Origin of the sequence: Candidatus Flexicrinis affinis (assembly GCA_016716525.1) — a bacterium.
In the GTDB taxonomy this organism is placed as follows: Bacteria; Chloroflexota; Anaerolineae; order Aggregatilineales; family Phototrophicaceae; genus Flexicrinis; species Flexicrinis affinis.
On the sequence record JADJWE010000006.1, the window covers coordinates 346,029 to 540,683 of the forward strand.

Sequence of the window (194,655 nt, forward strand, 5' to 3'; positions counted from 1 at the left end):
CCGACGAGCTCAACGCGCAGGTCGTCGTAATTGGCGCTAACGGTGACGACAGCCCCGACCTGATCGCGCGGTTGAAGCACCCGGCCCTCGACCTCACCGGCAAGACATCGGTGCCGCAGTTGGCCGGCGTACTGCGCCAGTGCGCGCTGTACGTCGGCAGTGACAGCGGCGTGACGCACGTTGCCGCCGCGGTCGGTACGCCAACCGTTGCGGTGTTCGGTCCGACCAACGACGCCGCTTATGGCCCGTGGTCGCCGGACGGCAAGGCGGTCGTCGTACGCACGCTGCCGCGCTGCGCGCCGTGCTCGTACATCGATCACGAACTCGGTGCGCGTGAGGGCTGCCCGGCGCGGACGTGCCTGCACATGGTGCGCCCGGACGCCGTGATCGATGCGGCGCGGCGGCTGTTGGCTGGTGAACCTCAGCCGACGCTCCCGCCGCTGCCGCCCCGGCCCGAGGTCGAGACGGTGCGCATCCTCGGCTTGCCTGTTCATGCCGTGACTTTTGCGCAGTGGCTCGACCTGATCGGGTCGTGGGTGCGCGCCGACGACGGCCTGCATCACGTGTGCACGATCAACCCGGAATTCGTGATGGTGGCCCAGCAGGACCCGATATTCCGGCGGGTGCTGCGCCGCGCCGATCTGTGCGTGCCGGACGGAATCGGGCTGCTGCTGGCGGCGCGCATGCTGGGCCGCCGACTGCCCGAGCGGGTGACCGGGTCGGACGGTGTGCCGCGCATTGCCGAGCGCGCCGCACAGGAAGGGTGGTCGCTGTTCCTGCTCGGCGCGGCGGAGGGCATCGCGGCGAAAGCCGCCGGCATCCTGATCGAACGCTACCCCGGCCTCAGAATCGCCGGCACGTTCAGCGGCTCGCCCCGGCGCGAAGATGAGGACGCGCAGGTCACCATGATCAACGAATCGGGCGCCGACATCCTGCTGGTCGCCTACGGCGCGCCCAAGCAGGACGCGTGGATCGCGCGCAACAGCCCGCGCCTCAACGTCAAGATGGCGATGGGCATCGGCGGATCGTTGGACTTCGTCGCGGGGATCATCCCCCGCGCGCCGGTGTGGATGCAGCGCGCGGGGATCGAATGGCTGTTCCGGCTGATCCGTCAGCCGTGGCGGATCAAGCGCATGCTGCGCCTGCCACGCTTCGTGTGGGCCGTGCTGCGGCGCGGGGGCCGCGGCGCGTGGGAACCGGCCTAGCGGACGACGTTGCCGAAGCCCACGAACCACTCGTCGACATACGTCGCGCCGCTCAGCGACGAGTTCTTCACGCCGAACTTCACCGCCGTGACCTGCGATACGTCAACAGCGCCTGACTCGAACTCGACAGACGTGTAGTTCAAACTCGACGCGCTGGCGGTATATGTCTGCGAGATCTTGAGCGTGCTCAGCGCGCCGCGCTTGATCTTGGCATAGAATTTCATCGTCTGCCCGCCCGCCAACGGGCGTACATGCGCGGTCACGAACAAGTACTGCGACCCGGTCGTGGGCGCATTGACCGTGTAGGTCTGCTCCAGCTTGGTCTTCTCGCCTGCGCTGCCCTTCAGGCGGAACGCGCAGTTGGTGGCGGTATGGCCCACGCCGCCGCACTTCACCTTGTCCTTGCCGTCGGTGTTCTTGACGGTCCAGAACGAGGCGTCGGGTTCGAAACTGCTGTTGATTACAATGTCGAACGGCAGCGCGCGCGGCGCGACGGGCTGCGCCTGCACAACCGTCAGGGTGAGCGCAAGCATGAACAACAGCAGGATGGCGATGGACAACTTTCGAGACATGCTGATTCAACCTCAACTCGGTACGGATGCGCACAGATCGCGCATCTCTCCGGAGATTGAATGACGGTTCGCGCGTTTTGTCAAATTGCGCGTTCCTCCAGCGTGCTATTCACTGAGCCGCCTGCCGAAGAAGTAGATCAGCATCTCGTCCAGCATCGCGCGCCACATGCCCCACGAATGCCCCTCCTCGCTCTGGATGAACATCAACTGAGCGCCTTGAGCCATAATGAAATCGAGCGCGTCCTGCGGCACGAAATTGTCCCAGCCGGGGTAGCCTGTCCCGATGAAGTAGCGCGCGGGCAGTACCTCGGCGGCCTCGTAGGTGTCGAAGACGTCTTGCAGCACCAGCGCCGGAGAATACATGGCAACCATGTCGAACACGTCCGGGTACAGCACCCCGAGGTACGCCGACGCCAAACCGCCGTACGAAGTCCCGACAATGGCGCGGTTCTGCTTGAGCGGGCTGCTGTCGTAGGCCGCATCGATCTCGGGGACCAGTTCCTCAGCCACGAATTTGAAGTACTCGCGGTTGCCGAGGAACTCATCTTCGCGCCGGTTGTTCGCCGGAACATCCGGGTCGCGTGCGCTGATCAGCACGGCGATCACCGGCACAATTCGGCCGTCGGCAATCAGTGAATCCAGCACCGGCACGATGCGCCCCATACCCGGATCGCCAAAGTCGTTGCCGTCCAGCACGTACACGACCGGCAGATCGTCCAGCGCGTCGTAGCCGGCGGGCGTGTAGACCCAATACCCGACCGTGTAGCCCAACGCGGCGCTGTCGAACCGCAGCAGATCCGACGTAACGCCGTTTGCGATTCCCTCGCGATCCGCGCTGACGTCGGTCGTCGCGAAATACGGCATGCGAAGTTCGCTGTTCGGCCCGAAACCGCTGGCCGCCTGCGCCGGGTTGGCCGGGTCAAGGATCCACGCGTTGTCGTCCAGCACAATCTTATATTCGATACGCGCATTGACCGGAAGCGCGGTTTCTGCGACCCACAGGTCGGTGCCGCCGATTTGGCGTCCCAACAGCTCCGGGACGTGTTCCCAGTTGGTGAAGTCGCCGCGCCAGTCGACGACCTCGGCCTCGCCACGGTACATGAACATGACGCGGTTGTAGTCGACGTACGGCACGCGCCCGGCCGCGATCAGCGCGTCCCACAAGTCGTCGACCATCGCCTGTTGGGAAGCAGGTGCGGCATCGTCGATAGCGTCGAGCGCCGCGCGTAAATCGCCAATAATCAGGGGCGGCGCATCTTGTGCCGATACGACAGCCCCACACAACATGAACAGCACAAGCAGACAGCAATAAACGAGGCGAATCTTCATGGTTTGACCTCCAATTCGCGCACGCACTGAAACGGTCTTTTCCACTATCGTCCGGCCGCCTTCGATGAACGGGCCAGTGTGCAACCTCCTATGGATTGACGCCGAACATCATTGCTGTTGGCGCGGTGTCCGCCATCTACGATTGCACAACGTTGGACGTGCGGACGCGAACCGGTCATTGCCGGCACTACCGGGGCGTTGTATGCTAACCGGTGTTCGCCATCCCTTAACATTCCGCCCGAAATGCCTACCCGACCCAACCTGCTGGTCATCCTCCTTGATACTATGCGCCGCGACCGTTTGTCGCTGTACGGGCATTCCGTATCGACATCGCCGGCGCTCGACTCGTTTGCCGAGAGTGCCGTCGTCTACGACCGGGCGATTTCGCCGGCGCAGTGGACGATTCCGGCGCACGCCTCGATGTTCACCGGCGTCTACCCGACCACGCACGACCTGACCGAGGCCGATCGCGTGCTGCCCGCCGAGCTGCCGACCGCCGCCGAACTGCTGCGCGATTCGGACTATCACACGGTCGGCTTCTGCAACAATCCACTGGTCGGTGTGCTGGACCACGGTCTGATCCGCGGCTTCGATGCGTTCTACAACTACGCCGGCGCGGCGGTCAATCGCCCCTTCGAGCGCCAACGTGGCGCGCCGGTCGATCATGCCGTGCGCAGATGGCGGACGTTCGCGCGCGCGGCCGGTAACCAGTTCGCCCAGCGCGAATGGCTGTTTCGCGTGTCGCTGCATCCATTGTTCACGCCGGTGTGGACGCGCCTTGTCAACTACAAGGGCAGTTCGCAGAACTCGGTCGATGACCTGATCGGCTACATGCAGAAGCATCGTGCCGGCCGCTCCGCGCGACCGCCGCTGTTTGCCTTTCTCAACCTGATGGGAACGCACCTCCCGTACCGGCCCCCACAGGACGTACTGGATTCGATCGCGCCGAGGCTCAGCGCCGCGGAATACCGGTTTGTCGCCAGCTTCAACGCCGATGCCGCGCGTTGGGCCAGCCCGGTGGAGGCACCGCTCGAAGACTGGCAGACCGCCGCGCTCGAAACGTTCTACGACGCCGAAATCCGCGCGCAGGACCGCGCCTTGCACCGCTTGTTCGATTATCTGCGCGCCAGCCGGGCGCTCAGCGATACGGTCGTGATCGTCACCGCCGACCACGGCGAGGGCCACGGCGACCACGGATACTTCGGCCACAGCTTCGTCGTCAACCACGAGCTGACGCACGTCCCGCTGGTGATCCGTCACCCGGACGACACGCGAAACGGGACACGCTCGGACGAGGTGGTATCGACCCGGCGCGTGTTCCATACACTGCTTGACGGCGCGGGCATTGATATGCCGGGAAACCGGGCGACGATCCGCCCGGCCGACCTCAGCCTGCTCAACGACGAAGCCGTCGACGGCCCGGTCTTCACCGAAGCATTCCCGCCGCAGGCGTTCCTGTCGGTGCTGCGCCACCGCGCGCCCAAGTTGATCCATGCCCTGAGCCTGACACAGGTTCGACGCGGCATCATCAACGGTGACCTGAAGCTCACCACTTTGGCCGATACGCCGGAGGCGCTGTACGATGTGCACGCCGACCCGGCGGAAACGCGCGACCTGCTGGCCGAACGGCCGGATGCCGTGGCCGAGCTGCTCTCTCAGTTGAATTCGAGCGTGTGGAACGCGCGGCGGGCGCGCTGCGACCTGCACGCGCTCGCCGAACAAGCGGCCCTAACGCCGGCCATGATGGATAGTTTGCGCGCACTCGGGTACATCGAGTGACGACAGTGAAGGACACCGGATGAACCTCGAACCGATCAAGACCGCGGCCCGTCAAGCCGCCGCGCTGTGCAGCACCGTCCAGAAGCGCCACTTCGTGACCAGCCAAAAGGCCGACAACGACGGCCCGGTGACCATCGCCGACTACGGCGCGCAGGCGCTGATCGCCAACGCGATCAAGTCGAACTTCCCCGGCGACGCCGTGCTGGCTGAGGAGACTGGCGAACAGTTCGTCGGGCTTGTCCCCGCTGAACAACGCGCCAAGGTCGTCGCACTGATCGGCGAGGTGCTGGGCCGTAGAGTCAGCGAGTCGGACGTGGTGTCATGGCTCGACTACGGCAAGGACGTGCAGGCCGACCGCACGTGGGTCATCGACCCGATCGACGGCACGAAGGGGTTCATCGCCATGCGCCACTACGCCATCGCCATCGGCGTGCTGCGCGGCGGCCAGGCGGTCGGCGGTGTGATGGCCTGCCCGGGCTACCCGGCCTACAACGGGGGCGGCGCACTGCTGTGGACGGAGAACGACACCTGCATGATCGGGCCGATCGCCGGTTTCAGCGGGCGGCAGGTGCGCGTGTCGGCCATTCAGGACGTGCAGCGTGTGCGCGTATTGGAAAGCGTCGAGAAGTCGCACGCCGGGTTCGAGCGCATGCTGCGGGCGCGCATGCTGGCGGGGCTGGACGCCGCGCCGGTCGAACGGCTCGACAGCATGGAGAAGTACGCGCGCATCGCAGCCGGCGATGCCGAGCTGTACCTGCGCCTGCCCAACCTCAAGAGCACGCGCGCCCATTCGACGTGGGATCACGCGGCGGGTGCGGCGCTGGTGCGCGCGGCGGGCGGCCTCGCGACCGACATTGACGGCTCCCCGCTCGACTTCAGCAGCGGCCGCACAATGGCCCGTACGCGCGGCATGATCGTCAGCAACGGGCGCATTCACGCGCAGATGATCGAAGGCGTCCGCGCACTGCTGGAAGAAGAGGCCGAGACGGCGTCCTCTTAACCCACGTCATCGCTGCGTCTGCAACTTTGTCCGTGCCCGCTCCGTATACGTGACTAGACACGACAAACGAGCTTGAGGACTAACCGGCCATGACCAATCGATTCGACTTCGACACCAAAGGGATACTCCCTTATCTCCTGATCGGCGGCGGCATCGCGCTGCTGTTCCTTTGGCAGTACGGCATCGGCACGCTGTGGCCGCTGTTTGTGCTTATTCCCGGCGTCGTACTCCTCTATCGCGCGCTGACCGGCCGCGACCGCGAGAGCGTCGACATGATCTTCCCGGGCACAATCGTCACCGCAACCGGTCTGATCCTGTTTTATCAGAGCCTGAGCGGTCACTGGGAATCGTGGGCGTACATCTGGGCCGTCTACCCGATCCTTACTGGCTTCGCGATGCGCTGGCGCGGCGAACGCGTCTCGAAGTACGAGCACGAGATCCGGATCGGCAACGACATGATGCGCTACGGCGCGATGGGGCTGGTAGGTGCGGTCGTCTTCTTCGAGGTGCTGATCTTCCGCAGTGTCAACGTGCAGTTCATCGGCATCGGTCTGATCGCGCTGGGTGTGATCTACCTCGTCGCCACCCGCCGCAATATCGCCCGCACGACCGCCTTCAGCGATCTGGTCGGCAAGGCCAAGAACGACGGCGAGAAGGCCAAGGTCAACGACGACGCGGCGTAGGCCGAGCCGAAACCACTCAACCACAAGACGCGGGCGACCTGAACGGGTCGCCCGTTTTGCATCGCGCTTGGGGCAGTGCCCCAAGCTCCGGCAGGAGTTTGCACTCCTGCACCTCGTTTCTCGCAATTTCATGCCGCGCGCGGCATGAAATTGCAGCGACGGGAGTCCAGAGGGCGAAAGCCCTTTGGTTTCATTTTCTGCGGCCTACGGCGCGCGACGCGTATGATGTATGCTTGGCGCGAGACGAAAGTGAGGCCCATCATGCACGTGTTCCTTTGGGTGATGCTCGCGATCTTTGCTGGCAGTGTGTTCGCGCAGACAGACGCGCCGCCGCCGATTTCCGCGGACAACGTGCGGTCGCTCGCGCTGGCCCGCATCGTCACGATGGACGAATTCACGCCGGCCGAGGCGGATCATCCGCCCAAGCCGTTGTCGGGATGGTTCGCCCTCAGTCCCGATGGCCTGTACGCGGCGACGGTGGTCGAGGGCGGCACGACGGTGTTCAGCACCGCAGACGGCACGATCGCCGCGCAATTGGTACACCGCGATCCGCTCGAGCCCGACCGCTGGAGCACGGCTATCGATATCGACTGGAGCGACGACAGCGACCGTTTTGCGCTGCTGCTGCGGCAAGGCGAGACGGATGTCATCTACGTGGCCGCGCTGGACGGAACGACTCGCCAGCAGACCGTGCCGGCCGAGTACGGCGTGCCGGTGCGGGTGTGGATCGATGCAGAAGACGGCGATACGGTGTGGATCGAGACGATCCCCAATCCAAGCGCGGAGACTCCGGGAGGCCATAACGTCGTACGCCTGACCGTCACCGACGACGCAACCGACGGCGATCCACAGTCTATCCCCACCGGCCCCGAAGCCGACTTCGACTCGTACGTACGCATCGGACGTATCCCGGCGCCGCGCGCCATCACCGCGACGTTCAACGGCACGGTGCGGCTGTGGGACTTGCAGACGGGAGACGTTACCGCCGAAGTCGCGCTGCCGGTGCTGCCGACGTTCGGGCGCGTCAACGAGACCAACGGCCAGCAGTTCGCATGGCGCGACGAATTCAGCGAGGGGCTCCACCTGCTCGATTTCACCACCGGCGAAGATCGAGTTGTCGCGCCGCTGGACGGTGAATACGTGCAAGCCCTGCTGCTGACCCCAGACGCCGACGTGATCCTCGCCGTGCACCGCGGCGAGACGCCCAGCCTGACCGCGTGGATCAGCGCGACCGGCGAAGAGATCGCGCTTGGCGAGTACGAGACGTCGATATGCTCACGCGTGCCGGATATGGTACAGCTCGCGCACGACGGCACCCGCCTCGTGATCGGCTGTGACGGCGGCTTTCAAGTGTGGGAGGTCGCGGCGGGATCGTAACCGTCAACGCCATCGCGGACAACGCGCGCTTGTCCGAGGCGAGCTCGCGCTATCGAATCACGCCTTCGACCTCGGTGACGGTCGCTTGCAACGCGGCCGATTTGGCGATCGGGAACGGGTCGATCGCGCCCGGTTCCGCGCCCATCATCTGCTGAATGGCGTGCAGTTCCTCCGGCGACATATCTTGAAGGATCGCCAAGTCGGGGTTGGTCTCCACCGTGCCGAACGCCTTGTGGAATGCGATACGCTGGAACTGCTCGTTCGCCATGTTGGCAAGGATCATCGCGCCGGGATTGTAGGCGCGCGCGACCAGATCGCGCTGGCGGATGAGCAGCAGCGACGCGAACAGCAGGGCGACCCCGCCCCACTGCGCCGGTGTCAGCCGTTCACCCAGAACCAACGCCGACAGCAGCAGCGCCACGGCGATCTCCAACACCGCCATGACCGCCGTTTGCATGCCGCCGAGGAATTTGACGCCGGCATACATGGCAAGGCGGCTGAGCGCCGTCGTGATGCCGAGGATGACGATCGGCGCGACCGCCCCGCCAGCAGCCTCGGCGCTGATGCCGGTACCCACCGCCAGCCATACCATCGAGACGATCACCGCCATGGTCGTAAGCGCGTAGAGCGCCATGGTTTGCGCCGGGACTTCGTACAACACGTACTGGCTGAGCACCAGCGTGCCGGCGAACATGACGGCGCTGCCCATCATTAGGCCGACACCGAGGAAATCCGCTCGCCGTTCGCCAAAGCCGGTCAGAACGACGAGCGCAGCGATCGCCAGCCCGACACGAATCAGCGTGCGGCCGTCGATGCGCGTGCCACCGTAATGCGCAAGCGCGACCGCCACGACCAGATACATCCCGTTGATGAGCTGCACCAGTCCAGCGTCCAACCGGCCAAGCCCGCTGTAATAGCACAACGCGCCCACGCCGTTGATAATGCCGATCGTCACGCATCCCATCACGCCGGCGGGCGACACGAAGATAAACCGCCGCAGGAAAATGGCGTACACGGCCCACAACACGGCGATCGCGGTCAGCGTGCGTAGGGCCGCCACGCTGAACGGGTCGGCGCCGGCTTGCAGCGCCATCTTCCCGAAGATCGGGGCGACACCGAGAAATACCGGAGTCGCTAAGGCCATCACCACCCCGCGCAAGGGCACAGCTTGTCGTTCCACGAGCATCGATCCTGCTGATCTGCGGGCACGCGGGCGCACCCCTTTGATATCCTTTATATCCCAAACGTGATATTTGTCACGTTTGCGATTTCCACAGCGTTTTTTTAGGTTCTTTTCCCCCTGTAATGGCGGGTCTCAATTTGACAATGGGTTAACCCCGGCTTAAACTTAGGGCATCGGTGGATCAATGAAAGTCCACGTCCAATGAGCTACTTTTTCCTCACCTGAACTGACCAACACGCGGCCCAATCGTGCCGCGTGTTTTCATTCAGAGAGGTTTTGTCCGGCAGTCAATAGAAGGGACTAGGCACAATGGACTACAGCTTGATCGGGAAGATTCAGAAAGCCAAGGAATACGCCGAGGATCCGTCACGCGTCACCTTCAACAGCCTTAAGGTCGAGTTTCGTGGCGACAGCGACACCTACACGATCTCGCTCGGGCCGGATGGTTGGCACAGCACCGATCGCGGCTTCCAAAAGTATGGCATCAGCCCGCACGTGATGGCGATGGAGCGCCTGTTCGGCCCCATGCTCAAGCGCGAGCCGCTGCCCTACGCTCCCGGTCAGAATGTCGTCAGCGACGTTGAGAAAGCCAAGAAGTATGCGTCCGAGCCGCACCGCATCACCATTCTGGCGTTCAACGCGCGCTTCCGCGGTGACCACAACGAATACACGATCAACTACGAAGACGGGACGTGGTTCTGCGACAACCCGTACTTCCAGACGCACGGCGTGTGCAGCCACACGATGGCCATGGAACGCATCCTGAAGGGGATGGTCAAGCCCAATGTGCCGGCACGCGCGCCGATGGCCGGCTAATCGACAGCGACTCGCAGCGGCGGGGCAATCGCACAGGTTGCCCCGCTTTTGATTCACCGCAGCATATTGGCGTCTCCAAGCCTGCCGGTTTCTCATCACTCAGAGCGTGTCTGTAAATTCGGTATTTGATGGTGGCACTACACAACCTCACCCCCGTCTCGCGATGCTCGACTCCCCCTCTCCATGGCCATGGAGAGGGGGCCGGGGGGTAAGGTAACGTGGCTCTCCGACATACCCGTCTCGCGGACGAGTGAAATCGCATACACGCTCTCAGCACTCACAACTGCTACTTTCACTAGCGGGTATAATGCGCCTCATGCGGCGTTCCTCTCTGATTGTCCTCGCCCTCGCCTTGACCGCCTTCGCGTGCAGCCTGATCGTCAGCCGCACGGTATTCGAACGCGTCCCGCACCTCGAAGACGAGGTCGCGTACCTGTTCCAAGCCAAAGTCTTCGCCCGCGGGCAGGCCACTGCGCCGCTGGCCGAGCCGTCCGGCGCGTACTGGCAGCCCTTCGTCATCGACGACACGGCGCGCGGCGTTCGGTTCGGCAAGTATCCGCCGGGGTGGCCGCTGCTGCTGGGGATTGGCGTCATGCTCGGCCTGCCCGCCGTGGTGAACGCGGCGCTGGCGGCGCTGACGGTCGTCGTCGCCTATCGCATCGGCCGCGAAGGCTTCACCGAGACGGCCGGCATCTACGCCGCCGCGCTGCTCACGTTCTCTCCCATGGCGCTGCTGCTCAACGCGACGTTGATGGCGCACACTGCCGGCCTATTGTGCGCGTCGCTGTTCATTTGGGCGTATCTGCGCATGTCCCGCGCCGGCCCACGCCGCTGGATATGGGGTCTCGCCGGCGGGCTCAGCCTCGGGCTGTTGGCGGCCACCCGGCCGTTAAGCGCGGTCGCAGTAGCAATGCCATTCATCATCTGGAGCAGCCTGCGCCTGCTGCACGCAATCCGCGCCGGGCAGTACCGGCACGCGATTCCGCTGTTCGTACTCGCCGGCGGCGCGCTGCTCACAGCCGCGCTCGTGCCCGTGTACAACGCGGCTGCCACCGGCGACCCTACCGCCAATCTGTATACGCTGGTGCCGGGCTGGGAGTACGATCGCATCGGCTTCGGCCCGGACATCGGACGCAACGGCCACACGCTCACCAAAGGCATCCAGTTCGCGCGCTATGACCTCTCGCTCACCGCCGCCGACCTGTTCGGCTGGCAGTTGGGCGGCTGGGACGAAATGTTGAGCGAATGGGTGGTCGGCATCGCGCCGGACGGGATGGTCGCGGACTCGTGGTGGCCGGTGGTCGGCGTTGGCTGGCTCCTCGTGCCGATCGGTCTGCTGGTGGCGCTGCGGCGCGACTGGGCGTATCTGTGGGTATTGGCCGGCGTGTTGTGGGTGCTGCTGGTCGACCGCTTCCTGTTCGACGCGCCGGAATTGTGGGCTGCGGTGATGATCGTGTGGGCGCTGCTGCCGCTGATCTGGATTGGACGCCGGCCCGACTCCATTGACCGTGCGCAGGCCGGATGGCTGCTGTTCGGCATGCTGTTCGCGCTGATCGCCGCGCACACCGCCTATTGGATCGGATCGCAGCGGTACGGCACGCGCTATTACGCCGAGGGACTAAGCGCGGCCGCGGTACTGGCGGCGCTTCCGCTGGCGGCGCTGACCGCACGCGGCGGCCTGTGGCGGTGGGCCGTGCCTATCGCGTTCGCCGCCGCACTGGGCTGGTCCGTGCTGGGTTACTCGGCCCCGCGAATCGACGCGCTGCGCGGCTTCAACCGTGTGACCGCCGAGGTCATCGCGGGGGTCGAGGCGCGCCGCGAATCGCCCGAAACGCCCGTGCTGGTTCTGGTTACCGGGCGCGACGCCCGCTGGCGGACGCGTGCCGCCCTGTGGACGGTCGCCAGCCCGTTTCTGGATAGCGACACCGAATTGGCGCTCGTCAACGAAACATCGCCGCAGGACCGCGCCCTGATCCTCGCGCGTTTCCCGGGCCGGCAGGTGATCGAGATGGGTACGCAGACCCACGATCTCTGGTTTGTCGATATGTGCGATGCAGACGGCTGCCCGCTGGCGAACCCGCCGGTTAATCCGACGCTGCTGCGGCCGGTATACGAACCGTAAACGTCGTCCCCTTCCCGACCTGCGTTTTGACGTGGATCTCGCCGCCAAGCGCATCGAGGCTCTGCTTGACGATCGGCAGTCCCAGCCCCGACCCGCTGCGCGAGCCGACGTTTTGCCCGCGGTGGAACGGTTGAAAGATGCGCGACACGTCGCTGTCGGGAATACCAATGCCACGGTCGGTCACGGAGATGGTTGCATCGTCGCCGTCGCGGCGGATTTGCACCACAATGTCGCTGCCCGCGGGCGAGTATTTAATGGCGTTGCCGATCAGGTTGGTCAGGATGTGTTCCAGCATTCGTTGATCGGTCAGCACATAGAACACCGGCTCGGGCGCGTCGAGCGTTATGCGATGGCTGGCGTTGTCCGCGGCCGAAAGATCGTCGATGGCCGTGCGGGCAGACGCAACGAGGTCGATCTGCTCTGGCGTCAGTTTGACGCGCACCGCTTCGCCACGGCTGTACGTCAGCGCGTCCTCGAGCAAGTCGTTCATGCGCTGGGCCTGCTTGGCGACGATATCGAGGCGATCGGCCAACTTCTCCTGCGACAAACGGTCCGCATAGTTGAGCACGATGTCGATCGTCGATTGAATGACCGTCAGCGGCAGTCGGAACTCATGCGTGACCATGTGCGTAAATCGCTGCTTGAGGTCGATCAGCTCGCGCTCTTTTTCCAGCTCGACCTCGAGCGCACGGTTGATCAGGCGCTGCTGTTCGAGCTGCCGCCGCCCGGTGATGTCGCGGACCAGACAGATGACCATCGGTGCACCGGACAGGGTAAGCGGCACCATGCTCAGTTCGACCGGATACAGCTCCCCGCCGACCGTGCGCGCTTCCAGCAGGTCCTCGTTGGCAAGGACGATCGTCTCATTGGTGGTCAGCGTCCGATTGATCGCGTCCAGCACCAACTTGCGCGCAGTTTCGGTGAACAGCCAGCCGACATTCCGGTTGGCCAAATCGGCGCGCGCCATGCCGCAGCGCTCTTCGATCGTTCGGTTCACCAGACGAATGCGCCCCAACGGGTCGATCAGGATGATCCCTTCCGACACCGTCTCGAAGATCAGCCTGAATCGCTCCTCGCTGTCCCGCAGCGTGCGCTCGGTCTGCTTCAGGTCGGTGATGTCGCGCCCCACCGACTGAATCATGGTGACCTTGCCGTCATCGTCAGCAAAGGCATAGCTCACCCACTGAACCCACCGGTCGCGTCCATCTGCGTTGGACGTACGATGGGCCTCGATGTGCAGCCCGGGGCGCGCGGCCATATTCGCCAGATGGCGGCGGAGTTCGGCGTGGTTGCTCTCCGGCTCGATCTCCATATAGCTGCGGCCGAGGATCTCCTCGCGCTCTCTGCCGAAGTACTTGCAGTAGGCGTCGTTGACGAAGATCAGCGTCCCGTCGGTCGTGTGGCGTGAGACCAGATCGATCTGGCTCTCCACGATGCCGCGATACCACGTCTCGCGCTCGCGCAATTCGGCTTCAAGCTGGCGCTGGGCGGTGACGTCACGGCCGACCGATTGATACAACCCGATTCCATCCGCGCCTCGAATACCGGTCGATACCCACTGAATCCAGCGTTCGCGGCCGTCTGGCCAATAGCTCTTGAACTCCTGAACCAATGGCCCGGGTTGATTGAGCAAATCCTGCATATTGCGCTTGATGGTATTGTGCGTCTTGGGGTCCTCGAGGTCGAGGATGCTGCGTCCGACGTAGTCTTCGGGCTTGCCGCCGAAGTAGCGACAGTACGCGTCGTTGACGAAAACCAGCGTCAGGTCGGACGTAAAGCGCGAGACCAGATCGACCTGGCTTTCGACGATGCCGCGGAACCACGTCTCGCGCTCGCGCAGTTCGGACTCCAGTTCGCGCTGCCGCGTGATGTCGTGCGCGATCATCAACACGCTTGCGATTCGCTCGTCCGGCGCAAATTCCGGGACGAGACGTGCCTCGTACGTGTGTTCGGCCCCGTCGTGCGACTCGGCGTTGAATTCGAAGGTGAGGGTCTGGCCGCTGTCCAGCACGGCGTTGAGCGCCTGTTCGAGCTGGACGGCTAACTCGAAATCGATGCCAAACGAGATGCCGCGCAGGGCGCGCCCGACCAGTGTTTCCGGCGGCAGGCTCAGCGCGTCGGCCATCGAGGCGTTCACGTACAGGACGTGGTGGTCGCGTCCCAACCGTGCGACCCAGTCGGGGTTATTCTCAACCAGCGCACGAAACTCGTACATGCGCATCCGGACAGTCTCCTGCATCGCCATCATCTCGTCTTGCAGGACTTGGATGTCCGTGACATCGCGCCCGACCGAGTAGATCCGGCCGCTTTCGACCTGCGAGACCCAGTGGATGACACGCGACGCCCCATCGCGCCGCACGTAGGTTCCGGTGAACTCCACGAGTCGGGCTCCGCCTGTCGGCACCTTGTCACGAGCGACACGTGCATTTTGCGCATCGGCGGGATCGAGTAAATCGTACGTGCTCATCCCACGAGTGCCGCCGACAGGATAACCCAACAGCGTATCAAAGGCGGGGTTAGCGTAGACGATCAGCCCGTTCATGTCGGTGATGACCAGCGGTTCGGGGGCTTTGGCGAGAAGTTGAGACTGCGACTCAGTGTCGTGCGCGTCGGCCAACAGGCGGCGCACAAGCGCATCCTGAGACAGCCCCCGGCGATTTGCCTCTTCGGCAAGCGCCTGTCGGGTCTCAATCGATAAAGGATATGCGGCGGGGTCGTCCGTGTTGGCAAAATGGGACATGGCTGTGCCGCAGTTCAGAATGGGTCTTTAGGTATTGTAATCGCACAAGTGGAGTTCCCATACCATAAGAAACATCCCGAAAGCGATTCGTGGCTCGTTTTCAGGCGGGAATTCGCGTTGGTGCGCTGACCTGATGACCGCGCATTGAACCTCACCCCCGTCGCACGGCACTAGACGGGGGTGAGGTTTGTGACGCCTTAAACGACGACGTTTACCTTCGGCTCGCGCCCGCCGATGAAGATGACACGCTTGGGCTGCGACCCGTTCAACTGGCGCACGATCCACTCGCTGGCCAGCGCCGCCTCTTTGGCCGCGTCCTCGCTAATGTCCGCCGCTACCTCGACGTGGCCGCGCACTCTGCCGTTGACCATGATCACCAGTGGCACAACATCCTCCGCCGCCTTGGCCGCGTCGTATTCCGGCCACGACTGGGTATGGATGCTGAACGGCCAGCCCAGCTTGACCCACAGCTCTTCGGCGACGTGCGGTGTGATCGGGGCCATCAGGCGCAGGACGATGTGTATGGCATCGCGGAACGCCGCCGTGCCGATCTTCCCCTCGCGCACGGCGGTCTTCAGGTCATTGCGCAGGCTCATCAGCGCGGCGACCGCCGTGTTAAAGCTGAAGGACTCCATGCTGTACGAGACCCGCTCGATCGCTTGATGCACGCGCCGTTCGATGGTCCGTTCGGTATCAGCGTCGCCGGTCTCCGGCGTCTCGGCCTGCGCGATATCCCACATATCGTTGATCCAGCGCACGACGCCCTGAATGCCCTGACTGTCCCACGGCCCGCCCTTGATGAAGTCGAACGCGAACATCAGGTAGGCGCGCACGGTATCGGCGCCGTACTTTGACACCAGCTCGTCGGGGTTGACGACGTTGCCACGGCTCTTCGACATCCGCTCGACATCCAGATGATGTTTCAACTGGTTGACGGTGTTGGGCCCGGGGATCGACGGAATTTCGACCGTCGCGCCGTCCACGACCTCGACGGTGTACTGGTTCCCGTCCGGGGTCGCCAGCGTCAGCAGATTCTCGGTGCGCTTGATCAACTCGCCCCAATACACCTCGGTGCTGATCTGCCCCTCGAACGACGGCACGACGCGCACGCGATCGGCGAACATCTTGCGGTTGCTGTCGATCCGCCCGCTGGCGACGATCAGGTCGCCGGGGCGCTGCTCGCCCAGAATCTGCCCCTGATTGCGCAGCTGCAGCATCGGCTCGTCCAGCTCGTGCGGGTCGCGCCCGTGGCGCTTCATGGCCGCGAACGTGTCGTCGAACACACCTGTGTCGCGCAGCGCCTTGTTGAACCAGCGCGTATACAGCAGGTGCATGGTGGCATGTTCGGTGCCGCCCGTGTACGTGTCGACCGGCAGCCAATACGCCGCCTCGTCCGCGCTGAAGGGCGCCGCCTCATTGCCCGGCGACAGGTAGCGCAGGTGATACCACGACGAGCACATGAACGTGTCCATCGTGTCGGTCTCGCGGCGGGCGGGTCGCCCCTGACTGTCGACGGTGTGGACGAACGTCTCGTGCTGGGCCAGCGGATTGCCGAAACCGGTCATCTCGACATCCTGCGGCAGCTCGACCGGCAGTTGGCTGTCGGGCACCAGTTCGATCGTGCCGTCCTGCGTGTAGATCACCGGGATCGGGCTGCCCCAATAGCGCTGGCGGCTGATCAGCCAGTCGCGCAGGCGGTAGTTGACCGCTTCCTTACCGATACCGCGCTCCTCCAGCCAATCGATGACGGCGTTGATGGCCGGGTTCTTGCGGCCCTTCTCGCGGGTGGCGGGCGTGCCGTTGAACGGCCCGCTGTTGACCATCACGCCTTCGTGCGGCCACGCCTCGGGCATGGTGTCGCCGTCGAAAGACTCGCCTTCGGGCTGGATCACCGGCACCACCTTCAAGCCGAACTTGCGCGCAAAGGCAAAGTCGCGCTCGTCGTGGGCCGGCACCGCCATGATTGCGCCGCTGCCATAGCTGATCATGACGTAGTCCGCGATCCAGATCGGAATGCGTTCCTCGTTGACCGGGTTGATCGCGTAGGCGCCAGTGAACACGCCAGTCTTCTCGCGGTCTTCGGCGCTGCGCTCGATCTCGGTCTTGCGCGCGGCGGCTTCGACATACGCCTCGACCTCGGCACGCTGCGCGTCGGTGGTGATCTGCGCGACCAGCGGATGTTCCGGCGCCAGCACCATGAAGGTCGCGCCCCACAGCGTATCCGGCCGGGTGGTGTACACGGTGATCGGAATCCGGTTGACGCCGGACGCCCCCTGCGACGCCTCGCTCGCGGAGCCAGCGTTCTCCCCTCTCCCTGAGGGAGAGGGGTCGGGGGTGAGGGCATGGAACGTCACGTGCGCGCCCTCGCTGCGGCCAATCCAGTTGGTCTGCATGATGCGCACCGGCTCGGGCCAGTCGATGCCGCTAAAGTCCAGCATTTCGTCGGCATAGCGCGTGTAGCGGAAGAACCACTGCGTCATCATCTTCTGGATGACGGGCTGGCCGGTGCGCTCGTCCTTGCCGTCGATGACCTGCTCGTTGGCCAGCACGGTTTGCAGCGTCGGCGACCAGTTCACCAGCGCCTCGCCGCGGTAGGCCAGATCGTTGCTGTAAAACGTCTTGAAGTACCACTCCGTCCACTTGTAGTAGACCGGATCGCAGCTCACCATCTCGCGCGTCCAGTCGAACATGGCGCCCATCGAGCGCAGCTGCCGGCGCATGCGGTCCATGTTGGCGTAGGTCCACGTCGCGGGGTGGATGCCACGCTGCACGGCGGCGTTTTCGGCCGGCAGGCCGAAGGCGTCGAAGCCCATCGGGAACAGAACGTTGAAGCCGCGCATACGCTTGTAGCGGGCGCGGGCGTCGGACGGGGTCATGGCGAACCAGTGGCCGATGTGCAGGTCGCCGGAGGGATACGGCAGCATCGTCAGGGCGTAGTGTTTGGGCTTGTCCCAATCCACCGTGCTGCGATACAGCTCGGCCTCGTCCCAGCGCTGCTGCCATTGGGGTTCGATCTCTTGCGGGTTGTACGGTGGGATGTCGTTCATGGAGTTGTCAGTCCTCAGGTGTTCATCAGTAATCAGGTGTCAGGATTAGCCCTCACCCCCGGCCCCTCTCCCTCATGGAGAGGGGAGTTGAGCTTGTCCACGCCGGGCTTGGGTGAAGGTATGCGAATGAATTGCGTGATGAGTGCGTCGCCCTTTCCCGTTCCCGATGCCTGTCTTGCGCCCTGTGTCATCCTGCCCCCCTCTCCCTGAGGGAGAGGGGTTGGGGGTGAGGGTTCCGGGGGTGAGGGCAGGAACGCAAAACGGAGCGCAGGTGTCTCAGCACTCGGCACTCAAAACTCATCACTTGTAAGGGGTGGGGCGCGTTTCGAGGAGATGTCAGCGCGCGACGGCGCTACATAAGAGAAGAGCGGACGACCTCAGCGTCCGGGGTCAAGATGGGGGTGTGCATGGCACGCTCCTCACTCCTCGTGGGGGACGAGTCTGTCCCCGCTGTTGCACCGCATTGTATAGCGCATCGAGGGGACTGTCTACCACTGGTTTGTGGGGGGCGTTTGCCACAATCGGTAAATACGATTACTTTGAAGACAACCGTAGGGACTTCGGAGGCCGGAACCGTGAAACGACTCAACCTCACCCTCGTCTGTGTGCTGCTGTTGATGCTGGGGGTCTCAGCGCCCACACGCGCTGCGGCGAGCTTCGCCGTCGACACCGAAAACGACACTATCGACGACAATCCCGGCGACAGCCTGTGCGAGGACGCTTCCGGCGACTGCTCGCTGCGCGCGGCGATCATGGAAGGCAACGCGCTCGGCGGCGACATTCTCATCACAATCCCCGGTGGCTACCAGATCACGATGACCACCGGCACCGCCGGAAACCCGGATCCCGCCAGCGGTGATTTCGACCTCTACAACGGTGCGTTTTCGATCATCGGCAGCGACCCGGCACCGTTGATCCAAGGCAACTTCTTCGTGCAAGACCGCATCTTCGAGGTGTGGGCCAGCGGTTCGCTAAGCCTGTCGAATCTGTCGCTTGCGCTCGGCGGAGGCGACGTCTTGCAGGTGCAGTACGGCGGCGCCATCGCCACGGCAGGGCCCTTCAAGGGCGACCGCCTGCGCATCGCAAACAACAGCGCGCGGTCGTTCGGCGGCGCAATCTACGCGGCCGATACGTCGTTCGAGCTGACCAACAGCGTCGTGATCAACAACTCTGCGCGATCCAACGGCGCCATCTATCTTGCGAACGTCACCGGACAGATCGCCAACACCCAGATAATCCACAACACCACGGACTGGATTTCCGCTACGTTTAGCGCACCGTTAGGCGTGCTGGGTGTGTTCCAAGTCGATCCCGGCGCCTCCGATGTGAAGATTGTGCATTCCACCATCAGCGAGAACTTCGCCGTGCAGCAAAACGGCGGACTGTGGACGTACAGAGAATCGCAGGCAACCCCACTCGTCACGATCACGAATTCGATCATGGCGGGTAACGATGTTCAGGCCGGGAACGGCTTAGACTGCGTCAGTTCACACGCCGGTTCGGTGGCGTGGCAGGGCGTGAACCTTGTCGGCAGCGGGAACGGCGGCTGTTTAAGCGGTGCCGGTGGAGCGGTGATTTTCGGCACGCCGAATCACACTAATCCACCCAACATCACGACGAGCCTCTTCGGCGGCACCCTACCGACCATCAGCCTGCTGCCGGGCAGCCCCGGCATCGGTCAGGCGGACTGCAGCGCCAGCGGTGGCTGGACGACCGACATCCTGAGCCAAGCACGCCCGCTCGGCTCGCTGTGCGACATCGGCGCGATCGAGACGCCGGTCGGGCAAGACGCATCGCTCGACCTCTCGCACACCGCCATCCAGCACGGCGAGTCGTTGACGATCACGGTCACCGACCCTGACCGCGCCGGCGCGGGGCCGGTCGTCGTCGTTATGGACATCACCAACACATCCAATCCGTATTCGGCCAACCTCTTCCTGAATGAAGGCGCGCCCGGGGTGTTCAGCGCGTCGTTTCCGGTCGCGCCGCTGCCGGTCATCCCCGGCAACGGCATCATCGAGGTGTCGCCGGGGCACGTCATCAGCATTACGTACACGGACGTGCTTGACGGCGAAGCGCTGCAACCTGTTCATAACAAGTCGGCCGACGTGATCCAGACGCCCGCCGCCAATCTGCTCGTCAACGGCGATTTCGAGGCCGGCTCAACCGGCTGGACGATCACCTCACTCGGCAAAGACAAGGTCAAGGACAAGAACCCGTACGACGGCGCCAATGCCTTCCGCTTCAAGGGATTCGCCGGCAAGCTGAACGCTAAGCTCAGCCAGACGCTGCTCAGCCCCGCCATCGCCGACGGCGACACGATCACGCTCAGTGCGCAGATCAACTCCGGGCCGACGGCGAATGGCAAGATGAAGTTCAAGCTCAAGACCGATCTGAATCGCCAGATCAAGGCAGATATCAAGTTCGACCTGAGCGGGGCGTACGCGCTGCACGAGTTGATGCTGCCGATCGCGCTTCTCAGCGGCGAGACGGTCACCGAGGTCAACGTCACCTTCGCTGACAAGTCGCAGAGCGGCAAGGCGTACGTCGATGCCGTGAGCCTGACGGTCACGCCGCCGATCGTGCTGCGTGGGGACGGCCAATCTGCTGGCCGCACGGCGACCGAACCGGGCGTGCTGCCCCCGCCGGCGTCTCCGGGCGGCTTCCGCGGGCAGAACTAGACTTCGCGCGCCCACGGGCCGGCAGGCTGTAAGAAGCCTGCCGGCCTGTCCGGTTGCACATAATCCCGTGCCGTTGTACGGTGAGCCTGGCAGTGCCATCTATCGCGCGCTGTGACGCTCAGAACAAAGGCAGTGTCATGTCTCGAACCCTTCACGTGAGCGCCCTCACCCTCGTGTTCGCGCTGTTCCTCTCACTAGCAATCCCCGCATCCGCCGCCGACATCAACGTCGGGTGCAGCACCGGCGAGCTGATCGCCGCTATCAACACGGCCAACGGAAACGCCGAGGCGGACACGCTCACTCTCGCGGCGGCCTGCGTATACACGTTCACCGAGGGCGACGCCACCAACGACGACAGCGCGCTCCCGCGCATTACGAGCGAGATCGTCATCAGCGGCAGCGACGCGACACTCCAACGCGACAGCCAATTCAACTACTTCCGCATGTTCTACGTCGACACGGGCGGCAAGTTGACGTTGACCAACGTCTCGATAAGTGACACCTACGTGACCGGCGACGGCGGTGCGATCTACAGTGAGGGAATCTTGAACTTGACCGACGTCACCATCTCCGGCGCGCGGTCGGCGGGCTACGGGGGCGGTGTCTACACCATCGGCACGGCCACATTGAGCGGCGTCACCATCACCGGCGGCAGCGCTTACAGTGCCAGCGGTGGCGGCCTCTACAACAGTGGGTCGCTGACGTTGACGGACAGCACGATCACGCAGAATACGTTCGCTTTTTACGGGGGCGGTATCTACAACACGTCCTCCACCGCGGACATGACCATCGTCAATTCCACGATTTCCGGCAACACGTCAGGGGGCGCGTCAGGGGGCGGCGGCGGCATCTTCAACTACAGTCAAAGCACGATGCACATCATCGACAGCACAGTGTCCGGAAATACCGTCGACCATGCCGTTAGCGCCGTCGATGGCGGCGGCATCTTGAATCAGTGGGCCACACTGACGGTCGTAAATTCCACGATCTCCGGTAACACGGCGGATGGCGAGGGCGGCGGCATACACAATACGAGCAGCGGCATCGTGACCGTGATGAGCAGCACGTTGTCTGGCAACAGCAGCGACCGCGGCGGTGGCATCTTCAATAACAACGGCACACTCACTGTCGTGAATTCGGTCATCTCGGGAAACGACGCCACATCCGCAGGGGGCGGGCTGTTCAACGGACATTGGATGGACGTCATCAACACCACGATCGCGGGCAACACCCAGTCAGGCGTTAGTGGGATCGGCTCGACAAACATCAGAAACAGCGTCCTGTGGGGCAATGAACTGGGCCCGATCTACTCCGCAGGTATCTCGAACAGCATCGTGGAGGGCGGCTTCGCCGGCGGGACGAACATCCTCGACGCCGACCCGCTGTTCGTCGCGCCCGACCTGTTTGCCAACGCCCCCACCACGGCCGGAGATTATCACGTACTGCCGCTCAGCCCGGCGCGCGACATCGGGAACAACGCCAGCCTGCCAGCAGACGTGTTCGATCTCGACAACGACCTCGACACGACCGAGCCGATCCCCTACGACCGCGACGACGGCCCGCGCGTCATCGGGCCTGCGGTCGACCTTGGCGCGTACGAACTATCCGTGCTCGAACTCCTGATCAACGGCGATTTCGAGGCTGGCTCCGCGCCGTGGGAAGTCGTTTCGCTCGGCAAAGACAAAGTCAAAGACAAAGAGCCGTACGACGGCACGTTCGCCTTCAGGTTCAAGGGGTTCGCCGGCAAGACGCCCGCCAAAGCCAAGCAGAAGGTGACGAATCCGCCCGTCGAGGACGGCCAATCCTTGGTCCTGACCGCACAGATCAACTCTGGTGCATCCGCCGACGGGAAGATGATGCTGAAGGTCAAAACGTCGCTCGGCAACAAGGTCAAGCCGCAGATCGCGTTCGATCAGACCGGGGGTTACACGCTGCACCAAGCCTCCACGCCGATCACGCTCGCCGTGGGCGAGACAGTGACCAAAGCGATCGTGATCTTCAACGACAAGTCGCAGAGCGGCAAAGTGTATGTCGATGCGGTGAGCCTCGTCGTGCAGTCTGCCGCGCCGCGCACGGAAACGCGCTCCGACATCCTGCCCCCGCCGGCGGCCCCGGGTGGCTTCCGAGGCGGAAACTAGGTGAGGTATCCCGCGGGCGGGACCAGAAGCAGCGGTCTCGCCCTCATTCATTTCTCATCTTCCAGCCAAGCGCGCATGCCGGATTCGACTTAATGTTGCTGCAACTATAGTTGGGGGATGCGGCAATGCGACGTGATCTGGCGTTCGTACGGCGTAAGATTGGCGTGTTGATTGTCAGCTTCTTCATCGGGTGCGCACTGGGCTTTACGCCCGCGCACGCAGCCTCGGCAGAATCCAACCGTGACCTGCCGGGTATGCAGTTCGGAGTACGTTCACCGTTCCTTGTGACCGCACTTGTTGATGCCGTCGATGCCAACGTCGGCGACGGCATTTGCTTGACCGCCGGTGGTGACTGTACGCTGCGCGCCGCCGTGCAGGAGTCCAACGTCCTCGGCGTCGCGACAATCGAGGTAACCGGAGGTTCGTATTTCCTCATGACCGAAGGCGCGGCGGGTGACGCCGACGCGGCATCCGGCGACCTCGACATAACGGCATCCATCACGATCAGCTCGAACGGCGGGTACGCGGTTCTCGACTTCTTCCGGGTTCAAGACCGGGCGTTCGATCTCGCGCCGGGTTCGGCGCTCACGCTAAATGGGATCGTTATCCACCGCGCTGGCAGCCCCAATCTCAACGTGCTCGAAGGCGGCGGCATCCGGTCCGATGGGGGCCTCCTCACCCTTCAGAATTCCACAATCCAATCCAGCCAGAGCAACAGCTTTGGCGGGGCCATCTATATCGATACCGCCACGCTCGGCATCTATAACAGCGCGCTGGTTGGAAACATGAGCCTGACCGGAAGCGCCATCTACGCGACGAACGCTGGCGGTTTGATCGTCAATACCCTGATTACCGCCAACATGATCAACCCGCAGAACCTCGGCAGCGCCAGCACCGGCACCGTGTACGTGGTGCAAGGCGTCCCCGAGAACGATATCGCGATCATCCATTCCACGATCGCAGGCAACAGCGCGCCAACCTACGGGGCCGGTCTCCTCGCGCATGCAACCGGTTTTGGCCTCCCAGCAGTAGTCGTCGCCAACTCGATCATTTCGGATAATCACGCGCCGGTCGCTCCCGACTGCGACATGAATGCCGTCTACGCGATCGAGTGGCAGTATCTCAACATCGTAGGACTCGAGTCATTCGGGTGCGAGATCTTTACGTCGCCGAACGTCATCCTCGGAACGGCCAGCCTCGGGTCACCCGCGAACCTTGGCTCGTTCTTCGCGATGGCTTCGTTGTATCCGTCTGGTGCAAGCCCGGCAGTCGGCGCAGGACCATGCCATCCGTCGGTAAGCAGCGATCAGCTTGGCGCGGCGCGCCCACAAGGCACGTTGTGCGATCTTGGCGCGATCGAGGTCCCAATCGGCGATTCGGCCGTACTTGACGTCACCTCTCCGCTCATCATCGGCCAACCGTTCACCGTGACGTTAACCGACTCCGACCTCGTCGGATATGGAACGTGGAATGTCGGCGCTGAGTCGATCGGTACGATCTATCCAGAGGGCGAGAATCTTGTACTCAACGAAACCTCACCCGGCGTATTCTCCGCCGACTTCACGCTGAACCCGCCACCGACCACGATGGGAGACGGCAACGTCACAGCAGGCGATGGGCACATTCTGATCTTCCGCACGTATGACTCGCTCAACGACGAAGGACAGGCCGTCGAGCTGCTCACAGGGGATGTGGCCCTCGCACCGACACCCGCCAATCAGTTGGTCAACGGGAATTTCGAGGCGGGATCGACGGGTTGGACCATCTCAGCGACAAACGGGGACAAGGTCAAGGCGAAGAACCCGTTCGAAGGCGCAAATGCCTTCCTGTTCAAGGGTGGCGCGGGCAAGACGAAAGCGAAATTCAGCCAGACGCTCCCCAGCCCGCCGGTCGCTGACGGGGACACGGTCATCGCGCAAGCGCAGATCTCCTCCGGCACGTCGGCCAACGGCAGCATGGAGCTGTCGATCAAGACGAGCGCAGGTCGGCAGACCAAAGTGAGTATCGGCTTCGCCAAGAATGGGGCGTACACGCTGCACGAGCTGGTCGTTCCGCTGGCACTAACTGTCGGCGAGACAGTCACCGAGATTACGCTCACGTTCAGCGATAAGTCGCAAGGCGGCAAGGTGTACGTCGATGCCGCGAGTCTGACAGTCGACCTTGCGCCATCGCCGCGTGCAACAGGATCACGTACGGAACGGACCGCCACCGATCCGGGCATCCTGCCTCCGCCGGCGGCCCCGCACAGCTTCCGCGGGCAGAACTAACGGCGCCTTCACAGGGCGGGACCGAGGACAGCGGTCCCGCCCGTCTCTAGCGCGCGTTGCGGACGAAGTCGAATCGTCATACTGTATTGGGAAATCACGCATGTCGTGGGGAGATACATTGCGATGTCACGCGTTGTTTCACTATTGATTCTACTGGTACTCCTATCGTTGCCCGTGTCATCGCAAGGGGAGCCAGTCGCCGCTGTCATCCCGGCTGAAGTCCTCGCCAACGCCATGGCCGCAGAGGCGGCCAACGGTTCCGATTCGGTTGTCATAGGCGCGACCGGTATTCGCGCCAACTTCGTGCTCTCTAGTCCGGGGGACACGCTCGACGCCGTTCCCGGTGACGGCGCCTGCGCAGATTCCAACGGAGACTGTACGCTGCGTGCGGCGATCATGGAGGCCAACGCGCTCGGCGGAAGCCACACCATCACAATTCCGGCCAACTACTCGATTGTGCTGACGCTCGGCGCGACTAACGACAATAATGCCGACTCCGGCGACCTCGATATCTTCGCCAACATCGAGATCATCGGCGCAGCCGGAGGACAACAGCCGCGCATCCGGAATCTCATCGCCGATCGTATTTTCCACTTGGCGACCGCGGGTATCAGCCTGAGCCTGACAAATCTGATGCTTCACTATTCCGGCGGACCGACGGTTAGCGGCGGGGCGGTTGCCGTGACAGGCGGTCAGTTCCGGGCCGACCGCCTGAGCATCTACAGCAACGTCGGCTTTATCGGCGGCGGTATCGTCATCGCAGGCGCCCAGTTCGAAATCTACAACACCACGATCGCATACAACACCGGATACGGAAACGGCGGGGGGATCAACATCCAGAACACGACCGGGACGATCGTCAACTCGACCATCGTCGGAAACCAGACCCCGCTCGTCAACGGGACCAGCTTCCCGGGCGGCGGGTTGTTCACATTTGCCCCAACCGCGGTCGACGTTATCCATACCACCATTACGCAGAATTACACCGCATTGTACGGCGGCGGGTTCAGTGTATATAACCCGTCCACGCCCACTGCGCAGGTGACGTTCTCCAACTCGATTATTTCGGGCAACGGATCCAGCTATCAGGCGCCCGACTGTTACTTGTTTCCTTCAGTGCAGCCCAAAGCGGCGTACGCCGAGATGAACATCCTCGGTGTCGTCGACCAGTGGTGCAACACCGTCCCGGGGCCGTCGCTGATGATCGGCCCGACGCAGTTCGGCGCCCTGACCAACATAAATCATCCGTATGTCATCCCGGTGACTCCCGGCAGTGCTGCGATCAACGCTGCGCCGTCGTGCCTGCCCGTCCTCGGCGGTTTCGACCAGATGGGCAACGTGCGCCCAGCCGGGTCAGGATGCGACCTCGGCGCATACGAGCACCCTGCCGGTAACGACGGTACGCTCCTCGTCGCGCCGCCCGCGGGTGTGCCGCTGTCGGCAATCGACATCGAGGTCGGCGACCAAGACTTGGTTAACGCCGGCACGCTTGAGGTACAAGTGATCACCCAGAACACCCTCTCGCCCGACAGCGAAACGGTCACGTTGACGGAAACCGGTCCGGGGTCCGGCGTGTTTACGGTAAACGTCACCCTCTCGCCGTCCCCTGCGACCCCCGGCAACGGGCTGATCGAAGCCGGATTGGGTCACACGGTCGTCGTCTCGTACTGGGACGCGGTCACCGCAAACGCCGACGCGGCGACCCTCACAGCTCTCTACACCGTGATCCCGCCTGTCGCGGCCAACCTGCTCGCTAACGGCGACTTCGAGGCCGGATCGACGGGTTGGACGATCAGCGGCCCCAGCGGCGATAAGGTCAACGGCAAGAACCCGTTCGACGGCGTGCAGTCGCTGCGCTTCAAGGGGTTTGCCGGCAAGCTCAACAGCAAGGTCAGCCAGACGGTGCTCGCGCCGCCGATCGTCGACCAAGACACGGTCACCCTGAGCGCGCAAATCGAGTCGGGGGCTTCGGCAAGTGGAAAGATGAAGCTGACGCTCAAGACCGATCAGAACCGGCAGATCAAAGCGGACGTCAAGTTCGACTTGAGCGGCGCGTACGGCCTGCACGAAATCATCCTGCCGATTACGCTGCTTGCCGGGCGAGATGGTCACCGAGGCCAGTGTGACGTTCACGGACAAGTCGCAGAGCGGGAAGGTATATGTCGACGCAGTCAGTCTGACGGTCACGGCCCCGAACGCGCCGCGCACCGAGACACGTGCCGGCATCCTGCCGCCGCCGGCGGCTCCGGGAGGCTTCCGCGGGCAGAACTAACGGCGTATTCACAGGGCGGGACCGGAAGCAGTGGTCCCGCCCGTCTTTTGGTGCACGCGTTGCGGACTCCCCTGAAACGACATACTCTAGTCTCAATGGACTAGCCCGAGGGGGGTGGACTATGTCGCGCTTCATTTTGCTGATCGTCGTGCTGCTTCTTTTGACATTTCCTGTTTCGACGCAAGACGAACCGGTCGCATTGGTTGTCGCCCAAGATTACCTCGATAACGCATCCGCTGCGGAGGCGGCGAACGGCGCCGATCCGGTGGTGCGCTCCGTTGGTGTTCGGGCCAACTTCACGCTCACAGATCAGGCTGATACAGTGGACGCGACCCCCGGCGACGGCACGTGTGCTGATGCCGGCGGCGCGTGCACGCTGCGCGCCGCCGTCATGGAATCCAACGCCCTCGGCGGATCGAACACCATCAATATCCCCGGAGGATACAGCATCACGCTGTCGCTTGGCACGACGAACGACAACAACGCCAATTCGGGCGATCTCGACATTCTCGCCAATGTCGAGATCATCGGAACACCGGGCGGCGGCCAGCCGCGAATCACCAACATCATAGAAGACCGAATCTTCCACGTGTTCAACGTCGGCATTGCCTTGAGCCTGCAAAATGTGATGCTGCGCGAAGCGGGCGCTCCGGGCGTAAGTGGCGGCGCGGTCTTGGTCACCGGCGGGGTGTTCCGGTCCGACCGGATCAGCGTCTATGGGAACACGGGACACCTTGGCGGTGGCATTGCAGTGGGATCCGGGGCGACCTTCGACATCTACAACAGCACCTTCGCATACAACATGAGCTTTGCCAACGGCGCTGGCATCTACATGCAGAACGCCACAGGTTCTATCGTCAACTCGACCGTGTTCGGCAACTTCAGCCCCCTGATCAACGGTACCAGCTACCCCGGCGCAGGGCTGTTCTTCTTTGCCCCAACGACGGTAGACGTGATCCACACCACCGTCACGCAAAACTACAACGGTTTGTACGGCGGTGGATTCAGCGTCTATAACCCCTCGACACCGGCCGTGCCGGTGACGTTCACCAATTCGGTCATCGCGGACAACGACTCGGGGTATCAGGCGCCCGACTGCCACATGTTCGCGGGAAGCGTACAGCCCAAGGCTGATTATGTCGGGTTCAATGTAATTGGCTACACCGATTACCTGTGCGAGTCGCTTCCCGGGCCCGCGCTCCAGTTCGAACCGGTCGAGTTCGGCCTAATCGTGAACACAGGCCATCCGTATATCATTCCGCCCTCGCCGGGCAGCGTGACGATCAACGCGGCGCTGTCATGCCTTCCGATCCTTGGCGGCGTTGACCAGATGGGCAACCCGCGCCCAGCGGGGTCAGGATGCGACCTTGGCTCGTACGAGCGCCCGACGCGCAATGACGGCACCATCGACATCGCACCGCCGAGCGGCGTGCCGCTGTCCGCCTTTACCGTCAAAGTCGACGACGTGGATCTCATGAACACTGGCGCGCTCGACGTGCAGGTCGTCACGCAGAACACGGTCAACCCCGACTCCGAGACCGTGACACTGGTCGAAACGCCGCCAAATTCTGGCACGTTCGAGGCGCTCGTCACGCTTTCGCCATCGCCAGCGACCCCCGGCAACGGGCTGATCGAAGCCGGGCTCGGGCATGAGGTCGTCGTCTCGTACTGGGACGCCGTCACCGCCAACGCCGACGCGGCGACACGCACGGCGACGTACACCGTCGTCCCGCCTGTCGCGGCCAACTTGCTGACAAACGGCGATTTCGAGGCCGGCGCGACAGGCTGGACGTTCGCTGGGCCTACTAGCGACAAGGTCAACGGCAAGAGTCCGTTTGACGGTCTGAAGTCCCTGCGCTTCAAAGGGTTCGCCGGTAAGCCCAACAGCAAGGTCGGCCAGACGGTGCTCGCGCCGCCGGTCGTCGATGGCGACACGCTGGTCTTCAGCGCGCAGATCGAATCCGGCGCAGCGGCCAGCGGCAAGATGAAGTTCAAGCTGAAGACCGATCAGGACCGGCAGATCAAGGCGGACGTGAAGTTCGACAAGAGCGGCGCGTACGGCCTGCACGAAATCATCCTGCCGATTGCGCTGCTGCCGGGCGAGATGGTCACCGAGGTCAGCGTGATGTTCACGGACAAGTCGCAGAGCGGGAAGGTGTATGTCGACGCGGTCAGTCTGACGGTCACGGCCCCGAACGCGCCGCGCACCGAAACGCGCGCCGGCATCCTGCCGCCACCCGTGGCTCCCAGCGGCTTCCGCGGCGGGAACTAGGATCAGCGAGACGGGGGCGGTGTGATGCCGCCCCGTTCATCTAGACCATTTAGACCCACCTCAACACATGGATTGCGGTTACAGCGGTACTATGAGTGTCATTGATGTTCAACAGATACCTGTGATACGGTGCGCGCAACACACAATTCCCTATACCTGTTTCCCGTGCTTCTGCTTGTTTGGTTCGCTTTCACCACTGGAATAGCATCGGCGCAGGATGACGCGTCGTCGCAGCCCCGCGAAGACTGCTCCGGCCTGTCGTTCCCCTATACCCTAACCGGCGACTCGCCGGCCGAGCTGATAAACGCTATCGAGTGCGCCAACGCCAACGGCACGGCCGACGTCATCGACCTCAACGGCCAGACGATCGTGCTTACGGAGGCATACGCCGACTACGATGGCGCGACCGGCCTGCCGGAAGTCACGACCGAGATCACTATTCAGAACGGCACAATCGAACGGCTTTTCAGCGAAAACGAGTTCCGCTTGCTGGCCGTAGATGAAGTCGGTCGCCTAACCACCAATGGTGTGACCTTAAGGCGGGGTTGCATGTGCGGGTATTCGTACGAAGTCTTCTATAACGGGGGCGCTATCTACAACGCGGGGTTCTTGCACCTCTTCAACAGCAATCTGGGGCCAAACGTGGCCGAAACGTATGGTGGTGCGGTGTACAACACCGGCACGCTGATAATCGGCCGCGTGACGCTGTCGAACAATCGAGCCGCTAGGGGCGGAGCAATCTACAACGTCGGCTCACTTACGGTCGTCAACAGCGCAATCATCGACAACAATGCGTCTCGCGGGGCTGGAATCTACAATTTCGGCCAGATGACCGTGACAGCGGCAAGACTCGCAGCAAACTATGCAACTAACGCGGGTGGGGCAATCTACAACATTGGACCGGACGAAGTGTCGATTACGGACACCGAGTTTACCGACAACCCGGGTCCCGCGGAAGGCGGCGCTATCTCCAATTGGTCAACCAGCACGCTTACCGTCACCGGAAGCACATTCACTCGCAATGGCCTCGCCCACTTCCACGGTACGTTGACCGTCATCGACAGCGCAATTTACTCCGGCGGGTTCGGCATCGTCGCTTACGCGCCTGTCACGGTGGTCGGCAGCACGATCGCCGGTAACACACTCGGATTCTATCACGGATGGGGAGCGGCCACGATCGCCAACAGTGCGATCACGGGCAACGGGTTCGGCGTTGGCAGCGAATTCGGAACCCTTCACATCGTGAATTCGACCATTGCGGGGAACGATGGCACGACATACGGCGGCATCTATATTCGAGAAAGCGCTGTAACCCTCGACAATTCGATTGTCTACGGCAACGAAGCCGATTCCGATTCCAGCGTTCCCCAAATTACTGGCGCTTATACGGCCAACAACAGCCTGATCGGCGTCGACCCGCTGTTCGTCGCGCCAGAGCTGGCCGCCTCGGCGCCCACGACCGCCGGCGATTATCGCCTCCTTGCCGGCAGTCCGGCCATCGACGCTGGCGACAAACATTCGTCCCAACCGGCCTTACAACAGATCTCGACGGCAACCCGCGGATCGTTGGCGGCACGGTCGACATCGGCGCGTACGAGACTCCACTGTGCTCGATGATTGTGTTCCCCTATACCCTAACCGGCGACGCGCCGGCCGAGCTAATCAGCGCGATCGAGTGCGGCAACGCCAACGGCACGGCCGACGTCATCGACCTCAACGGCCAGACGATCGTGCTGACGGAGGCATACGCCGACTATGACGGCGCGACTGGGCTGCCAGAGATTACGACCGCGATTACCCTTCAGAACGGCACAATCGAACGGCTCGATAGCGACAACTACTTCCGGTTGTTGGCCGTGAGCAAAAGCGGCGATCTCACGCTGCAGGGAGTCACAGTACAGGGCGGTTGGGTAGATACGTCTGGCGCGGGTGTCTACAGTCTAGGTGCACTCAGTCTCATCGACTCGACCTTTCACTTCAATATCACTCTTGGCGACGAGTACCTAGAGGGTTCCGGTGGAGGCGTCCATTCTGCTGGATCGCTCTATGCCATTGACAGCGTGTTCTCCGAGAACCACGGGGGGTTGGGTGGCGCACTGCTCATCGCTGACGGCAGCACCGCGACGCTAACGAACCTTGTAATCACAGGAAATCACGGGGTCTTGGGCGGGGGCATCCACAACCTCGGGAATCTCACCGTGACAGCAGCGACGATAACGGGAAATCTCGCGATAGAAGGTGGTGGGGTCTATAACGATGGTCTTCTGAACATGGCGACCAGCACTATCTCCGCCAATCAAGTCAGCGACGGGGCTGCCGGCCTAAATAACACGGGCACCGCGACACTCTCCGATGTAACCATCGCTGAGAATCAGGCATACGCGCCGTACGTAAGCGGATACTGCGGCGGTGTTCAGAACCTCGGTGTCCTGACCATGACGCGCGGTGCGATCGTCGGCAATTCAGCGGGTGGTGGGGGCGGTGTCTGCAGCTACACCGAGGGTGCTTTCACCACGCTCACCGGCACACTCATCGCCGGCAACTCTGCCGAGACGAGCGGCGGTGCATTATCCACCTTGGAAAGCACGCTCGTCGTGCTCAACAATGTCACCGTATCGGGCAACTATGCGGGGTTCCAAGGTGGCGGCCTCTATAACATCTACGGATCGCCGATCGAGCTCAACAACTCGATCGTCTACGGCAACGAGGCGGGAGAATACGCAGACATAGGCGGCGCGTTCACAGCCACCAACAGCCTCGTCGGCGTCGACCCGCTGTTCGTCGCCCCAGAACCGGCCAGCTCGGCCCCGACAACGGGCGGCAACTATCGGCTCCTTGCTGGCAGCCCCGCCATCGACGCCGGCGACAACGCGCTCGTCCCGATCTACCTCACCACCGACCTCGACGGCAACCCGCGGATTGTCGATGGCATAGTGGATATCGGCGCTTACGAGGTTCAGCCGGTCGAACTCCTGAGCAATGGCGGCTTCGAGGCCGGCAGCGCGCCGTGGGTGATCGTCACGCCGGGCGGCGACAAGGTCAAGGACAAGAACCCGTACGAAGGCACCTTCGCCTTCCGCTTCAAGGGCTTCGCCGGCAAGACCTCCGGCAAGGCCAAGCAGACCGTCGACAACCCGCCGATCGCCGATGGTGAGTCGTTCGTCCTGACCGCGCAGATCAACTCTGGCGCGTCCGCAGTCGGGAAAGTCACCCTCAAGGCAAATACCGACTTGGGGAACAAGATCAAGCAGAAGATCAACTTCGACCAAGCCGGCGCGTATTCGCAGCACCAGATCGTCGTGCCGGTCACGCTGGCGGTCGGCGAGACGGTCACGAAGGTGACGGTCATCTTCAACGACAAGTCGCAGAGCGGGAAAGTGCACGTCGACGCGGTGAGCCTGACCATCGAGCCGACAGCACCGCGTACGGTCACGCGCTCGGATGTGCTGCCCCCGCCGGCGGCCCCGAGCGGCTTCCGCGGCGGGAACTAAACGGACGTAGGGTAACCTAACGCTCGTCTGCCAATGTGCGGTAACATGACCTCTCGCCGTCTGAACCACGCGAGAGGTCATGCATTATGCCGCGCACCTTCCTGCTCATTGCGATCCTGCTGCTGGTCGTCCTGCCATCCGGCGCGCAGCAGACGATCGCCGAGATTGACCCGGCGCTGCTCGACGCACGCGACGCGGTCGAGGCAGCGGGCGTGCGAACACCCGCACCTCGGCTTGCCGGACGCTTCAACTTCACAGTCAACTCGTCCGGTGACACCGTCGATGTCAACGTCGGCAACGGTGTCTGCGCCGACTCGGGCGGTCAATGTACCCTGCGCGCGGCGGTCATGGAGGCCAACGCCAGCGCCGGCCCGCACACGATTTCGGTGGCCTACCCGTTTATCGAGCTGTTTGCAGGCAGCGCCGGCGATAACGTCGATAGCTCGGGCGACCTCGACATCGCGTCGAACATCACCATCACCGGAACAGCCGCTCAGCCGACCGCGCTGGTCAACCCGATCGACCGGGTGTTCGACGTGCAGGACGGCGGCAACCTTTCGCTCACGAACATCAAAGTCACGCTTTCGGGAAATTCCACCCAATCGGGCGGCGGCATTCGGGTCGGCAACGGGGCGTCGTTCACCGGCACGCGCATCGTAGTCGTCAACAACATCGCCGACGCCGGGGCGGGAATCTACATCAACCGGGCGGAGAGCTTCCGCCTGTTCAGCAGCGCAATCATCCACAACCACGCGCGAGACGGCAACGGCGGCGGCTTGTTCTTTCGCGATGCCGAGGACGCGCAGGTCGTCAACAGCACCATTGCCGGCAATTCGAGCACGTTCACGTTTAGCGGCTCGCCCCTCCCGGGCGGCGGCGTCTACGTGGTCGCCGCGACCGGATCATACGAGAGCGATGTCGCGTTCATTCACTCCACCATCGCCCATAACACGGCAGGGGTCGGGGGCGGGCTGTTCGTCTCGAAGCAGAACGGGCAAGTGCCGCCGCTGATGTCGCTGCACAACACGATTGTCGGGGGAAATCTGGCGACCGTCGACAGCCCGAACTGCTACGTCACCCTCGGCAGTTCGGCGGCGACGTTGGTGGAATTCACCGGCCGCAATCTATTCGGCACGTCCGACCCGGCATGCGGTCTGCCGACGATCCCGCAGATCGTCGTAGAAGCCCCGATGCTTGGCGCCCTAAACGACGGCGCCCCGCCGAACACCAAGCCACCGATGGTCCGCCTCACCAACGGCAGCCCGGCGATCAATCTGGCGACGTCATGCGATCCGGCGGCGGGTGGCCTAGACCAGCACGGCGGGGCGCGCCCGCGCGGGCCAGCCTGTGACGTCGGCGCGCACGAAGCCCCGACCGGTATCAGCGGGACGATCGATCTGTTCCCCGATGGCGGCGGGCCGGGCAGTTCGTTCTCGATCACCGTGCAGGACGCGGATCTCTCCGGAAACGGCACGCTGGCGGTCGATGTCGTGACGACCAACACTGTCACCCCGGATCGCGAGACGATCATTCTGAACGAAAGCCCGGCCAACTCCGGCACGTTCGTCAAACAGGTGACCCTTGCCCCGCTGCCGGTCGCGGTCGGCAACGGGTTGATCGAAGCCGCAGGCGGCCACACGGTCACGATTACGTATCACGACTGGGTCGACGCTACCGCGGCCGACAAACTGGTGAGCGCGCCGTATATCGTCCTCAAGCCCGCGATCCAACTGCTGCAGAACGGCAGTTTCGAGTTCGGGCTGGACGGATGGACGCTTGAGTCGAACGTCAGCGGCGACAAAGTACGCACAACCCCTGGCGAGGCCAGCGACGGCATAGGCGTATTCCGCTTCAAGGGTCAGCCCGGCAAGAAGTCGACGCTCAGCCAGAACCTGATCTCCGCCCCGCGCGACTTCGGCGAAGAGGCGATCGAGGTCAGCTTCGACATCCGGGGCGGCGACCTGAACAGCAACGTCCATCTCCAACTGGTGGTCCAATACGCCAGTGGGGGCAAGGCCAAGCTCAAGTTCCCGTTGAGTCCGAGTGACGTATACACGACCAGGTCGATGACCTTCGTGCCGTACGTCGAACCTGATCCGATCACCAAGTTCGAGGTGTTGTTTGTCGACAAGTCGCTGTCGGGCAAGGTGTATATCGACCGCGTGCGCGTGGCGTCGGTGTCGCTCGGCACGCGCGGCACCGACCCGGAGACTCGAACCGAAACGCTGCCGCCACCTGCCGCACCGTCGGGTTTCCGCGGCAGCAACTGAGGTTTGGGCGCTGCCGCATGCGCCCTTTGGTGAGAGTCCGGTTGCGCAGATGCGCGCGTCGGGTTTTAATCGTGGTATGAGCCACGTGAGGCCATCACCATGAACAACCAGAATCTCGCCGGCCAGACAATCGGCCAGTACGAACTCGTCGAGCTGCTTGGCGCGGGTGGTATGGGCGCTGTGTACCGCGCGGTGCAAACGTCGCTTGGGCGCGAGGTTGCGCTCAAGGTGCTGTCCGCCGCGCTGGTCAACGAACCCGGCTATCTGGAACGGTTCAACCGCGAGGCGCGCGTCTCGGCCGCGCTCGAACACGACCACATCGTGCCGGTCTACGATTTTGGCGCGCAGCAGGATTTGACGTACGTCGTGATGCGCCTGCTGACGGGCGGCTCGCTCGACTCGCGAATGCGCCAGCGCAAGGACGAGAAGCCATCGTTGAACGAGGCCGTCTCGCTGCTCAACGCGATGGCGTCGGCGCTCGACTACGCGCACAGCCGGGGTGTGATCCACCGGGACATCAAGCCCGCCAACATCATGTTCGACCAGAACGGCAAGCCGTACTTGGTCGACTTCGGCATCGCCAAGATCCTCGACGCGACCGGCGCAGGGCTGACCGGCACCGGCATGGCGATGGGCAGCCCGTACTACATGCCGCCCGAGCAGTGGCGCGGCGAAAACGCGACCGCGGCCAGCGACCAGTATGCGCTGGCGGTCACCGTGTATTCGATGCTGGCCGGACGCCCGCCGTTCGAGGCGACCAGCACGCCGGCCCTGATGTACAAGCACTTCCACGATCAGCCGGAACCGCTGAAGAACTTCCGGCAGGACGTGCCAGAACCACTGATGCTGGTGCTGGCTAAGGCCATGGCCAAAGACGCGTCCGAACGGTTCGGATCGGTTAGCGAGTTCGCCAACGCCTTCCAGATCGCAGCCGGCGCCGATCTCGGTCAAGCGACCGGTTTCTTCACGTTCCCGGTGCAGCGCACGCCGCTGCCGAGTGCGCGGCTTACGCCAACGCCGGCATCGAGCGCAACGCCGCCCGGTTCCGGAAGTACGCCACCACAGACCACGCCGGCAGGCGCGACACCTACCTCGTCCGGTACGACACCGCCCCCGCCAACGGCCAGCGGCCCGGTTCCCAAAGCGCCGCCGCCGCAAGGACGCGGTCCTCTGCCGTACATCCTCGGCGGTATCGTCGTGATTGCCCTGTTGATCGTCGGTGCGCTGGCGCTGTCGGGCGGCGGCGCGGTCGATCCCACGCCCACGCCGACGCTGACCACGACTGCGCCGTTGATCGCAGATGTCTCCCAAACGCCGGAGCCGACCGCGACCGACACACTGCGGCCGGAGGATTTCGCACGGGCCACGCGCAATGCCCAGCTCACCATTCAGGCCGAGTTGACATCGTTGGCGGTCGTTGACCTCACCGAGACGGCATCGGTTTGGACAGCGACGTTCACGGCGACGTATACGCCGACCTACACCGCAAGCGCAACCGCGACGGCGACCGATCAACCGACTGCGACCGCTACTCCCACTGCAACCGATACACCCACGCCTACCTCGACGGCGACCGAATCCGCAACCGCCACGCCGACGAATACCGCAACCATCACGCCGAGCCGCACGCCAACCGGCACCGCGACCGCGACTTCCAGCCCGACCGCAACAGCGACACGCACGCCATCGCCCGTACCCACCAGCGTCGTGGCCGGCGCAGAGGTCGTCGCGTTCGAGGGCTTCGATAGCTCACAACTCGGTAGTTGGACGTCAACCCAAGCCCGCCTGCAAGACGGCATCATGACGATCTCCGGGGAAGCCTCAAACGACTACCCATTCACGTACCCGGACTGGCAGATTTCGGGCGGTGAGGGTGTCGTCGTGGACTTCCGGCTTGCACAGCGCGGACATATGGCGATGTTCATCGAGCGCGGCACTTGGAATGCGATCCAGAACGCGTGGCTGCCGGGCAGCTATCGCAAGTTCGGCCTCTCGAGCGAGGGGTTGGCAGCGGCATATTGGAAAGCGGAGTACTACGTTGACGACTCTGTGACCGAGCTGGGTCAAACCCAAGCCATCGCGCACAATCGCTGGTATACCCTCCTCCTTCGGACCCACACCGACGGGACCCTAACCGCGCAAATTTGGGAACGGGACAATCCCACGCGAGGTTTTCGCCTGGACACCACCCATTCCGTCTCGGACGGACAGGACGCGTCTTGGAACTTCTTCATTTTCTTAGGCAATGGCGCACTCGAAATCGACTCGGTGTCGAAGGTACGCATCGCGGACGACGCACCACCGTTGATCGCGCCACCGGGCGTGACACCCAGCGCCACACCGACCCCAGTCCCCCTGCCCACCAGCGTCGTGCCGGCAGCGGAGGTCGTCGCGTTCGAGGGCTTCGACGGCAGCAGGCTTGTGGACTGGTACACGAATCCACCGGGATGGGCCGACTCGGACAACGGCGTGCTGCGGCTGAACGAAGTCGGCGGCGATGTCTACGCACTCACCGGGCCGCCGTGGACGATCACTGACGGCGAAGGCGTGCTGATCGAGTTCAAGCAGGTCGAACGCGGCAACGTCACGTTCTTTATTGACCATGACGAATGGGACACGCCCTTATATCGCCGCTTTGGCGTATCGAGTACCGGTGGACTCTCGCCGTATTGGACGACCGACTTCGTAATCGGCAGTTCGTGGAACACGCTCAACCAATCGGAGCCGTTGGCGCGCGACCGCTGGTACGTGCTGCTCTTCCGCATTTACGACGGCGGAACCTATACGGCTCAAATCTGGGAGCGTGACAACCCCGAGCGCGGGTTCCGGCTGAATACACAACGCACGTTTAGCTTCGTGGCCGGGTTCGACAGCGAAGACTGGACGGTGAACCTCGAGGTCTACCGCGGCGCGCTTGAGATCGACTCCATATCCAAGCTGCGCTTCACAGACGACGTGCCCGCGCTTATCGCGCCGCCGGGGTGACGCCGTCCGCGACCTTTACGCCGCGCCCCACCGCAACCCCCGTCCCGACAAGCACCGAGTTGGCACTTGCGACCCTTGTCCCGGCCGTCGCGCGGCTGTTCGAGGAGAACTTCGGCGACGGCGAGGCGAACGGCATCACGCGGCGGTTGGGCGGAGCTTGGGAAGTCCGCCGGATCGCGGGGAACAACGTGTACTGCAACGTCGGTGACAGCACCGACGACTTCGACCTGATCGTGTTCGGCGAGCCGTCATGGGATAACTACATCCTGCAGGTGGACGTTGCGTTCAGGGCGGCGACTCCGGGTGCGCTCGTCGAGCTGTACGGGCGCTATGACGGCAGCGACACCCTCAATGCCTACCGTGCCTACTTCGATCTCGGCGGCGGCGGCGCGTCGCTGGCGTATTACAGCCCGGAACGAATTCTCGGTGGCGTCGGATACACGATCGAAGCCAACCGCTGGTATACGCTGCAGCTCGAAATGATTGGACGGCGGCTGCGCTATTCGATCGACGGCGACGTCGTGATCGGCAACTTCGACAACAGCAGCAGCGAAGGCTTAGCAGGTGTCCTCGTCCACCGGGGTACCGAGGCGTGCATCGACAACGTGCGCGTGTGGCTGCCCAACGCGCCTGAGAACGCGATCACCGTGAGCGTGTTCACGAGGGCCGAGTCGGTTAATCTACGCACCGGCCCCACCACAAGTTCGCTGAGGGCAGGTACGGTCAGCAGCGGCGACTTCCTGACCGCCATCGGCCGCGATTCAAGTGCGACGTGGCTGCAAGTCCGCACGCGCAGCGGCGTGACGGCGTGGATCGCCACCAACTTAGTACGGCCTTTGGGTGGGGTAACCGTCGACCTTAACGACCTGCCGGTCACGGCGCCGTAGCGCGGCGAGTCGGCTCGGTGCGCATGCTATACTGAGGACGCTGGTTGATTGGAGTCTCAGCGATGGCCTCACTGCCTCAAACTGCCATAACCGCGGCGGAGTTCGAAGCGATGCTTGAACGCGCCGGCGAACAAGGCCGCCTGATCGAACTCATCGACGGAGAGGTGATTGAGAAGGTGGTCACGGAACTTCACGGCATCATCGTCCTGCTGCTCGGGCATCACTTGCTGAAACATCAGGAAGACAAGCCAGATATTCGGGTGTCGACCGAAGTTCATCACCGTGCCCCGGACGGCGGCCCCAACGTATATCAGCCGGACATCGCCGTGACTCTGCTCACGAACGCGCTGCCGGTGCAGGACCGGGGCGCCGTGCCACGCATGCCGGACCTCGCCATAGAGGTTTGGTCGCCGACAAACTCGCTGGTGTCGCTGCGCAAAAAGGCCGAGTATTACCTTGCGCACGGCACGCAGATGGTATGGATCGTCAACCCGAAGAAGCGCCTGATCGACGTGTACCGCGCCGGCGCCGATGTCGAGATCCTCACCGACACCGACACACTCGACGGCGGCGACCTGCTGCCGGGGTTCTCGCTGTCCGTCGCCGCGTTATTCGACTCCGTGCGTTAGGTCAAGCCTGCGGAGGCTTTCGCCCTCTGGACTCCCGAATCTGCGAAAACGGGCCGCGTACGGCCCGTTTTCGCGAGATAGGAGGTGCAGGAGTGCAAACTCCTGCCGGGGTTTGGGGCAGCGCCCCAAGCAACTGCCCTTCTACGCCAATCCCATCGCCTGACGTTGGGCGCGGAACTGCGTCTCGTACAGGTTGGCGTACAGACCGCCGAGGGCGAGCAGTTCGCTGTGCGTGCCGCGCTCGACGACCCGGCCGCGATCCATGACGAAGATTTGATCGGCACTCAGAATGGTGCTCAAACGGTGCGCGATCACGATGCTGGTGCGGCCCTGCATGACCGTCTTGAGCGCCTCTTGGATGAGCGCCTCGCTCTGGCTGTCGAGACTGCTGGTTGCCTCGTCCAGCACCAGAATACGCGGGTCCTTGAGGATGACGCGGGCGAGGGCCAACCGCTGCTTCTCGCCGCCGCTGAGCCGGTAGCCGCGCTCGCCGACGACCGTGTCGTAACCCTGCGGCAGTCCGCTGATGAAGTCGTGGATATTGGCGGCTTTCGCCGCCGCGACCAGTTCAACGTCGGTGGCGTCCGGACGCGCGTATTTCAGGTTGGTCCGGATCGAATCGTGGAACAGGTACGTCTCCTGCGTCACCATGCCGATCGCCGCCGACAGCGACTCCAGCTTGAGGTCGCGCAGGTCGTACCCGTCGAGTAGCACGCGGCCTTCGGTCGGATCGTACAAGCGCGGGACGAGGTAAGTCATCGTCGTCTTGCCGGCGCCGCTCGGCCCGACCAGCGCGACAAGCTGCCCCGGTACGATGTCGAACGAGATATCGTCCAGGGCCTGCTCGCGCGCCTGGCTGCCGTTGCCTGCGGGGGATGCCGTGACGGCCTTGTCGCCGAACGCGGTGTACACGTCCTCGTCCCAATCGCGCTCGACCGTCGCAAGCAGCGTGCTCGGATCGACCGCGTAGTTGAACGTGACGTGGTCGAACGTCAGCGCGCCGCGCACGTCGGTCAGGGCTACCGCGTCCGGCGCCTCGTCGATTTCGACCGGCAGATCGAGGACTTCGAACACGCGCTCGAAGCTGACCATCGACGTGGCGAAGTCGACTGGTGCATTGGTCAGTGCCTGCAGCGGGCCGTAAAGCTGCGTCAGGTATTGGCCAAAGGCGATCAGCGTGCCGATGGTGAACACGCTCGTCAGCACAAGATGCCCGCCCAGCCAATACACCAGCGCGGTGCCAGCAGCGCTGATCAGGCCGATCACGACGAACATCGACGTGCCGACCACCGCGCGTTCCACACCGCTGTCACGCACCCGCTTGGCGCGGTCCTCGAAACGGTGGACTTCGGTGTCGACCCGGCCGAACAGTTTCACGAGCAGCGCGCCGCTGATGTTGAGCGTCTCGTTCATCATCACATTCATCTGCGCGTTGTAGCCCATCTGCTCGCGGGCAAGCGCGCGCAGACGCGACCCAACCCGCCGCGCGACGAGGTAGAACAGCGGCAGCACACCCACGCCGAGGATCGTCAGCCGCCATTCCATCGCCAGCAGCACGCCGAGCGTGGCGACCACTGTAAACAGGTTCGTGATGATGTCGACGATGGTGTTGCTCACGGCGCGCTGTGCGTCGATCACATCGTCATTGAGGCGGGTCGTGAGCTCGCCGCTTTTGGTGTTGGTGAAGAAGCGCAGCGACATCTTCTGCATGTGCGCATACAGCGCCACGCGCAGGTCATAGATGACGCCCTCGCCGATCGTCGCGTTGAGCCGGCGCTGCACCACGCGGATGCCGCCGCCGACCACTGGTATGGCGATCAATGCGAGTGCCAGCACGTTGAGCCGTCCGCCGTCCGCGTTCGGAATGGCGTTGTCGAAGAGATCGCGGATGATCTGCGGTGTCAGCAGGCCGAGCGTGGTCGTCGCCAGAATGGTGATCAACAGAAACACGATACGTAGGGCGTACGGGCGTCCATAGGTCAGCACGCGCCGAATGAGCGCCCACGTCACCTTCTTGGTTTTGGCGTCGTCGCCGGCAAGGATCACCCGCCGCCAACCCATACCGCCATGAATCATCATGGATCATGCCTTCAAATCGGAATTTCGCTTCCATCATAGTAACGCATCGCCGTTCCAGCGCGTCCTGTACGTATGGGTAGGCAGATCGGCACACAATGGATGGGAATACGGCATGAAGCGACGCCATGTCAACGAGGTCATCGCGGGGTTGGTGGGCAGAACGCTGGGTGACTTCTGGTCATGGGCGTTCAGCGATGTCCTAAGCAACGCTGCGCGCGGTGTATTGGCGGAGTACCTCGTTGCGGCCGCGTTGGGCGTTGACGATGGCGTGCGCCAAGAATGGGACGCCGTCGACCTGCGTTATCGTGGCTTTGGCATCGAGGTCAAATCGGCTGCATACGTGCAAACATGGGCGCAGGCGAAACATTCGACGATCAAGTTCGATGTCGGGTACAAACTGTCGTGGGACGCGCAAACGAACACTTACACGACCGAACGATCACGATCGGCCGATGTGTATGTATTCTGCTTGTTTGCGGCCCTTGACCGCACGACGGCCGACCCGCTGCATCTTCCGGACTGGCAGTTCTACGTGATGCCGACTGCGGAAGTGAACTCCCGTTTTGGTGTGCAGAAGTCCGTGGCGCTGTCGCGGATCAAAGCGGTGACATCCAGTGTCGGGTTCGACACATTGCGCGACGCGATCGACAGTGCGTTGTCCCGGATGAATAACGCTTGAGGACGACCGGCGGCAAACCCACGGTACTTAAACGTTGACTCAATGTTTAGGCCAGCCCTTAGCAAATCAGATAAAATGCGTCTACCGGTGTGGAACGTGGAAGCGGCAGTATGAACAGCAGCACAGTGCACAGCTTGCAGCGCGTGACCGAACGTTGGGCCAAACGCTCGGCCGGCGTAATCGTCATCCTCGTCGTGTTGGGGGTCGGTTATGCGGCGGGGTGGTCGGCGCGCGATGTCTCCGCGCAGGAGCGCATGCCGCTCACCACCGTCGAGAAAATCTACGCCAACCTGTACAACCAGATCAGCCCGTCGGTCGTCTCGATTGGCGTGGTCGATCCGCTGTTCGGCGCCGAAATCTCCAACGGGTCGGGCTTCGTCATCGACGCTGACGGCCACGTGCTGACCAACGCGCACGTCGTCGACGACTCCGGCACCGGCACATTCCTCGAGGTGACGTTCTTCGACGGCACGCACGTGCGCGGCAGCGTCGTCGGTGTCGACCCCGAGAGCGACCTCGCCGTGCTGCGTGTCAACCTGCCGTCCGACCGCTTGCGTCCGGTCATCTTCGCCGACAGCGACGACCTCGTCATCGGCCAATCGGCGTTGGCTATCGGCAGTCCCTTCGGCCAACGCTGGACAATGACCGCCGGCATCATCAGCGCGCTCGACCGCACGATCGAGGGGTTGGGCGACTTTCAAATCGGCGCGGTCGTGCAGACCGACGCGCCGATCAACCCCGGCAACAGCGGCGGGCCGCTGCTCAACCTCGCTGGCGAGGTAATCGGCGTCAACGCACAGATCATCAGCGAAACCCGCGCCAATTCCGGCGTCGGGTTCGCCATCCCGTCCAACCTCGCCATGCGCGTCGCCGACGATCTGCGCGCTAACGGCCGTGTCGAATACGCGTATCTCGGGGTTCAGCGCGCCAACGACATCACGCTGAGCGCGATCGAACGCCTCGGCCTGCCTAACGATACGCGCGGCCTCGTCATCGGTGGCGTGACCGGCCCCGCCGAAGCGGCCGGCCTGCGCAGCAACGACGTGATCACCGCCATCAACGGCCTGGAAGTGAGCGGTCTCGGCCCGCTGCTAGCGTATCTGGCGACGTACACCTTACCCGGGCAAACCGTCACCCTGAGCGTACTGCGCGACGGCCAACTGGTCGACCTAGCGGTCGAGTTGGGAAGCCGATAACCCCGCATGACCACGCCGGTTGTGCTTCTGCTCGCCACCCGAAATCGCGGCAAGCTCGGCGAGCTTCAGCAGCTTCTCGACGGCTTGCCCATCCGCCTGCTCACCGCCGATGACGTCGGCCTGTCGCACCTCGACGTGGCCGAGACGGGCGATACCCTATTGGAGAACGCGTCGCTCAAGGCGGCGGCGTACGGCGAGGCCAGCGGTTTGCCAACCGTCGCAGACGACACAGGCCTGTTCGTTGATGCGCTAGGTGGCCGGCCCGGTGTCCATACCGCGCGCTTCGGCGGCCCGCACAAACTCCTCGAGGCCCTGCGCGACATCCCCGCCCCTCGCAGCGCGCACTTCGCCTGCGTGATGACCCTGCATCTGCCGGATGGGTCGCAGCAGCACGTCACCGGAACCTGCCCCGGCCAGATCACACTCAGCATGCGCGGGTCGGGCGGGTTCGGCTACGATCCGGTGTTTCAGCCGGAGGGCTACGATCAGACCTTTGCCGAGCTGGGCGAGGCGATCAAGAACCCGATCAGCCATCGCGGGCTGGCAGTCGCGGCGTTGGTACCGCTGCTCAAGTCGGCGTTGAGCGTGGGCTGATCACCTTGTGCTCATGTTTGCTTAATTTAAGGCTCATTTGCTATAATCTTGCGTTAATCTGAAATCGGCCAGTAAGGACTGGCGGGTGAAAACAGCTAGAAACGAGACCCCGAGTGATCGAACACCGCACGGATACGCAGGAATTTCAACGCTCTGCGACCTTGATCATCGCAGCGGAAGAGCGCTTGCGGCGTCAGTTCATCACCATTTTCAACGACACGCAGTATTTCGTCCTTGAAGCGCGTACGCTGACCGAGCTTCAGCACTTGGCCCGCAGCGCCCGTCCAGACTTGATTCTGTTGGCCCACGGTGGCGTCCCGTTCGACTCGTATGCCGCCTGCGCCGCGCTGCAAACGCAGACCGAGACGCATCGCGTGCCGATCGTCCTCTTAATCCCCGGCGAGGACGAGATCTTGATCAACCGCGCGCTGGAGAGCGGCGCGTCGGACTACATCAGCTATCCGATCAAGTCGAACGTGATGCGCCAGCGCGTACGCTTTCTGCTGCGCATGCGCCGCATGCAGGCCGACCTGCTGGAGAAGGAAGAGCGTTACCGCATCATCTCTACCAGCATCAGCGATTACGCTTATGCGTTTGGCGTGGAAGCGGACGGAACGCTGGTCAAGCTGTGGAACACGCAAGCGTTCGAGACGATCACCGGCTACAACGAGCACGACCTCGAGGCGCGCGGCGGGTGGGCCTCGCTGATTCACCCTGAGGACATCCCGATCGCCCTGCGCCGTTCCGAGCGCTTGATGCGCGGCGAAAAAGACGTCAGCGAATTTCGCATCATCACCCGCAGCGGCGAAACACGTTGGCTGCAAGACACCGGCATGCCGATCTGGGACGAGAAGCAGGGGCGCGTCACGGCGATCTACGGCGCGGCGCAGGACATCACCGACCGCAAGCTCGTCGAAGAGATGATGCGCAAACAGGCCGAACAGCTCCAGTCGCGCAACGAAGAACTGGACGCCTTCGCCCACACCGTCGCGCACAACCTGAAGAACCCGATCGCCGGCATGATGGGTACCGCCAGCCTGACGTTGAACTACTACGACCGCATGACCGATGCCGAGCGCCGCGACAACCTCGAGGGCATCATCGAGGGGGCGTACAAGGCGCGCGCGATCATCGACTCGATCCTGCTGCTGGCCGGCGTCAACCGTCGCGCGACGGTCGAGATCGGTCCGATCGACATGCGCGAGGTGATCGAAAGCGTGTGCGACCGGCTTCAGCCGATGATCCAAGAGATGAACGCGACCGTCACAATTCCCGAATCCCTGCCCGGCGCGATCGGCTATCCGCCGTGGGTGGAAGAAGTGTGGGCCAATTATCTGTCCAACGCGCTCAAATACGGCGGCTCCCCGCCGGAGGTCGAGTTCGGCGCGGACGAGCCGGACGAGGGGCAAGTGCGCTATTGGATCGTCGACAACGGCCCCGGACTGACCGACGAGGAACGCGAGCAGGTCTTTACGCCATTCATCCGCCTCAATCAGGTCAAGGTCGAAGGCCACGGCCTCGGCCTGAGCGTGGTACACCGCATCGTGCAGCGGTTGGGTGGCACGGTCGGCGTCGACTCGCTCGACGGGCACGGCGCGCGCTTCTGGTTCACCCTGCCCCAACAGCTCCGGTTCTAGCGGATCATCCAGATCGTCATACCAAACTCCCGCATCCCAACCCATGACAAGCCGTGTCACGCGGTATAATGGGGCGGCCTGTGATCTTTCGGGGGGAGTTTCGGATGCTCACCAATCGTCGCATCTCGTCGACCGCGTTGGGTGCGCTGCTGCTGATCGGCATCGCCGTGGCGTTGATCTTCCCGGCGCCGTCGCAGGCGATCCCGCTCGAACAAACCGTCGCGCCGGAACAGACCCCCTTCGTCAACCCGTTCTTCACCCCGGCCCCAACCGAGTGCCCGATCAGTGCCGGCCTGCAAAACGGCGACACCGCGGTCTTGACCGGCGGCGTGCTGATCCGCTACGAGCCGAACCCGTCCGCGCCGTTCATCGTGCAGTTTCAGGAGAACCGCGTCTTCACGGTGCTCGAAGGCGGGCCGTTGTGCGTCGAGGGCTACAACTGGTATCCGATCACCGGCCACGGCGTGACCGGATGGGCCTCGGAAGGCAGCCGTGACGGAAGCCGCTACTGGCTCACCCTGCTGCGCCGCGCCGACGAGCCCGAATTCCCGTGCCTGACGCCGCTCAACCTGACCGAAGGCAACCGCTTCAACGTCAACGTCAACGTGCGCATGCGCGCCGCGCCGACCACCACCGCGCTGACGCTCACCGTCGTACCGTACACCGCCACTATCGTCGTGCTGGAAGGCCCGGTGTGCAACGAGGGCTACAACTGGTGGAAGGTGCGCGCAACGGTCGTCAACTTCACGTATGAGGGCTGGGTAGCCGAAAGCGAACGGGCCGGCGGCGCCGAGTACATCCGCGTGCCGCGCGCCGCGCCGTGCCATGCCCCGCTGAACCTCGACATTGGCGAACAGGCGCGCGTGATCTACAACGACGAGTTCCCCAAGCGCCTGCGCAGCGAACCGTCGCTGGCGGGTTCCGTGCTGGCCGAACTGATCGAAAACGTGCCGATCCTGATCCTTGACGGGCCGGTGTGCGCCAACACATACAACTGGTGGAAGGTGCGCGTGCTGTCGTCCGCGCCGATCGAAGGGTGGCTCGCCGAAGGCGGCCCGAGCAACTGGTGGATCGCCCCGGTGAGCGAGTTCCGCTAATGTTCATCACGTTCGAGGGGATGGATGGCAGCGGCAAAACGACCCAGATCGAGCGCGTCACCGATTTCCTGCGCGACCGCGGGATCGACCTGCTGGTCACGCGCGAGCCGGGCGGTACACCGGTCGGCGAGGACATCCGCGCGATCCTGATGGACAAGGCCAACACCGGCCTCGTCCCGCGCGCCGAGATGCTGCTGTTTTGCGCCAGCCGCGCCCAGTTGGTCAGCGAGGTGATCGTGCCGCACCTCGAGCGCGGCGGCGTCGTGTTGTGCGACCGCTACATCGACTCCTCGTTGGCTTATCAGGGCTACGGCCACGGGCTGAACGTCAAAGAGCTGCGCAGCGTGCTCAACTTCGCAACCGGCGGCTTGCTGCCCGATCTGACGATCTACCTCGACATCACGCCGGACGAGGGCTTGCGCCGACGGGCGGCAGGCTCACTGTTCGGCGAGGAGTTCAACCGCATCGACGCGATGGCAAGCGAGTTTCACCGGCGCGTGTACAAGGGCTATGCCACGATTGGCCGGAGCGCTGGCGACCGCTGGGCGCGCGTCGACGCGGCCCAACACCCCGACGCCGTCTTCGACGACATCGTGAGCGTGCTGAACTACGCCCTGCCGGTTGTTTCGAGGCGTTCGGGCAGGATCAGACAGAAAGCGTAATCGTCCAACATGGTAGATATCATCTTCAAACTGGCGGTCACGGGCAAGTCGCCGGAGGACGGCGCATGGCTCGATCCGCTTGAAATCGACATGCTGCTGGAGTCGACGCGGAGGCAGATCGAGACGCACATTCACAGCCGTCTCGACGGCGTGGTGTGCGATGTCCACGGCGAAGCGCCGCGCGTGGTCGTCAGCGGCGGCTACGACTTGGCGACCGAACAGCTTGACGTCAGCTACGACGTGCAAGCGTGCTGCAACCTGATGATTATGAAATCCGCCGCCCTGCTGGCACGATAACCCCGATGCGCCAATACGTCGAACTGCTGCGTGGCAACCGCGACATGCGGTTGATCTGGTTCTCCGAGATCACAAACCTCGTCGGCGATTGGTTCAATCAGGTCGTGCTCGGCGCGCTGGTGATCAGCCTGATGCCGGGCCGTGCCGGATTCGCCATCAGTACCCTGATTGTCGCGCGTTTCCTGCCGCCGCTGATCCTATCGCCGCAGGCCGGATCGCTCCTCGATCGCTTCAACCGCCAGCGCATGCTGGTGTGGAGCAATTGGCTGCGTTCGATCATCGGCTTTGTCTACCTGCTGCCGCTGCTTGATCCGTCGCTGGTGTGGTTGATCTACGTTGGCGTGGTGGCGCAGTCGACCCTATCGACCGTGTATCCGCCGGGGCTGTCGGCGCTAATCGCGTCGGTGGTCAAGCCGACCGAGCTGGTGACCGCCAACACCCTCAGCAACGCGACGTGGTCGGCAGCGCTGGCCGCGGGCGGCGCGTTGGGCGGGGTGGTTGCGGCCGCATTCGGGTCGGCCACCGCGCTGATCGTCGACGCGCTCACGTTCTTCGCCGCTGGGCTGTTGATCGCCGGGGTACGCGGCTACGTGCCCACGCCGGTCGATCCGACGGTCGACGCAGCCCAGCGCCGGCGCGAGGCCAGCGTGCGCGACGGCCTGCGTTACATCCGCAGTCATAAGCCGACGCTGGCGACGCTGTTCGTCAAATTCGGCGGCAGCCTCGGCAACGTCGACGCGATCATGGCGGCATTGGCGACCCAGGTGTTCGTGATGGGCACCCGCGGCGAGCTGTCGCTCGGCCTCTTCTACAGCGCGTTCGGTGTGGGGGCGGTGCTCGGCCCGCTGGTCGCCAACGCGATTCACAACGGCTCCGGCCCGTCGCTGCGGCGTTGGATCTGGATCGGATTCATCGCGCAGGGGCTTGGCTGGCTGGTGATCGGGCAGGCATCGGTGCTGGTGATCGTGTGCGTCGGCCTCGCCATGCGCGCGGTGGGCGGCTCGATCAACTGGACGTACAGCTCGGTCCTCTTGCAGCGCACGACGCCGGATCGCTACCGCGGGCGCGTGTTCGCCATCGACATCATGCTGTTCTACGCCGCGACGGTATTCGCGACGCTCGTCCACGGCGCGCTGATCGATGCGCTGGGGCCGGAAAACCTCGGCTGGATCGGCGTGGGCACCGCGGCGATCTCGGTGCTGCCGCTGCTGGGCTGGAGCTACGCGCTGCGCCGCTGGCGCGAGCCGGCGCCTGAGGGCGCGGGGTAACGGTCACTCATGACTGGACAGCGCAGCACCGCGCTGCTGCTCGCGGTCTTCTTCGTATGCTCAGCCCTCGGACGCGCCTCGATGGCCGTCGGGATACCGCTGATGGTCGCGGCTGGATTGGGCATCCCGCTGCTATGGGCATGGCGGACACAACGGTGGCGCGAGACAGGCTTCACACTCATCAATATGGGTGCGGTCATCCGCTGGTCGCTGATCGCCGGTGTCTTCACCGCCGGACTTGGAATCGCGCTGATCGGCCGAATCGCCATTCCGTCCGATCTGCCACTGCAGATGATCGTCGGTGCCGTCATCTGGTTTGGGGTCGCCAGCCCGTTTCAGGAGTTCTTCTTCCGCGCGTGGCTGCAAACGCGGCTGATACAGACAATCGGCGCGTGGCCGGCGTTACTGCTTGCGACCGGATTGTTCACAGTCTGGCACTACGTTGCACCATTGAATACAGTCGCCGTCCCTCTTGATACGGTACAGGGACTGCTCGGTACGTTCTTGGCGGGGTTTGTGTACGGGATCGCGTTTCAACGGACGACCAGTGTGGTCACACCGTGGGTCGCTCACGCCATTGCGGGGATGGCGTTCGTATTCATTGGCGCGATCGACTTTGTCGCCGAATTTGCCCGCTTTTGGCCGTTCTAGCGCCCTCTCCCACTCAATCTCCCGCCGCGGGGACGGCGCGGGCGCGGCGGATCGCCGGCAGTTGCAGCAGGATCACGCTGAACAGGATCAGCGCGCCGCCGGCAACCTGAAGCAGCGTCAGGCGTTCGGTGTCCGGCAGCAGCAGCACCGCCAGCACCACCGTCATCACTGGCTCGAATGTGCTGAGGATCGACGCGCGCGCCGCCCCCAACCGCGCCGTCCCGCCCAACATCGCAAACAGCGGCATCACCGTCGAGAAGATCGCAATCGCGATCAGGCCGGCCCACGCGCCGGGGACGCTCGGCAGGTTCAGCCCGCTGAACGGCACGAGCACCAGCATCGGTAGCAGCGCCCCGGTGATCACCCACGCGCTGGCATGGGCCACCGCCGTTTTTCCACGCAGTGCCCGCCCGCTGATCACCAGATAGATCGCGTACAGCACGCCGTTGAAGAAGGCCAGCCCGAGGCCGAAGGTGTCGAACGCCGCGCTGCCGATGTCGTCCAGCGGCACGGTGAGCACCACGCCGATCAGCGTAAGCCCGAGCGCGATCCACGCCCGCGTCGAAAGCCGCTCGCCAGTGAGAATCGAAATCAGCGCGACCACGGCCGGATAGGTGTACAGCAGCACGGTGTACAGGCTGGCGGGGATGCGGTCGAGCGCGAAGAAGGCGCACGCCGCCACGCCGGAGAAGATCAGGCCGAGCAGCAGCATGGTTCCGCGCGGGGTCGGCTCGGCGGGCGATGGCGTGCGCAGGGCGCGCAGGGCAAACCACACCAGCGGCGTCGCGAATAGGAAGCGCCACGTCAGCACGTCCATCGGCTGCATCGCCGGATCGACGTACACGAACTTGGTCAAGATCGGCATGATGGCGTAACCGACAGCGGCCACGCCGATCAGCAGTAGACCCTCGGTTTGGCGGTTGAGCACGGCGAATTTCCGGCGCGTACGCGCAATGTAATTGGATGGACGCGCTCTACGGTATCACGAGATGGCGCGGCGGGGGTAGGTCCGCGTCGATTCGACCGAATACATCGGCAAAACCCCGCCAAATCGCCCATTCCGCCAGCCGTACCGCACGCTATGATGGCCTGTATTCCGTCCGTTCGCACAGGTCAGGCAGGAGACAATGAGCGACACAGCACGCACAAAACAACGCGCCGTTCAGAAGAAGGACGCGGCAGACCGGCGCACGTTATTGATCGGCATCGCGGTTTTCGCCGCGGCCATCGTCACCGCAGTCGTATTCCTCAGCTCGGGCGGCGCCCCGCGCGAAACAGTCGAGTTTCCCGACATCCACGGCATCAGCTTCACGGGTGACGGTACGCAGATTCGCGTCGCAACCCACTACGGCCTCGTGGCCTATGCGGACGGACGCTGGTCGAAACCCGACCTGCCCGTCAACGACTACATGGGCTACTCCGGCACGCAGGATGGATTCTTCACCAGCGGACACCCGTCGCCGGGGTCGAACCTGCCCAATCCGGTCGGCCTGCTGCGCAGCGACGACCACGGCGCCACGATCCAGACCGTCGCGTTCAGCGGCGAGACCGACTTTCATGTCATGGGCGCCGCGTACTACGGCGAGACCGTGTACGTGCTGAACGCCACGCCCAATTCGACCCTGTCGACCGGGCTGTACTACAGCCTCGACGGCGGAACGTCATGGGAGCAGAGCGCCGCGCGTGGACTGACCGCCGCTCCGCTTCAATTGGCTGTACACCCGCGCGAACCCGGCATCGTCGCCGCGGCAACGCTCGGCGGGCTGTACCTCTCCGACGATTTCGGGCAGTCGTTCACGCGCATTGGCGGCGAGGACCTCGTCACGTTTGCCGTGTTCGACCCAGACGGAGAACGCATGCTGTTCGGGTTGGACTCTGTCTTCGTGTTCACGCGTACGAGCGGTGAGGTTGCCCCACTGCCCACCGCCCCGGCCGTCGATGCCGAGCAGGCGATCCTGTTTGCGGCGGTGAGCCCCACCGCAGCTGAAATCGCCGTTACGACCTCCGATCTGGACGTGCTCTTGTCGCGCGATGGTGGGCGCTCGTGGCGCAAGATCGGGCAGGACGGCAAGAGCCTGTAGCCCGTCAATTCTCGCCGGCCTCCTCCGTGCTGCACTGTTCGCAGTGAGGACTGCTGCGGTGCAGCACAAGTTCGACGTGGCCGGTGTCGTTGTCGGTAAGCAGGTTATGCCCTGCCGTGATGGGGGTGTAGCCATCGGCGCCGACGAATAGGTGGATATGCGGCGCGCCGCCGCCGTATGCCCCGGGACGGCCAGACAGCACCGCGAACAGACCGAAAGCATTCGTGTACACGGTGCCGCGATGGACGCCGTCGTACTCGCCGTCGGCATTCGTCATATCGAACATGACAGCCGCATCAACGATCGGCTCACACGTTTCCGCATCGCGCACTACGCCGAGGAGCGCAAACCCGTCGCCAGTACGGAATCGCTTCGTGTACGGCGGGTCAGGCAGCCCGTCGATGGTGCCGCTCCACGCGCGCATCTCACACGTTGGCGGTCCATCGACGAGCGTCTGCGCTGCGCCCGCTGTACCCATCAAGACGCCTATGACTGTGATCAACCCCGCTATCCATCCCACGGCGTACGCTTTCTCAATCTCCGATCATGTCGTCCTCTGCACCCTATCACAGGCTCGCCGCATGTGACATGCCGCATTAGAGCACGGTGCCGCCGTTCTCCCGGAAACCCCGCCCCGTGCTACACTGTTTGCCATGAGGATTGCTGCGGGGGAGCACGGTCATGTCATCCGAGGTCAACATTCCGCGTGTTACGTACGGGCTGATCGCGGTCGCGGCCGCCGTCGTGATCATCCTCGGTCTGCGAACAGCCAGCAACATCATCGCGCCAATGTTGATGGCGGTGGTGCTGGCGATCATTATCAGTCCCGTGCTCAATTGGCTGATGAAGCGCGGTCTGCCCGGTTGGCTCGCGCTGATCGTCACGCTCGGGCTGTTCGTGCTCATTCTGCTGCTGCTGGTCGGGATCATCGCGCTGTCGCTGCGCGGGTTCACCGGCGCGCTGCCGGGCTATCAAGAGCGCCTGACCGAACTGCGCGACTCGCTTGATTCGACGCTGTCCGGCTTCGGGATAGACCTGCAAGCCGTCGTCGAAGAGGCCGACCTCTCGCCGTCGCGCCTGCTGACAGCCGCCGGCGGCTTCGCCCAAAGCCTGCTGTCCGGCATCGCCAATTGGGGCGTGATCCTCTTAGCCGGCGTGTTCTTCCTGACCTATGCCCGCACACTGCCGCGTATGCTGTCGCAGCTCGCCGGCGAAGAAGCAGCCATCGTACGCCGGATCACGCGCTTCGGGCAGGACGTCCGGCGCTTCATGGTCATCACGGCCTACGTCGGGTTCTTGACCGCCGCCGTCAACGTGCCGCTGCTGCTGCTGATCGGCGTCGACTTCGCGCTGCTGTGGGGCGTGCTGTCGTTCCTGCTCAACTTCGTGCCGAATATCGGCTTTCTGCTCTCGGTGATCCCGCCTGCTTTACTCGCGCTGATCGAACTCGGCATTCCGCAGGCACTGATCGTCGTGGTCGGTTTCGTACTGATCAACGGGTTCTTCGAGAACATCGTCAAACCGCGCTTTATCGAGCAGGACCTCGACATCGCCCCGGCCGTCAGCTTCGTCTCGCTGATCCTGTGGACGTGGGTGTTCGGCGCGCTGGGCGCGATCATCGCCATTCCGATGACGATGCTCGTACAGCTTTTGCTCGAGAGCAGCGAGGAGACGCGTTGGCTCGGGTATCTGCTCGGCACGGGCAGCACGCCGTTTCATCCGGAACCGCCTGCCGAAACCGAACCGCCAGCCCCGCTGCTGCCGACCGACGAACCGCCGGCGTCAGCGGGATGACGCCCCCAGCGTGATCGCTGCGCGCAGTCGCTGCACCCCGTCATCGTCAACGTTAGTCGTGATCGTGGCATAACGCGCGAACTCGCCCAGATTGCTGATGATGCCGTCGATTGCGGCAGGGGCCGGCAAAATTGGCTCTGGCGGCGGGGCGTTTTCGTCCAGCACAGCGATGATATCCAGATACGCCGGTTCGACCGCAGGCCCAAGCGCCACCAAAGCGCCCACCGCGCCAGCCAACACATCACTGTCGACGAACCACACCGACGTCGGCTGATCCAGCCAAAGCGCGGTACTGTCGCCGTACGAGGCAGCACTGTCGATCCCCGGTTCTCCGCTCAGGATGGAGGTCACTGCGTTGTACGTCCCCAAGACGAACACCTCGTCATTGGCGCCGACCGCAATCGCCAGCGGCACGCGTACCGCAAAGGCTTCCAGCGTATCGATTCGCAGCACCGTCAGTTCAACGCCGCCGACCGTCTCAGTTGTGACGTCTGCGCGCTCTGTCGCCCCGAGCGCACGCAGCACGCTGGCGAGTCCACGGGCCGTCTCTGCCGCCCCGGCAGGATTGACCGCTTCGACCACCAACCCGATATCGAACAAGTCTTGCAGCGTTTCCGGGTCGCTCGTCGTCCCGACGGCGTAGCGGTACAGTCCTTGCAAGTCGATACGCGCGAACAGCGCGAAATCGCCCTTCATCCAGTTGAGCATTGCAGTCAGGTCAATGCCGGCGCCGCGCAACAAGGCTTGGGTATTGGCGCGCATGTTTGGGATCCCGTTGGCCTCCAGCGCGTCGATCGCGGTGTTGATCAAGCCGCCAAGCTCGGCGCCGTGAACCACCGCGGTCGCGTCGGCCGGCACAAACCGGCGAAACTCTGGATTGATGGACAACGGTTGTGTCACCGGCGTAGAACCCGGCATCTGGACGACGTCGGCGATCAGCGCGATACCGCCCGCATCGGCCAGCGTGAGGCCGACGATCACGCCGTTCTGTGTATCCATCGACAGCCCGAGCTGTGCGGCGGCAAATGTTCGGCTGAGATATGCGGCGGCGTTGTAGGATTCTACCGGCAGCGCGCGCACGGCCGCCACATATCCGGGATCGTTGGAGAGGCGTCCATACTCCCCGGACGCGACATCTGGCGCGAACTCCGGCCCCGGGATGACGAAGGCAACCGTGTCCTCGAGCAGGACGACCTGCGAGATGCCATCCCTCCCGTATGCGGAATAGGTCCCGTAAGTGCCGCCATCCACAAACCCTTGCGTACGCAAGAAGACATCGGCGGCCTGCCGGTTGGCGTGCGGGATCGCGGCCAGCCAGATCGGCGTGCCATCGCCCTCAGCCACTGCAGCGATCCCGATTGCGTCGCCGGCCCACGCCAAGAAAGCATCAAGGTTTGACCGCTCGACCTGCAGTGCATTGGCGATCATGGCGCGTGCATTGAGGTTGACGCCGGGCGAGCCGAGATCCGCCGCAAGCGTGTTAGCCCCGGCTAGCACCGAGTCCAGCGTGTCGAGATAGGCGTCATCGGCACGGAAAGCGACAAAGACATCGGCATCGGCGGGCATATACTGCGCCAGTTGGAAGATGCCGTCTGCGGGCTCGGCCGTCGCGGCGGGAAAAGCGATAGCGAGAACGGCCACAACAATCGCAATCAGATGTGTCACGGGATGCTCCTCGAAGTGCGCCTATCCATCAAATTATACGCGAGTCTTTGACGCATCCCTTGTCGGTGCGGCACAATGGAAGGTCGTAACACCGCTCCGTTTCCGAGGAGGGACCAATGTCATTAAACGATCGATCGACGCGCACACTGCTGGCCGCAATTCTGGCGACCGCCGGCGTCGTCATTGGCGTGAATCTCATGGTGAACCGCGACGGCATGCCGGACGCCTCGGGATGGATCATGTTGGCGCTGTTCGTCGTGGCGGCGGCGCTGATACTGTGGAACTGGCGTGAGGCGCACGCCGCCCAAGTGGCCGAAGGTACCGACGAGGACGAAGACGAGGCGCTTCCGATGCCGTCTAGTTCGGTTGCGCTGCCGATGTCTGCGGCGCAGTCGACGCCCGTCGCTGTGCCTGCGCCGGCACAGGTCGTCGAACCTGCTCCGGTGCCGGAACCCGAACCCGCCCCGGTGCCTGTTCCCGAGCCTGCGCCGGTGCCGGAACCTGAGCCAGAACCAGCGCCCGCCCCCGAGCCTGAAACCGAAGCGGAACCTGCGGTGAAGGCCGAACCTCCCGCTGCCCCGGTGCCCGAGCCGAAAGCTCCGCCCGTACCCCGGCCCGAACCGGCCGAGGTCGCAGAGGCCGTAGACTTCACCGTGCTTGAAGGCATCGGGCCGTATTACGACAAGGCACTGCGTGCCGTCGGCTTCGCCTCGTTCGCAGACATCGCCGCGGCCGAGCCAGACGCGATCCTCGAAAAACTGCTTGCCGCCAACTATCGGCGTCACCCGACGATCCCGTCGTGGCCGAAGCAGGCCGCCTTTGCGGCGAAGGGCGATTGGGACGGGCTTGCGGAATTCAAAGCAACACTGACAGCCGGCCGCCTGTCCGAGGACTAGCGCCCCATGTCGCTCGCCGTCGATCCCTCCGGCCTCGTCGCTTTCCTCGTCGATCTGCTGAACACGCCGAGCCCGACCGGGTATCACCGCGAGGCGATGACGTTTTGCCGCGAACGATTCGCCGCACTTGCCGGGGTGGAGGCATCCTTCACCCGCAAGGGCGCGCTGATGCTGCGTGTCCCCGGTGAAGACGCGGCCCTTCCCCCGGTCGGGATCACGGCGCATGCCGACACGCTCGGCCTGATGGTGCGCGAGATCAAGTCGAACGGCCGGCTCGCCGTTCATCGCATCGGCGGGCTGCTGCTCAACGGCGCCGAGAGCGAGAACGTCACCATCCGCACCGCCGACGATCGGCGCTACCGCGGCACATTTGCGTTAGTCAATACCAGCACGCACGTCAACCGAGACGCCGGTACGACCGAACGGACCGACCGCACGATGGAAGTGCGCATCGACGAGCGTGTGTCGAGCAAGGCGGACGTCGATGCCCTCGGTATTCATGTGGGTGACTTCATCTTCCTCGATCCCCGCGTCGAAGTGACGGCCAGCGGGTTCATCAAGTCGCGCTTCTTGGACGACAAGGCGAGCGTCGCGGCCATCTACGGCGCGCTGTCCGCGCTTGACCGGGCGGGAATGAAGCCGAAACGCACGATTCTGGCGCTGATCTCCAACTACGAAGAGGTCGGGCACGGCGGTTCGGCAGATTGGCCGGCCGAGCTGGACGAGCTGTTGTCGGTCGATATGGGCGTCGTCGGCGACGGTCACAACGGCGACGAATTCAGCGTGTCGCTGTGTACCGCCGACGGCGGCGGGCCGTACCACTTTGATATGCTCGAAAAGCTGCGCGGGCTGGCATCGGCGCACGATATTCCCCTCAAACCCGACTACTTCCCATACTACGCGTCGGACGGGACGGCGTACTGGCGGGCGGGTGGCAGCGCGCGCGTCGGGCTGATCGGCCCCGGCGTGTACGCCTCGCACAGCTACGAGCGCACGCACACGGATGCCGTCGTGCATACGGCATACTTGATCGCCCGCTATATGCTGGCCGGATAGCGCGCGTCGGGCAATCATCATTGGACCGTCCCCCCGGCGGCGGGATTGACAACACGGACTGACGGTATACTCTTGGTACGCCGTTGAGTCGAGGTGTGTCTCCATGAAACTGATCGTTCGCGCAGTCCTGTTTGGGCTGCTGCTGATCGCGACCTTCGCAAGCAGCGCGCAGGAAAGCGATCCCGCGCCGGCGCCCGGAAATGGGCCAGCAAATCGCCGCTCTGCCGTCCAGCTACTCGCTGTCGGGTATGTCGTTCGAGTATCAGGGCTGGAACAACTGTGGCCCGGCGACCCTCACCAATGCGCTGACCTACTTCGGCTATGCCGATAAGCAGGGGCGCGCCGCCAGTTGGCTCAAGCCCAACCGCGAGGACAAGAACGTCAGTCCGTCGCAGATGGTGCAGTTCGTCAATTCGCAGGTGCCGGAAATCCCGGTCTACGCATTGGAGCGCGTCGGCGGCACGCTCGACATGCTCAAGCTGCTGATCTCCAACAACTATCCGGTCATCATCGAGGCCGGCTACGACCCTGAACCGGACCGGTTGGGCTGGATGGGCCACTATCTGCTCGTCAGCGGCTACGACGATGCCTCGGCCGAATTCATCACGCAGGACAGCTACCTCGGGCCGAACCTGCGCTACAGCTACGACCACGTCCGGCGCTTCTGGCAGCACTTCAACTACACCTACATCGTGCTGTACGAAAGCGGCGCAGAGCCAGCGCTGCTCGATCTGCTCGGCACCGATGCCGACCCGCAGACCAACGCGCTGAACGCGCTGCAAATCGCCACCGCCGAGGCCACCGCCGACCGTGCCAACGCGTTCGCGTGGTTCAACATGGGCACCAATTTCGTCCGCCTCGGCATCATGGATCGCGCAGTGATCGCGTACGACGAAGCGCGGCGGATCGGCCTGCCGTGGCGCATGCTGTGGTATCAATTCGGGCCGTTCGAGGCGTACTATGCGCAGGGCCGCTATCAGGACATGATCGATCTGGCCCGCAACAACCTCAACGACGGCGGCGGCCAGTACGTCGAGGAGACGTACTATTACGCGGCGCTGGCCCGCGAGGCGCTCGGCGAGCGCGACCGTGCCATCAACAACCTGCGCGAAGCGGTCAACTTTAATCCGAACTTCACCGCCGCCCGCGACAAGCTCAACCAGCTCACTCAGTAGTCGAGGCTTCGCTTCCACACTTCCACCAAAGGGCTTGCGCCCTCTGGACTCCCGTTTCTACGATTCGATGCCGCATGCGGCATCGAATCGCGAAAACGAGGTGCAGGAGTGCTAACTCCTACCGGGGTTTGGGGCAGCGCCCCAAGAAAAACTTCTCATACACCCTGAGGCGCACTGCCTCGGGGTGTTTTTTGTCGAATGGCGCAGCGGTCCGGCAAAATTGGGGTATTGACACAACATATTGAATAGTGTATACATATATTCAATACATGGAGCATGTCGATATGAAACGAACCTATACGTCCCGCCGCCGGGAGGAGAGCGCAGAGCGCACCCGCCAGGCCATCATCAACGCAGCCATCACGATGCACAGTCAGGGAATCACGACGCTTCCGGCTGTGGCGGAAGAGGCCGGCGTGTCGCTGCCGACCGTCAACAAGCATTTCCCGACACGTGAGCATCTGTTCGCGGCCTGCACGGAGCATGTCATGACTACGCTGGACTTTCCTTCGCCGGACACGTTGGCCGATATCCCTGACCGCGCTCAGCGGATCACGCAGCTCGTCACTGAGGTGTTCCGCATGCATGAAAAGACCTTTGGGGTCTCGTGGACCGGCTACCGGTTGGAAGCCGAGTCTCCGGTGCTGGCCAAGGTAAACGCCGACTATGAGGACTTCGTCGGCCAGATGGTCGATGCGCTGCACATTACAGGCTCCGACACGCTGCGTATGTTCGCGCGGGCACTGCTGAATCCGCTCACGTATCGCGCGCTGCGGCTCAGAAGTGGGCTGGACTTCGATGCCGCTGTACAGCACACGGCGCAAGCGCTGATCGCTCTGCTTGACACCTAAACCCTACTAAATCGCTCCTCTTTCGTTCTTTCGAGGCGAAAAATAACTCGCAACCGGGCATAAAGCAGGATGCGTGCGCTTTGATGCGCCCATCTGCAGCGAGGCGAATGCCCCGGCTTAACCCTGTCTAGCCTCGCATACCAAGGAGGAGTCACCATGTTGGCCGTACATCTGAGTGAAGTGTCGTTTGAGGAGCCGTGGGTTGAGGGTGCGCCGCACCAGACCCTGCGTTTCGTCTTCCCGCTGTTGGGCCGGGGACCGGAGAACGAGGCGAGTTCGCTGGTCTATTTCGAAGTGGAGCCGGGCAACGAATTGGTCCGGCATACGGACAGCGCCGAGGAGCTGCTGTTCATCGTGCAGGGGCGCCTCGAAGTGAGCGTGGGTGACGAAACAGGTATCGTCGAAGGGCCGAGCTTCGCCCTCGTCCCGGCGATGGCTCCCCACGGGGTGCGCAATGTCGGGACGGAGACGGCCAAGGTCGCCGGCTTCTTTGCGGCGCGCCACATCGTCTCCCACTTCGACAAGGTGTGGCAGCCCATCGGCACCAACGTCGTGGATACGGCCAAGATCGAAGAGGCCATGCTGGTGCAGCAGTAAGCGTCAACCCCCACGACCGACTCGACAGGCGGGAACGCACACAGAGAATCAAACACCCCGACGCACATCGCCTCGGGGTGTTTTCGTGTGTGGGTCCAGCAGGATTCGAACCTGCAACCAACAGGTTATGAGCCCGGCGCTCTGCCGTTGAGCTATGGACCCGTGGTGAGAGCGGGCAACGGGACTCGAACCCGTGACAAAACCTTGGAAGGGTTTTGTGTTACCACTACACCATGCCCGCATGTCGGGGCGGCCGGATTTGAACCGGCGACCTCACGCTCCCAAAGCGTGCGCGCTGCCAACTGCGCTACGCCCCGCTGTGGGAGATACTATCATCATTATACAGCACTGTCTATGCCCCCGCACGTGGTCCACGGTATACTCTTAAGGTTAGCAATGCACGACAAGTGACGTGCTGCGGCCCCGTGCGGCACGTCAGCGGGCGGGTCGTCTACCGCCCTCGGGGGATGCGGGATTCTCACAGACGCAGGCGTAGATCGCGCTGCTGCGGGACGGTGTGTGCCGTGCCTCGGGCGATGCGCGCCTTGATCAAATCATTAGGACGGCACTTCGCATGAACATCCTCATCATCGGCGGCACCCGGCAGATCGGCCATTACCTGACGGAAGCACTGCTCGAGGCCGGCCACCGGGTCACCTTGCTCAACCGCGGCGTATCGCCGGACACGCTGCCCGAGACGCTGCCCCGCCTGCGCGTCGACCGTACCGAAGCGGTTCAGCTTCGCCGTGCACTGACCGGGCGCACCTTCGATGTCGTTGTGGATACCGTTCTGTTCCGCCGCCCCGAAGCCGAGGTCATCTCGCAGTTGCTCAACGGCAGCACGGGCCGCTACATCGCGCTGTCGACCGGGCAGGTGTACTTGGTGCGTGACGGGCTGACAAGGCCATTTGCCGAAGAGGATTACGACGGGCCGGTGATGACAGCACCCGCGCTCGGCACGTACGATTACGAAGAATGGCTGTACGGCTTCGACAAGCGCCAATGCGAAGACGTGCTGATGGAGGCCCACGCTCGTACCGGCTTCCCGGCCACCACCCTGCGCCTGCCGATGGTCATCAGCGCGCGCGACCAGTATCTGAGGCTCTACAACTACGTGCTTCGTTTGCGCGACGGCGGCCCGGTGCTGATCGCCGATCAGCCCGACTATCCCGTGCGTAACGTGTACGCGCTCGACGTCGTACGCGCAATCATGCGCCTGTTGGGCCACGACGGCGGGTTCGGGCGCGCCTTCAACATCAGCCCGGATGAGACCCTAACCCTCACCGATCTTCTGCATCGGCTGGCGAGCACCCTGAACGTGACGCCGAACATCGTGACGGTGCCACGCAGTATTCTGGTCGCCAACGGGTTCCTGCCGGACTGCTCGCCGTTCAGCGACGTGTGGATGTCGGAACTCGACAACGTGCGCAGCAAGACCGAACTCGGGATGACCTATACGCCGGTCGACGACGTTCTGCGCGATGTCGTCGATGCGTTACGACGCCGTCAGCCCAAGCCGCCCGCAGGTTATCGCCGGCGCAACGCCGAACGGGCGCTGGCCGCGTCGCTCAAAACGCCGCAGTAGACGGCGTAGAATTGGGGCGCTGCCCTACGTGCGTGTCAAACGACCGGCTAGGGGCGGGAAACGCCAGCTCCGCAGGCAGAGTCACTAGATCGTCGGGGCTGAGCCGCGTCGAATTGATCATCAAGCCGCCCAGCAGCGACGGCAGTGCCATGCGAATACTGGGCTCCATTTCCGCAGGGGCGCTGAGGGTCGCCGTCAGCAAGACGTTTTGCGGCATCAGCGCCACGCCAATCACGAGCGTGCGCAATCCGGTCTGGCGGTCGGTCAGCAGGTAATAGGCCGCGTCATGGCCCGACCACGTGAACCCTTCCACCGCCGAAACGTCCGCCCCGCCGACGTAACTGCCATCCGCGACAATCTTGGACAGCACTTCCACGGCACGGCTTCCGTCCTCGTCGTCGCTGATGCCGAACGGGAATTCGTCCAGCGGCGTGAGAAAGACGTAGGTCATCAGGCCGGCAAGCTGCCCCTGATCGGCGACCGTGCCGAACTTCTCGGCGACTACAATACCGCCGTCGGTCGTAAAAGCTTCCCAGTCGCGTGGCTTGCGCAAACGGATATTGAGTCCGGCGCGGCTGAAGCCGACGTGACCGTCGAACGCATAATCGACCGGCGGCGCGGCCTGAGGCGTCATGGTGGGTGTGGGGGTTGACGGCGGTGCTGAAGTGTCTGACTGGCAGCCCATAAGGGCTACGCTCACGGCGAGCACAACCGCGACGATGCGTACTCGCAGCATAACGCGTCGGGACTTTCGATACTCGTGTCGTTGTTTGACCTACTGATCAAAATATACCAAAGGGCAATTTTGCGCTAGTCCCCTAGGCGCAGCCCTAATCTGCGGGAACACGGCGCGCGTTCAGCGTAGGCATGTCGATCATCGGATTTGCGGCAATGTCTAGTGCATCGCTTATGTTTCGCTCATGTGTCGCGAGCCCCCAATTTGGGGTGCTTGACAGGTTGCGCAACTGAGTGCATCCTTTTCACGTACAACATCTGTACACCCGGTTTGATTTGATCAAGGAGGCGCATCGTATGATTGAGGTCACGGCCACGGCCACTGAGGTCGTCATTTGCATCGGCGCGCCTGAACCGAAGAAGTAGTCCCCCAACCTCCCCGCAAGTCCTGCGCAAATTCCTTCGCGCAAGGGGTGTGCTGACCGACTAGCCCCGGTCATGGCGTGCACGGCGCACAGCGTCGCCCGTCGCGGTCAACGTGACGGCGAAACCGTTGTGCATCGCCTGCTGCTCGCTGTATTTTCGGCAGCCCCGCAAACACCCACATCACACAATCACGCGAAGGAATCCGAGCCTTGTCTCGTTCTACGTCTGAGCACTACGACGATATCGATCTGGAAATGGATCGCTACGCCGACTACGAAGCCGCGTTCACCGAACGCACCCGCCGCAAGGCCAAAGCCAACCACAAACCGAAGAAGTCCCAAGCGCAGCAGTTGGACAGCGTCGCTGCCGTTGAAGGGCTAGAAGGCGGGTTCAACACCACCTACCGCCCCGGCCTGTTCGAAGGCGGGTGGCTGCTCGACAGCCTGCGCCCGTTCTACGACATGGGCCTGATGACCGACGTACTCGCCCGCGTCAAAGGCGGCAAGGAAGCCAACGTCTACCGCGTCGCGGGCAGCCCGAACGCCGGCGCCGATCTGTTGGCCGCGAAAGTCTACCGGCCCGCCATGTTCCGCACGATGAAGAACGACAGCGCCTACCGCGAGGGACGCTCGACGCTCAACAGCGACGGGCACGTCATCAAGCAGAGCAACAATCGCATCACCCGCGCGCTGAAGAAGAAATCCGACTTCGGTAAGGCGGTCGCGCACGGCTCGTGGCTGATGCACGAGTACGGCGCGCTGCAAACGCTGCACGAAGCCGGCGCCGCTGTGCCGCGCCCGATCGCTATCGCGTCCAATGCAATCCTCATGGATTACTGCGGAGACGACGCCCTCGCCGCGCCGACACTGGCCGAAGTCCGCCTGACGGCTAAGCAGGCCCGCGCCGCCTTTGACACCGTGCTCGAAACCGTGCAGATCATGCTGCGTCACGGCATGGTGCATGGCGACCTGTCGGCCTACAACGTGCTGTACTGGGACGATCAGCCGATCGTGATCGATCTGCCGCAGGTCGTTGAGGTCGACGGCAACCCGAACGCGCGCAGCTACCTGGAGCGCGATCTGGAACGCCTCACGCAGTACTTCGGCGCGTGCGGCGACGATCGCGATCCGCATGCGCTCGTGCGCGAGCTGTGGATCGACGCGCGCTGAGGCGGCAGTGATCAACGCCACGCTGAATCCATTCCGAACCGAGGCCGGCCGTTTGCGCGGGCGCGGCCTCGGTTCGCAACCCTACGCCAAACAGGACACTGCACCATGTCATTGAGATTTCACGAAATCGCGGAGGGCGACCACCGCATCCTTAACCCGTTCACCCACGATAAGCTGATGGTGTTGGGTGAGATCTGCCGTCTGGCGCCGGAGATGCGCCAGCTCGACTTATGCTGTGGCAAAGCCGAAATGCTGTGCCAGTGGTCGCACCGCTGGGGGATCGGCGGCGTCGGCGTCGACATCAGCGCGATATTCCTCACGGCAGCGGCCGCACGCGCTGAAGAGATGGGTGTCGCCAGTCGCATCACGCTAGTCGAAGGTGACGCCGCCCAGTACGCCGCCGAACCGCACGCGTTCGACATCGTCAGCTGCGTCGGCGCGACGTGGATCGGCGACGGTCTGGTCGGCACGATCAACCTGATGCGCGGCGCGCTCAAGCCCGGCGGCCTGGTGCTCGTCGGCGAGCCCTACTGGATCAGCCCGCCATCGCCCGAGGCGGTCGAAGGCGTCGGTGTTGGTCCGGACGACTACGTAACCTTGCTCGGCACGCTCGACCGGATCGAATCGACCGGCTTCGAGCTGGTCGAGATGGTGCTGGCCGATGGCGACAGTTGGGATCGCTATTCCGCCGCTAAATGGATGACTGTCGACACGTGGCTACGCGCCAACCCGGACGATCCGGACGCCGCCGCGCTGCGCGACTGGATCGCCCGCGACAAACGGTCGTATCTGGAATATCAGAGGCCTCTGTTCGGCTGGGGCGTGTTCGTCCTGCGCGAAAAAGCGTGAGAAAGACGCAGAGGCTTCGCCTCCGCACCTTCTCCAAAGGGCTTGCGCCCTCTGGACTCCCTTATCTGCGGATTTGAGCCGCGCGCGGCTCAAATCCGCGAGTAAGGAGGTGCAGGAGTTTGCACTCCTGCCGGGGTGTGGGGCAGCGCCCCACGCGCAAGACTAGTAAATCTTGAGCAGTTCGACGTCGAAAATCAGCGTGGAATGCGGCGGGATGACGCCGGGGATCCCCTTCGGCCCGTAGGCGAGTTCGAAGGGGATGGTCAGCTCGTACTTCGAGCCGACGGACATCAACTGCACGCCTTCCGACCATCCGGGGATGACCTGCGAGAGGAAGAACGCGATCGACTCGCCGCGGGCATACGAACTGTCGAACACGGTGCCGTCGATCAAACGGCCCTCGTAATGCACTTCGACCTCGGCGCGCGGGCCGGGCTTGGAGCCGTCACCTTGCGTCAATACACGGTACTGCAAGCCGCTGGCGGTCGTGACGACCCCTTCCTTCTTGGCGTTCGCCGCGAGGTATTCGCGTCCTTCTTTCATCGGTGTTGGTCTCCGTTTAGGGGATACACATCCCCGATTATAAACGCTGCCCGCCATTTGAGAACCGACGGCGAGCGCACGCCGCTCACACGGTGAGGACGATCTCGTCTCCGACGAGGGCCAGCTCGAACGCGTGCAGGCGTTTCTTGTCGGTCAGGCAGTGGCCGTCCAGCAGGTCGAACTCCCACCCATGCCACGGACAGGACAGGATTTCGCCGTCGCGCCCCCATTCGAACGTACCGGGGGCTGACGGCAGCGTCGTTCCGCCCACACGCCCGAGGCACACCGGCGCCAGCGCGTGCGGGCAGAGGTTGAGATAGGCGCGGTACACGCCGCCGACGTTGAACACGCCGATGCTGCGTCCGTCGATTCTGACGATCTTGCGCTGGCCGGGCGCGATCTCGCCGACGCGGGCGACCGTGATCTGCTGTTTGGTGCGGCTAGGATTCGATGACACGCTCGACCTCGGGCAGACGATACAGACGTTGTGCGTTGCGCCCCATCACCGCCGGGCGCATCGGCTTGGGGAAGAAGCGGGCGGTGAAGTCAGGCGGGTCTCCGTCCCAATGCGGGTAGTCGCTGGAGAACATCAGCATCTTCTCGGCGTCGAACATCTCCATTATCGCGGCGAAGTGCTTGGGATCGGCCGGTTCCTCGATAGGTTGTGTCGTCAGCAGCACGTGTTCCTGAATGATCTCGCTGGGCAGGCGGTCGAGCCACGGAGTCGTGCTGCGCAGCGCCTTCCAGTTCTTGTCCAGCCGCCACAAGATGCTCGGAAGCCAACACACGCCGCCTTCGATCAACACGAACTTGAGCGTCGGGAACTTGACAAACACGCCTTCGGTCACGAGGCTGACCAACTGCCCGACATAATTGGCCGCCAGCGCCGTGTGCCACTCGAGGTAGCTGCTCGGGTAGCCGGCGACGGTCGGCGCGCCGGACATGCCCACCCCTTCCGCGCCGGGGTGGATCGCCACCGGCAGACCGTGTTCGGCGGCGGCGGCGTAGATGCGGTGGAAGAAACGGTTGCCGAGCGGCAGCGGGGTCGCGCTAGGCATCAGGATTTGCACGACGCCGGGATGCTCGCCGACGCGGTGAATCTCCTTCACGGCCAAATCCGGGTCGGCCAGCGCGATCAGCGCCGACAGGCGGAAGCGCGGGTCGGCCGGCAGCCAGTCTTCGAGATACACGCTGTTGACCGCCGACACAACCGCCGCCGAGAAATCCGGTTCGGGCGACAGCGAAATCTGCATCGACGCGGTGTTGAGGATGCCGTAGTCGATGCCATACGGGTCGAAGAAGTGGCGGCTGAGCGCCTCGGGCAGCGTCTCGATCCGCGTGCCATCTTCCAGCACGGCGTCCGAACGCATGACGCCGTTGGGGTTCCAATAGCCCTGCCCGCCGGGGCCGACGCTGCCGCTGAGGAAGCGGGTTCGCCACGGCTCGGGAAGAAACTCGCCGATCCGCTGCGACGATGGCACAGGATGAATGTCGGTGTCGACAAGCAGCGGATAGCGTTCCATCGTGACCCCCGGGAATACTGCGTCAGCGCGCCGTGATTATAGATACTGTCCGCTGAATCCGGTCAAATCCATCGAGTCCGCACACCGCCTGAATCACGTCTCGAACGCGACCTCGAGGCCGTGGAACGCGGCATAGCGCCGGGCGGCGGACTCAAATGCGCCATCCCGAACAACCACGTCCGCGAAGACGGCGCGGCCGATCACGGCGAGGTCTCTCCTGAGCGTGCGCCGCCACGTCCCCACGATCTGCCCGCCGACGACGACCATCGGGTAGAACACGCCGTTGGCGCCGGGGCAGATCGCCGACGCATTGGCGCGGTCGATTACCGCGTCGCGGTTCTGATAGCCGAGCAGATATTCGTCGTACCCGGCCAACAGCGCGAGGTGGCCCGCGTCGACCGCCTGATCGTCGGCCCCTTCCGCTACCCAGTAGACCGTGCCGTCAATCTCGCGCGGGGTCACGTCGGGGCGCGCGGCCTCGAAGCCCGCCCGCGCATCGGTGACCGTGATCCCCGCCCACCACGCCAGATCGTGCGCCGTCGCCGGCCCGTGGCTGATCGCGTACCGTCGCGCCAGTTCGGCCAGTGACTCGTCGCGCGGGCGTGACGGCGCGCCGTGTGTCCAGTCGTCCAACAAGACGTAGGTCTGCTGCTTGCCGTCGTTGGGACCGAGACACAGCACCGCACGCAGCGCCAACTGCGATAGGATGTGATATCCACGCTGGCCGGCCGTGCTGACGCCGCCTTCGTCGAACGCGAGCAGCAGGTCGCCGCGCTGCATCCGCTGGCGCCCGGCGAGACGCCTCTCGGCGATATCGCGGCAGCGGTGGATGTCGTCCTCGGTCAATTCAAGCTGTCGCAGACGGGCTGCGCTGCTCGACATGCTCCGGTCGGCGGCCAACTCGACGCGCCAGCGCGCCTCCTCCGCGGCGACGAAATGGATCGTGCCGCGCATCGGCCACGTGCGCAGGATGTCGCCCGCTTCAATCGCCGCTTCGACGGCGGCCAGCGTCGGGTTTGCCATGCGCGAACCGATCGCCCACACCGCCTGATGGTAGTCCTGCGCCTGCATCGCACCCATCCAGCGCACGACCTCGCCCGGTGTCTCGAAGGCAGGCGTGACCAGCCGCTGGCTGTGCATCCGGGCATGTGCGATGTTCACGGCCGTCCTCCCAGCTACGTCACGAACTCGCGGCCTTGCGCGAACTTCTGCCAGCTCCCGTCGGCAAGGATCTCACCGATGATGTCGATCGTCGCAACCACCTCGTCGTCGGTGTTGTAGAAGTGCGGCGCGATGCGTATCCCCGCGTTGGCGCGGAAGTCCACCACGAACTTGCGCGCCAGCATCTCGCGGCTGACCTCGTAGGCGTGCGGCGGATTGACCGTCACCGTCCCGGCGCGGTCAGCGTCTGTGCGCGGCGTGCGCGTCTCGTAGCCGGCGGCGTCGGCAAGGTCGAAGAGCAGTTGAGTCTGCCGCAGCGACTTGGCGCGGATCGCCTCGACGCCGACTTGCGTGATTACGTCCACGCCCGGCTGAATCGCGTACAGCGCGGCGATCCCGGGCGTGCCGTTGGCGAGGCGGTAGAAGTCGTCACGCAGTTCGAAGTGGTCGATATCGAACGCGAACGGATTCTTATGCGCGAACCATCCGGTGATCTTCGGTTGCAGCGTGGTTAGCAGATCGGGCCGCACATACAAGAACACGCCGCCCGGCCCGCCGCACATCCACTTGAGCGTACCACCGATGTAGTAGTCGACGTGCATCGCCGTGACGTCGACGGGGATGATCCCGACGCTGTGATAGCCGTTGAGCAGCACCTGCGCGCCGACCGCGTGCGCCTTGGCCACGATCGCTGCCGCCGGCATGATGTACGCGCTGCGGAACAGCACGTGCGACAGGCTGACGAGCCGCGTCTCCTCGTCGATGGCCTCGAGCAGCTCGTCAATCGGCAGCGTGGCGCCGTCGCGGGTGCGGATCACTTGCAGGCTGATGTGCGGCGGCAGCATGCGCTGTGTCGAGTACACGTCGCTGGGGAAATCCATGTCCGACACGACGACCTTGTTGCGCCGCGTGTCCGACCAGTCGAGCGCGCTCATCAGGATGCCATTGGCGATGCTGGCGTTCTCGTGGACGAGCACGCTGCCCGCCGGCGCACCCATCAGCGGCGCGATCTTGTCCCCCACCGCGCCCTTGACCTCCCACCACGTCGGATTGCCGCCGAACGGCTTGCCCCACGCGCTCACGCCCAGCGTCGCCCATGTATCGGCGAACTCGTGCAGCTTGTCGTAGACGGCGCGCGGCATCGCACCGAGGCTGTTGCTGATCATATAGGTACACGTGTCGAGGATCGGAAACTCGGCGCGCCAGTTCAAGAGCGGGTCGTTCATCGCGGGGATCCTTCGCGGGCTTGGGCAGGATGCGGTTATGTCCCAAGCCTAGCGCAGCGCACGGCCAGCGGCAACTGCCGCGGTTGTCAGGGAGTGTTATGTCGGGGATAATATCAGAACCAAGACCGAGGGAAGCCCATGTTTGATCCGACCGATCCCTACACGCCGATGGACGTGAACGAGTACCGCGCCCTGCGCGAAGCCGGCACGCCGCACGTGCTGGTGGACGTGCGCGAGGTGTACGAATACGAAGAGGCGCGCATCCCCGGCTCTGTGCTCATGCCGCTGGACGAGATCATGCACCGTGCCGACGAACTGGCCGCGCATCAGACGATCGTGCTGGTGTGCCGCAGCGGAGGGCGCAGCGCGATGGCGGCGTTCGGCCTGCGCGACGCCGGCCTGACCGAACACACGCTGTACAACCTCGAAGGCGGCGTGATGGCGTGGGTACAGGACGGCCACCCCTACGACTCCGGCCCCCACGGGCAGTGATGAGTGGCGAGTGTTGAGGGATGAATAGGGGCGACTCGGTGGCTCGTCCCGCTGCGTCCAGTTCGGCCCTCCTCTAAGCGCCCAGCAGCGAGCTTCGTAGGGCCACGGCATGCCGTGGCCGCCCGTAATACAGCGCGAGTCGAACCTCACCCCGCGTCGCTGGCGCTCCGCCGCCCCTCTCCCAAAGGCGAGGGGCTGTCGTGTCCCGCGCGTGGTTTTCTCCCCTCTCCCTCGGGAGAGGGGCCGGGGGTGAGGTTCTTTGGCGCCCGTCACCCGTAGCCTATCCATCGGCCCGGCGTTGATTCGGCGGCGGACGCGCGCTGCTGCGCCCTGTCACGCCCCACGGTACAGTGAAGGCATCCGGTTGCTTGGAGCCGCGCGCCATGCCCGCCGTTCGATTCCCGATCCGCCCGTGGCTGTATCTTGCCGCTGCCGCCGTTCTGCTGGCTGTGCCGCTGGCGCGGTATACCGATGACGGAAACGTGCTGGCCCTCTTGTGGTCGGGAATGTTGACGTTAACGCTTATCACTTACACAGAGATAACCACCTCAGTACGTCATGCCACGCGAATCCTATCTGCAGTCTACGGCCAACGTGACTTGCTGGTGCTGGCAGGATTCTCGATTGCTGGCGTACGCGGGGCAATCTGGTGCGATCTTTGGCACCGCGGTGGATGGGCATCGCTTTGTGCGCTGTGGGTAAGTCGTCTCGCTTTGGGACTAGCTCTGGCGCAGTATCTGCATCTTTACTTAGCGTACGTGCCGGATATTCCGCTTGCACAGCCCGTAAACCAAGCATTGACGCACCTCAACTTCATTAGCCACAACGGCCCTTACGAGACGCCTGTTCTCCGAAATCCATTGTGGTGGCAAGGGGTGGTCGCCGGATTAGGATTGGCATTAGTAATCCTTGCCGAAACCCATCTAATGATGGTGCTTGGAATGACCGTTTATATTCGGAACCGTCGGACGTGGCGCTGGGTGGGAGTGTTAGTGAGTGCGACCCGTGTTGGAATCGCAGGATTCGCTCTTATTGGTCTCATCGCGTTTGCATGGCTAGAAGATCAGTTGGTACTGCCGCGACCTGTTCGCTGCACGACAATAGACGGCGGCAGCAACATTGAACTTGCTTGGCACCTTAGCGACGAAGACCGTGCACTTTGCCGCTGGAAGCTGCCGATCTATGTCGCTGCGCAGGCCTCCACAGCCGCACAACTGGGCATGCTGACGTTACTCGACGGAGGTTCCTTAGCGGCAGCTGACATCATGCGAGTCACCCGAGCACGGCCGTTGACTGACACTTGGTTTGCCTTTGGGAGCCAATACGCCAGTACGAGCTCGTACTTCCCCCAATGGCATCGACCATTTAGTGGTGTCATGGTACCGATTCTGCGGCCATTTGCAGGTGTATTGTTCGCGTCGATGCTGACGTTAGCGGCTTCCGAAGCGTTGCTCGAATGGCTGCGCCGTCGCTACAGGTTACCGTCTTCAAGGTAACGGCTGTAGAACAGAGTTGGCAACCATTCGAGGCTAGCGATATCACTATCAATAGACGTACCCAGATCAAGCTCACGCATGACTCCGGTTACACCATCACGGAGCAGCAGCGTCCGACCATCCGGTTTCACAACTGCCAGGTTGTGCGTATCTCGACTGAAGTCAAACGCATAGCCAGCGGTTACCTCGGGAAAGGACAATCGTTCCCGAGACGCCTCAACTACCGCGCACGTCTCCCGCGAAGTCCCATTGCACATGAGAGCTACGAAGTGCCACCGTGCTATCCACTTTGCATCGACGATGAAAGCGCTACCGAAAATATCGGCAGGAAATGCAACCTCCGCACGCGGCGCGAGCTGCACCAGACGCGGCGACTCGTAGGCGAGTAGAATCTGATCACCGGGGCTGAACTCGCCATCCGGAAGGATCTCTCCGCTCACAAGGTCGATGTGCTGCCGGCGACCATGCCTAGTGACCGAAAGATAGCGTCCTGTCTGCGAATAGCTATGAACAGCGGTAACCCCTTCGTACGGCGACAACTGTGGTTCCGCGTTGGGCGTGAGCGCGTCCCATAGCCATAGTCCAACCTCATCGACAAAAGCCAGTATTCTTCCATCCGGAGACCACGTGCCCAAATCGGGTTTGCCAGCATCGGCCGCGTCAAGTGCAGTCACGGCTGTATTCAATATGCCGGCCGGCTGCGAAAGTGAAAGACTCTGCCCCCAAGTCGTGTTAAAGACAGTAGAGATCACCGAGACCTTCCACCCAGAAGGCGACAGTTCCCATTCTGCAAGTACATTGCCTGAAGGTGGAAAAACCACGGCCACATTTCGAGTACTGCTTGATGCAGAGTCGGCAACGCCGATGTGAGCCGATTCGAGACCCGTATGCGACCACGCCGTGCATGGGGCGCTCCAGCATGCTTCGTTATGCCGGCCCAACCGATATAGTTCATCTTTTGACAATTCAACAGGCAGCGCGCCATCAATCGGCATCAGGTAGTGTCGCCCACTTTCCGCGGTAATGAGCAGCGGTGCTCGAAACGGCAAGTTAGTTTCAATGGATGCCTGCTGGCCGGTGCCGGGCACAGATAGGATTAGGTTGGTCAGCTGGGCTCGCGTGACGTTATGCGTCTCCATTTCAAGACTCTCTGGAGCGCGGAAGAGCGTCAGTTCCACCCGTGACTCAAGCGTTGGAAAACGTGCAAATGAACCCAAGAAGCTAATTGTAGGTTTGTAGCTGCCGTCCTGCATGTGCCTAAGCAACATAATGACTTGGTCGCCAACCGCTAGAGAGGCTCCCATATAGAAGCAGCCACCGCCGAACCTTCGATCCCGGTTTGCGATGATGCCTGTTGCAGGCCACAGCGACACCAAGATTTCACTTGGGCCGGTATCGCCGTGGAGGTAAGTCTCCACGTGTAGATATAAGTTTTGTCCGGCATCATCCGTGACGGTAACACGACCATCAACAATAACGTCGGCAGCTTGAACCATAGAAACGAGTTCATAGCGCGGCCCGCCCCCGCTGCATGCGGCGGCAGGAGACGTCCACGCCAGCGCCAGCATCATGACCGTTACCGCCGAGAACACCGTCCATCCGCGCCGCATGTCCGCCTCCGTGTCGCCACTCCGCGATCTACGGGCAGTCTAACGCGAGGAGGTGCTACGCATCCCGAACGCCGCGGTGACGGATATTCGACGCGCCCGCTACGGCTGTGCGACGGTCAGCGACGACTCCGGCATGCCGTGGCCGCAACGCCCCCTGATTCACACGCACGTTGTCGTGTCGTAGCCTATCCATCGGCCCGGCGTTGATTCGGCGGCGGACGCGCGCTGCTGCGCCGTGTCGTGTCCCCGCGCTACAGTCGCGGCATCCGGTTGCTTGGAGCCGCGCGCCATGCCCGCCGTTCGATTCCCGATCCGCCCGTGGCTGTATCTTGCCGCCGCCGGTCTGCTGGCTGTACCGCTGGCGCAGTACACCGACACGCCCGAGCAGCTTGCGGTTGTCGCGTTCGGGACGCTGCTCGTCACGCTTGCCGCACACGTCGAGGTACTGGGTGCGGTAAGGCGCAGTAGACTCCCGCAAATGCGCGGCCAGCCCGATCTGCTGCGCCTGTCCATGTTCCGTATCGGCCGCGCCGAGCGCGACGTATGGCGCGGCCTATGGCACAGCGGGCGCTGGACGGTCGTCGCCGCGCTGATCTTTGCTCGCTTCGCGCTGGCATTGGCGCTCGCCCACTACCTGTACCTGTTCTTCTTATACGTCCACAATGTACCGGTGATCGGCGACGGCCTCAACGCTCTGCTGCGAACGGTCAATTATTACGGCCAAAACGTTTACACTTATCCGCCATACCCACCGTCGGTTGTGTTTCTGGATGCCGCGGTATGGCAGAAGGCTCTGGCGGTTGCGCTAATCGCCGCCCTAACACTGGCCGAGGCCCGGTTCGTAATGATGCTCGGTCTGCTGCTTTGCACCGGCCCGCGCTGGCTTCAGCGCCACCTTGCCGGGGCCGCCGGGTTGATTCGGATCGCCATCGCCGGGGTCGGGGTGGTCGTCGCGCTGCAGCTCGCATTCGCCCCGTGGCTGCCTTACCAATGGATTACTGCCCCGAGTATGATCTGCCTCGACAAACAGTCCGTTGCGGAAGAAATCTTCAGGCAAAGTTACTCGTGGTATTCGCAGCCATGCCGCGGAATCGCGCTTGAACGGGTCGTCATGGCTGGCGCAGAGGCCGTAATGCTGCTTGGCCTCACCCCGCTGGATGGCGCGATTCTGACCGCCACGAATGTCATGCGACCGCAGGTCGGTCGGGACGCTGCCGACGAGCGCGACGTGCTGCGAATGCACCATGAATTCGTCTATACGTCGTCTGCTCAACCGGGGCGATCTGCGCGACCCTATGCGGTCACCGGGTTCAGCAACAGCCCGGTCTGGCTTACCGTTCGCATGACATTGGTCGTTTTCTCCAGTCTCGCCGCGTTGTTGATGGCAGTCATCGTCCTGCGGCAGGTGGTCCGGCGCAGGTTGTATCGGACGCGCTAGCGCCGGACCGGCATCGCGCCTTCGTATTCGGCATAGTACATCACTGCCGGCATCCACTCGACCGCAACGATGTCACCGTCGAGATGATGTCGAAAATTGAACCACGCGTGTTTGCCTGACGGTCCATCGCGCACCGACAGCGACTGATCATGCCCGACCACGGCCAGACTCCCCGTATCTGCGCTGACGTCGAACGCATAGCCTTCGTATGGGACTGGCCGGTAGGCTGAACTATGCCGTTCAAGCGGAGTCGGCTCGGTCCAGTCCACAACCGCGCACGTCTCCCGTTCGCCTTCAATGCACATGAGCGCGGCGACGTGCCGATCATCGATCCAGACGGCCTCATGAACGACAGCGCGCCCATTGGTGATGACGTTGTCCTCCCCCTGCAGCACATACGAGACGGTCATCGGCCTGTGATACGGCAGAAACCGCCGGTCATCCGGGTTGAATGCCCCGTCAGCGAGCCGCTGCTCCGTGACGAGGTCAAGCCAAAATCGCTCGCCGTTTCGTTCAAGGCGCAGAAACCGGCCCGTGCGCGAGAACTGCAGAACCTCGTCGGCTTCAACTTCAAGGCGCGTCGTGGCGTCGGAGTCCGTATACACGTCCCACAACCACACGCCGACATCGTCGACATACGCAAGAACCCGTCCGTCGGGCGACCATGCGCCAAGATTGAAGCGACCCGCCACGTCGTCGATCCGTACCTCGATGGACCAGCGGTTCGGAAGCGCTTCAGGATTCGGGGTAAACGGATATTGGGGGCGCACCTCGATTCGGGTTATGCCATTTTCGTTCAACCAGCGGGCAGATGCTTCATTCCCGGGCGAAAGCAAAGAGTACTGCGCTGGAATGTCCGACCTCATCACGTTGATATGCGGGATATCGTCGACACGGACCAGATTCCCCTGTGCTGCTGCCGTGAACCAACATCCATCACATGTTGCATAACGAAACGCGCTCAACCATTGGGATCGATTTACGATCCGCTGCGGCCGTGCCGAGTCGACCGGCAGGATGTACACCGAACCTTGATCGGTCGCGATAAGCAGGGCGTTGAGCCGGGGTTGAGAGACGTCGTACGGATCGCCCAGTCCCATGCCCTCGGCAGATAGGAACAGGTCGATCAACTCCTCGCGCCCGAGCGAAAGGTTCTGGACCGGACCATCGGGCGTCAGCGACGCATTGAGGGTAATCCGGGAGTCCCGGTTTGGGAACGCGCCGAATGTGAAATACTGGTGCGTTATGACGATATACGTTCCATCGAACCCGTGGCGCAGCAGCAGTACGACGTCGCTGCCGACCGTGAAAGGAACCGGCTCCGGTCCACAGGAGTAGCTCGACCGGTAATCCCGGTTATATACGATGCCTTCCGGCGTATTTTGCACGGCCAGCAGCATGGCAGGAGGCGCGACTCTATTGAGGCCGCGTCTGACCTTGATGACGGCGTTCAACGCCGAGTCGTCAACCTCGAGGACTTTGCCATGAACGATCAGATCGATGTCGTCACGCGCGAGATCCGTACTCAGAACGAATCGCGTCGGACCCCCGCTGCACGCCGCCGCCGGTGACGTCCACGCCAGCGCCAGCATCACGACCGTTACCGCCGAGAGCACCGTCCATCCGCGCCGCATGTCCGCCTCCGCATCGCCAAAACGCGATCTACGGGCAGTCTAACGCGAATAGGAGCTACGCATCCCGAACGCGCCGGTGACGGATATTCGACGCACCTGCTACGGCTGTGCGACGGTCAGCGACGACTCCGGCCTGCCGGCCTGCCACGCCAGCGCGCGCCCGCCCACGGTGAGCGTCACGTCCCCCGGCGGCAGCAGCACGATCAGCGGGGGGCCGCCGACGGCACATCCGTCGCGCTCGTCGCAGGTCGCCCCGGGCAGCGCATGCTCACCGTCCGGCGCGGCCACGCGCAAATCCCCTTCGAGGTCCATCACGTACGCCTTGCCGTCCGGTCCGTCGACCGTCACCGAAGCGGCCGAGGCCGTGCGCGCCCACGCGATCAGCACCTGCCCGCCGCCACGTTCGAGCCGCACCGCGTAGACCTCCGGCGTGGTCGCCCATGCCGTGCGCTCGATTCCTTGCAGCACGTCGATCAACGCGCGGTAGGTGTGGTACGCCGGCCGCGGCGGATGATCGTCGCGCCCCGGCGTCAGCAGGCCGAACGTCTCGATCCCAGCCTCGGCGTTCTGATCCCACAGCTTGTACACCGACATGCGCTGCACCCCGCTTGCCAGCGCCAGCGATGTCGCCTGCACGAGGAACGCCTGCTGCTGCTGGAGGTTCACCTGAAACTGCGGGCGCGTCACCAGCCACGCCGGATCGAGGTTGGGCGACGTGTTGTACTCGTTGATCCAGATCGGCTTGTCGCTGAGGCCGTAGCGGTCGAGCAGCTCCTGCATCTTGCCGACCACGAACGGGATGCTCTCGCTGCGGAAGTAGATGTGCAGGCTAAGCGCGTCGAAGTAGTAGCCGTTGGCGGCCGCGTCCGGGTCGGCCATGATGCGCTCGAACAGCCGATCGAGGTACAGCCGCCGGCCGAAGTTCACATCGTGCCAATAGGTCGTGCCGGCCAGATGCACGCGCGCCGCCGGATTGCCCTGCCGCGCCGCCAGATACGCCGTCTTGAGGATGTTGAAGTAGTCCTCGACCTCGCCGTCGAACTCGAAGCCGTAGGTTTCGCGGTCGATGTCAGGCTCGTTGAGGATGACGAAGCGGTGCACGCCGCGCGGAGCGTAGTATTCTGCGGCCTTGCGCATGAACGCCGCCCATACGTTGCCGGGGTCGTCCGGCGGCAAGTCGAGGCCGCGCGGCACACCGATCCCCGGCTGACCGTCGGTGGCCCACGCCGGCACGTGCTTGATCACCGCCACGACCTCGCGGTTGCAGTCGGACGCGGCGCGCAGCCAGCGGTCATCCACGTTCAGCGTGTACCAGTCGTCCGGGCCATTCGGCTGGTGCTGCCCCCAGTCGAAGATGATCCGCTCCCACCCTACGCCGAGGTCGCATGCGACATCCGGGAACCACATCGCTTCGACAATGCCGAACGGGTTCTGTCCGTCGGCCGGGGTGGCGGGCGGAAGGTTGCCTTGCGCGGCGGGTGTCAGGGCGATCAGGGTGAGCAGCAGGGCGGCAGCAATCGTGCGCGGCATACGTCCGTGGGATCTCCGGCTATCGACCGGCAGCAGTGTACCACGCGCCCGACACCAATTGAATCGTAGGCCAATCGTCAGCACCTCACCCCTAGTATGAGGCGTGGAGTGTTTTATGATACGGTCAAGGAAACGTTCCATGTAAGGAGTCTCGGGGACGTGATCAAGCGAATGCTTCTGGGGCTGATACTGGCCCTTGTGATCGGCACGGCGCACGCACAGGGCAGCGCCGTCGCATGGATTTATACCGCGAGCGACGGGGCAATCGTGCGGGTAAACACCGCCAACGGCGCGATCATCGACGCCTACCGCCTGCCGCTCAGCCCGGCTTTCAACGCCTACGGCCCGGCCGCCATTGTGTCCAGCGGCGGGCGCTTCGTCGCCTACACCGCCATCGACAACCTGACCGGCACCAACAACCGCCAGTTGGTCGTCTATGACACGCAGGTTGCGGCGATTCGCTTTACGTACGATTTGACCGGCGTCAGCGACGGCGCGCTCGACTTCGAACGCACCGGCCGCAGCGCGTCGTTTGACGAAGCCGCGCAAACCTTCGCCTTCGGCCTCGTGCGCGGCGGCGCGTGGGAGCTGGTGGTGGTCAACCTCGCCAGCGAGTCGATCGCGGGCGATGCGCCGCTGACCAACGATCAGGCCGGCATCGAGAACGGCCTGCCGGTCGTAGAGGTCGTGCGCGGGACCGCCGTGCGCTTCTTTATCCTGCCGCTCGGCACCAATTACGTGCGCGAGTACACGGCCTATCTGTGGGCGCCGGGCCAGAACGTCACCAACGTCGGCGCCTCCTCGGCATTCTCCGACGTGCTGCCGTCCAGCAGCGAAATTGCCGTACCCGTATACAACTCCGACCTGCCCACCGCCGGCGACCCGAACGGGCCGAATCTGGCCTACAACGGGGTGGACCTCGTGCGCAATGGCCGCGTCGGCATGCTGCACGACGGCCAACTCGACATCCGTCAGGTGTGGTGGATCGCCGGGGGCAGCCAGCTTCTCCTCGAAGGCTTCGACCCCGAGGCGGGCACCGACGTGTTCAAGGTATACGACCGCGGCGGCACGCTGATCGGCGAGATTTCCGGCGCGCTCCAAGACGTGCGCGCCACGCCGGACGGCTTCGCCGGGCTGTACCCATCCGGCGGCGGATCAGGCTTGGCCGTCGTCACGACCGCCGATGGTACGCTGGCGACCGCCTCAGTGTGGGGTACCGGCGACGCCACCGCGCGCCTCGTGTTCGTACAGCGCTAAAGCTGTTGGGGCACTGCCCCAAACCCTGCCCGGGCGCGATACATCGCGCCCCTACGACATCGCTGAGACACGCGAACGAGATGGTAGGCTTGCGGTAGGATAGGGGTGCCGCTGCCCACACATAGACACGGCAACGTGCACAGGTGATGCTTGCCGTACACCCTCATCACTCAGCACTTTCCACTTTCCAGTCAGGGCCGCCACGCGATCCCGGACACACGATCCGGGGCGAACAGCGCAATTCGGCTCTCGCGCCGGTCGACATCCAGCAGCAGGATCATCGCCTGACCCCGCTCGCTGGCGGCGATTGCGATCATCGTGCTGTCGGCCGACCACGTGTACGGCGCCGGGTTAATGAAGATCCGCGTCATTGCCTCCAGCGCTTGTCCAACGGGTCCCACCGACATCACGTAACCTTCCGGTGCCGGCATCCACACCGCCAGCAGCCTGCCATCGGGCGATAGGCGCGGATCATAGCCGGTGCGCGCCAGCGACACACTCACCCCGCCGTCGATGTGATCGACTGAAACAATGCGCACCGTCCCGTCCACCTGATAGTGCATCACGATGCGTTCGCCATCCGGCGACCACGTCGGCATCAGGTCGCTTCGGCGCGGATCTTCGATGAGCTTGCGACTCGCCAGCGCCGGATCGTCCAGATCGATCAGGAACACGCCGGTACCGCTTTCGACGTCCTGATTGGAGCGGAAAGCGATAGTCCGGCCATCCGGCGACCATGCCGGATCGTCGTCCCAAGCACGCGAACGCGTGAGCAGACGCAGGTTGTCGCCGTCGATATCCATGACGGCAATTTCGCCGTTGGGCAGGTTGGGATTGTAGGGGTTGCTGCGGACGGTCGTGAACGCGAGCCTGCTGCCGTCGGGCGACCACGCCGGCGCGTCATCGAGCGCGCGCCCGCCATCGCGCGTTAATGCTCGTGTGATTCCGCGCGACAAGTCGGTCAGCCACAGGTCGTAGCCGCTGCTAAACGCAATGACTTGGGAGTCGGACGTGAACAGTCGTCCGGCCGCGCTGGCGAGGGCCAGCACAACGCTTGAGCCGATGGCGACACAAACGATCGCCGCCAGCCGTCGAATCACGTCGCGCCTTCGACAGGCCATACCTTGACGTCGGCGGCCATGACGGTATGCAGGCGTCCGTCGATCGACCGTACCATCAGCGCGCCAAGCGGCGAGACATCCTCGGCGATCCCGTCGACCGGCGGACTGCTCTCCACCCGTACTCTCTGACCGATCGTCCACAGCTTGGAGCGCCACGTCTCGAAGAGCTGCGGCGTACCAAGCTGGCTCACCCGGTCGTCATATGCGGCGATGAGACGCGTGAAGAAGTCGGACGGATCAGGCTCGCGGCCCAGCACCGCGGCAATACTGACGGCCTGTGCGTTCAGTTCCGAAGTGGCGAAATCGCCGGCGAAGTTCACGCCGATGCCGAGAATCGCGCCGCGCAGGTTCGAGCCGTCCCATTCGGACTCGGCCAAGATGCCCGCCACTTTGCGCGTGCCGATCAGCACGTCATTGGGCCACTTGAGGCGCACGTCACTTACGCCGATTTTCCCCAGCGCGTCAGCGACGACAAGCCCGCCCAGCATGGCGACTTGGCTGAGCCAATGCACCTTGACGCGCATGACGACCGACATCGCCAGCGCACACCGGTCAGGCGCGACCCAGATCCGGCCCATGCGTCCGCGCCCTGCCGTCTGCTGATCGGCAATCACCATCGAGCCGCTCGAGGCGCCTTCCAGCAGCCACTCCCGCGCGACATCCATCGTGCTCGGCACGGACTCGAAGTACTTGTAGGGGCGTTCCCCTAATGTCGCTGCGACGATCGAAGCCGTAAAGGTCATGTGTCGTTTCGCTTCCAGAAGGCGAAGCGACGACGCCACCGCTGCAAAATCGTTCGGCGTGCATCGCCCCACGCGGTCTCTGCCTGATCGTTTTCCGTTTCGGACGGCTCACGTCCCGTCCGGCCATACCGTTCGGCGGTGTACATGCGCGTGATCGCAGTCACCGGTCGTTCAGCGGCAGGAAGCTGTCGCATGGTGTGGCGGCGGCGCTCGTCGGGGGTTTGTTCCGGCGCAAAGCGGATGCCGACCAGTCCCAGATAGCGTTCGAGGCGCGCATACACCCGGCTGATCGGGCTCAGCCCGCGCAAACCGCGCCATTCCCACCACCAGTATAACAACCACAGCAGGAAAATGAGGATAAGGACGATCATGACGATGATCAGCACGATACCAAGCGCCGGCAGCAGCAGGTCGAGCACACTGCGCGGTTCAGGCGCGACCGGCGGCGGAGTCGGCAGGATGAGCGCCGTCGGGGTCGGCGACGGCGTGGGCGTCGGGCTGGGGGACGGCGTGGCCGTCGGCGGCACAACGGTGTCTTCGGGCAGTGTCGTCCCCGCCACGGTCGGCGTCGGCGATTCAGTCGCCGGCGGCGGCGTGAAGGTTGCGGTGGCCGTCGGCGTCGGCGATGGTGTCGGGGTCGGCGTCGGAGAAGGCTCGCCCTCCGGGTTGCTCAGGCTGGTGTCGCTGAGGATATCGTCGCCTTCGCGCGTCAGCGGTTCCTGATTCGAGGTCGGCTCGAACTCGATCCAGCCGTAATTCGGGAAGTACGCCTCAACCCACGTGTGCGCGTCGCTCTCCTTGACGATGTACTGTCCGAGTTGGCTGTCGTATGCCCCTTGCGAGAACCCGGCGGCCATGCGCGCGGGTATGCCCTGACTGCGCAGCATGACGACCATCGCCGTCGCATAGTAGTTGCAGTAGCCCTGCTGAAGCTCGAACAGGAACCAGTCGACCGGGTCGATGCCGATCGGCGGCTCGGGGATGCTCTGGTTGTACTCGATGTTGGCCCGCAGCCAGCGCTCGATGGCTTTCGCCTTGTCGTAGTTGTTGGTCGCCCCGGCTTCGGCCACGATCTGTGCGGCGAGCTGGCGTGCGCGGTCGCTGATTACGTTCGGCGTCGTGCGCAAGTACTGCGGGTGCGTCGCGATCCATTCGGGATAATCGCTGCCGGCCGCGCGCAGTTGATCCGCCGTCGCGATGCTGACGAGGCTGGAAGCGGTGTACGTCGCCCCGCGCTGCAGCACGCTCATCGGCCGGATCGCCGATACGTTCATTTGCGGCGTTTCGCTGTCGTCGAGGTACGTCAGGTCTGTACGGGTCTCAAGATCGATCTGTGAAGGCTGTGGAGCGGCGTGCACGATACGCAGGCTGCGCGCGCCGACCGTGTACGTCATGGTGACCTGTACACGCGCCTGTCCGTAGTCGAACCGCGGTACGAACGGCGAGTACGGTGTCGTCAGGCGAATCTCCGCGCCGCTTTGCCATTGGCCGAGTTCATAGGTATCGAACACGCGCGAGCGCCAGTAGTAGCGTCGGTCGTTCGGGGCCTGAACCGCCAGAATCGTCTGCTCGCCAAGTTGAATCGCACCGCTGAGTTCGAGCTGGTCGCCGCCGTAGTAGTCGGCGCTGGTCGGGCCTTCCGAGCTGATCGGCGCGAACAGCCGGTTCCAAATCTCGCTGATCTCCGTCAACGGATCGGAGCGCAAGAACTCCTGAAAGTCCTCGAGCCGTTGGTCCAGCCCGCTCACCGGCAGAATCCATGCCAGCAGCACCATTAGCGCGGCCAACGTCGTCCCGACCGTCAAGAACTGCCGGCGCAGGCGGCGCGGCACGCGCACGCCGTTGTTGAACCACTCCCATTCGCGCTGTTCGAGCGCCGACCGCGCCAGCGCGATCAAGGCACAGAACAGGAAGATATACAGGTACGTATCGAGGCTGTTGTCGCCGGCGTAGAACACGGCGTTCAGCACAATCACCAGCCCCGGCGGCAGGATCGCGCGCCACGGCCGGTCGACGCGGAAGATGTGCCACGCCGTGTTGTAGGCAAGGAACCACATCAGCAGGCTGACCAGCAGGGTGAACACCAGCGCGTCCTGATTCACGCCGCCGGTGACGGCGTCGTTGAACCACTCTAGTCCGCGCTGGACGACCGCACTCGTGCCGCCGTCGACCGAAAACCCGGCCACGATCATCGTCATACCGCTGCCGATCAACGTCATGATCAGCAGCCCGACGAATTCGTTATAGCGGCTGCGCGCCATGACGAAACCGAACGCGATGCCCAATAGCCCAACCGCCGTGACGACGCCCTGCTCCAGCGACAATTCCGCCAGATACAGCGTCAGGATCGGCATCAGAATCAGCCCGCACGCGATAATCAGCATGAGCCAGTCGCTGGGGCCGAACAACTGGCGATACGCGTTAACCAGCGCGGCGGTTATCGGGTTGGGGCGGCGGGCCGGACGCCGGCGCGCGGATGCACTGCTGCTCATGAACGAATCCGGTTCAGCTGATACGCGTCATTGTAAAGCCGTCGCATACCGGCGGCAACCGACACCCGCGCTACGCTTGCCGTACTTTGGGCAAGCGAATCCTGTAGAGAGTTGTCGACAATTCGTGCGTTGTGGAGCGAGTCTGAGTTACACTTGAAATTGCGTGGTGAAACCTTGGGCGCCCCGCAGTCTATCCAGTCGCATTTATCGAAAGCTTCGATCTATGTCCGAGCCTCGCTCTCGTACCGCGACACGGTCCTCCAGTCGTCAGCGCAAACAGGCACAGGCGAGCACGCCTTCGCCCCAGCAGCCAACGCAAGTTACCGACGTCTTCGATCTTCAGCGCATGATCGGCAACCGTGCGACGATGAAACAGCTCGGTACCAGTGGTGGCCTGCTGCCCCCGCGCCCCAAGCCCACACACATCGTTCAGCCGGCGAGCGGGCAAGTCCTGCGCAAGACCATCCAGCGCAATCCCCTCCAAGGCGCGATCGGGCCGTACCTCAAGCAGTTGGCTCTTACCGCGCAGAAGATCGGCCCGGTGCTCGGTGAAAAACTCGAAGGCGCCAAAGAGCGCATGGGCGAGTTCGGATCGCAGGTTAAGGATACGGTCGTTGAGAAGGGCGGCCAGCTCAAGGACACCGTCGTTGAAAAGGGCGGCCAGCTAAAAGACAAGGCCATGTACGAGTACGACATGTACCAGGCCAAGAAGAAATACAAGAAGAAGTACGGCTCGGGCGACAAAGACGACGAAAAAGGCCTCAAGGCGAAGATCAAGAACTTCAAAAAGTACGCGTTCGGTTCCGACTTTACGTTTGAATACAGCGTCGTCGATAACCTCGAAGATATGCCTGCCGGCATGGGCGCGCTGCAGCTTCAGATCCACGAGATCGGGCGGATGAAGGACTCGCTCACGACAGCTTACCGCCAGTCGAAGGGCGAGGACCGCAAGAAATACTACGAGTCGCTGCAAGAAATCGAGCAGAAGCGGATGGAGCTTCAGCAGAAGCTGTCCGACCAGATGAGGGTCTACGGCGAGATTCAGCGTCAGGCTGTCGAGGACATGCAGAAGGAAATCCTCGCCAATTTGCCGGACGACGTGAAACAGGCGGCGCAGAGCGACGGGATGGACCCGACCTCGACCGATCCTCTCATCATGCAAGCGGTACTCGATCTGTTCGAGCTCATGCACCCGATCGACTTCCGCCGTGTCGAATTGACGGCGCGCCAGAAAGCCTACGCCAACGTCGACCCGTCGTTGATCCCCATGCGCAACACCGCCGAGGGCCAGCTCCTGAGCGACACCAACAAGGCGTTCACACAGGAATCCCTTGACGAAATGTGGATGGACCAGCAGAAGAAAGAGAAGAAGGAAGAGAAGCAAGAGAACATCTTCCAGAACAAGATCGAACTGGGACGCCGGGCACGGCGCGGCGAGAAGATCACCGACGAAATGAAGGAAGAGGCCAACGAGGGCAAGAAGCGCCTTCCCTCGACGCAGCCCACCCCGCCGCAGGTCAACACCGGCGGCGGATGGACGGTGCCAACTGTGCCGACCGGCACGCGCCAGCGCAGCGGTGGGATCAGCCTCGGGTCGCGCGGGCCACAGCCGCCTCAGCCGCAGAACACTGGCGGCGGTGGAGGTGGCGGTTGGCAGACCGGCACCCCGCAGACCAATCGCGGCGGCATGACGCTGGGCGGTAACCGCGGCGGCGGATGGACACGCGGTACCGTAACGCCGCAGACCGACCGCGGCGGCCTCACCATTGGCGGCAACCGGGGCAGCACCGAAAAGGAAAAAGGCCCGCAGGAAACCGACAAGATCACTAAAGATGTCGATGACGTGACCGACATCCTGAAAACCGTTTCCAAGGTCACGAAGATGGGCGGCAAACCGGTCTCGAAGCTGGTCACCACTATTAGCGGCGGCACACAGGACGACGAAGGTCTGGTCAAGGCGATCCCGTCCGTACCGGCGCTCGCAGCGGAGATCACCGATACCGTCGCTTCGGTCATGCTGATCACGGATGGCAACAGCGCGCAGAAGAAGCTGGGCCAGAAGAAGCTCAAGGACAACATCTTCAAAATCTTTAAGGGCGTGGCGAAAGTCACCCGCAGCACGCTCAAGGTTGTCGAGCAGTTCCAGTTGACAGAAGCCGAAGAGGCGCTTGGAACGACCACGGCGCTCACCGACCTCGGCGTGCCGATCGTCGGCATCATCACCAACACCGCTATGATGGTGAAGGCTGGCATCGACGCGGGCATTCAGGGCAAGCTCAGCTCGGGCTACAAGGATCTCGGCAAGGAAGCCAAGGGGAGCGGCGACGAGCAGCAGATCGCTATGACCGGCGCGCTCAAGCACGGCGAAGACCGCAGCGCGACGCTGATGAAGCGCGCGATCGGCGATGGCGTGGTGTCCGGCCTTGCGTTGATCGGCGACATCCTGATTATGACCGGCGTCGCGGCGTCAGCCGGCCTCCCGGTCAAGATGATCGTGGGCAGCATCCGCAAACTCAAGAAGGTCGGCGAGAAGCTGCACGACAGCTACAACACCGGCAAGGAGCTTGAATCGCGCTACAAGGCGCGGCTTGGCATGCGCGGGTCGGAGACGGAAGTCTTCGAGCGCAGCGGCAAATACGCCAGCACCGCCCTGCTCAAGCGCGCGCTGGACGGCGATCCGGTCTCGGTCAAGGCGGTCAAACAGCACGGCATCAACGAGAAGATGCTGCAAGACATCCGCGACGGCAAGGTGTTGTTCGTGCAGGCCCGCGACCTGATCATGCACGACTGGAAAGAGAAGGACAAGCCGAAGACCATCGGCATGACGATCAAGTCAGGGTTGGACAAGGTCTCCAAGGCGCTCGCCAAGCTCACCGAGGAGAAGGAAGCGCCGAAAGAGCAGTACTTCCCCGAGATTCAACACCTCGGCAGTCAGCCGTTCCCGCAGGATATGCCGCAGCAGCCGGAAGAGGACTGGGACAACCCGACCGACTACGAGGAGCCTGAAGTCAAGAAGGGCAAGCTCGAGACGATCAAGGACGAACTCAAGGGTGTCGGCAAGAAGGTCGGCGGCGGCATCAAGAAGATCCCCGGCGCCATCAAGGGCGCACCGGGCAAGATCGGCAGCGCCATTGGCAAACAGTACAACTACAACATGAAGCTGGCGGTCCTCAAGTACAAGTTCGTCAAGGTCGTCAAGGATGCCGTGCAGTACGGCGGCGAGACGCGCAAGGGCAACTGGGTGATCAACCGTATCCTGAGCAAGGATTCGGATGTCGACACGCAATTCGAGCGCGCCAAGCAGATCATCGGCACCAACGAGATCTTCAGCGACAACCCGGGGCTGCAAGTCGAGCTCGCGACCAAGCTCATGGAGATCATGACGCTTGAAATGGAGCTCAAGCAGAAGTACGGCATCTACGACAAGCCGGAAGAGGACAAGGACAAAGAGCCGTGGATGTACTAGGCCACGGACCGAAAGGAAATTCACGTGAGAAGTATCTTTGAGACGGCGACGCAGTTTCTGGTCGACGACGGTTGGCCGGTCAAGCGTATCGAGGAGTCGAACAGCCTTCACATGCTGTTCAAGGGCGAGAACGGCGTATGGACGTGCATCGCCCACGCACTAGAAGAACGGCGCTCGGTCATCTTCTATTCCGTGTGCCCAATCGAGATCCCGGTGGAACGCTACGGCGAGATCATGGAGTTCATCACACGCGCCAATTACGGCATGCTGAACGGCGCATTCGAGCTTGACCTCTCGGACGGCGACCTGCGCTACCGCACTGCGCTTACGGTGCCGGATGGCGACCCGACGTCCCAGTCGCTAAAGTTCATCGTCTACGACAACGTCACGACGATGGATCTGTACCTGCCGGGGCTTTATGCCGTCGCCGCCGGCGAAGAGGACGCGCTGCACGCTATCGACATGGTCGAGAGTCACTTGGCCGACACGGACGAGTAGCGGCTTTCCGTCATTGGAACATAAACGGCCCGCGGTGTGCGGGCCGTTTTGAATCGGATTGCGGGTCGCCTATGTCTCGTTCAGCGGCACCTTGAAGTCGAAGATGCCGTCGCGGATCGCCCAGCGAAGGCCGGATTTCGGGCTGTACAGCACGTCGCCTTCGCGGGTGAGCGGGCCGCCGCTTTCCGGGCACACAAACAAGCTGATTGGGTCGGCTGATACATCGATTGACTGCGCCGTGGGGCCGCCGCTCGGCAGTTTGCTCGACCGCACGAAGATGCTCGGCGTGAGCAGCAGGCCGGTGTATTGCAGCAGATTGTCCAGTGCGACCAGCGCGCCAGTCGGGATGACACGCTTAAGCGCGCCGAGACGGAACCACGAAATCGGGACTCGGCGGTCGATAGCGAACCCGTGCTGCTCGAGCGCGTCCACCATGTACTGCGGGTGGAACACGAAGTTGAGCTCGACGAATTCGTACGGCTCGCGCGTGTACGGGCTCCACGACTGGCGCTTGAGCGCGTAGCGCGTCATGGCCTTGAAGTTCTGTTTGTTGGCGTGTTCGAGCATGAATACGCCGCCATCGGTCGTCACCCGGGCGACTTGCTGCAAAGCGAGCTGCACGTTCGCCATGTGATGAATCGTGCGGATCATGCTCACGCCGTCGAACTGCGCCGGCTTGAACGGCAGGGCGTAGGCGTCCGCCGCGACATAGATGAACTTGCTGTCGGCGCCGAGTTGATCGCGGGCATATTCGAGCTGCGAAAACGAGTAGTCCAGCAGGACGACCTGATCGTAGGCTTTCAGGTACTCCCTTGTCAGGCGACCAAATCCCGCGCCAATCTCCAACAAGCGTTTGCCACGCTCTGGCATCAACCGCCTCAGCACGGTCCGTTCGACCCGATCCTCGTAGTTCCGCCCCTGATTCTCCCAGAACTCGGTGCGGTAGTTCGATCCTTCGTAGTCACAGATCGACGGACGGTCGGGCCTCGGTTCTTTCATCATGTGAGCGGGTCTCCAAATACCCCGGGCTACCGAGTCGGACGGGACTACTGCGCGGCGGGTTCTGCGACCGCGGCGTCGCTGCGCATGTGAATGAAGTTGAGCTTGGACAGTTCGCGCACCTGCTGATCGGCGCGGTAGCTGCTGCGCACCAGCGGGCCGCTCTCGACCCACTTGAAGCCCAATTCGCGGCCGATCTCCGAGAACTTGGCGAACTGGTTCAGGTCGTAGAACGCTTCGACGGGAAGGTGCTGCTTGCTCGGCTGAAGGTATTGGCCGATCGTCAGGATGTCGACGCCGGCGGACGCCAGATCGCGCATAACCTCGACAACCTCGTCGAACGTCTCGCCCAGCCCCACCATAATCCCACTCTTGGTCAGCACCAACGGGTCCATCTTCTTGGCGTTGCGCAGGGTCGTCAGCGCCCATTCGTAGTTGTCCTGCGGCTGAACCTTCTTGAACAGCCGCGGCACGGTCTCGACATTGTGATTGAGGATTTCAGGCTGGGCGTCCATAACGATCTTGAGCGCCGCCTCGCTGCCCTTGAAGTCGGGAATCAACACTTCGATCGAACACCCGGGCTGCACCTGCCGGATGCGCTTGATAACCACGGCGAAAATCGGCGCGCCGCCGTCGGCGCGTTCGTCACGGTTCACGCTGGTGATGACCACATGGCGCAAGTTCATCGATCGCACAGCCTCGGCCACGCGGTTCGGCTCGGCCCAATCGAGCGGGCTGGGCCGGCCCGTCTTGATGTCGCAGAACCCGCACGAACGGGTACACGTGTCGCCCATCATCAGAAACGTGGCCGTGCCGCGCCCCCAACACTCGGCGATGTTCGGACACTGTGCTTCTTCGCACACAGTGTGCAAAGACTTCGAGCGCATCAGCCCCTGCACCTTCTCGAACTCGTCGCCGCCGGGCGCGCGCACCTTGATCCACGGCGGACGGCGGCGGGGATGCTGCGGGTCGGGCTTCCAACCGTCGCCGTCAGGCTGGGCAGCGACCGGAATTTGCTCCAGATTGATCACGTCAGACACGACTTGCACACTCCAGATTGCTTACGATGAGTATATAGCGTTCACGGGCCGCAGACTAGCCGCACCGGCACAGGCGTCCGGCCACCGTTTGACCTGCGCACGCTGATGAGCATTGGGGCGCTGCCCCAGACCCCGCCAGAAGGCTTTCGCCCTCTGGACTCCCTATCACGCGGATTGACCTCGCGTGCGAGATCAATCCGCAGAGAAGGGGTCAAGGGGTGCAAACCCCTTATGAGGTGTGGAGGCAAAGCCACCACACGCTTCGTGGTCACTAATCTTGACGCCGGCACGCCGGCTGAAGTTACTGGAGACGAAAACAGGGGGCGCGCTGGCCCCCTGCTATCACACGGATTGGATCGATGCGGTGGTTTACCCCAACGCGTCGTAGCCCGGACCCTTCTCGAAGAAGTCGTAGTTGGGCTGGATGTCGGCGGTCAGGTCGACGACGTCGCCCTCGTTATGTGTGATCTTCTCGCCGGCCATAGTCACGCGTTCCTGATTGGCGGCCATGGTGTAGGCGCTCGGCACTTCTTCTTCGATGAAGATTGCTTCGAACGGGCATTCAGGCACGCACGCACCGCAGTCGATGCAGGTGTCCGGGTCGATGAAGTACCACGGCCACTCGCTTTCCGGCTGGCCGGGCACGATGCACTCGACCGGGCAGACTTCCGTGCAGGCCCCGTCACGAAGACACAAGCTGGTGATGATATGGGTCATGTCAAACCGTCCTAAACCCGAAATTGACGAACGTTCTTCGAATCATACGTGCATGCCCCGCATGAATTCTGGAACTTTTGTTGGATTTGAAAGCCGAGTTTCACGTCAGTTACGCAAATTCTCATCCGCGCGGAAAAGATTCTTTACCGCGGTTAAATTTCGCGCACTGCCGCTGTATCACTCGGCGCGGATCAGCGGCCGAATCTGTTCGAGCAGCGCCGGCCCAATTCCGCTGACGTTCGCCAGCGCCTCGACCGACTGAAATGTCCCGTATTCGCCGCGGTACGTCACGATGCGCTGGGCCAGCACGGGGCCGATACCCGGCAGCGTGTCGAGTTCCGCGGCAGTCGCCGTGTTGATGTTGAGAATGTCACCACCGACCGGGGTTGCAAGCGCACCGCCCGCGGCGGAGACAACCGGCACATGCACCTGTGCGCCGTCACGCAGCAGGTCGGCGAGATTGACGCGGGTCAAGTCGGCCGTGGCGAGCACGCCGCCGGCCGCATCGATCGCGGTTTGCACCCGACTTCCGGGCGGGACGGTGTAGCTGCGATTGGGGTTCACGACCGCGCCGGTGACATACACGGTCATCGGCGACGGCGTGCGGGTCGGCTCGGGCGTGCGGGTCGGGCGCGCCTCGCTGACCTCGACACGCTGATGACGGGGTCGGCCGAGGATCAGAACGATGGCGATGCCGATCACCGTGATCGCAAGAATGACAACCATTGCGATTCCGCTGCGGTCCCGGTTCGAGACTTGCGCGCGTCCCATTACCACTCCTTGCATGCTTCACGACCACTTGACGTGAGCATACCGCGAATGGCCAGCTCGCTGGTAGGGCCACCGAGGTCGCCCGCCCGAGTCGTGACAATCGTGCCGATATTCTACGCGGTTTGGTACTAGAACGGCTGTCGCACCCGGCGTTACGCTCAGGCTAGGGTGTATGCGACCAGGCTCCGCCCATCCTCGTGCCATCAAGCAACGCTGTCGCGTGTTTGGAGTACCATATTATGATCCCCAGTATCCTTGTCACCTACACTACCCGGACCGGCGCGACCCCCGGCGTAGCCGAGGCTGTCGGTGAATCTCTTCGCCGGCGTGGGTATGCAGTCGACGTGCGCCCGATGATGGACATCGACGACGTTAGCGGCTACGACGCCGTGGTCGCGGGCAGCGCAATTCAAGGCGCGAAGTGGCTGCCGGAGGCCATGGCGTTCATTGAGACACACCGCGATGTGCTGCGCCGCAAGCCGTTCGTGGCCTTCTGCGTGTGCATGACGATGGCGATGCGCAAATACCTCAACGATGGCGTGCGTGCCAAAGTGCGCGAGTTCCTGACCCCCGTCCGCGCGATCGTCCCGACGGTCAGCGAGGGATATTTCGCCGGTGCGCTCGACCTGTCGAAGATGCCGAACTTCTGGACCCGCTTCGGCTTCCGCCTGAGTGTCTGGTTCGGCGTGTGGAGCGAGGGCGATCATCGCAACTGGGAGGCCATCGCCACGTGGGCGGACGCGCTTCCCGACAAGCTCGGGCTGCCGATTCCGGACACTCGCGAGGAGGTCCACGCGGGGTAATCGCACACAGGAGGTGCCATGACACACCCTGATTGGCTCGAATGGCTGCGCGGGGCCGCAACCCCGACGATCCGCTATCTCGCCTGCCGCGACCTGCTCGGCCTGCCCGAGGCTGACCGCGAGCTGCGCGCCGACCGTGACGCAATCGAGCGCGAGGGGCCGGTGCCGGCGCTGTACGCCAAGCAATCGCCCGCCGGTCCGTGGGCGGTGGACAAGAACTACTATCAGCCGAAGTACTTCAGCACGCATTGGACTATGACGCTGCTGGCCGAGCTGCACGCCGATCCGGCCGACCCGCGGTTCCAGCACGGTGCGGTTCACATGCTGGGGGCGACGGAGGGGGACATCCGACAGCGGCAGGCGCAGGGAGCGCACGGATTCTCGTGCCTATTCGGCAACATCCTGCGCTATGTGCTGCAGGCCGGCCTTGCCGACGACCCGCGCGCACAGGCGATGATCGACTATGCCGTGCGCGATCTCAGCGGGGGGCCGTGCGTGTGCGCGTGGAACAGCGAACATCGGTGCGGATGGGGCGCCGTGCGCACGCTGTACGGGCTTGCCGCCTTGCCCGCCGAACGGCGCAGCCCGGCACTGATCGCCGCGGTCGACCGCACGCTTGACTTCCTGCTCGATTCGTTCCACCTCGAACTTGCCGACTACCCCGTGCCGGAAGGCGGCAGCGTCCACCCGCTGTGGTTCAAGCTCAATTTCCCGTTGTTCTATCAGACCGACATTCTGTTCACCCTGCGCGTGCTGTCGGAGTGGGATGCCCTCGATCATCCCGGCGCTTCCAACGCGCTCGACTGGCTCGAAGCGCAGCGGCTGGAAAACGGGCATTGGCGCGGCGTCAGTCCGTACCGGCAGCGTACTTGGCGCGTGTTCGGCGGGAATGAGGAAACGATGCGCTGGGCCACGCTGCACGCCGCGACCGTATTGAAGCACGCGGGACGCTTGCAGACCGCCGGAACCCCGCTGCTGATGTAATCGCAACAAACACAAAAAAAGAAAGGAACCCAGGAAAAAAAAAACAGCCGGTTGGGCGGTTGAACCGCTGTTGCAGGGCAGCGCCGGGGGGCTGACCATTGAGGCGGTCTCCGCCCCCGCGGGGGGGGGGGGGGGGGGGGGGGGGGGGGGGGGGGGGGGGGGGGGGGGGGGGGGGGGGGGGGGGGGGGGGGGGGGGGGGGGGGGGGGTGTGGGGGGGGGGGGGGCGGGGGGCGGGGGGGGGGGGGCCGCCCGCCTCCCGCTGGTGGGCGTCTCTTTCGGGGCGGGGGGGGGGGGGGGGGGACCGGGGGGTTTTTTCGGGGGGGGGGGGGGTGGGGGGGCGGACGGGGGGAGGGGGGGGGGGGGGGGGGGGGCCCGCCGCGGCCCGGGCGGGCGCGGCTCGCCATGTTTGGCCCCCTGAGGGGGGTCGGGCTGGCGGGCGCCCCCGAAATCGCCACCCCCGGGTCCGTCCCCGGGGCGGCCGGCGCCGAGGGGGGGGGGGGGGGGGGCCCGGCTCGCCCGCCCGGCGGGCGGCCAGGAGTGTCTTTGTGTGGGTTTCGACGATATGCGGCGTATGGGCTTTGGAGTGCCGCATCCCGCGCGATGAAAGGAGATCGTCATGCCGCGCCCAAACAATAAGGAGCAGTTGATTCACGAAATCCTCAAGGAACATGCTGCGCTTGAAACGTATCTGGAGACGCTCACGCCCGAGGAAATGATCATTCCGGACATCGTCGGGCCGTGGTCGGTCAAGGACGTACTCGCGCATCTCACCGCATGGGAGCAGATGTGCTTGGGCTGGTACCGCGCCGGTCAGCGCGGCGAACGCCCCATGACGCCCGCCGACGGCTATTCGTGGCGGCAGATCCCCGAGCTCAACCACTACCTGTACGAGGCGCACCGCGACGACCCGCTCGAGGTCGTGCTGCACGAGTTCGACGCGTCGTATCACGAGATACTGGCGGCTGTTCGCGGCATGACGGACGGCGAGCTGTTCACACCGCAAGTCTACGCGTGGACCGGATCGACGACGCTCGGCTCGTACATGACGTCGGCGACGTGCAGCCATTACGCGTGGGCCCGCAAGGAAATTCGCAAGGGGCTGAAGGCGAAAGCCCCGATCCCCCAGTAGCTTGAGGTCAATGAGTCGGCCGTCAAAAATCGTCAAACAGATTTCTCCCACCCGTAACGTTTAGCGTGAACAGCGGCGGGCCGTTTCTCATCACTTTCCACTCTTGGCTTTGGAGGCCGATATGGTCGTAGAACGCAACAACCTGCTTACCGAAAAACTGCCGTATCCGACCGGCGCGATGAAGCGAGTCTACAAGCTCCCGATCATGCTGTATCGCATGGGCCTCGGCCCGCTGGTCGGCAAGCTGTTCATGATCCTCACGACACGCGGCCGCAAGTCCGGCCTTCCCCGCCACACCGCGATCGAGTACCACACGTACAACGGGCGCAAATATGCGATGGTCGGTTGGTCGCAGTCGGACTGGTACAAGAACATCCTTGCCGACCCGCTCGTGACGATCCAGACAGCCACCGGTACCGAGTCGGTGAAAGTGCGCGCATTGGTGACCGACGAGGAATACCTCGAAGCGTGGGAACTGGCCGAACACGATCCGGTCGTGCAGGGCATGATTAAGATGAGCGGCATGGATCTGACGCGTGAGTCGTTCCTCGCGCAGAAAGACCGCTTCGTGATCCTGACGTTCGACCCGATCGACGAGCCGACGCCGGCCCCGGTCGAACCGGACCTGAAGTGGGTGCCGCGCGCGGTCGTCAACATTGCGGTCAACGCGCTGGTCGCGATGGCGATTCGACGGTTCATAAAGAACCGCCGGGCAGCACGCGCAGAACAGCACGAAGCGCTTCCGGCAGGCGAGGTCAACGGCGTGCGTCCTTACGTCAAACGCCGTCGATAACGGCAAATCAGACACGCTGTTCGACTGACAGGTGCCAACTGTCGTACACTAGAGCAAGGTGGCAGGGCATCGAGGGAGGCATCTGTCATGGACGCCATTAGCGTGTTCGACATGCTCAAAATCGGGGTTGGCCCGTCCAGCTCGCATACGATGGGGCCGTGGCGTGCAGCGCGTCGTTTTGTCGCGCAAGTCGACGCCAGCGCGGGCATCGACTGTGTCGTGCGCATCCAAGTCGAACTGTTCGGTTCGCTGGCCAAGACCGGGCGCGGCCATGGGACCGACATCGCCGTGCTGATGGGCTTGAGCGGCGAAGATCCGCGCACGTGCGATACCACTCTACTTGACGACAAGGTCGAGGCGATTCGTTCGGGCCGCATGCTGCCGTTGAACGGCGTGCGCGATCTCGCCTTCGACCCGGACAGCGACCTGCTTTTCCACTTCGATCAATCGCTCGACTTTCATCCCAACGGCATGCGCTTCACGGCCGAGCTGTCGGACGGAGACGCCGTAGCCGCGACGTACTTCTCGGTCGGCGGCGGGTTTGTGGTCGAGGAGGGCGAATCCGACAGCGCCGACGCCGTCGACCTCCCTCACCCGTGTACGACCGCCGCGGACGTCCTGCGGGCATGCCGCGAGAACGATCTATCGATCTCCGACCTCGTACTGCGCAACGAACTGGCGTGGCGTTCCGCCGACGACGTGCGCGCGGGCCTGCTGGAAATCTGGCGGACCATGGCGGAGTGCATTTACCGAGGCTGTCACACCGAAGGGGTGCTGCCCGGCGGCCTCGACGTCGTCCGGCGTGCCGCGGGGATCAACCGCCTGCTGCTGGGCGGGATGCGCCACCGCAACGTCGACGCATGGATGCGCGCCATTCAAGCCCGCCGCTACTCGATGCACGAAATGGTCGAGTGGATTAGCTGCTTCGCGCTGGCCGTCAACGAGGAAAACGCGGCGTTCGGGCGCGTCGTCACCGCGCCGACCAACGGAGCGGCGGGAGTCGTGCCGGCCGTGCTGATGCATTACGTCCTCAGCGAGGGCGCTGGCGACGACGATGTCGTGCGCTTCCTGCTGGTTGCTGGTCAAGTCGGCATGCTGTTCAAGCACGGCGCGACGATCTCCGCGGCGATGGGCGGGTGTCAGGCCGAGATCGGCGTCTCGGCCGCGATGGCTGCAGCGGCATTGACCGAAGGCTTGGGCGGATCGCCGGAACGCGCGCTCATGGCGGCCGAGATCGCCATGGAGCACCACCTCGGCCTCACCTGCGACCCAATCGGCGGGCTGGTGCAAATCCCGTGCATCGAGCGCAACGCCATGGGCGCGATGAAAGCGATCACGGCGACCAACATCGCGCTCGTGAGTTCGCCGCGCAACGCCAAGGTCACGCTCGACACCGTGATCAAGACGATGTGGCAGACCGCACAGGACATGAACGTCAAGTACAAGGAGACAGCCGAAGGCGGTCTTGCCGTCCAAATCCCCGTCAACGTCATCGAGTGCTGAGAAACGCTACCAAGGGGTTTACACCCCTTGACCTCATCTCTGCAAGAGAGGCCGCGCGCGGCTTCTCTTGCGAGTTATGGGAGTCCAGAGGGCGTAAGCCTTCTGGCGGGGTTTGGGGCAGCGCCCCAAGGATCGCCTAGAACAGCGGCAGGCCGGCGTGGCGGACGCGCACGCGGTAGATGCTGGTTGTTGCCGTGATGTACAGGCCGCACAGGTCAGGATCGCCGAAGGCCAGATTGGCGGCCGGTTCCGGCGTTTCGATCACGCCGAGACAGGTCGCGTCAGGCGCGAAGACGTGGATGCCGCCCGGGCCGGTCGCGAACAGTCTGCCGGTGCTGTCAAGCTTCATGCCGTCCGGCCACCCCTCGGCGTCGCCATCGAGAGTCGCCCACACGCGGCCGTTCTTGAGCGTGCCGTCCGGCTCGACATCGAAGACGCGAATGTGATCGCGGTGCGTGTCGTTGACGAACAACTGCCATTCGTCGAGTGAGAAGCACAGGCCGTTCGGCCCGCTGAAATCGTCAGCCAGCAGGGTCAGCTCGGATCTGTTCGGATCAAAGCAGTACACGCCGGTGTGCGTCAGCTCGGCGGGGCGAGGAATGCCCGAACTCGGCTCGCGCCCGAACAGCGGGTCGGTAAAGAAGATCTTGCCATCGCCGCGCACGACGATGTCGTTGGGGCTGTTGAGCTGCTTGCCGTTGTAGTGCGAGGCGATCACGGTCATGCCGCCGTCCGGCTCCATCCGCGTGACGCGGCTCGTGGCGTGATGGCACGTCAGCATCCGCCCCTGCCGGTCGTAGGTGTTGCCGTTGGCGAGGTGGCTGTTGGGCCGGATATCGCGCAGGCCGTGCCCCTCGCTCCATTCGAACGTCGAGTTGCCGAGGATGTCGCTGAACCGCAGGTGATGTGCCCGTGGATGCCAGATCGGCCCTTCGGTGAATTTGAACCCGGTCAGGACGGTCTCCATACGGGCGGCGGGATCGAGCACGCTGATCAGGCGCGGATCGCGGACGTCGAGCAGTACGGGTTGGGCGTTCTCGCGCGGCATCGCGTGTCCTATTCGGGTTGGAAGTCCGGCAGGGGCACGCCGGTGATGTCTTTGAAGATGCTGAGCAAGCGCCGCTCGTGGGCCGCGCGCACGTCGGGGTAATCCACAGTCTTGATCAACCGGCCGAAATCGTCGGCGTGGAATCCTGCGGCCCGCGCCATATTGACGACCGACGGCGGCCAATGCGGGTCTTTGCCGTCGTCGTCTTCGTGCGGCTCGGCAATCGCGAGAAACCACCCGATGCCGTCGCCCACGACGTCGAACGCGCGCCACACGCCGGCAGGCACCGAGATCATGTCCCACTTGCCGAGGACGAACTCGCCATCGGGGCGCGCGCTGTCCTCGCCGTAGCCCCACGCGAACCGCCACTCGCCGTCAAGGATGACGATCAATTCGACGTAGTCGTGCGTGTGCCAAGCCGGGCCGTTTCCCGGCGGCGCCCAGCCCATCCCGACCTGAAACCCGTGCGGCGCAGTGATGGCGCGTTTGGCGGCCGTGTCCGGGTCGCCGCCGCCCGTACCAATGACCGCATAGTTCATGCACCAGTGGTTTGGTAGGATACTGTCGATGAACATGAGTGGAATGCCCATGTGCTTGAGGTCGTCGAAGCGGACGACCCGACTGGCCATGTCTGCGGCGGAGTAAGTGTGATGATCGGTCATGCGGTCCTCGCGGCTCACCGGCGGCACATGGACTTCCGTACTACGCAAACTGTATCGCGTGTGACGCGCTATTCAAAACGAGATTGAAGTCCATGACCCGTGAGCCGAATTTTGAGCGGCGCATCCACTACCCGCATATCCTCGCTATCCCGACCCGCTGGCATGACGTCGACATCTACGCGCACGTCAACAATGTCGAGTTCTACTCGTTCTTCGACACCGTGATCAACGCGTATTTGATCCGCGCCGGCGGGCTGAACACCGAACACGACCCCGTCGTCGCCTTCGCCGTCGAGACTCACTGCCAGTTTCTCAAGCCGGTCACGTTCCCCGAGACGGTCGACGCCGCGCTGCGGGTCGCCAAGCTCGGTACGTCGAGCTGCCGTTACGAGATCGGCATATTCCGGCAAGGAGACGACGAGCCGTGCGCGGTCGGGTATTTCGTACACGTATTCGTAGAGCGCCCGGCCAATCGTCCGGTACCGATTCCGGCGCGCATTCGGGCGGCGCTCGAACAGCTTGTAGCGCGCGAGTAGCATACGGTTTTCCGGCGGCGATGGCGCATTGTGACACTACTTTAAGAAAGTGTGATATACTGCTCCATACATTCTTTAACTTTAGACGATAAGTCTTAACATCTTTAACGATGCTCCTCCCTCTCCTCATCCTCATGGCTGTGGGGCTCTGCTATGGAGTCCTGCAAGGCAAGTTCGGCTCGGCAGTGGTCGTGGCGGCGATGGTCTCGTCGCGCTCGCTGCTGCCGCGTCAGGCGGTGATCCTCGCCGCCGTCGGGATGGGGCTGGGCGCGTACGTGCTCGGTTCGGCGGTGGCCGCGACGATCGCTGCCGAGGTGATCGTCCCCGGCGGCATTTCGCTCTACGGCGTCACAGCCGGCATCGCCGCCGCGGTCGTCTGGAACATGATCGGACTCTACTTTGAGCTTCCGGTCAGTATCTCGCAGGCGTTAGTCGGCGGGCTGATCGGTGCGGCGTGGGTGGAATCCGGCCCGCAGTCGCTGCTGGGGCCGGGCTTGGTCAAGCTGGTGCTCGGCCTGTTCGTGTCGCCGGCCATTGGCGTGATCGCAGGCTATCTGACGGTGAAGGTCGCCTATGCGTTGACCGCCGCCGCGACGCCTCACATGAATCGCTGGCTTCAGCGCGCCCAAATCGCTATCTCGTTCGTCATGGCGATGGCGATCGGCAGCAACGACTCCCAGAAGCTAATGGGCGCGCTGGTGATCGGGTTGGTGGCCGGCGGCGTCTTCACGACGACCGACGTGCCGTTGACGATCGTGCTGTTCGGCGTGAGCACGACGATGATCGGCAGTCTGATCAATGGCTGGTCGCTCATCCGCAAGTTGGGGACGAAGTTCTACAAGATCCGGCCGATTCACGGCTTCGGGGCGCAGGCCGCGTCAAGCGCGACGATTCTGAGCGCAAGCGCGTTCGGCCTGCCGGTCAGCGCGTCGCAGGTCGTGACCTCGGCCATCCTCGGCGCAGGCAGCGCCGACCGTTTACAAATGATCCGCTGGGGTGTAGTCAGCGGCATTCTCTGGGGATGGCTGCTGACGATCCCGACGGCAGCCGTGTTCGGCGCCGTGCTGGCGCCCCTTCTGAAAGGGTTCTGACCATGAAAGCATGGCTGCAAAAGTTGAAGGCGCGTCTGGGGCGGATCCGCGAGGCGTTCCGCCGCAAGCCCAATCGATTCCTGCAGCATCTGGGCGAACAAGCCGAGATCGTCGTACAAGGTACCGAAGCACTCGTCAGCTACATGACCAAGCCAAGCAAGAAGAACGCCGCGCGCGTGCGCTCGTTGGAGAAGAACGCCGACGAAATCCGGCGCATCCTGATTGACGACCTCAACCGGTCGTTCGTCACGCCGATCGACCGCGAAGACTTGTTCGCGCTGTCGCGGGCCATTGACGACATCCTCGACTACGCCTACTCGACCACGCACGAAATGGACATTCTCGGCGTCGCGCCCAACGACCATCTACGGGCGATGGCCGCGCTGCTGCATCAGAGCGCGGAAGAGCTGCATCTCGCCATCGAACGGCTTGAGAAGCACCCGAAGATCGCCACCGACCATTCGATGCGCGTCAAGTCGATCGAGAATCAGATGGAACGACTGTACGCCGAGGCATTGGCGCACTTGTTCGACGAGCCGAAAGACCTCAGGCACGTGATCACGATGTTCAAGCTGCGCGAGATTTACCGGCACATGTTCCACGCCGTCGGCAGCACCGAACAGGCCGCCGACATTGTCAGCGACATCGTGATCAAGTTCTATTGAGTGATCAGGTGGCAGGCGTCAGTCTTCAGTGATGGGTTGTATGTGATGAGTCACATTCGATCCGCATCACCTGCACACTGCCGGGGAAACAGACGGTCCTGTCCGCTGGTATTCAGTCACTGGCTTTGGATTCACTATCTGCCAGCGACGCAAGGACGCGCTGAAGTTCGCTCATTGCCGCGCGATTCACGCGGTGATGCACCCACACCCCACGCGATTCGGATTCGATCAGCCCGGCGTCACGCAGGATACGCAAGTGATGGGATATCGTCGGCTGCGTAAGGTCGAAGTGCCGTTCGATGTGACACCCGCACACTTCGCCGCCACCCTGAGCGATCAAATCGAGAATCTGCATTCGAACCGGATGGCCGATGGCTTTGAACGCCGCTGCTATCGCGTCCGTTTGCGCGGACGACAGCCGTATTGCTAACACCGGCGTACACGCCGCGCCTTCGACTGCCTCGATATGTTGTGTCATGAATCGCCGCCCGTGCTAGTGCTCACCATGCACAAAGTGTAGTCGCTGCGTCAAATACATAGATAGTTATCTATATAACGCGATTCGCGTGACGACAGACACTAATCACTCCCGAGCGCACGGCGCTATAGTGCGGGCATAAGGCACTACATACGGGAGAAAAAGCGCCATGTTGTCGATCAAAGTCCTCGGGTCTGGATGTCCCAACTGCCAGCGGCTTGAACAGGAAGTGCGCGCATCGCTCGAAGGCAGCGGTATCGACTTTGAAGTGACCAAAGTGACCGACTACTCGGACATCGCCTCGTACGGAATCTTGCGCACGCCGGGGTTGGTGATCAACGAGACGGTCTTGTCCGTCGGCCGAATCCCGAACCGCCAGCAGATCCTCGAGTGGGCGAACGAAGCCAACCAGTCGCACAACTAATCGGGCAAGGATCAAACAAATCATGCGCTCCGCACACGGCGACACTTCCGGCTTTGACCGCCGAACATTCGCGATCATCGCGGTATTGGCTGTCGTCTGGATCGTCGCCTACTCGAACCTTCAACCCGTCGCCGATTGGCTGACCTACTCGCTGCTTGGCCTCAGTCAGGATAGCCGTCTAGGCGAAGCCCTCAACTTCTTCGTGTACGACGTGCCGAAGATTTTGCTGCTGTTGTCCGGCATGATCTTCGTCATCACGCTGGCACAGACGTTCATCGACGTTGCGCGGGTACGCGCGCTGGTTGAGAAACGCGGCGAAGGCATCGGCAATCTCATGGCCTCGCTGTTTGGCGCGCTGACGCCGTTCTGTTCGTGCTCGTCCGTGCCGCTTTTCATCGGATTCGTCGAGGCCGGCATCCCGCTGGGGATCACCTTCTCGTTCCTGATCACCTCGCCCATTATGAACGAAGTCGCGTTCGTCATGCTGCTCGGATTGTTCGGGTGGCAGGTCGCCGCGCTGTATTTGGTATCCGGCATCGCGATCGGCGTGGTCGCCGGCCTCGTTCTCGGCCGCATGAAGCTGGAGCGCTACGTAGAGCCGTTCGTCTTTCAGATCAAGGCCAAGAAACAGGGTGGCGCAGGAATAGCAGGGGCGCTGACGTGGGGCGATCGGTTTGAGCAGGCCGCGCAGACGACCCGCGACATCCTGCGCAAGGTGTGGCTGTTCGTCATCATCGGCATCGGCATTGGCGCGTTCATCCACGGCTACGTGCCGGAGGACGCGCTGACCGGCATCATGGGTCAGAACGCGTGGTGGTCGGTGCCGGCGTCGGTGCTGCTGGGCATTCCGCTGTATTCGAACGCGGCCGGGGTCATCCCGATCGTGAGTGCGATGCTCGGCAAGGGCGCGGCGCTTGGGACGGCGCTGGCGTTCATGATGTCGGTCGTGGCGCTCAGCTTGCCAGAGATGATTATCTTGCGGCGCGTGCTCAAACCGCGGCTGATCGCGATCTTCGTCGGCGTCGTCGCGCTCGGCATCACGCTCACGGGGTATCTGTTTAACCTCGTGATGTGGCCTCGGGGGGGGGCGCGGGGGGGGGGGGGCCCGCGGCAGGGGGGGGGGGGGGGGGGGGGGGGGGGGGGGGGGGGGGGGGGGGGGGGGGGGGGGGGGGGGGGGGGGGGGGGGGGGGGGGGGGGGGGGGGGGGGGGGGGGGGGGGGGGGGGGTGGGGGGGGGGGGGGAGGGGATTTGCCGCGGGGCGGGGGCGTGCGGGGGGCCGCCGGGGAGCGGGGGGGGGGGGGGGGGGGGGGAAGGGGGCGCCCCCGGGGGGGCGCGGGGGGGAGGAGGGGGGGAGAAAAGGGGGGGGGGGGGGGGGGAGGGGGGGGGGGGGGGGGGGGGGGGGGGGGGGGGGCCATCCGCCCCCCCCCCCCGAGGGGGAGGGGGGGGGGGGGGGGGGGTTCCCCCCCCGGGGGGGGTTTTTCCCCCCGGGGGGTTTGGGGGGGGGGGGGCGGGGTTGGGCCCCGGGGGAATTTTCCCCCGGCCGGGGGGGGGGGGGGGGGCGCCGTCAAGGGGGGGAGGGGGCCGCTGGCGGTGGCCGCGGGGGTCCCGGGGGGGGGGTGGGCGCCCGGGGGGGGGGGGGGGGGGGGGGGGGGGCCCGGGGGGGGGGGGGGGGGGCGGCGCTGGGGGGGGGGGGGGGTTTTTCGGGGGGGGGGGGGGGGGGGGGCCGGGTCGGGGCGGGGCCGGGGGCGGGGGGCCGGGGGGGGCGGCGGGGGGGCCGGGCCGGGGGGGGGGGGGGGGGGGGGGGGGGGGGGGGGGGGGGGGGGGGGGGGGGGGGGGGGGGGGGGGGAAAAAGGGGGGGGGGGGGGGGGGGGGTTCCGTCCCCGTGTGGGGGGGGGAGGGGGAAGGGAGAGGGCCTCTCCCCCCCCCCGGGGGCCCGGGGGGGGGGGGGGGGGGGGGGGGGGGCAGGGTGGGGGGGGGGGGGGGGGGGGGGGGGGGGGGGGGGGTTTTGGGGGGGTGGCGGGGGGCGGGGGGGGTCGGGGGCCGCTTTTTTGGGGGGGGGGGGAAGGAAGGAGGAAAAAAAAATTCGCCCCGCGCCCAACCACATCGACGACTGGTTGTGGGTGGGTGGGGCTCCCCCCCCCGGGGGGGGGGGTCCCCCCGCCCCCCCCCCCGGCGGGGCGGGGGGGGGCGCCGCCCCGCGGGGCCCCCGCCGGGGCAACGTCCCCGGGGCCGCCCCCCCCCCCCCCTCCCCCCCACACTTATCCCCGGGGGCGGCGGCAACGGCTCCCCCACCCCCCCCCGGGACCAACCCCCGGCCGGCGCCGGGGGGGCCCCGCGGGGGGCGCCCCGGCCCCCGGGGGCGCCGCCGCAACGCGCCCCCGGCCGCCCCCCCCGCGGAGGAAGTCGGGGCCAAATGCGGGCCCGTACCTGGCGGTGGGGCCGGCCGCCGGCCCCGCCCCCCCCGCCCGCCGGGGAACCCCCGCGAACCCCCAAAAAGGGGCGGAGCGGCCGGGTACCCCCCCCCGAGGGGGGGGGGACTCCCCCAGGAGGGTTTGCGGGGGGGGGCCCCCCCCCCCGGGCCCCGCGGCCACCCCCCGCCGCGGGGGGGAGGGGGCGAAACCCCCGGGACCGGGGGCCGCGCCGCCCACCGCCCCCACCCACACCCGGGCGGGGGGCCCCCCCCCGGGGGCCGGGGGGGCCGGGGAGCCGCCCCAACGCCAACCGGAAAAAAACCACCCGCGCCCCGCGGCGGCTCCCCCCCGGGGGGGGGGACCGGCGAAAAGCGGGGCGCGGGACGGGGCCGGGGGCCCCCCCGTTCCCCCCCCCCCCCTTTCCCGAACCCAAGCGGGCGGATAAGCCGCCTTCTGTCGTGGAGGATCATCTCTCTGGGGAGCGCGTCACCGCGCCCCTCGTGCAGTCTACCCGGCGCTTTTTGCGGGACGGGCCGCCCCAATGCGCCTGTTTGACCTTGCTCCCGGTGGGGTTTGCCGAGCCGCCGGCATTGCTGCCGGCGCTGGTGGTCTCTTACACCACCGTTTCACCCTCGCCGCTGCCTGCGAACAGGCACCGGCAATACACCTCTCTGTTGCACTTTCCGTCGGGTCGCCCCGCCGAGCAGTTAGCTCGCACCGTGCCCTATGGAGGGCGGACTTTCCTCAGCGCGGTCACGCCGCGCCGCGATCCTCTCGCCCGCTTGGTATCTCCATTATACGGGATACGGGAAGTCGCAGACTCTCAATTTGCTCACTTTTGCGGCAGCCGATATAGTACCGCGTTTGTGAGGCCAAACGGAGCGACTTTCCGAATGACCCAACCGTTTACCCCCCCGTCCCATCACGACATCCTGCTGCTGCTCGTTCAAGTTGGCGTGCTGCTGCTGGCCGCCCGCGTCATGGGCGAGCTGGCCCAACGACTCGGTCAGCCGACTGTGGTGGGCGAGATTCTCGCCGGCATCCTGATCGGCCCATCCGTCCTCAGCGGCATCTTCCCCGGCGTGGGCGAGTGGCTCGTCCCGCAGACCGAAACACAGGGCTACCTGCTCGAAGTCATAAGCCTGCTCGGCGCCATGTTCATGCTGCTGATCACAGGCCTCGAAACCGATATCGGCCTGATTCGACGACAGGCGCGAACGGCGATCGGCGTGTCGATCGGCGGCATTACCGTGTCGTTCATTGGCGGCACGGCGCTCGGCATGATCATCCCGGACGATCTGCTGGTCGACCCGGCGCAGCGTGTTGTGTTCGCGCTGTTCGTCGCGACCGCGCTGGCGATCTCCGCGATCCCGGTTGTCGCCAAGGTGTTGATGGACCTCGGCGTAATTCGCCGCACCGTCGGCCAGACGATCATCGCGTCCGGCATGATCGACGATACGGTGGGCTGGATCCTGCTATCGGTCGTGGCCGGCCTTGCCGCCGGCGAGGCGTTCAGCCCCGGTTCGCTCGCGCTGTCGGTCGGCGAAGTGGTGCTGTTCATGGGCGTCATGTTCACCGTCGGGCAGTGGATCGCGCGGCGGGCGATCAGCTTCGCGCAGGACAACTTGATCGGGCGCGACCGCGTGTTGGCCCTGATGGTCGTGTTGATGTTCGCCGGCGGCGCGTTTGCGCAGCTTCTCAACATCGAGGCCGTGTTGGGTGCGTTCGTGGCCGGAATCCTGCTGGCGCGCATTCGCACCATCCCGATCGAAGCGGTGCACACGCTGGAAAAGATTGCGCTGAGCCTCTTCGCGCCGATCTTCTTCGCCGTCGCCGGCCTGAAGGTGAACGCAATTCGCCTGCTTGAGCCGGACTTGCTGGTGCTGACCGTGTTGATGATCGTCGTCGCAATCGTCGGCAAGATCATCGGCACGTACCTCGGCGCGCGCTACATCGGCGGGCGCGACCACTGGACGTCGCTCAGCTTTGGCGCCGGTCTCAGCGCGCGCGGGGCGATCGGCATCATCATCGCCACGGTCGGCCTGTCGCTCGACATCCTGACGCAGGACGTGTTCTCGATGATCGTGGTGATGTCGATCGCAACGTCGGTCGTCGCGCCGGTCATGCTGCGTTGGGTGCTCGGCCATCTCAAGCCAACGGCGGACGAAGAGGCACGCGCACGACAGGAGCAGCTCAACCCCAACAGCCTGCTCGCGGACGTGCGGCGCGTACTGCTGCCGGTGCGCGTGCGTGAGGGAAGCAGTCCCTACTCGCAGATCGAGGCGCGCATCCTCGAGAAGCTGAACGCGCGCACGAAGATTTCCGTCACGCTGATGACCGTCACCAAGCCGGACGGGCGCAGCGCCGCCGTGAGTTACCTCGACAAGTTGGCGCTGCTGTTTGAGTCCGAACCTGTGACCAAGAAGGTCGCGGTTGGCGACAACGTCGGCGGGCTGATCTTGGACGAGGCGCAGAAGGATTACAACTTGATGGTGCTCGGCGCGCCGGAGGGGCTGCGCTCGACCGAAGTGCTCTTCACGCCGATTGTCGATTTTCTGATGCGCACGTCGCCCTGCCCGACTCTGCTCGTGCGCGGCAGCCAAGTCCCTGAGGACTGGCAGCCCAGCCGTGTACTGATCGCCACCAACGGGTCGACGGCGGCCCGCCGCGCGGCCGAGGTCGGGTTCGCGTTGGCTGCGCCGGACGGCGAGGCGGTCATCCTGCAAGTCGTCGAGCGGACAATGAACGATTTCCGCTTCGACGCGACCGGCGAAATGCTGCAGCGCCAGCAGACGAACGCGGGGCGCGCGGTGGACGAGCTGCGCGAACTGGGCGGCCTGCAAGGGGTGCTGACCAGTGCCGAAGTCGTGACCTCACGCAGCCCTGACCAAGCCATCGTGGATCACGCTAAGAAGCTCGGCGTCGATCTGATCGTGCTGGGTACCAGCGTCAGCGTCGGGTCGGAACGGCTGTATCTCGGGCCGCGCGTCGAACGTATTCTTGCCAATAGTCCGTGCCCGGTGCTGGTCGTCAATTCGTAGTCCGCGAAGGACGCACGTCATCAATGGACACCCGTTCCGTAAGCGGAATGGGTGTTCCATATTCTAGATCAACGTTGTTACAACTATAATGACGCCATATTGTCAATCAATCCCCTGCCGGCGGAGTCCGGATTCGCAATGTCAGACAGTAAACAGATCACGCTGGAGTGTTCGAACTGCGGCCACTCCGAACCAATGCGCACGTTTGGCGGCGCCTGCGCAAAATGCGGTGAGGTCATCGTCGAGGCCCGCTACGACCTGCAAGGGCTTGACCCCGCGGCGTGGATGACAGCCGTGCGATCGCGCAAGGCGCAGCTGTGGCGCTATCACGAGGTGCTGCCGCTGTACGACACGGCCAACATCGTCAGTTTGGGTGAAGGCGGCACGCCGCTGATCAAGTCGCAGGCGCTGGCGGCGTCGCTCGGCCTCAAGAACCTGTACATCAAGGACGAACGACAGGGGCCGACCGGCAGCTTCAAAGACCGGCAGGCGACCGTCGCGATTTCGGCGCTCAAGGAGATGGGTGTCAACGAGCTGGTCGTCGCCAGCACCGGCAACGTCGCGATCGCCTATGCGGCCTACTGCGCGCGGGTCGGAATCAAGCTGTGGGCGTTCTTCCCCGCGCTCACGCCGACGGACAAGATGCGCGAAACGGCCATCTACGGCGCCGAGGTCATCAAGACGACCGGCACCTACGACCAGACCAAACAGCTTGCGGCGCAGTTTGCCACCGCGCGCGGCATCTTCCTCGACCGCGGCATCAAGTCGGTCGCGTCGATCGAAGCGATGAAGACGATGGCCTACGAGATCGGCGAGCAGCTTGTCCGCGAGCTGGGCGGCGACCTGCCGATGCGCGCCCCGGACTGGTACCTGCAAAGCGTCAGCGGCGGCATGGGCCCGATCGGCGTGGGCAAGGGCTTCCGCGAGATGAAATCGCTCGGGCTGGTCGATAAACTGCCCGCGTTCGGCATGATCCAGTCGACCGGATGCGCGCCGATGGTCGAGGCGTTCGAGCGCAAACAGCGCGTGGCGACGCCGATCGAGAATCCGGATTCGGTCATCGTCACGCTGGCAACAGGGTCGCCCGGGCGCGCCTACGAGCTTCTGTACGACTACGTACAGGACAACGGCGGTCACTTTGTCAGCGCAACCGACGAAGAGGCGTTTCAGGCCATTCGCACGCTGGCCCGCAGCGACGGAATCAGCGTCGAACCGGCGGCAGGCGTGACGTTCGCCGGCCTGTTCAAGCTAGTGCGGCAGGGGATCATCAAGCCCGACGACGTGGTGGTCGTCAACTGCTCCGGCCACACGCTGCCGGTCGAAAAGACTATTCTCGGCGAGCAGTGGCAGAAGCAGGTCGATCTGAGCGAAGCTCGCTCGACGCCGGCCGTCCCGCAGGACGACCTCGCCACCGTAATCGACATCATGGGCGGGCAGCGCGTCCGCCGCGTGGCCGTGATCGAGGACAACGTCGAGGCCGCCCGCTTGATGCACCGCATCCTCTCGACCCGCGACGATACCGAGATTCGGCTTGCGCATAACGGCGAGGCCGGCTTGCAGCTCATTCGTACGTGGAAGCCCGATATGGTGATCACCGACCTGATGATGCCGGATGTTGACGGGTTCGAGGTCATTCGCCAGATGAAAGCCGATCCGACGCTGATCGAAGTGCCGATCGTGGTCGTGACGGCCAAGGAGCTGTCCGCGCACGAGCGCAAGGAACTAGAGCTGTCGACATCGGTGCTGCTGCAGAAGGGCGCGTTCCTCGACGACGAATTTGTCGAGAAGGTCACGAGCTGGCTGTAGAAGAGCGCTGAGTGTGAAGTGGCACCGAGCGTTGAAAGGCGTGTCCGAAAATAGAGAAGGTGTCCATAAGCGCTAGAATCTCTTGCGCCAACAAGGAGATCAGCGATGGATATGGACACCATCTTCACGACATTATACGTACTGGTCGATGACTGGTACAAAGCTGAAATCGCCGAATCGATGCAGCGGCACCGCGGTGGCAGAATGAGAATGAGCGACAGCGAGGTGCTGACCGTTGCGCTGGCGGGGCAATGGCAGGCGGGAATGCCGTGGCGCTCAGAACGGGAAGTGGTCGCTTACGTGCAGCGGCATTTACGCGGTTTGTTCCCGACCATGTTGGGGCGAAGTGCGTTCAATCGGCGGGTGCGGTGTTTGTGGGGTGGCTTTGTGAGGCTGCAACAGCTTGTAGCCGAGCAATTGCGCGGCGCAGATGAACTCTATGAGAGCGTGGACAGCGTGCCTGTACCCAGTCTCAGCAATGGCCAAGCCCAGCGTCAGTCCACCCATTGGACCTGGCAAAGCCGTCGGGGACGAGGCAGCTACGGGCGCTTCGTGTGGGGCGAACGGGTGCTTATGGCGGTGAGCCCTAGCGGCGTTATTCGAGGCTGGATTGCGGCAGGCGCGAATGTGAACGACCGCTGGTTGTTAGAAGCGTTGTTGAACCGACGGGCAGGTGGGGACGCGCTGCACGAACCGAAACAGCGCCCACGGGATGGCAACAAACCACGCACTACGCCGCCTGCAGCCACACATCTGTTTGGCTGGGCTGCAGTAGGCGAAACATTGAGCGGCGATTATCTAGCCGACCGCGGGTTCAATGGGCGGCGTTGGCGGCAGCAATGGCAGCAGGCCTATGGCGCACGCGTGTTGGCCCCGCCGCCGCCTAACGAGCCCGGCACGTGGAGTGCGGCGCAGCACCGTTGGCTAGCCTCGCACCGGCAGATCGTAGAAACGGTGTTCGCCCGCCTGGACAACGTGTTCGGCTTCAAACGGCTACTGGCCCACTCACGGTGGGGACAACTCACCCGCTTAGCCGCCAAAACCGCCGCTTACAACATCGGCCTCTATCTCAACCGCATGCTCAACCGCCCACTTGGCGTCTTAGCCACCCTCTTTCGTTGATTTTCGGACACGCCTTTTCGCCCTCTGGACTCCCGTTTCTGCGATTTGATGCCGCATGCGGCATCAAATCGCGAGTAACGAGGTGCAGGCGTGCAGATTCCTCTCCGGGCACTTATTGCATAGGCATCGCCCTCGCACCTTACAACAGGTCTACACCCCTTGACCCCATCTCTGCAAAAGAGGCCGCGCGCGGCCTCTTTTGCGAGTTATGGGAGTCCAGAGGGCGCAAGCCTTCTGGCGGGGTGTGGGGCAGCGCCCCACGGTAGAAACAAAAACCCCCTGACCGGCATCGGTCAGGGGGTGAGTTTTCGTGATGGGATGGTTTACGGGTAGAAGCCGCGGGTCTTCATCGCATCGGCGACGCGCTTGATAGCCGCCACCTGCGCCGCTGTGCGCAGGTCGATGGCGTGCTCTTCCGACGTGCGCACGGTCAGATCGTAGGCCCGGATCATGATGCGTTCGAGCTGGCGGAAGATCTCGGTCTCGTCCCAGCTAAACGACTGTAGATCCTGCACCCACTCGAAGTAGCTGACGATCACGCCGCCGCTGTTGGCGAGGATATCGGGCACGACCATGATGCCGCGCTCGTTCATGATGTCGTCGCCCTCGGGCGTGGTCGGGCCGTTGGCGCCTTCCACGACCATGCTGGCCTGCACCCGATCGGCGTTGTGCTGGGTGATCTGACCTTCGAGCGCGCACGGCAGAAGCACATCGCACGGCAGCTCGAGCAGTTCACTGTTACTGACGTTCTCGGAGCCGGGGAAGTCCACCACGCTGCCGGTGATGGTCACGTGTTCCATGACCGACGGGATATCGAGGCCGTTCGGATTGTAGATGCCGCCCTTGATGTCGCTGACGGCGACGATCTTGAACCCGTTCTCATAGGCGTAGGCGGCGGCATTGCTGCCGACGTTGCCGAAGCCTTGGATGGCGACGCGCGTGTTCGAGGCGTCCATGACACCGCGGCGGCGCAAAGCTTCCATCATGATCGTGACGGCGCCGCGGCCGGTGCTGACGGTGCGCCCCTGCGACCCGCCGATCACCAGCGGCTTGCCGGTGACGATGGCGGGCACGGAGTAGCCCATCGTCATGCTGTACGTGTCCATGATCCACGCCATGTGCTGCGGCGTCGTGCCCATGTCCGGCGCGGGGATATCGCTGTGCGGGCTGATCAAGGGGATTAGCTCGCTCGCGAAGCGCCGGGTTAGGCGTTCATGCTCGGCCAAAGACAGCGCGCGCGGATCGACGATCACACCGCCCTTCGCGCCGCCGTACGGCAGCCCGACCAGCGAGCACTTCCACGTCATCCACATGGCCAGCGCACGGACCTCGTCCATCGTCACCATCTTGTCGTAACGAATACCGCCCTTGGACGGGCCGAGGACGGTGCTGTGATGGACGCGGTAGCCGGTAAACATTTCGACCCGGCCGTCGTCGCGGCGCACGGGAAAGTTGACCGTGAATTCGCGACGCGGGTAGCGCATGAATTCGATGATGTTGTCGTCAATGTCGCGGAGGTGGGGGGTGGCTCTGTTGAACTGGGATAAGGCCGTCTGATAAGCGTTGGTGTGGAGTTCGTGCGTGAGGGTCATAGTTGTGGGGGCCCCGGATGGGCTTCTCCTTGCCACATTGCGAAAAATGGACGATCGCACTCCGAAAAAACCGCGCCAATGTTGCCTTGACGCGTCGTACTCCATTCATTGTATATGCAAAGTGCAATCTTGCAAGCAATGTTTCTTCGTGTATGTTGCACAATCGGTAAGGCGTCAGGTTCCCGTCATCTCCCTTAGCGACGCTGGTTGGCCTTCCGGCAGGGTATCCGGCATACTAGGACGTCTCAATTATTCCCCTTTTGGGGCCACGGGTATGACGTCTCCGCCGCTGTCTGCTGCCCTGTTAACGCGACGCGTGTCTGCCGCGCTGCGCTGGTTGTTCCTCGCCGGGCTGGTCGGGGTACTTGCCGGTACCGCATCGGCGGTGTTTCTGATTCTGCTGACGAATGCGACCGGCACGTTCGCAAGCCAGCCTGCACTGATCGTGCTGCTGCCGTTCGCCGGGCTATTGATCGGGTGGGTGTACTGGCGCTTCGGCGGCGCAGCGGCGCGCGGTAACAATCTTGTTATCGAGGAGATTCACGTCTCGGTTCAGCGGGTGCCGTTTCGCATGGCTCCGCTGGTGCTGATCGGTACGGTAGCGACGCACCTGTTTGGCGGGTCGGCCGGGCGCGAAGGCACGGCCATCCAGATGTCCGCCAGCATGGCCGATACACTTCGCCGCCTGCTCCGGCTTGAGGCAAGTGAGCGCCGTCTTTTGCTCATGGCCGCTATCAGCGGCGGCTTCGGTTCGGTGTTCGGGACGCCGGCGGCAGGCTTCGTGTTCGGCATGGAGGTACAGGCCGCGGGCCGCATGCGCTACGAAGGCGCGCTGCCCTGCCTGATCGCATCGGTCGTCGGCGATTTGGTGACGCGTGCATGGGGCGTCGGCCATGCCCACTACCCGCAGCTCGCGCAGGTCGAAATCGACCCGATGCTGCTGATGCGCGTGGTGTTGGCATCGGTCATCTTCGGGTTGGCATCGGTCGCCTTTATCGAACTGACGCACCTCGTCAAGCACACGTTCCAGCACCGCATTGCGTGGGCGCCGCTGCGGCCGTTCATCGGCGGGATTGCTGTCATCGGGCTTACGCTCATCGTCGGAACGAACGACTACAACGGTCTCAGCCTGCCGTTGATTCAACGCAGTCTGAACGGCGAGGAGGTCCTGCTAACCGTTTTTCTGCTCAAGATCGTCTTTACGGCCGTGACGCTCGGCAGCGGGTTTCTGGGCGGAGAGGTCACGCCGCTGTTCGTGATCGGCGCGACATGCGGGGCGGCGCTTGCACCGATCCTCGGGATCGATGCGGGGCTGCTCGGCTCGATCGGGTTTGTCGCCGTATTCGCTGGCGCGACCAACACGCCGATCGCCTGCACGATGATGGCCGTCGAGCTGTTCGGCGGGGGCGGCGCAATCTATGTCCTGGTCGGCTGTGTCGTCGCCTATCAGATCAGCGGACAGCGCAGCATTTACACGACGCAGCGCGTGGCCACGCCGAAGTGGGGCGACGAACGGTAAAACAGGGGTTAGAGGGAAAGGCCCAAGGGAAAAGGCTATTTGGGGCGCTGCCCCAACCCCCGCCAAAAGCCTTGCGCCCTCTGACTCCCTCACATGCAAAAGAGGCCGCGCACGGCCTCTTTCGCAGAGTCTTGGTCAAGGGCTGCAAATCACTTGAGGTGCCGTCGACGCGCGGCCTTCGCTCGCCTGTTGAGCATTCACTGACAACTGACGTCTGAGACCTGCCTACTTCTTCTTTTTCCGGGTGCGCTCGAACGCCACGCCGAACAGATCCATCAGCGGGGCGTCGATCTGCGCGGCGTCTTCGACCACGACCATATGCGTGACATTGGGCATCGCGCCCAAGCCCTTGCCCTTCTCGACGCGCCCCTCAAACGGCATGTCGCCGAGGTCGAGGCCGACTTTAAGCCCAGTCTTGGTCGGTGTGGCACATCCGAGCACCTTCTCACCGTCCAGCGACACGTACGTCTTTTTCGGCACGAAGCGGATGTTCGGATGAGCGTCGGCAAGCTCCAGCTTGAGTGCGTCGTAGCACGCCCGCGCCTGATCCTTTCCGGCGAACAGATTCTCGACCAGCTCGCCTTCGTCGAAGGCCGGCTTGCCGTCATTTGCGTGCATAAAGGCCAACATCGTCGCCCGCATGTGATCGAGGCCGTGGTCGCCCTTGAGCCAGTCGCGGATTTCGGCGTGCTTGCCGCGCCCGGACTCCTTGATCACGGCCATCCATTCTTCGATGGTACGTCCGGTTTGGGCCTTGGCGTTGGCGATAAAGTCGCGCTCGTAACCTGAGGTATTCTTGACGTCGTCCATATTCTCCCTCCGTATTGTGGACCACACGAGAAAAGTAGCTATTTTGTTCTATACCATAAACTAGAACGAGACGGGTGTCAAACAGGTTACCGATGACGGCGCACGAACAGTGGTTCTTTGACGACGTAACTTACATGCGCATCGCGATCGACGAGGCGCGCGCCGCGCTGACAACCGGCGATGTGCCTGTCGGGGCGGTGGCGGTGCGAAATGGCGAGGTGATCGGACGCGGGCACAACCGTCGCGAGGCCGACGGCGATCCGACCGCACACGCCGAAATCCTCGCGCTGCAGCAAGCGGCGCGCGCGGTGGGCGAGTGGCGCCTCGAAGACGTCACGCTGTACTGCACGCTCGAACCGTGCTGCATGTGTGCCGGCGCGATGGTGCAGGCCCGACTGTGGCGGCTCGTTTACGGCGCGCTCGACCCGAAGGCCGGCTGCGCCGGGAGCGTGATGGACGTCCTGCGTCAGCCGAAGTTCAACCACCGTGTCGATGTCTACGCTGGCGTGCTGGCCGACGAATGCGCCGCTCTGCTCGACGACTTCTTCAAGTCCCTGCGATGAACGATTTGCTGGGGCGCTGCCCCAACCCCCGCCAGAAGGCTTACGCCCTCTGGACTCCCTTTTCTACGAAATTGGCATGCGAGCATGCCAATTTCGCAGCGTTGGGTTCAAGGGGTGTTAATCCCTTGTGGAGGAGCGGAGGCGGAACCTCCGCAGCAGTTCCACTTATTCCGGCGGCTCGACCAACCACATGGCGGCGGTGCCGTCGAGGCTGCCGGAGACAAAGATGTTCGAGGCTTGCGGATGGATCGCCAGCGAAGTCACGACGTCGTTGTGCGCTTGAAACCGTGCCCGTTCCGCGCCGTCGTCGGGATCGGTGATCATGATCACGGTGTCCTCGCCGGCGGTAACGATCAGCGAGTCGTCCATGATCCACAGGATATCCACGATGTGACCGAAGTGCCGGTAACCGCTAAAGATCATGTCGCCGCTGGCGACATCGAACACCCAGAGCGTACCGGTGCGCTGGCCGACGGCGAGCCGCGAACCGGTCGAGTCGAACGCAAGGCTGCGGACGTCCGCCGGTTCGGCGATGAGTTCGGTGGTTGAGCCATCCGGCCGTGTCAGGACAAGCCCAGTGGTCGACATGCTTTCAGCCTTCAGCCCGCGTGCCCCGGTCGCCGTGACCGGCGCATTGAACGGCGGCACCTGGTAGTCGCCGGCGCGAAGTGACTCGATTTCACCGGTGGCGGCCACGTACCGGATGATCGTACCGTCGGCCGAAGCGGCATCGAGATAGTACGCTTCCTCAGCCAGCTCGACCGCGCGCACCGGCTGCGTGAACCCGACCAACTCAGCCACGGTATCGCCGGTTTCGCTGTCGCGGATGGTGACCTTGAGCGGCTCGATGCTGAACTCGAACGTGCCGCCGGGCTGAACGGGCGAGACGTCCGGCATGTCTTCCGTGAATACGGCGACCAGCAAGCGCAGTTCGGCGCCGTCGCGGTCCGTCACAGTTTGTGTGCTGAGGACCGGTCTGGGCTGGGGGACGGTGTCGAACGACGTGTCGGATGGGACGAATGCGACGTAGCGCGCCGAGACGTTGAAATTGCGCATCGCGCCACGCTCCGGTACCGGCCCGCCGATGGTGTAGAGCTGGCTTGGAGTGCCGTCGAGGCGGGTGGCGAGCGCCGTTCCGTCGGCGCGGCCGACCGCCAACCATGTCCCCGCTGGGCTGAACGCGAGCGCAGTCACGCCGTAGCCCATGCTGGCGACTTCGGGCGGCTCGGACCAGTCCTTTGCGTCGTAAACCGCGATGCCGGCGCTGCCGCCGACCACGAGGCGCTCGCCATCCGGCGACCACACCGCCGTATAGGCTTGTCCCAGCCCGTAGCGCACCTGCGGCACGACGACCAGCGGGTCGTCTTGGGCGCGCGTCGGGGTCATCACGACGAGCAGCACGATCAGGGCACGTATGATCATCGACACGAGAACCTCCCGCGTCACGACGTTGACGAGCACGATCACTCTCGCGAAGGGGCGTATAGCCCGCGTGGAGGTGTGGAGGCCTCGCCTCCACGCTCGGTTACACCGACGGGCTTTGGATCGTGCGCCCGAGTTTGGTCTGGCGGACGGCGTACTGCAATCGGCCTTCGCCGCCGGCGGCGCCCACCGGCACGGTGACCATCACGGCGGTGCCTTTGCCGGGGCGGCTTTCTAGCTTCAACGCCCCGCCGATCAGTTCGGCGCGTTCATGCATGTTGACCATGCCGAAGCTGCCGCGCTCGACGTACTTGTCCTGTACGGCGTCCACGTCGAACCCGACGCCGTTGTCTGCCACCCGGACGAGTACCTGATCGTTCTTGACGGCCACGTCGATCTTGATCATCTGCGCCTGCGCGTACTTGCGGGCGTTGCTGATCGCTTCCTCGATCAAGTAGAACAGCGCGTCCTGCGACTCCATCGGCAGCACGTGATCGACCTGCTCGTCGATGCGCAGCGTGATGTTCTGGGCGAACGTCTTGCGCGTTTTCTCGACCAACTGGGCGAGCGCGACGCTCAACCCCTGCGATTCGAGGGCGAGCGGGCGCAGCTTGAACAGCACATGGCGAATCTCGGCGGTGGCTTGCTTGGCCATGTCCTCGACGGCTTCGATCTCCGGCTTGAGCTTGTCGATCTGGCCGCGGTCGAGCAGCATCTTGAGGATGCCGGTGCGCATCGTCACGGCGCTGATCGTCTGCGTCGGTATGTCGTGCAGGTCGCGCACGAGCGCCTGCCGCGCGTTCTGCTCGAGGCGCACGATGCGCTCCTTTTCGAGGAGCAAATTACCGTAAAGCGAGGCGTTCTGCAGCGCGACGGTCACCTGCGTGGCGATGGTCTGGACGATGTCGAGAATGTCGGAGTTGAACGCGTCTTCGTCCGACGTGCCGAAGACGAGCACGCCGTAGTTGATGTACTCGGCGCGCAGGGGCACGGCCATCGTCGAGCGGGTACGCGCAAAGGCGACCATTTCGGCCAGTTCGGGGTCTTTCGGCCCCGGCCCGCCGATCACCGCGACGCCTTCGGACATCGCCCCGCCAATGACACCCGAGCGCGCCGCGAACAGCTTATCCAGCTCGTAGTGCGCCAGCCCGCGGTTGTTGACGATCTGAAGCTGCTCGTCGGAATCACGCACCAGCAGAACCATACCGACCACACGCACGTTCGATGCGCGGCGGAGGCCCAGCCGGCCGATGTCGAGCGCGGCGTCGAGGATTTTCTGATAACTGGTGGTATTCAGTGACGTCGCAACCGAGACAACCGCCCGTGTGCCTTCACGGATGGTCGCCAGCTCGTTTTCAAGGCGATCCACAATCTTCTTGAACTGGCGCGTGTTCTGCCCGCGGTGGTTGAGGTCCGCCCAATTCCACAGCCCGGCGAGCGTTACAGCCACGATCGCGACCAGCGCGACTTCCCAGTAGGACTGGAGCGAGTCGACGATGCCGCCGTAGGCGAACACGACGCCGACCGCCGCCGCCAACACGGTGCCAAATGCGACCAGCACGCCCCACGGCCATTCCGTGCGGCTGATTCCGATCAAGGCGACGACCCCAGCGGCGAGCAGCACGGGAAGCGGCCTGCCCTGTACCATATAGGCCACCGCCCCGACGGTACCCCAGTCGGCAGTGATTTGAAGCACGGTCAGGCTGCTTTGAAGACCCCGCCCCACAATGCCCAGCGCCACGAGGCTGTTGGTCACCAGAATGACCACTCCGCCCAGCAGCAGCACGTTCGAGTCGAACGTTAAGCCTGCGCCGGGGTCCAACAGCGGCAGTGCGACGGCGGCGGCGGCGGCCAACAGTCGCAGCAGCATGGCTGCCCATTGCATGGTCTGGCTTTGCGGATTATCCATCAAGCGCACATTTGCCCGGGGACTGATGTCCCTATTATACGGGGCGAGTCCCGCATGCCGGATAGGAGATTTCTCATCGTCCGATCAGCCGTCCGTCACGCTTACCTGACATCGACATAGTACCCGGACGCTAGTTTACCAGCGTGAACGTGTTCGGCGCACTTTTTACCTTGCCGTTCTCGTTGAACGCAACGACCTTCCACGTGTACGGCACGCTCGCCTGCAGCGCCACGCCGAGGCTGTCGATCGGCACGACACAGGTCGACGAGCAGTTGAACGAGAGAGGCGGTTCCTTGGCCTTGTAAACCGCCGTTCCGGCCGGGTCTTTGATGACGACCTTGTACAGGTCGGCACCGCTCGCCGCCGTCCAGATCAGGCTTTGCCCGGTAGCCGGTACGTCCCCAATAGGGGCGATCAGCGTGGGCGTTTCCGGCAGGTCGATGGCCAAGAAACTGACCGACTTCGTCCACTTGCTGTAGCGGTCCACGCCGTCGAACTGCCGCGCGCGCAGATACCACCGTCCGGCGGGCAAGCTCACCGGGATGAGTGGATCCTGCGCGAGGCTCGCGCCGTTGTCGAACTCGGGCGAAGTGAACGCGGCGCTGTTGTCGATCTGGATATGGAATGCGGCGTCATAACCTTCGACGTAGTTGCTGTCCCCTTCGGCGACCAGCACGGTAATGTCCAGCCCATAGCTCAAGCCGGCCAGCGGAGAGAGCACGGTTGGCTTGCCCGGTACCGGCACGATGCACGGCACGCTAGCGTCACCTGTCGGCTGATACTTGAGCTTTACGTCATCGATCAGATAGGCGGCAAGTCCATCGTCGCTCATGCCCGAGAACTCGACGCGAATCCCGCCCCAACCTGCCGGCGTCACCGCCCAAACGGTGTGCTTGATCGGGGGCGAGTTGGGCGGCACGGTGAAGGAGCAGTTGGCGATAGTCTGTGCGCCGTCCGCGCGTTGGAGGCGTACGCGCATGGTTTTGGCCTGCGCGCTGCTGTTGCCGAGTTTTACGACCAGCTTGAGTTTGGAGTTCGCGCTGATAATCGTCGGGATGTCCTGCCTTAGGATCGCCGGGTTAGGCGAACCAACGCCGCGATAAAAGTTGAACACGCCGCTCAACACGGTCGTGCCTTGCGCGCCGGTCACCAGCCATTCGCTTGTACCGGCGTCGAACGACGGGTTCTTGACGACGTTGGTGCCGACCGGGATATCGGCCGTCTGCAGGATGTCGATCGGCTGGAAGTACTGGGTGACAATCTCGGGCCACAGCGCGCCCAAGTCGGCCATGTCCTTGGTGCCCCACTGCGGCATGCAGCGCGGGAAGTTGTAGGCGTCGCACAGCGCCTGCGTGCTCAGAAAATGAGTTTCCTGCACGATCCCGTTGAACGTGGCGCGATAGGGCCATGTGTGATCTACGGCGGCGTTAGTGGTCGGCTTGGCGCTGTTGGGGAAGAACACCATGTCGCAGGTGTTGTCCACGACATCGACGCCCTCGGGGCGTGCGCCGGGGGCAAGCCGCACCACGTTGTAGCGCCACCATCCGAACATCTTGACGGCGATCGCGCCAGCACGCAGGGATTCCGTCGGCCAAGCGTTGGGCCATTCGTTCGGGAGTACGTTCTTCACGTACTCGCGAAAGTCCATCTCGATGATCTCGGTGATTTCCTTATCGTTGGCCAGCCAATCGCCGCAGTGGATGTAGGGCGTGATCCCGACCCGGATGGTCATCGGGAAGGCGATGTGCGAGATGTTGCGCGGTTCGCTCCCCGCCTCACGCAGGGCGAACGCCTCCGCGTCGAGCTGGCGCGCGGCGGCGATGTCTTCGGCCGTGCGTTCGATCGGGAATTCGGGTGGGGACTTCGGCACGGACGGTTGAGCAGCAACCGGCACAATCCCAAGCAGTATCACAGCGATCAGCACGGCGGAAAGACGGGTCATCAATCGGCGTCCCCTCTACGTAGTTCACCGCCTATTATACGGTACGCCGCGCTGCGACCCTAAACCACGCCTCAATTGTGCGGATCACACGAAACAGTCTCGGCAATCAATCCCCTTATCATCGCGGCGGCGCGTGTGATAGACTCCGCTCGTTACACTCATCACAAACGCCAGTCTTTGGCAGCATGGAGGTCCGATGAGCACACACAAGCGACTGGTAATTCCCGGCCCGGTGGAAGTCCGCGAGGAGATTTTGCAGGCGCAGACGCAGTGGATGATCGGGCATCGCTCGACCGCCTTCGCCGACCTCTACGCGCGCATGCAGACCAAGCTCAAGCACGCGTTCCAAACCGAGAACCGGGTCATCTTGCTCGGCTCGTCCGGTACGGGCCTATGGGAAGGCGCATCGCGCAACTGCATCCGTGACGACAAGCCCGTTCTGCACCTGATCGGCGGCGCGTTCAGCGAGCGCTGGGCCGAGATCAGCAAAGCCAACGGCAAGCAAGTCGATACCGTCGAGGTCGAGTGGGGACAGGCCCATACGCCGGAGATGGTCGCCGAGGCGCTGGCCAAGAAGACGTATGACGCGGTGTGCGCCGTCCACAACGAGACGAGCACCGGCGTCACCAACCCGATCAAGGCCATTGGCGAGGTCGTGCGCCAGTACGACGACACGTTGTTCTTGGTCGACACCGTCAGCGGATTTCTCGGCGCCGAACTGCGCGTCGACGAGTGGGGCATCGACTTCGCGCTGACCAGTTCGCAGAAGGCATTCGCCCTGCCGCCCGGCTTGGCGTTCGCGTCGGTCAGCGAGCGGGTCCTCGCCCGCGCCAAGCAGGTCCCCTTCCGCGGCTACTACTTCGACCTGATCGAGATCACCAAGAGCGGCGACAAAAACAACACGCCGTCGACGCCGCCCGTCAGCTTGATGTTTGCCGCCGACAAGCAGTTGGACGACATCATGGCCGAAGGGTTGGAAAACCGCTGGGCGCGTCATCTCACCATGCGCGAGATGACTCACCAGTGGTCGGACAGCCGCGGGTTCGGCGTCTTTGCCGACCGCGCCTATGCCAGCCCGACCGTTACCACCGTCGACAACCGCACCAAACAGATCGACGTGGATGCGATGGCCAAGTTCATGTCGGGCAAGAACTTCAGCATGGACAAGGGGTACGGCAAGATCAAGGGGCCGACCTTCCGCATCGCGCACATGGGCGACATGCAGATCGGCACGCTCGAAGAAGTCCTGTCCGGCCTCGACGAATTCATCGGCGCGTAGAGTTCGCGTTCCCCTCACCCCCTGACCTCCTCGCCCCTTGCGGGCGAGGAGGAAGCCGTACGTTCTAGATACGCCCTCAACCCGATTGTACTTCTCCCCTCTCCCCTCAGAGGGAGAGGGGGCGGGGGTGAGGGGGCAGCAAACCAACACAAGGAGACACACACCCATGCCGTTTCACGTCCTGATTTCGGACAACGTCGACAAGCGCGCGATTGCGCTGCTGCAGGAGAAACCCGACTTGCGCGTGACGGCGGGTGGAGACCTGTCGCGCGAGCAAACGATCGCCGCGCTGCCTGAGGCCGATGCGCTGATCATTCGCAGCGCGACAAAGGCCAACGCCGAACTCCTCGGCTATGCATCCAAGCTCAAGGTGATCGCCCGTGCCGGAGTCGGTGTCGATAACGTCGACCTGAACGCGGCGACCGACAAGGGCATCGTCGTAATGAACACGCCTGATGGCAACACCATCAGCACCGCCGAGCACACCTTCGGCCTGATGCTGTCGCTGGCGCGGCACATTCCGCAGGCGCACGCCAGCCTCGCCGGCGGCGCATGGGACCGCAAGAGTTTCACCGGTCTGGAGCTGCGCGACAAGACGCTCGGCATCGTCGGTTTTGGGCGCATCGGGCGTGCTGTCGCCAAGCGCGCGCTGGCCTTCGAGATGAACGTGATCTCGTACGACCCGTTTGTGCTGCCGGACATGGCTGCCGATATGGGCGTGACGATGGTCTCGCTCGATACGCTGTTCGCGCAGAGCGATTTCATCAGCCTGCACACGAGTGTGAACGACGAGTCGCGCTACATGGTCGACGCCAAGAGCATCGCCAAGATGAAGGACGGCGTGCGCCTGATCAACGCGGCGCGCGGTGTGCTCATCCGCGACACCGATTTGGCTGACGCAATCAAGAGCGGCAAGGTGGCGGGCGCGGCGCTCGACGTCTTCGAGCCTGAGCCGCCCGCGACCGACAACCCGCTGATCGGCCTGCCGGGTGTCATTCACACCCCGCACCTGGCCGCCAGCACCAAAGACGCGCAGAACAACGTGGCGATCGACGCGGCGCAGTTGGTGATCGACGCGCTGATGCTGGGCCGCTACGCCAACGTCTGCAATCCGGCGGTGCTGCAAACGCACTAGGCAGGGTTCAGGAGTCAGTTGTCAGTTTTCAGACGTCAGGACTCAGGAGTCAGACGTCAGTTCGAAGGACGGCTCAGGTCGGGCCGTCCTTTGTGATTCGAGGAGCGTGCAGGATCAGCCCGCAGGGCTTTGAACGTGTTCGCCGGGCGTTTCAACGCTCGGCGGGAGCGCAGGACTCAGGAGTCAGACGTCAGTTCACGGGACGGCTCAGGTTGGGCTGTCCTTTGTGATTCGAGGAGCGTGCAGGATCAGCCCGCAGGGCTTCGAACGTATTAGCCGGGCGTTTCAAGGCGTGTCCGAAAATCAACGAAAGAGGGTGGCTAAGGCGCCAAGTGGGCGGTTGAGCATGCGGTTGAGATAGAGGCCGATGTTGTAAGCGGCGGTTTTGGCGGCTAAGCGGGTGAGTTGTCCCCACCGTGAGTGGGCCAGTAGCCGTTTGAAGCCGAACACGTTGTCCAGGCGGGCGAACACCGTTTCTACGATCTGCCGGTGCGAGGCTAGCCAACGGTGCTGCGCCGCACTCCACGTGCCGGGCTCGTTAGGCGGCGGCGGGGCCAACACGCGTGCGCCATAGGCCTGCTGCCATTGCTGCCGCCAACGCCGCCCATTGAACCCGCGGTCGGCTAGATAATCGCCGCTCAATGTTTCGCCTACTGCAGCCCAGCCAAACAGATGCGTGGCTGCAGGCGGCGTAGTGCGTGGTTTGTTGCCATCCCGTGGGCGCTGTTTCGGTTCGTGCAGCGCGTCCCCACCTGCCCGTCGGTTCAACAACGCTTCTAACAACCAGCGGTCGTTCACATTCGCGCCTGCCGCAATCCAGCCTCGAATAACGCCGCTAGGGCTCACCGCCATAAGCACCCGCTCGCCCCACACGAAGCGCCCGTAGCTGCCTCGTCCCCGACGGCTTTGCCAGGTCCAATGGGTGGACTGACGCTGGGCTTGGCCATTGCTGAGACTGGGTACAGGCACGCTGTCCACGCTCTCATAGAGTTCATCTGCGCCGCGCAATTGCTCGGCTACAAGCTGTTGCAGCCTCACAAAGCCACCCCACAAACACCGCACCCGCCGATTGAACGCACTTCGCCCCAACATGGTCGGGAACAAACCGCGTAAATGCCGCTGCACGTAAGCGACCACTTCCCGTTCTGAGCGCCACGGCATTCCCGCCTGCCATTGCCCCGCCAGCGCAACGGTCAGCACCTCGCTGTCGCTCATTCTCATTCTGCCACCGCGGTGCCGCTGCATCGATTCGGCGATTTCAGCTTTGTACCAGTCATCGACCAGTACGTATAATGTCGTGAAGATGGTGTCCATATCCATCGCTGATCTCCTTGTTGGCGCAAGAGATTCTAGCGCTTATGGACACCTTCTCTATTTTCGGACACGCCTGTAAGCCCTTTGGAATACGCGTTTTTGCCTCAGCGCCACGCCAGCGGCACGGCGACGCGGAAGCCCTCGAGGAAGCCTTGCGCATCGAGGACGACTCCGCCGAGCCGGTCGCGCTGGGTGCCGTCGGGGTCGACCACCACCACGTCGACGTACGGACGCGGCGAGGTCTCGGTCGTCTGCTTGTACTGGATCAGGGCGACGGCGCCGTCTGCGCGCACGGCCATCGTAGCCGCATACTGTCCGCGCGCGACGAGTGTCTCGACGCCGCTTTGGAGGTCGAGGCGATAGAGCGACGTATCGCGCCCGGCCGCGCCGCCCGTAGTATACAGCAGCGCGGTGCTGTCGAGCGTGAAGCCCATCGCGCGTACGGCATCCCCGGCGCGGTTGATGGGGATGCGAATGGGCGGTCCGGCGGCAGAGACGTCAAGCACGGCCAGTTCAGCCCCTTCAGGCGCATTGACGCCCAGCGCCCAATAACGGCCGTTGGGCGACCGCAGCGCCGTGGCGATGTCCCCCAGCGCATAGCGCAGCGGCACATAGCGGCGTACCGTCGCCGCACGGTTGATGATCGGCTCGGCGCTCGGGTCGGCTGCAAGCAGGTCGATGGTGTAGACGGACGCGGAATCGCGGGCCAAGCCATCCGACGCCGAGAAGACGATAGCGCTGCCGTCGCGCGTCGCGGCGATCATGTAGGTTTGGGTCGCGGGGAAATAGCCGCCCGCCTGCGCGCCGCTGGCCAGCAGGGTCGAACTGCGCGAGGCCCGGTCGACCAGATAGACCTGCCAGCGCACCTGCCCCGTCCGTGCACGGCAGCGTTCGCCCATCACCACCGCGATCGCGTCTTCACCGACGGCCGTGATTGCCCCGCCGGTGAAGCGGCACCCCGCCACGGCCGTGATCGAGCTGACCTCGCGCCCGGTGCCGCCGTCCCACGACGACACCGCGACTTCGGTGACCTGATCGCTGGCATTTGGGAAGAACTGCAAATACAGCAGTTCGTCGTTTTCTAGCGTAAACGCGGCGACACGCTCGAACTCTGCTTGCGGTTGGAGCGAGTCTGTGTCGATCACGCGCAGGGTGCCGGTGATGTTCTCGAGATTCTCGTCGTAGTTGGCGAAGTCGATGTATGCCATCTGCGCACCGTTCGGCGAATACGCGAAGTTCTCGAGCGCACAGGTGAGTTTGTGGGTCACCGCGACGACCTGCGGCGCGCCGAGGTCGGTCATCTGGTACAGCGTGCCGCGGTCGATGCCGGCGGAGGGCTGGCTGGCGAAGAAGGCGAAGCGGCGGCCATCGGTGCTAGTGGGTCGGCTCGAACAGCGCTGCACGCCGATGGTGGCCGTGTCGAACTCCAGCAGCGTAGACACCGTGCCGTTGGGCAGCACGGCCGCGACCTCGCTGGGGAACCCAGCGGGCCGGGTGTCAGGCGCGATGCCTTCGGAGATCCAGACTACCAGCGCGCCGGTCGTGGGCGCGGAGGGCGTCTGCTGTGCGGCGGCAGGCACCACGACGAACGCGATCAGCAGCAGAGACAAGCTGAGGCGTCGAATCACATTGGGGATCCTCTACAGGCTGCGAGTGCTTTCGATGATACCGCGTCCCGCAGGCGATTGCACCGCGGCACCCGGATTGAGACGAAAACTCCCCTGCCCGAACGCGAGCAGGGGAGCGGTGTACCTTGCCTCGTCGACTAGAACAGGCGCAGGACGCGCAGCGCGCTGATCAGGAGGGACGCGGCCGATGCCTCCGGCTGTGCCGAGTCCAGCTCGCCGGACGGTTCGTTGCCCGGCAGCCACGAGCGCACCGCCGAGTACTTGCCGCCAAATGCGCACTCGAACATCTTGCCTTCGCCGTCCGGCCCGACCAGCACGCGATACAGCCCGTTCGCCTGCCGCCAAAGCTGAATCGAGATGAACAGGTCGCTCTCTTCGATCAGCAGCGGGGTACCCGGCGTGTAATCGAGGTCTTCAAGCTCGGCCGCAGACACGCGGATGGCGAGCTGACCGCGATCGCTCGAGTCGATCGCCCAGATTTCGATCGCGCCGCGTGTCACATAGACCGCCGCGGCGACCTCACCCGGGCCGAAGCACGCGCGCCCGCTGACCAGCACCGGCGTATCGTCGTCATCATCATCGTCGTCGTCGCCGGTCGGGTCGCAGTTGATCGTATCGCCCACGGTGACGCTGTTGTACTGCTCGAACCCGGTCGACACGAACACCGAGATGACGTGATCCCCTGAGGTGAACGGGAACGGCGAGAGCTGGGAGCCCGAATCGGTCGCGGTGACCTCCAGCGTCGTGTAGGTCTGATTGAACCCGCTGCCGTTGGCGATCAGCTGGCCGTCGACCGTGACGCTCCAGCTGTAGTCTGTGAACGACGGCACCTCGTACACCACCGCCACGCCGCTGCATGTGTACTGCTCGCTCACGATGACGACGCCGTTGACTCCGGCCGACGCGACCGTCACGCCAAGCAGCAGAGCAGCAAAGACAGCCGCAATCGTCAGAATGCGGAACTTCTTCATGGATGACACCTTTCAGCCAGAATGAGTCGATTTCCTCATAGTACTTGGGTCTGGGGGAATGTCAAATTGAGGTTGGGCTATACTCTCGCCACATACCGTCTACCATCCCCCGCCGGAGATCCGCCGCATGAAGACCCGCGCCGCCGTCCTAACCGCACCCAACCGCCACTTTGAGGTCGTCACGTTGGACTTGCAGCCCCCACGCGAGGGCGAGGTGCTGGTGCAGATCAAGGCGTGCGGAGTCTGCCATTCCGACTGGCACGTGGCGACCGGCGACACCAAACAGCCGATGCCGTGCGTCACCGGCCACGAAGGCGCCGGCGTGATCGTCGAGGTCGGGCAGAACGTGCGCGACCTGAGCGCGGGCCAGCACGTGATGCTGAGCTGGGCGCCCGACTGCGGCGAATGTTTCTACTGCCTGCGCGGCCAGCCCAACCTGTGCACGACCTACACCGATCCACTGTGGGAAGGCGTGATGCTGGACGGCACGCCGCGCCTGAGCTGGGACGGCAGGCCGGTGTATCACTACTGCGGGCTGGCGGCGTTCAGCGAGTACGCCGTGGTGCCGGCGCCCGCGTGCATCCCCCTGCCGGACGACATGCCGCTGGCCCCCGCCGCGCTGGTCGGATGCGCGGTGGCGACCGGTGTCGGCGCGGCGCTGTACACCGCGCACATCCGCCCCGGCGAGAGCGTGGTGGTTTACGGCGCGGGCGGAGTCGGACTGAACGCGATCCAAGGCGCGGCGCTGTGCGGGGCGTATCCGATCGTCGCCGTCGACCTCGGCGCAGAAAAAGAAGGCATTGCGCGGGTGATGGGAGCGACTCATTTCGTACAAGGCGGCGCGGGGGCCATCGAGGCGATCCGCACGCTGACCGGCGGGCGCGGCGCCGACCACGTGATCGAGACGGTGGGGGCCACGGCGGTGCAGGAACAGGCGCTCGGCGCGGTGCGCCCCGGCGGCGTGCTGACGCTGGTCGGGCTCTCGCCGATGGGCAGCGGGACGAACCTGCCCGGCGCGTTGATCGTGCGCAAGGAGTTCACGATCAAGGGGAGCTACTACGGATCGGTCAGCCCGCGCCGCGACTTCCCGCACTTCGTGGACCTGTATCAGACGGGCCGACTCAAGCTGGACGAGCTGATCGCGCGGACGTACCCGCTGGACGATGTCAACACCGCCTTCACCGACATGCTCGCCGGCGCGCCGGGCCGCGGTGTCGTGGTGTTCTGAGGGGCAAGTCTTGGAGGCGCTGCCTCCACACCTCCGCCAGAAGGCTTTCGCCCTCTGGACTCCTCCCCTCCACTACCCCACACCCGCCGGGGCGGCGGTGAACTCGCGGCGGATGGCGTCGATGCCGGCGTTGATCGGCGCGACGCTGCGCTCCCCGAACGCGGCAAAGATGCGGCTGAACGGCACGCCCAGCACCTTGTTACGGTAACGCCGCGAGCCGAAATACGCCTCGACATCCTCGACGCGGCCGTGATCGGCCACCAGAATGCTCGGTGTGTACTGCGAGAAGGCGTTGTGCCGGCCATCCCATGCGTTGGTCGAATTGCGATGCACGCCGTACCCGACCGTCAGCCCTTCCTGCGCCAGCCGAGCCTTGCCGGCGATCAGCAGCGGCGTGTCGACAATGAAGCTGTCGATCTCGTACCAGTGGTCGCCGATCCGCACATCGACGTTGCTGTGCGACACAGCGCCCGGGACGAGCCGGTAGATCGACGCCGGCATCAGGCCGCTCAGCACCGACTTCGAGATAACGACGAAGTGGTGATACGCCTCGATCTCGACGGCGTTCAGCAGTGCGACCAGCAGCCGCGCTTTGGTCGTGCAGCATCCGACACCGGCGGCCAACGCGTCTTCGGGCAGGTCGTGGTCGAAGTGCGTGGTGAATCCGAACTTCACACAGTCGCGGACGTAGTCGTGCAGCATCACCGCGCGGTCGCGCTCGGTGGTGGCGCGCTCGGTGATCTGCTTGGCGAGGTCGGTGAGGAACTGGGCGGATGTCATCGCGCGCCTCCTTCGGCATCGGGGGACGGGCGCGGACGCGGGCATGTGCCGGCACAAGTCACCCCTATTCTCAGGATAGCGCGCGTCAACCCACCCGGCAGAGTGGCGGATGTCACGTCGCGGGGGTATGCGTTGTCATAGGCTTTTGGGCGCTGCCCAAACCCGCCAGAAGGCTTACGCCCTCTGGTCTCCCTTCCCGCGAAAGTGGGCCGCATGCGGCCCACTTTCGCAGTGATGGGGTCAAGGGGTGCAAACCCCTTGTGGAGGTGTGGAGGCAAAGCCTCCGCAAATCCTTTCCCTTCTATTCCACCGTGACGCTCTTGGCGAGGTTGCGCGGCTGATCGACGTCGGTGCCGCGCCACACGGCGATGTGATACGCCAGAAGCTGCATCGGCAGCGCGGTCATCACCGGGCTGAGCATCGGCGGGCACGGTGGCAGATACAGCACGTCATCGGCCTTGCTGGCGATGAACGTGTCGCCTTCGGTCGCCAGCGCGATCACGCGCCCGCCGCGCGCCTTGACCTGCTCGATCTGCGAGATCATCTTGTCGTACAGCGCGTCCTGCAAGGCGATGGCCACCACCGGCAGGTGTTGGTCGATCAGCGCGATCGGCCCGTGCTTCATCTCGCCGGCGGGGTAGCCCTCGGCGTGGATGTAGCTGATTTCCTTGAGCTTGAGCGCGCCTTCGAGCGCGATCGGGTATTGGATGCCGCGGCCGAGGTACAGGAAGTCGCGCGCTTCGAACAGCGTGCCGGCCAGTGCGTGAATCGCGTCATCCAGCGCCAGCGTCCGGCCGAGGATGTCGGGCAGCTTGGCGAGGTCGTCGATGGCCTCCAACTGCGCCTCGGCGCTGAGCGTGCCGCGCGCCGCGCCGAGCGTCACCGCCAGCAGGTACTGATCGACGATGCTGGCCGTGAACGTCTTGGTCGACGCCACGCCGATCTCCGGCCCGACATTCATCGCCACATAGCCGTCGGCCATGCGCATCGCCTGCGAGCCGATCACATTGACGATGCTCCACACCGTGGAATTAGCCGCTTTGGCGTGTTCCATCGCGGCCAGCGTGTCGACCGTCTCGCCGCTTTGGGTGATCGCCAGCACGGCGGTCTGCGGCGTCAGCAGCGGATCGCGGTAGCGGTACTCGCTGCCGTATTCGACCTCGACCGCCACGCGCGCCAGCTTCTCGAGGTAGAACTTGCCGACCAGCGCGCTGTAGTAGCTCGTGCCGCACGCCACGCTGACGATCCGGTTGATCGCATTGGCGCGCTCCGGCGTCAGCGGCAGATCACTCAGCACGACCGTCCCGCGCTCGCGATCGACGCGCCCGGCCAGCGTATCGGTGATCGCCCGCCCCTGCTCGAAGATTTCTTTCTGCATGAAGTGCTTGAAATTACCCTTGGCCGCGCTCACCGCGTCGAACGCGATGTGATGCACCTGTGGATCGACCGGCGCGCCGTCCAGCCCAAGCACCGACACACCGCTCGCGCGCACCACCGCCATCTGCCGGTGCTCGAGGTAGATCATGCGGCGCGTGTGCTCCAGAATGGCCGGGATGTCGCTGGCGATGAAATTCTCGCCCTCGCCCAACCCGACCGCAACGCCGCCCGCATTGCCGATGCGCACCGCGATCAGCACGTCGGGCTTGCGCACAGGCAGCACGACGATCGCATGTGCGCCGGTCAACCGCGACACCGCCTGCCGCACCGCGCTCACGATCTGCGCCTCGTCGTCCGTGCCCGTGACCTCGGCGTACTTCTCGATCAAGTGCACGATCACTTCAGTGTCGGTCTCGCTGGCGAACGTCACGCCTTCTGCGCTCAGCTCGTCCTTCAGCACCAGATAGTTCTCGACAATGCCGTTGTGCACCAACACGAAATCGCCGTTCATGCTCACGTGCGGATGCGCGTTGCGCTCCGCCGGCACGCCGTGGGTCGCCCAGCGCGTGTGCCCGATGCCGATCTGCCCGTCTACCGGGTCGCGCTCCACGCGCACCCGCAGATTCGTCAGCTTGCCGACGTCGCGCCGCACCTGCACGCCGTGCCCATTCTGCACCGCCAAGCCCGCGCTGTCATACCCGCGGTATTCCAGCCGCTGCAATCCGTCCAAGATCAGCGGCGCCGCGTCGCGCGGGCCGACATATCCCACAATGCCACACATTCGGGGTCCCTCCCTGTGGTGTGGATGTCGCGGGGCTTCGCCCCACACCCCAGCAGGGACTTACGCCCCTGCACCCCTGTCCTGCATGTGCGCTGCGCGCACATGCGGAAATGGGGTCAAGGGGTGCAAACCCCTTGCGGAGGGGTGGAGGCAGCGCCTCCACAACACCACAATCCGAGTCATGGATGTTCACGCGCGGCGGAGGTTGGGCCTGCGGTCACCCGCGGGGTTTGAGCCGTCGCTGGAATTGGGGAGGGAGTACACGGGAGGGTGAACGCCCCCCGGGCGGCATCCGTTGATCGTCGATAAACCGCCACCTCGTCACCCGCCGGCGGGGATGCCGGTGGGCCAAACGCTATGTCCCCTCGTACTGCTGTGTCCGCGGCCTCTGTCCGCGCAGATTAGTCGATGGGACTATGGTACGCGGGATGTCCGCGCGCGTCAATGAAGGGGGACGCGAGAGGGAAAAGGTCGAAGGGGAAAGGAAGAGCGCCGTGCGGGCGTATTGGCGGCGCGCGGCAGATTCATACGACAAGGAGTAGAGTCGAGGTATGTGGGTATCGAGATGTGATGCGGCTTTGGAAAATGGCATGAAACGAAGAGTCATTGAATATTGTGTACTCGGTGCTCTGACCCTCCTGATTGTGCTGCCGTTGCACAGCTTCCCGGCTTCTTCGGTGAATCATGTCGCCAACACCGTCCGATGGTCATCTGACGGCGGCATTGTCGTTACTTCAGATAGCCGCGGGACGATCTCAGTGATCGATGTGACACAAGGAACAGCCATCGCTGCCGCTACAATCGAAGGGGACAGCACAATCAGGGTCGCTGCAAACGCGGAAGGCACCATTGTTGCGGCCGTTAGCACAAGAGATCGCACCCTCTATCTACTTGAATCCTTCCCAGACGGAATACTCCGAGAAATCGACTCCGACATAATTGAAGGTGCCGGTGGCCCAATCGTTGTCGAGTGGAGTACGGCAACAAACGATATCATCGCACTTGCACTTGGCATTGATGGAGCTAATCCGGTTAACCGTTGGCGCGTGGATAACAACACCTTGATTCGTAGCGAGCCAATCACCTTCACAGGGGCATACGATCTAGACGCTAGCCCTGACGGACGGATAGCAATTGCTGATCTCCGATATGTGGAGGTACACGACTTGGCCCGTGAAATGACTGCGCCGTTACGTTTCAATGCGTTTGGCGCGGATGTCGCGTGGGGTCCTGACGACACACAGATCGCCGAAGTGTTCTATTCCGTACTCAACGCCAGTGAACAAGACGGGACTATTCGCATCATTGACTTGGACTCAGGGACGGTGAGACCCGTTCTTCAGTACCGCGAAGAAGGGATTGGAAGCCTAGCGTGGCATCCTGACGGTCGGCATCTGTTTGCCGACTTGGCATCCGGCCGCGTTCTTGTCATCGACACCCAGACCGGCGAGATTATCAACACCCTGAGCCTTCCCCGACGAGGCGGGCGTTGGCTGATGGACGTCAGCCCATACGGTGGCCGGATTGTGCTCGGCAGCTCGGCTCCGACCGGGATCGAGCCGGCAGGCGGCATGCCCCTCTCACCCGGTGTCGAGGACATTCCCGGCACGCCGCTCCTGTTTGTCGTGCCCCTCCCAACGCTGGAGGCGCTTTCAGGTGTGCTGGAACGCTGCGAAATCGACTCCCCGACCCGCGCGCAGATCGACACGGCGGCGACGCCTGACGCCATCCCCGCCTTCATCGCGCAGATCGAGGCGCTGCCGGAGGGCGCGATCCCGCCGGCGTGCAAGGCCGATCTGCTGGCCGTGGCGCGCGCGGTGATTGAGGAAGGTGAAAGGTGAGGGGGCAAGGGGAAAGTGAAGGGCTCCGACTGCGAACGTCAAACACATTCCGTCGCGGTGTGGTAGGGATGCCATAAATGGCGTCGGAAATGCTCTACACGGCGGACGAGACAGCCCCTTCAGTGGGCTTTGAGCCTGTTAGCCGGGCGTTTCAACGCTCGGCGGCATCTGACCAGACTAGCCTCGCCTGCCAACCCGGGGCGGTTACGGTGAATACACCACAAGAAAGGACCGAGTCCTTTCCCCTCAGCCCTTTCCCCATACACCTTTTCGCTTAGCCCTTTCCCCTCACTTACGCGTCCAGAACCCTTCGCTCAGATACTTGTACGCGTTGTCCGGGAACAGCGTCACGACCACGCCCGGCTCGCCGCGATCGGCCAGTTCCTCGGCCACGCGCAGCGCCCCGGCCATCGCCGCCGCCGCACTGATGCCGACCAGATAGCCTTCCTCGCGGGCGAGGCGGCGCGCCATCTCGTAGCTGTCCTCGGTGCTGACGGCAATGTCGCGGTCGGCGAATCCGTCGTCGTAGATGCCGGGGACGATGGCCGTCGCCATGTGCTTCCAGCCCTCGACGCCGTGCATCGGGCTGTCGGGCTGCATCGAGACGACTTGGATCGCCGGGTTGAAGTCCTTCAGGCCGCGCCCGGTGCCCATCAGCGTGCCGGACGTGCCGAGTCCGGCCACGAAGTGCGTGACCTTGCCGTGCGTCTGGTGCCAGATTTCCGGCGCGGTGGTGTGATAATGCGCCTGCCAGTTGGCGGGGTTGTTGTACTGATCGGCGTAATAGTAACGGTCGGGATGCGCAGCCAGTTCGGCGCGGGCCGCGCGGATCGCCCCGTCCGACCCTTCCAGCGGATCGGTCAGCACCAGCTCGGCGCCGTAGGCGCGCAGGATCGCCACGCGCTCCGGGCTGGCGTTGGCGGGTAGATACAGCTTGACGACGAAGCCTTTCGCCGCGCCGAGCATGGCGTAGGCGATGCCGGTGTTGCCGCTGGTGCTGTCGAGCAGGATCTTGTCGCCGGTCAGCAGGCCGCGGTCGATAGCGTCGCGCACGATGGCAAGCGCCGCGCGATCCTTTACGCTGCCGCCGGGGTTCGCCCATTCGGCCTTGGCGTACACGTGGATGTCTTCGGGCAGATGCGCGGTGACACGCGTGAAGCCCAGCAGCGGCGTGTTGCCAATCTGCGATTCAAGCCGCTGCACCGTGCGGAACGCGGCGGGGGTGGCTGTCGGGTGGTGCGCAAGGGCGACCATGATGCTCCTTCGTTGCGGGTTAACAAAAACGGCGGCGGGTACTCGACAAACAAAAACGCGGCCGAACCGGCTCTCAGGATTGAGAGAGGGGGTCGGGCCGCGTTGGGTTCGTCGGATACCAGCCGCCGCGTGTGCGTCGTCAGGCTAGTGTCGTGTCGTGCTGCCTATCGCGGTGAACTCCCCTCGATGCGACAGACACAACAACAAGATGCGTTTTGCATGGTAATGCCTCGTTGCGGCGGCGATTTTGCCACGTGCGATCAGTGTAGCGATGCCCGCCCGGATTTGTCAACCACCCCAGCGCACAATTCAAAGAAACTACTCATCGAAGGGCGTCGGGGCGCTGCCCCAAACCCCGGCAGGGATTTGCATCCCTGCACCCGCATTCTGCGGACGAGGTGCGCAAGCGCGCCTCGTCCGCAAGATGAGCGTCCATCAACACATTTCACTGTCGTGTTCGAGCCGCGTAAGCCTGTATACCTGACGGCATGACTCTGGTCGTCCCAAACGCGCGAATTCGTACCGCTTGCGATACGAACTCACAGAGATGGGAGTCCAGAGGGTATAAGCCCTTTGGAAAATCCCTTCTACTCAACTACCCGCCGGCCACTTCGCGGCGGACGATGGCGGCGCCTTCGGCCAGCGCCTTGAGCTTACGCTGCGCGGCCCAGCGGGCGGTCTGGCTGAATCCGCAGTCCGGCGTCACGCTCAGCTTGTCGGCACTGACGTACTTGAGCGCGGTGCGGATGCGCGCGGCCACGTCCTCGGCTATCTCGCAGTAGTAGTTCTTGACGTCCACGAGACCGGCGGCCAATTCCTTGTCGTTCGGGAATTCCTGCCACAGGTCGATCTCGGACAGCTCGCGGTTGGCGAACTCGAGCGCGAACTGGCTCGCGTTCATGTCGAGGATGTACGGGAACAGCGGGTGATAGGTGCGCTTGGCGACGGGCCGGCCCACGAAGTTGCCGAAGCACAGGTGCACGCCGATCTTGGCGTTCACCCCGGCGACGGTCTGGTTGAACAGGTCGACAAACTCGCGCGGGGTGGTGGCGTGGACGGCGTAGGACGGCTCATCGAGCTGGATCAGCGTCACGCCTTCGGCCACCAGCGCCTTGAGCTCGGCGTTGATCAACGCCGACAGCGCATAGGCGACCTCGAGGCGATCCTTGTACACCGCCCCCGGCTTGATCCGGCCAGCGAGCGTGTACGGCCCGGGGATCGGCATCTTGATCGGCTTGGCGGTGCGGGTGCGCACGTAGTGGTATTCCTCGACCAACCCCATGCCGTGCGGCGCGGCAAGCGATTCGACCGCCTCGTAGCTTTCGCGCTGGTCATGACCGGGGATGCCAACCTTGCGCTGGGGCGGCAGTTCCTTCAGGCCGGTGAACTTGCTGTAGAAGTCGGCAGTGAAAAAGCCGATCCGGCGCATTTCGCCGTCAGTCACGATGTCGATCCCGGCGTCCTCTTGATCGCGCAGCGCAAGGTCGACGGCATCGTTCTGCGTCTCGAGCCAATCACGCGGGCCGTATTCGCCGCGCTGCATCGCCTCCAGCGCGCTGAACAACCACGCAGGCCACGCGTGCGAGCCAATGGTGTGGGTCGGTATAATGGGCAGTGCGTCCGGCATAACATCTCCTAGAAGTGACACAATGATCGAACCGGTCTTGAAAGGCGCGGCTCTGCTGCGCGACATCGAGTCGGCAGCGCCCGGCCCGCGCGAACTGGCGATGTGGTGGCTGGGCCAAAGCGGCTTCGCGCTCAAGTCCGCCGCGGGGCTGGTCTACGCCGATCTGTACTTATCCGAGCACCTTACCGCGAAGTACGCCAATTCGCCAAAACCACATGTCCGCATGACGACCTCGCCCATCCGCGGCCACGAGATCACCAACGCGCGGATCGTGCTGGCGAGTCACAAACACAGCGATCATCTCGATCCCGGCACGCTGCCCGGCCTGTTCGCCGCGTCGCCGCAGGCCAAGCTCGTGCTGCCCGCCGCGCTGGTCGAACACGCCGCCGGGCTGGGACTCGAGCGCAACCGCCTGCTGCCCATGCGCGGCGACGATTCGATCGAGGTCGACGGCATCCAGATCAGCGCCCTCCCTGCCGCGCATCCCGAGTTCGAGAAGTCGCCCGACCACGGTCACGCCTTCCTCGGCTTCGTCATCGACCTCGGCCACATTCGCGTGTATCACAGCGGCGACACCGTCGTCTACGCCGGCCTGCGCGATCGCTTGATCGCTCTCTCGCCGCACGTCGCCCTGCTGCCGATCAACGGGCGTGCCGGCGGCGAAGGCACCCCGCCCAACATGAACGCGTTCGAGGCCATCGCGCTCGCCCGCGAAGCCAAAATCCCGCTCGTCATCCCGCACCACTACGACATGTTCACGTTCAACACCGCCGACCCCGCCAAGTTCAGCCAGCTCGCCGAAGACGCCGGCCAGGCGGCCTACGTCCTGCGCCCCGGCGAACGTTTCATGTGGCGCGTATAGGGCGTCGGGGCGCTGCCCCGTGCCCCGGCAGGGATTTGCATCCCTGCACCCGCACTCTGGCAGCCCCAAATCCCGCGAAATCGTGCCGCGTGCGGCACGATTTCGCAGAGATGGGAGTCCAGAGGGCGTAAGCCCTTTGGAAAATCCCTTCACTTCTCTCTACTTCTCTGCGTTCTACCCGCGGCGGCGGGCGCGGATGCGTTCGGTCATCCACGCGTCGCCGGCCCACGCGCGAACCAGCGCGGCGAGGTCCTCGTAGGCGACATCGGGCCACACGTCGGCGGTGGCGAGGGCATCGGGCGTGGTCACACCGCTGAGGACCAGCGCGGTCTTCATGCCGACCGCCTGCGCGCCGGCGATGTCGGTGTCAAGACGGTCACCCACCATCAGGATACGGGTGGGGTCGGCCTTGAGCGCGTCGATGGCGGCGTCGAACATGGCGCGGTGCGGCTTGCCGATCACAGTCGGGGTGACGCCGGTGGCCGTTTCGATGAGCGCGAGGATGCTGCCCGCGCCGGGGCTGAGGCCGTCGGCATCGGGGAACGTCTTGTCGGCATTGGTGCCGAAGAACGCGGCGCCGTCGTTGATGAGGTGCACGGCGTGACGGGCTTTGGCGTAGGTCAGGTCGCGGTCGATGCCGGCGACGACCAACTCGGCCGGTTGGCCCTCGTCCACGACATCGAAACCGCTGTCGTCAAGCGCTTCGCGGATGCCGGTCATGCCGACGACGAAGACTGTGGTTCCGGCGGGATAGCGCTTGCCGAGCCACTGCGCCGTCGCCACGGCGGATGACAGGATGCGGTCGGCCGGTATGTCCGGCACGCCCAAGCGCGCCAGTTTTTCCTGATACTGCGCGGCGGTCTTGCCGCTGTTGTTGGTCGCCAGCAGGTACGGCACTTGTGCTTCGTCAAGCCACGCGAAGGCGTCGGCAAAGCCGGGCAACGCGACATCGCCGCGCCACAGCACGCCGTCCATGTCGAGGATTACACCGGCGAGGTCGTGGAATTTCACAGTTGCGGCCCTACCGTGTGCAGGACGCGTACTGCGTCAGGTCGATCAGCCACAGCCCGCCGTGGCGGCCCTCGGCGGCCAATGCCAGCAAGCGACCATCGGGTGAGATCGCCGACCACCCCGACTCGTCGGGCGAGAGCCGGAGCGGCAGGACGGTCAGGCTGTTGAGCGTTTCGGCGCGCAGGTCGTAGCACTGCAAGCGGGCCTGCCCGTCGATGTCGCGGATGATGAAGATGTCCACGCCGCCGTCAGGCGCTGGCGCATAGACCGGCGCGGGATAGTTGTTGCCGGGCGCCTCGCCGTCAAACAGGCGCGTCACCGCGCCGCCGGTGGTCGATGCCAGATCGTAGCCGACCACGCCGTCGACCTCGCGGGCAATGACCACACGTCCGCCGTCTTGGGTCGGCCCCGGCACGATCAGCGACGGGATGACCTCGGGCGGCGCGGCGCTGATCTTCTGGCCGGCGAGGCTGCCGGTATAGTAGATGACTGGGTCGCCAAACGCGCCGAAATAGTAGGCTAGATAGCGTTCGTCGGGCAGCCAGATGTACCCGGCGAGGCTGTAACGCGAGAGCGCATCCCAGAGCAGGCGCTGGAACGTCCCGTCCGGCTCGGCGGTCAGCGCGGTGTTGATGCGATCCTGAAAGACGAAACGGCGCGAGTCCGGGTGGAACGCGATGCGCGCGTTGCGGATTTCCTGCGGCGTCTCAAGCGCGAGGCGGTCGAGGATCTCGGGTGTATACACGTCGGGATACGGCAGATCGGTGGCGGTCGCCTCGCCGGTTTCGGTGTCGACCGTGTACCACTGCCACGTGGTGTAGAGGTCGCTCTCGCAGCCGGTGGCGAACAGCAGTTCGCCCCGACGCGTCCATTCCACGCGGGCCACGTCGCCTTCGTAAACGGTGGTGATGTCGGCGTAGGTCAGGAAAGGATTGACCGGCGCGGCGGAGGCGCTGGCGGCGATCACGTCGATGTCGAGCGAGGCCGGCACGAACGCTTCGTCGTCCAGTTCGATCGCGAGCAGGTAGCGCGACGAATCGCCGGGTTCCAGCGGCCGGTCGGGCGGAACGCCCAAGCCGCACACGTCGACCAGCACGCCATAGGCAAACCCGATCGCTTCGCCATCCTCATCGAGCACCTCACCGACGAGGTTGACGTCGACCGCCGCGGTGTCGCCGTCATTGGTGACGACGCCTTGCGCGATCCACTCCTCGAAGCCGAACGGGCTGGCCCGCCGCGAAAACTCCGGTTCGCTCACGGTAAGGGTCGGCTCGTCTTGGGATATCGCTTGGGAACTCCCAAGCAGCAGGCTCGCCGCGAAGACCGCGACGGAAACGAAACGACGAATCACCTGTCGTTGGCCTCTCTACTCACCGTTGACAATACTGTGGCCCATGGCGCTCCCGGCTTCCAACAAGGCGTTCACCGCCTCAGTCGTCGGCGCTTCGGCGTAGATGCGCAGGACGGGCTCCGTGCCGCTGGGGCGCACAAGCAGCCAACCGCCATCGGCCAGCTTGAACTTGACGCCGTCAAGCGTGTCGACCTTGACGACCGTCTCGCCCGCAAGGGTCGTTGGCGCAGACTGGACGAGCCGGTCGCGCATCTCGGCTTTGGGCAGCGTGCGGGTCAAGCGCGCGTCGATTCGGCCGTACAACGCGGGGCCAGCCTGCTTCTGCAAGTCGGCGACGATCTCGTGCAGCGGGGCGCGCGCCGCCGCCATCACTTCCAGCAGCAGCAAGCCCATCAGCACGCCGTCGCCTTCGGGGATGTGCCCGCGCACGCCGATTCCGCCGCTTTCCTCGCCGCCGATCAACACGTCGTTGTGAATCATCAGGTCGGCGATATGGTTGAAGCCTACCGGCGTCTCGTGCAAGGTCAGGCCGTGCTGTTGGCACAGCCGGTCGATCATGGTGGTCGTGCTGACGGTCTTGACGACATCGCCGCGCTGGCCGCGCTTTTCGACCAGATGGCGCAACGTCAGCGCAAAGATGTGGTGCGGGTCGATGAAGCTGCCGAACGCGTCAACCGCCCCAATCCGGTCGGCGTCGCCGTCGGTCGCGAGGCCGACATCGGCCTGCCGGTTTTTGACCGCCGCGACCAACGCCGTCAGGTGCTTAAGGATCGGCTCCGGGTGGATGCCGCCGAAGCCCGGGTTGAGATCGGAGCGAATATCAGTGACCGCACAGCGCGACCGGCGCAGGAAGCCGCTGAACGCGCCCCGTCCCGCGCCCCACATGGCATCGGACACGATGTTCAGTTCGGCCTCGCTGATCAGATCGATGTCGACCAGCGTGCCGAGATGTTCGAAGTAGGTCCAGTTCGGATCGAAGCGCGTGATGATGCCGCTTTCAACCGCCGCGTCGTAGTCCATGGCCTTGGGCGTCACGCCTGCCGCGAGGTTGGTCTGCAACCGTGCCTCGATGCGCTTGCACGACTCGTCGGTGGCGCTGCCGCCGTAGTTCGACTTGACCTTGTAGCCGTTGTAGCGGGGGGGATTGTGGCTGGCGGTGATGACCACCCCGGCCGCCGCGCCCTTCGCGACGACGTTGTAACTGACCGACGGGGTCGGCGTATCGGAACGGGTGAGCCAGACCGGCAGTCCGTTGGCCGCCAACACGCGCGCCGCCTCATGGGCGAAGCGGTCGCTCAAAAAGCGCGTATCGTAGCCGACGACGGCCGACGGCGCCGTATCGCCCGCCGCGTCGGCCAGCAGCGTATCGGCCAACGCCTGTGTGACGTGGCGCACGTTCTCGAAGGTGAAAGTGTCGGCGATGACGGCCCGCCAGCCGTCGGTTCCGAAATGGATCATGCGACCCTGCCTATGAGTGCAGAAGATAAGCGCGTCGCTGCATTGTGCAGGCGATCACGCGGCAAGCATACCAACCGGCCTACCCGTTGGGCAGGGCCGGATTACCCGCCCAAAATGGCCGTCAGCACGTCAAGCGCCTGCTGCAACCGCACCGCATTTGTCCCGATCCGGTCGGCATGTTCGGCCAGACGGTCGTCAGGCATCTGCCGGCTGTGCGATTCCAGCAGTTCGACGGACGAGAGGATCACCGAAAGCGGGTTGCTCAGTTCGTGCAGCACGTGCTCGATGAGGGCAGCCATGCTGCGCGTATCGTTGGGTAGATCGCCGAGTTTGGCCGTACTGGCCCGGCAAATCTTGACGATGGCGATGGTGCTGCCAGCGGCGTCGAGGATCGGTTGTGCGGCAACCGTCACCGGCACGACCGTCTGCCCGTCTCTTGAAATCAACCGGTAGCGCAGCACCGGCACGGTTGCGCCGTTGACAGCGGTTGCGTGTGCTTGGCGCAGCAGCGCGGCGCGGTCTTCCTGCGCGACAATCTTGTCCAGCGGCGGTTCGTTCAGCGCCTCCAGCGTCCAGCCGAGTACGTCAGCGTAGGACGGGCCGGCAAACAAATAGCGCCCGTCCGGCCAATGCAGCGAGTCGTAACCGAACAGCTTGCCGTGTCCCTCCGCGGGCACGCCGGATGGTTTTGAAAGCACCGCGAGCCTGTCCTTTCTGTTCTCGACCCGCCATGAGGATAGCCCATAGTGCTGAGGTTGGGCTAGAACCAGACGGGTTTGCGGTGCGCACCGCAACTGCGGCCGCTTCCCGTGCGTATTCACATACACCGGTCGTTCAATCGGGAACGGAGCACGCCATGTTCAGGCTGTTTGCCCGCCGCATGCCAGACGCATCGCCATACACGTTTCATGAATTGGAGTCGTTCGACAGCGATTGGGGCCAACAGGCACTGGCGATCTACGTCGAATCCTTCCCCGCAACCGAACGCGAGCCGCTGGACGACCTGCGCGCGGAACGCCTGTCTCGCAGCACGGCGACGGTCGAGTACCACTTCCGGGTGATGGTCGATCAATAAAAAACCGTGATCGGCCTCTCAATCTTCTCCACCGTACACGAGCACTACATGGCGTTCTTGCGCTATCTCGCCGTGCACGCGTCGGCACGCAACCGCGGCCTTGGCCGGCACCTGCTGAACGACGCCCTACAGACCGTGCGCGCCGATGGCTGGGCGCACGCCGGCTACCCCTATCTCGGTCTGGTCTTCGAGGTCGAACGCCCGGGTGAGGCGGAGACCGACGCCGAGCGGACCATCCGTGAGCGGCGCATCGGGTGGTATGTGCGCAACGGCGCGCGCCTGTACCCCAATGTCGACCTCACGACCCCGCCCGTGTCGCCGGATCAGCCGCCTGTGTCGTATCACCTGATGTTCCGCGCAGCAGTGCCGAAGCGCATGGTCGGGCGCACGCTGCGCCGTATGATGGTCGAGAGCGTGCTCGTCCACGGCTACGGCGCCGCGCCGGACAGCCGCTATGTCCAGCGGGCGATGGCGGGGTGAGACGTGCTGGCCGGATGCGCCCGCGCGTGTCAATTCGTGAGTGCCCCACCCGTCTCGCGCAGGCGGTTGACGTCGCGCATCGGCGGGACACCGAATAGGTTCTTGTACTCGCGGCTGAAGTGCGAGGCATCGCTGTACCCCACGCGATACGCCGCGCTGGCCGCATCCATGTCTTCGCTCAGCATCAAGCGGCGCGCCTCTTGCAGGCGCAGATGCTTCTGGAACTGCAGCGGGCTCATGGCGGTGACCGCCTTGAAGTGATGGTGGAAGCCTGACACGCTCATGCCTAATTCGCTGGCGAGGTCTTCGACGCGAATGGTCTGGTCGAAATCCGCCCGGAGGCGCTGAATCGCGCGGGCGATGTGTGTCGTATAGCCCCCTAAAACCGCCAAGTGGCGCAGACGTCCGCCCTGCGCTCCAACCAGCAGTCGATAGACGATCTCGCGCGTAATCAGCGGCATGAGGACAGGCGCTTCGGACGGGGTCTCGATGAGCCGGATTAGCCGCAGCACGGTATCGAGCAAGTTGTTCTCCAGCGGACTGACATCGATCGCCCGCAGATCCGCGCTGCGCGAAGGGATGGCGTGACCGCTTTCCGACATGACCGAGCCGACCTCAGCCGGCGGAAGTTCGATCCGCAGGCTCAGGTAGGGCCGCTCCTTGGACGCCTCGATCACGCGGCTGACCGCCGGCAGGTTCGTCGTGGCGAGCAGGTAGTGGAACGGGTCGTAAACATACCGGTTGCTGCCCTGAATGATCTCTTTGGCGCCCTGTGCCACCACACAGAATGCCGGTTCCAAGATGCTGTGAACTTTCCTCAGCGGTGTCGTCACGCGGGCGATGTGCAGCCCCGGCAGGGGTTCGATGACTCCGTCCGAACGCAGCGTGTGGGCGATTCGTTCGCAGATCTCCTCGCGATTCGCGTCGTTCCTCTGCGCATCGCGCCGTTCTTGTTGGCTCTCACTCATGGGTCACCCCGCGTCTCAATATCCACGGACATCATGTCTTGCAGAATTGTACAAGCATCTTGGACGATCGTTCAATCTGCCGGTGCTCCCCGCACCTATAATAAGCGTATCGGCTGCCCGCGGTTTGCTCGCATTGCCCAGCGATCTGGAGTTTTGTCTAATCCGGGCAGGCGCATCAGCGGCCTCAAAGCACGGCGCAGCGAAAGGACAATGGACGATGGACATTCAACGCAACGGCACCCAGCCCTCGGCGATCGGCCCCGCGGAGTGGTTCACCGGAACGGTGCGGATCGATCCATTGTTCCACGTGCACGAACCGGCGCGAACCAGCGCGGCTTACGTCACGTTCGAGCCCGGCGCGCGCACGGCATGGCACACGCACCCGCTCGGCCAATCGCTGGTCGTGACGGCCGGATGCGGGCGCGTCCAGCGTTGGGGCGGGCCGATCGAGGAAATCCGCCCCGGCGACGTGGTGTGGATCCCGCCCGGCGAGACGCACTGGCACGGCGCGGCCCCTACGACCGCCGTAACGCACATTGCCATTCAGGAAAGCGTCGACGGAAGTGCGGCCGACTGGATGGAACACGTCAGCGACGCGCAGTATCACGGGTAGCGGTAAGGAGACCTCAATGAGTTCGGACGTACTGGTTGTCATTGGCGCTGGTGGGATCGCACAGGCGATCGCTCGGCGGCAAGGCGGTGGCAAGACCACGCTGCTGAGCGATATCAACCCGGAAGTGTTGGAGGCAGCCCGCATCGCCTTAGAGTCGACGGGCCATCGCGTAACTACGCAGATCGTCGACGTTGCCTCGCGCGACTCTGTTCACACATTGGCGCGTGCGGCGGCGGACATGGGTAGTGTCGTGCAAGTTGTTCACACCGCCGGGGTTTCCCCGGTGCAAGCACCGCCAGCAAGGATTCTAGCCGTCGATCTGCTGGGTACGGCGCTCGTCCTCGAAGAGTTCGGTCATGTCATCGCCCTCGGTGGAGCGGGTGTTGTCATTTCCAGCATGGCCGGCTACATGCCGGCAGCGCTTCCACCCGAGCAGGCAGATGCCCTTGCACGCACGCCTGCTGACGAACTCTTGCAGCTTCCGTTCCTTTCGGCAGATGCGGTTCCCAACTCCGGCGCCGCCTACGGGCTCTCTAAGCGTGCTAACCACCTCCGTGTTCAGGCGGCCAGCCTCGATTGGGGCGCACGAGGCGCACGCGTCAACTCGATCAGTCCGGGCATTATCCTCACACCTCTAGCGCAGCAAGAAATGGCGTCGGAAGGCGGCGCAAGTTACCGCGCGATGATCGAAGCCTCGCCCGCCAAGCGTGTCGGCACAACCGACGAAGTCGCCGCCGCGGCAGCTTATCTTCTCGGCCCCGAGGCGGGCTTTGTGACCGGCAGCGACTTGCTTATCGACGGCGGCGTCATCGCGGCGCTCCGGGCCGGCCGAATTGCCCTGCGGAGGGGTTAGTTTTCTGGGTCGGGCGCGTCGGCGATGCGCCCTTTCAAGGATAGCGGCATCAGCCGCCAACACTAGTACGTTCCCCGCGCATGCAGCAGCGGGGGCACACCAACACAAGGAAACGTCCAAATGCGTGCAACAATCATGTTCGGCGCCGGTGATGTTCGTATCTTGAACGTCCCTGATGCCCAAATCAAAGAACCAACCGATGCGCTCGTCCGCATCACTTACGCGTGCATCTGCGGCAGCGATCTCTGGCCGTATCGCGGCTATGACAGCTTTCCCGATAACGGCCTTCCAATGGGGCACGAAGCACTCGGCGTGGTCGAGGCGATTGGCTCCGATGTTCACCACATCAAAGTCGGTGATCTGGTGGCTATGCCGTTCGCGTTCTCGGACGGCACTTGTCCCCATTGTCAGGCAGGCATTCACACCTCGTGCGTCCACGGTGGCTTCTTCCACGGCAACCACGACACCGGTGCCGCGCAGGCAGAGGCCATTCGTATCCCGTATGCCGATGGGACGCTCGTTGCCCTGCCCCGTGATAACGCCCCTGACATCATGGCATCGCTGCTGACCCTGACCGACGTGATGGCAACCGGGCATCATGCCGCGGTGACGTCCAGAGTCGCGCCGGGCAAGACGGTTGCAGTGGTCGGCGACGGTGCAGTCGGTCTGTGCGGCGTAATCGCCGCCAAGCGCCTTGGCGCCGAGCAGATCATCATCATGGGTCGTCACGAGACCCGAATCGCGCTCGCGAAGGAGTTTGGCGCGACCGATGTGGTGAGCGAGCGCGGCGACGAGGCGGTCGAGCACGTGCGCCGGCTTACCGCCGGCTTGGGTGTCCACTCCGTGCTGGAGTGTGTGGGAACCGACGACTCGATGCAGACATCGCTGCGCATCGCGCGTCCGGGCGGCGCGATTGGCCGGGTGGGCGTTCCTCACAACGTGAACATTCCCGCGGCATCGCCGACGTTTTTCCGTAACCTCACGATCAGCGGTGGCCCTGCGCCGGTACGCGCGTACATCGAAGACCTAATTCCGGACGTGCTTGAAGGCAGGATCCAACCGGGCCGCGTCTTTGACCGCCGTATCAGTCTGGATGACATCGCAGAGGGATATCGCGCGATGGACGACCGGGAAGCTATCAAGGTTATGGTGACACCCTAGCACTGGACAATTTCGCCCAGCGCACATCTAGCGACTGCCGAAAGAATGGAGCTTGACAATGCGAATCGGACTGCAAATCCCTTCCTTCAAATATCCCGGCGGGACAGAGGCGATCCGGCCCAAACTCAAAGAAATCGTCACGACAGCGGAGGCGTCCGGTTTCTACAGCCTGTGGGTCATGGATCACTTCTACCAGATCAAGGACCTGTTCGGGGAAGCTTATACCGACCCGATGATGGAAGCCTACACCACACTCGGCTACTTCGCCGGCCTGACCGAGAAAGCGTATCTCGGCGTGCTGGTCACCGGCGTGATCTATCGCCATCCGTCCGTCCTGATGAAGACGATCAACACACTCGACATTCTCTCAGGCGGTCGCGCCTATCTCGGCATCGGCGCCGCATGGTACGAGGACGAGGCGCGTGGCTATGGAATACCCTACCCTTCGACCACCGAGCGCTTCGAGCAGCTTGAGGACAACCTACGCTTGGCGAAAGCGTTGTGGGCCAGCGATGAAACGGCTTTCGAGGGCAAGCACTTCGCCGCCCCGGCGATCACCAATAATCCCCGGCCGCTCTCCAGCCCGCATCCACGCATCATGATCGGCGGTACCGGCCCGCGTAAGACCTTGCGCATGGTGGCCGAATACGCCGACGCCTGCAACATCGGCGACTGGGTCGGAACAGACAACATGCAGGCCGCGCTCGATACCCTCAAGGAACACTGCGAGGCGCTGGGACGCGATTACGACACGGTCGAAAAAACCTCGCTGTGCACGGTCAATCTGTCCGGGGACGACACGGTTTCCAGCGTCATGAGCCGCATCAACGAACTGTCCCGCATGGGATTTACACACGCCATCTTCAACATGCCGGATGTCTACACGATCACACCACTGGAAACCTTCGCCAAGGAGATCATCCCGGCCGTGGCAGATCTGTAAGTCAACGCATCGTTTAGAAGGAGAGGTCTCAAATGGAATACACGAAATTAGGTCACACCGGTTTGGACGTATCGCGGATCTGTCTCGGTGCCATGAGCTTTGGGGCGGCCGAGGGCTGGGTTCACAACAGTTGGGCGCTGAACGAGGAAGACAGCCGCGCGATCGTCAAGAAGGCGCTCGAGCTGGGCATCAACTTCTTCGACACGGCCAATGTGTACTCGATGGGTACGAGCGAGGAATATCTCGGCCGGGCGCTCAAGGACTACGCAAACCGGGACGAGGTCGTGATCGCCACCAAGGTGCGCGGAAGAATGCGCGAAGGCCCGAACGGCGAGGGGCTGTCGCGCAAGGCGATCTTGAGCGCGCTCGACGCCAGCCTCAAGCGCCTCGGCACCGACTACGTCGACCTCTACATCATCCACCGCTGGGACTACAACACGCCCATCGAGGAAACGATGGCGACCCTGCACGACGTGGTCACGGCCGGCAAAGTGCGCTACATCGGCGCTTCGGCCATGTTCGCGTGGCAGTTTCAGAAGGCGCTGCATGTCGCCGACCAGAACGGCTGGACGCGCTTCGTGTCGATGCAGAATCACTACAACTTGATCTACCGCGAAGAAGAGCGCGAGATGAATCCGCTGTGCCATGCGGAAGGAGTCGCGTCGACGCCGTACAGCCCGTTGGCCTCCGGCCGACTGTCGCGTGATTTCGCGGAGACGACCGTGCGCCTTGAGACCGACCCGATCGCGAAGGGCAAATACGATGCCTCGGCGGACGCGGACAAACTGGTGATCGAGCGCGTTGGCGAGGTTGCAGAAAAACACGGCGTCCCCCGCACGCAGATTGCGCTGGCGTGGCTGCTGCACAAAGCGCCGGTTGTAGCGCCCGTCATCGGCGCGACCAAGCTCTCGCACCTCGACAGCCCGGTCGCTTCAGTCACCACCAAGCTCTCGCCCGAGGAGATTCAGTACTTGGAAGAGCCGTACGTCCCGCATCGTATCGTGGGGCATCAGTAACAAGACATTGCTGGCATTGACAGCAGGCATTGTGTTGACGCGAGTCAGGCAGAGAACTGAGGATCACCATGAAACACGTTGCTTTGAATAACGGCGTTGAAATGCCGATACTGGGCTTCGGCGTCTTCCAGATCCGCGACCTAGCAGAGTGCGAGCGCTGCGTCGTCGACGCGCTGGAAACCGGCTATCGGCTGATCGATACGGCCGCCTCGTACATGAACGAGACGGCGGTGGGCAAGGCGATCCAGCGCAGCGGCGTCGCCCGCGAAAACCTGTTTATCACGACAAAGCTGTGGGTTCAGGATGCCAGTTATGACCGCGCCAAACAGGCGTTCCAACGGTCGCTCGACAGGCTGCAGTTGGATTATCTCGACCTGTACCTGATTCATCAGCCGTTTGGCGATGTCTATGGCGCATGGCGCGCGATGGAAGAGCTGTACGAGGTAGGGCGCGCCAAAGCCATTGGCGTCAGCAATTTCTACCCTGATCGCCTGCTGGATCTCATCATGCACAACGAAGTGGCTCCCGCGGTCAATCAGGTTGAGACGCACCCGTTCTGCCAGCAGATTGACGCGCAGCAGATCATGCAGGCCAACGGCGTACAAATCGAATCGTGGGGCCCCTTTGCCGAAGGCCGAAACAACCTCTTCGACAACGAGGGGCTGCGCGCGATCGCGGATGCGCATAACAAGAGTGTTGCCCAGATCGTTCTACGGTGGCTCATCCAGCGCGGCGTCGTTGTCATTCCCAAGTCCGTCCACAAGGATCGGATCGTGGAGAACTTCTCCGTGTTCGACTTCGAACTGAGCCAGAACGACATGGAACGCATTCAGGCACTGGATACGCGACAGAGTGCCTTCTTCGATCACCGCGATCCCGAAACTGTGAAGCGGTTGGGAAACATCGTTCTGGATATCTAGCCGGACGACCTAGGCTAGTTGGCAAGAGCTGATCGTTGCACCACGCTGTGAATGGAAAAGGGCGGGTATGGCGTCACTGAGCGCGAACCTACAAGGAATCATCTACCTCGGCGTGGCGATGTTCATCCTCTCGCTGCAAGGAGTGGCGGTGAAGTGGATCGGCGGCGACTACTCCATCATCGAAATGGTGCTATTGAGAAGCTTCGTCGCCATGCCCGCCAGCTTGCTGCTCTTTCGATTGGAAGGTGGCCGCGGGCTGCCTAAGACACAGCGACCGATGCTCGAATACGTGCGCGGCTTCTGCCTGTTTCTGTCGTATACCACAGCATTCATGGCGTTCGCGGCACTGCCACTGGCCGAGGTCGACGCCATACGATTCTCAGGCCCCATGATGATCACCATCCTGTCGGTTATCTTCTTGAGTGAAAGAGTGAAGGCCTATCGCTGGGTCGCGCTGATCGTTGGGTTTGCCGGGGTGCTCTTCATGGTCAGGCCGGGGACGGCGACCTTTAACTTGGGGTCGGTGTTCGCGCTGATCTCCGTGCTGTTCTACGCCTTCTCGGTGTTAATCACACGCAAGTTGAAATCGACCGACAGCAGCGCAACCCAGACCTACTACAGCTCGCTGGTGTATCTGGTCGCGGCATTGGTGTTGGCGCCGCTGGCGCTGCTGATCACCGAAACCCCCGATACCCACCCCAGCATCGCGTTTCTACTGCGCGCATGGAAAACCCCCACCCTGATCGATGCGCTGATCATGTTTGGATTGGGGTTCGCATGGGCGGGCGGGATGTACTTCGTGGCGCGCGCCTACAGCACGGCGCCGGCCTCGGTGGTGGCCCCGTTCGAGTACGTGTCGCTGCCGATCAACGTGATGTGGGGGCTGCTGCTCTGGCAAGAGATCCCGGTGCTGGCGACATGGATCGGCGCGGCGCTGACCGTCGGCAGCGGCCTGTTCATTCTGTTTCACGAGCGCCAGCGAAGAATCGTGACTGCCGCGCAAGAGCCTCAGGCTGCGGATGCGAATTAGGGACACCAGATGACAACGATAACCATCGAAAAGAACATCATGGTGCCGATGCGTGACGGCGTGCTGCTCGCAACCGACGTGTATCGGCTGGGTGGGGCAGCACCCGCTCCGGTGCTTGTCGCCCGTACGCCTTACAACAAGGACGGCGACCTCGTAAGGTCACTTGATGTCATGCGTGCCGTGCAGGCCGGGTATGTGGTCGTCGTTCAGGATGTGCGCGGCCGCTATGCGTCGGAAGGGACATTTACGCCGCACATTCAGGAGATTAACGACGGCTTCGACGCCTTTGAGTGGGTTAGTCAACAAGCGTGGTCAAACGGTTCGATAGGCACGTTCGGCGGCTCGTATCTTGGTGGCACCCAGTGGCTGCCCGCGCCTCAACAGCCCCCCGGCCTGCGTGCGATAGCGCCATCGATCACCCCCTCCGACCCCCGCAACAGCATGGTGTTTCAGGGTGGCGCGAAGGTGCTTCACGACCTGCGCTGGGTGGTGGCGAACATCGTCCCCGCCGAGATTCAGCGGCAGATCACGCGCGGCGACCTGCCGACAGACTTCGAATACGAGCTCGAAGTAGACGCGGCCTTTGGTCAACTGCCGCTGGCGAGCGATCCCTTGATCGCGCGATTCGCGTCCTTCTACAAGCAGTGGCTGGCGCACGGTACGTCAGGCAGCTACTGGGATGCCATCTCACCGACAATCCATTACGAGCAAATCTACGTTCCGGCGCTCAATATCGGGGGCTGGTTCGACGCATTTCAGCAGGACACGCTAGACCTCTATACCGGCATGAAAGCGCGTGGCGGCACACCGCTTGCCCGCGAGAATCAGCGCGTCATTATCGGCCCGTGGTCGCACATGAATTTCAGCGGCAGCTTCCGGGAGCGCGAATTTGGCGCAGCCGCTAGCAGTGACGCCATCGACCTGACAGGTATCCAGCTTCGCTGGTTCGATCGCTGGCTGAAGGGCGTCGACAACGGCGTGGATCGCGAACCGCCGGTGATGATCTTCGTAATGGGGGTCGACGAATGGCGTTCGGAGATCGATTGGCCGCTGCCGGACACGCAGTACCGCGACTATTTCCTGCACAGCGGTGGTCAAGCCAACACACTCAACGGGGATGGCACTCTATCGACCGAAATGCCCGCGAAAGAGTCGGCAGATGTGTATCTGTTCAATCCGCTGCGACCCGTCCCGACCGTCGGCGGGCAGGTCATTCTGCCGGGCGGCAACGCCGCTGGCCCGCGCGATCAACGTACGGTCGAGCTTCGCGACGATGTACTCGTATACAGCACGCCGGTGCTCGATGCGCCGGTTGAAGTGACCGGACGTATCGAGCTGCGGCTGTTCGTCTCGTCCTCCGCCCCGGACACGGATTTCACAGGCAAACTCGTCGACGTATTCCCGGACGGGCGGGCCATGATCTTGACCGAAGGCATACTCCGCGCACGCTATCGCAATTCACTTGTCCATCCCGAACTGCTCGAACCGGACACGATCTATGAGCTGCGGCTCGATCTGTGGTCGACAGCCAACGTCTTCTTGCCGGGTCATCGCATTAGGCTGGAAGTGTCGAGCGGTAACTTCCCACGGTTCGACCGCAACAGCAACACCGGGGGCGACATCACAAGCGAAACCGCCGACAAGTATCGACCGGCGATCAATCGCGTGTATCACGATGCGGATCACCCGTCCCGGCTAATTCTGCCGATCATCGAACGCTAGGCAAGGTTCAGAAAAGCTAGTTTTGTAATCTACAAGGGAGCAACGAAATGCAGAAACGCACACTAGGCAGCAGTGGTTTAGAAGTCTCCGCCCTCGGCCTCGGCTGTATGCGGATGAGCTTCGGCGACGCGCCGATCGGCACCCGGCAGGACATGATCGAGTTTCTCCACGCGGCGGTCGACCGCGGCATCACGTTCTTCGACACGGCGGAGGTCTACGGGCCGTTCACCAACGAGGAGCTGGTCGGCGAGGCGCTCGAACCATTCCGCGGCGAAGTCGTGATCGCCACCAAGTTCGGCTTCAAGCACGACGGCGACAAAGGGCCGACCCCCGGCACCGGCCTCGACAGCCGCCCGGAGCAGATCAAGCGCGTGGCCGAGGCCTCGCTCAAACGCCTGCGGGTTGACGCCATCGACCTGTTCTACCAGCACCGGCCCGACCCGAACGTGCCGATTGAAGATGTCGCCGGCGCGGTCAAGGATCTGATTCAGGCGGGCAAGGTCAAGCACTTCGGGTTATCGGAATCAGATGCGCCGACCATCCGCCGCGCGCACGCCGTTCAGCCCGTGACCGCGCTGCAAAGCGAGTACTCGATCTGGTGGACACCGATCGAGGCGGAGATCCTGCCAACGTGCGAGGAGCTTGGAATCGGGCTGGTCCCCTACAGCCCGTTGGGGCGCGGCTACCTGACCGGCAAAATCGACGAGAATGCCACGTTTGCCGCCAACGACATCCGCGCGCGCAACCCCCGCTTCACACAGGAAGCGATCAAGGCAAATCGCGCCGTGGTAGATTTGATCGAGCGCATCGGAGCCAAGCATGGCGCAACGCCGGCGCAGATTGCGCTGGCATGGCTGTTGGCGCAAAAGCCGTGGATCGTGCCCATCCCGGGCAGCCGCAAGCTGGATCGCCTCGACGAGAACAACGGCGCGGTAGATATCCAGTTGACGCCCAGCGATCTCGCGGAAATCGCGGATGCCATGTCGAAGATCAGCGTACTCGGCAACCGGTACTAAGTAGGAAGCTGGAAGTGATGAGTGTCGAGTACTGAGAAACTGACAACCGTCGGAACGAGGATTCAGACCATGACAACGTGGACCAGCGAAGAACGAAACCGGATTGCGGAGGCGGAAGAGCTGGACATCGCGTCTTTGCGCGACGACGGCACGCTGACCCGGCGGGTGACGATCTGGGTCGTTCAGGTGGGCGACGATCTGTACGTGCGCTCGTATCGGGGGAGCAGCGGCGGGTGGTACCGCGCAGCGAAGGTACACCACGCTGGCCGCGTTTGGGCCGGCGGCGTGGAAAAGGACGTGACGTTCGTCGATGAAACCGACACCGGCATCAACGATCAGATCGATGCCTTATACCGCACAAAATACCGCCGGTATCCGCAGTACGTCGAGCCGATGCTCACGCCCGAGGTGCGCGCCACGACGATCAAACTGGTGCCGCGCGGCTGATCCACAAACGAAGTCGCGGCTGGGCGCCCTACGAGACGTACGTGGGCGCCGCGAGTCATTTCCGTCAGGCGTATACTGTTTTGTAGGCCACTACGGGGGATCACATCATGCCCAATTTCATCTGCGTAACGTGCGGTAACCAGTTTTCCGAGTCGGACGCGCCGCCCGCCCACTGCCCGATCTGCGAAGACGACCGGCAGTACATCGGCCACAACGGCCAGCAGTGGACGACACCAGACGCCATGCGGCAGACACATCACAACGTCGTCCGTTCGCACGAGCCGAACCTCACCGGCATCGGCACCGAGCCGCGATTCGCCATCGGGCAGCGCGCGCTGCTCGTCCAGACACCGGAAGGCAACGTGCTGTGGGACTGCATCTCCCTGCTGGACGACGCGACCGTGGAGGCCGTCAAGGCGCTTGGCGGGCTGGTCGCCATTACCGGATCGCACCCGCATCTGTACGGCACGATGGTCGACTGGAGCGAGGCATTCGGCGGCGTCCCGATCTACCTGCACGAGTCCAATCGCGAGTACGTGCAGCGGCCCGCGCCGCAGATTCGCTACTGGGATACCGAGATCTTCGCGCTCCCCGCCGGGCTGGCGCTGATCCGCTGCGGCGGGCATTTTACCGGCAGTACCGTGCTGCATTGGCCGGCGGGCGCGGACGGGCGCGGCGCGCTGCTCACGGGCGATACGATTCAGGTTGCGCAGGATCGGGGTTGGGTGTCGTTCATGTACAGCTACCCGAACATGATCCCGTTGAACGCGTCGGCGGTGCGGCACATCGTCGCGGCCGTCGATCCGTTCGCCTTCGACCGCATCTACGGCGGATGGTTCGACAGTATCGTCCGGCACGACGCCAAAGCCGTCGTCCGCCGCTCTGCCGAGCGGTACATAGCCGCCATTACGGAGTAGACAGTATTCAGTCTTCAGTGAGTGCACACTCACATTGGCCGGTGACTGATTCTCGAAACCTGATAACTGAATTCTGACAACTGATTGCTAGGTCAGGGTCACGAGGACTTTGCGCTGTTCGACGGTCGCGCCTTGCGCCACGTGGATGCGTTGGACGGTGCCGGCGCGCGGCGCCTTAAGCTCGTTTTGCATCTTCATCGACTCGAGGATCACGAGGGTTTGGCCGGCCTCGACGGTGTCGCCCTCGGCGCACAGGATGCTGACGATCAGGCCGGGCATCGGCGCACGCAGCGTGACTTCGCCGCTGTCTGCCGCCGGGCCGCCGCGCCGTGAGAGCATCAGTTGGGTGCGCTCGTCCAGCACGGTGCCGCTGTACAGCCGACCATTGAGCAAGACTTCGACGTCTTCGTCGTGGCTTTCGACCACCACCTCATGCTGCACGGTGTCCATGATGACGGAGTACAGCGTGGGGCCGAGCGCCAGAAAGTCGACCTCGCGTCGTTTGCCGTCGACCCACACCGAGCCGTCGTTGCGGATGTCGATCTCGAACTTCTTGCCGTTGATGGTCGTCACATATTTCATCGATAGTTTCCAGTGATCAGTAGTCAGTCTTCAGTGAAGCTGTCAGGTAAGCAGCACTCATTTGTCAATACTCTCACGGCTCGTATTCGACGAATCGATGCGTCGGATGACGGAAGCACGGAGACCTGCGAGCATCCGACCGATTTCTACCGCCATGTTGTCCAACGTCTCAAATCCGCTGGTATTCAGATAGCCAATATCATTGGCGACGACCAAATGAGAGCGCAATTCTGCACACGAACCTTGGGCTATGGAGAGAAAGCGAGCAAATTCTCGTGGGCCGCGCTCACTGCCTTCCGCGACGTTTGCCATTATGGACACAGCCGCCCGCTGCATCTGAGACGCCAATCCCAAATCACGCCCGAGCGCCGAGTCTCGCGAACTTTCGTAGATTGCACGTGTGAGATGACGCGCCTTCTGCCAGACAAGCAGCTCTTGAAACCCATCTCTCTCACTTCTGCTCATTTTGCGCTCCGTACCGCGCGCCGACCGACTTCTACTGACAACTGAATCCTGATTCCTATCTGTGCATTCTCTCGTAGCGGGTGAACCATTTCCAGTTGCTGGCGTCGCGCTTGGCGGGGGCGACCACCTGCGCGGCCAACTGTTGGGAGCGGTGCGCGACGAGCGTCGCGGCGATGGCGGCGTGCTCGATCTCCTCCTCGCTCGGGTCGGACTCGTAGGTCGTCATCGAGAAGCGTTCCTCGACGAACTTGGTGTCGAACTGGCCGCCGATGAAGCTGAACGAGTTGAGCAGGTTAATGTGGAACGGGATGTTGTGCTTGACGCCCATGATCGTGTACTCGTTGAGCGCACGGCGCATGCGCAGCATGGCCTCGCTGCGCGTCTCGCCGAAGCAGATCAGCTTGGCGATCATGCTGTCGTAGTAGGGCGTGATCTCGTAGCCGCTGTACACGCCGTGATCGACGCGCACGCCGGGGCCGGTCGGGGTGATCAACGTGTTGATCTTGCCGACCGACGGGATGAACCCGTTGTACGGGTCTTCGGCGTTGATGCGGCACTCGATCGCCCAGCCCTTCGGATCGAGCTCGCTTTCGGTCGGGCCCATGCGCCGCCCACGCGCGATGCGAATCTGCTCCTTGACCAGATCGACCCCGGTGACCAGTTCGGTAACCGGGTGCTCGACCTGCAAGCGCGTGTTCATCTCGAGGAAATAGTAGTTGCGATCCTTGTCGACAAGGCACTCGATCGTGCCGGCGTTGACGTACCCGACCGACTGCGCTGCGGCGATCGCCATGTCGCCCATGCGCTTGCGCAGCTCGCTGTCCATGAACGGCGACGGCGCTTCCTCGACCAGCTTCTGGTGCCGGCGCTGAATGCTGCACTCGCGCTCGCCGAGATGGATGGTGTTGCCGTGCATGTCGGCGAGGACCTGAAACTCGATGTGCCGCGCGCCGACCAGCAGCTTCTCGACATACACACGGCCGTCACCGAAGGCGCTTTCGGCCTCGCGGCGGGCGGTCGCCAGCGCCGACGGCAGATCGGCAAGCGAATAGACGGCGCGCATGCCCTTGCCGCCGCCGCCTGCCGCCGCCTTGACGATCAGCGGGAAGCCGATGTGCTGCTCGGCAAAACCGATGATCTCGTCGTCGTGCATACCCGGTTCCGTCCCCGGTACGACCGGCACGCCGTATTTCTTGACCGCCTCGCGCGCGGCCTGCTTGTCGCCCATCGTGCGGATCGCCCCCGGCGGCGGCCCGATGAAGATGATGCCCGCGTCGGCGCACGCCTGCGCGAACGCCTCGCGCTCGGAGAGCAGGCCGTAGCCGGGATGAATCGCGTCGGCGCCGGTCTTCTTGGCCGCGGCGATGATGCGGTCGATGTCGAGGTAGCTCTCGCGCACGGGCGGCGGACCGATGTGCACGGCTTCGTCCGCGAAGCGCACGTGCAGCGCGGCCCGGTCGGCATCGCTGTACACCGCGACATTCGGGATGCCGAGGTCGCGGCACGCGCGGATCACGCGGACGGCGATTTCGCCGCGGTTGGCGATCAGAATCTTGTTGATGCTCAGGGTTTCGCTCATGCACGGGTTCCTTTGGCTGATGGGCCGTGGTCTAGCTTAGTTCGCCCTCGGCGTAGCGGCGGCGCAGGGTCTTCTTGTCGAACTTGCCGACACTGGTTTTCGGAATTTCGGTCACGAACAGCACGGTGTCGGGAAGCCAGAACTTGGCGACCCTCGTGCTGAGGTACTCCATAATAGCCTGCTCGGTCAAGTCGGAGCCCGGCCTCGCGACCACCGCCGCCAGTGGGCGTTCGGCCCAGCGCGCGTCAGGCACGGCGATCACCGCGGCTTCGAGCACGTCGGGGTGGCCCATGATCGTGCTTTCCAGCTCGACCGTGCTGATCCATTCGCCGCCGCTCTTGACGAGGTCTTTGGTGCGGTCCTTGATCGTCATCAGGCCGTCGGGGTCGAGCGTCACCACGTCGCCGGTGCGGAACCACCCGTCCTCGGTGAAGCTTTCCGGCGCGACATCACGCTTGAAGTACTGCTTGATGATCCACGGGCCGCGCACTTGCAGCTCGCCCATGCTCTTGCCGTCCCACGGCAGTTCGCGGCCTTCCTCGTCCACAATGCGCATCTCGACGCCGAAAACGGGGATGCCCTGCGACGCCTTGATGTCCCACTTGGCGTCTTGATCGAGCGACTCCTGCGCCGCGCGCAGCACGTTGGCCGTGCCGATCGGTGACATCTCGGTCATGCCCCATGCGTGCAGAACGTTGACGCCCAACTCGCTTTCGTAGGCGGCGGTCAGCGAACGCGGCATGGCCGACCCGCCGACGATCAGGCTGCGCACGCAGCGGAGATCGCGCGGGTGCGCCTTGACCTCCTGATACAGCGCGTTCCAGATGGTCGGCACGCCGGCGGCGATCGTCACCCGCTGCGATTCGATCAAATTCGCCAGCGGCTCCGGCTTGAGATGCGGCCCGGGCATGGCCAGCGCGGCTCCAGCCATCGGCGCGGCGTAGGGAATGCCCCACGCCATGACGTGGAACATCGGCACGACCGGCAGGATGACGTCGCGTTCGCTGATGCCCAGCACCGCCGCCTGATTGGCGGCCATCGCGTGCAGCACCGTCGACCGGTGCGAATAGAGCGCGCCTTTCGGGTCACCGGTGGTGCCGCTGGTGTAGCACATGCCGGCGGCCATCTGCTCGTCGGTCGAGCGCCACTCGAAATCGTCGTCGCTGCCGGCGATCAAGTCTTCGTAGTACAGCACGTTCGGGAGCTTGGTCTCGGTGCCCTTCGGTGCGTTCATTAACACGTAGTGCTGGACGTTGGGCGTTTGGTCGGCGAAACGCTCGTACAGCGGGATCAGGGTGCCGTCGATGAACACGATCTTGTCGTCGGCGTGGTTGACGATGTACGCGAGTTGATCGGGAAACAAGCGCAGGTTAAGAGTATGGCAGACCGCGCCCGCGCCGGGAATCGCGTAGTACAGCTCGAAATGCTGATAGGTGTTCCACGCGAAGGTCGCCACGCGGTCGCCCGGCTCGACGCCGAGCTTGACCAATGCCTTCGCCAGCCGCTTGATGCGCGGATACATCTCGCCATAGGTGGTGGTGTGTAGTGATCCGTCCGGGAGCAAGGTCATCACGCGCTGCCGGCTGTGAACGCGCCGGGCGTGCTCCAAGATGCGGTCAATCGTAAGCGGGTAGTCTTGCATCAAGCCCAACATCGTCAACTCCAAAGCAATCTATACGCGCCGACAGACTTTACCGCGGTCAACGCGCCAAAAACACACCGGTCTCTTTCGTGATCCTGAACGCGCCGTCACGGGCGATGTGCCGCTCCACGATCGGCCGCAGCGGTTCGAGCGCGCCGGTTCCCCCATCGTCCAGCATCGACGCCACGTAGTCGATGACCGCCTGCGCGTCGGTCACGCGCAGTTCGGTGGGGAAGTCGAGCCGCTGCACGTCGCCAAACGCCGCGCCCAATGCCACCGCCCCGTCTTGCAGCGCGAAGGCCAGCCGAACGTTCATAATGCCGAGCTGCACCGCCCCGTCCATCAGCCCGGACTGCTCGACAGCTTGATTGATCTCGGTCATGTGGTTGTGGCCGTTGGTCGCGGCCATCAGCACGCCGCCGGGGGCCAGCACGCGGCGCAGTTCGCGCACGGCCGCCGGCAGGTCAGGCACGTGATACAGCATGTAGTTGGCGACGATCAGGTCGAAGGCGCCGTCGTCAAACGGCAAATGCGCGGCGTCGGCCTGCCGATAGCCGAAGCGCGCGGAGAGTTCGCCGAGGTGCGCGCGGTTATCGGCCAGCATGCCGTCGGAGAGGTCGGTGAGCGTGATCTGCCACCCGTCGGGGATGCGCGCGCGGTTGCTCAACCACAGGTCGCCACGCCCAGAGCCGACTTCCAGCACGCGCGCGGTCGATCCGGCGGCCGCTAGCAGCAGGTCGAACAGCCATTGGTAGAGGCCGACGCTGTTGACCGTGAAGCGTTCGTGCAGTCGGATACGCGCGGCGAGGTTCTGAGCGCCGCTGTACTGCTGGCCGGTGAGGTATCCGCGGTCTTGGAACTTGGTCATCGGGTAGGCTAATCCTCCCATACGCCCGGGTCGACCGAGTCAGGCGGCGAGAGAGGATTTGTGTCGAAATCCGCGCGCTTTGTATCCCGTAACCGACGAACGGCTCGGTGCGCGGCAATCACCAGATCGACCAAGTCGATTGGCAATTGAAGATCATTAGCGGTCATGTTTGTACCTCAATCAACACCAGCCGCCAGCGCATTTCGCTCCGACGCGGACACACATGTCATATCCCTGCGACAGCGCGTGGGGAGCGACGTCCTATACCCTTCAGCATTCGCCACTCAGCGCTCAGCACTTCCCTAAAGCGGGATGTTGCCGTGCTTCTTGGGCGGGTTTTCGTCGCGCTTGTTCTGCAGCACGCCCAGCGCGTTGATCAGGCGGGCACGCGTGTCGCGCGGTTCAATCACGTCATCCACGAAGCCGCGGCTTGCCGCGATGTATGGGTTAGCGAACTTCTCGCGGTACTCGGCCGCCAGCTTGGCTTTGAGCGCCACCGGGTCTTCGGCTTTTTGCAGCTCGCGCCGGTAGATAATCTCGACTGCACCCTCCGGCCCCATCACGGCGATCTCCGCCGTCGGCCACGCCAGATTGACGTCGCTGCGGATGTGCTTGCTGCTCATCACGCAGTACGCGCCGCCGTACGCCTTGCGGGTGGTGACGGTGAGCTTGGGTACCGTCGCTTCGCAGTAGGCATAAAGCAGTTTGGCGCCGCTGGTGATGATGCCGTGATGCTCCTGATCGGTGCCGGGCAGATAGCCGGGCACGTCGACGAAGGTGATCAGCGGAATGTTGAAGCAGTCGCAGAAGCGCACGAAGCGCGCGGCCTTCTCGCTCGCCGGGATATCGAGCACGCCGGCCAGCACCATCGGCTGATTGGCGACAATACCGACGCTGTGCCCGCCGAGGCGCGCAAACCCGACCACGATGTTCGATGCGTAGTCGGGCTGAATCTCAAAGAACGTCCCGTGGTCAACGATACGGTCGATCGCGTCCTTGATGTCGTACGGCTTGTTCGGGCTGTCCGGCACCAGCGCGTCGAGCGCCGGGTCCGACCGCAGCGGATCGTCGGGCGTCGCCACGAACAGCGGGTCTTCCATATTGTTCTGCGGCATGTAGCTCAGCAGTTGGCGCAGCATCAGCAGCGTCTCGGTCTCGTTTTCGCCCACGAAGTGACACACGCCGCTTTTGGTGCTGTGGACGCTCGCGCCGCCGAGGTCTTCAAACGAGACCTCTTCGTGCGTGACCTGCTTGACCACGTCCGGCCCGGTGATGAACATATAGCTGGTGTTCTTGACCATGAAGATGAAGTCGGTGAGCGCCGGCGAATACACCGACCCGCCCGCGCACGGCCCCATAATGACCGAGAGCTGCGGGATCACGCCCGAGGCCATCGTGTTGCGCAGGAAGATGTCGGCATAGCCCGCCAGCGATTCGACGCCTTCGTGGATGCGCGCGCCGCCGCTGTCGTTCAAGCCGATCACCGGCGCGCCGTTGCGCATCGCCATTTCGAGCAGGCGGCAAATCTTCTGCGCGTGCGCCTCGCTGACCGAGCCGCCGACGACCGTGAAGTCCTGCGAGTAGACGTAGACGAGGCGGCCGTCGATCGTACCCCAGCCGGTCACGACGCCGTCGCCGGGGATACGCTGTTTGTCCATGCCGAAGTTGCTGGACCGATGTTCGACAAATGCACCGATCTCGCGAAAGCTGCCGGCATCGAGCAGGATATCGAGCCGTTCGCGTGCGGTGTTGCGCCCGCTTTCGTGCTGGCGCTTGATGCGCTCCTCGCCGCCGCCCGCCATTGCCTGCGCGCGCTTGGCACGCAGGGCCTCGACCTTCGGGTCGACGTGTTGGATGGTGTCCTTCTCAACCAAAGTCATAAACATACTCCCATCAAGACGGCCGCCCGCGGCGGCGGTGCCATAACCCGGCCACCACGGCGGTCGCCAATAGTGTCACGGTAACTACGCCGAAAAACGGCAGGCGGGCACGATCGTAATCGGCACGGGCAAACAGCGCCAGACGCACTGTCACAGCAGCGGTCAACCCACTCCAACCGGCCAGTGCCAAGGCCCACGCCGCGACCCCACGACGCCTCCGCCACAGTGCCGCCGCCAGCAGCAGCATCGCCATCGCGCCCAATGCCCCGAACACGATATCGAATGCCGGCGGAGGGCCGAAGGCTGCCGTGCCAGCGCGAACGGCCAACACCGTGAGTGCCGCCGCGGCCGCAAGGCTAATCGCGGCAAGCCAGCGGGGCCGCACACGGCGGTGGTCGTCGGTCACCATAGCACGGATTATAGACGTTCCGCCCGCCATTTGTCAGCGCGTTGGCGAATGCGGCAGCAGGCAGAGAAGCATTAAGGCGGCCGCTTATCCATCACGCCGAAAACCGCTGTACACTATGGTATTGGATCATCTCCGCGTGAACGAGCCAAGCTGAGCCATCCGCTTCTAATGTTATCCCTCCTGAGACGCCTCCCTGTTCTTCCTCCAATCGAGGATGAGCAATCTGCACGTCTGATCCGTGTGCTAAAGGCGGTCGCCTACGCGGGGCTCTTCGCAGCGACCGCTTTTTTGATCGTTCTCGCCATCGTGCCTTTTCCCGAGGTTCAGGCGACGCTCGTCAGCGTCCAGCGCCTGATCCTCGTCGGCAACCTATTCTTCTGTTTCTCGACCCTCTATCTGCTCCCGCGCGGTCACTTGCGCCTCGGCAGTACGCTGCAAATCTTCTCGCTGTGGCTGGCGTTGACGATCTGTCCTGACCTGATGGGTGTCAACCTGTATATCATCGCCGCCAACCACGTCGCGCTGGCGATATGCGTGGGCGCGCTGACGGGGTGGGTCGGCGCGCTAACACTTGGACTCGGCGGGTTCATCTACCTATTCCTTCAGAATTCTCAGATCATTGTCGGGCTGAACGTCGGCCCCCTGCTGCTGCTCAACGACACGCAGATTTTCGTGATCGAGACGTCGCTATACGCGATGATGCTGATCCTGACCGTGCTGATCGTCTTCCTTTCGCAGCGGCGCACAGAGATCGGCAAGGTCACCGCCGAGGCGCTCGAGGTCGTGCAGTTCAGCGAACGCCAGCTTGAAGCCATCCTCAGCTCGATGGCCGACCTGCTGATCGTGGTCAACCTCGACGGCACGATTGCGCGCTCCAATTCCGCCGCACAGGCTACGCTCGGCTATACCGAGAGCGAACTGTACGGCAAACCGCTCAAGATGCTGATGATGGACTTGCCAGAGGATCAGGTTGGCATCGAGACGCTGGTGGTACGGCGCTCGGTGACACAAACTAACCGCCGCCTCAAGACCAAAGACGGCCGCTTGCTGCCGGTGTCGATGTCCACCTCGCTTCTGACCGGTGGCGGCGGCGAGACGACCGGCATGATTCTGGTCGCGCAAGACCTGTCCGAACTCGAACAGACGCGCATGCAGTTGAGCCAGAGCAATGCGCGCTTCAGCCAAGCAGTCACCTTCAGCCGCATCGGCGTGTTCGAGTACGACCTCGAACGCGGCGTGTTCGTGATCGACGATACGATGCGCGAGGCGCTGCGCGCGTCCGGCGTCGAGGATTTGACGGTCTTCGACGATTTCATGCGCTATGTCTACCCGGACGACCGCGACAGCGTCACAGCGGCCATTGAAGCGTGCCGCGGCGGGGAGAGCAGCAGGTTCGACCTCGAGTTCCGCGTTACCGCCCGAGTGGGCATACGCTGGTTGATGGTTCGCGGCGCAGTGATGCATTCATCCGGCGCACGCCTGATCGGCACGTACACGGACGTCACGCGGCGCAAGCGTGCCGAAATCGAGCTGGCGCGGCGTGACGCGGTGCTGCGCGCCGTTACGTTGACCTCGGAAGCGTTCTTGCGCTCCGGCAGTTGGGAACTGCAGGTTCGCACACTGCTGCGGCAGTTGGGCGCGGCGGCAGACGTAAGCCGGGTGTATGTGTTCCGTGTGCACTACAGTCCGTTTGGGCGCGTGCTGTGGTCTCAGTCGCACGAATGGTGCGCCCCCGGCATCTCGTCCCAGTTTGAAAATCCCGACCTGCAGGATCTCGACGTTCACGAGACCGGGTTCGCGCGCTGGCATGAGCGGATGTCGCGGCGGCTTCCGGTATATGGCTTGATCGACGAGTTCCCGGAAAACGAGCGCCGCCTTCTCGAAAGCCAAGATATCCGCTCGCTGGTGGTCGTGCCCATCTACGTGCAGGACGAGTGGTGGGGCATGATCGGCTTCGACGACTGCGTGAACTCGCGCTCGTGGAGCGACCCGGAGATCGACGCGCTGCAGCTTGCCGCGGACAACCTCGGCGCAGCGATTTACCGTGAACGGGTCGAGCGCGAGCTGGAATCGAATCACGACTTCCTCACCACGATCATGGACAACCTCGGTCAGGGCGTCGCGGTGGTCGACGGGACCGGACGGCTCTTGTTCGTCAACCCGGCTATGGCGGAACTGGTCGGCATTGCACACGACGATTTGGTCGGCCAGATGGCGCGCCAGTTCTACGACGACGCGAGCGTCTCTCAATATGACTCGAACTTCGCTCAGCGCAGGTTAGGGCGCACGTCGACCTACATGGCCCGCCTTCGCCGCGCCGACGGCGAACTGCGCGACGTCATCATCACCGGTGTCGCACGTATGGTGAACGGCCAACCCGACGGCTCGTACGCGGTGCTGACCGACATCACGGAACGCCGGCAGCTCGAACAGCGCGAACTGAGGCTCTCGCTCGAACGCGAGCAGATGCGCATCATGGCCGATTTCATCCGCGACGCCAGCCACGATTTTCGCACGCCGCTGTCGGTCATTCAGACCAGCTTATACCTGCTCAAGCGCAAGGCCGAATCGCCTGATCAGCTCAGTCGGTTGGAGACGATTGGCGAGCAGGCACAGCGGTTGAGCCGCCTGATCGACGGCCTGCTGACAATGCTCGAGCTCGACAAGTCGACGCCGTCGATGATCCTCATCGACGCCAATGTGCTCGCGCAGAACGCCGTCGACCGCGCCGCCGAATCCGCGCAGCATGCCGGGCTCGCCGTGTCGGCGACCGTACCGGACGAGCCGGTGTACATCAACGGCGAAGAGGGCTATATGCTCAAGGCCCTGTCGAACCTGATCGACAACGCGATCGCCTTCACGCCGCAGGGCGGCACGATCGCCGTCGAGGTCGTCGCAGACGAGGAGTCCGTTCAAATCAAGGTGCGCGACACGGGCATCGGAATCGATCCGTCCGAACACGCCCGCATATTCGAGCGGCTCTACAAGGTCGACAAGGCGCGTTCGAGCGATATCGGCGGGCTTGGCATGGGTCTAGCGATCGCCAAGCGTGTCGTCGACCTGCACAGCGGCACCATTCGCGTCGAGAGCACACGCGGGCAAGGCAGCACGTTCACGATCGAACTTGCACGGCAGAAGAAAGCCGCGGCAGGCGCCAAACGGGCGTACCCCTCCACCTCCTCTCCCATTGCCGAGGATGTTAAACTACAGCCTTGAGACGTATTGTTAGTCCCGAGGTGAGAGATGGAACGCAAGCCGCACTGGAAGGCGGTGGCCGTGCTGTGGCTGCTGCTGATCACACCCGTTACCGCATTCGCCCACGTCAAATGGTTTACCGATTTCAGTTTCGCCGATGCCCCCCGTCCGCTAAGCGAAACCCTGTCCCCGACGTTCTTCGCGCTGGCGGCGTTGAGCGTCGGCGCGGTCGCGCTGGCCGTGTTCATCGACCGCTTCCTGAGTTCGCGCGCGTTTTACGAACACATCATCGCGTGGTTCGAGGAGCGCAAAGTCCACGCTCCGCTCGTGCTGCGCGTCGGCATGGGCGCGACGCTGCTGCTGTCGTGGCAGGCCAACACGCTGCTGGCCCCCGACCTCGCGGTTGCCGAAAGTTGGATCGGGTGGGCGCAGTTCGCCGTCGCCGGGCTGCTGCTGTTCCCGGTCACGTCGCCGCTGGCGGGCGTGGGCGTACTTGCCCTCTACGCGCTGGCGATCGCGCAGTTCGGCGTGTTCTACATGCTCGATTACTTCGTGTTCGTCGGCGTCGGCGTGTATCTGCTGGTCCATCGCGCTGCTCAGCCGCGCTTGCGGGGATTGCGGACCCCCGCGCTGTTCTTCAGCCTCGGCTTTTCGCTGGCGTGGCTGGCCCTCGAGAAACTGGTCTACCCGCAATGGGGACTGTATATCCTGGCCGAAAACCCGCAGCTTCTGCTTGGCCTCGACCCGGAGTTCTTCCTCAAGGCCACGGCGTTCGTCGAGTTTTCGCTGGGGTACCTGCTGATTATCGGACTGCTAGAACGGCCGCTGGCGCTGGTCGTGACGATGGTGTTCTTCACGACAACGCTGGTGTTCGGCAAAGTCGAGGTCATCGGTCACACCATCTTGCACGCCGCGCTGATCGTGTTTCTGCTCGAAGGCCCGGGCGAGGTGTATCGCGCGCCCATCACCTTCCACCGCCGGCTTCCCCTGCGGGTGGCGTTCGCCGTCGTGAACTTCGTCTTGCTGCTGGCGATCATGCTGGTACCGTATCAGGCGATCGCCGAGGTGCAGCACAGCGAACGCACGCCTGTCGTCAGCCAACGCTGAGCCCGCGAGCGGGTACCTAGCCAGTTGGCTAGGGTAAAAACACGACCGCAGTCTAGGTGACGCGGCGCGACACTGCGCATATCATGGATTTCATGATGTCCGATGTTTAGAGACTAGACGGTCAATGCAGTACATGGTCGCAATCGAAGACTGGATCGATGACCTCGATCTGACAGACGGCGCCTCCCGGCGCGTTGCAGAGACGGAACTTCTACGCCATGGCGAGAAGGCCGTTCGCGCACTCATCCATGCGCTCGACACGGTGTCGCTGCGCCAGAAAATCGTCATCGTTAAGCTGTTGGGCCGCACCGCGTCCACAACGGCGCTGTCGGCTGTCCGCCGCGCCCTGCTCGACACGCAGTGGCTTGTCCGTCAAGCTGCGGTTCATGCACTGGGTTACTACCCGGCCGAAACCGTTCTGCCGCTGGTATATCACAGCCTGTACGATGTCGCCCTGCTGGTACGGATCGAAGCAGTCAACACGCTCGGACGCTTGGGCCACGCCAGCGCCGTGCCAACCCTGCTCGCACACCTATACAGCACGACGTCCGAGGTCGAGACCTACACGCTGATCGAGGCGCTCGGCTCATGCGGCGATCGTTCGCTGATCCCGACCATTGAGCCGTACCTGTGCCACGATCACCCGCGGATCGCCACCAATGCCAACAAGGCGATCGTGAACCTGAACCGCAAACGCGCCTAGACGCCAACGTCAAGCGCAGCTACACGTGCGACAACGGTATAATGACGGAGTAACGTAGCCGGATCATCCCGCAGTTGATCAGTCGCCCAAGCCTCCCCAGTTGGCTCATGCCGCCGGACTTCGCCGATCGTCAAGCACGACGGCGAGGCCGGATGTTGTATGGGCTGCTTTGGGTTATCCTGCTGACCGGCGTCCCACTGCTGATTGCGGTCGATTTCGCTGGGGCGTCGTTCTGGGCAATCGTGGCGACCGAGGCTGTGATGGTCGCCATGCTGGTGCTGGTCAAGCGCGGTCAGATTGTCCTGCCCAGCGTAGTGATTCCCTCGGTCATCCTGCTGCTGGTCGCCTTCACCATGATTCGCGGCGAAGGCATCCGTGATGTCGCCGTCGTCGGGACGTTTGTCGTGGTGTCGTTTGCAGGGCTTCTGCTCGGCGCACGCGGCCTGCTGGCGTTCACTCTCCTCACGATTCTCACCTTCGGGCTGATCGGCTACCTCGAGATGTCGGGTGTGGTGGTCGTCACGTTCGATCTGGCGACCGTTCCGCAGGACGTTGTCATCTTCGCTGCGACTATTGCGCTGTTTGCGGTGCTGCAGCGGCTGACGCTGCAATACCTGTTCGACAACCTGAGCGCCGCCGAAACCAGCGAACGAACGCTGTACGAACGCAACGCCGAATTGGAAGCCTCCCGCGCCGAAATTGCCAACCTCAACCTCGGCCTTGAGGAGCGCATCACCGAACGAACTGCCGAGCTGCGGGACGCGATCCATGAGAGCGAGCAGTGGTTTCACATCAGCCGCGACATCAACGCGGCGCAGTCCTACGGCGAGATCGTCGGGGCGATCGCCCGCAACTTGACGGTGCCCGGGTTTTCGGTCGTCTTGAGCGTCTTCGACGATATTGACGAACACACCGCCACGAAGTCGGACGTCTACACCGTGCGGCTTGACGATCCTGACGGCGCGACGCCGCTGGTCACCGAACAGGGCCGCACCGGTACCTTGAGCGAATGGGTCGTGGCGCAAGACGTGCGGGTGGTCGCCGACATCAGCGCGCTCGATCACGACATTCCGCAAGACGTCATCGAAACGCTGCAATCGGACCCAATTCGACGCTTGAATCGGGGGCATCCGATCCGCGCGCTGATGGCCACGGAGTTGAAGTTAGGGAAACGTGTCATCGGTTCGTTGTGGCTGACCCGGGCCGAACCGTACCCGTTTTCCGACCGCAACGTGCGCCTGATGCGAATCATGAGCGAACTGACCGCCAACGCCGTCGAGCGCGTGTGGCTGTACGCCGAACAAGTCACCGCCGCGCAGCGCCTGCGCGAGGCTGACAACGTGAAGAGCCGTTTTCTCGCCAGCATGAGCCACGAACTGCGCACACCGCTGAACGCCATTCTCAATTTCACGCGGTTCGTCTCCAGTGGCATGTTGGGGCCCATCAACGACGAACAGCTCGACGCACTGAACAAGACGGTATCCAGCAGCAAACACCTGCTCAACCTGATCAACGACGTGCTCGATGTGTCCAAGATCGAATCCGACATGCTGACGCTGTTTGTCGAGCCGGGCGTACTGCTCGGGCCGGAGATCGAAGCCGCCGCAACGGCCGGCGAAGCCCTGCTGGCTGACAAGCCCGTCACGATCGTGCGCGACGTGCCGGCCGACCTGCCGGCTATCGTTGGCGACCGGCGGCGCATCCGGCAAATCCTGCTCAATCTGGTGTCCAACGCCTGCAAATTCACTGACTCAGGCGCGATTACGATCAAAGCCTCGGCCGACGACACCGCGGTACGCATCACGGTGACCGACACCGGGCCGGGAATCCCGCAGGACACGGCCGAGATCATCTTCGAGCCGTTCCGGCAGACAATGCGCGGGATAAGCCACGGAAGCGGCACCGGGCTCGGTTTGCCCATCGCCCGCAAGCTCGTGGAGGCGCACGAAGGCCGGCTGTGGCTGGATACGAGCGTCACGAGCGGGGCATCGTTCGTGGTCGATCTGCCGATCGCCTCCGAGGTGCTCGTCGCCAAGCTGCCCAAAGCGGAGGACGCGACGTGAGCGCGCCTCTAATTGTGTGCATCGAGGACGATCCCTTCAGCGCCGACGTGCTGCGCGGGCTGATTAAAGGCGCACGACCGGACGTGTCGCTGACCGTGTTTTCAGACAGCGCCGACATCCTCGGCCGCGTGGAGACGCTCGGTCAAGTCCCCGCCCTCTTCTTAATCGACATCCACATGCTCCCGCATGACGGCTTCGCCGTTTTGAAGATGCTGCGCGCGGACACACGATTCCGGTCGGTGCGCGTCATCGCCGTAACGGCAAGCGTGATGAACGAGGAAGTCGATATGCTGCGGTCGTCCGGCTTCGACGGCGCGATCGGCAAGCCGCTCGATTTCGACGTATTTCCTAGCCTGCTTGAACGATTATTGAACGGACACGAGGTGTGGTATGTCACCTAGCGCGGCAGCGGCACAGCGTCATGCGCTGGTCATCGACGATAACCGCAGCAACATCGAGGTGCTGACGGCGCTGCTGCGCATGGAGGGCGTGCATGTCACCTCCTTCCTGCGGCCCGATCAGGCACTGGAGTCCCTTGCGGCTCTGAAACCGGTCGACGTGGTGTTCTGCGACATCGAAATGCCGGCGGTGAGTGGATTCGACCTGCTGCCCGAGTTGAAGCGCATCCTCGGAAACGACGTGCCGATCATCGCCTATACCGTGCACACGTCGGAAATCGAACTCGCGCGCCGCCGCGGTTTCAGCGGCTTTCTCGGTAAGCCCGTCGACGGCGAGCAGTTCTCCAAGCACCTCAGCCGCATCCTCGCCGGCCTGCCGGTGTGGGAGATTCCTTAGGTCGGGGCGCTGCCCCTAACCCCGGCAGGAGTTTGCACTCCTGCACCTCCTTACGCGCGGATTTGAGCCGCGTGCGGCTCAAATCCGCAGATAAGGGAGTCCAGAGGGCGCAAACCTTTGGAGAAGCGTTTTACCCGATCGAGTCTTCGACCTGTTCCCAGCCGCCAACGTCACGCAGGCCGAGCAGCAGCACCTTGAGCGGCAGCAAGGCGCAGCGCTGACGGTTAGGCAGCAGCGGCAGGCCGATCATGTCGAGCACTTCCTCGCGCGTGATCTGGCGTGCGTCATCGAGGGTCATCCCCAGCAGGTGATCGCTGAAGAACGACGTCGACGCCTGACTGATGGCGCAGCCCGCACCTTCCCAACCCACCTCGCGGATGACGCCGTCGGGGTCGACGCGCAGCGTGAGACGCACTTGATCGCCGCACAGCGGGTTGTGTTCCTCGTGGTCGAAGTCAGCCGGATTCAGCAAGCCATAGTGCTGCGGGCTGCGCGCTTCTTCGAGGATGATCGTGCGGTAGTCGTCTGCGGAAAACATTACAGCAGTTCCTTCTGAACCAGCGCGAGCCGCTCTGCCAGCGCGTCGATTTCAGCCACCGTGGTATAAAGCGCGACGCTGGCTCTGCTGCTCGCCGTGAGTTTGAGTTCGGTGTGGAGCGGCATGGCGCAGTGGTGCCCGGCGCGCACGGCAATCCCGGACATATCGAGCCACTGCGCGACATCGTGAGCATGCAGGCCGTCGACGGTGAACGTGACTGCTCCGCTGCGCGTGCGCGGGCTGCCAACCAACGCCACACCCGGCAGCGCCGAGAGGCGTTCGGTCGCGTAGTCGGTCAACAGCTCGACGTGTGCCTGTACCGGCTCGCGGCCCAGTTCCTCAAGGAACGCAACAGCCTCGCCCAGCCCGACCGCTTCCGCGATCGACGGCGTGCCGGCCTCGAACTTATACGGCGGCGGGGCGAACGTGCTGCCGGTGAGCCGCACGGTCTCGATCATATCGCCGCCGCCCATGAACGGCGGGGTGGCGTCCAACAGCGCACGCCGCCCGTACAGCACCCCGATTCCGGTCGGGCCGCACATCTTGTGCCCGCTGAACGCGTAGAAATCGACGTCGAGCGCCTGCACATCGACTGGTTGATGAGAAACGGCCTGCGCCCCATCGACGCAGATCAGCGCGCCGTGCTTGTGGGCCAACTGGGCCAACTCGGCGACCGGATTCACCGTGCCGAGCACGTTCGACACATGGGTGACGGTCAGCAGGCGCGTCTGCCCGCCGCTGACGAGCGCCGCCAGCGCGTCCATGTCAAGTTCGCCGGTCGGCGTCAGCGGCGCAAAGACCAGCTCGAAGCCGCGCTCGGCCGCCAGAATTTGCCACGGGACGATGTTGGCGTGATGCTCCATAACCGTCGACACGACGCGGTCGCCGGGACCAAGATTGGCGCGCCCCCACGCATAGGCGACGAGGTTGAGCGCCTCGGTCGTGCCGCGCGTGAAGACGACTTCGCGCCAGCTTGCCGCGTTGATGAAGCGCCCGATTGTCTTGCGTGCGCCTTCGTAGGCGGCGGTCGCTTCTTCGCTGAGCTGGTGGATACCGCGGTGAACGTTGGAATTGTACTCACGGTAATAGCGCGACATCGCCTCGATGACGCGCTCGGGTTTTTGGCTGGTTGCTGCGTTGTCGAGGTAGATCAGCGGCTGACCGCTGTTATGCACGCGCGACAGAATAGGAAACTGTGCGCGCACTGCTTCGACATCGTACATCACCGTCATGCTGCTTCCTCCGCAAGCTGCCGGGACGTGTATTGTAATGGCAGACGGCGGTGCGGGGCAGGGTGATCGGAAGCGTATGCCGGAAATCTATGCCGGAAGCGCCCTCACGATGCTCAATACCGTAGGCTGTCGCGCAAGTACGCCGTCGAGATCGTCGCGCAGCGTTTCGGCGCTGTACGACGGGATGCCGTAGGTCGTGACGGTGAGCGCGGACGTCGCCGCGTCGATCTCGAACTCCGTCCAGCCGTAACTGTGACCACTGATCGGCAAACCGTCGACCAGTTCGGCGGCAGCGGCACCGAGGCCGATATGCGGCAGCCCCTGCAAGTCGGCCACGAAGCGGTCGTACAACTCGACCAGTACCGCGTCCTTCTCGCGCAGGCCACCGGCACGGTATCGGCCCAACAACTCGCTGTCGATCAGGTTGAACTGCGCCGCCCCGTCGACCAGCGCCTGACCCGTAGGCGGATAGAACGCGATCGATCCGGTGCTGATCTCCCACACCGGCGACGGCTCCATCGGGGCATCTGCCTCGTCCTGCGTGGTGAGCTGATTGATGAACGTGGTATGGACATCGGCCGCGACGAGAACCACATTCGTGATGCCCTCGTCCCCGATGAAGCGCAGGACCTCGTTGCGCTCCGGCGCGTAGCCTTCCCAGCGGTCGTTGCCGCCGAACCAACCGGCCAGCGCCGCGGGCTCCGGCAGCATGACGAACTTCCACACGATCCCATCGGCCTGTGCGCGCTTCAAGTCGGCTTTGAGCTGTTCGACCTGCGGCCGGCCGAGCATGGTACGCCCCTCCGTCCAGAACTGCGCGCGGTGCTCACGCACGGCGTTAGTGTTGAAGATGCTTAGCGTAGACAGGCTGTCGATCGAGTCATCGCGAAACGAGCGCGCATCGATCATGAACACGGCGGCGTCGCTGCCGTAGGTGTGGTAGCGGTACAGCTTGGGCTTGCCGTCCATGCGCGGCTCGCCGGTCCCCTCCCAGACGGTGTCGACGATCGGGTGGTACTCCGCGAACGCCTGTAAGCCGTTCACGTACAGCACCGATTCGCTGATGCGCCCGGCCGGATCGTCGGCGAAGCGCGGGTCGGTTTCAGGGGCCGCCCCGCCGGCAAAGTCGTTGATTACCTCGTGATCGTCAATCTGCGCCAATATCGGGACAGACTGGCGAATATCGCGCCACACGTTGTGGCCGTGGCGTGGCGTATAGATCTCCGCATGCTTGCGCCGGTAGTCCTCAAGCGTGACGCACTGCTCCAGCGTGACATCGACACTCGGATAGTCGGCATAGATCGTGTCGCCAAGCGCGACGAAGAAGGCAAGGTCGCGTTCGGGGACGTTGCGCAGGGCCACGAACGGGCGCAGCTCGCCGCGGTTGTCGCCGCTGACACCGAAGCGCAGACCGCGCTGTTCCCCCGCCGGAGCCGCGGTGCGGAACGCTCCGTTCATCGTGGCCTCGCCGTCAGGCGCAGTGACGAAGAACGTATACGGCGTGCCCGGCGTCAGCCCGGTGATCTCGACTTTGGCCGGCTTGAGCGGGTCGGTCACGTCGGCCAGCGCCGTCTGCTGGGGCTCGGCAAACTCGCCCGCCGCGCTGACGGTGAACGTTACAACGCCGGTCTGGGTGCAGCGCGCCCACAACACGGCCGTCGTCTGCGTCACATCGCCGCTGGCGACGCCGTTGGGAAAGGCCTCAACTTCGGCGGCAGACCCGGCCTGTGCAGCGCGCGCATGGGTCAGGCTCAGCGGAGCGAGCGCCGCCAACGCCGCGCCGGCGCCCATCGACTTCATAAACTCGCGCCGCGACATATACGCAATCAAACCGCGCGCTGCTTCCTTCTCGATGGCGGACCACAACGCGGTGTAGTTAAACGCGCGCTCGGTCGGGCTGTCGTCACTCATGCCGGTATCCTCCCCACGGTATCCTGTTCAAGCATAGCGGCTGAAGCCGCCCCGGGCCACTTCGTGCGTACTGACCTTGCGCGGCTCAGCGGAGACTTCGCCTCCACACCTCCACAAGGGGTTAGCACCCCTTGACCCCGTAACTGCGAGAGAGGCCAGAGCGCGAAAGCCTTCTGGCGGGGTTCGGGGCAGCGCCCCGATGCGAAAGCGTGCTCAGCGCGAGAGCAGGAAGGCGATCAGGTCGGCGAGGTCTTGATCGTCGTACAGTTCGAAGTACACGCCCGGCATGATGTTGCGGTAGCCCGGCACGATGTACTGCCACGGGTCGGTGATGCTCTGATACAAGTAGACGTTTGCAGGCGTTCCGGGCCGGCGGCTGGACACGCGCGTTTGGACATCGATCATGGCCGGGCCGAGGCCGAAGCGTGACTCTGCTAGCGCGTGGCAGGAGATGCACGGCGGCGCGCTGTTGTCTCCCACGCGGAACAACTGCTCGCCGCGCACCGGGTCCCCTTCCAACGACAGCGCCGGAGGCGCGGTCGGTTCGGCGGCTGAGTCGGTCGGGGCAGGCGACGGCGTGTCGGTCTGCGTCGCGGTGGCGGTTGGCGGCGTGGTTGGGGTTGCAGTCGGCGTGTGCGTCGGCGTCGCGGTCGACGTCGCGGTCTGCGATGCGGTGGCTGTCGGGGTAACCGTCGATACGCTGCGAACTTGTGCATGCGTACCGCACGCGCTGAGTACACACACGCTGATCAGGACGATGAGAAGTCGTTTCATGGGTGGTGTTGGCCTCACCCCCACCGCGCTCTTCCGTTGGCAGCGGGGTGAGGGTGAGGTCTGGTTGCGGGTGAAAGAGCCTACATCATCGGGACGCGGACGACACCGGCAGGCGCGCCTTCAAAGAAGGCGATCGTGCCGAAGCTGACGTACAGCGCGCCGTCCGGGCCCATGGCGATGCCGAACGGGGCAAGCAAGCCGCCCACGACGACTTCCGCGCCGTCCGCCGATACGCGTACAACACTGCCCGGGCCGGGGCCTTCGGCACCCATCTCGAACAACTGCACGGCATACAGCGCGTCGCCGGCGAGCAGGATGTCGGTGACGCCGGTCAGCCCGGCGAACGTCTCGGCCAGCTCACCGCCGGACCAGCGCTCGACCTTGCCAGCGCCGGGGGCGATGCCTTCACCGAGGAACCCGACGTAGACGTCGCCGTTCTCGGCGACCTCAACGCTGGTCGGCACGCTGTTGTCCGGCCATGCCGCGACAGTGCTGAGCCCGTCAGCTTCGGTCCACGCCAGCAGCGCGTTCATGCCGGCGTCGACGATCAGCAGGGTGCCGTCCGCCGTCCACGCGATGTCGGCGACATTGCTGTCGTAGCCATTGCCGTCCGGATCGTTATTCACCTCGAAATCGTTGAGGTTGATGATCGTCTTGACGGCCAGTGTCTCGGCGTTGAGCTCAACGACAGAGTCCATCCAGAACGCGCCATTGGTCGACGGACCGGCACCACTGAAGATGACCCACAGCGAGTCGCCATTCGGAATAGCACGGTACAGGCCCAACGTTTCCATCGCGCCCTTATAGCTCGGGAAGCCAGCGATCCGGTCGCCAACGGTACCGTCCGGTGCCACTGAAACGATCCGGCCGGTCAAGCCAAGTCCCGTGACCGCCTCACCTTCGGGGCCGGCCATCGTCATTTCGACTTCGCCACCCGTGCCGGCATCGGCGACGAGCAGGTTGCCGTCGGCATCAAACGCGATGCCGCGCGGCGCGCCAAGTTCCATGACGACCGGTTCGCCGGGCAGCGGCGGCGGGCCTTCCTGCGCGACGACCGGCAGGGCCAGCGCCAGCAGGGCAGCACAAATGATAAGGCGGAACAAAGTGGTACGCATTGTTTCTCCCTCCCTCATGGGGTACTGCCGGCCGTTCCCTCATGACAGCCGGCAGTGCATGACGCGGGTTTGGGTGCCCGGAGGTTTGTCATGCACGTTGTAAGGATACGACGATTTTTGATTTTGTTGTCAAATTTGGATTCAAATTCGGCGTTTGAGCAAGACGATCGACGGCAGTCGTTGATATCCGAGTCGATTGTTGATCGCCAGCATGCCGATATTGCTGAGGTCGTTGGCCACCATGGCGACGCGCAGCCCTGCGTTCTTAGCCCACGTCGTCCCCTTGAGCTTGAGCGCGAATGCGATTCCGCGCCGGCGATAGTCGCGGGCGGTACCGGTCAGGTCGATGTCCAGATCGCCTTTCCCGGCAGAGAAGGTCAGCAGCATGCCGACCGGGCGCTCGCCGTCGACCGCCACGAACGATCCCTCGCGCAGGAATTCCGAGGCGAACAGAACCTGCGCGCGAAAGTCCTCGAACGTGATGTTGGTGACCGGTTCGGGAATCGGGATGTCCTGCTCGATCTCCCACTTGAGATCGTGCAGCGCGTGCTCTCGCTCCGGCGTCGTGGCGTATTGAGCGATAGACAGGAGCGACAATCCCTGCTCGTCCATCAACGAGTCCGGATCGGGATACGCCGCCGGTTCGAAGTCGGCCAGCGGCAGGCGCGCCTCGATCCGCCGCCCGTACTCGACGAAGCCGCGCCGCGCCGCAAAGTGCAGCCCGGCGAACTGGTCGGCCCGGATGCGCATCTTGAACCACTCGATAGGCTGTCGGCGCGCGCGTTCGAGCAGCGCGTCGTAGAGCGCCGCGCCAATCCCCTGCCGGCGGGTGCCGGTATGCACGCCAACGGCCACGCGTACCGTGCGCGGGTCGAGGCTATCGGCGTACTGCGTGTAGGACGCATAACCGACCACTTGCCCGCCATCCTCGGCTACGAGCACCGCGTGCAGGAGACCCGCCCCACGGGCGGCGTCTTGGCGCGCCAGCCCCTCGGCGCTGACCGGCTGATCGGGGCGGTTGCCGGTCATGATCGAGGCGATTGCAGGATAGTCGGCGGGTGTCGCGGGTCGGATGCGCATGAGATGTCCTGATGATCTGCTCGGGGCGCGGTCCTGTGAACAACGGTCCTGCACCTATGATGCACAGTGTACCAGTTTCGGCGCTCCTCAAGGCCGACGTGCAATAGATGCGTGCTACAATGCGTTCACCGCCCGGGGGGGACTATGGAAGACACGTTCGCGTTCATCATTCATCCCATCCAGATCAAGCGTGATGTCGAACGCAAGTATCCGCTGTTGGGCAAGATTCTGACCGAACGGCAGATCAACTTCTTCTCGCGCTTCTTCCCGCCGGTCTACCTCAGCGAAATGCGCGGGATCGTCAGCGCAGACACCGGCAAAGCCGTGCGCGGGTGGCTGATCGCCGCACCGTATACCCCGCCAACGATGCTCGCCCTGCCTGTCGAAGCCGTCTACAAGAAGATTGTCGCGTGCGGCCACATGGCCGAGTCATTGGGCGCCAAACTGCTCGGGCTGGGGGCGTTCACGTCGGTCGTCGGCGACGCAGGCCGCACCATCGCCGACCGGCTCGAGATTCCAGTCACGACCGGCGACAGCTACACCATCGCCGTCGCCGTCGAGGCGCTCAACGACGCGGGCCGGGTCATGGGGCACGACATCGCCCATTCGACCGTCGCGGTCGTCGGCGCGACCGGCGCCATCGGCAAAACGTGCGCGGAGATCATCGCCCGCACCGCCGGCGAGCTGATCCTCGTCGGCCGGCGTGAGGACGCCCTGCGCGCCGTGGCCGAGCGGTGCGTAGGGCCGGGAGCGGTGCGTGTCAGCACCGACATGCACGCGATCTACCCCGCCGACCTGATCCTGACCGTGACCAGCGCTGTTCACGCCGTGATCGAGCCGCAGCACCTCAAGCCCGGGGCCGTCGTCTGCGATGTCGCCCGCCCGCGCGACGTCTCCAAGCAGGTCGCCGCCGTGCGCGACGATGTGCTGGTGATCGAAGGCGGCATGATCGACGTGCCGGGGCCGGTCGATTTTGGTTTCGACTTCGGCTTCCCGCCGGGCAAAGCGTACGCCTGCATGGCAGAGACTATCGCGTTGGCGCTCGAAGGCCGCTTCGAGGACTACACCATCGGCAAGGACATCAGCGCCGAGCAGGCCGACGAGATTGCCGCCATCGCCAAACGGCACGGCTTCAAGCTCGCCGGGTTCCGCAGCTTTGAGCGCGCCGTCAGTGACGAGTCCATCGCCGAAGTGCGCTCCCGCGCAGAGGTCAACCGCCGCAGTTGGTCGCCGGCGTAGCATGTTGGGGCGCTGCCCCACACCCCGCCAGAAGGCTTTCGCCCTCTGGACTCCCTTATCCGCAGTAACGTGGTCAAGGGGTGCAAACCCCTTGTGCAGGCCAGACCGCTGCGCGCCGAACTGTAAGCCGTGCTACGATCATTGTGGGCAGGCGTGATACTGATCGGCGATGAGGAGCGGATCATGGCAGAGAAGACGGCGATCGTCATCGGGGCGAGCATGGCCGGGCTGTTGGCCGCACGCGTGCTGTCAGATCATTTCGACCGGGTGGTGGTGGTCGAACGTGACACGCTGCCCGACGGGCCGGACATTCGGGGAGGTGTGCCGCAGGCGCGGCACGTCCACGCCTTGCTGGTACAGGGCCAGCATCTGCTTGAGGAGTTCTTCCCCGGCCTGTCCGACGAATTGACCGAAAGCGGCGCGCCGCGCTTCACGTGGTGCCGTGATACGTGCTACTTTACCCCCGGTGGGTGGATCAAGCGGTTCGACAGCAAGATTCAGACCAACATGATCCGGCGTGTCGAGCTTGAACACCGTATCCGCCAGCACGTCGGCACACGCCCCAACGTGTCGTTCCTCACCGGCCGCGACGTGCGCGGGCTGGTCGCCACCGACGACAAATCGCGCGTTACCGGCATCGATGTCTCGGTGCGCGGCACGCAGGATGTCGAACAGCACAGCGCCGATCTTGTTGTCGACTGCAGCGGGCGCGGCAGTAAAGCGCCGGAGTGGCTCACCGCGCTCGGATATGATGCCCCGCGCGAGACGGCGGTCAAGTCGCATGTCGGGTATGCGACGCGCATGTACAAAAAACCTGCCGACGCCCCCGATTGGACCGTGCTGTTCATCAACGCCCGCAGCGCCGAAGGCAATCCGCGCGGCGCGGCGATCTTCGACGTCGGCCACGGCGAATGGATGGTCTCGCTGGGCGGGCTGAACAAGGAGTATCCGCCTACCGACGAGGAAGGCTTCATGGCGTTCGCCCGCAAGCTGCCCTCGCCCACGATTGCCGAAGCGATCGCACGTGCCGAGCCGACCAGCGGGATTGTCGGCTATCGCATCGAAGGCAGCCGCCTGCGGCACTACGATCAGCTCGCCCGCCGGCCGGAAGGGTTTGTCGCGATGGGCGATGCGGTCTGCTCCTTCAATCCGATCTACGGGCAGGGCATCACAGTTGCGGCGCTCGAAGCGCGCGAGCTTGACGCGGTTCTCCGCAAGCACGGCACGGCCGACCTGACCGGATTTGCCGGCGTGTTCCAGAAGCAAATCGCCAAAACGCTCGCTAACGCGTGGGTGCTGGCAACCGGCGAAGACCTGCGCTTTCCCGGCACCGAAGGCGACCGGCCCGGCTTCGCCGCACGGCTGATCCAACGTTACGTCGACCAGTACGCTCGGGTCTCGTTCAACGACGAACTGCTCACGCTCACGTTCATCAAGGTGCTCAACCTCGCCGCGCCGCCGACTACCCTGTTCGCCCCGCACGTCTTCGCACGTGTCGTCGCGCTTACGTTCCGCCAGTGGCGCGGTATGCCGATCTCAGGACAGGATGGCACGCTGATTCCCGCCGTGCAGGGCTAACCGGCGTCGGGGCGCTGCCCCGTACCCCGACTCCTACCTCACCCCCCCTCTCCATGACCACGACCGCAGGGAGCGCCGAAGGTCTGGAGAGAGGGTCGAGAGGTGAGGTACTACTGTCCGGCGGTGGTGCCGAAGTGGAAGGCGGCCACGTAGTCGCCGACGGTGCTCTGGCTGCTGCTGGTGAATCGATAGTTGATGATGCCGCCGCGCTCGACCGTGAACGTGTTGTTCGGGATATGCAGCATCGAGTCGTAGCGGCCGCCGCCGAGCGTGCGCCCGTTTTCGCGGCTGACGTAGTACGGCGTCAGGTTTTCGCTCAGGCCGAAGCAGTTGGTCGTGCCCGCGTCGTCGCAGACGACAGCCGTGCCGTCCGGCAGGCGAATGATGAGATTGTCGGCATCTACGGCGGTGATCATGGTGTCGAGCGCGTTGGTCACAGCGATCATGTACGACGTGTAGTCGACGCCCGAGGCGACCATGTTGGGGGTGACGTTGATGAGGAACGGATCGCCGGCGCCTTCGCCGCTGCCGTCAGCGCGGGTCACGGCAAGGCCCTCGATCAGCAGGACGAACTCGCCTGCCGTGCTGCCGAAGCTGCCGACGATAAAGCTGATGTTGCCGAGCTGGCTGCCGCTGTATGTGAACGGCTTGTGTGCCGTGCGGTTCGACGGTCCGATCGGGCCGGTGGTGGGCAGGTTGGCGATGTAGTTGGCGCCATTCGCATCGTCGTCGTTGCATAGGATGTTGCCGTTTTCGTCCGAGACGGCGATGATCGGGTCGAAGTCGCCGACACCGATGGCGGTCGCGGTGTAGCTGAAGCCGGGCCGCATGTTGACCACGACTTCGACGCCGTTGGTGAACGCGACGCCGTCGGGGCACGTGACGTTTAGGCCCTGTATGGCGGCAGGCGGTTGGGTCGGGACGGGGGTGGTCGCCGGCGGCGGCGTGATCTGGCTGGGATCGACCGGGACACCCACCAGTTCTACGGCGTCGATTTCCGTCCAGTTGCCGGACGCGGCCTGATCGACCACGACAATCACGCTGTCGATGGCGAAGTCGATGCCGGTGACGTTCACGCTGTGGATGTTCGGGCAGGGCGAGCCGGGCCCCTCGGCGCTGGCCGGCACCGGGACGAACCGGTCGGTGAAGTTGGAGTTGGCGACGAGCAGGCCGGCGATCGTGCCGGTGTTGAGTACGACATGCACGTTGATCTGCGTCGGCAGGACAAACTGCTCGAAGCGCACGACGAGGTACTCGCCATCGTTCGGTTCAAGCGAAGCCCACGCCGTCTCTTGATCGGCGCAGCCGCGGCTATCCGGCGCACCGAGGGCTTGATCGGCGCTCCAGCCCGTGCTGGTGTACTCGGTGCTGGCGGCCGCTTCCATCGCCCACTGGCGGATAACGCCGGTGTTGGAGGTCGGGCCGCCGGGGCCGGTGGGTCCAGTCGGGTTGGTCGTCCCAGTGCCCTTGCTGGTGGCCGGCGTCGGCTCAGGCCGGTCGCCCTGCACGGTGGTGTTCTTCGGGGCCGCGGGTGTCGGATCGGGTCGGTCGCCTTGCGCCAATACGGGGACAACGGCGATCAGAAGCAGACACGTGATGATGAAGCGGGTGGCGGTGCGCGGCATAGCGGGCCGTCTCCTTACTACGATCTCGGATTTCCGATGAGTACCAGATGAGACGATTATATGCGGGTTTTGGTTCCCGTGTGTGAGAATTGCGGGGAAGTCGTCAGGAATCAGGAATCAGGGGTCAGTGTGCAGGCGTCAGGAATCAGGGCAAGGCGCGGGTGAGGGGAGCACCAAACGCGTGTTGATGTACAATCATGGTGTTGGCCCAGCAGGATCAGCAGTGCGATGACAACACGTTCAGTTACCCTTGATGTTCCCGAATCGGTCTATTCCCGCGCTGAGCAAATGGCAACGGTTGGCAACCAAAGGGTGCAGGATGTACTGATTGCCGAGCTTCTACAGGCGCTGGATACCGGTGGTCCGGCCCTTCCGGAGTCGGAAGAAGCTGAACTCGCAGCGCTGCGCTATCTCTCGAATGACGCGCTGTGGACGATTGCACGCGAGCGACTGCCGCAAGATGTCGAGGCGCGGCTTGGCGATCTCTTGGAACGCAAAGGCGACCTGACCGACGACGAGCGTGCCGAAACAGAAGTACTCATTGAGCGCGCTGATCGACTCATGGTGCGGCGCGCCGAAGCAGCGATGCTGTTGTCGCGGCGCGGAATTACCGTAACTTCGAAGCTCCTCGCCTCGTAGGATGGGACGAATCCCAAACGCGCTCCGTCGTCGCGTGCTTGAGCGCGCGGACTATTGCTGTGAATACTGCCGCTGCTGCGAGTCTGTCAGTGGACAAGCACTGCACGTCGATCACATTGATCCATCACGCGGTGACATCTACGATAATCTCTGTGCAGCGTGTGCGGCGTGCAATGGCAGCAAGTGGATCGCCGTAAACGGAACTGATCCCACGACCGGCGAGGTTGTGCTACTTTTCAATCCACGAATCCAGAACTGGCACGAACATTTCGAATGGCTCCACGCTGGCCTGATCGTGGCCGGACGTACGCCAACCGGGCGTGCAACGGTAGATCGGCTTCGTATGAATCGCAATCGCTCTGTGCGCGCACGACGAAGTTGGATTGCAGCGGACGTTCACCCGCCGAAATCGACCTCCTCTGAAGACTAACTCCTACCCCCCAAACACCTCGCCCAGCGGCAGGGCGAACCCCGGCAAAAGGTCGCCGGCGGTGAGAGTGTCTGCGGCGGTCAGCGTGTGCGATCCCGCACGGGTGTGAACCACCACTTGCCTTAGCGCGGGGTACACGACCCACACCTGCGTGGTGCCATAGCTCAGGTACTGGTCGATTTTGTGCTGTACGTCCTGCGCGGTGTCAGTCGGGGAGACGACCTCTACGGCGAGGTCGGGGGCCAACGGGATGAATCCGGATGGCAGGACCGGAAGCCGGTCGGCGCGGACAAACCCGACATCCGGCGCGCGCACGGTGTCGCGCCCGTCCGCCGACTGGCCGAGGATGTAGCCGGTCTCCGCGGCGGTCACATGGCCGAGGCGGTGCTGCCGGACGAATGCGTGGATCATCGCGCCAATTGTCATCGCTGTCGCGCCGTGTTCTCCTCCCGCTGGCGACATGACGATCAATTCCCCTTCGTCCAGTTCGAGGCGGGCAGAGTCATAGTCGGCGCTGTGAGACAGTGCCCACAGGTCGGCCGCTGTATAGAGTTTGAGCGCGGGTGCGTCCGTCATTGCGCGCCTCGTGGAATCCGTTTTGAGCCATTATAGCGTGGTATCGCGTCGGGCTTCTCCGTAGGTTCTCGTGCGATGCGGGCCTTTCGCATGTGTTGTCCTCCCGTTTCATACCGCACTCATTCCCACGCAACCATTGGTCCTGCGTCGCATCGCTGAAAGCGACAATGACGACCACCTGCCACCGAAAACCAACACGCCACAACGTTTGGAACCCGAAACAACTCAATTCTTTCTTAATGGTTACGCGGTACTGCGGTGCTATACTGCGATCAATCACTGAGATTTGGTGCCTTGCGGCCAATACATACCCGATCATAAGTGGCAATGATTGCTCGTTAACCGATTGCGTTGTTGTTGCTGGTATGGGCTGCTGGCATGCCGGCCCCCCTCGCCTTATGAGGGAACCGGACACGTTATCAACCTACCAAATGGGATGCAATCATGACACGCGATCACTCTAGCAATCCCCCACCCGAACACCCTCCAAACAGCCGAGGTCCCGGACGTGTGGAACCGCACGGCCAGGGGCTTGTCGAATACGCGCTGATCCTCGTGCTGGTGGCCATCGTCGCCGTCGGCACGCTTGCCATTTTGGGCACTAGTGTTTCGAACTCGTTCGATCAGGTCAACAACGCGCTTTCAGTCAGCATTGCCGACGCAGGCTCTGGCGGACCCGGCGGGACGCCGGGGCCAAGTAGTGTCCCCCCCACGACACAGCCCACCTTGACACCGACCGAAGAAAGCACAAGCGGCTCCCCGACGACCGCACCCACCGTCGCGTCGCCCGTTCCGAGCGCGACCAGCTCCGGCGGCGGCGGCGGCGGAGGAGGCGGAGGTGGTGGGGGTGGCAGCACGGACACGCCCGAGCCGCCCTCCAGCACCGAAACGCCGGAGCCGCCTGAACCGACCGAAACACCCGAACCAACCGAAACGCCGGAGCCACCAGCGACCAACACGCCGGTGCCACCGACCAACACCAATACGCCGGCCCCGCCAACTAACACCAACACGCCGGCCCCGCCAACCAATACGCCGTCGCCAACCCCTCTGCCAGCGGGATGCGACTACTCGATTGCAGCAGGGGATACCGCCGCCTTCGTAAGCGCGGTGAACTCGGCAAACACCACTGGCGGTTCGCACGAAACGATCTGCCTTGCTGCAGGCAGCACCTACGGCTTCACTACCGGTTCAAGCAGCACGGCGCTGCCGCAGATTACGTCACCGATTACGGTCAAAGGCAACGGCGCTACGCTGGAACGCACCACGGGAGCTACCATCCGTATCTTCAACGTCGCAGGGGCTGGGTCGCTGACGCTCGAGTCCTTGACACTGCGCAACGGCACGGCAGGCAGCAGCAACAACGGCGGCGCGATCTACAACAGCGGCACGCTCGTGTTGACCAGCGTCACGTTCAGCACGAACAGTGCCGAACGAGGCGGCGCGATCTATACCACCGGCGGAACGCTCACGATCACCGGCGGGTCCTTCTCATCCAACAACGTCAACGAGCACGGCGGCGCGATCTACGTCAACAGCGGCACGATCTCGATCACGGGCACCACGTTCTCGTCCAACAGCAACAGCGGTAACGACGGCGGCGCGATCTACATCAACAACGGCACAATCACCATTTCGGGCGCGACCTTCTCGTCCAACAGCAACAGCGGTGACGACGGCGGCGCCATCTACATCAACAATGGCGACGTCACCATCACGGGCACATCACTCACGAATAACACGACCGCGTCTCGCGGCGCGGCCATCTACAACGCCGGCACGCTTACGGTCTCTGCCAGCACGTTCACCGGCAACAACGCCAGCGACGACGGCGGCGCCATCGCCAACGCCGATCGTTTCACCATAACCAGCAGCACGTTCACCGGCAATAATGCGTCGGACGACGGGGGTGCCGTTCACAATACCGCCAACAACAACCGCATCAACAACAGCTGCTTCAGTGGAAACAATGCTGGGGGCTCTAACGATGCAATCTACAGCTCGCGCAACTTCGACGCAGAAGACAACTGGTGGGGTGGAAGCGGAGCGCCCGGCTCGATAAACAGCAATAACGTGGATGATGACCCCCGTTTATCAAGCTGCCCGAACTGACCGATTGGCACTCTAGCCACCCAAACGCCCTCAACGAAACCTGTTGGGGGCGTTTGTCGTTCCACGTGAAGGCCCCGGCACGCTCCCCGTGCGCAAACACTTCGACAACCGGTATTTCACGCAGCACTTAACTAGAATCAAGCGTCTGAATACGCACTAGCAGACCCACTCACCGGGATTTCCCCGGTTATGTCGTGTCTGCTGAACCGGCGGGTTGTAACAATTGATATACAATTGTTGTTCTTCATTGTGTTTTGGTACCATGGTGCTATACTGAGGCGAAATCGGTGCAGTTCGGTACGTTCGCGGCCGACGCAAGCCCAATATAACCTTTGGCGGCAGCAGATAACCGTCTGTCCGTCGGGCATTGGAAATGCTCGTAGTGACCGCTGGCGTGTAGGGTAACCCTCACCTTATGAGGGGTCAGGCCAAAGCCTGACAAGCCTGAGGTAGCAACCATGATCCAGCGTCACCCCCGCCGTTCTCGTCGCACGCAGTTCAATCGTGCCAATAGGTCACCCGACCGCGCGCCGCGCGGCCAAGGGCTTGTCGAATACGCTCTGATCCTCGTGCTGGTCGGAATCGTCACGATCGCTACGCTGGCGATTTTGGGCAGCAGCGTCTCAAACTCGTTTGAAAACATCAACAGCGCGCTCGTAAGCGTCGCCGACGCAGGTTCTGGCGGGCCCGGCGGTACGCCTGCGCCCAGCAGTGTCCCACCCACCACGCAGCCCACGCTGACCCCAACTGAAGAGAGCACGAGCGGTGGCCCGACGACCGCCCCTACCAGCAGCGGCGGCGGTGGCGGTGGTGGCGGAGGCGGCGGAGGCGGCAGCACCAGCACGCCGGTTACGCCGACGAAGACGAATACGCCCGCGCCGCCCGCAAGCACCGATACACCGGAGCCACCAGAACCCACCGAAACACCTGAGCCGACCGAGACACCGGTTCCGCCTGCGACCAATACACCGGTCCCGCCGACCAACACGAATACGCCGGTCCCGCCGACCAACACCAACACGCCGGTCCCGCCGACCAACACGCCTACGCTGACTCCGACTGTTGACGGCTGCAACTATACGATTGCAACTGGGGACATTGCCGCCTTCACGGCCGCGGTCAACTCGGCGAATTCCACCAGCGGTTCACACGAGACGATCTGTCTTGCGGCAGGCAGCACGTACAGCTTCGCATCCGGATCCGGCAGCACGGCCTTACCGCAGATCACGACGCCGATCACGGTCAAGGGTAACGGCGCGATACTGGAACGTAACACCGGGGCCAACCTCCGTATCTTCAACGTTGCGGGGGCTGGATCACTGACGCTCGAGTCCTTGATGATCCGCAACGCCAGCATGGGTACTGGCAATGACGGCGGCGCCATCATCAGCAGTGGCTCGCTTACCCTGACCAACGTCACACTGAACAACAACAGCGCCGATCAGGGCGGCGCAATCCACAGCAGCGGGTCGCTCACGATTACGGGCGGAACCTTCTCGTCCAACAGTGTCGACGAGGATGGTGGCGCGATCTACGTCCACAGCGGCACGGTCTCGATCACCGGTACCACTTTCTCGTCCAACAGCAGCACTGGCGACAAAGGCGGCGCGCTCTATATCAACAACGGCACGGTCACCATTACGGGCACGTCGTTTACGAACAACACGACCGACGATCAAGGCGGGGCAATCTTTAATGACGGCACGCTGACCATCTCCAACAGCACGTTTACCGGCAATCACGCCAATAACGACGGTGGAGCCATCGCCAATACCGACAATCTCACCGTGTCCAACAGCACGTTCACAAGTAATACGGCTAGCGACGACGGTGGAGTCATCTTCACTGACGACGATCTGACCATAACCACCAGTATGTTCACGAACAATACTGCGTCGGGCGATGGCGGTGTCCTTTACAACACGGCCAACAATAACAGCATTAACACCAGCTGCTTCAACGGCAACGACGCGCCGGGAACAGGCGATGATGCGATCTACAGCTCTCGCAACTTCAACGCTAGGAGTAACTACTGGGGAAGTGGTGGACCGACGAACGCGATGAACACCAGTAACGTGGACGATACTTCTCCTCTGTCGAGCTGCCCGAACTAAGAGGCCGTTTGAAAAGCAGGGCGGGCGAGTTATGCTGGGAGGATGAGCACAAAACGATATGCCAGTGACCTGACCGATGCCGAGTGGGAGGTGCTGAAAGAGTACATTCCGACGGCGAAATCCGGCGGACGCCCGCGCAGCGCCGATATGCGCGCGGTGCTGAATGCCATCTTCTACGTGCTGAGAACCGGCTGTCAGTGGAGCATGCTGCCGGGGGAGTTTCCGCCCAAAGGCACGGTCTACCACTACTTCAATAGCTGGCGCCAGAATGGCACCTGGGAGCGGATGAACGCGGCCCTGCGCGCCCGTAGCCGCCAGCGCAGTGGCCGTCATCCGCTGGCCAGCGGCGCGATCCTGGACAGCCAATCGGTGAAAACCGGCGAAAAAGGGGGATAAGAGGTTACGACGCGGGCAAGCAGGTGAAGGGTCGCAAGCGGCATCTTCTGGTGGACACGCAGGGGCTGCTGCTGAAGGCGATGGTGTTGGAGGCGGATGTGCAGGACCGCGATGCGGCTAAGCACCTGTTGATGCAGAACATCGCTCGCTTTCCACGGCTCAAGCGGCTGTGGGCAGACGGAGGATATCGGGGTCAGTTTGTCACCTGGGCAAGACAGGTCTGCGGCGTGACGGTCGACATCGTGCTGCGTCCGGACACGGGCTTCGTGCCGCTTGCGCGGCGCTGGGTGGTGGAACGAACGTTCAGCTGGCTCGGCAACAGCCGCCGTCTCAGCAAGGATTACGAGTACTTCTTGTCCAGCAGTGAAGCGATGCTCTATGTCTCCAGCATCCGCCTCATGCTTCGCCGCCTTGCCGCCTCACCCTGACCTTTTCAAATGGCCTCTAAGCAGACCGCACTCCAACCACACGAACGCCCTCAGCGAAACCCGTTGGGGGCGTTTGTTTCCCCTCTCCCCTTACCCCATTCCGCTCATCTGATACACTAGCCGCATGGCACGCCGACCCCGCCCCCCGCTTGACCTCGAGTCGCACCGCGCCCCGCTGACGGCCATCGTCCGCGAGGTATTGATCGCGCCTGAGCCGCTCTCCGCACACGATCTCAATGTGCTCGTGAAACGCCATCCCATGCCAGACGGCGGCTTGTACAAGCGCAGCGACCTGATCGCCGCCTTCCGCGCGTTTGCCGGGCAGGACGGTCTTCCGCCGTACTCCGACGACGCGCTGCTGCGCTTGCAGCTCAAGCCGGTGCGCACCAGCAGCGGCGTCACGCCGGTGACCGTGCTGACAAAGCCGTTCCCGTGCCCCGGCACGTGCATCTTCTGCCCCAACGACGTGCGCATGCCCAAGAGCTACCTGAGCGACGAGCCGGGGGCCCAGCGCGCCGAGCAGAACGCCTTCGACCCGTACTTGCAGACGATGTCGCGGCTGACGCAGTACGCGCAGATCGGCCACCCGACCGACAAGATCGAAGTGATCGTGTTGGGCGGGACGTGGTCGTTCTACCCGGAGACGTATCAGATCTGGTTCATCGCGCGCATTTTCGACGCGCTGCATGACTTTGGCGACGGAATCGACCGCAGCGCCGAGGTGCGCGACCTGCTGGCGGAAGCGTCGCAGCTGCATCCCGCGCGCAACACGGCCAACGTCACGTTGTACGGCGCCGAGTTGTCGCAAAGCTACAATCAGGCGGTGCAGGCCGTGTATCACGACGAGATGACGCGCAGCCGCGAACTAGCCGGCATGATCGGCGCGGGCGATCGCGAGCGCACCGTCGTGGACGAGTTCGCCACGTGGGACGAGCTGGACGCCGCGCACACGCGCAACGAGACGGCGCCATGCCGGTGCGTCGGGCTGGTCGTCGAGACGCGGCCCGATCACATCGACGAAGCCGAGGTCGTGCGCATCCGCCGCTTGGGCTGCACGAAGGTGCAGATCGGATTCCAGAGCCTGAACGACCACGTCCTGCGCGTCAACAAGCGCGGGCACGACGTCGCAGCGACACGGCGGGCAGTGGCGCTGCTGCGGCGGGCCGGCTTCAAGATCCACGCCCACTGGATGCCCAACCTGTACGGCAGCGATCCGGACGCGGACATCGCCGATTATGTCCGCATGTTCAACGACCCCGACTTCTGCCCTGACGAGCTTAAGGTCTACCCGTGCTCGCTGATCGAGAGCGCCGAGCTGATGCAGGTCTATCAACGCGGCGACTGGCAGCCCTATACCCACGACGAACTGCTGCGCGTGCTGAGCGCGTGCTTCATGGCGACGCCGGAATACTGCCGGCTGACGCGGGTGATCCGCGACATCCCCGGCACCGACATCGTCGACGGCAACAAGCTGACCAACTTCCGGCAGGTGGTCGAGCGGCACTTGGAGGCGCAGGGGCTGCGCAGCCCGGACATCCGCGCCCGCGAGGTGCGCTTTAGCGCCGTGCAGTCGGGCGAGCTGACGCTGGACGAACTGACCTACCCGACTCAGGCCGGCGAGGAGCGCTTCTTGCAGTACATCACGACGGGGCGCGAGATCGCCGGATTCCTGCGCCTGGCGCTGATCGATCCGGCGCTGCCGCCACTGGTGCCGGCGCTTGCCGGCGCGGCGATCGTACGCGAGGTACACGTGTACGGGCAGGCGCTCGGCATCGGCGAGACGGCTGAGGGACGCGCGCAGCACAGCGGACTCGGCACGGCGCTGCTCGAACGCGCGGTGGAGATCGCGCGCGCGGCCGGATACACGCGCCTCGCCGTGATCAGCGCCGTCGGCACGCGAGGGTATTACCGCAAGCGCGGTTTCGCCGACGCTGGCATGTATCAGGTGCGGGCGGTGTAGTCGGCATGCCGGCAATCGACTACTGCGAACCACAAGTTATTCGCGCATTGAACCGCGGAGGCTACCGCGTCACCGACCAGAGTTTCGCGCTGCGCATTGACATTACCCGGGGCTTTGTATTTGCCGATCTACGGCTGGTACGTACCACGGAACCATTGTCGAGTATCATTGTCGTAGAAGTCAAATGCTTTCCTGAGACCCGTACGGCGCTCGATGAGTTGTACGGTGCGATCGGTCAGTACATCGTGTATCGGGAAGCTATGTTATTTAATGCCGTCGAGGGGACGCTTTTCTTGGCCGTGCCTATGACCGTCTTCGAGACGCTCTTGAAACGACCGGTGCTAGACGCCGCCATTCGAGAGACCAAGATCAACCTCATAGTGGTCGACTTGGAACACGAGGAGGTGCGACAGTGGATCCGCTGGTGAACATCGTCCGGGAAGAAGTCGGCAAGTACGCAGGCAGCGGACGCGGTGGCAATGTGCGACTGCTTCCAGTCTACGACGACGAACGCCGCACGTATGCCGTGACCGCCGTCGATCACCCACGCGTGCGCTGGCCGGCGGGTGTGGTGGTGCTGGCGCGTGTCGTCGGAGATGTCGTGGTCATCGAAGACGATCAGACCGATCGACCGCTTGTCGATGCGCTGCTCCAGCGCGGCGTACCGCGAGAGAAGATTGTGCTCGTCTATGCTGGCGAACCCGCCCCCGACGCCGATTATTCCGCTGGTTAGCGTGCAGCGACGTCGTCCGGCTTAGGATTGACGGTGAAACGGACGGCGCTAACCGTCGGCAGGCCAAATACATAGCACTTCAAAATGCGGTGCATGCCGTCCATCACCTCGCCCTCGGCGCTGATGATGATCGGATACTGCAGGTCGGCCGCGAGGATGCGGCGGGCGTGGTCGCCGATGTCACGCCACAGCGGCGGCGAACTGAGCGAATTGCAGCGGAAGTTCTCGTTCGTCCAGTCGAAGCTGTCGAGCGCGACCTGTTCGACCGGCATCGACTCGGCGTGCTTCCACAGCGTGCGCGCCTTCCAGTAGTAGGAGAACTCCCCGTCTCCTGAGATGAAGCCGTGTTCGGTGATATTCAGGGGCATAAATGCACGCTCCGCGCTACTATACGCACGCGCATTGTACCGTGCAGGCCATGTGCAGATGTTCCTGCTCATCGAAGGCAACCCGACATGACCGTCATCATCGAACGCGCCACGCCCGACGACCTCGAAACACTGGTGCGCGTGCAGATCGCCGCGTTCCACTCCGACGCGACGTATTACCCCGGCGTCGAATTGGGCGGGCCGCCCGGATACGACTCGCTGGATGTCACGCTCGAGATGATGCAGTTGGGCGACTACTACAAGATCGTGGTCGACGGTCAGATCGCCGGCGGATTCAACGTGTTCAATCGCGGCGAGGGCGTGTACCACCTCGGCGTGCTGTACGTGCATCCGGACTACCACAATCGGGGGGTCGGGTCGGCGGCTATGCAGTACATCGCGGCGACGTATCCTGCCAAAAAGTGGACGCTCGACACGCCCGGTTATGCCACGCGCAACCACCGCTTCTACGAGAGGCACGGATTCGTGAAGGAAGGCGAGCGCCTCGACGACGGCTTCTTACTGATCGAATACGTGCGGCGCGTGTAGCCAGCGGAGCGTCGGACTTGCCCCAATGACTCGGGGCTTGGAGCGGCTGCGAACCGGATTTCGGCGCGATCCCCATTAGAATGAGGGTAGGCGTTCAATAGCCGGTGAGTGAAAGACCCCATGTACCCGCCCTTCGTTCCCTTCCTTGCCCAGACCGAGTCGCAGGTCGACTCGCTCGTGACGGTGCTGTGGAACTTCCTCTGGGCGCTGATCGAGCCGTTTGTCGACTATGGCGCCGCGAACCCCGCCGGATGCACGCTGTTCGTGCTGATCCTCGTGTTCTCGGCGGTGCTGATTCGCGCCTTCCGGCGCCCGCGCCACACCGACAACTACGACCGCTGGGACTAGGTGGCAAGGGGGATGGTGTAAGGGCAAAGGGAAAAGGGCTGAGGCGCGACTACTCGGCCTTATGGTGCTGACCACTTGCCTCGCGGACGCCATGAATGGCGTCCCTACCACACCGCCACGGATTGTGGTGGACGTTCCCATCTGGGGCTTCTTCCTTTCCCCTTGCCCCATTCACCTTTCCCCTGCTTCGACCACCGCCCGCGCCACGGCCAGCAGATCGGCCTTGCACGCCGGCGGGATCGCGCCCTCCGGCAGCGCCTCGACCTGCGCGATGAAGGCGGGGATGGCGTCAGGCGCAGATACCGTGTCGATCTGCGCACGGGTCGGGGAATCCATGCCGCAGCGTTCCAGCACACCTGAAAGCGCCTCCAGCGTCGGGAGGGGCACGACAAAGAGGAGCGGCGTGCCGGGAATGATCTCGACACCGGGTGAGACTGGCATGCCGCCTGCCGGCTCGATCCCGGCCGGGGCCGCGCTGCCAAGCACAATCCGGCCGCCGTAGGGGCTGACATCCATCAACCATCGTCCGCCCAGTCGCGGAAGATTCAATGTGTTGACAATCTCGCCGGTCTGGGTGTCGATGACAAGAACACGACCAGAGGCTAGGTCGGCAAGCAGATGCCGACCCTCAGGAAGCCACGCTAGACTTCCAATCCCTTCTTCGCGGTACTGAATAACTGGCCTTACCTCCACTGAGTCCAAGTCAATGATGCGAATAGTTCCATCTAGCTCACTGGCGTTGAATACGGAATAGAACACTTCGGCGATCTGTGTATTGTCAGGGCTCCACGCAACGTCCACGCCAAATGCGTTGAAACGTAACGGCGCAGTCGTTTCACTGGTTAAGTCGTGTACCTCGACATATCGAAGATCAGCAATTGCTATCCGTCCGTCAGAGCTAGCGTCTAGATCGTATGCCCCTGCGAACGTAACAGGTTCATTACGGACCAGAGTATTGTTGTCCACGCGCCAGCGGTTGACCTCATTTGCGCCGTCAATGCCAAGTGCGAGAGCGATGATATCGTTTGTTGGCGCACTCCACTCGACAACGATTGGGCCACCGGCACCGTCAATTGTGTCGGAGTCGATTTCTCGGAGTGTTCCGTCTGCGAAGGATTCAAGTAGATAGAGGGTGCGATCTCTTGTGCTGGCCGCCGCAACAGTGCTTCCCTCCGCGTTCGCGGCAACTCTTATGGTGCTATCCCCATCGATCGATACAGTGGCCACGGATTTGCCTTGAAGCGCATCTATTATCGAAACAACACCTCGGCTATCTGCAGTTATGACGACGCGACCGTCCTGCGACCAAGTCAAATTGTTTGTTACGACGGGCTGAATGCGTATTTCCTGACTGACAACAGGATCCGCTAGTGAGGTAACGACGATCAAAAGCAACGCCAGAGTGTGTGTGCGTACTAGGCAAAGTCTCATGTTCTGATACCTATGGTGTCGACGTCATCGGAGGAATCTGAGTTAGAACGCGCGTCAGTACAACCGTTTCCATTAGACGGAAGCGCGCGTCTCCAGAGTCGCTAATATCCGTTGGGGCGCCTGTCAGACAGTTGTCAGGTGGGATCGACACGCTTCGCCAATCCAAGTTTACGAAACCACCGGCACCCAACTTGCGATACACCCAGTTCAGAAACATATCCGACGATGCTTCTTCAATTTCACGGATGAGTACAGTTTCTGCAGACTCTGAGGTGGCGGCCGGTGCTGGTGTTGGGGTAAATGCGCGTACTATCCAGTCGTCAACTACAAAGGAGTTCTGTTGAAATGCGCATGGAACCACCGGCGGAGTAACTGCTGCACTGCCCCAGCCCCTTCCACCACGGGTCCAATCTGATACGGTAGCCGCGACTGGAGGAACTTCTGTTGGGTCGAAGTTGCGTCTTCCCATTACGATGAAGCCAGCACTATCCAATAGCGGGCCCAATACTCCGGGTGTAGTTGTGAGTGGGAGATTGTCGAACAGGCCGAAGTATGTGTCTGTCCCCGACACCTGCCCGCCCATCCGTCCACTGAAGACGTGGCCGAGTTCATGAACGGCGGTGTATTCGCTTATCTGATTGTCGGCAAAGCACACGATGCGGGCTTGATACGTGTATTCTCCAGAGACCGTATGAAACGAAGTCGTATCGCAGAAGGGGCCGTTCTCAGTCACTTTCAAAAACACGATCTGTTTACGGTTCGGCGCGATCATGACCCGGCGGAATGCGTCTGCGGGTGACGCGCCACCGAACTGAAGTTGGAGCGCCTGACCAGTCTTGATGACGCCGTTTTCGATGGCTAACTTCTCTTCCGGTGACCACGGGCCTTCGACGAACACGTTGTATGCGGTCAGTATCGGCAGAGGCTCCGGCGTGTCGGTCACCATAACCAACGGCACGGTCGCCTGATCGCCCGTCTTGACGCCGTACAGGTTTGGGCTGTTGTCGACTTTCGGGCTGATCCAGTAGCTGAATTTTGCGAACACGCTTGGCGACGTATCCGGCGCGTAGATGTGCTTGCGCACCTTGATCGTAGCTGCTGATGTGCTTGTCTGGAAATTGCTGTACTGCACGTAAAGAAGACCTGTACTGCGCGTTTGTGGATCTACGGCGTTGTACAGGACGGCGCCAGCGTCACCTCCCACGTTGTCGACAAAATCGATGTCGCGCGCGTCAATAGCGTCCGTGACCGCGGACGTGTTGTAAATCGCTCCGCCTCGGTACGCACCATTGTCCTTAAACACGGAGTTTCGTATGGTGAGGCTGCCGTTGCCCAAGTAGATTGCGCCGCCATACTCGTCCGCGACATTGTCCTTGAACCGACTGTTCGTAACGGTCAAGTGGGAATTGGCGCCTTGAACCCACACGCCCGCCCCGACGGTGCTGGTGCGCCCCTTGTGGATTCCTACACTGTCGAGCAGGAGGCTCGGCCCAACCAACGTGAACATCCCGTTGAAGGAACCCGAGTATTTGAGCTTCGTTTCCGTGTAGCCGCGGCCATAGATCGCGATCTGACCGAGGACGACCAGCGTCTCGGTGAATACGTAGTCGCCAGCCTCCAGATAAATCGTGAAGAGCAGGTGGGGGACGTTGTAACTGGAGAAGTCAACGGCCGCCTTCAGCGCCTGAAAGTCCCCGGCAGGGATCACCGCGTACGTGTTGCCCATGATGCGCAAATTGGAAGGAATCGTCTGCGGGCCGCTGACATAATCCGGGGTTGGCGTGGCAGTGGGCGTCGCGGTGCGGGGCGGCGGGGATTGTGCGGTGTCCGTCGGCGGGAAGACACCCCGGAAACCCTCGGGGCCAGCGGGCGGCGGCTGGGTGCCGGTCACGCGCTGCGCGCTGTTACCCCCCCCGCGACGGCGACAAGAATCAACACCCCAAGCACACCCGACAGCATCTTGCGCATGAGCACACGCCCCTGACTCTGCGGTCTACGCAAACGGTACTGCTAATCACATGTCCAGTCAATCGAAGTTGGATTGTTATGGTATAGATATCGCCGCGCTCTCGCCCACTCCACTCAAAAGCCCCGGCGCGTTCGCAACCGGGGCTTTCACTGCCTTCTGACTGCTGAAACTGGTCTCTTACTCCGCCGTGACTTCGTAGGCGACGCCGTCGAGCACGACGATCACCTGCTCGCCCAGCGCGAAGTAGTCGGCCAGCTCGGGCATCGCGTCGAGCAGATCGAAGTACGCGTCGCTCAAGAACTCGACCTTCTCGGTGGTCATCGTGTCCGGCTCGAACGCCGTATCCGTCCACACGCCGTCGATCTGGATGAAGGTCTTGTCGCCGACGGTCGTCAGGGCATTGGTGTCTCGGAACTCGTTGCCGAAGCTGCCGTCCGCGTCCTGACCTTCACCCGGAGCCATCTGGGTACCGGCCGGCGTCATGGTCTGCATCGGGGCGGGAGCAGCCGCCTGCGACATCGCGCCCAAGTCGGCGGCGCGGTTGACGGCGCCAGCACCGGTCACGTCGGAGAAGGCATCCTCCATCGCCATCTCGGCCTCTTCCATGGCCATCCGGCGGCCCTGCTGCGTCAGGATGTCGTCTTCCTCGATCAGGAAGCTGGTATACGGCGTGATGATGCCGTAGCGCACGCTCAGACTGACGACGCTGTCGACCAGTTCGCTCGACTCGCCGTTGAGGCGGATGGTGTTGAGCAGGTCGGCGATACGGCGCTGCGCCCACAGCCGGGCGATGAAGGCGTCGCCGCCGGCGTTCTCGCGGAAGCTGAGGTCGTCATAGACGAAGGTGGTCGGCTCGCCGCGCACGGCGCCGCTCAGCGAGATCGTGACGTTGTCCTGCCCGTTGCGGTAACGGCCCACGATGGCAATCTGTTCGCCGGCGAACAGGTCGGCGACCTCGGCCGGGTACTGCACCTCGGTCTGCACGCCGCCGAAGTCGATCGCGATGTCGCTCAGCACCGGCGCGCTGATCTTGTTGTACAGGCTCGCCATCGACTCGTCGATGCGCATCGACGGGCGGACGTACGTGCCGGCGCCTTTGAAGTCGCGCACGATGGCATCCAGCAGCAGCGTGTTGACGTCGTCGCCGACGCCGAAGCTGAAGATGCGGGCGTTGGGCTTGGCGGCGTCTGCCGCGTTGGCGAGGATCGAGTCGACCTCGGTGATGCCTTCGGTCGGCACGCCGTCGGTCAGGAACAGGATTGTCGCGGGGCGTTCCTGCACCATGTCGAGCGCGGTGAGCAGGCCGGCGTTGATGTCGGTGCCGCCCTCGGCGTACAGGCTGTCGATCCACGCGGCGGCGTCAGACGCATTATCCTCGCTCTGCAGGCCGCTGGCGTAGGTACGCACGCCGGTGCTGAACACGACCACGTTGAAGCGATCCTCGGGGTTGAGGTTTTCGAGCACGTAGCGGGCGGCGGCCTGCGCCTGCGTCCACTTCTCGCCCTGCATCGAGCCGGACTGGTCGATCACCAGCACGATGTCCTTGGGCTGGATGGCGTCGGCGTCCACGCGCAGCGGCGGCTGAACCAGCAGCAGGAAGAAGCCGTCGGCCGCGGCGCTCTCCTTGAAGGTGAGCAGGCTGACGCTGATCTCGGTGGCGTCCACGCCGTAGTACAGTGTGAAGTCGTTGTCGGCGACGGCGTCGGTCATCTCGAAGCCGGCGCGGAAGGACGTATCGCTCTCGCGGCTGATGGCGATTTGATGCGACGGCGAATACACCGTTCCGATCGGGGTCTGGCCGGTCACCTCGACCGACAGCGACAACTGCTCGACAAGGCGGGTGGTCGTCAGCGGGTAGAGGTACTTGATCAGGCCGTTGTCGACCGGCAGCAGCTGCGAATAGTCGATCTGGATGCGGCGCGTTTCGCCCGGCGGGATCGGGAAGACGTTGGCCTGAATGGCCTGGGTGCCGATGTATTCGAGCAGCGCGGGGTCGCGGTACTGGCGCACGATTTCGTCATAGATCTGGCGCGCCTCGGTGGCGGAGAGGATCTTGGCCTCGTACGCCTCGCCGTCGATGATCATGGTCAGGCGGTCGACCGCGGCGTTATCCGGCAGCGGGAAGACGAACGTGCCTTCGGCCAGCCCCTCGCCGGTATTGGTGAACTGCAGGTCGATGCTGGTGGTGGCGAGCTGGTCGTTAATGACCGCGCGCACGCGGTGGAAATCGACCGTCAGCCAGTCCGGGTTGGTCCACACGCCGGGAACCCAGCGCGGCGGTTCCGGCATGATCGGCTCCTGAGCCTGCGCGATGCCGGCGGTTAGCAGTACAAAGGTGGCAACAAGCAGAATGATTCGAATCGTGCGGCGGATCGTCATGGGGTTCGGGCCTCCATACTTGGTTTGATGGGTAGACGCCCGCCGGTTCCGA

156 protein-coding genes, 3 tRNA genes, 1 other RNA gene and 3 pseudogenes (1 of these 163 cut by a window edge) are annotated in these 194,655 nt (G+C 63.6%); 94 read left to right on the plus strand and 69 right to left on the minus strand.

Features of this window, described 5'->3' with window-relative positions; all coding sequences use genetic code 11:
* A protein-coding gene (locus IPM16_16750; protein MBK9124752.1) for a WecB/TagA/CpsF family glycosyltransferase crosses the window boundary here: on the plus strand, positions 1-1,205 show its 3' portion. Its footprint begins 595 nt before the window's first position; the window shows 1,205 of its 1,800 coding nt (coding positions 596-1,800); the start codon falls outside the window, past its left edge; it ends in the stop codon at positions 1,203-1,205.
* Here IPM16_16750 and IPM16_16755 read toward each other — a convergent pair.
* Together IPM16_16755 and IPM16_16760 are read right to left on the minus strand one after the other, a co-directional pair.
* Positions 1,202-1,777 carry a hypothetical protein gene (locus IPM16_16755; protein MBK9124753.1) on the minus strand — a complete coding sequence of 192 codons (576 nt, stop codon included), beginning with the start codon at positions 1,775-1,777 and terminating at the stop codon, positions 1,202-1,204. The two genes, IPM16_16750 and IPM16_16755, sit on opposite strands and share 4 nt — an antisense overlap.
* Before the next feature lie 105 nt (positions 1,778-1,882).
* The gene (locus IPM16_16760) at positions 1,883-3,106 is read right to left on the minus strand and encodes an esterase family protein (GenBank protein MBK9124754.1); all 1,224 of its coding nucleotides are present in this window, start codon (positions 3,104-3,106) and stop codon (positions 1,883-1,885) included.
* Positions 3,107-3,349: 243 nt separating this feature from the next.
* Between IPM16_16760 and IPM16_16765 the strand changes: the two genes are divergently transcribed.
* The 4 genes from IPM16_16765 (at position 3,350) to IPM16_16780 (ending at position 7,945) form a co-directional block, all read left to right on the plus strand.
* Positions 3,350-4,885, plus strand: a complete 1,536-nt coding sequence (locus IPM16_16765) for a sulfatase (GenBank protein MBK9124755.1) — start codon at positions 3,350-3,352, stop codon at positions 4,883-4,885.
* A 19-nt stretch (positions 4,886-4,904) separates the two neighbouring features.
* The gene (locus IPM16_16770; GenBank protein ID MBK9124756.1) at positions 4,905-5,885 is read left to right on the plus strand and encodes a hypothetical protein; all 981 of its coding nucleotides are present in this window, start codon (positions 4,905-4,907) and stop codon (positions 5,883-5,885) included.
* 89 nt (positions 5,886-5,974) lie between these two features.
* On the plus strand, positions 5,975-6,568 hold the full coding sequence (locus tag IPM16_16775; protein ID MBK9124757.1) for a hypothetical protein: 594 nt from the start codon (positions 5,975-5,977) through the stop codon (positions 6,566-6,568).
* A gap of 261 nt (positions 6,569-6,829) precedes the next feature.
* A complete protein-coding gene (locus IPM16_16780; GenBank protein MBK9124758.1) occupies positions 6,830-7,945 on the plus strand; it encodes a hypothetical protein in 1,116 nt (371 codons plus the stop codon).
* A gap of 49 nt (positions 7,946-7,994) precedes the next feature.
* Here IPM16_16780 and IPM16_16785 read toward each other — a convergent pair whose 3' ends face one another.
* Entirely contained in the window at positions 7,995-9,125 is a 1,131-nt protein-coding gene (locus IPM16_16785) for a DMT family transporter (GenBank protein MBK9124759.1), read from the minus strand.
* 312 nt (positions 9,126-9,437) lie between these two features.
* Between IPM16_16785 and IPM16_16790 the strand changes: the two genes are divergently transcribed.
* On the plus strand, positions 9,438-9,944 hold the full coding sequence (locus IPM16_16790; protein MBK9124760.1) for a hypothetical protein: 507 nt from the start codon (positions 9,438-9,440) through the stop codon (positions 9,942-9,944).
* Between the two features lie 316 nt (positions 9,945-10,260).
* On the plus strand, positions 10,261-12,066 hold the full coding sequence (locus tag IPM16_16795; protein ID MBK9124761.1) for a glycosyltransferase family 39 protein: 1,806 nt from the start codon (positions 10,261-10,263) through the stop codon (positions 12,064-12,066).
* Here IPM16_16795 and IPM16_16800 read toward each other — a convergent pair.
* Positions 12,029-14,806 (minus strand): PAS domain S-box protein, encoded by a 2,778-nt coding sequence (locus IPM16_16800; GenBank protein MBK9124762.1) that lies wholly within the window; start codon positions 14,804-14,806, stop codon positions 12,029-12,031. The two genes, IPM16_16795 and IPM16_16800, sit on opposite strands and share 38 nt — an antisense overlap.
* 197 nt (positions 14,807-15,003) lie before the next feature.
* Positions 15,004-17,853, minus strand: coding sequence for a leucine--tRNA ligase (locus IPM16_16805; protein ID MBK9124763.1), 2,850 nt, complete (start codon positions 17,851-17,853; stop codon positions 15,004-15,006).
* A 575-nt stretch (positions 17,854-18,428) separates the two neighbouring features.
* Between IPM16_16805 and IPM16_16810 the strand changes: the two genes are divergently transcribed.
* The 11 genes from IPM16_16810 to IPM16_16860 all read left to right on the plus strand — a co-directional run bounded on the left by IPM16_16810 (position 18,429) and on the right by IPM16_16860 (position 39,745).
* Complete coding sequence (locus IPM16_16810) at positions 18,429-20,534, plus strand: hypothetical protein (protein MBK9124764.1); 2,106 nt, start codon at positions 18,429-18,431, stop codon at positions 20,532-20,534.
* Positions 20,535-20,671: 137 nt separating this feature from the next.
* On the plus strand, positions 20,672-22,672 hold the full coding sequence (locus IPM16_16815) for a hypothetical protein (protein ID MBK9124765.1): 2,001 nt from the start codon (positions 20,672-20,674) through the stop codon (positions 22,670-22,672).
* 125 nt (positions 22,673-22,797) lie between these two features.
* Entirely contained in the window at positions 22,798-24,939 is a 2,142-nt protein-coding gene (locus IPM16_16820; GenBank protein ID MBK9124766.1) for a hypothetical protein, read from the plus strand.
* A 174-nt stretch (positions 24,940-25,113) separates the two neighbouring features.
* Entirely contained in the window at positions 25,114-27,315 is a 2,202-nt protein-coding gene (locus IPM16_16825; GenBank protein ID MBK9124767.1) for a hypothetical protein, read from the plus strand.
* Between the two features lie 17 nt (positions 27,316-27,332).
* Positions 27,333-29,483: a right-handed parallel beta-helix repeat-containing protein gene (locus IPM16_16830; protein ID MBK9124768.1), complete on the plus strand. Its 2,151-nt coding sequence runs from the start codon at positions 27,333-27,335 to the stop codon at positions 29,481-29,483.
* Between the two features lie 165 nt (positions 29,484-29,648).
* Complete coding sequence (locus tag IPM16_16835; GenBank protein ID MBK9124769.1) at positions 29,649-31,100, plus strand: hypothetical protein; 1,452 nt, start codon at positions 29,649-29,651, stop codon at positions 31,098-31,100.
* Entirely contained in the window at positions 31,097-32,974 is a 1,878-nt protein-coding gene (locus IPM16_16840; protein MBK9124770.1) for a hypothetical protein, read from the plus strand. The genes IPM16_16835 and IPM16_16840 overlap by 4 nt, the downstream gene beginning before the upstream one ends.
* 86 nt (positions 32,975-33,060) lie before the next feature.
* Positions 33,061-35,244 carry a right-handed parallel beta-helix repeat-containing protein gene (locus tag IPM16_16845; GenBank protein MBK9124771.1) on the plus strand — a complete coding sequence of 728 codons (2,184 nt, stop codon included), beginning with the start codon at positions 33,061-33,063 and terminating at the stop codon, positions 35,242-35,244.
* Between the two features lie 99 nt (positions 35,245-35,343).
* Positions 35,344-38,229, plus strand: a complete 2,886-nt coding sequence (locus tag IPM16_16850; protein MBK9124772.1) for a protein kinase — start codon at positions 35,344-35,346, stop codon at positions 38,227-38,229.
* Positions 38,230-38,288: 59 nt separating this feature from the next.
* The gene (locus IPM16_16855; GenBank protein MBK9124773.1) at positions 38,289-39,116 is read left to right on the plus strand and encodes an SH3 domain-containing protein; all 828 of its coding nucleotides are present in this window, start codon (positions 38,289-38,291) and stop codon (positions 39,114-39,116) included.
* A 62-nt stretch (positions 39,117-39,178) separates the two neighbouring features.
* A complete protein-coding gene (locus IPM16_16860; protein MBK9124774.1) occupies positions 39,179-39,745 on the plus strand; it encodes a Uma2 family endonuclease in 567 nt (188 codons plus the stop codon).
* Positions 39,746-39,886: 141 nt separating this feature from the next.
* On the opposite strand, the gene IPM16_16865 is transcribed toward IPM16_16860, so the two are convergent.
* Entirely contained in the window at positions 39,887-41,806 is a 1,920-nt protein-coding gene (locus IPM16_16865) for an ABC transporter ATP-binding protein (protein MBK9124775.1), read from the minus strand.
* A gap of 130 nt (positions 41,807-41,936) precedes the next feature.
* Between IPM16_16865 and IPM16_16870 the strand changes: the two genes are divergently transcribed.
* The 9 genes from IPM16_16870 (at position 41,937) to IPM16_16910 (ending at position 49,905) form a co-directional block, all read left to right on the plus strand.
* On the plus strand, positions 41,937-42,503 hold the full coding sequence (locus IPM16_16870) for a hypothetical protein (protein MBK9124776.1): 567 nt from the start codon (positions 41,937-41,939) through the stop codon (positions 42,501-42,503).
* A gap of 110 nt (positions 42,504-42,613) precedes the next feature.
* Positions 42,614-43,699, plus strand: a complete 1,086-nt coding sequence (locus tag IPM16_16875) for a trypsin-like peptidase domain-containing protein (protein MBK9124777.1) — start codon at positions 42,614-42,616, stop codon at positions 43,697-43,699.
* Between the two features lie 6 nt (positions 43,700-43,705).
* Positions 43,706-44,293: an RdgB/HAM1 family non-canonical purine NTP pyrophosphatase gene (gene rdgB / locus IPM16_16880; GenBank protein ID MBK9124778.1), complete on the plus strand. Its 588-nt coding sequence runs from the start codon at positions 43,706-43,708 to the stop codon at positions 44,291-44,293.
* A gap of 113 nt (positions 44,294-44,406) precedes the next feature.
* Positions 44,407-45,930 carry a PAS domain-containing protein gene (locus IPM16_16885; protein ID MBK9124779.1) on the plus strand — a complete coding sequence of 508 codons (1,524 nt, stop codon included), beginning with the start codon at positions 44,407-44,409 and terminating at the stop codon, positions 45,928-45,930.
* A 104-nt stretch (positions 45,931-46,034) separates the two neighbouring features.
* The gene (locus tag IPM16_16890; GenBank protein MBK9124780.1) at positions 46,035-47,027 is read left to right on the plus strand and encodes a hypothetical protein; all 993 of its coding nucleotides are present in this window, start codon (positions 46,035-46,037) and stop codon (positions 47,025-47,027) included.
* Positions 47,027-47,689: a dTMP kinase gene (locus IPM16_16895; GenBank protein MBK9124781.1), complete on the plus strand. Its 663-nt coding sequence runs from the start codon at positions 47,027-47,029 to the stop codon at positions 47,687-47,689. The genes IPM16_16890 and IPM16_16895 overlap by 1 nt, the downstream gene beginning before the upstream one ends.
* Positions 47,690-47,698: 9 nt before the next feature.
* Complete coding sequence (locus tag IPM16_16900) at positions 47,699-47,986, plus strand: hypothetical protein (protein MBK9124782.1); 288 nt, start codon at positions 47,699-47,701, stop codon at positions 47,984-47,986.
* 5 nt (positions 47,987-47,991) lie between these two features.
* Positions 47,992-49,254: an MFS transporter gene (locus IPM16_16905; protein MBK9124783.1), complete on the plus strand. Its 1,263-nt coding sequence runs from the start codon at positions 47,992-47,994 to the stop codon at positions 49,252-49,254.
* A gap of 9 nt (positions 49,255-49,263) precedes the next feature.
* Complete coding sequence (locus tag IPM16_16910; GenBank protein ID MBK9124784.1) at positions 49,264-49,905, plus strand: CPBP family intramembrane metalloprotease; 642 nt, start codon at positions 49,264-49,266, stop codon at positions 49,903-49,905.
* A 13-nt stretch (positions 49,906-49,918) separates the two neighbouring features.
* Here the strand turns inward: IPM16_16910 and IPM16_16915 are convergent, their stop codons facing one another.
* Complete coding sequence (locus IPM16_16915; GenBank protein MBK9124785.1) at positions 49,919-50,833, minus strand: DMT family transporter; 915 nt, start codon at positions 50,831-50,833, stop codon at positions 49,919-49,921.
* 199 nt (positions 50,834-51,032) lie between these two features.
* Here IPM16_16915 and IPM16_16920 point away from each other — a divergent pair, with 199 nt between their 5' ends.
* A complete protein-coding gene (locus IPM16_16920) occupies positions 51,033-51,986 on the plus strand; it encodes a glycosyl hydrolase (GenBank protein ID MBK9124786.1) in 954 nt (317 codons plus the stop codon).
* A 4-nt stretch (positions 51,987-51,990) separates the two neighbouring features.
* Here the strand turns inward: IPM16_16920 and IPM16_16925 are convergent, their stop codons facing one another.
* Positions 51,991-52,488, minus strand: coding sequence for a hypothetical protein (locus IPM16_16925; protein ID MBK9124787.1), 498 nt, complete (start codon positions 52,486-52,488; stop codon positions 51,991-51,993).
* Positions 52,489-52,667: 179 nt separating this feature from the next.
* Here IPM16_16925 and IPM16_16930 point away from each other — a divergent pair, with 179 nt between their 5' ends.
* On the plus strand, positions 52,668-53,780 hold the full coding sequence (locus IPM16_16930; protein MBK9124788.1) for an AI-2E family transporter: 1,113 nt from the start codon (positions 52,668-52,670) through the stop codon (positions 53,778-53,780).
* Here IPM16_16930 and IPM16_16935 read toward each other — a convergent pair.
* On the minus strand, positions 53,769-55,445 hold the full coding sequence (locus IPM16_16935) for a DUF3352 domain-containing protein (protein MBK9124789.1): 1,677 nt from the start codon (positions 55,443-55,445) through the stop codon (positions 53,769-53,771). The genes IPM16_16930 and IPM16_16935 overlap by 12 nt on opposite strands.
* 116 nt (positions 55,446-55,561) lie before the next feature.
* Between IPM16_16935 and IPM16_16940 the strand changes: the two genes are divergently transcribed.
* The 5 genes from IPM16_16940 to IPM16_16960 all read left to right on the plus strand — a co-directional run bounded on the left by IPM16_16940 (position 55,562) and on the right by IPM16_16960 (position 60,020).
* Positions 55,562-56,341 carry a hypothetical protein gene (locus tag IPM16_16940; GenBank protein ID MBK9124790.1) on the plus strand — a complete coding sequence of 260 codons (780 nt, stop codon included), beginning with the start codon at positions 55,562-55,564 and terminating at the stop codon, positions 56,339-56,341.
* A 6-nt stretch (positions 56,342-56,347) separates the two neighbouring features.
* Positions 56,348-57,397: a M42 family metallopeptidase gene (locus IPM16_16945; GenBank protein MBK9124791.1), complete on the plus strand. Its 1,050-nt coding sequence runs from the start codon at positions 56,348-56,350 to the stop codon at positions 57,395-57,397.
* Between the two features lie 200 nt (positions 57,398-57,597).
* Positions 57,598-58,572 (plus strand): C39 family peptidase, encoded by a 975-nt coding sequence (locus IPM16_16950; GenBank protein MBK9124792.1) that lies wholly within the window; start codon positions 57,598-57,600, stop codon positions 58,570-58,572.
* 284 nt (positions 58,573-58,856) lie between these two features.
* Entirely contained in the window at positions 58,857-59,423 is a 567-nt protein-coding gene (locus IPM16_16955) for a TetR/AcrR family transcriptional regulator (GenBank protein ID MBK9124793.1), read from the plus strand.
* A gap of 156 nt (positions 59,424-59,579) precedes the next feature.
* Positions 59,580-60,020 (plus strand): cupin domain-containing protein, encoded by a 441-nt coding sequence (locus IPM16_16960; GenBank protein MBK9124794.1) that lies wholly within the window; start codon positions 59,580-59,582, stop codon positions 60,018-60,020.
* Positions 60,021-60,110: 90 nt separating this feature from the next.
* Here the strand turns inward: IPM16_16960 and IPM16_16965 are convergent.
* The 3 genes from IPM16_16965 to IPM16_16975 all read right to left on the minus strand — a co-directional run bounded on the left by IPM16_16965 (position 60,111) and on the right by IPM16_16975 (position 60,337).
* Positions 60,111-60,182, minus strand: a tRNA-Ile gene (locus tag IPM16_16965).
* An 8-nt stretch (positions 60,183-60,190) separates the two neighbouring features.
* Positions 60,191-60,261 (minus strand) — tRNA-Gly (locus IPM16_16970).
* A 3-nt stretch (positions 60,262-60,264) separates the two neighbouring features.
* Positions 60,265-60,337: transfer RNA gene (locus tag IPM16_16975), tRNA-Pro, on the minus strand.
* Between the two features lie 257 nt (positions 60,338-60,594).
* Here IPM16_16975 and IPM16_16980 point away from each other — a divergent pair.
* Positions 60,595-61,605, plus strand: coding sequence for an NAD-dependent epimerase/dehydratase family protein (locus IPM16_16980; protein MBK9124795.1), 1,011 nt, complete (start codon positions 60,595-60,597; stop codon positions 61,603-61,605).
* Here the strand turns inward: IPM16_16980 and IPM16_16985 are convergent.
* Positions 61,589-62,341: a hypothetical protein gene (locus IPM16_16985; GenBank protein MBK9124796.1), complete on the minus strand. Its 753-nt coding sequence runs from the start codon at positions 62,339-62,341 to the stop codon at positions 61,589-61,591. The two genes, IPM16_16980 and IPM16_16985, sit on opposite strands and share 17 nt — an antisense overlap.
* Positions 62,342-62,915: 574 nt before the next feature.
* On the opposite strand from IPM16_16985, the gene IPM16_16990 reads away from it, so the two are divergent.
* Both IPM16_16990 and IPM16_16995 read left to right on the plus strand, forming a co-directional pair.
* Positions 62,916-63,875, plus strand: a complete 960-nt coding sequence (locus IPM16_16990; GenBank protein MBK9124797.1) for a hypothetical protein — start codon at positions 62,916-62,918, stop codon at positions 63,873-63,875.
* A gap of 105 nt (positions 63,876-63,980) precedes the next feature.
* Positions 63,981-64,724 (plus strand): class I SAM-dependent methyltransferase, encoded by a 744-nt coding sequence (locus IPM16_16995; protein MBK9124798.1) that lies wholly within the window; start codon positions 63,981-63,983, stop codon positions 64,722-64,724.
* Positions 64,725-64,886: 162 nt separating this feature from the next.
* Here the strand turns inward: IPM16_16995 and IPM16_17000 are convergent, their stop codons facing one another.
* From IPM16_17000 to IPM16_17020, 5 genes are all read right to left on the minus strand, one after another.
* A complete protein-coding gene (locus IPM16_17000; GenBank protein MBK9124799.1) occupies positions 64,887-65,324 on the minus strand; it encodes an FKBP-type peptidyl-prolyl cis-trans isomerase in 438 nt (145 codons plus the stop codon).
* A 28-nt stretch (positions 65,325-65,352) separates the two neighbouring features.
* Entirely contained in the window at positions 65,353-65,691 is a 339-nt protein-coding gene (locus IPM16_17005; protein MBK9124800.1) for a Rieske (2Fe-2S) protein, read from the minus strand.
* A 16-nt stretch (positions 65,692-65,707) separates the two neighbouring features.
* On the minus strand, positions 65,708-66,790 hold the full coding sequence (locus tag IPM16_17010; GenBank protein ID MBK9124801.1) for an amidohydrolase: 1,083 nt from the start codon (positions 66,788-66,790) through the stop codon (positions 65,708-65,710).
* 93 nt (positions 66,791-66,883) lie between these two features.
* On the minus strand, positions 66,884-67,951 hold the full coding sequence (locus tag IPM16_17015; GenBank protein MBK9124802.1) for an AlkZ family DNA glycosylase: 1,068 nt from the start codon (positions 67,949-67,951) through the stop codon (positions 66,884-66,886).
* Positions 67,952-67,965: 14 nt separating this feature from the next.
* A complete protein-coding gene (locus IPM16_17020) occupies positions 67,966-69,177 on the minus strand; it encodes an aminotransferase class V-fold PLP-dependent enzyme (GenBank protein MBK9124803.1) in 1,212 nt (403 codons plus the stop codon).
* Between the two features lie 168 nt (positions 69,178-69,345).
* Between IPM16_17020 and IPM16_17025 the strand changes: the two genes are divergently transcribed.
* A complete protein-coding gene (locus IPM16_17025) occupies positions 69,346-69,669 on the plus strand; it encodes a rhodanese-like domain-containing protein (protein ID MBK9124804.1) in 324 nt (107 codons plus the stop codon).
* Positions 69,670-70,052: 383 nt separating this feature from the next.
* Positions 70,053-71,165 carry a hypothetical protein gene (locus IPM16_17030; protein MBK9124805.1) on the plus strand — a complete coding sequence of 371 codons (1,113 nt, stop codon included), beginning with the start codon at positions 70,053-70,055 and terminating at the stop codon, positions 71,163-71,165.
* On the opposite strand, the gene IPM16_17035 is transcribed toward IPM16_17030, so the two are convergent.
* Entirely contained in the window at positions 71,141-72,775 is a 1,635-nt protein-coding gene (locus tag IPM16_17035; protein MBK9124806.1) for a hypothetical protein, read from the minus strand. The two genes, IPM16_17030 and IPM16_17035, sit on opposite strands and share 25 nt — an antisense overlap.
* A gap of 289 nt (positions 72,776-73,064) precedes the next feature.
* On the opposite strand from IPM16_17035, the gene IPM16_17040 reads away from it, so the two are divergent.
* Positions 73,065-74,213 carry a hypothetical protein gene (locus tag IPM16_17040; GenBank protein MBK9124807.1) on the plus strand — a complete coding sequence of 383 codons (1,149 nt, stop codon included), beginning with the start codon at positions 73,065-73,067 and terminating at the stop codon, positions 74,211-74,213.
* Here the strand turns inward: IPM16_17040 and IPM16_17045 are convergent.
* Positions 74,210-75,847, minus strand: coding sequence for a hypothetical protein (locus IPM16_17045; GenBank protein MBK9124808.1), 1,638 nt, complete (start codon positions 75,845-75,847; stop codon positions 74,210-74,212). The genes IPM16_17040 and IPM16_17045 overlap by 4 nt on opposite strands.
* 99 nt (positions 75,848-75,946) lie before the next feature.
* Positions 75,947-77,377 carry a hypothetical protein gene (locus IPM16_17050; GenBank protein MBK9124809.1) on the minus strand — a complete coding sequence of 477 codons (1,431 nt, stop codon included), beginning with the start codon at positions 77,375-77,377 and terminating at the stop codon, positions 75,947-75,949.
* A 159-nt stretch (positions 77,378-77,536) separates the two neighbouring features.
* On the opposite strand from IPM16_17050, the gene IPM16_17055 reads away from it, so the two are divergent.
* On the plus strand, positions 77,537-78,634 hold the full coding sequence (locus IPM16_17055) for a hypothetical protein (protein MBK9124810.1): 1,098 nt from the start codon (positions 77,537-77,539) through the stop codon (positions 78,632-78,634).
* A gap of 191 nt (positions 78,635-78,825) precedes the next feature.
* Here IPM16_17055 and IPM16_17060 read toward each other — a convergent pair whose 3' ends face one another.
* From IPM16_17060 to IPM16_17070, 3 genes are read right to left on the minus strand one after another with little or no spacing between them, the layout of a single operon-like run.
* Entirely contained in the window at positions 78,826-79,734 is a 909-nt protein-coding gene (locus IPM16_17060; GenBank protein ID MBK9124811.1) for a PD40 domain-containing protein, read from the minus strand.
* The gene (locus IPM16_17065; protein ID MBK9124812.1) at positions 79,731-80,498 is read right to left on the minus strand and encodes a biotin--[acetyl-CoA-carboxylase] ligase; all 768 of its coding nucleotides are present in this window, start codon (positions 80,496-80,498) and stop codon (positions 79,731-79,733) included. The genes IPM16_17060 and IPM16_17065 overlap by 4 nt, the downstream gene beginning before the upstream one ends.
* On the minus strand, positions 80,495-82,990 hold the full coding sequence (locus tag IPM16_17070) for a transglutaminase domain-containing protein (GenBank protein MBK9124813.1): 2,496 nt from the start codon (positions 82,988-82,990) through the stop codon (positions 80,495-80,497). The genes IPM16_17065 and IPM16_17070 overlap by 4 nt, the downstream gene beginning before the upstream one ends.
* A 223-nt stretch (positions 82,991-83,213) precedes the next feature.
* On the opposite strand from IPM16_17070, the gene IPM16_17075 reads away from it, so the two are divergent.
* Together IPM16_17075 and IPM16_17080 are read left to right on the plus strand one after the other, a co-directional pair.
* Positions 83,214-86,456: a hypothetical protein gene (locus tag IPM16_17075; protein MBK9124814.1), complete on the plus strand. Its 3,243-nt coding sequence runs from the start codon at positions 83,214-83,216 to the stop codon at positions 86,454-86,456.
* Positions 86,457-86,480: 24 nt separating this feature from the next.
* Positions 86,481-86,954, plus strand: coding sequence for a YbjN domain-containing protein (locus IPM16_17080; GenBank protein ID MBK9124815.1), 474 nt, complete (start codon positions 86,481-86,483; stop codon positions 86,952-86,954).
* Between the two features lie 69 nt (positions 86,955-87,023).
* On the opposite strand, the gene IPM16_17085 is transcribed toward IPM16_17080, so the two are convergent.
* From IPM16_17085 to IPM16_17100, 4 genes are all read right to left on the minus strand, one after another.
* Entirely contained in the window at positions 87,024-87,956 is a 933-nt protein-coding gene (locus IPM16_17085; GenBank protein ID MBK9124816.1) for a methyltransferase domain-containing protein, read from the minus strand.
* A gap of 44 nt (positions 87,957-88,000) precedes the next feature.
* Positions 88,001-88,981, minus strand: a complete 981-nt coding sequence (gene lipA, locus IPM16_17090) for a lipoyl synthase (GenBank protein MBK9124817.1) — start codon at positions 88,979-88,981, stop codon at positions 88,001-88,003.
* A gap of 381 nt (positions 88,982-89,362) precedes the next feature.
* Positions 89,363-89,710, minus strand: a complete 348-nt coding sequence (locus IPM16_17095; protein MBK9124818.1) for a ferredoxin family protein — start codon at positions 89,708-89,710, stop codon at positions 89,363-89,365.
* A gap of 177 nt (positions 89,711-89,887) precedes the next feature.
* On the minus strand, positions 89,888-90,481 hold the full coding sequence (locus IPM16_17100; GenBank protein ID MBK9124819.1) for a ComEA family DNA-binding protein: 594 nt from the start codon (positions 90,479-90,481) through the stop codon (positions 89,888-89,890).
* Positions 90,482-90,720: 239 nt separating this feature from the next.
* Here IPM16_17100 and IPM16_17105 point away from each other — a divergent pair, with 239 nt between their 5' ends.
* Entirely contained in the window at positions 90,721-91,284 is a 564-nt protein-coding gene (locus IPM16_17105; GenBank protein MBK9124820.1) for a flavodoxin domain-containing protein, read from the plus strand.
* Between the two features lie 18 nt (positions 91,285-91,302).
* Positions 91,303-92,268 (plus strand): hypothetical protein, encoded by a 966-nt coding sequence (locus tag IPM16_17110; protein MBK9124821.1) that lies wholly within the window; start codon positions 91,303-91,305, stop codon positions 92,266-92,268.
* 173 nt (positions 92,269-92,441) lie between these two features.
* Here the strand turns inward: IPM16_17110 and IPM16_17115 are convergent.
* Positions 92,442-92,513: pseudogene (locus IPM16_17115) on the minus strand (energy transducer TonB).
* Positions 92,514-92,884: 371 nt separating this feature from the next.
* Between IPM16_17115 and IPM16_17120 the strand changes: the two are divergent.
* The 3 genes from IPM16_17120 (at position 92,885) to IPM16_17130 (ending at position 95,693) form a co-directional block, all read left to right on the plus strand.
* Positions 92,885-93,397, plus strand: a complete 513-nt coding sequence (locus tag IPM16_17120) for a ClbS/DfsB family four-helix bundle protein (protein MBK9124822.1) — start codon at positions 92,885-92,887, stop codon at positions 93,395-93,397.
* A gap of 121 nt (positions 93,398-93,518) precedes the next feature.
* A complete protein-coding gene (locus IPM16_17125; protein MBK9124823.1) occupies positions 93,519-94,190 on the plus strand; it encodes a nitroreductase family deazaflavin-dependent oxidoreductase in 672 nt (223 codons plus the stop codon).
* A gap of 87 nt (positions 94,191-94,277) precedes the next feature.
* Positions 94,278-95,693, plus strand: a complete 1,416-nt coding sequence (locus tag IPM16_17130; GenBank protein MBK9124824.1) for an L-serine ammonia-lyase — start codon at positions 94,278-94,280, stop codon at positions 95,691-95,693.
* A 136-nt stretch (positions 95,694-95,829) separates the two neighbouring features.
* Here the strand turns inward: IPM16_17130 and IPM16_17135 are convergent, their stop codons facing one another.
* Together IPM16_17135 and IPM16_17140 are read right to left on the minus strand one after the other, a co-directional pair.
* Positions 95,830-96,741 (minus strand): SMP-30/gluconolactonase/LRE family protein, encoded by a 912-nt coding sequence (locus IPM16_17135; protein MBK9124825.1) that lies wholly within the window; start codon positions 96,739-96,741, stop codon positions 95,830-95,832.
* Between the two features lie 8 nt (positions 96,742-96,749).
* Positions 96,750-97,403 carry a cupin domain-containing protein gene (locus IPM16_17140; GenBank protein MBK9124826.1) on the minus strand — a complete coding sequence of 218 codons (654 nt, stop codon included), beginning with the start codon at positions 97,401-97,403 and terminating at the stop codon, positions 96,750-96,752.
* Between the two features lie 92 nt (positions 97,404-97,495).
* On the opposite strand from IPM16_17140, the gene IPM16_17145 reads away from it, so the two are divergent.
* The 3 genes from IPM16_17145 to IPM16_17155 all read left to right on the plus strand — a co-directional run bounded on the left by IPM16_17145 (position 97,496) and on the right by IPM16_17155 (position 99,695).
* The gene (locus IPM16_17145) at positions 97,496-97,939 is read left to right on the plus strand and encodes an acyl-CoA thioesterase (protein ID MBK9124827.1); all 444 of its coding nucleotides are present in this window, start codon (positions 97,496-97,498) and stop codon (positions 97,937-97,939) included.
* Positions 97,940-98,049: 110 nt separating this feature from the next.
* Entirely contained in the window at positions 98,050-99,030 is a 981-nt protein-coding gene (locus IPM16_17150; GenBank protein ID MBK9124828.1) for an inorganic phosphate transporter, read from the plus strand.
* 2 nt (positions 99,031-99,032) lie between these two features.
* Positions 99,033-99,695, plus strand: coding sequence for a DUF47 family protein (locus IPM16_17155; protein MBK9124829.1), 663 nt, complete (start codon positions 99,033-99,035; stop codon positions 99,693-99,695).
* A gap of 112 nt (positions 99,696-99,807) precedes the next feature.
* On the opposite strand, the gene IPM16_17160 is transcribed toward IPM16_17155, so the two are convergent.
* Entirely contained in the window at positions 99,808-100,173 is a 366-nt protein-coding gene (locus IPM16_17160) for a helix-turn-helix transcriptional regulator (protein MBK9124830.1), read from the minus strand.
* A 169-nt stretch (positions 100,174-100,342) separates the two neighbouring features.
* Here IPM16_17160 and IPM16_17165 point away from each other — a divergent pair, with 169 nt between their 5' ends.
* Both IPM16_17165 and IPM16_17170 read left to right on the plus strand, forming a co-directional pair.
* The gene (locus IPM16_17165; GenBank protein ID MBK9124831.1) at positions 100,343-100,597 is read left to right on the plus strand and encodes a thioredoxin family protein; all 255 of its coding nucleotides are present in this window, start codon (positions 100,343-100,345) and stop codon (positions 100,595-100,597) included.
* Positions 100,598-100,619: 22 nt separating this feature from the next.
* Positions 100,620-101,669 (plus strand): annotated as a pseudogene (locus IPM16_17170) (permease).
* A gap of 1,764 nt (positions 101,670-103,433) precedes the next feature.
* Here IPM16_17170 and rnpB read toward each other — a convergent pair.
* An RNA gene (rnpB, locus tag IPM16_17175) (RNase P RNA component class A) lies at positions 103,434-103,792 on the minus strand.
* Between the two features lie 108 nt (positions 103,793-103,900).
* Between rnpB and IPM16_17180 the strand changes: the two genes are divergently transcribed.
* The 3 genes from IPM16_17180 (at position 103,901) to IPM16_17190 (ending at position 108,976) form a co-directional block, all read left to right on the plus strand.
* A complete protein-coding gene (locus IPM16_17180) occupies positions 103,901-106,048 on the plus strand; it encodes a cation:proton antiporter (protein ID MBK9124832.1) in 2,148 nt (715 codons plus the stop codon).
* A 138-nt stretch (positions 106,049-106,186) separates the two neighbouring features.
* Positions 106,187-107,854: a threonine synthase gene (thrC, locus tag IPM16_17185; GenBank protein MBK9124833.1), complete on the plus strand. Its 1,668-nt coding sequence runs from the start codon at positions 106,187-106,189 to the stop codon at positions 107,852-107,854.
* Between the two features lie 105 nt (positions 107,855-107,959).
* Complete coding sequence (locus IPM16_17190) at positions 107,960-108,976, plus strand: hypothetical protein (protein MBK9124834.1); 1,017 nt, start codon at positions 107,960-107,962, stop codon at positions 108,974-108,976.
* A gap of 323 nt (positions 108,977-109,299) precedes the next feature.
* Here the strand turns inward: IPM16_17190 and IPM16_17195 are convergent, their stop codons facing one another.
* Entirely contained in the window at positions 109,300-110,568 is a 1,269-nt protein-coding gene (locus tag IPM16_17195) for a Glu/Leu/Phe/Val dehydrogenase (protein ID MBK9124835.1), read from the minus strand.
* Between the two features lie 274 nt (positions 110,569-110,842).
* Between IPM16_17195 and IPM16_17200 the strand changes: the two genes are divergently transcribed.
* Positions 110,843-112,087, plus strand: coding sequence for a chloride channel protein (locus tag IPM16_17200; protein ID MBK9124836.1), 1,245 nt, complete (start codon positions 110,843-110,845; stop codon positions 112,085-112,087).
* A 225-nt stretch (positions 112,088-112,312) separates the two neighbouring features.
* Here the strand turns inward: IPM16_17200 and IPM16_17205 are convergent, their stop codons facing one another.
* Positions 112,313-112,897 (minus strand): DUF4287 domain-containing protein, encoded by a 585-nt coding sequence (locus IPM16_17205; protein MBK9124837.1) that lies wholly within the window; start codon positions 112,895-112,897, stop codon positions 112,313-112,315.
* Between the two features lie 92 nt (positions 112,898-112,989).
* Here IPM16_17205 and tadA point away from each other — a divergent pair, with 92 nt between their 5' ends.
* Positions 112,990-113,460, plus strand: coding sequence for a tRNA adenosine(34) deaminase TadA (gene tadA, locus IPM16_17210; GenBank protein MBK9124838.1), 471 nt, complete (start codon positions 112,990-112,992; stop codon positions 113,458-113,460).
* Positions 113,461-113,625: 165 nt separating this feature from the next.
* Here tadA and IPM16_17215 read toward each other — a convergent pair whose 3' ends face one another.
* From IPM16_17215 to IPM16_17225, 3 genes are all read right to left on the minus strand, one after another.
* Entirely contained in the window at positions 113,626-114,882 is a 1,257-nt protein-coding gene (locus IPM16_17215) for a hypothetical protein (GenBank protein MBK9124839.1), read from the minus strand.
* Positions 114,883-114,985: 103 nt separating this feature from the next.
* Positions 114,986-116,791 (minus strand): GAF domain-containing sensor histidine kinase, encoded by a 1,806-nt coding sequence (locus IPM16_17220; protein MBK9124840.1) that lies wholly within the window; start codon positions 116,789-116,791, stop codon positions 114,986-114,988.
* A 130-nt stretch (positions 116,792-116,921) separates the two neighbouring features.
* Positions 116,922-118,523 carry a SpoIID/LytB domain-containing protein gene (locus IPM16_17225; protein ID MBK9124841.1) on the minus strand — a complete coding sequence of 534 codons (1,602 nt, stop codon included), beginning with the start codon at positions 118,521-118,523 and terminating at the stop codon, positions 116,922-116,924.
* 406 nt (positions 118,524-118,929) lie between these two features.
* Between IPM16_17225 and IPM16_17230 the strand changes: the two genes are divergently transcribed.
* Together IPM16_17230 and IPM16_17235 are read left to right on the plus strand one after the other, a co-directional pair.
* Positions 118,930-120,012 carry an alanine--glyoxylate aminotransferase family protein gene (locus IPM16_17230; GenBank protein ID MBK9124842.1) on the plus strand — a complete coding sequence of 361 codons (1,083 nt, stop codon included), beginning with the start codon at positions 118,930-118,932 and terminating at the stop codon, positions 120,010-120,012.
* Positions 120,013-120,178: 166 nt separating this feature from the next.
* A complete protein-coding gene (locus IPM16_17235; protein ID MBK9124843.1) occupies positions 120,179-121,147 on the plus strand; it encodes a phosphoglycerate dehydrogenase in 969 nt (322 codons plus the stop codon).
* Positions 121,148-121,450: 303 nt separating this feature from the next.
* Here IPM16_17235 and IPM16_17240 read toward each other — a convergent pair whose 3' ends face one another.
* From IPM16_17240 to IPM16_17250, 3 genes are all read right to left on the minus strand, one after another.
* Complete coding sequence (locus IPM16_17240; protein ID MBK9124844.1) at positions 121,451-122,467, minus strand: hypothetical protein; 1,017 nt, start codon at positions 122,465-122,467, stop codon at positions 121,451-121,453.
* Between the two features lie 98 nt (positions 122,468-122,565).
* Positions 122,566-124,089 (minus strand): hypothetical protein, encoded by a 1,524-nt coding sequence (locus IPM16_17245; GenBank protein ID MBK9124845.1) that lies wholly within the window; start codon positions 124,087-124,089, stop codon positions 122,566-122,568.
* A gap of 137 nt (positions 124,090-124,226) precedes the next feature.
* A complete protein-coding gene (locus IPM16_17250; GenBank protein ID MBK9124846.1) occupies positions 124,227-125,060 on the minus strand; it encodes a hypothetical protein in 834 nt (277 codons plus the stop codon).
* A 127-nt stretch (positions 125,061-125,187) separates the two neighbouring features.
* Here IPM16_17250 and IPM16_17255 point away from each other — a divergent pair, with 127 nt between their 5' ends.
* Positions 125,188-126,288 carry a Zn-dependent alcohol dehydrogenase gene (locus IPM16_17255; protein MBK9124847.1) on the plus strand — a complete coding sequence of 367 codons (1,101 nt, stop codon included), beginning with the start codon at positions 125,188-125,190 and terminating at the stop codon, positions 126,286-126,288.
* 72 nt (positions 126,289-126,360) lie between these two features.
* Here IPM16_17255 and IPM16_17260 read toward each other — a convergent pair whose 3' ends face one another.
* Both IPM16_17260 and glmS read right to left on the minus strand, forming a co-directional pair.
* Complete coding sequence (locus IPM16_17260; protein MBK9124848.1) at positions 126,361-127,068, minus strand: hypothetical protein; 708 nt, start codon at positions 127,066-127,068, stop codon at positions 126,361-126,363.
* Between the two features lie 301 nt (positions 127,069-127,369).
* Positions 127,370-129,226, minus strand: a complete 1,857-nt coding sequence (glmS, locus tag IPM16_17265) for a glutamine--fructose-6-phosphate transaminase (isomerizing) (GenBank protein MBK9124849.1) — start codon at positions 129,224-129,226, stop codon at positions 127,370-127,372.
* A 551-nt stretch (positions 129,227-129,777) separates the two neighbouring features.
* Between glmS and IPM16_17270 the strand changes: the two genes are divergently transcribed.
* Entirely contained in the window at positions 129,778-131,067 is a 1,290-nt protein-coding gene (locus tag IPM16_17270; GenBank protein MBK9124850.1) for a WD40 repeat domain-containing protein, read from the plus strand.
* 288 nt (positions 131,068-131,355) lie between these two features.
* On the opposite strand, the gene IPM16_17275 is transcribed toward IPM16_17270, so the two are convergent.
* Both IPM16_17275 and IPM16_17280 read right to left on the minus strand, forming a co-directional pair.
* On the minus strand, positions 131,356-132,321 hold the full coding sequence (locus IPM16_17275) for a cysteine synthase family protein (GenBank protein MBK9124851.1): 966 nt from the start codon (positions 132,319-132,321) through the stop codon (positions 131,356-131,358).
* Between the two features lie 595 nt (positions 132,322-132,916).
* Positions 132,917-133,948: a cobalamin-independent methionine synthase II family protein gene (locus IPM16_17280; protein MBK9124852.1), complete on the minus strand. Its 1,032-nt coding sequence runs from the start codon at positions 133,946-133,948 to the stop codon at positions 132,917-132,919.
* Between the two features lie 22 nt (positions 133,949-133,970).
* Here IPM16_17280 and IPM16_17285 point away from each other — a divergent pair, with 22 nt between their 5' ends.
* On the plus strand, positions 133,971-134,810 hold the full coding sequence (locus tag IPM16_17285) for an MBL fold metallo-hydrolase (GenBank protein ID MBK9124853.1): 840 nt from the start codon (positions 133,971-133,973) through the stop codon (positions 134,808-134,810).
* 174 nt (positions 134,811-134,984) lie between these two features.
* Here the strand turns inward: IPM16_17285 and IPM16_17290 are convergent, their stop codons facing one another.
* The 4 genes from IPM16_17290 to IPM16_17305 all read right to left on the minus strand — a co-directional run bounded on the left by IPM16_17290 (position 134,985) and on the right by IPM16_17305 (position 139,328).
* Positions 134,985-135,785: an HAD-IIA family hydrolase gene (locus IPM16_17290; GenBank protein MBK9124854.1), complete on the minus strand. Its 801-nt coding sequence runs from the start codon at positions 135,783-135,785 to the stop codon at positions 134,985-134,987.
* 46 nt (positions 135,786-135,831) lie between these two features.
* The gene (locus IPM16_17295) at positions 135,832-137,172 is read right to left on the minus strand and encodes a hypothetical protein (GenBank protein MBK9124855.1); all 1,341 of its coding nucleotides are present in this window, start codon (positions 137,170-137,172) and stop codon (positions 135,832-135,834) included.
* Positions 137,173-137,187: 15 nt separating this feature from the next.
* Positions 137,188-138,630: a phosphoglucomutase/phosphomannomutase family protein gene (locus IPM16_17300; protein ID MBK9124856.1), complete on the minus strand. Its 1,443-nt coding sequence runs from the start codon at positions 138,628-138,630 to the stop codon at positions 137,188-137,190.
* A 101-nt stretch (positions 138,631-138,731) separates the two neighbouring features.
* The gene (locus IPM16_17305; protein MBK9124857.1) at positions 138,732-139,328 is read right to left on the minus strand and encodes a hypothetical protein; all 597 of its coding nucleotides are present in this window, start codon (positions 139,326-139,328) and stop codon (positions 138,732-138,734) included.
* Positions 139,329-139,486: 158 nt separating this feature from the next.
* Between IPM16_17305 and IPM16_17310 the strand changes: the two genes are divergently transcribed.
* Entirely contained in the window at positions 139,487-139,705 is a 219-nt protein-coding gene (locus IPM16_17310) for a hypothetical protein (GenBank protein ID MBK9124858.1), read from the plus strand.
* A 6-nt stretch (positions 139,706-139,711) separates the two neighbouring features.
* Positions 139,712-140,185: a GNAT family N-acetyltransferase gene (locus IPM16_17315; GenBank protein ID MBK9124859.1), complete on the plus strand. Its 474-nt coding sequence runs from the start codon at positions 139,712-139,714 to the stop codon at positions 140,183-140,185.
* Between the two features lie 29 nt (positions 140,186-140,214).
* On the opposite strand, the gene IPM16_17320 is transcribed toward IPM16_17315, so the two are convergent.
* A complete protein-coding gene (locus IPM16_17320; protein MBK9124860.1) occupies positions 140,215-141,153 on the minus strand; it encodes an AraC family transcriptional regulator in 939 nt (312 codons plus the stop codon).
* A 217-nt stretch (positions 141,154-141,370) separates the two neighbouring features.
* On the opposite strand from IPM16_17320, the gene IPM16_17325 reads away from it, so the two are divergent.
* From IPM16_17325 to IPM16_17375, 11 genes are all read left to right on the plus strand, one after another.
* Positions 141,371-141,766, plus strand: a complete 396-nt coding sequence (locus IPM16_17325) for a cupin domain-containing protein (protein MBK9124861.1) — start codon at positions 141,371-141,373, stop codon at positions 141,764-141,766.
* Positions 141,767-141,782: 16 nt separating this feature from the next.
* A complete protein-coding gene (locus tag IPM16_17330) occupies positions 141,783-142,619 on the plus strand; it encodes an SDR family oxidoreductase (protein ID MBK9124862.1) in 837 nt (278 codons plus the stop codon).
* 120 nt (positions 142,620-142,739) lie between these two features.
* Entirely contained in the window at positions 142,740-143,780 is a 1,041-nt protein-coding gene (locus IPM16_17335; GenBank protein MBK9124863.1) for a zinc-dependent alcohol dehydrogenase family protein, read from the plus strand.
* 58 nt (positions 143,781-143,838) lie between these two features.
* Positions 143,839-144,723, plus strand: coding sequence for a TIGR03560 family F420-dependent LLM class oxidoreductase (locus IPM16_17340; protein ID MBK9124864.1), 885 nt, complete (start codon positions 143,839-143,841; stop codon positions 144,721-144,723).
* Between the two features lie 32 nt (positions 144,724-144,755).
* The gene (locus IPM16_17345) at positions 144,756-145,739 is read left to right on the plus strand and encodes an aldo/keto reductase (GenBank protein ID MBK9124865.1); all 984 of its coding nucleotides are present in this window, start codon (positions 144,756-144,758) and stop codon (positions 145,737-145,739) included.
* Between the two features lie 56 nt (positions 145,740-145,795).
* Positions 145,796-146,659 carry an aldo/keto reductase gene (locus tag IPM16_17350; protein ID MBK9124866.1) on the plus strand — a complete coding sequence of 288 codons (864 nt, stop codon included), beginning with the start codon at positions 145,796-145,798 and terminating at the stop codon, positions 146,657-146,659.
* A gap of 67 nt (positions 146,660-146,726) precedes the next feature.
* Positions 146,727-147,689 (plus strand): DMT family transporter, encoded by a 963-nt coding sequence (locus IPM16_17355; GenBank protein MBK9124867.1) that lies wholly within the window; start codon positions 146,727-146,729, stop codon positions 147,687-147,689.
* Between the two features lie 9 nt (positions 147,690-147,698).
* Complete coding sequence (locus IPM16_17360; protein MBK9124868.1) at positions 147,699-149,411, plus strand: CocE/NonD family hydrolase; 1,713 nt, start codon at positions 147,699-147,701, stop codon at positions 149,409-149,411.
* Positions 149,412-149,458: 47 nt separating this feature from the next.
* Positions 149,459-150,427 carry an aldo/keto reductase gene (locus IPM16_17365; GenBank protein ID MBK9124869.1) on the plus strand — a complete coding sequence of 323 codons (969 nt, stop codon included), beginning with the start codon at positions 149,459-149,461 and terminating at the stop codon, positions 150,425-150,427.
* Positions 150,428-150,496: 69 nt separating this feature from the next.
* Positions 150,497-150,874 carry a DUF2255 family protein gene (locus tag IPM16_17370; protein ID MBK9124870.1) on the plus strand — a complete coding sequence of 126 codons (378 nt, stop codon included), beginning with the start codon at positions 150,497-150,499 and terminating at the stop codon, positions 150,872-150,874.
* A 107-nt stretch (positions 150,875-150,981) separates the two neighbouring features.
* A complete protein-coding gene (locus tag IPM16_17375; GenBank protein ID MBK9124871.1) occupies positions 150,982-151,791 on the plus strand; it encodes an MBL fold metallo-hydrolase in 810 nt (269 codons plus the stop codon).
* 87 nt (positions 151,792-151,878) lie between these two features.
* Here the strand turns inward: IPM16_17375 and IPM16_17380 are convergent, their stop codons facing one another.
* From IPM16_17380 to IPM16_17410, 7 genes are all read right to left on the minus strand, one after another.
* On the minus strand, positions 151,879-152,373 hold the full coding sequence (locus IPM16_17380; GenBank protein MBK9124872.1) for an acetyl-CoA carboxylase biotin carboxyl carrier protein subunit: 495 nt from the start codon (positions 152,371-152,373) through the stop codon (positions 151,879-151,881).
* A gap of 57 nt (positions 152,374-152,430) precedes the next feature.
* Positions 152,431-152,838: a four helix bundle protein gene (locus IPM16_17385; GenBank protein ID MBK9124873.1), complete on the minus strand. Its 408-nt coding sequence runs from the start codon at positions 152,836-152,838 to the stop codon at positions 152,431-152,433.
* Positions 152,839-152,893: 55 nt separating this feature from the next.
* Positions 152,894-154,417, minus strand: a complete 1,524-nt coding sequence (gene accC / locus IPM16_17390) for an acetyl-CoA carboxylase biotin carboxylase subunit (protein ID MBK9124874.1) — start codon at positions 154,415-154,417, stop codon at positions 152,894-152,896.
* Positions 154,418-154,448: 31 nt separating this feature from the next.
* Positions 154,449-156,071, minus strand: coding sequence for a long-chain fatty acid--CoA ligase (locus tag IPM16_17395; protein ID MBK9124875.1), 1,623 nt, complete (start codon positions 156,069-156,071; stop codon positions 154,449-154,451).
* A gap of 46 nt (positions 156,072-156,117) precedes the next feature.
* Positions 156,118-156,927, minus strand: coding sequence for a class I SAM-dependent methyltransferase (locus IPM16_17400; GenBank protein ID MBK9124876.1), 810 nt, complete (start codon positions 156,925-156,927; stop codon positions 156,118-156,120).
* A 302-nt stretch (positions 156,928-157,229) separates the two neighbouring features.
* Complete coding sequence (locus IPM16_17405) at positions 157,230-158,807, minus strand: methylmalonyl-CoA carboxyltransferase (protein ID MBK9124877.1); 1,578 nt, start codon at positions 158,805-158,807, stop codon at positions 157,230-157,232.
* Positions 158,808-158,820: 13 nt separating this feature from the next.
* Positions 158,821-159,246, minus strand: a complete 426-nt coding sequence (locus IPM16_17410) for a hypothetical protein (protein ID MBK9124878.1) — start codon at positions 159,244-159,246, stop codon at positions 158,821-158,823.
* A gap of 258 nt (positions 159,247-159,504) precedes the next feature.
* On the opposite strand from IPM16_17410, the gene IPM16_17415 reads away from it, so the two are divergent.
* The 6 genes from IPM16_17415 to IPM16_17440 all read left to right on the plus strand — a co-directional run bounded on the left by IPM16_17415 (position 159,505) and on the right by IPM16_17440 (position 167,079).
* Complete coding sequence (locus IPM16_17415) at positions 159,505-162,432, plus strand: PAS domain S-box protein (protein ID MBK9124879.1); 2,928 nt, start codon at positions 159,505-159,507, stop codon at positions 162,430-162,432.
* Positions 162,433-162,459: 27 nt separating this feature from the next.
* Positions 162,460-163,518: a DoxX family membrane protein gene (locus tag IPM16_17420; GenBank protein ID MBK9124880.1), complete on the plus strand. Its 1,059-nt coding sequence runs from the start codon at positions 162,460-162,462 to the stop codon at positions 163,516-163,518.
* A 133-nt stretch (positions 163,519-163,651) separates the two neighbouring features.
* Positions 163,652-164,221: a HEAT repeat domain-containing protein gene (locus IPM16_17425; GenBank protein MBK9124881.1), complete on the plus strand. Its 570-nt coding sequence runs from the start codon at positions 163,652-163,654 to the stop codon at positions 164,219-164,221.
* A 74-nt stretch (positions 164,222-164,295) separates the two neighbouring features.
* Entirely contained in the window at positions 164,296-166,284 is a 1,989-nt protein-coding gene (locus IPM16_17430) for a HAMP domain-containing histidine kinase (protein ID MBK9124882.1), read from the plus strand.
* On the plus strand, positions 166,281-166,685 hold the full coding sequence (locus IPM16_17435; GenBank protein ID MBK9124883.1) for a response regulator: 405 nt from the start codon (positions 166,281-166,283) through the stop codon (positions 166,683-166,685). Before IPM16_17430 ends, IPM16_17435 begins: the two co-directional genes overlap by 4 nt.
* A complete protein-coding gene (locus IPM16_17440; GenBank protein ID MBK9124884.1) occupies positions 166,675-167,079 on the plus strand; it encodes a response regulator in 405 nt (134 codons plus the stop codon). Before IPM16_17435 ends, IPM16_17440 begins: the two co-directional genes overlap by 11 nt.
* 130 nt (positions 167,080-167,209) lie before the next feature.
* Here the strand turns inward: IPM16_17440 and IPM16_17445 are convergent, their stop codons facing one another.
* The 6 genes from IPM16_17445 to IPM16_17470 form a co-directional block, all read right to left on the minus strand.
* Entirely contained in the window at positions 167,210-167,617 is a 408-nt protein-coding gene (locus IPM16_17445) for an iron-sulfur cluster assembly scaffold protein (protein MBK9124885.1), read from the minus strand.
* Complete coding sequence (locus IPM16_17450) at positions 167,617-168,840, minus strand: cysteine desulfurase (protein ID MBK9124886.1); 1,224 nt, start codon at positions 168,838-168,840, stop codon at positions 167,617-167,619. The genes IPM16_17445 and IPM16_17450 overlap by 1 nt, the downstream gene beginning before the upstream one ends.
* A gap of 96 nt (positions 168,841-168,936) precedes the next feature.
* Entirely contained in the window at positions 168,937-170,760 is a 1,824-nt protein-coding gene (locus tag IPM16_17455; protein MBK9124887.1) for an alkaline phosphatase D family protein, read from the minus strand.
* A 213-nt stretch (positions 170,761-170,973) separates the two neighbouring features.
* Positions 170,974-171,534, minus strand: a complete 561-nt coding sequence (locus IPM16_17460) for a hypothetical protein (protein ID MBK9124888.1) — start codon at positions 171,532-171,534, stop codon at positions 170,974-170,976.
* Between the two features lie 80 nt (positions 171,535-171,614).
* Positions 171,615-172,649, minus strand: coding sequence for a ScyD/ScyE family protein (locus IPM16_17465; GenBank protein MBK9124889.1), 1,035 nt, complete (start codon positions 172,647-172,649; stop codon positions 171,615-171,617).
* 141 nt (positions 172,650-172,790) lie between these two features.
* On the minus strand, positions 172,791-173,729 hold the full coding sequence (locus tag IPM16_17470; GenBank protein ID MBK9124890.1) for a GNAT family N-acetyltransferase: 939 nt from the start codon (positions 173,727-173,729) through the stop codon (positions 172,791-172,793).
* Between the two features lie 144 nt (positions 173,730-173,873).
* On the opposite strand from IPM16_17470, the gene IPM16_17475 reads away from it, so the two are divergent.
* Positions 173,874-174,968: a shikimate dehydrogenase gene (locus IPM16_17475; GenBank protein MBK9124891.1), complete on the plus strand. Its 1,095-nt coding sequence runs from the start codon at positions 173,874-173,876 to the stop codon at positions 174,966-174,968.
* 183 nt (positions 174,969-175,151) lie between these two features.
* Positions 175,152-176,546 carry a 2-polyprenyl-6-methoxyphenol hydroxylase-like oxidoreductase gene (locus tag IPM16_17480; protein ID MBK9124892.1) on the plus strand — a complete coding sequence of 465 codons (1,395 nt, stop codon included), beginning with the start codon at positions 175,152-175,154 and terminating at the stop codon, positions 176,544-176,546.
* Positions 176,547-176,656: 110 nt separating this feature from the next.
* Here the strand turns inward: IPM16_17480 and IPM16_17485 are convergent, their stop codons facing one another.
* Positions 176,657-178,171, minus strand: coding sequence for a hypothetical protein (locus tag IPM16_17485; protein MBK9124893.1), 1,515 nt, complete (start codon positions 178,169-178,171; stop codon positions 176,657-176,659).
* Positions 178,172-178,399: 228 nt separating this feature from the next.
* On the opposite strand from IPM16_17485, the gene IPM16_17490 reads away from it, so the two are divergent.
* Both IPM16_17490 and IPM16_17495 read left to right on the plus strand, forming a co-directional pair.
* The gene (locus tag IPM16_17490; protein ID MBK9124894.1) at positions 178,400-178,810 is read left to right on the plus strand and encodes a hypothetical protein; all 411 of its coding nucleotides are present in this window, start codon (positions 178,400-178,402) and stop codon (positions 178,808-178,810) included.
* A 34-nt stretch (positions 178,811-178,844) separates the two neighbouring features.
* On the plus strand, positions 178,845-179,240 hold the full coding sequence (locus IPM16_17495) for an HNH endonuclease (protein ID MBK9124895.1): 396 nt from the start codon (positions 178,845-178,847) through the stop codon (positions 179,238-179,240).
* Between the two features lie 3 nt (positions 179,241-179,243).
* On the opposite strand, the gene IPM16_17500 is transcribed toward IPM16_17495, so the two are convergent.
* A complete protein-coding gene (locus tag IPM16_17500) occupies positions 179,244-179,816 on the minus strand; it encodes a Uma2 family endonuclease (GenBank protein MBK9124896.1) in 573 nt (190 codons plus the stop codon).
* Between the two features lie 510 nt (positions 179,817-180,326).
* Here IPM16_17500 and IPM16_17505 point away from each other — a divergent pair.
* From IPM16_17505 to IPM16_17530, 6 genes and pseudogenes are all read left to right on the plus strand, one after another.
* Positions 180,327-181,928, plus strand: coding sequence for a hypothetical protein (locus tag IPM16_17505; protein MBK9124897.1), 1,602 nt, complete (start codon positions 180,327-180,329; stop codon positions 181,926-181,928).
* Positions 181,929-182,386: 458 nt separating this feature from the next.
* Entirely contained in the window at positions 182,387-184,042 is a 1,656-nt protein-coding gene (locus tag IPM16_17510; GenBank protein MBK9124898.1) for a hypothetical protein, read from the plus strand.
* A gap of 42 nt (positions 184,043-184,084) precedes the next feature.
* A pseudogene (locus IPM16_17515) lies at positions 184,085-184,866 on the plus strand (IS5 family transposase).
* 124 nt (positions 184,867-184,990) lie between these two features.
* Complete coding sequence (locus IPM16_17520; protein MBK9124899.1) at positions 184,991-186,826, plus strand: tRNA uridine(34) 5-carboxymethylaminomethyl modification radical SAM/GNAT enzyme Elp3; 1,836 nt, start codon at positions 184,991-184,993, stop codon at positions 186,824-186,826.
* Between the two features lie 5 nt (positions 186,827-186,831).
* A complete protein-coding gene (locus tag IPM16_17525) occupies positions 186,832-187,254 on the plus strand; it encodes a hypothetical protein (protein MBK9124900.1) in 423 nt (140 codons plus the stop codon).
* Entirely contained in the window at positions 187,239-187,559 is a 321-nt protein-coding gene (locus tag IPM16_17530) for a XisI protein (GenBank protein MBK9124901.1), read from the plus strand. Before IPM16_17525 ends, IPM16_17530 begins: the two co-directional genes overlap by 16 nt.
* On the opposite strand, the gene IPM16_17535 is transcribed toward IPM16_17530, so the two are convergent.
* Positions 187,556-187,927 carry a chromosome partitioning protein ParB gene (locus tag IPM16_17535; protein ID MBK9124902.1) on the minus strand — a complete coding sequence of 124 codons (372 nt, stop codon included), beginning with the start codon at positions 187,925-187,927 and terminating at the stop codon, positions 187,556-187,558. The genes IPM16_17530 and IPM16_17535 overlap by 4 nt on opposite strands.
* Before the next feature lie 87 nt (positions 187,928-188,014).
* Between IPM16_17535 and IPM16_17540 the strand changes: the two genes are divergently transcribed.
* Positions 188,015-188,476 (plus strand): GNAT family N-acetyltransferase, encoded by a 462-nt coding sequence (locus IPM16_17540; GenBank protein ID MBK9124903.1) that lies wholly within the window; start codon positions 188,015-188,017, stop codon positions 188,474-188,476.
* Positions 188,477-188,596: 120 nt separating this feature from the next.
* On the plus strand, positions 188,597-188,824 hold the full coding sequence (locus IPM16_17545) for a hypothetical protein (GenBank protein ID MBK9124904.1): 228 nt from the start codon (positions 188,597-188,599) through the stop codon (positions 188,822-188,824).
* A 171-nt stretch (positions 188,825-188,995) separates the two neighbouring features.
* Here the strand turns inward: IPM16_17545 and IPM16_17550 are convergent, their stop codons facing one another.
* The 3 genes from IPM16_17550 to IPM16_17560 all read right to left on the minus strand — a co-directional run bounded on the left by IPM16_17550 (position 188,996) and on the right by IPM16_17560 (position 194,603).
* Positions 188,996-190,213: a WD40 repeat domain-containing protein gene (locus tag IPM16_17550; protein MBK9124905.1), complete on the minus strand. Its 1,218-nt coding sequence runs from the start codon at positions 190,211-190,213 to the stop codon at positions 188,996-188,998.
* A gap of 52 nt (positions 190,214-190,265) precedes the next feature.
* Complete coding sequence (locus IPM16_17555; protein ID MBK9124906.1) at positions 190,266-191,981, minus strand: hypothetical protein; 1,716 nt, start codon at positions 191,979-191,981, stop codon at positions 190,266-190,268.
* A 420-nt stretch (positions 191,982-192,401) separates the two neighbouring features.
* On the minus strand, positions 192,402-194,603 hold the full coding sequence (locus IPM16_17560; protein MBK9124907.1) for a VWA domain-containing protein: 2,202 nt from the start codon (positions 194,601-194,603) through the stop codon (positions 192,402-192,404).
* Positions 194,604-194,655 lie beyond the last annotated feature (52 nt).

Coding starts and splice junctions, on each gene's coding strand:
- IPM16_16755 (MBK9124753.1), bottom strand. CDS start 1,777: ATGTCTCGAAAGTTGTCCATCGCCATCCTGCTGTTGTTCATGCTTGCG.
- IPM16_16760 (MBK9124754.1), bottom strand. CDS start 3,106: ATGAAGATTCGCCTCGTTTATTGCTGTCTGCTTGTGCTGTTCATGTTG.
- IPM16_16765 (MBK9124755.1), top strand. CDS start 3,350: ATGCCTACCCGACCCAACCTGCTGGTCATCCTCCTTGATACTATGCGC.
- IPM16_16770 (MBK9124756.1), top strand. CDS start 4,905: ATGAACCTCGAACCGATCAAGACCGCGGCCCGTCAAGCCGCCGCGCTG.
- IPM16_16775 (MBK9124757.1), top strand. CDS start 5,975: ATGACCAATCGATTCGACTTCGACACCAAAGGGATACTCCCTTATCTC.
- IPM16_16780 (MBK9124758.1), top strand. CDS start 6,830: ATGCACGTGTTCCTTTGGGTGATGCTCGCGATCTTTGCTGGCAGTGTG.
- IPM16_16790 (MBK9124760.1), top strand. CDS start 9,438: ATGGACTACAGCTTGATCGGGAAGATTCAGAAAGCCAAGGAATACGCC.
- IPM16_16795 (MBK9124761.1), top strand. CDS start 10,261: ATGCGGCGTTCCTCTCTGATTGTCCTCGCCCTCGCCTTGACCGCCTTC.
- IPM16_16800 (MBK9124762.1), bottom strand. CDS start 14,806: ATGTCCCATTTTGCCAACACGGACGACCCCGCCGCATATCCTTTATCG.
- IPM16_16805 (MBK9124763.1), bottom strand. CDS start 17,853: ATGAACGACATCCCACCGTACAACCCGCAAGAGATCGAACCCCAATGG.
- IPM16_16815 (MBK9124765.1), top strand. CDS start 20,672: ATGTCTCGAACCCTTCACGTGAGCGCCCTCACCCTCGTGTTCGCGCTG.
- IPM16_16820 (MBK9124766.1), top strand. CDS start 22,798: ATGCGACGTGATCTGGCGTTCGTACGGCGTAAGATTGGCGTGTTGATT.
- IPM16_16830 (MBK9124768.1), top strand. CDS start 27,333: ATGTCGCGCTTCATTTTGCTGATCGTCGTGCTGCTTCTTTTGACATTT.
- IPM16_16840 (MBK9124770.1), top strand. CDS start 31,097: ATGATTGTGTTCCCCTATACCCTAACCGGCGACGCGCCGGCCGAGCTA.
- IPM16_16845 (MBK9124771.1), top strand. CDS start 33,061: ATGCCGCGCACCTTCCTGCTCATTGCGATCCTGCTGCTGGTCGTCCTG.
- IPM16_16850 (MBK9124772.1), top strand. CDS start 35,344: ATGAACAACCAGAATCTCGCCGGCCAGACAATCGGCCAGTACGAACTC.
- IPM16_16860 (MBK9124774.1), top strand. CDS start 39,179: ATGGCCTCACTGCCTCAAACTGCCATAACCGCGGCGGAGTTCGAAGCG.
- IPM16_16865 (MBK9124775.1), bottom strand. CDS start 41,806: ATGGGTTGGCGGCGGGTGATCCTTGCCGGCGACGACGCCAAAACCAAG.
- IPM16_16870 (MBK9124776.1), top strand. CDS start 41,937: ATGAAGCGACGCCATGTCAACGAGGTCATCGCGGGGTTGGTGGGCAGA.
- IPM16_16875 (MBK9124777.1), top strand. CDS start 42,614: ATGAACAGCAGCACAGTGCACAGCTTGCAGCGCGTGACCGAACGTTGG.
- rdgB (MBK9124778.1), top strand. CDS start 43,706: ATGACCACGCCGGTTGTGCTTCTGCTCGCCACCCGAAATCGCGGCAAG.
- IPM16_16890 (MBK9124780.1), top strand. CDS start 46,035: ATGCTCACCAATCGTCGCATCTCGTCGACCGCGTTGGGTGCGCTGCTG.
- IPM16_16895 (MBK9124781.1), top strand. CDS start 47,027: ATGTTCATCACGTTCGAGGGGATGGATGGCAGCGGCAAAACGACCCAG.
- IPM16_16900 (MBK9124782.1), top strand. CDS start 47,699: ATGGTAGATATCATCTTCAAACTGGCGGTCACGGGCAAGTCGCCGGAG.
- IPM16_16905 (MBK9124783.1), top strand. CDS start 47,992: ATGCGCCAATACGTCGAACTGCTGCGTGGCAACCGCGACATGCGGTTG.
- IPM16_16910 (MBK9124784.1), top strand. CDS start 49,264: ATGACTGGACAGCGCAGCACCGCGCTGCTGCTCGCGGTCTTCTTCGTA.
- IPM16_16920 (MBK9124786.1), top strand. CDS start 51,033: ATGAGCGACACAGCACGCACAAAACAACGCGCCGTTCAGAAGAAGGAC.
- IPM16_16930 (MBK9124788.1), top strand. CDS start 52,668: ATGTCATCCGAGGTCAACATTCCGCGTGTTACGTACGGGCTGATCGCG.
- IPM16_16940 (MBK9124790.1), top strand. CDS start 55,562: ATGTCATTAAACGATCGATCGACGCGCACACTGCTGGCCGCAATTCTG.
- IPM16_16945 (MBK9124791.1), top strand. CDS start 56,348: ATGTCGCTCGCCGTCGATCCCTCCGGCCTCGTCGCTTTCCTCGTCGAT.
- IPM16_16950 (MBK9124792.1), top strand. CDS start 57,598: ATGGGCCAGCAAATCGCCGCTCTGCCGTCCAGCTACTCGCTGTCGGGT.
- IPM16_16955 (MBK9124793.1), top strand. CDS start 58,857: ATGAAACGAACCTATACGTCCCGCCGCCGGGAGGAGAGCGCAGAGCGC.
- IPM16_16960 (MBK9124794.1), top strand. CDS start 59,580: ATGTTGGCCGTACATCTGAGTGAAGTGTCGTTTGAGGAGCCGTGGGTT.
- IPM16_16980 (MBK9124795.1), top strand. CDS start 60,595: ATGAACATCCTCATCATCGGCGGCACCCGGCAGATCGGCCATTACCTG.
- IPM16_16985 (MBK9124796.1), bottom strand. CDS start 62,341: ATGCTGCGAGTACGCATCGTCGCGGTTGTGCTCGCCGTGAGCGTAGCC.
- IPM16_16995 (MBK9124798.1), top strand. CDS start 63,981: ATGTCATTGAGATTTCACGAAATCGCGGAGGGCGACCACCGCATCCTT.
- IPM16_17000 (MBK9124799.1), bottom strand. CDS start 65,324: ATGGCGGGCAGCGTTTATAATCGGGGATGTGTATCCCCTAAACGGAGA.
- IPM16_17010 (MBK9124801.1), bottom strand. CDS start 66,790: ATGGAACGCTATCCGCTGCTTGTCGACACCGACATTCATCCTGTGCCA.
- IPM16_17020 (MBK9124803.1), bottom strand. CDS start 69,177: ATGAACGACCCGCTCTTGAACTGGCGCGCCGAGTTTCCGATCCTCGAC.
- IPM16_17025 (MBK9124804.1), top strand. CDS start 69,346: ATGGACGTGAACGAGTACCGCGCCCTGCGCGAAGCCGGCACGCCGCAC.
- IPM16_17030 (MBK9124805.1), top strand. CDS start 70,053: ATGCCCGCCGTTCGATTCCCGATCCGCCCGTGGCTGTATCTTGCCGCT.
- IPM16_17035 (MBK9124806.1), bottom strand. CDS start 72,775: ATGCGGCGCGGATGGACGGTGTTCTCGGCGGTAACGGTCATGATGCTG.
- IPM16_17040 (MBK9124807.1), top strand. CDS start 73,065: ATGCCCGCCGTTCGATTCCCGATCCGCCCGTGGCTGTATCTTGCCGCC.
- IPM16_17045 (MBK9124808.1), bottom strand. CDS start 75,847: ATGCGGCGCGGATGGACGGTGCTCTCGGCGGTAACGGTCGTGATGCTG.
- IPM16_17050 (MBK9124809.1), bottom strand. CDS start 77,377: ATGCCGCGCACGATTGCTGCCGCCCTGCTGCTCACCCTGATCGCCCTG.
- IPM16_17065 (MBK9124812.1), bottom strand. CDS start 80,498: ATGACCTTTACGGCTTCGATCGTCGCAGCGACATTAGGGGAACGCCCC.
- IPM16_17070 (MBK9124813.1), bottom strand. CDS start 82,990: ATGAGCAGCAGTGCATCCGCGCGCCGGCGTCCGGCCCGCCGCCCCAAC.
- IPM16_17075 (MBK9124814.1), top strand. CDS start 83,214: ATGTCCGAGCCTCGCTCTCGTACCGCGACACGGTCCTCCAGTCGTCAG.
- IPM16_17085 (MBK9124816.1), bottom strand. CDS start 87,956: ATGATGAAAGAACCGAGGCCCGACCGTCCGTCGATCTGTGACTACGAA.
- IPM16_17095 (MBK9124818.1), bottom strand. CDS start 89,710: ATGACCCATATCATCACCAGCTTGTGTCTTCGTGACGGGGCCTGCACG.
- IPM16_17100 (MBK9124819.1), bottom strand. CDS start 90,481: ATGGGACGCGCGCAAGTCTCGAACCGGGACCGCAGCGGAATCGCAATG.
- IPM16_17105 (MBK9124820.1), top strand. CDS start 90,721: ATGATCCCCAGTATCCTTGTCACCTACACTACCCGGACCGGCGCGACC.
- IPM16_17110 (MBK9124821.1), top strand. CDS start 91,303: ATGACACACCCTGATTGGCTCGAATGGCTGCGCGGGGCCGCAACCCCG.
- IPM16_17120 (MBK9124822.1), top strand. CDS start 92,885: ATGCCGCGCCCAAACAATAAGGAGCAGTTGATTCACGAAATCCTCAAG.
- IPM16_17125 (MBK9124823.1), top strand. CDS start 93,519: ATGGTCGTAGAACGCAACAACCTGCTTACCGAAAAACTGCCGTATCCG.
- IPM16_17130 (MBK9124824.1), top strand. CDS start 94,278: ATGGACGCCATTAGCGTGTTCGACATGCTCAAAATCGGGGTTGGCCCG.
- IPM16_17135 (MBK9124825.1), bottom strand. CDS start 96,741: ATGCCGCGCGAGAACGCCCAACCCGTACTGCTCGACGTCCGCGATCCG.
- IPM16_17140 (MBK9124826.1), bottom strand. CDS start 97,403: ATGACCGATCATCACACTTACTCCGCCGCAGACATGGCCAGTCGGGTC.
- IPM16_17145 (MBK9124827.1), top strand. CDS start 97,496: ATGACCCGTGAGCCGAATTTTGAGCGGCGCATCCACTACCCGCATATC.
- IPM16_17150 (MBK9124828.1), top strand. CDS start 98,050: ATGCTCCTCCCTCTCCTCATCCTCATGGCTGTGGGGCTCTGCTATGGA.
- IPM16_17155 (MBK9124829.1), top strand. CDS start 99,033: ATGAAAGCATGGCTGCAAAAGTTGAAGGCGCGTCTGGGGCGGATCCGC.
- IPM16_17160 (MBK9124830.1), bottom strand. CDS start 100,173: ATGACACAACATATCGAGGCAGTCGAAGGCGCGGCGTGTACGCCGGTG.
- IPM16_17165 (MBK9124831.1), top strand. CDS start 100,343: ATGTTGTCGATCAAAGTCCTCGGGTCTGGATGTCCCAACTGCCAGCGG.
- IPM16_17180 (MBK9124832.1), top strand. CDS start 103,901: ATGACCCAACCGTTTACCCCCCCGTCCCATCACGACATCCTGCTGCTG.
- thrC (MBK9124833.1), top strand. CDS start 106,187: ATGTCAGACAGTAAACAGATCACGCTGGAGTGTTCGAACTGCGGCCAC.
- IPM16_17190 (MBK9124834.1), top strand. CDS start 107,960: ATGGATATGGACACCATCTTCACGACATTATACGTACTGGTCGATGAC.
- IPM16_17195 (MBK9124835.1), bottom strand. CDS start 110,568: ATGACCCTCACGCACGAACTCCACACCAACGCTTATCAGACGGCCTTA.
- IPM16_17200 (MBK9124836.1), top strand. CDS start 110,843: ATGACGTCTCCGCCGCTGTCTGCTGCCCTGTTAACGCGACGCGTGTCT.
- IPM16_17205 (MBK9124837.1), bottom strand. CDS start 112,897: ATGGACGACGTCAAGAATACCTCAGGTTACGAGCGCGACTTTATCGCC.
- tadA (MBK9124838.1), top strand. CDS start 112,990: ATGACGGCGCACGAACAGTGGTTCTTTGACGACGTAACTTACATGCGC.
- IPM16_17215 (MBK9124839.1), bottom strand. CDS start 114,882: ATGATCATACGTGCCCTGATCGTGCTGCTCGTCGTGATGACCCCGACG.
- IPM16_17220 (MBK9124840.1), bottom strand. CDS start 116,791: ATGGATAATCCGCAAAGCCAGACCATGCAATGGGCAGCCATGCTGCTG.
- IPM16_17225 (MBK9124841.1), bottom strand. CDS start 118,523: ATGACCATCCGGGTCGGGATCACGCCCTACATCCACTGCGGCGATTGG.
- IPM16_17230 (MBK9124842.1), top strand. CDS start 118,930: ATGAGCACACACAAGCGACTGGTAATTCCCGGCCCGGTGGAAGTCCGC.
- IPM16_17235 (MBK9124843.1), top strand. CDS start 120,179: ATGCCGTTTCACGTCCTGATTTCGGACAACGTCGACAAGCGCGCGATT.
- IPM16_17240 (MBK9124844.1), bottom strand. CDS start 122,467: ATGGATATGGACACCATCTTCACGACATTATACGTACTGGTCGATGAC.
- IPM16_17250 (MBK9124846.1), bottom strand. CDS start 125,060: ATGAAGAAGTTCCGCATTCTGACGATTGCGGCTGTCTTTGCTGCTCTG.
- IPM16_17255 (MBK9124847.1), top strand. CDS start 125,188: ATGAAGACCCGCGCCGCCGTCCTAACCGCACCCAACCGCCACTTTGAG.
- IPM16_17260 (MBK9124848.1), bottom strand. CDS start 127,068: ATGACATCCGCCCAGTTCCTCACCGACCTCGCCAAGCAGATCACCGAG.
- glmS (MBK9124849.1), bottom strand. CDS start 129,226: ATGTGTGGCATTGTGGGATATGTCGGCCCGCGCGACGCGGCGCCGCTG.
- IPM16_17270 (MBK9124850.1), top strand. CDS start 129,778: ATGTGGGTATCGAGATGTGATGCGGCTTTGGAAAATGGCATGAAACGA.
- IPM16_17275 (MBK9124851.1), bottom strand. CDS start 132,321: ATGGTCGCCCTTGCGCACCACCCGACAGCCACCCCCGCCGCGTTCCGC.
- IPM16_17280 (MBK9124852.1), bottom strand. CDS start 133,948: ATGCCGGACGCACTGCCCATTATACCGACCCACACCATTGGCTCGCAC.
- IPM16_17285 (MBK9124853.1), top strand. CDS start 133,971: ATGATCGAACCGGTCTTGAAAGGCGCGGCTCTGCTGCGCGACATCGAG.
- IPM16_17290 (MBK9124854.1), bottom strand. CDS start 135,785: ATGGACGGCGTGCTGTGGCGCGGCGATGTCGCGTTGCCCGGCTTTGCC.
- IPM16_17300 (MBK9124856.1), bottom strand. CDS start 138,630: ATGATCCATTTCGGAACCGACGGCTGGCGGGCCGTCATCGCCGACACT.
- IPM16_17310 (MBK9124858.1), top strand. CDS start 139,487: ATGTTCAGGCTGTTTGCCCGCCGCATGCCAGACGCATCGCCATACACG.
- IPM16_17320 (MBK9124860.1), bottom strand. CDS start 141,153: ATGAGTGAGAGCCAACAAGAACGGCGCGATGCGCAGAGGAACGACGCG.
- IPM16_17325 (MBK9124861.1), top strand. CDS start 141,371: ATGGACATTCAACGCAACGGCACCCAGCCCTCGGCGATCGGCCCCGCG.
- IPM16_17330 (MBK9124862.1), top strand. CDS start 141,783: ATGAGTTCGGACGTACTGGTTGTCATTGGCGCTGGTGGGATCGCACAG.
- IPM16_17335 (MBK9124863.1), top strand. CDS start 142,740: ATGCGTGCAACAATCATGTTCGGCGCCGGTGATGTTCGTATCTTGAAC.
- IPM16_17340 (MBK9124864.1), top strand. CDS start 143,839: ATGCGAATCGGACTGCAAATCCCTTCCTTCAAATATCCCGGCGGGACA.
- IPM16_17345 (MBK9124865.1), top strand. CDS start 144,756: ATGGAATACACGAAATTAGGTCACACCGGTTTGGACGTATCGCGGATC.
- IPM16_17355 (MBK9124867.1), top strand. CDS start 146,727: ATGGCGTCACTGAGCGCGAACCTACAAGGAATCATCTACCTCGGCGTG.
- IPM16_17360 (MBK9124868.1), top strand. CDS start 147,699: ATGACAACGATAACCATCGAAAAGAACATCATGGTGCCGATGCGTGAC.
- IPM16_17365 (MBK9124869.1), top strand. CDS start 149,459: ATGCAGAAACGCACACTAGGCAGCAGTGGTTTAGAAGTCTCCGCCCTC.
- IPM16_17370 (MBK9124870.1), top strand. CDS start 150,497: ATGACAACGTGGACCAGCGAAGAACGAAACCGGATTGCGGAGGCGGAA.
- IPM16_17375 (MBK9124871.1), top strand. CDS start 150,982: ATGCCCAATTTCATCTGCGTAACGTGCGGTAACCAGTTTTCCGAGTCG.
- IPM16_17380 (MBK9124872.1), bottom strand. CDS start 152,373: ATGAAATATGTGACGACCATCAACGGCAAGAAGTTCGAGATCGACATC.
- IPM16_17385 (MBK9124873.1), bottom strand. CDS start 152,838: ATGAGCAGAAGTGAGAGAGATGGGTTTCAAGAGCTGCTTGTCTGGCAG.
- accC (MBK9124874.1), bottom strand. CDS start 154,417: ATGAGCGAAACCCTGAGCATCAACAAGATTCTGATCGCCAACCGCGGC.
- IPM16_17395 (MBK9124875.1), bottom strand. CDS start 156,071: ATGTTGGGCTTGATGCAAGACTACCCGCTTACGATTGACCGCATCTTG.
- IPM16_17400 (MBK9124876.1), bottom strand. CDS start 156,927: ATGACCAAGTTCCAAGACCGCGGATACCTCACCGGCCAGCAGTACAGC.
- IPM16_17405 (MBK9124877.1), bottom strand. CDS start 158,807: ATGACTTTGGTTGAGAAGGACACCATCCAACACGTCGACCCGAAGGTC.
- IPM16_17410 (MBK9124878.1), bottom strand. CDS start 159,246: ATGGCGGGCGGAACGTCTATAATCCGTGCTATGGTGACCGACGACCAC.
- IPM16_17420 (MBK9124880.1), top strand. CDS start 162,460: ATGGAACGCAAGCCGCACTGGAAGGCGGTGGCCGTGCTGTGGCTGCTG.
- IPM16_17425 (MBK9124881.1), top strand. CDS start 163,652: ATGGTCGCAATCGAAGACTGGATCGATGACCTCGATCTGACAGACGGC.
- IPM16_17440 (MBK9124884.1), top strand. CDS start 166,675: ATGTCACCTAGCGCGGCAGCGGCACAGCGTCATGCGCTGGTCATCGAC.
- IPM16_17445 (MBK9124885.1), bottom strand. CDS start 167,617: ATGTTTTCCGCAGACGACTACCGCACGATCATCCTCGAAGAAGCGCGC.
- IPM16_17450 (MBK9124886.1), bottom strand. CDS start 168,840: ATGTACGATGTCGAAGCAGTGCGCGCACAGTTTCCTATTCTGTCGCGC.
- IPM16_17455 (MBK9124887.1), bottom strand. CDS start 170,760: ATGAGTGACGACAGCCCGACCGAGCGCGCGTTTAACTACACCGCGTTG.
- IPM16_17460 (MBK9124888.1), bottom strand. CDS start 171,534: ATGAAACGACTTCTCATCGTCCTGATCAGCGTGTGTGTACTCAGCGCG.
- IPM16_17465 (MBK9124889.1), bottom strand. CDS start 172,649: ATGCGTACCACTTTGTTCCGCCTTATCATTTGTGCTGCCCTGCTGGCG.
- IPM16_17470 (MBK9124890.1), bottom strand. CDS start 173,729: ATGCGCATCCGACCCGCGACACCCGCCGACTATCCTGCAATCGCCTCG.
- IPM16_17475 (MBK9124891.1), top strand. CDS start 173,874: ATGGAAGACACGTTCGCGTTCATCATTCATCCCATCCAGATCAAGCGT.
- IPM16_17480 (MBK9124892.1), top strand. CDS start 175,152: ATGGCAGAGAAGACGGCGATCGTCATCGGGGCGAGCATGGCCGGGCTG.
- IPM16_17485 (MBK9124893.1), bottom strand. CDS start 178,171: ATGCCGCGCACCGCCACCCGCTTCATCATCACGTGTCTGCTTCTGATC.
- IPM16_17490 (MBK9124894.1), top strand. CDS start 178,400: ATGACAACACGTTCAGTTACCCTTGATGTTCCCGAATCGGTCTATTCC.
- IPM16_17500 (MBK9124896.1), bottom strand. CDS start 179,816: ATGACGGACGCACCCGCGCTCAAACTCTATACAGCGGCCGACCTGTGG.
- IPM16_17510 (MBK9124898.1), top strand. CDS start 182,387: ATGATCCAGCGTCACCCCCGCCGTTCTCGTCGCACGCAGTTCAATCGT.
- IPM16_17520 (MBK9124899.1), top strand. CDS start 184,991: ATGGCACGCCGACCCCGCCCCCCGCTTGACCTCGAGTCGCACCGCGCC.
- IPM16_17525 (MBK9124900.1), top strand. CDS start 186,832: ATGCCGGCAATCGACTACTGCGAACCACAAGTTATTCGCGCATTGAAC.
- IPM16_17535 (MBK9124902.1), bottom strand. CDS start 187,927: ATGCCCCTGAATATCACCGAACACGGCTTCATCTCAGGAGACGGGGAG.
- IPM16_17540 (MBK9124903.1), top strand. CDS start 188,015: ATGACCGTCATCATCGAACGCGCCACGCCCGACGACCTCGAAACACTG.
- IPM16_17545 (MBK9124904.1), top strand. CDS start 188,597: ATGTACCCGCCCTTCGTTCCCTTCCTTGCCCAGACCGAGTCGCAGGTC.
- IPM16_17555 (MBK9124906.1), bottom strand. CDS start 191,981: ATGGGCAACACGTACGCGGTGATCCCTGCCGGGGACTTTCAGGCGCTG.
- IPM16_17560 (MBK9124907.1), bottom strand. CDS start 194,603: ATGACGATCCGCCGCACGATTCGAATCATTCTGCTTGTTGCCACCTTT.